This is a genomic window from Acinetobacter sp. WCHA55 (genome assembly GCF_002165305.2).
Taxonomy (GTDB): domain Bacteria; phylum Pseudomonadota; class Gammaproteobacteria; order Pseudomonadales; family Moraxellaceae; genus Acinetobacter.
This window is the reverse complement of record NZ_CP032286.1, coordinates 1,960,834-2,191,519: the sequence shown is the minus strand read 5'-3', so window position 1 is coordinate 2,191,519 and position 230,686 is coordinate 1,960,834. Positions and strand designations below refer to the sequence as shown.

Annotated in this window: 209 protein-coding genes, 3 tRNA genes and 7 pseudogenes (2 of these 219 running past the window's edge); 123 read left to right on the top strand and 96 right to left on the bottom strand. The window is 41.7% G+C overall.

Going from position 1 to position 230,686, the window contains the following annotated elements; genetic code table 11:
* From lldR to CDG62_RS13390, 6 genes and pseudogenes are all read left to right on the top strand, one after another.
* Positions 1-373: the 3' portion of a transcriptional regulator LldR gene (gene lldR / locus CDG62_RS13415; protein ID WP_087528814.1), read on the top strand. The gene continues 371 nt to the left of window position 1, outside the view; only the last 373 of its 744 coding nucleotides appear in the window; its start codon lies beyond the left edge, outside the window; its stop codon occupies positions 371-373.
* A gap of 2 nt (positions 374-375) precedes the next feature.
* A complete protein-coding gene (gene lldD / locus CDG62_RS13410; RefSeq protein ID WP_062034458.1) occupies positions 376-1,530 on the top strand; it encodes an FMN-dependent L-lactate dehydrogenase LldD in 1,155 nt (384 codons plus the stop codon).
* Positions 1,531-1,844: 314 nt separating this feature from the next.
* Positions 1,845-3,542 carry a D-lactate dehydrogenase gene (dld, locus tag CDG62_RS13405; RefSeq protein WP_087528813.1) on the top strand — a complete coding sequence of 566 codons (1,698 nt, stop codon included), beginning with the start codon at positions 1,845-1,847 and terminating at the stop codon, positions 3,540-3,542.
* Positions 3,543-3,731: 189 nt separating this feature from the next.
* On the top strand, positions 3,732-5,768 hold the full coding sequence (locus tag CDG62_RS13400; RefSeq protein ID WP_087528812.1) for an NADPH-dependent 2,4-dienoyl-CoA reductase: 2,037 nt from the start codon (positions 3,732-3,734) through the stop codon (positions 5,766-5,768).
* An 87-nt stretch (positions 5,769-5,855) separates the two neighbouring features.
* Positions 5,856-5,946 (top strand) — tRNA-Ser (locus CDG62_RS13395).
* 308 nt (positions 5,947-6,254) lie between these two features.
* A pseudogene (locus CDG62_RS13390) lies at positions 6,255-6,494 on the top strand (hydrolase or metal-binding protein); the annotation flags it as partial.
* A 62-nt stretch (positions 6,495-6,556) separates the two neighbouring features.
* Here CDG62_RS13390 and CDG62_RS13385 read toward each other — a convergent pair.
* The 3 genes from CDG62_RS13385 to CDG62_RS13375 all read right to left on the bottom strand — a co-directional run bounded on the left by CDG62_RS13385 (position 6,557) and on the right by CDG62_RS13375 (position 9,422).
* Positions 6,557-7,762 (bottom strand): IS256 family transposase, encoded by a 1,206-nt coding sequence (locus CDG62_RS13385; RefSeq protein WP_004973108.1) that lies wholly within the window; start codon positions 7,760-7,762, stop codon positions 6,557-6,559.
* Between the two features lie 166 nt (positions 7,763-7,928).
* Positions 7,929-8,390: a DUF2147 domain-containing protein gene (locus tag CDG62_RS13380; RefSeq protein WP_228254395.1), complete on the bottom strand. Its 462-nt coding sequence runs from the start codon at positions 8,388-8,390 to the stop codon at positions 7,929-7,931.
* A gap of 99 nt (positions 8,391-8,489) precedes the next feature.
* Positions 8,490-9,422, bottom strand: a complete 933-nt coding sequence (locus tag CDG62_RS13375; RefSeq protein WP_087528927.1) for an IS5 family transposase — start codon at positions 9,420-9,422, stop codon at positions 8,490-8,492.
* Positions 9,423-9,494: 72 nt separating this feature from the next.
* Between CDG62_RS13375 and CDG62_RS19665 the strand changes: the two are divergent.
* A pseudogene (locus tag CDG62_RS19665) lies at positions 9,495-9,679 on the top strand (agmatine deiminase family protein); the annotation flags it as partial.
* A gap of 408 nt (positions 9,680-10,087) precedes the next feature.
* Positions 10,088-10,555 (top strand): surface-adhesin E family protein, encoded by a 468-nt coding sequence (locus CDG62_RS13365; RefSeq protein WP_162904036.1) that lies wholly within the window; start codon positions 10,088-10,090, stop codon positions 10,553-10,555.
* A 15-nt stretch (positions 10,556-10,570) separates the two neighbouring features.
* On the opposite strand, the gene CDG62_RS13360 is transcribed toward CDG62_RS13365, so the two are convergent.
* Entirely contained in the window at positions 10,571-11,452 is an 882-nt protein-coding gene (locus CDG62_RS13360) for a LysR family transcriptional regulator (protein ID WP_087526875.1), read from the bottom strand.
* Positions 11,453-11,621: 169 nt separating this feature from the next.
* On the opposite strand from CDG62_RS13360, the gene CDG62_RS13355 reads away from it, so the two are divergent.
* The 10 genes from CDG62_RS13355 (at position 11,622) to CDG62_RS13310 (ending at position 22,060) form a co-directional block, all read left to right on the top strand.
* The gene (locus CDG62_RS13355) at positions 11,622-13,139 is read left to right on the top strand and encodes a CoA-acylating methylmalonate-semialdehyde dehydrogenase (RefSeq protein ID WP_087526876.1); all 1,518 of its coding nucleotides are present in this window, start codon (positions 11,622-11,624) and stop codon (positions 13,137-13,139) included.
* Between the two features lie 12 nt (positions 13,140-13,151).
* Positions 13,152-14,045 (top strand): 3-hydroxyisobutyrate dehydrogenase, encoded by an 894-nt coding sequence (mmsB, locus tag CDG62_RS13350; protein ID WP_087526877.1) that lies wholly within the window; start codon positions 13,152-13,154, stop codon positions 14,043-14,045.
* A gap of 74 nt (positions 14,046-14,119) precedes the next feature.
* Positions 14,120-15,781: an AMP-binding protein gene (locus tag CDG62_RS13345; protein ID WP_087526878.1), complete on the top strand. Its 1,662-nt coding sequence runs from the start codon at positions 14,120-14,122 to the stop codon at positions 15,779-15,781.
* Positions 15,782-15,900: 119 nt separating this feature from the next.
* Positions 15,901-17,025 carry an acyl-CoA dehydrogenase family protein gene (locus CDG62_RS13340; protein ID WP_087526981.1) on the top strand — a complete coding sequence of 375 codons (1,125 nt, stop codon included), beginning with the start codon at positions 15,901-15,903 and terminating at the stop codon, positions 17,023-17,025.
* Between the two features lie 106 nt (positions 17,026-17,131).
* The gene (locus CDG62_RS13335) at positions 17,132-17,935 is read left to right on the top strand and encodes an enoyl-CoA hydratase (RefSeq protein WP_087526879.1); all 804 of its coding nucleotides are present in this window, start codon (positions 17,132-17,134) and stop codon (positions 17,933-17,935) included.
* Positions 17,936-17,950: 15 nt separating this feature from the next.
* On the top strand, positions 17,951-19,006 hold the full coding sequence (locus CDG62_RS13330; RefSeq protein WP_087526880.1) for an enoyl-CoA hydratase/isomerase family protein: 1,056 nt from the start codon (positions 17,951-17,953) through the stop codon (positions 19,004-19,006).
* A gap of 621 nt (positions 19,007-19,627) precedes the next feature.
* On the top strand, positions 19,628-20,173 hold the full coding sequence (locus CDG62_RS13325) for a GTP-binding protein (protein ID WP_087526881.1): 546 nt from the start codon (positions 19,628-19,630) through the stop codon (positions 20,171-20,173).
* A 9-nt stretch (positions 20,174-20,182) separates the two neighbouring features.
* Positions 20,183-20,599 carry a roadblock/LC7 domain-containing protein gene (locus CDG62_RS13320; protein ID WP_087526882.1) on the top strand — a complete coding sequence of 139 codons (417 nt, stop codon included), beginning with the start codon at positions 20,183-20,185 and terminating at the stop codon, positions 20,597-20,599.
* A gap of 72 nt (positions 20,600-20,671) precedes the next feature.
* A complete protein-coding gene (locus tag CDG62_RS13315) occupies positions 20,672-21,664 on the top strand; it encodes a hypothetical protein (RefSeq protein ID WP_228254394.1) in 993 nt (330 codons plus the stop codon).
* Positions 21,665-21,703: 39 nt separating this feature from the next.
* Entirely contained in the window at positions 21,704-22,060 is a 357-nt protein-coding gene (locus CDG62_RS13310; protein ID WP_087526884.1) for a hypothetical protein, read from the top strand.
* Between the two features lie 50 nt (positions 22,061-22,110).
* Here CDG62_RS13310 and CDG62_RS13305 read toward each other — a convergent pair whose 3' ends face one another.
* The 3 genes from CDG62_RS13305 to CDG62_RS13295 all read right to left on the bottom strand — a co-directional run bounded on the left by CDG62_RS13305 (position 22,111) and on the right by CDG62_RS13295 (position 25,159).
* Entirely contained in the window at positions 22,111-22,983 is an 873-nt protein-coding gene (locus CDG62_RS13305) for a histone deacetylase (RefSeq protein ID WP_087526885.1), read from the bottom strand.
* A 4-nt stretch (positions 22,984-22,987) separates the two neighbouring features.
* Positions 22,988-23,950, bottom strand: a complete 963-nt coding sequence (locus CDG62_RS13300; RefSeq protein WP_087526886.1) for a hypothetical protein — start codon at positions 23,948-23,950, stop codon at positions 22,988-22,990.
* Positions 23,951-24,124: 174 nt separating this feature from the next.
* Positions 24,125-25,159 (bottom strand): helix-turn-helix domain-containing protein, encoded by a 1,035-nt coding sequence (locus CDG62_RS13295; protein ID WP_171405713.1) that lies wholly within the window; start codon positions 25,157-25,159, stop codon positions 24,125-24,127.
* 114 nt (positions 25,160-25,273) lie between these two features.
* Here CDG62_RS13295 and CDG62_RS13290 point away from each other — a divergent pair, with 114 nt between their 5' ends.
* The 5 genes from CDG62_RS13290 (at position 25,274) to epmA (ending at position 30,802) form a co-directional block, all read left to right on the top strand.
* Positions 25,274-26,485, top strand: a complete 1,212-nt coding sequence (locus CDG62_RS13290; protein ID WP_087526887.1) for an alkane 1-monooxygenase — start codon at positions 25,274-25,276, stop codon at positions 26,483-26,485.
* Positions 26,486-26,487: 2 nt separating this feature from the next.
* On the top strand, positions 26,488-26,652 hold the full coding sequence (locus CDG62_RS13285; protein WP_087526888.1) for a rubredoxin: 165 nt from the start codon (positions 26,488-26,490) through the stop codon (positions 26,650-26,652).
* A gap of 624 nt (positions 26,653-27,276) precedes the next feature.
* Positions 27,277-28,449: an OmpP1/FadL family transporter gene (locus CDG62_RS13280; RefSeq protein WP_087526889.1), complete on the top strand. Its 1,173-nt coding sequence runs from the start codon at positions 27,277-27,279 to the stop codon at positions 28,447-28,449.
* Between the two features lie 305 nt (positions 28,450-28,754).
* Positions 28,755-29,822 carry a 4-phosphoerythronate dehydrogenase gene (locus CDG62_RS13275; RefSeq protein ID WP_087526890.1) on the top strand — a complete coding sequence of 356 codons (1,068 nt, stop codon included), beginning with the start codon at positions 28,755-28,757 and terminating at the stop codon, positions 29,820-29,822.
* Positions 29,819-30,802, top strand: coding sequence for an EF-P lysine aminoacylase EpmA (gene epmA / locus CDG62_RS13270; protein WP_087526891.1), 984 nt, complete (start codon positions 29,819-29,821; stop codon positions 30,800-30,802). The genes CDG62_RS13275 and epmA overlap by 4 nt, the downstream gene beginning before the upstream one ends.
* 57 nt (positions 30,803-30,859) lie before the next feature.
* On the opposite strand, the gene CDG62_RS13265 is transcribed toward epmA, so the two are convergent.
* From CDG62_RS13265 to ahcY, 6 genes are all read right to left on the bottom strand, one after another.
* A complete protein-coding gene (locus tag CDG62_RS13265) occupies positions 30,860-32,083 on the bottom strand; it encodes a multifunctional CCA addition/repair protein (protein ID WP_087526892.1) in 1,224 nt (407 codons plus the stop codon).
* An 83-nt stretch (positions 32,084-32,166) separates the two neighbouring features.
* A complete protein-coding gene (locus tag CDG62_RS13260; RefSeq protein WP_087526893.1) occupies positions 32,167-34,446 on the bottom strand; it encodes an NADP-dependent malic enzyme in 2,280 nt (759 codons plus the stop codon).
* A 140-nt stretch (positions 34,447-34,586) separates the two neighbouring features.
* Positions 34,587-37,463 (bottom strand): GGDEF domain-containing phosphodiesterase, encoded by a 2,877-nt coding sequence (locus CDG62_RS13255; RefSeq protein WP_087526894.1) that lies wholly within the window; start codon positions 37,461-37,463, stop codon positions 34,587-34,589.
* Positions 37,464-37,643: 180 nt separating this feature from the next.
* Positions 37,644-38,360 carry a 16S rRNA (uracil(1498)-N(3))-methyltransferase gene (locus tag CDG62_RS13250; RefSeq protein ID WP_087526895.1) on the bottom strand — a complete coding sequence of 239 codons (717 nt, stop codon included), beginning with the start codon at positions 38,358-38,360 and terminating at the stop codon, positions 37,644-37,646.
* A 25-nt stretch (positions 38,361-38,385) separates the two neighbouring features.
* Positions 38,386-39,222, bottom strand: coding sequence for a methylenetetrahydrofolate reductase [NAD(P)H] (gene metF / locus CDG62_RS13245; protein WP_087526896.1), 837 nt, complete (start codon positions 39,220-39,222; stop codon positions 38,386-38,388).
* A gap of 171 nt (positions 39,223-39,393) precedes the next feature.
* A complete protein-coding gene (gene ahcY / locus CDG62_RS13240; RefSeq protein ID WP_087526897.1) occupies positions 39,394-40,776 on the bottom strand; it encodes an adenosylhomocysteinase in 1,383 nt (460 codons plus the stop codon).
* A 223-nt stretch (positions 40,777-40,999) separates the two neighbouring features.
* Here ahcY and CDG62_RS13235 point away from each other — a divergent pair, with 223 nt between their 5' ends.
* Positions 41,000-41,533, top strand: coding sequence for a cysteine peptidase family C39 domain-containing protein (locus CDG62_RS13235; protein ID WP_087526898.1), 534 nt, complete (start codon positions 41,000-41,002; stop codon positions 41,531-41,533).
* A 21-nt stretch (positions 41,534-41,554) separates the two neighbouring features.
* Positions 41,555-42,508, top strand: coding sequence for a DUF4424 family protein (locus CDG62_RS13230; protein ID WP_087526899.1), 954 nt, complete (start codon positions 41,555-41,557; stop codon positions 42,506-42,508).
* Positions 42,509-42,544: 36 nt separating this feature from the next.
* Here CDG62_RS13230 and CDG62_RS13225 read toward each other — a convergent pair whose 3' ends face one another.
* The 4 genes from CDG62_RS13225 to CDG62_RS13210 all read right to left on the bottom strand — a co-directional run bounded on the left by CDG62_RS13225 (position 42,545) and on the right by CDG62_RS13210 (position 45,563).
* The gene (locus tag CDG62_RS13225; protein ID WP_162904035.1) at positions 42,545-43,063 is read right to left on the bottom strand and encodes a tetratricopeptide repeat protein; all 519 of its coding nucleotides are present in this window, start codon (positions 43,061-43,063) and stop codon (positions 42,545-42,547) included.
* A gap of 79 nt (positions 43,064-43,142) precedes the next feature.
* Positions 43,143-43,481 carry a DUF3325 domain-containing protein gene (locus CDG62_RS13220; protein ID WP_087526901.1) on the bottom strand — a complete coding sequence of 113 codons (339 nt, stop codon included), beginning with the start codon at positions 43,479-43,481 and terminating at the stop codon, positions 43,143-43,145.
* On the bottom strand, positions 43,478-45,205 hold the full coding sequence (locus CDG62_RS13215; protein WP_087526902.1) for a PepSY-associated TM helix domain-containing protein: 1,728 nt from the start codon (positions 45,203-45,205) through the stop codon (positions 43,478-43,480). Before CDG62_RS13215 ends, CDG62_RS13220 begins: the two co-directional genes overlap by 4 nt.
* 7 nt (positions 45,206-45,212) lie before the next feature.
* The gene (locus tag CDG62_RS13210) at positions 45,213-45,563 is read right to left on the bottom strand and encodes a hypothetical protein (protein ID WP_087526903.1); all 351 of its coding nucleotides are present in this window, start codon (positions 45,561-45,563) and stop codon (positions 45,213-45,215) included.
* A gap of 273 nt (positions 45,564-45,836) precedes the next feature.
* Between CDG62_RS13210 and CDG62_RS13205 the strand changes: the two genes are divergently transcribed.
* Positions 45,837-46,097 (top strand): hypothetical protein, encoded by a 261-nt coding sequence (locus tag CDG62_RS13205; RefSeq protein ID WP_058869316.1) that lies wholly within the window; start codon positions 45,837-45,839, stop codon positions 46,095-46,097.
* Positions 46,098-46,193: 96 nt separating this feature from the next.
* Here CDG62_RS13205 and CDG62_RS13200 read toward each other — a convergent pair whose 3' ends face one another.
* Both CDG62_RS13200 and lipA read right to left on the bottom strand, forming a co-directional pair.
* Complete coding sequence (locus CDG62_RS13200; RefSeq protein WP_087526904.1) at positions 46,194-48,668, bottom strand: acyl-CoA dehydrogenase; 2,475 nt, start codon at positions 48,666-48,668, stop codon at positions 46,194-46,196.
* A 288-nt stretch (positions 48,669-48,956) separates the two neighbouring features.
* Complete coding sequence (gene lipA, locus CDG62_RS13195; RefSeq protein ID WP_086208311.1) at positions 48,957-49,970, bottom strand: lipoyl synthase; 1,014 nt, start codon at positions 49,968-49,970, stop codon at positions 48,957-48,959.
* A gap of 208 nt (positions 49,971-50,178) precedes the next feature.
* Between lipA and sthA the strand changes: the two genes are divergently transcribed.
* A complete protein-coding gene (gene sthA / locus CDG62_RS13190) occupies positions 50,179-51,594 on the top strand; it encodes a Si-specific NAD(P)(+) transhydrogenase (protein WP_004693926.1) in 1,416 nt (471 codons plus the stop codon).
* A 306-nt stretch (positions 51,595-51,900) separates the two neighbouring features.
* On the opposite strand, the gene CDG62_RS19370 is transcribed toward sthA, so the two are convergent.
* The gene (locus tag CDG62_RS19370; protein ID WP_004693924.1) at positions 51,901-52,041 is read right to left on the bottom strand and encodes a hypothetical protein; all 141 of its coding nucleotides are present in this window, start codon (positions 52,039-52,041) and stop codon (positions 51,901-51,903) included.
* Between the two features lie 416 nt (positions 52,042-52,457).
* A complete protein-coding gene (locus CDG62_RS13185; protein ID WP_087526905.1) occupies positions 52,458-53,390 on the bottom strand; it encodes a hypothetical protein in 933 nt (310 codons plus the stop codon).
* Positions 53,391-53,655: 265 nt separating this feature from the next.
* Between CDG62_RS13185 and CDG62_RS13180 the strand changes: the two genes are divergently transcribed.
* Together CDG62_RS13180 and CDG62_RS13175 are read left to right on the top strand one after the other, a co-directional pair.
* On the top strand, positions 53,656-54,126 hold the full coding sequence (locus CDG62_RS13180) for a YaiI/YqxD family protein (RefSeq protein ID WP_087526906.1): 471 nt from the start codon (positions 53,656-53,658) through the stop codon (positions 54,124-54,126).
* A 13-nt stretch (positions 54,127-54,139) separates the two neighbouring features.
* A complete protein-coding gene (locus CDG62_RS13175) occupies positions 54,140-55,051 on the top strand; it encodes a DMT family transporter (protein WP_087526907.1) in 912 nt (303 codons plus the stop codon).
* A gap of 15 nt (positions 55,052-55,066) precedes the next feature.
* Here CDG62_RS13175 and CDG62_RS13170 read toward each other — a convergent pair whose 3' ends face one another.
* Positions 55,067-55,636, bottom strand: coding sequence for a PilZ domain-containing protein (locus tag CDG62_RS13170; protein WP_087526908.1), 570 nt, complete (start codon positions 55,634-55,636; stop codon positions 55,067-55,069).
* A gap of 24 nt (positions 55,637-55,660) precedes the next feature.
* Here CDG62_RS13170 and CDG62_RS13165 point away from each other — a divergent pair, with 24 nt between their 5' ends.
* From CDG62_RS13165 to CDG62_RS13155, 3 genes are all read left to right on the top strand, one after another.
* Complete coding sequence (locus CDG62_RS13165) at positions 55,661-56,896, top strand: lipoprotein-releasing ABC transporter permease subunit (RefSeq protein WP_087526909.1); 1,236 nt, start codon at positions 55,661-55,663, stop codon at positions 56,894-56,896.
* Complete coding sequence (gene lolD / locus CDG62_RS13160; RefSeq protein ID WP_087526910.1) at positions 56,889-57,572, top strand: lipoprotein-releasing ABC transporter ATP-binding protein LolD; 684 nt, start codon at positions 56,889-56,891, stop codon at positions 57,570-57,572. Before CDG62_RS13165 ends, lolD begins: the two co-directional genes overlap by 8 nt.
* Before the next feature lie 100 nt (positions 57,573-57,672).
* Positions 57,673-60,141: a DNA internalization-related competence protein ComEC/Rec2 gene (locus CDG62_RS13155; RefSeq protein ID WP_087526911.1), complete on the top strand. Its 2,469-nt coding sequence runs from the start codon at positions 57,673-57,675 to the stop codon at positions 60,139-60,141.
* On the opposite strand, the gene CDG62_RS13150 is transcribed toward CDG62_RS13155, so the two are convergent.
* On the bottom strand, positions 60,041-61,030 hold the full coding sequence (locus CDG62_RS13150) for a lysophospholipid acyltransferase family protein (protein WP_087526912.1): 990 nt from the start codon (positions 61,028-61,030) through the stop codon (positions 60,041-60,043). The two genes, CDG62_RS13155 and CDG62_RS13150, sit on opposite strands and share 101 nt — an antisense overlap.
* 127 nt (positions 61,031-61,157) lie before the next feature.
* On the opposite strand from CDG62_RS13150, the gene sppA reads away from it, so the two are divergent.
* Together sppA and CDG62_RS13140 are read left to right on the top strand one after the other, a co-directional pair.
* A complete protein-coding gene (gene sppA / locus CDG62_RS13145; protein WP_087526913.1) occupies positions 61,158-62,177 on the top strand; it encodes a signal peptide peptidase SppA in 1,020 nt (339 codons plus the stop codon).
* Entirely contained in the window at positions 62,174-62,974 is an 801-nt protein-coding gene (locus tag CDG62_RS13140) for an alpha/beta fold hydrolase (protein WP_087526914.1), read from the top strand. The genes sppA and CDG62_RS13140 overlap by 4 nt, the downstream gene beginning before the upstream one ends.
* 51 nt (positions 62,975-63,025) lie before the next feature.
* Here CDG62_RS13140 and purN read toward each other — a convergent pair whose 3' ends face one another.
* The gene (gene purN, locus CDG62_RS13135; protein ID WP_087526915.1) at positions 63,026-63,655 is read right to left on the bottom strand and encodes a phosphoribosylglycinamide formyltransferase; all 630 of its coding nucleotides are present in this window, start codon (positions 63,653-63,655) and stop codon (positions 63,026-63,028) included.
* Positions 63,656-63,660: 5 nt separating this feature from the next.
* A complete protein-coding gene (gene purM / locus CDG62_RS13130) occupies positions 63,661-64,731 on the bottom strand; it encodes a phosphoribosylformylglycinamidine cyclo-ligase (RefSeq protein ID WP_087526916.1) in 1,071 nt (356 codons plus the stop codon).
* Between the two features lie 132 nt (positions 64,732-64,863).
* Here purM and cxpE point away from each other — a divergent pair, with 132 nt between their 5' ends.
* The 4 genes from cxpE (at position 64,864) to CDG62_RS13110 (ending at position 71,166) form a co-directional block, all read left to right on the top strand.
* On the top strand, positions 64,864-66,084 hold the full coding sequence (gene cxpE, locus CDG62_RS13125; protein WP_087526917.1) for a chloramphenicol efflux transporter CxpE: 1,221 nt from the start codon (positions 64,864-64,866) through the stop codon (positions 66,082-66,084).
* 15 nt (positions 66,085-66,099) lie between these two features.
* Positions 66,100-66,804 (top strand): DnaA regulatory inactivator Hda, encoded by a 705-nt coding sequence (gene hda, locus CDG62_RS13120; protein ID WP_058869325.1) that lies wholly within the window; start codon positions 66,100-66,102, stop codon positions 66,802-66,804.
* 122 nt (positions 66,805-66,926) lie between these two features.
* Positions 66,927-68,732: a rhombotarget A gene (gene rbtA, locus CDG62_RS13115; RefSeq protein WP_087526918.1), complete on the top strand. Its 1,806-nt coding sequence runs from the start codon at positions 66,927-66,929 to the stop codon at positions 68,730-68,732.
* Between the two features lie 13 nt (positions 68,733-68,745).
* A complete protein-coding gene (locus CDG62_RS13110) occupies positions 68,746-71,166 on the top strand; it encodes a CSLREA domain-containing protein (protein WP_087526919.1) in 2,421 nt (806 codons plus the stop codon).
* Between the two features lie 76 nt (positions 71,167-71,242).
* Here the strand turns inward: CDG62_RS13110 and CDG62_RS13105 are convergent, their stop codons facing one another.
* From CDG62_RS13105 to CDG62_RS13080, 5 genes are all read right to left on the bottom strand, one after another.
* Positions 71,243-71,647 carry a DUF3106 domain-containing protein gene (locus CDG62_RS13105; RefSeq protein ID WP_087526920.1) on the bottom strand — a complete coding sequence of 135 codons (405 nt, stop codon included), beginning with the start codon at positions 71,645-71,647 and terminating at the stop codon, positions 71,243-71,245.
* On the bottom strand, positions 71,637-71,954 hold the full coding sequence (locus CDG62_RS13100) for a hypothetical protein (protein WP_087526921.1): 318 nt from the start codon (positions 71,952-71,954) through the stop codon (positions 71,637-71,639). Before CDG62_RS13100 ends, CDG62_RS13105 begins: the two co-directional genes overlap by 11 nt.
* Positions 71,951-72,565 (bottom strand): RNA polymerase sigma factor, encoded by a 615-nt coding sequence (locus CDG62_RS13095; RefSeq protein ID WP_087526922.1) that lies wholly within the window; start codon positions 72,563-72,565, stop codon positions 71,951-71,953. The genes CDG62_RS13100 and CDG62_RS13095 overlap by 4 nt, the downstream gene beginning before the upstream one ends.
* Before the next feature lie 161 nt (positions 72,566-72,726).
* Positions 72,727-73,503: a TrmH family RNA methyltransferase gene (locus CDG62_RS13085; RefSeq protein ID WP_078425975.1), complete on the bottom strand. Its 777-nt coding sequence runs from the start codon at positions 73,501-73,503 to the stop codon at positions 72,727-72,729.
* A gap of 52 nt (positions 73,504-73,555) precedes the next feature.
* Complete coding sequence (locus CDG62_RS13080) at positions 73,556-74,530, bottom strand: class 1 fructose-bisphosphatase (protein ID WP_087526923.1); 975 nt, start codon at positions 74,528-74,530, stop codon at positions 73,556-73,558.
* A 181-nt stretch (positions 74,531-74,711) separates the two neighbouring features.
* On the opposite strand from CDG62_RS13080, the gene CDG62_RS13075 reads away from it, so the two are divergent.
* Positions 74,712-74,912 (top strand): NF038105 family protein, encoded by a 201-nt coding sequence (locus tag CDG62_RS13075; RefSeq protein ID WP_004980614.1) that lies wholly within the window; start codon positions 74,712-74,714, stop codon positions 74,910-74,912.
* Positions 74,913-74,970: 58 nt separating this feature from the next.
* Here the strand turns inward: CDG62_RS13075 and pal are convergent, their stop codons facing one another.
* From pal to ybgC, 6 genes are all read right to left on the bottom strand, one after another.
* Complete coding sequence (gene pal / locus CDG62_RS13070; RefSeq protein ID WP_087526924.1) at positions 74,971-75,540, bottom strand: peptidoglycan-associated lipoprotein Pal; 570 nt, start codon at positions 75,538-75,540, stop codon at positions 74,971-74,973.
* Positions 75,541-75,593: 53 nt separating this feature from the next.
* Positions 75,594-76,877, bottom strand: coding sequence for a Tol-Pal system beta propeller repeat protein TolB (gene tolB, locus CDG62_RS13065; protein ID WP_162904075.1), 1,284 nt, complete (start codon positions 76,875-76,877; stop codon positions 75,594-75,596).
* A gap of 360 nt (positions 76,878-77,237) precedes the next feature.
* A complete protein-coding gene (tolA, locus tag CDG62_RS13060; RefSeq protein WP_087526926.1) occupies positions 77,238-78,500 on the bottom strand; it encodes a cell envelope integrity protein TolA in 1,263 nt (420 codons plus the stop codon).
* A gap of 3 nt (positions 78,501-78,503) precedes the next feature.
* Complete coding sequence (gene tolR, locus CDG62_RS13055; RefSeq protein ID WP_087526927.1) at positions 78,504-78,956, bottom strand: protein TolR; 453 nt, start codon at positions 78,954-78,956, stop codon at positions 78,504-78,506.
* A complete protein-coding gene (gene tolQ, locus CDG62_RS13050; RefSeq protein ID WP_087526928.1) occupies positions 78,956-79,654 on the bottom strand; it encodes a protein TolQ in 699 nt (232 codons plus the stop codon). Before tolQ ends, tolR begins: the two co-directional genes overlap by 1 nt.
* Before the next feature lie 23 nt (positions 79,655-79,677).
* The gene (gene ybgC, locus CDG62_RS13045) at positions 79,678-80,085 is read right to left on the bottom strand and encodes a tol-pal system-associated acyl-CoA thioesterase (protein ID WP_087526929.1); all 408 of its coding nucleotides are present in this window, start codon (positions 80,083-80,085) and stop codon (positions 79,678-79,680) included.
* A gap of 228 nt (positions 80,086-80,313) precedes the next feature.
* On the opposite strand from ybgC, the gene CDG62_RS13040 reads away from it, so the two are divergent.
* Together CDG62_RS13040 and CDG62_RS13035 are read left to right on the top strand one after the other, a co-directional pair.
* Positions 80,314-80,886, top strand: coding sequence for a hypothetical protein (locus tag CDG62_RS13040; protein WP_087526930.1), 573 nt, complete (start codon positions 80,314-80,316; stop codon positions 80,884-80,886).
* A gap of 383 nt (positions 80,887-81,269) precedes the next feature.
* Entirely contained in the window at positions 81,270-82,760 is a 1,491-nt protein-coding gene (locus tag CDG62_RS13035; RefSeq protein WP_087526931.1) for a DUF1254 domain-containing protein, read from the top strand.
* A gap of 693 nt (positions 82,761-83,453) precedes the next feature.
* Here CDG62_RS13035 and CDG62_RS13030 read toward each other — a convergent pair.
* The 4 genes and pseudogenes from CDG62_RS13030 to CDG62_RS13015 all read right to left on the bottom strand — a co-directional run.
* Positions 83,454-83,693, bottom strand: a pseudogene (locus CDG62_RS13030) (amidohydrolase); the annotation flags it as partial.
* A 212-nt stretch (positions 83,694-83,905) separates the two neighbouring features.
* Entirely contained in the window at positions 83,906-84,913 is a 1,008-nt protein-coding gene (ruvB, locus tag CDG62_RS13025; protein WP_087526932.1) for a Holliday junction branch migration DNA helicase RuvB, read from the bottom strand.
* A 212-nt stretch (positions 84,914-85,125) separates the two neighbouring features.
* The gene (gene ruvA, locus CDG62_RS13020; protein ID WP_087526933.1) at positions 85,126-85,728 is read right to left on the bottom strand and encodes a Holliday junction branch migration protein RuvA; all 603 of its coding nucleotides are present in this window, start codon (positions 85,726-85,728) and stop codon (positions 85,126-85,128) included.
* Positions 85,729-85,854: 126 nt separating this feature from the next.
* Positions 85,855-87,195, bottom strand: a complete 1,341-nt coding sequence (locus tag CDG62_RS13015) for a deoxyguanosinetriphosphate triphosphohydrolase (protein ID WP_087526934.1) — start codon at positions 87,193-87,195, stop codon at positions 85,855-85,857.
* A 436-nt stretch (positions 87,196-87,631) separates the two neighbouring features.
* Between CDG62_RS13015 and purL the strand changes: the two genes are divergently transcribed.
* Together purL and CDG62_RS19750 are read left to right on the top strand one after the other, a co-directional pair.
* Complete coding sequence (gene purL / locus CDG62_RS13010; protein ID WP_087526935.1) at positions 87,632-91,468, top strand: phosphoribosylformylglycinamidine synthase; 3,837 nt, start codon at positions 87,632-87,634, stop codon at positions 91,466-91,468.
* Between the two features lie 223 nt (positions 91,469-91,691).
* Entirely contained in the window at positions 91,692-91,820 is a 129-nt protein-coding gene (locus CDG62_RS19750; RefSeq protein ID WP_265936510.1) for a KGW motif small protein, read from the top strand.
* Between the two features lie 167 nt (positions 91,821-91,987).
* Here the strand turns inward: CDG62_RS19750 and CDG62_RS13005 are convergent, their stop codons facing one another.
* Positions 91,988-92,626, bottom strand: a complete 639-nt coding sequence (locus CDG62_RS13005) for a hypothetical protein (RefSeq protein WP_087526936.1) — start codon at positions 92,624-92,626, stop codon at positions 91,988-91,990.
* Between the two features lie 57 nt (positions 92,627-92,683).
* On the opposite strand from CDG62_RS13005, the gene CDG62_RS13000 reads away from it, so the two are divergent.
* Positions 92,684-92,998, top strand: coding sequence for an NGG1p interacting factor NIF3 (locus tag CDG62_RS13000; protein WP_087526937.1), 315 nt, complete (start codon positions 92,684-92,686; stop codon positions 92,996-92,998).
* Positions 92,999-93,230: 232 nt separating this feature from the next.
* Here CDG62_RS13000 and CDG62_RS12990 read toward each other — a convergent pair whose 3' ends face one another.
* Both CDG62_RS12990 and CDG62_RS12985 read right to left on the bottom strand, forming a co-directional pair.
* Positions 93,231-93,986, bottom strand: coding sequence for a nitroreductase family protein (locus tag CDG62_RS12990; RefSeq protein WP_087526938.1), 756 nt, complete (start codon positions 93,984-93,986; stop codon positions 93,231-93,233).
* A 101-nt stretch (positions 93,987-94,087) separates the two neighbouring features.
* Complete coding sequence (locus CDG62_RS12985) at positions 94,088-94,888, bottom strand: enoyl-CoA hydratase-related protein (RefSeq protein WP_087526939.1); 801 nt, start codon at positions 94,886-94,888, stop codon at positions 94,088-94,090.
* Between the two features lie 104 nt (positions 94,889-94,992).
* Between CDG62_RS12985 and CDG62_RS12980 the strand changes: the two genes are divergently transcribed.
* Together CDG62_RS12980 and CDG62_RS12975 are read left to right on the top strand one after the other, a co-directional pair.
* Positions 94,993-95,562, top strand: coding sequence for a nicotinate-nicotinamide nucleotide adenylyltransferase (locus tag CDG62_RS12980; RefSeq protein ID WP_087526940.1), 570 nt, complete (start codon positions 94,993-94,995; stop codon positions 95,560-95,562).
* A 43-nt stretch (positions 95,563-95,605) separates the two neighbouring features.
* Entirely contained in the window at positions 95,606-96,202 is a 597-nt protein-coding gene (locus tag CDG62_RS12975) for a YceI family protein (protein ID WP_087526941.1), read from the top strand.
* A gap of 10 nt (positions 96,203-96,212) precedes the next feature.
* Here the strand turns inward: CDG62_RS12975 and CDG62_RS12970 are convergent, their stop codons facing one another.
* The gene (locus tag CDG62_RS12970) at positions 96,213-97,127 is read right to left on the bottom strand and encodes a LysR family transcriptional regulator ArgP (protein WP_087526942.1); all 915 of its coding nucleotides are present in this window, start codon (positions 97,125-97,127) and stop codon (positions 96,213-96,215) included.
* 119 nt (positions 97,128-97,246) lie between these two features.
* On the opposite strand from CDG62_RS12970, the gene CDG62_RS12965 reads away from it, so the two are divergent.
* Complete coding sequence (locus CDG62_RS12965; protein ID WP_087526943.1) at positions 97,247-97,846, top strand: LysE/ArgO family amino acid transporter; 600 nt, start codon at positions 97,247-97,249, stop codon at positions 97,844-97,846.
* Between the two features lie 73 nt (positions 97,847-97,919).
* Here CDG62_RS12965 and CDG62_RS12960 read toward each other — a convergent pair whose 3' ends face one another.
* The 6 genes from CDG62_RS12960 to dapD form a co-directional block, all read right to left on the bottom strand.
* Positions 97,920-98,378: a peroxiredoxin gene (locus CDG62_RS12960; RefSeq protein WP_087526944.1), complete on the bottom strand. Its 459-nt coding sequence runs from the start codon at positions 98,376-98,378 to the stop codon at positions 97,920-97,922.
* 9 nt (positions 98,379-98,387) lie between these two features.
* Positions 98,388-99,080: a diphthine--ammonia ligase gene (locus CDG62_RS12955; RefSeq protein ID WP_087526945.1), complete on the bottom strand. Its 693-nt coding sequence runs from the start codon at positions 99,078-99,080 to the stop codon at positions 98,388-98,390.
* A gap of 72 nt (positions 99,081-99,152) precedes the next feature.
* On the bottom strand, positions 99,153-99,560 hold the full coding sequence (locus CDG62_RS12950; RefSeq protein ID WP_087526946.1) for a hypothetical protein: 408 nt from the start codon (positions 99,558-99,560) through the stop codon (positions 99,153-99,155).
* A 16-nt stretch (positions 99,561-99,576) separates the two neighbouring features.
* On the bottom strand, positions 99,577-100,245 hold the full coding sequence (queC, locus tag CDG62_RS12945; RefSeq protein WP_005399706.1) for a 7-cyano-7-deazaguanine synthase QueC: 669 nt from the start codon (positions 100,243-100,245) through the stop codon (positions 99,577-99,579).
* 43 nt (positions 100,246-100,288) lie between these two features.
* On the bottom strand, positions 100,289-100,999 hold the full coding sequence (gene queE, locus CDG62_RS12940) for a 7-carboxy-7-deazaguanine synthase QueE (protein WP_087526947.1): 711 nt from the start codon (positions 100,997-100,999) through the stop codon (positions 100,289-100,291).
* A gap of 95 nt (positions 101,000-101,094) precedes the next feature.
* Complete coding sequence (dapD, locus tag CDG62_RS12935; protein WP_004693827.1) at positions 101,095-101,916, bottom strand: 2,3,4,5-tetrahydropyridine-2,6-dicarboxylate N-succinyltransferase; 822 nt, start codon at positions 101,914-101,916, stop codon at positions 101,095-101,097.
* A gap of 304 nt (positions 101,917-102,220) precedes the next feature.
* Between dapD and carO the strand changes: the two genes are divergently transcribed.
* Complete coding sequence (gene carO / locus CDG62_RS12930) at positions 102,221-102,970, top strand: ornithine uptake porin CarO (RefSeq protein WP_087526948.1); 750 nt, start codon at positions 102,221-102,223, stop codon at positions 102,968-102,970.
* A 62-nt stretch (positions 102,971-103,032) separates the two neighbouring features.
* On the opposite strand, the gene CDG62_RS12925 is transcribed toward carO, so the two are convergent.
* The 7 genes from CDG62_RS12925 to CDG62_RS12895 all read right to left on the bottom strand — a co-directional run bounded on the left by CDG62_RS12925 (position 103,033) and on the right by CDG62_RS12895 (position 109,868).
* Complete coding sequence (locus tag CDG62_RS12925) at positions 103,033-104,241, bottom strand: outer membrane protein transport protein (RefSeq protein ID WP_087526949.1); 1,209 nt, start codon at positions 104,239-104,241, stop codon at positions 103,033-103,035.
* A gap of 121 nt (positions 104,242-104,362) precedes the next feature.
* Positions 104,363-105,286: a CysB family HTH-type transcriptional regulator gene (locus CDG62_RS12920; RefSeq protein WP_086210834.1), complete on the bottom strand. Its 924-nt coding sequence runs from the start codon at positions 105,284-105,286 to the stop codon at positions 104,363-104,365.
* 57 nt (positions 105,287-105,343) lie between these two features.
* Positions 105,344-106,405, bottom strand: a complete 1,062-nt coding sequence (locus CDG62_RS12915; RefSeq protein WP_004693820.1) for a sulfate/molybdate ABC transporter ATP-binding protein — start codon at positions 106,403-106,405, stop codon at positions 105,344-105,346.
* Positions 106,406-106,417: 12 nt separating this feature from the next.
* Complete coding sequence (cysW, locus tag CDG62_RS12910) at positions 106,418-107,299, bottom strand: sulfate ABC transporter permease subunit CysW (protein WP_087526950.1); 882 nt, start codon at positions 107,297-107,299, stop codon at positions 106,418-106,420.
* Positions 107,296-108,129 (bottom strand): sulfate ABC transporter permease subunit CysT, encoded by an 834-nt coding sequence (gene cysT / locus CDG62_RS12905; RefSeq protein ID WP_004693816.1) that lies wholly within the window; start codon positions 108,127-108,129, stop codon positions 107,296-107,298. Before cysT ends, cysW begins: the two co-directional genes overlap by 4 nt.
* Positions 108,130-108,214: 85 nt before the next feature.
* Positions 108,215-108,820, bottom strand: a complete 606-nt coding sequence (locus CDG62_RS12900) for an RBBP9/YdeN family alpha/beta hydrolase (protein ID WP_087526951.1) — start codon at positions 108,818-108,820, stop codon at positions 108,215-108,217.
* A gap of 37 nt (positions 108,821-108,857) precedes the next feature.
* Complete coding sequence (locus CDG62_RS12895) at positions 108,858-109,868, bottom strand: sulfate ABC transporter substrate-binding protein (protein ID WP_087526952.1); 1,011 nt, start codon at positions 109,866-109,868, stop codon at positions 108,858-108,860.
* Positions 109,869-110,032: 164 nt separating this feature from the next.
* Between CDG62_RS12895 and pabC the strand changes: the two genes are divergently transcribed.
* From pabC to CDG62_RS12875, 4 genes are all read left to right on the top strand, one after another.
* Positions 110,033-110,845, top strand: a complete 813-nt coding sequence (gene pabC, locus CDG62_RS12890; RefSeq protein ID WP_087526984.1) for an aminodeoxychorismate lyase — start codon at positions 110,033-110,035, stop codon at positions 110,843-110,845.
* Positions 110,846-110,900: 55 nt separating this feature from the next.
* Entirely contained in the window at positions 110,901-111,902 is a 1,002-nt protein-coding gene (gene mltG / locus CDG62_RS12885) for an endolytic transglycosylase MltG (protein ID WP_416232143.1), read from the top strand.
* Positions 111,903-112,502 carry a dTMP kinase gene (gene tmk, locus CDG62_RS12880; RefSeq protein WP_087526954.1) on the top strand — a complete coding sequence of 200 codons (600 nt, stop codon included), beginning with the start codon at positions 111,903-111,905 and terminating at the stop codon, positions 112,500-112,502. It abuts the gene before it with no gap.
* An 89-nt stretch (positions 112,503-112,591) separates the two neighbouring features.
* The gene (locus CDG62_RS12875) at positions 112,592-113,008 is read left to right on the top strand and encodes a PaaI family thioesterase (RefSeq protein ID WP_087526955.1); all 417 of its coding nucleotides are present in this window, start codon (positions 112,592-112,594) and stop codon (positions 113,006-113,008) included.
* Between the two features lie 52 nt (positions 113,009-113,060).
* Here CDG62_RS12875 and nadB read toward each other — a convergent pair whose 3' ends face one another.
* Positions 113,061-114,698: an L-aspartate oxidase gene (nadB, locus tag CDG62_RS12870; protein ID WP_087526956.1), complete on the bottom strand. Its 1,638-nt coding sequence runs from the start codon at positions 114,696-114,698 to the stop codon at positions 113,061-113,063.
* A gap of 230 nt (positions 114,699-114,928) precedes the next feature.
* Between nadB and CDG62_RS12865 the strand changes: the two genes are divergently transcribed.
* From CDG62_RS12865 to CDG62_RS12815, 11 genes are all read left to right on the top strand, one after another.
* On the top strand, positions 114,929-116,308 hold the full coding sequence (locus tag CDG62_RS12865) for a Do family serine endopeptidase (RefSeq protein ID WP_087526957.1): 1,380 nt from the start codon (positions 114,929-114,931) through the stop codon (positions 116,306-116,308).
* Between the two features lie 111 nt (positions 116,309-116,419).
* Positions 116,420-116,896, top strand: a complete 477-nt coding sequence (locus CDG62_RS12860) for an acyl-CoA thioesterase (RefSeq protein WP_087526958.1) — start codon at positions 116,420-116,422, stop codon at positions 116,894-116,896.
* A 145-nt stretch (positions 116,897-117,041) separates the two neighbouring features.
* Complete coding sequence (gene lepA / locus CDG62_RS12855) at positions 117,042-118,859, top strand: translation elongation factor 4 (protein ID WP_087526959.1); 1,818 nt, start codon at positions 117,042-117,044, stop codon at positions 118,857-118,859.
* A gap of 20 nt (positions 118,860-118,879) precedes the next feature.
* On the top strand, positions 118,880-119,707 hold the full coding sequence (lepB, locus tag CDG62_RS12850; RefSeq protein WP_087526960.1) for a signal peptidase I: 828 nt from the start codon (positions 118,880-118,882) through the stop codon (positions 119,705-119,707).
* 21 nt (positions 119,708-119,728) lie between these two features.
* Entirely contained in the window at positions 119,729-120,103 is a 375-nt protein-coding gene (locus CDG62_RS12845; RefSeq protein WP_087526961.1) for a DUF4845 domain-containing protein, read from the top strand.
* Entirely contained in the window at positions 120,075-120,767 is a 693-nt protein-coding gene (rnc, locus tag CDG62_RS12840; RefSeq protein ID WP_058869418.1) for a ribonuclease III, read from the top strand. Before CDG62_RS12845 ends, rnc begins: the two co-directional genes overlap by 29 nt.
* A gap of 6 nt (positions 120,768-120,773) precedes the next feature.
* A complete protein-coding gene (era, locus tag CDG62_RS12835) occupies positions 120,774-121,802 on the top strand; it encodes a GTPase Era (protein ID WP_087526962.1) in 1,029 nt (342 codons plus the stop codon).
* A gap of 35 nt (positions 121,803-121,837) precedes the next feature.
* Positions 121,838-122,035, top strand: a complete 198-nt coding sequence (locus CDG62_RS12830; protein ID WP_087526963.1) for an NF038104 family lipoprotein — start codon at positions 121,838-121,840, stop codon at positions 122,033-122,035.
* A gap of 10 nt (positions 122,036-122,045) precedes the next feature.
* Positions 122,046-122,756: a DNA repair protein RecO gene (recO, locus tag CDG62_RS12825; RefSeq protein WP_087526964.1), complete on the top strand. Its 711-nt coding sequence runs from the start codon at positions 122,046-122,048 to the stop codon at positions 122,754-122,756.
* A 13-nt stretch (positions 122,757-122,769) separates the two neighbouring features.
* Entirely contained in the window at positions 122,770-123,495 is a 726-nt protein-coding gene (gene pdxJ / locus CDG62_RS12820; RefSeq protein WP_087526965.1) for a pyridoxine 5'-phosphate synthase, read from the top strand.
* Positions 123,496-123,519: 24 nt separating this feature from the next.
* Positions 123,520-124,173: a tRNA-(ms[2]io[6]A)-hydroxylase gene (locus tag CDG62_RS12815; protein ID WP_087526966.1), complete on the top strand. Its 654-nt coding sequence runs from the start codon at positions 123,520-123,522 to the stop codon at positions 124,171-124,173.
* 556 nt (positions 124,174-124,729) lie between these two features.
* Here CDG62_RS12815 and CDG62_RS12810 read toward each other — a convergent pair.
* Positions 124,730-124,805, bottom strand: a tRNA-Asn gene (locus CDG62_RS12810).
* A gap of 251 nt (positions 124,806-125,056) precedes the next feature.
* Here CDG62_RS12810 and CDG62_RS12805 point away from each other — a divergent pair.
* Entirely contained in the window at positions 125,057-125,515 is a 459-nt protein-coding gene (locus tag CDG62_RS12805) for a hypothetical protein (RefSeq protein ID WP_087526967.1), read from the top strand.
* A 70-nt stretch (positions 125,516-125,585) separates the two neighbouring features.
* On the opposite strand, the gene CDG62_RS12800 is transcribed toward CDG62_RS12805, so the two are convergent.
* Complete coding sequence (locus tag CDG62_RS12800) at positions 125,586-126,020, bottom strand: PaaI family thioesterase (protein WP_087526968.1); 435 nt, start codon at positions 126,018-126,020, stop codon at positions 125,586-125,588.
* A 339-nt stretch (positions 126,021-126,359) separates the two neighbouring features.
* Between CDG62_RS12800 and CDG62_RS12795 the strand changes: the two genes are divergently transcribed.
* The 3 genes from CDG62_RS12795 (at position 126,360) to CDG62_RS12785 (ending at position 129,434) form a co-directional block, all read left to right on the top strand.
* Positions 126,360-126,779, top strand: a complete 420-nt coding sequence (locus CDG62_RS12795; RefSeq protein ID WP_087526969.1) for a GFA family protein — start codon at positions 126,360-126,362, stop codon at positions 126,777-126,779.
* Positions 126,780-126,909: 130 nt separating this feature from the next.
* Entirely contained in the window at positions 126,910-127,779 is an 870-nt protein-coding gene (locus CDG62_RS12790) for a DMT family transporter (protein WP_087526970.1), read from the top strand.
* Between the two features lie 326 nt (positions 127,780-128,105).
* Complete coding sequence (locus CDG62_RS12785) at positions 128,106-129,434, top strand: MATE family efflux transporter (protein WP_087526971.1); 1,329 nt, start codon at positions 128,106-128,108, stop codon at positions 129,432-129,434.
* A gap of 75 nt (positions 129,435-129,509) precedes the next feature.
* Here CDG62_RS12785 and CDG62_RS12780 read toward each other — a convergent pair whose 3' ends face one another.
* On the bottom strand, positions 129,510-130,736 hold the full coding sequence (locus tag CDG62_RS12780) for a pyridoxal phosphate-dependent aminotransferase (RefSeq protein ID WP_087526972.1): 1,227 nt from the start codon (positions 130,734-130,736) through the stop codon (positions 129,510-129,512).
* A 217-nt stretch (positions 130,737-130,953) separates the two neighbouring features.
* Here CDG62_RS12780 and CDG62_RS12775 point away from each other — a divergent pair, with 217 nt between their 5' ends.
* Complete coding sequence (locus tag CDG62_RS12775; protein ID WP_004693646.1) at positions 130,954-131,133, top strand: hypothetical protein; 180 nt, start codon at positions 130,954-130,956, stop codon at positions 131,131-131,133.
* 42 nt (positions 131,134-131,175) lie between these two features.
* Here the strand turns inward: CDG62_RS12775 and CDG62_RS12770 are convergent, their stop codons facing one another.
* The 3 genes from CDG62_RS12770 to CDG62_RS12760 form a co-directional block, all read right to left on the bottom strand.
* On the bottom strand, positions 131,176-132,642 hold the full coding sequence (locus tag CDG62_RS12770; RefSeq protein ID WP_087526973.1) for a sensor domain-containing diguanylate cyclase: 1,467 nt from the start codon (positions 132,640-132,642) through the stop codon (positions 131,176-131,178).
* 206 nt (positions 132,643-132,848) lie between these two features.
* Entirely contained in the window at positions 132,849-133,382 is a 534-nt protein-coding gene (locus CDG62_RS12765; protein ID WP_087526985.1) for a hypothetical protein, read from the bottom strand.
* Between the two features lie 432 nt (positions 133,383-133,814).
* Positions 133,815-134,606, bottom strand: coding sequence for a hypothetical protein (locus tag CDG62_RS12760; protein ID WP_087526986.1), 792 nt, complete (start codon positions 134,604-134,606; stop codon positions 133,815-133,817).
* Positions 134,607-134,781: 175 nt separating this feature from the next.
* Here CDG62_RS12760 and uvrB point away from each other — a divergent pair, with 175 nt between their 5' ends.
* From uvrB to CDG62_RS12730, 6 genes are all read left to right on the top strand, one after another.
* Positions 134,782-136,803, top strand: a complete 2,022-nt coding sequence (gene uvrB, locus CDG62_RS12755) for an excinuclease ABC subunit UvrB (protein ID WP_087526987.1) — start codon at positions 134,782-134,784, stop codon at positions 136,801-136,803.
* Positions 136,804-136,906: 103 nt separating this feature from the next.
* Positions 136,907-137,491 (top strand): lipocalin family protein, encoded by a 585-nt coding sequence (locus tag CDG62_RS12750; protein WP_087526974.1) that lies wholly within the window; start codon positions 136,907-136,909, stop codon positions 137,489-137,491.
* Positions 137,492-137,640: 149 nt separating this feature from the next.
* Positions 137,641-138,576: an EamA family transporter RarD gene (gene rarD, locus CDG62_RS12745; protein ID WP_087526975.1), complete on the top strand. Its 936-nt coding sequence runs from the start codon at positions 137,641-137,643 to the stop codon at positions 138,574-138,576.
* Positions 138,577-138,899: 323 nt separating this feature from the next.
* On the top strand, positions 138,900-140,357 hold the full coding sequence (locus tag CDG62_RS12740) for a glyceraldehyde-3-phosphate dehydrogenase (protein ID WP_087526976.1): 1,458 nt from the start codon (positions 138,900-138,902) through the stop codon (positions 140,355-140,357).
* Positions 140,358-140,644: 287 nt separating this feature from the next.
* Positions 140,645-141,361 (top strand): MFS transporter, encoded by a 717-nt coding sequence (locus CDG62_RS12735; protein ID WP_087526977.1) that lies wholly within the window; start codon positions 140,645-140,647, stop codon positions 141,359-141,361.
* Positions 141,362-141,369: 8 nt separating this feature from the next.
* A complete protein-coding gene (locus CDG62_RS12730) occupies positions 141,370-142,050 on the top strand; it encodes a hypothetical protein (protein ID WP_087526978.1) in 681 nt (226 codons plus the stop codon).
* 54 nt (positions 142,051-142,104) lie between these two features.
* On the opposite strand, the gene CDG62_RS12725 is transcribed toward CDG62_RS12730, so the two are convergent.
* A complete protein-coding gene (locus tag CDG62_RS12725) occupies positions 142,105-142,956 on the bottom strand; it encodes an SDR family oxidoreductase (RefSeq protein WP_087526979.1) in 852 nt (283 codons plus the stop codon).
* 112 nt (positions 142,957-143,068) lie between these two features.
* On the opposite strand from CDG62_RS12725, the gene CDG62_RS12720 reads away from it, so the two are divergent.
* The 3 genes from CDG62_RS12720 (at position 143,069) to proB (ending at position 146,238) form a co-directional block, all read left to right on the top strand.
* A complete protein-coding gene (locus CDG62_RS12720; protein ID WP_004980366.1) occupies positions 143,069-143,449 on the top strand; it encodes a winged helix-turn-helix transcriptional regulator in 381 nt (126 codons plus the stop codon).
* A gap of 414 nt (positions 143,450-143,863) precedes the next feature.
* Entirely contained in the window at positions 143,864-145,078 is a 1,215-nt protein-coding gene (gene cgtA / locus CDG62_RS12715) for an Obg family GTPase CgtA (RefSeq protein ID WP_087526980.1), read from the top strand.
* A 26-nt stretch (positions 145,079-145,104) separates the two neighbouring features.
* On the top strand, positions 145,105-146,238 hold the full coding sequence (gene proB, locus CDG62_RS12710) for a glutamate 5-kinase (protein WP_005399671.1): 1,134 nt from the start codon (positions 145,105-145,107) through the stop codon (positions 146,236-146,238).
* A 138-nt stretch (positions 146,239-146,376) separates the two neighbouring features.
* Here proB and CDG62_RS12700 read toward each other — a convergent pair whose 3' ends face one another.
* The 4 genes from CDG62_RS12700 to CDG62_RS12685 form a co-directional block, all read right to left on the bottom strand.
* On the bottom strand, positions 146,377-147,324 hold the full coding sequence (locus CDG62_RS12700) for an IS30 family transposase (RefSeq protein WP_119496091.1): 948 nt from the start codon (positions 147,322-147,324) through the stop codon (positions 146,377-146,379).
* A 65-nt stretch (positions 147,325-147,389) separates the two neighbouring features.
* Positions 147,390-147,944, bottom strand: coding sequence for an undecaprenyl-diphosphatase (locus tag CDG62_RS12695; RefSeq protein WP_087528563.1), 555 nt, complete (start codon positions 147,942-147,944; stop codon positions 147,390-147,392).
* Between the two features lie 128 nt (positions 147,945-148,072).
* Positions 148,073-150,268 (bottom strand): TonB-dependent receptor family protein, encoded by a 2,196-nt coding sequence (locus CDG62_RS12690; RefSeq protein ID WP_087528562.1) that lies wholly within the window; start codon positions 150,266-150,268, stop codon positions 148,073-148,075.
* Positions 150,269-150,460: 192 nt separating this feature from the next.
* A complete protein-coding gene (locus CDG62_RS12685) occupies positions 150,461-151,162 on the bottom strand; it encodes an SIMPL domain-containing protein (protein WP_087528561.1) in 702 nt (233 codons plus the stop codon).
* A 463-nt stretch (positions 151,163-151,625) separates the two neighbouring features.
* On the opposite strand from CDG62_RS12685, the gene CDG62_RS12680 reads away from it, so the two are divergent.
* Both CDG62_RS12680 and CDG62_RS12675 read left to right on the top strand, forming a co-directional pair.
* The gene (locus CDG62_RS12680) at positions 151,626-152,999 is read left to right on the top strand and encodes a diaminobutyrate--2-oxoglutarate transaminase (RefSeq protein ID WP_087528560.1); all 1,374 of its coding nucleotides are present in this window, start codon (positions 151,626-151,628) and stop codon (positions 152,997-152,999) included.
* Between the two features lie 2 nt (positions 153,000-153,001).
* Complete coding sequence (locus CDG62_RS12675; RefSeq protein WP_087528559.1) at positions 153,002-154,534, top strand: pyridoxal phosphate-dependent decarboxylase family protein; 1,533 nt, start codon at positions 153,002-153,004, stop codon at positions 154,532-154,534.
* A 695-nt stretch (positions 154,535-155,229) separates the two neighbouring features.
* Here CDG62_RS12675 and CDG62_RS12670 read toward each other — a convergent pair.
* A complete protein-coding gene (locus tag CDG62_RS12670) occupies positions 155,230-156,171 on the bottom strand; it encodes a SphA family protein (protein WP_087528558.1) in 942 nt (313 codons plus the stop codon).
* A 484-nt stretch (positions 156,172-156,655) separates the two neighbouring features.
* Here CDG62_RS12670 and CDG62_RS12665 point away from each other — a divergent pair, with 484 nt between their 5' ends.
* The 5 genes from CDG62_RS12665 to sohB all read left to right on the top strand — a co-directional run bounded on the left by CDG62_RS12665 (position 156,656) and on the right by sohB (position 162,732).
* The gene (locus tag CDG62_RS12665; protein ID WP_004693599.1) at positions 156,656-157,681 is read left to right on the top strand and encodes a substrate-binding domain-containing protein; all 1,026 of its coding nucleotides are present in this window, start codon (positions 156,656-156,658) and stop codon (positions 157,679-157,681) included.
* A 104-nt stretch (positions 157,682-157,785) separates the two neighbouring features.
* Positions 157,786-159,165, top strand: a complete 1,380-nt coding sequence (pstC, locus tag CDG62_RS12660; protein WP_087528557.1) for a phosphate ABC transporter permease subunit PstC — start codon at positions 157,786-157,788, stop codon at positions 159,163-159,165.
* Entirely contained in the window at positions 159,165-160,553 is a 1,389-nt protein-coding gene (gene pstA / locus CDG62_RS12655) for a phosphate ABC transporter permease PstA (protein ID WP_087528556.1), read from the top strand. Before pstC ends, pstA begins: the two co-directional genes overlap by 1 nt.
* Before the next feature lie 13 nt (positions 160,554-160,566).
* A complete protein-coding gene (gene pstB / locus CDG62_RS12650) occupies positions 160,567-161,481 on the top strand; it encodes a phosphate ABC transporter ATP-binding protein PstB (RefSeq protein WP_087528555.1) in 915 nt (304 codons plus the stop codon).
* 288 nt (positions 161,482-161,769) lie between these two features.
* Positions 161,770-162,732, top strand: coding sequence for a protease SohB (gene sohB / locus CDG62_RS12645; protein ID WP_087528554.1), 963 nt, complete (start codon positions 161,770-161,772; stop codon positions 162,730-162,732).
* Between the two features lie 78 nt (positions 162,733-162,810).
* On the opposite strand, the gene CDG62_RS12640 is transcribed toward sohB, so the two are convergent.
* A complete protein-coding gene (locus tag CDG62_RS12640) occupies positions 162,811-164,022 on the bottom strand; it encodes an aspartate aminotransferase family protein (protein ID WP_087528553.1) in 1,212 nt (403 codons plus the stop codon).
* A 162-nt stretch (positions 164,023-164,184) separates the two neighbouring features.
* Here CDG62_RS12640 and grxD point away from each other — a divergent pair, with 162 nt between their 5' ends.
* Complete coding sequence (gene grxD / locus CDG62_RS12635; protein ID WP_086209575.1) at positions 164,185-164,526, top strand: Grx4 family monothiol glutaredoxin; 342 nt, start codon at positions 164,185-164,187, stop codon at positions 164,524-164,526.
* Positions 164,527-164,581: 55 nt separating this feature from the next.
* Here grxD and CDG62_RS12630 read toward each other — a convergent pair whose 3' ends face one another.
* Positions 164,582-167,215: a Lon protease family protein gene (locus CDG62_RS12630; RefSeq protein ID WP_087528552.1), complete on the bottom strand. Its 2,634-nt coding sequence runs from the start codon at positions 167,213-167,215 to the stop codon at positions 164,582-164,584.
* Positions 167,216-167,396: 181 nt separating this feature from the next.
* On the opposite strand from CDG62_RS12630, the gene CDG62_RS12625 reads away from it, so the two are divergent.
* From CDG62_RS12625 to rpmE, 5 genes are all read left to right on the top strand, one after another.
* A complete protein-coding gene (locus CDG62_RS12625; RefSeq protein ID WP_087528551.1) occupies positions 167,397-169,535 on the top strand; it encodes an AmpG family muropeptide MFS transporter in 2,139 nt (712 codons plus the stop codon).
* A 124-nt stretch (positions 169,536-169,659) separates the two neighbouring features.
* Entirely contained in the window at positions 169,660-170,061 is a 402-nt protein-coding gene (gene gloA / locus CDG62_RS12620; RefSeq protein ID WP_086209572.1) for a lactoylglutathione lyase, read from the top strand.
* A gap of 167 nt (positions 170,062-170,228) precedes the next feature.
* Positions 170,229-171,200: a bile acid:sodium symporter family protein gene (locus CDG62_RS12615; protein WP_087528550.1), complete on the top strand. Its 972-nt coding sequence runs from the start codon at positions 170,229-170,231 to the stop codon at positions 171,198-171,200.
* A gap of 255 nt (positions 171,201-171,455) precedes the next feature.
* Complete coding sequence (locus CDG62_RS12610; RefSeq protein WP_162904034.1) at positions 171,456-171,602, top strand: hypothetical protein; 147 nt, start codon at positions 171,456-171,458, stop codon at positions 171,600-171,602.
* Positions 171,603-171,997: 395 nt separating this feature from the next.
* Complete coding sequence (gene rpmE, locus CDG62_RS12605) at positions 171,998-172,225, top strand: 50S ribosomal protein L31 (protein ID WP_004693579.1); 228 nt, start codon at positions 171,998-172,000, stop codon at positions 172,223-172,225.
* Positions 172,226-172,368: 143 nt separating this feature from the next.
* Here rpmE and CDG62_RS12600 read toward each other — a convergent pair whose 3' ends face one another.
* The 3 genes from CDG62_RS12600 to epmB are packed head-to-tail and all read right to left on the bottom strand — an operon-like array spanning position 172,369 to position 177,256.
* Positions 172,369-174,495 (bottom strand): EAL domain-containing protein, encoded by a 2,127-nt coding sequence (locus CDG62_RS12600; RefSeq protein ID WP_087528548.1) that lies wholly within the window; start codon positions 174,493-174,495, stop codon positions 172,369-172,371.
* A complete protein-coding gene (locus CDG62_RS12595; RefSeq protein ID WP_087528565.1) occupies positions 174,477-176,222 on the bottom strand; it encodes a GTPase in 1,746 nt (581 codons plus the stop codon). The genes CDG62_RS12600 and CDG62_RS12595 overlap by 19 nt, the downstream gene beginning before the upstream one ends.
* Positions 176,223-176,239: 17 nt before the next feature.
* The gene (gene epmB / locus CDG62_RS12590) at positions 176,240-177,256 is read right to left on the bottom strand and encodes an EF-P beta-lysylation protein EpmB (protein ID WP_087528547.1); all 1,017 of its coding nucleotides are present in this window, start codon (positions 177,254-177,256) and stop codon (positions 176,240-176,242) included.
* 309 nt (positions 177,257-177,565) lie between these two features.
* Here epmB and efp point away from each other — a divergent pair, with 309 nt between their 5' ends.
* The 12 genes from efp (at position 177,566) to CDG62_RS12530 (ending at position 189,655) form a co-directional block, all read left to right on the top strand.
* Positions 177,566-178,135 carry an elongation factor P gene (gene efp, locus CDG62_RS12585; protein ID WP_004693574.1) on the top strand — a complete coding sequence of 190 codons (570 nt, stop codon included), beginning with the start codon at positions 177,566-177,568 and terminating at the stop codon, positions 178,133-178,135.
* A gap of 168 nt (positions 178,136-178,303) precedes the next feature.
* Positions 178,304-180,406 carry a carbon starvation CstA family protein gene (locus CDG62_RS12580; RefSeq protein WP_087528546.1) on the top strand — a complete coding sequence of 701 codons (2,103 nt, stop codon included), beginning with the start codon at positions 178,304-178,306 and terminating at the stop codon, positions 180,404-180,406.
* A gap of 10 nt (positions 180,407-180,416) precedes the next feature.
* Positions 180,417-180,719 carry a YbdD/YjiX family protein gene (locus CDG62_RS12575; protein WP_004693572.1) on the top strand — a complete coding sequence of 101 codons (303 nt, stop codon included), beginning with the start codon at positions 180,417-180,419 and terminating at the stop codon, positions 180,717-180,719.
* A gap of 251 nt (positions 180,720-180,970) precedes the next feature.
* Positions 180,971-181,990: a 2-dehydropantoate 2-reductase gene (locus CDG62_RS12570; protein ID WP_087528545.1), complete on the top strand. Its 1,020-nt coding sequence runs from the start codon at positions 180,971-180,973 to the stop codon at positions 181,988-181,990.
* A gap of 120 nt (positions 181,991-182,110) precedes the next feature.
* Positions 182,111-183,067, top strand: coding sequence for an AAA family ATPase (locus tag CDG62_RS12565; protein WP_416232129.1), 957 nt, complete (start codon positions 182,111-182,113; stop codon positions 183,065-183,067).
* Positions 183,068-183,083: 16 nt separating this feature from the next.
* On the top strand, positions 183,084-183,983 hold the full coding sequence (locus CDG62_RS12560) for a DUF58 domain-containing protein (protein WP_087528544.1): 900 nt from the start codon (positions 183,084-183,086) through the stop codon (positions 183,981-183,983).
* A gap of 9 nt (positions 183,984-183,992) precedes the next feature.
* Positions 183,993-185,999 carry a transglutaminaseTgpA domain-containing protein gene (locus tag CDG62_RS12555; protein WP_087528543.1) on the top strand — a complete coding sequence of 669 codons (2,007 nt, stop codon included), beginning with the start codon at positions 183,993-183,995 and terminating at the stop codon, positions 185,997-185,999.
* Between the two features lie 28 nt (positions 186,000-186,027).
* A tRNA-Val gene (locus CDG62_RS12550) sits at positions 186,028-186,104 on the top strand.
* Positions 186,105-186,317: 213 nt separating this feature from the next.
* Entirely contained in the window at positions 186,318-186,860 is a 543-nt protein-coding gene (locus tag CDG62_RS12545; RefSeq protein ID WP_087528542.1) for a hypothetical protein, read from the top strand.
* Between the two features lie 129 nt (positions 186,861-186,989).
* A complete protein-coding gene (locus CDG62_RS12540) occupies positions 186,990-188,315 on the top strand; it encodes an ISNCY family transposase (RefSeq protein WP_020899627.1) in 1,326 nt (441 codons plus the stop codon).
* A 379-nt stretch (positions 188,316-188,694) separates the two neighbouring features.
* Positions 188,695-189,066: a hypothetical protein gene (locus tag CDG62_RS12535; RefSeq protein WP_087528925.1), complete on the top strand. Its 372-nt coding sequence runs from the start codon at positions 188,695-188,697 to the stop codon at positions 189,064-189,066.
* 10 nt (positions 189,067-189,076) lie between these two features.
* Positions 189,077-189,655 (top strand): lysozyme, encoded by a 579-nt coding sequence (locus tag CDG62_RS12530; RefSeq protein WP_087528924.1) that lies wholly within the window; start codon positions 189,077-189,079, stop codon positions 189,653-189,655.
* Positions 189,656-189,722: 67 nt separating this feature from the next.
* Here CDG62_RS12530 and CDG62_RS12525 read toward each other — a convergent pair.
* The 8 genes and pseudogenes from CDG62_RS12525 to CDG62_RS12490 form a co-directional block, all read right to left on the bottom strand.
* Positions 189,723-190,855 (bottom strand): IS3-like element ISAba14 family transposase gene (locus CDG62_RS12525; protein ID WP_223155595.1). Its coding sequence is split into 2 segments (ribosomal slippage): positions 189,723-190,603 and positions 190,603-190,855, totalling 1,134 coding nucleotides; the frame shifts between segments, so codons are not numbered across the junction.
* A 59-nt stretch (positions 190,856-190,914) separates the two neighbouring features.
* Positions 190,915-191,046, bottom strand: a pseudogene (locus CDG62_RS12520) (GNAT family N-acetyltransferase); the annotation flags it as partial.
* A 62-nt stretch (positions 191,047-191,108) separates the two neighbouring features.
* Positions 191,109-192,404, bottom strand: coding sequence for a Y-family DNA polymerase (locus tag CDG62_RS12515; protein ID WP_087528888.1), 1,296 nt, complete (start codon positions 192,402-192,404; stop codon positions 191,109-191,111).
* Between the two features lie 20 nt (positions 192,405-192,424).
* Complete coding sequence (locus tag CDG62_RS12510) at positions 192,425-193,048, bottom strand: LexA family protein (protein WP_087528889.1); 624 nt, start codon at positions 193,046-193,048, stop codon at positions 192,425-192,427.
* A gap of 227 nt (positions 193,049-193,275) precedes the next feature.
* Positions 193,276-194,325: a linear amide C-N hydrolase gene (locus CDG62_RS12505; protein WP_087528890.1), complete on the bottom strand. Its 1,050-nt coding sequence runs from the start codon at positions 194,323-194,325 to the stop codon at positions 193,276-193,278.
* A 12-nt stretch (positions 194,326-194,337) separates the two neighbouring features.
* On the bottom strand, positions 194,338-195,093 hold the full coding sequence (locus tag CDG62_RS12500; protein WP_087528891.1) for a hypothetical protein: 756 nt from the start codon (positions 195,091-195,093) through the stop codon (positions 194,338-194,340).
* A 266-nt stretch (positions 195,094-195,359) separates the two neighbouring features.
* Positions 195,360-195,995: a LysE family translocator gene (locus CDG62_RS12495; RefSeq protein ID WP_087528892.1), complete on the bottom strand. Its 636-nt coding sequence runs from the start codon at positions 195,993-195,995 to the stop codon at positions 195,360-195,362.
* A 1-nt stretch (position 195,996) separates the two neighbouring features.
* Complete coding sequence (locus tag CDG62_RS12490) at positions 195,997-196,638, bottom strand: hypothetical protein (RefSeq protein WP_087528893.1); 642 nt, start codon at positions 196,636-196,638, stop codon at positions 195,997-195,999.
* Positions 196,639-196,727: 89 nt separating this feature from the next.
* On the opposite strand from CDG62_RS12490, the gene CDG62_RS12485 reads away from it, so the two are divergent.
* The gene (locus CDG62_RS12485) at positions 196,728-197,672 is read left to right on the top strand and encodes a LysR family transcriptional regulator (RefSeq protein ID WP_087528894.1); all 945 of its coding nucleotides are present in this window, start codon (positions 196,728-196,730) and stop codon (positions 197,670-197,672) included.
* A gap of 230 nt (positions 197,673-197,902) precedes the next feature.
* Here the strand turns inward: CDG62_RS12485 and CDG62_RS12480 are convergent.
* A protein-coding gene (locus tag CDG62_RS12480; RefSeq protein WP_085940648.1) for an IS4-like element ISAba1 family transposase occupies positions 197,903-198,993 on the bottom strand; the annotation gives its coding sequence in 2 pieces (ribosomal slippage) (positions 197,903-198,453 and positions 198,453-198,993; 1,092 coding nt in all).
* A gap of 101 nt (positions 198,994-199,094) precedes the next feature.
* Here CDG62_RS12480 and aph(3'')-Ib point away from each other — a divergent pair.
* The 4 genes from aph(3'')-Ib to CDG62_RS12460 all read left to right on the top strand — a co-directional run bounded on the left by aph(3'')-Ib (position 199,095) and on the right by CDG62_RS12460 (position 201,924).
* Positions 199,095-199,898 carry an aminoglycoside O-phosphotransferase APH(3'')-Ib gene (gene aph(3'')-Ib / locus CDG62_RS12475; RefSeq protein WP_001082319.1) on the top strand — a complete coding sequence of 268 codons (804 nt, stop codon included), beginning with the start codon at positions 199,095-199,097 and terminating at the stop codon, positions 199,896-199,898.
* Positions 199,898-200,734, top strand: a complete 837-nt coding sequence (locus tag CDG62_RS12470; RefSeq protein WP_000480968.1) for an aminoglycoside O-phosphotransferase APH(6)-Id — start codon at positions 199,898-199,900, stop codon at positions 200,732-200,734. Before aph(3'')-Ib ends, CDG62_RS12470 begins: the two co-directional genes overlap by 1 nt.
* A 141-nt stretch (positions 200,735-200,875) precedes the next feature.
* Positions 200,876-201,298: a hypothetical protein gene (locus CDG62_RS12465; RefSeq protein WP_000656635.1), complete on the top strand. Its 423-nt coding sequence runs from the start codon at positions 200,876-200,878 to the stop codon at positions 201,296-201,298.
* Positions 201,299-201,513: 215 nt separating this feature from the next.
* The gene (locus tag CDG62_RS12460) at positions 201,514-201,924 is read left to right on the top strand and encodes a hypothetical protein (RefSeq protein WP_001057867.1); all 411 of its coding nucleotides are present in this window, start codon (positions 201,514-201,516) and stop codon (positions 201,922-201,924) included.
* 232 nt (positions 201,925-202,156) lie between these two features.
* On the opposite strand, the gene CDG62_RS12455 is transcribed toward CDG62_RS12460, so the two are convergent.
* The gene (locus CDG62_RS12455; protein WP_087528914.1) at positions 202,157-202,636 is read right to left on the bottom strand and encodes a conjugal transfer protein TraD; all 480 of its coding nucleotides are present in this window, start codon (positions 202,634-202,636) and stop codon (positions 202,157-202,159) included.
* 84 nt (positions 202,637-202,720) lie between these two features.
* On the opposite strand from CDG62_RS12455, the gene CDG62_RS12450 reads away from it, so the two are divergent.
* From CDG62_RS12450 to CDG62_RS12435, 4 genes are all read left to right on the top strand, one after another.
* Positions 202,721-203,689, top strand: coding sequence for an IS30 family transposase (locus tag CDG62_RS12450; RefSeq protein ID WP_005804963.1), 969 nt, complete (start codon positions 202,721-202,723; stop codon positions 203,687-203,689).
* Positions 203,690-203,789: 100 nt separating this feature from the next.
* The gene (locus CDG62_RS12445; RefSeq protein WP_004201164.1) at positions 203,790-204,602 is read left to right on the top strand and encodes a subclass B1 metallo-beta-lactamase NDM-1; all 813 of its coding nucleotides are present in this window, start codon (positions 203,790-203,792) and stop codon (positions 204,600-204,602) included.
* A 3-nt stretch (positions 204,603-204,605) separates the two neighbouring features.
* A complete protein-coding gene (gene ble / locus CDG62_RS12440; RefSeq protein WP_004201167.1) occupies positions 204,606-204,971 on the top strand; it encodes a bleomycin binding protein Ble-MBL in 366 nt (121 codons plus the stop codon).
* A 4-nt stretch (positions 204,972-204,975) separates the two neighbouring features.
* Positions 204,976-205,614 (top strand): phosphoribosylanthranilate isomerase, encoded by a 639-nt coding sequence (locus CDG62_RS12435; protein ID WP_004201168.1) that lies wholly within the window; start codon positions 204,976-204,978, stop codon positions 205,612-205,614.
* A 10-nt stretch (positions 205,615-205,624) separates the two neighbouring features.
* On the opposite strand, the gene CDG62_RS12430 is transcribed toward CDG62_RS12435, so the two are convergent.
* Together CDG62_RS12430 and cutA are read right to left on the bottom strand one after the other, a co-directional pair.
* Positions 205,625-206,656, bottom strand: a complete 1,032-nt coding sequence (locus CDG62_RS12430) for a protein-disulfide reductase DsbD domain-containing protein (RefSeq protein ID WP_004201169.1) — start codon at positions 206,654-206,656, stop codon at positions 205,625-205,627.
* Positions 206,657-206,660: 4 nt separating this feature from the next.
* The gene (gene cutA, locus CDG62_RS12425) at positions 206,661-206,990 is read right to left on the bottom strand and encodes a divalent-cation tolerance protein CutA (protein WP_004201171.1); all 330 of its coding nucleotides are present in this window, start codon (positions 206,988-206,990) and stop codon (positions 206,661-206,663) included.
* Positions 206,991-207,183: 193 nt separating this feature from the next.
* Between cutA and groES the strand changes: the two genes are divergently transcribed.
* From groES to CDG62_RS12410, 3 genes are all read left to right on the top strand, one after another.
* A complete protein-coding gene (groES, locus tag CDG62_RS12420; protein ID WP_004201172.1) occupies positions 207,184-207,474 on the top strand; it encodes a co-chaperone GroES in 291 nt (96 codons plus the stop codon).
* A gap of 55 nt (positions 207,475-207,529) precedes the next feature.
* The gene (gene groL, locus CDG62_RS12415) at positions 207,530-209,170 is read left to right on the top strand and encodes a chaperonin GroEL (protein WP_087528887.1); all 1,641 of its coding nucleotides are present in this window, start codon (positions 207,530-207,532) and stop codon (positions 209,168-209,170) included.
* A gap of 224 nt (positions 209,171-209,394) precedes the next feature.
* Complete coding sequence (locus CDG62_RS12410) at positions 209,395-210,888, top strand: IS91 family transposase (RefSeq protein WP_043907034.1); 1,494 nt, start codon at positions 209,395-209,397, stop codon at positions 210,886-210,888.
* 249 nt (positions 210,889-211,137) lie between these two features.
* Here CDG62_RS12410 and CDG62_RS12400 read toward each other — a convergent pair.
* Positions 211,138-211,383: pseudogene (locus tag CDG62_RS12400) on the bottom strand (hypothetical protein); the annotation flags it as partial.
* A gap of 349 nt (positions 211,384-211,732) precedes the next feature.
* On the opposite strand from CDG62_RS12400, the gene CDG62_RS12395 reads away from it, so the two are divergent.
* The 3 genes from CDG62_RS12395 to CDG62_RS12380 all read left to right on the top strand — a co-directional run bounded on the left by CDG62_RS12395 (position 211,733) and on the right by CDG62_RS12380 (position 216,649).
* Complete coding sequence (locus CDG62_RS12395; protein ID WP_012308653.1) at positions 211,733-212,701, top strand: IS30 family transposase; 969 nt, start codon at positions 211,733-211,735, stop codon at positions 212,699-212,701.
* Between the two features lie 541 nt (positions 212,702-213,242).
* Positions 213,243-216,161, top strand: coding sequence for an AAA family ATPase (locus tag CDG62_RS12385; protein WP_005119228.1), 2,919 nt, complete (start codon positions 213,243-213,245; stop codon positions 216,159-216,161).
* A 50-nt stretch (positions 216,162-216,211) separates the two neighbouring features.
* On the top strand, positions 216,212-216,649 hold the full coding sequence (locus CDG62_RS12380; protein ID WP_000030933.1) for a hypothetical protein: 438 nt from the start codon (positions 216,212-216,214) through the stop codon (positions 216,647-216,649).
* Positions 216,650-216,733: 84 nt separating this feature from the next.
* Here the strand turns inward: CDG62_RS12380 and CDG62_RS12375 are convergent, their stop codons facing one another.
* Complete coding sequence (locus CDG62_RS12375) at positions 216,734-217,438, bottom strand: IS6-like element IS1006 family transposase (RefSeq protein WP_001067784.1); 705 nt, start codon at positions 217,436-217,438, stop codon at positions 216,734-216,736.
* Positions 217,439-217,501: 63 nt separating this feature from the next.
* On the opposite strand from CDG62_RS12375, the pseudogene CDG62_RS12370 reads away from it, so the two are divergent.
* A pseudogene (locus CDG62_RS12370) lies at positions 217,502-218,332 on the top strand (IS91-like element ISVsa3 family transposase); the annotation flags it as partial.
* Between the two features lie 175 nt (positions 218,333-218,507).
* Here the strand turns inward: CDG62_RS12370 and CDG62_RS12360 are convergent.
* A complete protein-coding gene (locus tag CDG62_RS12360) occupies positions 218,508-218,810 on the bottom strand; it encodes a phosphoglucosamine mutase (protein ID WP_000251875.1) in 303 nt (100 codons plus the stop codon).
* Positions 218,811-218,896: 86 nt separating this feature from the next.
* Complete coding sequence (gene sul2 / locus CDG62_RS12355; RefSeq protein ID WP_001043260.1) at positions 218,897-219,712, bottom strand: sulfonamide-resistant dihydropteroate synthase Sul2; 816 nt, start codon at positions 219,710-219,712, stop codon at positions 218,897-218,899.
* Between the two features lie 89 nt (positions 219,713-219,801).
* Here sul2 and CDG62_RS12350 point away from each other — a divergent pair.
* Together CDG62_RS12350 and CDG62_RS19790 are read left to right on the top strand one after the other, a co-directional pair.
* A protein-coding gene (locus tag CDG62_RS12350) for an IS4-like element ISAba1 family transposase (RefSeq protein WP_085940648.1) occupies positions 219,802-220,892 on the top strand; the annotation gives its coding sequence in 2 pieces (ribosomal slippage) (positions 219,802-220,342 and positions 220,342-220,892; 1,092 coding nt in all).
* Between the two features lie 32 nt (positions 220,893-220,924).
* Positions 220,925-222,092 (top strand): annotated as a pseudogene (locus CDG62_RS19790) (hypothetical protein).
* 267 nt (positions 222,093-222,359) lie between these two features.
* On the opposite strand, the gene CDG62_RS12340 reads toward CDG62_RS19790, so the two are convergent.
* The 5 genes from CDG62_RS12340 to CDG62_RS12320 form a co-directional block, all read right to left on the bottom strand.
* Positions 222,360-222,764, bottom strand: coding sequence for an ExbD/TolR family protein (locus CDG62_RS12340; protein ID WP_086209396.1), 405 nt, complete (start codon positions 222,762-222,764; stop codon positions 222,360-222,362).
* A 1-nt stretch (position 222,765) separates the two neighbouring features.
* Positions 222,766-223,500, bottom strand: a complete 735-nt coding sequence (locus tag CDG62_RS12335; protein ID WP_087527894.1) for a MotA/TolQ/ExbB proton channel family protein — start codon at positions 223,498-223,500, stop codon at positions 222,766-222,768.
* A 31-nt stretch (positions 223,501-223,531) separates the two neighbouring features.
* Entirely contained in the window at positions 223,532-224,365 is an 834-nt protein-coding gene (locus tag CDG62_RS12330) for an energy transducer TonB (RefSeq protein WP_087527893.1), read from the bottom strand.
* A gap of 447 nt (positions 224,366-224,812) precedes the next feature.
* Positions 224,813-225,433, bottom strand: a complete 621-nt coding sequence (locus CDG62_RS12325) for a glutathione S-transferase family protein (RefSeq protein WP_087527892.1) — start codon at positions 225,431-225,433, stop codon at positions 224,813-224,815.
* Between the two features lie 135 nt (positions 225,434-225,568).
* The gene (locus CDG62_RS12320; RefSeq protein ID WP_087527891.1) at positions 225,569-228,106 is read right to left on the bottom strand and encodes a TonB-dependent receptor plug domain-containing protein; all 2,538 of its coding nucleotides are present in this window, start codon (positions 228,104-228,106) and stop codon (positions 225,569-225,571) included.
* Positions 228,107-228,420: 314 nt separating this feature from the next.
* On the opposite strand from CDG62_RS12320, the gene CDG62_RS12315 reads away from it, so the two are divergent.
* The 3 genes in view from CDG62_RS12315 to CDG62_RS12305 are tightly spaced (at most 12 nt apart) and all read left to right on the top strand, a layout consistent with a single transcriptional unit that may run on beyond the window.
* Positions 228,421-229,425: an MsnO8 family LLM class oxidoreductase gene (locus CDG62_RS12315; RefSeq protein WP_087527890.1), complete on the top strand. Its 1,005-nt coding sequence runs from the start codon at positions 228,421-228,423 to the stop codon at positions 229,423-229,425.
* 12 nt (positions 229,426-229,437) lie between these two features.
* On the top strand, positions 229,438-230,589 hold the full coding sequence (locus tag CDG62_RS12310; RefSeq protein ID WP_087527889.1) for an amidohydrolase: 1,152 nt from the start codon (positions 229,438-229,440) through the stop codon (positions 230,587-230,589).
* A gap of 1 nt (position 230,590) precedes the next feature.
* Positions 230,591-230,686, top strand: partial view of an LLM class flavin-dependent oxidoreductase gene (locus tag CDG62_RS12305; protein WP_087527888.1) — the start only. 1,248 nt of this gene lie beyond the right edge of the window; 96 of the gene's 1,344 nt are visible here — the first part of the coding sequence; its start codon is at positions 230,591-230,593; the stop codon falls past the right edge of the window.

Below are 230,686 nucleotides of genomic sequence, written 5' to 3'. Positions count from 1 at the left end.
ATATCATTATGATCAGATTAATCATTTTCAGGCCTTGGGAGATGATGACGAAGCAGCCCGTGCAGATGCGAAATTTCATTTGGCGATTGCTGAAGCATCTCATAATTTGGTCTTGATTCAGATGATGCGTGGTCTGTTTGATTTGTTGCAGTTCAACGTCGCTTTGGGACGCCGAAAAGTCTATAGCGAGGCACACCGTTTTGATCAATTGCATGATCAGCACTTTCAAGTCATGAATGCAATTGAACGTCGTGATCCAGAAGCTGCACGTAAAGCAGTCTGTGGACACATTGAGTTTGTAGTACAACAGGTGCGAATGATTGATGAAGAAGAAGCTCGTCGTCAGCGCGCCAGTCGATTAAACAGGATATAAGCATGATTATTTCTTCTGCCAATGACTATCGTGAAGCGGCACGCCGTCGTTTACCGCCATTTTTATTCCATTACATCGATGGTGGTGCGTATGCAGAATACACCCTGAAGCGCAATGTAGAAGATTTATCAAAAATTGCTTTGCGTCAGCGTGTACTGAATGACATGTCACAGTTAAGTTTAGAAACCAAACTGTTTGATGAAACATTGTCAATGCCAGTTGCATTATCGCCTGTGGGTTTAACAGGAATGTATGCGCGTCGTGGTGAAGTTCAAGCTGCGGTTGCTGCAGATAAAAAGGGCATACCATTTACGCTGTCTACCGTTTCAGTATGTCCAATTGAGGAAGTTGCGCCTGCGATTCAGCGTCCAATGTGGTTCCAGCTTTATGTGCTACGTGACCGTGGTTTTATGAAAAATGCTTTGGAACGTGCTAAAGCAGCGGGCTGTTCAACCTTGGTGTTTACTGTGGATATGCCTGTTCCTGGCGCGCGTTACCGTGATGCCCACTCGGGTATGAGTGGTCCGAATGCTGCAATGCGTCGTTATATGCAGTCGTGTTTCCATCCACACTGGGCGTGGAATGTCGGCATGATGGGACGTCCGCATGACTTGGGTAATATTTCAAAATACTTAGGTAAGCCTACAGGTCTAGAAGATTATATTGGTTGGTTAGGTTCAAACTTCGATCCGTCTATTTCGTGGAAAGATCTTGAGTGGATTCGTGAGTTTTGGGATGGCCCAATGGTCATTAAAGGAATTCTAGATCCTGAAGATGCCAAAGATGCAGTGCGTTTCGGTGCAGATGGAATTGTGGTTTCAAACCATGGTGGTCGTCAGCTCGATGGCGTTTTATCTTCTGCACGCGCGCTTCCGCCAATTGCAGATGCAGTCAAGGGTGATATTAAAATCCTCGCGGATTCGGGTATTCGTAATGGTTTAGATGTTGTGCGTATGCTGGCGTTGGGTGCGGACACGTGCATGCTTGGTCGCGCCTTTGTTTATGCACTCGGTGCAGCAGGCGGTGAAGGTGTTTCAAATCTTTTAGAATTAATTGATAAAGAAATGCGTGTTGCTATGACCTTAACAGGGGCAAAAACCATTGCTGATATTACTTCGGATTGTTTAGTGAAGTTAGAACGAGAGCTGGCCGAGTAAAACTCTCTAATAACAGCGAGCGAATATAAAGCAGCATCCTTTGCCTCATTTTGAATTAAAAAATTTAAGTTCAATTGCGTAGGCAATACCTTGCTTTTCATGGATGAAAAGTAACAAAAATCCTTTGTTGGGCGTGAGAAGCGAAGCTTCGCAAGACGACCTCTTGCGGAGTTGTACTCCTCACCGACCCAACGGCGGCATCCATGCCACCACACGACATCGAATACCGTGATGAATACGCTTAAAAAATGAATGTGTTATTTCATAATCTAGCTTTATTGAAAAGCTCAAAAAATTAATGGGCAGGATATAAAATGCAATCCAATTTAGACGCACAGCAAACTATTCAAAAGCTCATAACTATTGTGGGTAAACAACATGTTTTAACCGATGATAAAGACACGCGTTTATATCGCCAAGGCCGTCGTTATGGTGCAGGGAAAGTACTGGCTGTTGTTGCACCAGGGTCACTACTTGAGCAGTGGCAAGTACTACAAGCAGCTGTTGATGCAGACTGTATTGTGATTATGCAAGCAGCCAATACAGGTTTGACTGGTGGTTCAACGCCTTTTGGCGATGACTATGACCGTCCAGTGGTCCTAATCAGCACCCGTCGTTTGGTTGGCATTCAGGTCATTAATGACGGTCAGCAAGTGATTTGTCTACCTGGTGCCACACTGGATCGACTTGAAAAAGAATTGGTGCCATTTAATCGGGAGCCGCACTCGGTGATTGGTTCATCGTGTATTGGAGCTTCAGTTTTAGGTGGCGTCTGTAATAACTCAGGCGGTGCTTTGGTACGTCGTGGTCCTGCTTATACTGAGTTAGCCTTGTACGCTCGTGTCAATGATGGCGGTCAGTTAGAATTAGTGAATCATTTAGGGGTGAACCTCGGAGAAACACCTGAAGAAATTCTAAACAAGCTTGAAAATAAGAATTATCAAATTGGCGATATTATCAATAACTCAGGCTGCTGTGCCTCGGACCATCGTTATGGACATGATGTTAAACAAGTTGATGAAAATACGCCTGCACGCTTTAATGCCGATCCGTCTCGTTTATATGAAGCATCGGGTTCGGCAGGTAAAGTATGCGTCTTTGCCGTACGTTTAGATACCTTTGAAAAAATTCCAAGTCAGGTGTTCTACGTGGGTACCAACTCACATGATGATTTGACCGAAATCCGCCGTTTTTTACTGAAAGATTTGCCGCGATTGCCGATTGCAGGAGAATATATCCACCGTGTAGCGTATGACATTGGGGCAGAGTACGGTAAAGACACCTTTATGTTCATTGAAAAACTCGGCACAGCCAAAGTACCCGCTGCATTTGCAATGAAAGATAAGGTCGATGCGTACTTAGAAAAATTTGGTATGAAAGGACTTTCAGATAAGGTCCTGCAATTGATCACCAAGTTTCTGCCCAATCATTTACCGAAACGGATGAATGCTTTCCGTGATCTATATGAACATCATTTGGTTATTCGGATTGAAAACCAAGATGTCGAGAAAGTTGAAAGCTTTTTAAAACGTTATTTCCAAGATAAAACCTCAGGTGATTTTTTCCACTGTACCGAGGAAGAAGGGCGTAAAGCATTTTTACATCGCTTTGCCGTTGCAGGTGCAGCAATTCGCTATCGGGATACGCATCGTTCAGAAGTTGAAGATATTGTAGCTCTGGATATCGCATTGCGTCGTAATGATCGAGAGTGGGTGGAAACCTTACCTAAAGAGATGGATGATCTGATTGTTCATAAACTCTATTATGGTCATTTTTTATGTCATGTGTTTCATCAGGACTATATTGTGAAAAAAGGTGTAGATCCTTTGGCGATGGAACACCAAATGTGGCATTTATTGGATGCACGAGGTGCTGAATACCCAGCCGAGCATAATGTTGGACACTTGTATGTAGCAAAACCTGCATTACGAACGCATTATGAAAAGCTTGATCCAACCAATAGTTTTAATGTGGGTATTGGTCAAACCAGTAAGCTGAAGCATTGGCAGTAAAGAGCTTCAGGCTAAAAAATGAAACCAGTGAGGGCAACGTCACTGGTTTTTTTATTGTCAGATATTTCTGAGAGCTCAGTCGAATTGACCGTAGATGCCAAGAATTTTTTATAAATTGTCATCCCAATATTTTAAAAAACAGCTAAAGTAGTATGCAACAAGTTGCAAAGCCAAAGATAAGGATTCATGATGACAACCAATAGCTATGCACATATTTTGAAACCCTTACACTTGGGTTTTACCACGATTAAAAACCGTGTGGTGATGGGCTCCATGCATACGGGCTTGGAAGATCGTTTTTATAATTATCCAAAATTGGCTGCATACTTTGGTGAGCGTGCTAAAGGCGGTGTTGGCCTGATTATTACAGGTGGGATTTCTCCAAACCGTCAAGGTTGGCTTCTTCCTGCGGGCGGTACGATGAATACGCTGGGAGATATTGCTCCGCATCGTTTGGTGACACATGCTGTACATAAGCATGGCGCAAAAATTTTAATGCAAATTTTGCATGCTGGACGTTATGGCTACCAACCTTTTGTGGTTTCTGCCAGCCCTATTAAATCACCGATTTCGCCTTTTAAACCGCGTCAAATGTCTGAAAAACAAATCTTGAATACCATTGATGACTACGTTAACTGTGCCAGTCTTGCGAAAAAGGCGGGCTATGACGGTGTGGAAATTATGGGTTCAGAAGGTTATTTACTGAATCAATTCTTAAGCCGTCATGTGAACCAACGTGAAGATCGTTGGGGTGGACCGATTGAAAACCGTATGCGTTTTGCGGTCGAAATCGTTAAAGGGATACGTGCACAAGTCGGGGAGAAATTTATTATTTGCTTCCGTTTGTCATTGCTGGATTTAGTGCATGACGGCAATACCATGCAAGAAGTAATTACCATTGCACAAGCACTAGAAAAAGCCGGTATTACTTTGTTGAATACAGGAATTGGCTGGCATGAAGCGCGGATTCCAACCATCGTGACTTCTGTGCCACGTGCAGCTTTTGTTGATTATACAGCAGAAGTGAAAAAGCATGTGGCTGTGCCAGTGATTGCTTCAAATCGTATCAATATGCCAGACACGGCAGAAGAGATTTTGGCATCGGGCAAAGCGGATATGGTGCAAATGGCGCGTCCGTTATTGGCAGATGCTTTTTGGGTGAATAAAACAGCGACCAATCGTGTCGATGAAATCAATACGTGTATCGCCTGTAACCAAGCGTGTTTAGATCATACATTTAAAAACCAACGTGCAACATGTTTAGTCAACCCGCGTGCGGCGTTTGAAACTGAGTTGGTTTATGTGAAGGCAAAACAACCGAAACGGGTTGCGGTTGTTGGCGGTGGTGTCGCAGGCATGTCGGCTGCGACGGTTGCAGCCAGTCGTGGACATGCAGTGACTTTGTTTGAAGCAGGTCATGAGGTGGGTGGACAGTTCAACTTGGCAAAAGTTGTACCAGGTAAAGAAGAGTTTCATGAAACTATTCGCTATTTCAAAGTACAGATTGAAAAAACGGGTGTCGACTTACGTTTAAACACTAAGGTGAATCGTGAGCAGCTTGAGCGTGAAGGCTTTGAGGAAATTATCATTGCAACTGGTGTTGTGCCACGTGCATTACGTATTGAAGGGAGCCACTTACCGCAAGTTCTGTCTTATGCAGAAGTGTTAGGCGGTGCTCCTGTCGGTCGAAAAGTTGCGGTGATTGGTGCTGGGGGGATTGGTTTTGATGTGTCTGAGTATTTATTGAAACCAGAGCATCAACCTCAGCCACAACCGCTTGCTGATTGGCAACGCGAATGGGGCGTAGATCCAAATCCAAATTATGTCTCCGAAGGAGGCACGCAGGCCGCAGAAGTTCATCCGCCTGTTCGTGAGATTTATTTATTGCAACGTAAAACCTCTGCACTTGGAGCAGGTTTGGGTAAAACCTCGGGTTGGGTACATCGCGCACAGTTGAAAAAGCATGCAGTACGTATGCTACGTGGAGTTCAGTACAAAGCTGTGACTGATGAAGGGCTTTGGGTCGATATGGCAGGACAAGATCAATTGCTCCGTGTCGATACCATCGTTGTGTGTGCAGGACAGGAGTCAGTGAAAGATCTGATGCCAAGTACCGAGCAAAATACGCTAGCAAATTATCACATTATTGGTGGTGCTAAATTGGCGGCTGAGCTAGATGCGAAGCGTGCGATTCGAGAAGGTGCAGAAATCGCTTCGAAATTATAAGTTTTTGATGAAACAATATGCAGTTGGTTGCTTTGACGGTAAGTTTTGCTTGTCATCAAAACAAAAGCTCCGTATGATGGCGCACATGGAAGCGTGGCAGAGCGGTTTAATGCACCGGTCTTGAAAACCGACGAGGGCTTATACCCCTCCGTGAGTTCGAATCTCACCGCTTCCGCCAAATTTTGAATTAAGCCCTTGTATTTACAAGGGCTTTTTTCTTATCTGTGATTTTTTCCCTCAACCTACCCCACATAAAAATTTGGATTGATTTCCATCAAATAGAACTTTATAAGACTCTTTAGGATTATGTAGTAGTTGAGTTTAAATTTCTTCTATAAATTCTTAGTTGTTTTTTAATTAATTTTCCCTTTGATAATTAGAAATGAAGGCTTAAATTGAATAGCCACCAAAACTCTAGACACACAAAACCATCTTTTGGACTGCCACCACTCTCCTAGACAAATATCGTCTATTCTTTTTTGCATAGGAGTGAACTTAAGTGAGGCCATTACTTCAGCTAAGCAGATCGATGAACAAAGCAAAGCAGCAGGGTTTTATCAGGTGGCTTTAGATCATGTGGCACTACACGGCTATGGCAATGCCAGCTTTGAGGCAGGTGGAGAAGAGGGCTTGGATATCGTGGAGAAGTTTTATGCAGATGAGTCCAAACCAGAGCAACATCAACAAACACATGATTTGACACATGTGCAGGATATTCAGAAATGATTGCAGCAGTCGGTTCAGGCTTTGAATTGAGGGCGTTCAAAGTTCTGTGTCAGTAAATTTGACTAGATTTTAATTATATCATCTAATCGACCTTCAAAGTAAATGGATAATTGAGTAATGGTTTGTCCCCATTCCTGAATAGGCATTGTCCATTTTTCTGATGCCTGTTGAATACCAATATACAGTAATTTCATCAGACTATCCTCATTGGGGAAAGCTCCTTTGGTTTTGGTTAGTTTGCGGAATTGACGATGTACGGCTTCAACGGCATTGGTGGTGTAAATCGGCTTCCTAATCGCTTTAGGGTATTTGAAATAGGCGGATAGTAGATGCCATTTGGTACGCCATGACTGAATGACCACACCATATTTTTCGCCCCATTTTTCTTCTAGCTCATCCAGTGCTACTTCTGCCGCCCCTTTGGTATCAGCACGGTAAATTGGCTTTAAATCAGCCATAAATGCCTTCTGATCTTTACTGGCAACATAGCGTAAAGAATTACGGATTTGATGAACGATACACAGTTGTATTTCTGTTTGAGGGTAAATCGCTGCTATGGCTTCGGGGAAACCTTTTAGTCCATCTACACAGGCAATCAGAATATCCTGAACACCACGATTTTGTAGGTCTGTCAGTACACTAAGCCAATGGTTCGCCCCTTCGCTTTCCGACAAATGCAAGCCGAGTAGTTCCTTCTTACCTTCAACATTTAAAGCTAAAATGGTATAGATCGCTTTGCTCACATAAACACCTTTATCCTTCACTTTGTAATGTATGGCATCTAACCAAACAAAGGGATAAATTGTATCGAGTGGGCGTTGTTTCCATGCTTGTAACTGAGGGAGGAGCTTATCTGTAATATTGGTGATAGCACCATCTGAAATCTCCAATCCATACATATCAGCAACATGCTTTTGAATATCACGATAGCTCATACCAAGTGCATAGAGTGATATGATTTTATTGTCAATTTCTTCTGATAATTTGGTCTGGTTCTTTTTAACTAACTGTGGCTCAAATTCACCATTTCGATCTCTAGGGGTTTCAAGCTCAAATGAACCTGATGTAGATTTTACTGTCTTGCGAGTATAGCCATTGCGGCGATTACCTTGTTTCGGATTCGCTTCAATGTAATTCTCGATTTCTGCTTCAAGAGCAGCTTCGGTCAGCTGTTTAATTAAAGGGGTGAGTATGCCATTTTCTCCAGTCAGTGCTTGTCCTGACTGGAGTTGTTTTAAGGCTGTTTCAAAATCAAATGTAGTTGCCATAGTGCATCATTCCTGTTTTTAACAGTTTAAGGAAATGACACAGTTTTTTGAACACTACCTTTGAATAATAAAATTAAGTATTGTCTAAGATTACGTGATGTCTAAGGCTACTTAACTTTTAGTAACTAGCTATTCTCATTGAATAGCTAGTTACTCATGAAGAATTTTAATTCATTTTGATCCATGTCTGGCTACGACCTAAAAGAGAAGTACCAACATAACCACGTAATGTTATTGTCCGACCATTTTGATTCATTCTAATCTTACCTTTGTAAGTGTTACCTGTTAATGGGTCGAGAACCTGACCATGGACGTACTCATTTTTTTTATTTTTGTTTTCAGTAAAACCATTCAGAATATTCAAGCCAACCATTGGTTTATTTTTCATATTTCCGTTGCATTTAACACAAAGTCCAAGTGGTTCGGTCCCATTCGGTAAAGCATAAATTTTTTCAATTTTTCCCGTATACGTACCATCACTCTCTTGTTTAATATTAATAACGGCTCTTGGAAAACCCGTTTTATCATCAATCGTTTTCCAGTTGCCTACAAGATCATCCGCCCAAGCGCTCGTAATACACAGCGAAGTGGAAAAAAGAAGCATTAAAATTTTTTGTATAAAATCCATTTTATTATCCAATATTTAATTTCTTGTGAAAAAATTTGGATAGAAAGGGCTTTGTTGCATAAAGCCCTTAAAGATAGAGCTTTCCTAAGTTGCTCAAATTTAAGTGACAACTTGGGTATGAGGTCGGCCTAATTCTGTAAATCTATTTAAAATGGCTATACGAGCATGTACCTCGTTGACTTGGCTTTGAAAGTTCCTAGCACTGAGTTTATCGCCTAATAATTTGATGCAGTGCATCTTGGTTTCAACCAGACTTCGCTGATGGTAGCCCGACCATTTTTTCCATAGTGTCCTGCCTAAACGTTTAACAGTGCGAAGTAATTCATTTCGCTCTAGCGAATGAACTTTTTTATCTTTCCAAGGCTTGGCATTTTTTCTAGGTGGAATCACTGCATGTGCTTGCCGATCTGCAATGACCTGTCGGCATTGCTTGGTGTCATAAGCGCCATCGGTATATACGGAGTCAATCTGCTCATCCAATGGAATCTGATTGAGTAAATCCCCAAGCACCTGTGAATCACTTACATTGTTGGTCGTGAGCTGAACGGCTCGTATTTGCAGGGTTCTAGCATCTATACCAATATGAAGTTTACACCATTGGCGACGATATTCAGACTGATGCTTTTTACGTTTCCATTCACCTTCGCCCAAAAACTTTAAGCCAGTAGAGTCTACGAGTAGATGAAGCCCATCACTGTTTTTCTGATAACTAATTGCAATATCAATATGCTTTTGTCTTCTACAAAGCGTACTGTAATCTGGTGCTGTCCAATCTAATCCACAAAGTTTAATTAAGCTTTGAACAAAGCCAGTGACCATGCGTAAAGTAAGTCTAAATAGAGATTTGATCATCAAACAGCATTGAATCGCTATGTCGGAGTAGGTTTGACTTCGACCTTGTTTGCCTTGAGGTTCTGCATACCATTGTGTTTTTGGATCGAACCAAATGGCAATATTCCCACGATTAATGAGAGCTCGGTTATATGCGGGCCAATTGGTTGTGCGGTAGATTTTGTGTGTAGGCTTCTTCATTTGGAAATTATATTGCTGAAGAAGCCCTTAAGAACAGCTTTGTGCAACAAAGCCTGTAGGTACTACCAATAAATTATTTTCCTTTCATTTGATGAAAGTACAGATGAGCAAGTCCAAGAGTTGTCCCAGCAGACGTATCCTGAGTATTTCATTACAGGTGTTCCTGCTCGTGAAATTCTATTGGGTGGAGGTATATTTACTGTATTACGCAACACATTCCAGCCTATAGCTACAAACGGATTAGTTTTATCCCTTAAAATAAAGCCATACCTATGCACGGCTTTATTTTTCGCTGTTGATTTTGCAAAGCTAAACATATTCTTAGTGTAACTAAAACAAATGGAAGGGCTGGGCTGTTGATATTTTTACCGCTTTCATTAGGCGTTTAAGATTATCGCCACGTTAAAAAGAAGCAACGGTCGTTATTTTTAAGATGATTGCACTGCTTTTGGGTAGATGAAAACAGGCTATTCGCAGTATGCAAAACAAGCCACATAGTCAATATAGAGTGATAACCAGTTATAATTAAATAGATAAATATGTGCTCAAAATTTCTAATTTATAGCTGTTTAAATAGATATATTTCAGTATGTTAGTTTGATTTTTGTGTGCTTTATATAAGGGAGTTGTTATAATCTTGCCCGTCTATCTGGGGGGATAGTGATGTGTTGAGTCGTCTTTTATTGGGTTTCCTTTGTGTATTGTGGGGAAGGGTAGCATTTGCTGAATGGACGTTTGTGAATGCAAATTATGATCGCTCACAATATGTTTATGTCGATTTTGACCGAGTTAAAATGCTTGATACAAGTCGTAATGAAGTTGAATATTGGGTCAAATATCTGATTAAAAGTGACAAAGAAAAAGACGGCTTAGAGTTAGGCGATTACTCACTCGCACTATACAGGGTTGGCTGTGACAATGAAGTCTATAGTATTCGTTCATCTGCCAATTTTAAAAAAAATGGCTCTTTACTCAGTAGTCAAGACTATGCATCAAGTCAGTCTCGACCGCTGATTCCCAATACTGCTGTGGATTATACCGCCGAGATGGTCTGCCATGTATTACCGCAACGTCAAAAAGTCGATCGTTTGGAACAACTGGCTCGACGCATTGAAACTGGGGAATATAAATAATAACTTGCTAAAGATTTAATCCATCAGTATGCCTTGTTTTAAGTCGGCTTGTTTACGTAAATAATCCCAGACCAGTTTAATTCGTGGTTCGTGTTGTAAATCGACAAAGGTCAGCATCCAGAAAGTATGGGTAAAGCGGACTTCTTGTGGCAGCACCTGCTCTAATTCGGGCTGATCATAAGCCAAAAACTGCGGCAGAATTGCTAAACCAGCCCCTGCATTGACTGCAATCTGTTGTGCCAAAATGCTACTGCTGCGGAAATTGGCGGTGAGTGGAATGGGCAAGCGTTCCAAGCAATACAGTTCCGCGCTATAAATTAGGTCATCAATATAATTGACGAAACGATGCTGAGCGAGGTCTTGCATCTGTTGGATTGGGGCATGCTGCGCCAGATATTTTTTACTGCCATAAATTTTCAAACAGTAATCCGTGAGTCGGGTAATGATATAGGGCCCCGATTTTGGACGGTCAATCGAAATTACAATATCGGCTTCACGATGCGACAGCTTGATCATTTTCGGTACAGGAATCAAATCGATAGTAAGCAGCGGAAATTGCAATGACAGTTCAGCCAAGAGCTGGGTCAAAAAGGCGGTACCAAAGCCTTCGGGTGCCCCGATCCGTACTCGACCTTCAAGCGGCTGCTGCGGTTTTTCAATTTGCAGGAAAGCCTGTTCCATTTGCTCCACCCGAGGCACCAGCGTTAAACCTTCGAGCGTCAATTCATAGCCTGTAGCTTCACGTTTAAACAGCGGAGTACCTAAGGCCAGTTCGAGTGCTTGAATCCGCCTTGCCACTGTACTGTGTTCTACCCCAATGATCCGCGCTGCATTGGTCAGTGTTTTAGCCCGTGCCAAGACCAAAAAAAACTGTAGATGATCCCAATCCACTTTCATTTTTTATTTTCCACATCCTGTGCAAAATTGCACAACCATCGTGCACCAATCTCGATTGGTGGTCAAAGTTTTCTTTGCTAGTCTGATTTGAAAATGAGAATTTGAACATACGGTTTAAGTCGTAGGGTTCAGCCGCAACACAATAAAAAACAAAGCCTATGGAGAGGTTATGAATACGGTTCCTAAAATCCAGTTATCTACAGCTAAATTATTGATTAACGGTGAATTCGTTGAGTCTAAAACTCAACAATGGCTGGATATTGTCAATCCTGCCACCCAAGAAGTGATTGGTCTGGTGCCTTTGGCAACCGCTGACGAAGTACAGGCTGCCATTGCATCTGCCAAAGCGGCATTTGCCAGTTGGAGAGAAACACCGATTCAAGCACGTATGCGGATCATGCTGAAACTGCAAGAGCTGATTCGTGCCAATGCCAAGAAAATTGCACAGGTGCTGACTGCGGAACAGGGCAAAACTTTAGCCGATGCCGAAGGTGATATTCAGCGTGGCTTGGAAGTGGTGGAACATGCCTGTTCAATAGGCACTTTGCAAATGGGCGAATATACCGAAGGCGTGGCACGTGGTGTCGATACCTACACTTTGCAACAACCTTTGGGTGTTTGCGCGGGCATTACCCCATTTAATTTCCCTGCCATGATTCCACTGTGGATGTTCCCAATGGCGATTGTCTGTGGCAATACCTTTGTATTGAAGCCGTCAGAACAAGACCCGCTGTCGACCATGATGCTGGTGGAACTGGCGATTGAAGCAGGCATTCCAGCTGGTGTGTTGAATGTGGTGCATGGGGGTAAAGACGTCGTAGATGCATTGTGTACCCATCAAGACATCAAAGCCATTTCCTTTGTGGGTTCGACCGCGGTGGGTACGCATGTGTACAACTTGGCAGGTCAGCATGGCAAACGTGTGCAATCGATGATGGGCGCGAAAAACCACGTGGTGGTGATGCCGGATGCCAATAAAGAGCAAACCTTAAATGCCATGGTGGGCGCAGCCTTCGGTGCAGCAGGGCAGCGTTGTATGGCACTTTCTGTGGCCGTAATGGTAGGCGACAGCAAACACTGGATTAATGAATTAGTGGCCAAAGCCAAAACCTTAAGTGTAAATGCTGGGCATGAACCGAATACCGATATTGGTCCTGTCATTTCACCGCGAGCCAAAGCCCGCGTGATCGAGTTAATCACGAATGGCGTGGAGCAAGGTGCTGAGTTGTTGCTAGATGGTCGTGACATTCAAGTCAAAGGCTATGAACAGGGCAATTTTGTCGGGGCGACTATTTTTAGCCAAGTCAGCACAGACATGCGCATTTATAAAGAAGAAATCTTTGGTCCTGTACTGGCCATTATTTGTGTCGATACTTTGGATGAGGCCATTGAACTGGTGAATGCCAACCCATTTGGTAATGGCGTGGGATTATTTACCCAAAGTGGTGCAGTGGCACGTACTTTCCAAAACCGCATCGATATCGGTCAAGTCGGGATTAACATTCCAATTCCAGTACCGGTGCCATTCTTTAGCTTTACTGGTTCGCGTGGCTCGAAACTGGGTGATTTAGGTCCGTATGGTAAACAAGCGGTGCAGTTCTATACGCAAACCAAAACCATTACCAGCCGCTGGTTTGAAGATAGCCAAGACGTTGGGGAAGTGAATACCACCATCAGTTTGCGCTAAAGGAGTAGCGAGATGAAGATAGCGTTTATTGGTTTAGGCAATATGGGGGGTTCGATGGCACAGAACCTACTCAAGGCTGGACAAACAGTTTTCGGTTATGACCTGAGTGAAAAAGCCCTACAACAGTTTGCGGAAAGTGGTGGCGTGGTCTGCGATAGCCCGCAAGCCGCTGCTGAGCAGGCGGATGTGGTGATCAGTATGCTGCCTGCCGCCAAGCATGTGCGTGAAGTGTATTTGGGTGAAACGGGGATTTTGGCAGTGATGCGTGCAGGTAGCCTATGTATTGACTCCAGTACCATTGACCCGCAAACCATTAAAGATGTGGCGGCAGAGGGATTGAAGCGTCAGATTCAGGTGTGCGATGCACCTGTTTCTGGCGGCACTATTGGCGCTAAAGCAGGCACACTGACCTTTATGGTAGGCGCGGATGAGGCGACTTATGAACAGGTGAAGCCAATCCTCAGTTTTATGGGCAAAAACACCGTACATTGTGGTGCGGTAGGTGCAGGGCAAATTGCCAAAATCTGCAACAACATGATTCTGGGCATTTCCATGGCAGCTGTGGCAGAAGGTATGGCACTGGGTAGTCGCTTAGGCATTGATTCGCATGCCTTGGCGGGTGTGATCAACAGTTCTAGTGGTCGCTGCTGGAGTTCGGAAATTTGTAATCCTTGGCCAGAAATTAGTCCGAATGCGCCAGCCAGTCGAGGTTATACCGACGGTTTTGCTTCTCAGCTCATGCTAAAAGATTTAGGTTTAGCCATTGAAGCCGCAAGCCAAGTCAAGCAACCTGTATTGCTCGGGGGATTGGCACAACAGCTTTATCAACAGTTGTGCTTGCAAGGCAATGCACATTTAGATTTTTCCAGCATTATCCAGCAATATTTACCCCGTGAAGTGAATTAAAAAACAAAGGTCGCAATGAATGCGACCTGTTAAAACTCGTCGTGAATAAGAAGAATTGAGACTGAGGTGAAAGGATGACTTCAAATTATCAACAAGCGCAGCAAAGCTTTGAATTACAACAGGCTGCGCAACGGTTTTTATCTGGTTCTACCGATGCGCTAAATGCGTGTTATGAGTGTTGTGATAGACATGCCTTACCCGGCCGCATTGCGCTGTTTTGGCAGGGCAAAGATGGACGGAAAGAACAATTTACCTTTCGCGAGTTACAACAACGTGCCAGCCAATTTGCCAACTTCTTAAAATCTCAAGGGGTGGGCAAAGGAGATCGTGTTTCGGGTTTATTGCCACGCACGCCAGAACTCATCATTACTATTTTGGCTACATGGCGCATTGGAGCTGTCTATCAACCGCTATTTACGGCATTTGGTCCCAAAGCGATTGAGCATCGTTTAAAACTGGCACAAAGCAAACTGGTGGTGACGGATGTCGGTAATCGCGACAAATTGCATGAAGTGGAAGATTGCCCCGCGATTGTCACTGTGACAGGTGCAAAAGGCACAGGGCTGTATCAGGGTGATTATAGTTTCTGGGCGGAAGTCAGCCGCCAGTCAGAGCAGTGTGAACTGGTGATGATGAACATTCAGGATCCGTTCTTGCTGATGTTTACTTCGGGCACGACAGGGCCTGCTAAACCACTGAAAGTACCACTCAAAGCCCTGATTGCATTTGGCGGTTATATGCAAGATGCAATTGGTCTACGCACAGAAGACTCTTTCTGGAATATTGCCGATCCAGGTTGGGCCTATGGCTTGTATTACGGCATTACAGGACCGTTATTACTGGGTCATCCGACTATTTTTTACGAAGGTGCTTTTACCTCAGATAGCCTGTGTCAAATTGTGCAGGATTATGGTGTGAATAATCTGGCAGGTGCGCCAACCGCATATCGCATGATGATGGCAGCCGATCAAAAGCAAATGGCGAAATTGCGTGGCAAATTGCGAGTGGTCAGCAGTGCAGGCGAGCCTTTGAATCCAGAAGTATTCCGTTGGTTCAAACAGGTACTGGATGCCCCAATTTATGATCATTATGGTCAGACCGAAGTTGGCATGGTGGTGTGTAACCATCATGCATTGCAACATGAGGTACGTGCAGGTTCGGCAGGTTTTGCCAGCCCTGGCTACCGTGTAGTTGCAGTGGATGAACAGGGGCAGGAGCTTGGCGCGGATACGCCAGGAATTTTGGCGGTCGACATCAGCCAGTCGCCCATGATGTGGTTTGGTGGCTATGAAGAAAGTCGTAAATCTCCTTTTGTCGGTCATTACTATTTAACGGGTGATACTGCCGAAATTCATGCCGATGGCAGTATGAGCTTTGTCGGGCGCAGTGATGATGTGATTACCACTTCAGGCTATCGCGTGGGTCCGTTTGATGTGGAAAGTGCACTACTTGAACATGATGCAGTGATTGAAGCCGCGGTGATTGGCGTGCCTGACCCTGAGCGTACTGAAGTGATTAAAGCTTTTGTGATTTTAGCGGGAGAGCATTTGGCCAGCCCAGAATTACAGCACGAACTTAGCCAGTTTGTGAAAAAGCGTCTATCGGCACATGCCTATCCACGTTTAATCGAGTTTGTCAGTGAATTGCCAAAAACGCCTAGTGGAAAAATTCAGCGCTTTTTACTGCGCAATCAGGAAATTGCCAAGCAGCAATCAAACACTGCTGTAGCCAGTTAAGACATTGTAAGGAAAGGATGATGCAATTCACTGAAGAACAAGTGCACCAGCAGGATCAAACAACTCGCTTTGCTCAAGCACAAATACAACCAAATGCAACTGAATGGGATCGACAAGGCATGTTTTTTGAAGAACAAGTCCTGATTCAGGACATGGCAAAAAGCTTTGCACAAGAACAGATAAAGCCTTATGCCAGTGAGTGGGATCGATATGGCCTATTTCCCTTAGATGCGTTAAAGCAAATGGGGCAGTTAGGCTTTATGGGCATGTTGGTGCCAGAACAATGGGGCGGTTCAGCCACAGGCAATTTGGCCTATGTGTTGGCACTAGAAGAGATTGCCGCAGCGGACGGTGCAACTTCAGCCATTATGAGTGTGCACAACTCTGTTGGCTGTGTGCCCATTCTGAAATTTGGTACTGAAGAGCAAAAGCAACAATTTTTGCTGCCTTTAGCCAAAGGTGAAATGATTGGTGCCTTTGCCTTAACCGAACCACATACCGGTTCAGATGCAGCGGCAATTAAAACCCGTGCAGTCAAAGATGGTGATTATTATGTGCTAAATGGCGCCAAACAGTTTATTACCTCAGGGCATAATGCGGGGTTGATTATCGTGTTTGCCGTGACCGACCCTGCAGCAGGGAAAAAAGGCATGAGTGCCTTTTTAGTCCCGCGAAATACCCCAGGTTATGAAGTAATCCGCGTCGAAGAAAAACTCGGGTTACATGCCTCGGACACCTGTCAGATTGCCCTAACTGATGTACGTTTACACAAAAGTATGCTGTTGGGTAAAGAAGGAGAAGGCTTAAAAATTGCCTTGTCTAATTTGGAAGGGGGTCGCATTGGTATTGCTGCTCAGGCAGTTGGTTTAGCCAGAGCTGCTTTAGAAGAAGCGACACGTTATGCCAAAGAGCGCGTGGCATTTGGTAAGCTGATTTTTGAGCAACAAGCAGTGTCGTTTCGTTTAGCCAGTATGGCCACTGAAATTGCTGCGGCACGCCAGTTGGTGCATCACGCTGCTCGGCTAAAAGAAGCAGGCGAACCGTGTTTGACCGAAGCTTCGATGGCAAAACTGTTTGCCTCGGAAATGACGGAACGGGTCTGTTCCAACGCCTTACAAATCTTTGGCGGCTATGGCTATCTCAAGGATTTTCCAATCGAGCGTATTTATCGTGATGCCCGCATTTGTCAGATTTATGAAGGCACCAGCGACATTCAGCGCTTGGTGATTGCGCGTAGTTTATAAACTTCCACATATCAGAATTGACCGTCGCACATGCAATTCAGTCTAACTGATGCAAAATCAGCATATTGCATGTGTACAGCACCGAAATAGAGATAAGGATAAAAGCATGCAGTGGGAAAAAACTTTCATTGAAGAACAGCAGTGGGACACCATTTTGGTGGAAAAACGCAATGGCGTGGGGCTAATTACCCTGAATCGTCCTAAAGCTTTAAATGCATTAAATAGCCAATTGATTGCTGAAATTAACCATGCGCTAGACCAGTTTGAACGTGATCGTGAAGTGGGTTGTATGGTGTTGGCGGGTTCAGAAAAAGCCTTTGCTGCGGGGGCTGATATTAAAGAAATGGCGGATTTGAATTTCCCCAATATCTATTTCGATGATTTTTTCCATTTAGCAGACCGAATTGCCCAGCGCCGTAAACCGTTAATTGCCGCAGTCAGTGGTTATGCCCTTGGGGGTGGATGTGAATTGGCATTGATGTGCGATTTTATTTACTGTGCCGACAATGCCAAATTTGGACTGCCTGAAGTGACTTTGGGCGTGATTCCTGGCATTGGCGGAACGCAGCGTTTAACTCTGGCTATCGGTAAAGCTAAAGCCATGGAAATGTGTTTAACCGCACGTCAAATGGATGCTGCGGAGGCAGAGCAAAGTGGCTTGGTGGCACGCGTGTTGCCTAAAGAACAACTACTGGAATATACCTTACAGGCGGCAGAAAAAATTGCTGAACGATCCCTCACCGCCACCATGATGATTAAAGAAAGTATTAATCGTGCCTTTGAAGTGAGCTTGACCGAGGGTTTACGTTTTGAGCGCCGTACTTTCCATTCCATCTTCGCAACGCAAGATCAGAAAGAAGGCATGCACGCCTTTATTGAAAAACGTCCTGCACAATTTAATAAACAATAAGGAAGGACACATCCTATGGAAAATAATTTACAGATCAGTGTCCAAGGGCATTTAGGGGTGATTACTCTTGACCGAGCGTCACATTTAAATGCCTTGTCCTTGCCGATGATTCATGGCATTACCCAGCAGTTGCAAGATTGGCACAATGATCCGCAGGTGCAGGCTATTTTGATTAACTCGAATAGCCCTAAAGCTTTCTGCGCGGGTGGAGATATTCGCTTTTTGTACGATAGCTATCAAAATGGGAATCACAATTATCAAGATTATTTTGCTGATGAATATGTGATGCTGAATAGCTTGCGTCAGTATGCAAAACCCGTAGTGGTGTTTTTAGATGGCTATGTCTTGGGGGGCGGATTTGGTTTGGCACAAGCTTGTCACATTATTGTCAGCAGTGAAAAATCACGTTTTGCCATGCCAGAAACGGCAATTGGCTTTTTCCCTGATGTCGGGGCCACGCACTTCTTGTCACGCCTAGATGATATTGGGGTATACATGGCAGTGACAGGCGAGCAGATCTCGAGTAGCGATGCCTTGCATCTGGATCTAATTGATTACTTGGTGGCGAGTGAGCAGTTGGCACAATTGCAAACGGAGTTGGTGAATGCTTCTACATTAAATCAACAGCTTATTGAGCAGCTCATCGCACGCCATCTCACTACACCTGCGCCAAGTAAACTTCGACATTATGAAGAGGCTATTCAACAGCATTTTGCTCATGCTGATTTAGCGCAGATTGAAGCAAGTTTATTAAATCCACACCCTGAGCATGCTGATTGGGCCGCTAAAATTTTAGCCATTTTACAACAGCGTTCGTTGCTGGCAAAACAAATCAGTCTTAAATTACAACAGGTTGGACGCGGGCTGTCTTTAGAGCAATGCATGCAGCTAGAACGTGATTTACAGGATATCTGGTTTGAGCAGGGCGATATGATTGAAGGGGTACGTGCTTTATTAATTGATAAAGACAAGCAGCCGAAATGGCAAACAGAAAATTCTGAGTTGATGCAGATGTTTGAAGAACTTTTGCCAGTGTCACGACAGCAACGTCAGGCGAGTGTACAAGTATAAGTTTGCTTTCAAACAGCACTAGACGTCCTCCAATGACTTGGAGGACTTTTTTTGATGAGAGGCTCAGTAAGATATATGCTTCGAATACTGAAGTCTCCTAAAGTTATTCTTGATTACAGCTCTGATGAGTTTTGCCAGTTTTTCCATGATAAAAATAGGCCACTAGTAAAAGACAATCCCTCATCTGAATAATCCAGTACAGTTCAAGCCCGAAGAATAATCCAAAAGCAACGTGTGAGATTTTGTTTAAATATAGAAATTAAGCGAAAGCCCATCGACTAAGTATAAGAAAAACGTGAAGTTTCTTATTTTATTGATTGGAAAAAATATTTCAAATATATTTTTTGATCTGAGTTATAGATTGAATTTTGTCTGGTAAAAAATACCAATCACTACTTAACTGAGTATGATTCTTATTATTTAATTTAAATAATAAGAAAAGACAAACACTTAAGTTTTTTTAAATAGTATACGTATGTATAAAAAGGCTTTAAAGGTATAAAAAAAGTAGGGGAATATGTAAGTGAGTTTTACTGAATGGTTTAAAATTTAATGTTTTTTGTCAATAAGATTAAATATAATGTGATGTATTAGGCATTTTATTGTTCTTGGGACTTCTTGATGATACTACAGCAGTACAAAATTGTTTTCGGGGGAACCATGGGAGCAGGAAAATCTGCTGCCATAAAAGCATTGTCTGATATTCCTGTCGTGACGACAGAAGCAGTAAACACGGATACCGAAGCACATCATAAATTTTTGACGACTGTGGGAATTGATTACGGCGAAATTCGCCTTGATGACAGTACGCAGATTGGCTTGTATGGTACTCCAGGCCAAGATCGTTTTGATTTTATGTGGTCTATTGTCTGTAAGGGTGCAATGGGAATTGTGATCTTGATTGATCATAGTCAAGCAGATCGTTTAAAGCATTTAGAGTTTTATATAAAAGCATTTGAGCAGTATGGATCAAATGTGGTGGTTGGCATTACACATTTAGATCAAGAAGATGAGCATAAGCTCAAAATTTACCGTGATTGGATGCAGATCTATCAAAAACAATTTCCGCTGTTTGCTGTGGATGCGCGTGAACAAGATGATGTTTTACTGATGATCGAAACACTAATTACAACAATAGAAATGCAAGCTGAATCTGCAGTTGCATAGGTAGAATAAATGAATAGTTCACGTGAAATTCCGCAAGCACTGATTGAATCTGCCCATATCGAGTTACAACATTTCTTAAATACCGTTACAGGCATCGATTTTGTGATGTTGTGCTCATCGGATGGTTTTGAGCTTGCTTTGGCCTCAAAGAAGAATATCGACAATACAGGAAAAATTGCAGCAGTCAGCAGCTCTATCTTGGCTATGGTGAATGCGTTTATTACGGAAATTCAACTGATGGGTTGTCAAACCATTACCCTCGATGCGAACAATGGCAAAGTCTTTTTAACGGCTGTCAACCATCCAGTGCATCCTATGGTTATGGTGGCAGTCACCCACACAGATATTTTGATCGGGCAGATGCTGTATTACTATAAAGAGCTGAGTGCACGATTAAGCAATGCACCGTTCAGCATTGCATCATAGAAATTCTATATTTTTAATTATATCAATCGGCGTTGCGGTGATTTAAAGGGTAAGGTTGTCGTGGGTTTAGGCATGAAAAACGTATTAAATATTGCAGTATTTGGTTTAAGTTTACATTCATTGGAGCAAATAAAAGAACAAATTTTACTGTCTTTGCCTGAAAATTTGAATGTGAGATGGGTCAATCTTGCGGAGCAAAAAATTGACTTATTGTTGGTCAATGATGTGTTTTTTAACTCACCTGGCATTCAAAAGCTGCTGTCTATCCAAAACATTGCGTATTTGCGACTGGTCAAAAAGGTTGAAAATGCGGGTCGTATTGTCGGAGATCAATTGTTCTACCCATTTTCAAACATAGAGCATTTGAACGATTGGTTGTCTAGAATAATACTATCACAACATGAACGTACCGTGCCTGTGAAGGCAACGCTTGAAGTCATTTCACCTGTTCAAGCTGTTATGCCTACAGTGTTGAACCCTATGATGACCACGGAACAGGTTTTTGGTGAAATTTTTACACCACGTAATGGCTATATCCAGTTGTTCGACGCCCATGGTTTTCTCGCTTTAGTTGATACGCGTACCGAACGTGTTTGGGTCGAGCCGAATAAAGAAATTCAGTTTAATGAGACCTTGAACCAAACGTATGCAACTGCGCAGTTGGTCCAGGATACAATCAAAGATAAAGACGTTTATGACTTAAGAGTTTGGCTATGGAAAGTGGTGAATGCTTCACCTGCTATTCAATTGCCACAGGTCGGCTTACATCAGAACTTTAAGCTTGAAATATGGCCCCAGTTTGAAAAAAATTTACAACGACGCGACTTTTTAAAGATGGCAACATGCTTCTCACAAGGCGCACAAATTGATCAAGTAAAACAATCCTTAACTTTAAGTAATGAAAGGGTATTGAATTTTGTAGCGTGTGCTGTTCTACTGCAATTAGGTCAATTTATCGATCAAAATCAAGTGAAGTATCAGATAGATACACAACAAGTAGAAACAGGGCACGTAAATAAATTACGCGGTTTTATTGGGAAGTTGCGTAAGAAACTGGGGCTTTAAATTTTTTGGGGTAACCCTATAACTAGAGGTAAGAATAAGATGGCACGTGTTAGTTTAGATGCATTAACAGGGATTGATGGTTTTGTTGCTGCTGCGCTGGTCGACAGTGACAGTGGCTTAGCACTCGCGACTCAGGGGAGTGGTGTAGACTTAGAATTAGCAGCAGCAGGTAATACTGAAGTTGTACGTTCTAAGCGTAAAGTTGCAAAAGCATTACAATTGAACGATAACATTGAAGATATTTTGATTACTTTGGGTAAGCAATATCATTTGATTCGTCCGCTTGATAGCAATGAAACATTGTTTTTATATTTGGTACTTGACCGTACCAAGTCTAACTTAGCGATGGCACGTTATGAGTTAAAAGGCTTTGAGAAAGAGCTTGATTTTTCTTAATTAAATAGCTGAATTATCGATGCCAGTATATGCCAATATGCTGGCATTTTTTATTCAGCATAGTAAGTTTGATAAGCGGTATGAAACGTTCCCACATGTAGCTTGACCAACTCTGGCAGTGCTTGATAGCCGCCAGCTAAAACAAACATCAAAGGCAACTGGTGCTTTTTGGCCAAGCGAAACACTATCTCATCGCGTTTTTCAATCAGTTCTGTGCTGAACCATGATGACCCGCAAGGATCATTTTGATGGCAGTCCATTCCCGCCTGAAAAATAATTAAATCAGCATTCCAGTCTAAGGCACGTTGAAAGGCTTGATGGATCGCTAAAATATATTGGCTAAAATTTCCTTGATGTTTATGCACATGATAGGTTTCTGAACATTCATAGGTAGGACAGCCAAAAGCTAACCCATAGATACTATAATTAAAAAAGTTGTCAAAGCGGCGGGTAAATTCTGCCGTACCGTTACCGCCATGCTGATCGCAGTCCAGTACGAAGATACGTTTATCTGGAAATTGTTGCGCGACCAAAGCCAGCCCGTTAAAGGTACAAAAAGACCCACCGTGTTCGTAAACCGCATGATGAAAGCCTTGTGCGATATTGGCCGAAATTTGATGTTTGAATGCCAATTCTGCTGCAAGTACTTGCCCTGCATTAATCTGATAAACCGCATCACGCAGTTGAGTATTCCAAGGCTTAAAACCTTGGAAAGTGGCTAACTTTTCAGGGAAGCCTGTATCAAAAGCATCGACATATTTTGGATCATGTAGTTGTTTTAAAATATTTATGGAGAGCTTTTCAGGGCGATGGAACTGCACGATACCGAGCGAAACTAAAGCATCGGCCACAGCGCTCAGTTTCTCCATACTGTTGGTATGAGTCTGAGCATAATACTCTGGTGAGTAGCAAACCTGTAGCATGCGTTTAGTTCCGTATTTGCGCGGTCGCAACATCAACCAATTGTTGTAGGCATGTGGTTCCCGGACTAAATAAACCATTTTCAACTTGTTGCTGATAATGCGTGGTAAAAGCACGTGCACGATTTTCAGGAGAGATGGCTAAGGTCGTGAGTCTTAAAAACCAAAAGCCATTGATCTCAGAATAGGGGATCACATAGCCTTTATATTGCTGGTTTTGAGTTTTGTTTTGAATGGCTGTGCGATCATAGTTGACTGAGAACAATGAACCTGCCGGCAAACACACTCCATTCATCAAGATCGGTTTTAGGCTAATACAGGAATGATCATCTCCCATATTGAGTTTTTCCAGCAATAAGGGCTGCTGTTGTTCATCGACAAATATATTGAGTTCGCCTTGTCTTAAGACGCGACCATGGGCAATTTTGAGAAAGAAGTTTTCAGCCATGGGGCAAGAACCAACTTTTGGTTTCTCAGCCAAGGCTTTGAGCTCAACTAAACCCGTTTCCGCCGTGTTTTGTGGGAGAATAATATCGGCAATCAGTTGGCACAGAATTTGAGTTTCTTCCAGTTGCGCTTGTGTGGTGATACTGCGTAATTGTTGTTGCAACTGCCGCTGACGTTGCACTTGCTGAGCGAATTCAGAGCTGTTTTCTGTTGCGAGCAACGGTTGAATTTGGCTATTCAAATCTAAATTATGCCAATCTGAAATCATGTACTGTGATTGCTCAAGCAATACTTTTAAGGTCTTGGTTTCATATTGGTCAAACAGTTTTAAGTCAGCAAAATCTTGGCTGAGTCTGGGGCTGTTAATATAGTCCGCTAAAACGCGTGTTGCCTGAGTATAGCCGCAACCGCGACGTTCCGTTTGGTGGGAGAAATGCTCATTTAACATTTCGGTGAGTTTGTTTGAAAGGGGATGAACGTGTTGTTTAAAAAGTTGAATAATTTCGTGATCAGTTTCGCGCATCCTTGCCCCAAATAATAAATTTAAAATCTGTTTTATTATTTAGTTATATATCAAATTGCTATTGATATTGAAATAAAAACCAATAGGAATTGCCACATTTATTTTGGCAGGATAGTCATTGTTTTCATTCGCTATGTTTTCTATCGAAAGCGCTTTTTATAGAAACTACAAAGTTCAGTTTAACTTCGGCGTGGAATTGAGCCGATACATCTGTGGTGTGGTGCCAAATTCAACTTTAAATGTCCTACAAAAATTCGCTGCTGTGGAGTAGCCTAGCTCAAAGCTAATTTCGATAATACTTTTATTGGTGTGCATCAGCAGATACTTAGCGCGGCTTAAAATGACTTGCTTACGAATAGCGTTAAAATTGGCATTCTGCTTTTTTAAATAGCGCTGTAGCGTTTTACTTGAAACATTCAACATTTGTGCACAGGCTTCAAAACTTGGCGGGGGTGATGCTTCTCGCAGCATCATGCTGATCCAGTCAATAATCTCTCCATCTAAACTGATTTGTTTGAGTTGTTCGCGGCACTGTTGCTCCAAAATATTCAGTGAAAAAGCATCTGCTTTGGGGAGCTTTGTGTCTAAATTATCCGCTTGAATAAAGATTTTAATGCTAGGACGAATGAGTGTACCAAAGTGAAATTGAGCAGGCTTGAGTTGCTGTAAAGCTTGTACATAAGTCGGTTGGAAAACGGATAAATGAATGTCATAAGGTTTAACATTTTGATTGAGCAATTCAGCAAAACTGCTACAAAAACCTACGGCAATAGCTTCTAAGTGAAAATTCAATGTTAGTGTGCTCATGGCTTGCAGCGGATGAATGTCCAAAACTACTACGTTTGTTAACTCAGTCACTTTTAGTCGAAAGTTCGGCATGATTAAGCTGAAATATTGCGACATTACGCGCAAGGCTTGCATAACATTTTCACAGCTAAGTAAGGCATAGCCAACCAAATGATGGGCACTCAATTTTAAAGAACGACCGAGCTCAAAAGCCAAATCTCGGTTTTCTGGAAATTTGAGTAAATAGCTGACCAAGGTTTCAATTTGTGCCAGAGAAAGCTTGGCATTCTCCTGTTGTACATAGCTGCTCAAATCCGTTCCTAACAGCTGAAAAAGCTCAGTTAAATCCATTTGACGTTCCTGCAATAAAGGCAGCAAACGTAAATAATATCGGGCTGGAATAGATGGAATATGAGGATTCATATTTTTAAATTGATGTCCTATTTTGAATATATAGTGTCCGAAAATGAATAATGATCACAACTGATTTTATCAATAATGAGCAAGTGTTCTATCTAAAATAAAAAGGAGTACTACATGAATGCACTAACCTTGCTTGAGCAACAGCACAGTGAACATCAGTTTAAGGATAAAAAACGGCACTTATGGTTATTTGGTTTGGCTTATCCGTGTATTGCTATGGGAGCTTTGGCAGGCTATCAGTTTGGCCCCAAAAAACTACGTTCGGTGTTTGCTTCGACAGGCCCGATTTTTATGCACGTGGCCATGCCAGCTTTGGACAAATTGATTGGTGAGGACAGCGAAAACCCACCCGATGCTGCAATTGCAGCCTTAGAGGCCGATCCCTACTATGCCCGTATTGTGAAGTTATTTATTCCACTGCAATACAGTGCCAACTTTTATGCTTTGTACCTCGCTAGTCGTGATAGCACCCCAACATATGACCGTGTGCTCATTGGCACGTTATTGGGGGTGCTGAATGGTGTTGCGATTAATACTGCGCATGAGCTGAGCCATAAACCGAATAAATTAGAACAAATGTTATCGCATTTGGCATTAGCACCGACGGCTTATAATCATTTTCGGATTGAGCATCCTTATGGACACCATCGTCGAGTGGCGACACCTGAGGACCCTGCTTCTTCGCAAATGGGCGAGTCGTTTTGGCAGTTTTGGCCAAGAACAGTGGTGGGGAGTTTTAAGTCAGCAGTTGCAATTGAAACTCGACGTTTAGAGCGCCAAGGTCTTGGTTTCTGGTCACTCAAGAATGAGTTGTTGCAAGGTTGGGCTATGTCAGGGCTTTATCATACGGCGATGTTAAAATGTTTTGGCAAAAATATTGCGCTCACACAAGTCACTCAAGCTTTATACGGCATTACTTTATTTGAAGTCGTAAATTATATTGAGCACTATGGCTTAAAACGGGAGCAACTTGAAAATGGCCAATATGCACGCACCCAGCCAGAACATAGTTGGAACAATAACAACTTGGTGACGAATCTTTTCTTATATCAGTTGCAGCGCCACTCTGACCATCACGCTTATCCAACGCGAAGTTTTCAAACACTAAGAAACTATGAAGACGTCCCCCAGCTTCCAGCAGGTTATGGAGCCATGATTTTACCAGCACTGATTCCGAAGTGGTGGTTTAAATTGATGGATCAACGGTTGGTGGAGCATTATGCAGGCGATTTCAGCAAAATGAATATTTACCCTAAAGCCAAACAGAAAATTCAGCAGAAGTTTGCGGGATTGTTATCTCAGTCATCCCTTATACATGAGGACTAAACATGAAGCGCTACCAATGTATGGTTTGTGGATGGATTTATGATGAGCAACTCGGATGGCCACAGGAGGGAATTGCTGCAGGTACACCATGGCAAGATGTTCCTAAAAACTGGACCTGTCCTGATTGCGGAGTATGTAAAGTTGACTTTGAGATGGTCGAGATTTAAGCAGTAGATTTGAAGGTATTCTTTGTAGGCTGTTGCTACAGATGTTAGCGGTACCCAAAACCTTACTATTTGATGATTTATTTTACTAAACCATTCGAGAACCATTCTTTCGAATGGTTGTTCTACGCTTTAAGACTGCTAATCTTCTGAAACAGATTGAATGCTCCGTCTCAGAGTGAAAATCGTAAATCATGTTTTTAAAGAAACCTACTATTAAGGATGATTGTGGGTTTCTTTAAAATCTAAAGCATATTTAAAAAATATCGATGCGAAATCGAATGATAGTAATGAGATAGAAAATTCGAAAATAACAGAGAGATGTTTTGTAGTGAATTGCAAGACAACAAAGCTTAAAAGGATGAATAGCTATGATGAATCAGAAGAATAGAATCGCCATTATCAATTTTCAAATTCAATTAACACTGAAACATGTATATCTAAGAACATGCTAATGATCCCGATCCCCAACATATATGTCATACAAGTCGTAGAGTTTAATACGCCTTAATACATGTTTGAGGCAGAAAAAGGATTAAATCATCCAAGATTTAATCAAATATGGTGAGTGCTTTTCATAGGAATGGTTGGCATTTGCTATTTTAAAACGCAACTAAAGGAATAGAAATGAAATTGAATCAAAAGTATCTTATTGGAGCGATACTGTCCGTATGTGCAGGCCAAACTTATGCTGCGGGTCTTGAGCGATCTCCACAACAAATTGATGCTTTGTTTGAATCTGGCACTTATGCTGAAGTCGGTTATACCTATATTTCACCTGATATCACAGGTACAGACAGCAGTGGAAATAAAGTTTCAGATATGGCTGAAGACTTCCGAATGCTTAATTATGCAGTAAAAACTGATATAAATCCGAACTTACGCCTTGCGGTGATTTATGATGAACCTTTTGGTGCCAAAGTAAAGTTTGAGGGTGATAATAATTTCATTGCAACAGACCGCCCAGCAGCAGATGCCAATACACGGGTAGATGTGAAATCGAAAAATATCACAACACTTTTAGGATATAACCTAAATAAAAATGTGATGATTTATGGGGGACCAGTACTTCAGCAGCTTCAAGCTGATGTTCATTTACGTGGTTTAACTTATGGACCAAATAGTGGTTATAACAACCGTTTTGATGACATCGCTGTAGGGTGGGTTGCAGGTCTAAGCTATGCTAAACCTGAAATGGGAATTTTGGCTTCATTAACCTATCGTTCTGAAGTTGAGCATAAAGCAACTATTGATGAAGATGTTCCTTTGGCTGATATTGTATTTGCAGGAAATTATTCACACAGTAACTCAGGTACAATTACGACTCCTGAATCTGTGAATTTAAATCTGCAAACAGGTCTCAATGCAACGACTGCTGTTTATGCAAAAGTTCGCTATGTACCATGGAGTGATTTTGCTTACTATCCGCCAGTACTCAAAGCAGCAACGTCAAAAGCCTTAGGTAAAGGTCTACCTTTAGTTGACTATTCAGAAGATCAAACTTCAGTTGAACTGGGCATTGGTAAACGTTTGACACCAAAGCTCGCGATTTCTGTATCAGGTCTATGGGACTCAGGTGCAGGTGACCCTGCTCCAACATTAGGTCCAGTACAGGGCTATTGGGGTGCAGGATTAGCCGCAAAATATAACTTCAACCAAAAGTTGGCGTTTAGTCTAGGCGGTCGCTACATGTGGTTTGGAGATGCGAAAGGTGAATTATCTAGCCGCCAAGTTGTTGGTGAGTTTGAGGACAATACTGGTTATATCGTGGGGATGAAACTTTCTTATAAATCTAAATAATTCATCTAGTCTATTACACGCTTGAGGTTTTGCCTTCTCTCAGAAATGTTCGAGAGAAGGTTTTTTTCTAGCAGTAAATAATTATTTGTCTAGTTGTTTGTACTATCATGACGTTTACTGAGTTGACTTCATGTTTTTCAGTATTTGAATGTAGTAAATCCAGATAAAACCAGTCTTTAAAGGGTTAGTTTTTTCACCATTAAGATGAAACATCGTGTCTGTTTTATTAAGATGTATTGCAGAGCAACATAGTGTTGGGCTTGTGCAAGGGTTATCATAGAGCCAACAAAGCGTTGGAAGACATTATGAAAATCGTGGCAGATGAAAATCTCGCATTTACCGATTATTTTTTTGCCGAATTTGGTGAAATTGAGCACAAAGCAGGGCGTACTTTAACGCATGCCGATGTTGTAGATGCCAAAGCACTGTTGGTGCGTTCTGTAACTCAAGTCAATCCAGCATTAATCAATAACACTACACTTCAATATGTGGGTAGTGCAACGATTGGTACAGACCATTTAGATATTCATGCTATTGAAAAACAGAAGATTCAATGGGCGAATGCTGCAGGTTGTAATGCGCAGGCGGTGGCTGAATATGTGATTACAGCTTTGCTTCATCTAAATCCAGCATTGATGGACGCTGAAGAAAGTTTTACTTTGGGGATTATTGGTCTAGGAAATGTCGGTTCTCGCTTAGCTTTTATGGCCAAACTATTGGGCTGGAATGTGATTGGCCATGATCCATTTGTACAGCAAGATGCGATTCAGCAGGTCGATTTAAATACCTTATTAAGTACTGCCGATGCGATTTCATTGCATGTGCCTTTAACCAAAACAAGCCTACATCCAACTTATCATTTGTTCAACGCCGAAGCTTTTGCTGCGATGAAAGCGACAGCAATATTAATTAATTCTGCACGTGGGCCTGTGATTGAAGAGCAAGCTTTATTGGCCGACATCGAAAAAACACAGCGTAAAGTGGTACTAGATGTCTTTGAGCATGAGCCTGTGATTTCTGAACAAGTGTTGAAAGCAGTGAGTCTAGTGACACCACATATCGCAGGTTATAGCTTAGAAGGTAAAGCTCGTGGTACACAAATGATCTATGAAGCCTTTTGTAAAACCTTTCAGTTTGAGGCACATAAAAGCTTCGAGTCGCAGTTGCCTGTGTGCCCGCAGTATTTTGAAGGGCAAGATTTGAAATCTGCACTTCAAAAGCATTTAAATGAAATCTACCCGATTGCACGGGATGACCAAGCCTTACGTGCTTGCTTAAAAGAGGGAGTGATCGATCAAAAAGCCTTTGATCATTTAAGAAAAACTTATCCATTACGCCGTGAATGGGCTGCACACGGGGGGCCGAAGGCATGAGTCAGGACGTGATCCATTATCAGCCAACCTGTGACTTAAAAGCCATGCGTGCTCGCGCGAAAATGTATAGCCAAATTCGCCAGTTTTTTGCTGAACGTGAAGTGCTTGAGGTTGAAACCCCTATTTTATCTCAGGCTGGTGTGACCGATGTGCATTTGGCTTCGGTTCAAGCGCAGCGTCATGTGCAAGGTAAGCAACAAACACATTATTTGCAGACCTCACCTGAGTTTGCCATGAAGCGCTTACTCGCCAGTGGTAGTGGGCCAATTTATCAAATCTGTAAAGTTTTCCGTGATGATGAACATGGTCGTAAACACAATAGTGAATTTACTATGCTGGAATGGTATAGACCGAATTTCAGCTTGAAGGATTTGATGTTTGAAGTGACAGATTTATTGAATGTCACATTAAAACAACGCTTTGGAGAGGTTCGCCCTACCATTTTGAGCTATAAGCATGCATTTATGGATCGGCTGGATTTGAACCCACTGCAAGCCAGTTTGAAAGAATTAAAAGACTGCTGTAACCGAGTGGGCTTAAATTTAGACTTGGGGGATGACCGCCTTGGTTATATCGATTTACTGTTTTCGCATTTTGTAGAGCCAAGTTTAGGTTTTGATACGCCCGTGTTTCTGACCGATTTTCCACCAGAGCTAGCTTCACTTGCTAAAACCAAAACAGATGAAGACGGTGAATTGGTTGCAGCACGTTTTGAGCTGTATATTGAAGGTTTAGAGCTCGCCAATGCTTATGATGAGTTGATTGATGCGGAGGTGTTGCGGTCACGTTTTGAAGCAGATAATGCTGAACGTGAAAAGTTAGGCTTACATGTGATGCCGATGGATGAGTTTCTATTGGCTGCTTTGCCTCAAATGACTGCATGTGCTGGTATTGCTTTAGGTGTGGATCGTTTATTAATGATTGCAACTGAACACATGCAGTTGGAAAAGGTGATTACCTTTCCTGCATCCATTTCATAAGTGAAATGAAAATAAAGCGCCAAATAGGGCGCTTTATTTTTTTTTGTTTATGAATATTCAACTGTATTGAGCCTTCAGCTCTCCAATTGCGTGTATTCGACGTTCAATCAGCATTTCACCAATATCAGAGCCTTTGATATCCGCAGGCAGGTCTTGTGCTTTGATATTTCGCACCACATCCATCACCTTTAAAATATATGCAGACTGTGGGTATTCACGGTCTTCAAGTCCTAGACGACCACGTGAGTCACATTCACAGGCCTGCACAAAGGCTTCAACCCGTTCTGGGCGACGTAGTACATCTAAGCGTTGCAATAAGCGCCATAAAGTGCCTGGTTTTAAGGTCAGAGCTTGATGACATTTCAAATGTTCTTTACAGACCGTAATTGCGAGTTGTTTTATCTGCGTTGGGACTTTTAGACGTTCACACACCTCAGTCACAGGTTTGACCCCACGTTCTTCATGCATGATATGACGTGGTAGCTCGTCTATAGGTGTTAAAGCTTTGCCTAAGTCATGCACTAAAACAGCAAAACGAACATCCAGTGTGTAGTTGGCACGACACGCTTGTTGTAAGGACATCATGGTATGAATACCACAGTCAATTTCAGGGTGATATTCAGGACGCTGCGGAATACCGTAAAGTGCCTCGATTTCTGGAAAAAGCACTTTTAAAGCACCACAGCGACGTAGTACTTCAAAGTATTCATCGGCATGATCTTCCATCAGAGCGCGAGAGGTTTCTTTCCAAACGCGTTCAGGTGTCAGTGCCTCAAGTTCACCCGAGTCTGCGAGTTGTTGCATCAGTGCCAAAGTTTCTTCAGCCACAGTAAATCCTAAGGTTTTATAACGTGCAGCAAATCGTGCAACACGGAGGACCCGTAACGGGTCTTCTACGAAAGCATCGGAAACATGACGTAAAACACGGAGCTCTAAGTCGCGTTTGCCACCATAGGGGTCATACAGCGTTCCTTCATCATCCATGGCAATGGCATTGATGGTAAGGTCACGTCGAATTAAATCTTGTTCTAGGGTAACGGTGCTGTCAGTATAAAACTCAAAGCCATGATAACCATGCCCTGACTTCCGTTCAGTGCGGGCAAGCGCATATTCATCTTTGGTTTCAGGATGTAAAAAAACAGGAAAATCTTTACCTACAGGTTGGAAACCTTGGGCAAGCAGTTGTTCAGGCATTGCACCGACAACTACATAATCTTTTTCGTGATAGGGGTGACCCAGAAGCTGATCTCGGACCGCACCGCCTACTAAATAAACTTGCATGAAAAAACCTCTATTCTTACAGCCATCATGCTACAGAATAGAGGTTTTCTCAAGTCACAAGATGCGAGTACAACGACAAACAATTATTCGCCGTTTTTCTCCGCTTCTTGAATCTCTGCTACAGTCAGTGCAGTCATATTCACTAAACGACGTGTTGTTGTTGTCGGTGTCAAAATATGAACTGGCTTTGCTGCACCCAATAGGATAGGGCCAATGGTGACATTATTACCTGAAGTTGATTTCAACAGGTTAAATGAAATGTTGGCTGCATCCAAGTTCGGCATAATCAATAGGTTCGCAGAACCTTTGAAGCGTGAGTTTGAGTATGCAAAGCTACGAATGTTTTCATCCAATGCTGCATCTGCATGCATTTCACCTTCAACTTCAAGTTCTGGCGCGATTTGCGACAAAATCTCAAACACTTTACGCATTTTTTGTGCGCTTGGGTCAGTCTGGTCTGAACCGAAGCTTGAGTGAGAAAGTAGCGCAACACGTGGTGTCATACCAAAACGACGCACTTCTTCAGCGGCTAAAATAGTCATTTCAGCCAGTTGTTCAGCCGTTGGATTTCGATTGATGTAAGTGTCAGCAATGAACAGGTTGCGGTCTTCAAGCATTAACGCATTCAGTGTAAAGAAAGAGTTGTGACCTTCTTTTTTACCAATGATGTTTTTAACGAAGTCTAAGTGGATGTCGTAGCTTGAATACGTACCACATAGCATCCCGTCTGCTTTACCATGTTTCACTAACATCGACGCGATCAAGGTTGAACGACGACGTGCTTCACGTTGCGCATATTCAGGTGTTACACCTTTACGTTGCATGAGCGTGTAGTAGTCATCTGCAAACAGTTCGTAGTCAGGGTTTTTTTCTTGATCCACAATAGTAATGTTTACACCATGTTCAAGACGTAAGCCTAACTTCTTAATATTCGCTTCAATAACCGCAGTTCGACCAACTAAAATTGGTTTTGCAAGATCTTCATCGACCGCAATTTGTACTGCGCGAAGTACGCGTAGGTCTTCACCTTCAGCATAAGCAATACGTTTTGGATCAGATTTTGCTTGAGCAAAAATAGGCTTCATCATGAACGCAGAGTTGTAGACAAACTCAGACAGACGCTGACGGTAAGCAGAGAAGTCTTGAATTGGTCGATCAGCAACACCAGAGTCCATAGCTGCCTGTGCAACAGCAGGTGCAATTTCCAAAATCAGACGTTGATCGAGTGGGCGTGGAATAAGGTAGTCACGACCAAATGATGCTGATTTTTCACCATAAGATGCTGCATCTGCTTCAATGTGTGCCATACGCGCAATCGCATATACACACGCGATTTTCATCTCTTCATTAATCGTCGTTGCACCTACATCAAGGGCACCACGGAAAATGTAAGGGAAGCAAAGTGCGTTGTTTACTTGGTTTGGATAGTCTGAACGACCTGTTGCCATGATGACATCATCACGAACTTCGTGAGCATGTTCAGGTAGGATTTCTGGATCTGGGTTTGCAAGTGCAAAGATAATTGGATCTTTTGCCATTAGCTTAACCATTTCTTTGGTTAAGATACCCGCAGCAGATAACCCAAGGAACATGTCCGCGTCTGCAATCACGTCAGCCAGTTGAGTGCCGTCGATGTCTTGTACATAACGCTTTTTAGACTCGTCTAAGCCTTCACGTTTCGTAGTGAGCAGACCGCGAGAGTCAGCTACAATAATATTTTCTTTCTTCGCACCAATTGCACAAAGAAGATCTAAACAAGACAATGCAGCAGCGCCTGCGCCTGAAGCAACAATCTTGATTTCCTCAATTTTTTTGCCATTTAACTGTAACGCGTTTAGCAAAGCAGAACCGACAATAATAGAAGTACCATGTTGGTCGTCGTGGAACACAGGAATGTTCATGCGTTCACGTAGTTTTTGCTCGATATAGAAACACTCTGGTGCCTTGATGTCTTCAAGGTTGATACCACCAAAAGTCGGTTCTAATGCAGCAACAATGTCCACGATTTTGTCAGGATCATTTTCTGCAATTTCGATGTCAAAAACGTCAACACCAGCGAATTTTTTAAACAGTACGCCTTTACCTTCCATAACAGGTTTAGACGCTAAAGGACCAATGTTACCAAGGCCAAGTACGGCTGTACCGTTACTGACCACAGCAACTAAGTTACCACGCGCTGTGTAAAGCGCCGCAGTAGACGGGTCGCGTTCAATCTCTAAACATGGTGCAGCAACACCTGGTGAATAAGCTAAAGCTAAGTCACGTTGGTTGACCAGCTGCTTGCTTGGTGTAACGCTGATTTTCCCTGGAGTTGGAAATTCGTGATAATACAAAGCTTGCTGTTTTAATGATTGATCGTCCATCTGAATCTCTTTGTAGCGTGGGTTAGCCAGCGGAGCTGGTGGTTTTTTAGTAGACAAGACCGAATATACCATTAGTTGCTGGTATATCCCAGTGATAGCTGGTTCTTTTTAAGGCAAACTTAGAGCTAAAACAGTCTGATTTATATTAAGTATGTATAAGAGGGCGTATCTAGATGATCTCTTAAGTATTGGGTAGCATCGAGCTGTGGAAGAGGTTTGGAAAATAAATAACCTTGCGCGATATCACATTCTAAGTTTTGTAGGTAACTCAGTTGTTGTTCGGTCTCGATTCCTTCCGCCACCACGGTCATACCCATGGCTTTTCCCATAGCAATCATGGCGCTCACAATAGCTTCTTGTTTGCAGTGCCCAATTTTTGAAATGAAGCTTCGATCAATTTTTAAAGTATCGATTGGGAAGTCCGTGAGGTAAGATAGCGAGGAATAACCTGTGCCAAAGTCGTCTAAAGAAATATGAATGCCACGTGACTTGATGGTTTCAAGGAGATTTTTTACCGTTTCCGAATTTTCAACCAAAGTGGATTCTGTAATTTCTAATTCGAGGCTGCTGCCACTAATTTTGTATCGATCAAGGGCTTCATCTAGGTCCTTTAAAAGCTGTCCACGTTGTAGTTGTTGGGCAACCACATTGACCGAGACACAGATATTATCAAAACCTAACTTATTCCATTCTTTGATTTGCTTCGCGGTTTGTAAAATCACAATTCGACCGATGTCTGAAATCAAACTGGTTTTTTCTGCCATAGGAATAAATAGACCTGGCGGTACGATGCCCTTAGTTGGATGATTCCAGCGTACCAATGCCTCAAAACCATAAATTTTCTGATTGTGAAAGTTGATTTTGGGTTGGTAATAAACCACTAACTCATTGTTTTGTATCGCTAGTCTTAAATCACGTTCTAAATAAATCCCTTCTTCTAATGCAACGGTATTGCTCAGACTGTAGAACTTCGTGGCATTTCCACCTAAGCGTTTTGCTTCACTCAGTGCTTGTTCTGCACAATTGTTTAAATAGTCCAGTTGACGACCATGTTCAGGGTACTGCGAAATCCCCATTGAAAGCGTAATAATGTGTTCCTGACCAAAAATATCAAAAGGCAGACTGAAGGCTTTATTAATGCGATCGATATGTTCCTGAACTGAGGGGCGAATATGAGAGACCTCATATACAATTGCAAAATCATCACCATTCAAGTGAGCCACCATCAGGGCTTCAGCATTGGTCAAACGAAGGCGCTGGGCAACTTGACGCAGCAGCTCATCGCCTCCATTATTGCTTAAGAATTCATTCAATGGACGGAAACGGTCAATATTGAGACGAATAATCGCCAGTTGTTTAAGGCTGTCTTGTTGAGAAACCAAATATTGATGAAGCTGATAGTTATAGTAAAAACGGTTAGGTAAGTCAGTCAGCGTATCGTAGTTTTCTAAATAAGAAAGACGCTGTTCTTGTAGTTTACGTTCGGTTAAATCGGACACGATACCAATATAATGCGTGACATGATCTTGCTCATCGGTAACGGCATTCAGATGCATCCAAATACACAACTCTTTGCCCGACAGAAACTTTTCATTAAGTTCACCATCGTATTCACCTTTTTTAAGGAGTTGGCCAATGATTTGGCTATGTGTGGTGCGTTGATGTGACTTATAGTTTGCCACAATATCAAACAAATGTTTGCCATTGATTTGTGCAGCTTCAAAGCCTGCCAAACGTTCAAAGAACGGATTTACGTCGATATAACGCAGGTCTTCATCTAAGATGAAAATCCCTTGTTCAGCTTGTTCAAGTACGCTCGCTGCTAGTCGCAGACGTTCTTGGTTGCTTTTTTCATGTTGAATGTCACGTCGAATACCGACCATTTGTAACGGTTTTTGGGTGATTGGATCGCGAGCGATGACGCGTCCTGTGTCATGTACCCAGTACCATTTCCCGTTGTTATGCTGCACACGGTAAGTGGCTTCATAACGGTCTGAATGGCCCCGCAAATGACTTTTCATTGCAGATTTAAACGTTGCAATATCATTTGGATGAATCAGGTATTGAAGCTGAAGTTGATGCTGTGTAGAGTTTTTAAGTACTTTTTCTTGTTTGTGATTGGTCAAGGAAATGAGTCGATCTTTAATATTCCAATCCCAAGGACGGATACCTGAAATTTCATGGGCAAGCGATAGGTTTTCTTGTTTGTTCTTTAAGTCTTTGTTGATTTGATTTACATCAAAGGTTCGTTCACGTACTTTTTGTTCAAGCAATTGATTATTCAGTTGTAACTGTTGTTCAATTTCTTTGGATTTATTCACTTCATTTTGTAGTTGTTTGCATAAATCATCGGTCCAAGCGACTTGTTTTTCAGCTTCTTTTTTCAACTCTCGATTTTTAATTGAGAGACGGGATAAATGCTGATTAATACGGTTAGTGGCATTGGCACAAAGCAAAATCACAATCAGAATAAAGTTTACAGTGAGGTGAAAAAGAGTGTGATTGGCATCGAAGTTGATAAATTGAGAGAGGACATAAGGGGTAATGGACGGAATAAAAACCAAACAAAAATAACTAATGCGCTGCGTTAAATAGGTAAGGCAAACGGTCTGTGTGACGATCACTAAAAGTGCAGACAAGAGTAGGGCATTTGTATAGTTAAAATTGCCAGATAGGCTGGGTAAATAGTAATAGATACAAACGACGCCTGCTGCAACCAAAATACCAATACTTAAACAGATGCCTTGAATCCAGCGGTGTGCATGTTTGGCAGAATGATTTTTCGGGTTGAAATACAAGGTATTCACGAGCCAAAAGATACTGAGGATAAACTCAGAAACAAAAAACCATAGGTTAAAATAGAAGGAATTTTGTGAAAAATTATAGTGATAGGCACAGAAAATATAAAAATTTAGAATCAGTAAACTACTGATGAGGAAACGAAGATGGCTAATGGAATGCGATATTTGCGCAGTCTGCAAGTGCCGATCAAGATTTTCTGTAGAAATATCTGGCATGAATCACGAAACCTTATTTTTGTTATGACCCAATGGCATTGTGTTGTGTCTTTTTCAAATTTAAATATATTGTGTAAAACACAATCAATTTATATTTTGATATAAGTCAAGGGTAATATTGTTGTACATAATAATCAATATATTAACAGAACAAAAGGGTGACTCGGCTGTTTATGTGATTTAAATCACTAAATTGTGGTTTAGGATTGACAAAGCGACGACTGGTGCTGTCTCTGTACGCAATACACGCTCACCAATACACCAGTTAATAAAACCGTACTCATTGGCTGTTGTAATTTCAGCTTCACTTAAACCACCTTCAGGCCCAATGAGTAGTGCAATGTTTGGTGTCGCATGTGCCAAAACATCGATTTTTTCTTTATTCGGGGCGAGTACAAGACGAGTCGCAGGTAATTCGGATGCGAGCCATTTCTCTAAACTGAGTGGTGCAAGGATTTTTGGCACAATGTTCATGCCACATTGTTCGCAAGCTGCTATGGCAATGCCTTGCCAATGATCGAGTTTCTTTTGGTCACGGTCATACTTTAAACGCATTTCACAACGTTCAGAGGTCAACAGTTGAATTTCGGCCACACCCAATTCGACCGCTTTCTGGATTGCATAATCCATACGATCTCCTTTACTCATGACTTGTCCGAGTAAAGTATGAATAGCAGGTGTGCGATTGGCTGGGTTAAATGTGAGTACTTCAACTGTAGCCGACTTTTTAGCGACTTCGGTAAGTTCAACTTGGTACTCACCGCCATGTCCGTTAAACAGGATAGCTTGATCACCCACTTGGGCGCGAAGTACTTTACACCAATGATGAAAAACGGTTTCAGTCAGTTCAATCTGGGTTGCAACTGCTAATTCAGCTTCAATATAAAAACGTGGCATAAAGTACAACTCGTCTAAGTCGGGATTAAGCTAAACCAAGGTCAGTGACAAGCTGACGGGTTGGATCAGTGGTGTTCATGGTGTAGAAGTGCAAGCTTGGCGCGCCGCCAGCAAGTAAACGTTCGCAAAGTTTCACGACAACTTCATGCCCAAAGGCTTTAATACTTGCAGTATCGTCACCATAGGTTGCCAATTGCTTACGAATCCAGCGAGGAATTTCAGCTCCAGTACCATCTGCAAAGCGAATGAGGTTGCTGGCATTGGTAATTGGCATAATGCCTGGCGCAATTGGAATATTCACACCTTCTTTTTGAATGCGTTCTACAAAATAGAAGTAAGCATCTGGATTAAAGAAGAACTGAGTTAAACCTGCATTTGCACCAGCATTGGCTTTGTCACAGAAACGCTGGATATCTAAATCAAAGCTTTCAGCTTGTGGGTGCATTTCAGGGTAAGCGGCAACTTCAATGTGAAAGTGGTCACCCGAATGCTCACGGATAAAGCGCACCAAATCTGTTGCATAAGGCAGTTCACCTAAACCGACTTGTCCAGATGGTAAATCTCCACGTAAAGCAACAATACGGTCAATACCTTGGTCTTTATAGATGTCGAGTAATTCAGCAATTCGCGCTTTGTCATCACCAATACACGATAAGTGTGGTGCAACAGGTGTGCCTTTACCATTGAATTCAGCAATGGCTGCAAGCGTACGTTCACGAGTTGAACCGCCAGCACCATAAGTAATGGAGAAGAACTCTGGGTTTAATAACTGTAGTTCTTGGTGTACGACTTTAAGTTTTTCTGCCCCCGCATCAGTTTTGGTTGGGAAAAACTCAAAAGAAATAGGAATTTTTTTGCTCATCATCAAATCCTTTTTAATAAATGCTATTTTTTGTGTTTACCCTCATCCCATCCTTCTCCCAGAGGGAGAAGGGGATTCATTACATTGAATAGAGATAACAAGATTTCATTGCTAACATCATTCTGTAATGAAAGTCTCTCCTAACAGGAGAGGTTAGGAGAGGTTTGCAACTTAGTATTTATAAGCGTCAGATTTGAACGGACCTTCAACAGCTACACCTAAGTAGTCTGCTTGTTCTTGAGTCAATTGAGTCAAGACACCACCAAAACCAGCAACCATTGCCGCAGCAACTTCTTCATCTAATTTCTTAGGAAGAAGTTCTACACGAATCGCTGCTTGTTTTTGATCTTCAGCAAGATCAGCAAATTTTTCAGCGAACAAGTGCATTTGACCAAGTACTTGGTTAGCAAATGAACCATCCATGATACGTGATGGGTGACCTGTCGCATTACCCAGGTTAACCAGACGACCTTCAGAAAGAAGAATGAGGTAGTCGCTATCATTTTCAGAACGGTAAACTTGGTGAACTTGAGGCTTCACTTCAACCCACTTGTAACCACGTAAGTAGTTGGTGTCAATTTCAGTGTCGAAGTGACCGATGTTACACACCACTGCACCTGCTTTTAATGAATCAAGCATTGCAGCGTCACATACGTGGTAGTTACCAGTTGTCGTTACGATTAGGTCAGTATTTTGAAGAAGATCTGCATTTACATCTTCTTTTTTACCAGTTTGTACGCCATTTTTGTATGGGGATACAACTTCATAACCATCCATACATGCTTGCATTGCACAGATAGGGTCAACTTCAGTGACACGTACAATCATGCCTTCTTGACGAAGTGATTGAGCAGAGCCTTTACCTACATCACCATAACCAATTACAAGTGCACGACGACCAGATAAAAGCATATCTGTACCGCGTTTGATGGCATCATTCAGTGAGTGGCGGCAACCGTATTTGTTGTCGTTTTTAGATTTAGTTACTGAATCGTTGACGTTGATTGCAGGAACTTTCAAAGTGCCATCACGAAGCATTTCATACAGACGTTGAACACCTGTTGTTGTTTCTTCTGTCACACCATGAATTTTTGCAATAACTTCAGGATATTTTTCATGAACAAGTAATGTTAAATCACCACCATCATCCAAAATCATGTTGGCATCCCAAGGCGTGCCATTAACGTTGATTTGTTGTTCAAGACACCACATGTATTCTTCTTCAGTTTCGCCTTTCCAAGCAAATACAGGAACACCAGAAGCCGCAATTGCAGCAGCAGCATGGTCTTGAGTAGAGAAGATGTTACATGAAGTCCAACGAACTTCTGCGCCCAATTCAACTAATGTTTCAATTAAAACAGCAGTTTGAATAGTCATGTGGATACAGCCAAGGATTTTCGCGCCTGCAAGTGGTTTTGCAGCAGCATAACGCTTACGAAGACCCATTAAAGCTGGCATTTCAGCTTCAGCAAGTTTGATTTCTTTACGGCCGTAATCAGCTAGAGTGATGTCAGCAACTTTATAATCTGTAAATGAAGCATTAACCGCGTTCATTACGATCTCCTTATAAATACAAAAATTGATCATTATGTTCGCGGATGCCGTTGTTGATTAAAACGAGTGTCTAACCGAATCGTCGAGCCTAGCGATCTTACATTTATGTACCTGTAAGAAAGTCGCAGCATCCCTCGACTGCGGAATATTGTACTTGGAAATTGATTCAGTTCCAACGATGTTTTGTTTATTATCAACACAATCATCTTTTTTGAATTGTGTTATGACCGTGAATATCCCTGAATCCTTAATGAACCTTGAAGCCAATGGCGGTATCTATGCGGTATGGATGATGCTACAACATTTGGGTATAGATCCAGAGATTGAACAATTGATTGAGGTCTGTGGTTACGATGCAGAAAACGGAACTACTACTATTGGCTTGGCTGTAGGCTTAAAAAAGTTTGGTTTCAATGTACATTTCTATACCGATGAAGACCCAGATCTTCAAGAACAAGAAAAACTGAGTTATGCCGAAGCTGAACAGTTAAAGTTACTTATTTCGCCTGCAATCAATTATCAACACATTCAGCAGGCGTTTGAACAGAATAACTTTATTATTGTGTATTACGATACTTTAGAAGGCGTCGGAAACCATTCACTGGTTTACTCTATAGATGAACAAGAAATTTGTTTCTTTGACAGTTTTGATGCTATGCCAGCATCTGTATTTGAACAACAACGAAAAGCCGAAGGCATTTGTCGTCAGGTGATCATGATCGAGAATGCAAACTTTGAGACTCATGCAGAACATTAAACCTTAAAAAAGAAGATTAAAATGAAAAAAATAATAGGGTTATTCGTATTTATGTCTATGTACGTGAGTGCAAATGACAGTACAGGTTTTGTTGCAACAGGCGGTGTGCAATATCTGAAAAATAAAGATATTCAAATGTATAGTGAAAACTTATTTATCAGTAAAAAGCGAATCACTGTCGATTATGAGTTTAAAAATTTAAGTAAACATTTGGTAAACGAGACTATTTTATTTCCCTTACCGAAAGTTCAAAATTACATGGACTATGATTATGCTGATGCCACAGGTTTAATTGATAGTTTTACAGTTCAAGTTAATGGTCAGCGTATACAGCCTCAGGTGCATGTACGGGCTTTTTTACCGAGTAGTGAACAAGAATATGTTCATGATGGAGACTTTCAAGCCGATGTAACGAATGAGCTTATGGCTTGTAGTCTCACGCAGCAAGAGTTGATACAGCCGTGGAAAGGTGAAAATGCCGATATAAGTACTTCTATTCAGAAAAAAATTCAAACTTGTAAAAGTCCAAGAGTGCAAAAACTACTAAAAATTCAAGATGAAGATCTCATTCGCTGGCAGTCTCAGGTTATTTATAGTTGGAAACAAAATTTTAAAGCGAACAGCATGACCCATATTCAGCATGAATATGCACCATTGGTCGGTGGTTCGGTCTCTTTATATCCTGAAGAGGATGAAAAGACTTATTGTATGGATCAAAGCTTCAAAGCAGGTTTGAAAAAAGCCAAATCACAATATGCACCTTATCAGGCGTTGGGTTATATCTTGAAAACGGGCGCAAATTGGGCGAAACCGATTCAAAATTTTAAACTGACGATTGAGCGTGATCCCAATGAGTTGGTTTCATTTTGTTGGAATGGTCAGGTGAAAAAGATCAGTTCGACACAATTTCAAATGACAGAAAAGAATTTTGTGCCTAAGCAGGATTTAGATATTATTTTTGTGCGTAAGTTTTAAGTAGTAAAAAGCCCATCAAAGGATGGGCTTTTGCTTTTATTCTTGCTCTGCGGCATCCGCCTTGTCATGCCAGTATTTGGCTTTTTCTTCATCGGCATCGACACCTAGTGCATTTTCATAAATGAAAGCCAAATCACGCATGGCTTGAGCCTCACCCAGTTCCGCCGCTTGTTGTACCAGTTCAATTGACTTAGTGACATCTTTTTCAACCACATCGCCCCGACGGTAAAAACCAGCCAACTCTAATATTGCTGTAGGGTGTTTTAGTTCAGCAGCTTGTTTTAACCAGTGATGTGCATGTCCAAAGTAGGTTTCTGCTTCGCTTGGGTCTTCTTCACGAAGCTCTTTGGCATAAAAAGCATAACCTTCACCGAGCCAATACATGGCTTCTACATGACCTAATGCTGCTGCTTTGAGCGCCCATTCTTCTGCAAGAGTAATGTCATCTTCATTTTCACTTTGCATATACAGTTCAGCAAGTTCAAATTGAGCATCACTATTACCCGTTGTTGCAAGGTTGACCAATTCAGCAGGAATTTTAGGAGATTTAGGCATAGAAATAACCAAAGATTTAAACTGTAGATAGCCTAATGCTTTCAAATGAAAAAGCCAATCCGAAGATTGGCTTTTAGGCTTAGATTAGGTGCAAAGTTAGACTGGATATAAATATGAGTAAAACTGAAACAGCGATATTCCTAATTTTTTGCTCAAAATAACTTAAGCAAAGCCCAACAAACAACGCCGCGAAGCTAATTACGCCGACCCAATAACTGATTTCGGTGCTCCAATGTCCTTGTGTTAAGCAAATGAGCAAAGAAACAATGAGGAGTAACCAACCCACAGTGGTTGCTAAGCGTGTTTGCTGAAGTGTCAGTTCTTTAGCAAAGATTTGCTTTTGGTGCTTAGACATACTGTTGGCAAGAGCAAAAAAACCTAAGGTTGCTAATGTCCAAATGATCAGAAACCAAATCATGCTTTGGCCTCCTGAACAGGTGCTTTCACTTTTTTGTTCGGCAAACCTTGATGTTTTTTAACTTTGTCATAAGCGAAATAGAAAATCACAGCCATTACCCACATAGCTAAATCAACCGATGCAATCATCCATTGACCCTGTGCAATGCTGTTCCATAAAGCTTGACCGCCTGTGATCAAGTTGACCAATGGTAACAGGGCAAAAGCGAGCGTTGCCAATAAAAGTAAGTCTAACCATGCTTGGCGGTGGGTACGGAAAATGGCATAAATCAGAGTGAGTAACCATACTACAAAGAAGCTACGAATCTCCCAGTTTAACCGCATTTCTACATCTGCTGGAATGAAACGATTGGCATAAAAATATGCAGCGCAGGCTAAAGGTAAACCAATAATGGCCGCAATATTCAGGACTTCAACCAGTCGGAAACCAAACGATTTATAGCCTTGTTTCTGCTGTTGGGGTGCACGTTTTACACACCAAAGGATCAGACCTGTCGCCACCATGAGCGTACCTAAAATGCCTGAACAGAACAGCAACCAACGCAGTGCTAAGTCGAGGCCACGTGCTTCGTGTAAGACGGTGACCACGTTATAGATGCCACTCGGAATCGATGGATTTTTTATCCGTATATTTTTATCCGTTTCATCTTGACCCGTGACCCCATTGTAGTTAAGGGTTGCATACACATTGCGATGCGCGACACTTTCAGCACGCAAGGCACGGAACTCAATTTTGGCTTGGTCTGTATTGGGTGAAATAATGTTAATCGAAGCAATTGGATTGTCTTTCCACTGTTGTTGTACCATCACCATGATTGGTGCTAGGTCTGTCAGTGGTGCAGGGTTGAGTTCGGATTGTGGACGTTCCCCACCCCGACCTTGAGCATGTTCACCACGTTGCTGTCCGCGTTCCCCATGATCCGCTCTTTCACCTTCGCGTTGACTTCGACCTTCGCTCTGCTGATCTTCAGCTTTTTGGGGCTGCTCAATCATGCTGGCCTGTTGGTCACGTAAGAACTGTTGTCGATTTTCATACGCTTGGTTAATTCCCCAAGGCATGAACATAAACATGAGTAGCAGTAAGCCACTAAAAGTAATCATTAAGTGAAAAGGCAATGCAAAAACAGCGGTTGCGTTGTGTGCATCCAGCCATGAACGCTGACCTTTGCCTGAGCGAAAGGTAAAGAAGTCTTTAAAGATTTTTTTATGGGTAATGATACCGCTAACAATTGCAACCAACATGAACATGGTGGCAATCCCGACCAACCAACGCGTCCACAAACGGGGTAAACCATACAATTCAAAATGGAAACGGTACAGGAACCCCCCACCACGTGTATCCCGTGGTTCAATCAGTTCACCAGTCGCACTATCTAAGGTGATACGTGTTCCACCACGACGTGCTTTCGGATCTTCACCAACGGCACGAATAGTTACTTCAGTCGTAGTTTGCCGTGAGTTAGGTAGTTGAATGTTCCAACTGCCTGCATCAGGGTGGTTTTTTTGTAAATAGTTGAGCGCGACCTGCATTTGTTGCACTTGAGACTGCGCAGGGATAGATTGATGGGTTTCGGGTTTCATCCAAGTAGAAATTTCATTTTGGAAAAAACTGAGTGTTCCAGTCACAAAAATTGCATACAGCAGCCACCCTAAAATGAGACTGGCCCATGTATGCAACCATGACATGGATTGGCGCGGTCCTTCCGCTTTTTGATCAACACGCATTGAAAAACTATCCTAAAAATTTGAGTAGGGCATACAGTGCAATACATGGCACAGCAATACCGAGCGTTGCTTTTAAGGTTTTTTGAACCATAAAGACCCAAATAAAGGCAGCACAGTTAAGACAAAATGCAATGAGGGTGGCGCTCATGGCGGCATTCACAGGATTTGCAATAAAGATTTTAGCAATGGCTAATGCAGAAAGTGCTGCAAGGAGATAGCCTCCAAGTAAGGCAAGAGCAAATCGGTACAACACCATCAGACGGTAGCTAACGGGGGTATCTACATTTTTCTTTTTGGTTGGTTTCGGACGAACTTTTTCCGAATGAACCAAGGCATCAATTTGAGTGGTGCTATTCATGGAAGAGAGTTGGTGTATTAGTAAGCAATATTGCAAATGATAACAATTATTATTTAAATAGAATAGATGGTAACTTTATTTATTTTTTCTGTAACGGTTAGTTAGTTTGATGAATAGAAAAATTTGGATTGCAGTCGCTGCCTTTTTAAATCGATTTGATTCTTCTTATTATTTTTCTAAGGAACGGCTACACAGTGTTACCAAATCACGTTATACGATTTTTTGATCTGCGTTAGTTTCATAGTCAATACTTGGGTGAATTTGGAGGAAAATATGGCTGCTTTTATTAATGCCGAACAGGCAAAAATTATGTCCAACCAAGCATATTTAGATATTGAAATCTACAAATTACGTTTAGCATCACTCATCGAGGAGAGTGCCAAACAGGGAAATACTGCGGTATTTACGGTTCTGCCAAAACATTTACCCTTAGAAGATATTCGTCATTTTTCAGCAGAACTGACACAACTAGGTTATCAAGTTCGTTTGGAAGTAGAAGAGTTCTATTACCGTTTAAACGTGTATTGGATTTAAAACTTCGTTTCGATTCCATGGTTTATAGCATGTGGATAAAATAAAAGCCCGTAAAGGACTTTTATCTTTTAGGCGTTTCGAAAACCGATGAGAGGATTAAGCTTGAATATCGGAAGCCTTTGAGTGGTAGGGATTCTTTAAATCTAGTGTCTGTTCAAGCTCATGGTCGAAAATGTCGGTGAGCATACTATCGAAGCGTTGAGCATTGTAATGAAGCAACTGATCCGCTTCCTCAGAGCTGATGAATCCTGTTTCAAGCGCATGTTGAATATGTGATTCAAAATCTAAGCCTCTAAATTGTTCTTTGGACTCTGCTTTTTTAAACTTCGTCCACAGCGGATCAATCTTTAATGCTGCTTGGAATGCATTTTCCATACGTCCAAAGACATCATTTGGATCGGTATTGTAAAAAACATGCTGTTTCAGTTGCTCACGGAAAGGATTATTTTCCATGATGGCAAGTCCTAATTGAGTTTTTAGCTGGTCACTTGGTTGTTGGGCAACACGACCAAAAGGGAAACAGATAAATTTGACTACACAAGCTGCGACTCGCATAGGAAAGTTTGCAAATAGTCCATCAAATGCATCCTGAATTTGCACGAATGCTTTTTCTAAAGCCAGTTGAGCATGTTGTTGCTCAGCCTCACTACGTTGTCCTTTTTCATAAAACTTCAAAATAGCGGTCGCGATAAATAGGTGGGCATGAATGTCAGCTAAACGCCCTGAAAGCATTTCCTTGCGTTTAATATCGCCTGCAAGTAAGCCTAAACAAAGGTCTGCGGTTAAAGCGAAGTTGGCACTGAAACGGTTAATGGTTTTGTAAAAAGGACGTGAGAAATCATCTGTCTGTGCGGAAGCATCTGAAGGACCACCGAAGATACCATAGCTGAATGAACGTGCTGTTCGGTTAAAGGTATAAGCCAAATGTTTAAAAAGTAGCGTGTCGAAAGGCGCTAAAGCGGTTTTAGTATCTTCTACTTGAAGGAGTTGCAGCTCTTCATATAAATAAGGATGACAGCGCATAGAGCCTTGACCAAAGATCATTAAAGAACGGCTTAAAATATTGGCCCCTTCAACAGTAATTGAAATGGGGATCGCTTGATAATTCAGTGCTAAGAAATTGCGTGGCCCCATTTGCACAGCCCGTCCACCAACGACATCCATGCCGTGATTGACAATTTTACGCATGGTTTCAGTGGCATAGTATTTGGCCATAGCTGTCATTACAGCAGGTTTTCCACCTTCATTTAAACCACAGGTCACCATATAGCGAAAAGCTTCTAACATATACGCACCGCTGGCAATATCACTAGTGGCTTCTTGCACACCTTCAAAATGTCCCACAGAAATTTTAAACTGTTGGCGGACTTTGGCAAAAGCACCGACGCTTAAATAGGCCATTTCAGCAGAAGCAGTGGAGAGTGCAGGTAGGGAAATACCGCGACCTACAGCTAAGCACTCCATCAGCATGCGCCAACCTTTACCTGCATTTTCAACCCCACCAATAATCCAATCAAGTGGGATAAAAACATCTTGTCCATCGACCGTTCCATTCATAAAAGGGGAACCAGGATTATGGCGTGCACCGACTTGGACACCTGCATGACTGGCAGGTAATAAGGCACAGGTGATACCGTATTCAGTTTTGCTTGCATCGCCTAAGAGTCCATCAGGGTCATAGAGTTTAAAAGCGAGGCCAATCACAGTTGCAATAGGTGCCAGTGTAATCCAGCGTTTTGAAAAGTTCATACGTAAACCGAGTATTTCTCGGCCTTCAAACATGCCATAACAGACCACGCCTGTATCAGGTATTGCCCCAGCGTCTGAACCAGCCTCGGGACTGGTTAAACCGAAACAGGGGATTTCTTCACCTTTGGCGAGTCCTGGTAGATAGCGTTGTTTTTGTTCCTCAGTTCCATAATGTAAAAGCAACTCACCTGGACCTAGAGAGTTGGGCACCATACAACTGACGGCAGTGGTCAGTGAGCGTGAAGAAATTTTGCTCATGATGCGGCTTTGGGCAAACGAGCTAAACGCACGACCGCCGTATTCTTTGGGAATAATTAAACCCAAAAAGCCTTGTTCTTTGATGTATTGCCATGCTTCAACAGGAAGATCTTTTAAGTGGTGATGAATTTCCCATTCATTCAGTAAACCACAAAGGTGTTCAACTTCATGATCTAAGAAGGATTGCTCTTCAGCAGACAAGGTTGGATAGACATAACCATCAAATTTTTTCCAGTCAGGCGCACCCATAAATAATTCTTTTTCCCACCAACTGGTACCTGCATCTAATGCTTCGCGTTCGGTACTGCTCATACTCGGCATGGCTTTGGCTAAAGCTTTATAGGCTGGTTGAGTGATTAATGATTTGCGTAATGGATCAATAACCACAATCAGGCTGAGAATAATTAAGGGTAGACCTAAAAGTAATGACCACGGATTGATAAAAATAGCTGTGAAGAGGGATACAAAAATAAGGATTGCTGTCCCAAGTAAGCGACTGACTTCAAAATAAAAAATAGCCCAAAGGGTACAGATTAAAAACAGAATGGCGAAAATGAAGCCCATTGAAACCTCCCGTTGTTTACACCGTGAGGTGAGTCATACGTTTTATAAAATTTCATGGAAAATAAGACAGAACGTAGACTAAAAGGTGTAATAAAATGAATTTGATGTGATGTGTAGCATCACGATTATTTTAGACTTTGAATTAGATTAGGGCGTTTTTTGAGCAATAACTGTGTTAGAAATGTATGAATACGTAATTGAAAAATATAAAGAACGAAGTTCGTAATAAAAAAGCCCTCGTATGAGGGCTTTTAATTTTTGTATTTAACTGTTTAACACAACAGGAAATTAAGCTTCAATCGTTTGAACAGCAATCTTTTTCGCAGGATCTACTTTACGACGTACTGCTGGTACAGGTTCGCCATAGTATTGGCGGTCAGCGAAGTAGCTTGAGCGAACCATCGGTGCTGCCCAAATATTTCTAAAGCCTAGCTTTTGGCCATGTGCAGTGTAACGCTCAAATTCTTCTGGCGTAACAAAGCGGTCAATCGGCGCATGCTCTTTTGAAGGCTGTAAATACTGACCAATCGTTACGTAGTCAACGCCGTGTGCATGCAAGTCATCTAAAAGTGAAATGACTTCTTCTTCAGTTTCACCAATACCGACCATCAAACCACATTTGGTTGGAACGTCAGGGCAATATTCTTTAAACATTTTTAACAGATTTAAAGAGTGTTGGTAGTCTGAACCTGGACGCATCGCTTTGTATAAACGCGGCACAGTTTCAATGTTATGGTTAAACACATCAGGTGGACACTCAGTCATAATGCGAAGCGCAATGTCCATACGACCACGGAAGTCAGGTACCAAAATCTCAAGTAAAGTATTCGGGCTTAACGCACGTGCTTCTTTAATACAATCAACAAAGTGCTGCGCACCACCGTCAAGTAAGTCATCACGGTCTACAGAGGTGATCACGGCATATTTTAAACCTAAGTTTGAAATCGTTTCGGCCATGTGACGTGGTTCGTCTGCGTCAAGTGCATTTGGACGGCCATGTGCCACGTCGCAGAAAGGACAACGACGTGTACAAATGTCACCCATAATCATAAAGGTTGCAGTACCCCCCCCAAAACATTCAGGTAGGTTAGGACATGCTGCTTCTTCACAAACGGTATGCAGTTTTTGTTCACGTAGGGTTGATTTAATGCGTTGCACTTCTTCGGGTGCTGCCATTTTCACGCGAATCCAATCCGGCTTGCGTGGTGTTTCAACCGTAGGAATAACTTTTACAGGTATACGCGCGACCTTTTCTGCGCCACGAAGTTTGATACCCTGCTCAGGTTTACGGTTTTCAGACATATTCAACTATTCCACTGTTTTTGACGGGGGAGATGCTAAAAATAGCAGTATTAGTATAGCGGAAATGCGAATTGATAGGGCGGAAATACTATTCATTTACTAAATGTGGTTATCACTTAATATATGTAAGCTAAATACAGCAAATTGCCTGCAATTACGTCATAATATGCCTAAGATAAGTAATAAGTTTTTGAAGAAGGAGCGTTGAATGCCACGTAAAAAAGAGGTCGTTGGTGGAACTTTCGTTAAGTACGATGCGGTCGTTCTAGGTTCAGGCCCTGCGGGTGAAGGCGCGGCAATGAAACTTGCCAAATCTGGAAAGCGTGTAGCGATTGTGGATGTACGTGAGCAGCTCGGTGGTAACTGTACCCACGTGGGGACCATTCCAAGTAAAGCTTTACGTCAAACGGTATCGAGTATTATCCGTTATCGCCGTGACCCAATGTTTAAAAAAATGGGCGACTGGCGTCAGTTTACAATGAAGCAAGTGCTTCAAAATGCACATAAAGTGATTCAGCAACAGGTTGATACACACTCACGTTTTTATGACCGCAATAAAATTGATATTTACCACGGTCGTGCCTATGTTCAAGACCAGAATACGGTTTTAGTATTTAGCCCTGAAGGCATCAAAGAAACGATCATGTGCAAACAAATTGTGATCGCAACGGGTAGCCGTCCATACCGTCCTGCGGCGCTTGATTTTAACCATCCGCGTGTATTCGATTCAGATAAAATTTTAGACCTCGATTATTCGATCCAAAAAATCATTATTTATGGTGCGGGTGTGATTGGCTGTGAATACGCGTCTATTTTCATTGGACTCGATCATAAAGTTGACTTGATTAATACACAGCACAAATTGCTGAGTTATCTAGACGATGAAATTTCTGATGCCTTGTCTTATCACTTGCGTCAACAAGGTGTCTTGATTCGCCATAATGAGCAGATTGATCATCTTGAAACGTATGATGATCACGTGGTGCTACATTTGCAAAGCGGTAAGAAAATTAAAGCAGATGCTATTTTGTGGTGTAACGGTCGCTCTGGAAATACAGATGGCTTAGGTTTGGAAAATGTTGGTATTACACCAAACAGTCGTGGTCAAATTACAGTCAATGACCAATACCAAACCGAAGTGGAAAACATTTACGCTGCGGGTGATGTGATTGGTTGGCCTTCACTGGCTTCTGCTGCATATGACCAAGGTCGTTGTGCAGGTGCAAACATGAGCGGTGAAGTAGGGGTAGAACCTGTGGTTGATATTCCGACTGGAATTTATACCATTCCAGAAATTTCTTCGATTGGTAAAACTGAACAAGAGTTAACTGAAGAAAAAATTCCGTATGAAGTCGGTCAGGCTTCTTTCCGTCATTTGGCGCGTGCGCAAATTACAGGTGACACAGTGGGTGAATTGAAAATTTTATTCCACCGCGAAACTTTGGAAGTGCTGGGTGTACATTGTTTCGGTAATAACGCTTCGGAAATTATTCACATTGGTCAAGCAGTGATGAATAGTCCAAACAATACCATCAATTATTTCGTCGAAACGACATTTAACTATCCTACGATGGCTGAAGCGTATCGTGTAGCGACCTTAAATGGTATGAACCGTTTGTTCTAATTTTTATAGTATTTTCAGAGGCCTGTAAGTTTAGACTTGCAGGTTTTTTTATATCTAAAATTGCTATTTTTTATTGTATGTCTCAATGTCTAAAACATTTCAGCAATTTGTGTGGTGGTAGGTGAGTGCGACGAGTATGGGGGAGGGTGCAACTTTGCTTATGAGAGATTAGTAATTTTGTAGGTGCCATGTTTCTTAGCGTAGAACATGAAAAGAATGATCCAGTGATACGGCGTAGAAGATATTCTAGACATAAAAAAACCAACAAAGTTGGCTTTTTTGAATTGGGCTGCGAGGTGAAATCAGTTACAGGATGAACTGATGTAAGAAGTAGGCAGAAATCATCATGCCTAACACAAAAAACATGCACGAATAAGCGTCAAGCTGATAACGCTTTTCTAATTGATGTTCAACATGCTGTATATTTTCTTCTTGCATAATTTTCATGGAAGTTTTTATTCCGATTTAATTATCGTTAAAATCCTATTGCATGTTTTTATTTTTAACATAAAAAAATGCTTAAATAAAGTACTAATTAAAAATAATCAGATCTCCACTATACATAATCACTTAAATATTCAAGTTTATGCTGAATTAACTCAGAATCCAGTACCTGCCAATAACTAACTATCTGAAAGTCATAGAACTTAGAATTCTATTTTTCATCATTAAAATAAGATAATTAAATTTAAAACTGTGGATAAGTGCTATTTTAAATGAATTTAAAATAGCAAGAGATAATAAAATGTGTGGATAAGTTTTATACAAATAAATTCAAATTAAAATAAATCGTGCTGATATAAAAAAACCAACGTAGCCTATACATCAATCTTGCAGAGTTTACGTTGGATTGTTTTTATAAATTATTGATTTAATGAATAAATATTGGCTTGAATCCAAATGTTGCCGCGAATGTATTGTCCAATATTAAAGTTGGCATACTCTGGATTTTTAGTAGCGATACGGATCAGTGTCGCAGGTTGGTTGTCTTCATGAATCAAGGCAACATCAAGCAAGGTGTAGTCTTGTTCCATAAATTGCATGTTGGTTTTGCCAACAATATTTCCTTGGAACCATGCCTCATCTTCCTGACCGATCTTTTCACCATACAAATAAGCGACCATTTTTGAAAAATCGACAGTCACAGGTTCTTTGTCATCATCCGACTTTGGTTCCCATGCATCAATCTGTTCTTGAAGGTTTGCAGGAGCAATGCCATTGTTTGCTGCTAAAATATCGTTCAAAGCACGATGATGTTTAATCGATGCAGGGTCATCAACCACCAGTTGCTCGTGCTCTGCGACTGCTTCCAGTTCATATGCCCATGCATTCAGATGTGCAATATAGGTTTGGTCTTTTTGGTATTGAGCATGATTGACGCTATACAGGCTGTCATAAGCGTAGACGATACTGTTATTGCCTAAGTTCAAGCGTAAAACGGCTTGTGTGTTGGATTGACCGCGAATAATGCGTTCAACCACAGCCGACACTTTATAGGGGCTATTAAAACTTGGAAATGCAGTTTTAACAGCTTTGGGTTTATTGTCTTCAACCGCGATGACTTGAGTCAGCTGAACAGCCGCTTGACTTGGACCTTGAATGAGCCAGCAACCTGCATCCATATCTTGTTCAGTTTGGCATAAACCCATCGGCATGATTGGTGCATTTAAAGCTAAACCTAACCATTTGGGTACATCTTGTGCAGGGTGATCTGTGAGTAAACTCCAATGCTCGACGTGGCTACCAAAGTTTTGGTCATCAATGGTGATTATTTCTGGACTATTTTGATTGTTCATATGCACGATTGAATGAGGTTATATATCCCTATTAAATCGAGGGTTATTTCTATATTTCAAGTCCTTTATTATATTTTTACTGGAAAATCATCAAAAAAGAGTAAAGCCGTACTTTATTTGGCAGATAAAAAGGCAAAGTATTTCTTCTTGATACTTAAAAAGTATGAAGCGAGCTTTGTATAAGCGATTTTGAGTGGTTTTATCTATTATGCTAAAACACTGAGTTTGTTAGACTAAGGCAGTTTCTTTTGTTTATGGATGCACAGTGCTGCCATTTAAACTCTGGGTCGATGCAGATGCATTGCCTAAAATTTTACGTGAAGTGATTTTACGTGCTTCTGACCGTTATCAGCTTGAAGTCACTTTCGTGGCAAACCAAAATGTAGGGATTACGCCTTCCGTTCGCATTAGCTCAATTCAAGTAATGAGTGGGGCAGATGCGGCTGATCAAGAAATTGTCGATCGCATGCAAGCCAATGATATTGTAATTACTCAGGACATTCCGCTTGCCGCACAAGTGATTGAAAAGGGGGGAATCGCAATTCATCCTCGTGGTGAAATTTACACCACCGCGAATGTTAAAGCTCGACTGCATTTACGGGACTTTATGGATACCTTACGTGGGGCAGGTGTTCAAACAGGTGGCCCACCGCCTATTTCTGAGCGTGATAAACGAGAATTTTCTAGTTCTTTAGACCAAACCATTCAAAAGCAAAAACGTAAAACCACCATTTAGCATCGAGTTGATTATGTCTTCTAAAACCAATTTGATGGCAACCTATGGGTTATTGGTTTTTATTTGGTCCACAACGCCTTTAGCGATTGTGTGGAGTGTGACCGATTTACATATGCTGTGGGCATTGGTATTACGTTTTTTCATCGCATTGCCTTTGGCTATTTGTTTGTTACTAGTGTTAAAGCGACAGTTCCCTACCGATAAAGTCGCTTGGCATAGTTATTTGGCTGGTTCTTTTAGCTTGATTGGTTCGCAGTTTTTTACCTATGTTGCCACCAACTATATTAGTTCAGGCATGATTGCCTTGATGTTTGGCTTAGCACCGATTATGGCAGGGCTGATCGGACGTTTTTACTTTAAGACTTATTTGAGTGCGATGCAGTGGTTTGGAATGTGTATTGCACTATTGGGACTTGCGATCATTTGCCTTGCAGGTACAGCACAGCATGTTCATCCATTTGGAATTGGGCTGATGTTACTCAGTGTATTTTCTTATGCAGCTTCTATTTTCTGGGTGAAAAAAGTCAATGCGAATATTGAGCCCATTGCACAAGCGACAGGTTCAATTTTGGTGTCGACATTAGTGGCTATCTGTATTGTGCCGTTTATTTGGCAGCATGCGCCGCAGCAAATGCCCGATTTGAAAACCTGCTTAGCTCTGCTATATACGGTCATCATGGCATCATTGATTGCAATGTTTTGTTATTTTAAATTGGTGCAGAAAATTCAACCCACGACTTTATCATTGACTACCGTCATGACACCAATGATTGCGCTATTTATAGGTGCTGTGCTGAATCAGGAAAAACTCTCGATGATGGTGGTTTTGGGAGCAGTGGTTTTACTGTCAGGTTTGTTTGTTTATTTTTATAGAGATCTTCAGGCAAGTCGGACGCTTGCCCAAAAGTTAAAAAGCCAAAACTAGTCCAAGGTTCTGGCTTTAATGATCTTCGACAGCCAAAGAAATACAGTCAGCCAATTTGACACGATCTTGCGGGTGCAAGGTAATAAAGTATGCTCCCGTACGATATTTATCATTTTCTTCTGCGTTGCTATACACCACTTGTGCAATGGCTGCAATATGGAAGAAGTTTTCAGGGTGGCTCAAGGTTAAGTGGATATAAGTACCATCTTGAATTTGTTTTTCACTATAGAAACTCAAACCACTTTCTGAAAAGTTCACATGTTCAGGCGTAGGTAACATGGTTTGTACAATTGTGTCATACAAAGACCCCGTGATCAGGTTTAATTTTTGATTAAATAGGGATAATATTCGAGCAATTTGTTGATCTTTTTCAGATAATTGTTCTAATTCGTAGTTTAGGGCATGATCAAATTGATCTAATTCTGCGAGTAGTAGAAAATAGCGTGGCAAAACAAAATTAGGATCGTAAGGGTCATTCAGGGCAACATCATCAGAAATGATCTGATAGTTAATTCTCAAGGCCGCATCGATTCGTGACATCACACGACGTTCCGTTTGAACGTTTTGATGCTGTAAATTTTCCATAATTATGACCTCGGACTAGATGGTATGTTTAAACCAATCTCGCTGTATATAGGGTTGAGATATACTCGCGCACGGCGTAGCAACCACTTTATTTCTTTTATTGCACTGGTTTCGATGATCGGTCTGACACTGGGTGTGGCTGTACTTATTACAGTCTTATCTGTAATGAATGGTTTCGACCGAGAACTGAAAACACGTGTACTTGGAATGATACCTCAAGCTACTGTTTCTTCAACACAAATTTTAACAGATTGGCCTGAACTTGCAAAAAAAATTGAGACAAAGGAACACGTCACAGGCGTAGCACCTTTTACTCAATTGCAGGGAATGCTTACGGCACAAGGCCAAGTGGCTGGAATTATGGTCACGGGGATTGAACCTCAATATGAAAAAAAGGTTTCAATTATTCAAGACCACATGGTTGAAGGTGGTATTGATAACTTAAAAAAAGGTGAGTTTGGTATTGTTTTAGGCAAACAAATGACCGATGCCTTAGGTTTAGGTTTAAATGATAGTGTGACTTTGGTTTTACCTGAGGCAACGCCATCTCCAGCGGGTGTGGTACCGCGTTTTAAACGTTTCAAAATTGTGGGCATTTTCAGCATTGGTGCTGAGGTCGATTCGATGATGGGCTATATTGCCTTGAATGATGCATCAACTCTGTTACGTTTACCTGATGGTGCACAAGGCATTCGCCTGAAATTGGATGATATTTTTGCAGCACCTAAAGTGGCTGATGAAATTGTGATGGATCTGCCAAGCGGTTTTTATGCCTCGAATTGGACCTATACTCACGGAAATTTGTTTAGTGCGATCCAAATGGAAAAGGCCATGGTGAGCTTATTACTCTTCCTGATTGTCTTGGTGGCTGCATTTAATATTGTGTCGTCCTTGGTGATGGTCGTGACCGATAAAAAATCGGATATTGCGATTCTACGAACATTGGGTGCTTCACCTGCAACTATTACTCGTATTTTTATGGTTCAAGGTACGATTATTGGTGTGATTGGTACGGTATCGGGCGCAATTCTCGGCATTGTTTTCGCCTCTGGCATTAGTAGTTTTGTGGGTTGGTTAAACAATGTGATGGGGCTTCATCTGTTTGATGCATACTTTATCAATTACTTACCATCGTATTTAAGATGGCAAGATGTATTAACCATTGTGTCCCTGTCTTTAATTTTAAGTTTCCTTGCAACTATTTATCCTGCAATGCGTGCTGCAAAAATCCAACCTGCGGAGGCATTACGCTATGAGTAAAATTGTTTTAGAAGCACAAAATATTGAAAAGCATTTTACTGATGGTAAGTCGACTGTTGAGGTGATTAAAGGTCTCTCTCTACAAGTCACAGCAGGTGAATTTGTCTCGATTGTGGGTTCGAGTGGTTCGGGTAAAAGTACGTTGTTGCATGTATTGGGTGGTTTAGACCGTCCGAGTTCAGGGCAGGTATTTTTACAGGGTAGTCGTTTTGACAGTTTGAATGAAGCTGAGCGTGGCTATTTACGTAATCAACACTTAGGTTTTGTTTACCAGTTCCATCATCTGTTGCCTGAGTTTACGGCTTTAGAAAATGTGGCTATGCCACTGATGTTACGTCAAGGTACCAACTTTAAAGACGTACAAAAGCAAGCCGAATACTTACTTGAACGCGTTGGGTTGACGCACCGCTTAACCCATAAACCGGGTGAACTTTCAGGTGGGGAACGTCAACGCGTTGCCTTGGCGCGTGCATTGGTGGCCAAGCCAGCATTAATGATGGCAGATGAACCGACAGGTAATTTAGATCGGAAAACAGCAAGTAAAATTTTTGAGTTGCTGATGGATTTACGTCAGGAGTTCAACATGGCCATGTTGATCGTGACACATGATGAACAACTGGCTCAGTCTGCGGATTCTATTTTGCATATGCAAGATGGTCTTTGGGTCAATGAATAGGCTGAGTGCCGATAAAAATATGAGATAAAGCCACTATCTATTGAAGCCCACTTCGGTGGGCTTTATTATGGCGCCAATAAAAAAATAACTGAATAAAAGAATGAAGTTTTTATATGCTGCTTGGATTGTAGGAATTGCATTGATGGGGCAGACCGTTTCCATTCTAAATCACCTTTTTTATCCAGCGCTGATTTCAGTCATCATACTTTTGCCCTTACAGCTTTTTCTCTTTCAACACAAACATACATTTATTTTGCAGTTTATTCGCGGGCTGATTTGTTCCGTGCTGTTTTTAACTGCGGGATATTATTATGCACAATCGGCCTTGCAACAGCGTCTAGTCTACAAAGAAACAAAAGTTGAAGATGCTGAAGTCATTGTTTATATCGCAAAAATTAACCAACTAGGTGCTGAGACTATTCAGCAAGAAATACAGGTCTTGAACCGACATGAGCAACCAGTGCAATGGTTGAGTTTTCAAAAAAGGATTTCGGATGAGCAAGCGGTCTTAGAACTTGGGAAATACTACCGACTGACAGGGGAAACTCGTCCTGCGCATAGTTATGCAGTGCAAGGCGTATTCGATATTGAGCAGTGGTATTTGCAGCGTAATCTTATGTCGGGTTTCAAACTTAAGCAAATACAACCCTTATCTGAGGCTGAGATTTTCGCATTAGGCTATGCCAGCCATTTAAGAAAACAGCAAGCCGTATTCAAGCAACTCCAGCTAGGTATAGAGCAGCAGCGTTTAAAGATACGCAACTTTATTTATATACAGCCTTTAAGTCATAAGGGCCTAATTCTAGCACTCCTGACTGGGGATGAGAGTTTCTTAGATAAAGAGACGACAGCATTTTTTCAACGTTTTGGTATTAGTCATTTTTTGGCAATATCAGGACCGCATGTACTCATCTTTGCCGTGATGTTGTGTTGGCTGTTGCAAAAGGTGCTAAATCGTTATTGGCCACAGATTTTTCTCAAAATCCCACGACCTTATGCGTTGTTACTACCATTTTGTTGCTGCGTATTGCTGTATTGTGCCTTTGTTGGTTTTGAAATTCCTGCACTTCGTACTTTACTCAGTTGTTTCTGTTTAAGTGTGTTGATTTGGCTTAGGCAGATAATTTCATCTTTGACGTTACTCTTATTGAGTGCATCACTCCTTTTATTGTTTGATCCTTTTTCGATTCTTTCGGCGGCCTTCTGGTTGTCTTATGGTGCATGCTTTGTGCTTTTACGCATTTATCAAACCACGATTCGACTCGACTTGAGTCACCCACAGTCTTGGCAGAAAAAACTCGTTTTTAGCCTAAAACTTTTGGTTGAGTCACAGTGGAAAATATTTGTGGCTCTGATGCCTTTGGTGATTATTTTCTTCAAGCAAATCTCATGGGTGAGCCCGATCAGTAACCTTGTGGCTATTCCATTGATTAGTTTATTGGTTGTACCACTAGAGGTTTTGGCAGCATTTACTTTTTATCTTTTTGAACCGCTGAGTAGCCTTTTGTTTCAGTTGGCAGATTGGGTGCTAGTATTTTTATTAGGCATATTCAATGTGTTGGATGCACTACTACCGATTAGGTTGTACCCGATTGCGCTCAATACTTGGCAAATCATTTTACTGATTGTGCTCTTAATCATTGTTTTTATGCCTAAACCGAGTCTACCAAAATCATGGCTCGTACTAGGTTTGATTCCTTTGTTGGGGTTCAGTAGTCAAAACCGTCCTTTTGAGTTGATCGTACTGGATGTCGGTCAGGGACAAGCAGTGTATATGCAACATGGGCAACAGCGTGCCATGATTGATGTTGGTGGCTCTTATGATGAATTGAAGTTTAGCGTTGCTAAGCAGATTATTCAGCCATTTTTATCGAAGCAGGGTGTGAGCCAATTAGATCAGCTGATACTTACACATTTGGATCAAGATCATAGTGGCAGTTATGCCACATTAAAAAATGAGTTGTCGATTAATCAGGTTTACTCTAATCAGCAACTAGATGTGGCAAATAGGTCAAACTTTAACTATTGTCAACAAGGTCAGATCTGGCATTGGTCTGAACAAGTCGAAATCAAAATTTTGTCACCGAAAGCCAATCAATTGGTACAAGTACCCTATCAGCAAAACGAGCTATCTTGTGTGGTCTATATACAGGTGAAGGATGTACAGCCTTATCAGTATTTTTTGATTATGGGGGATGCAGGGTGGCAAACCGAGTATCAATTATTACAGGATTATCCAAACTTAAGAGTTGATGTATTGATCTTGGGCCATCATGGCAGTCGACATAGTTCAGCCTATGCATTTTTAAAACATTATCAACCGAAATTAGCAATTGCCTCAGCAGGGTTCAATAACCGCTATGGGCATCCAAGTACAGTAACGCAAGCTCGTTTGGAAGCTTTAAACATCCCGCTCTTAACAACAGTAGAGCAGGGCAGTATTGGTTTTATTGTGCAGCCTACAGGGCTTATTGAACTGACGACACAACGTCAGACTCGACAGTGGTTGCAGTCGACTGATTCTGTTGTTCCATACGCAATTGCTCTAAACGCATCACAGCCTCATTAAATGGAAGGTTATACAGTGTCCGAAGTTTGGGGTTGGCTTTAAAGCGTTTATAGGTCCAATGATAATGCTCAGGATAACGATGAACCAAGTCCTCAATGGCTTGGTGAATGACGAAGGTACCATCATTGGCTGTACCTTGATAAATACTTTCGTTGATTTCTTCAATGTACATATCAAAGCCATCGTCATTACGAATAGCATAGAGCAGTAAAGCTTTGGCTTTGGTTTTTTGAATCAGTTTAGCGCTCAAGTTACTTGTAGCCAAAGGAAAGCCAAAATAAGGAATCATTTCCCCACCTTGTTTTGGGGTATGATCGGGTAGAATTACGGTCGTCCCCCCTTGTTTGAGTGCCTTAAAAATTTGACGTACCCCTGATTCATCGGTAGGGACAAGATGAGCGCCTTCACGACTGCGCGCCTCACGAACAAATAAGTCAGCACCAGGGTCCTTAACTGGCTTGTACATAATGGTCATTTCAGTAAATTGGGCGACATAACTATTCATAATTTCCCAAGTCCCAAAATGAGGTACAATTAAGACTAAGCCTTTCTGAGCATTAAGTGCCTCATGTAGCAAATGTTCGCCATGTACTTTTTGGACGCGTTCAATATTTTTCTGATTGCTTGAACCCCAAATACTAAAAAACTCAAAATAGGTGGTCAGTTCATTACGTACTGCTTGCTTCGCAATCACTTCGCGTCGTTCATCACTCAGCTCAGGCAGTGCAATTTTTAAATTGAGCCTGAGAGCATCATTGTTTTTACTGATTTTTAAAAGATTGACTAAGCCTGCTAAACCTTTAGCAAAAAAACGTGCAAATTTAATAGGTTGTTTGCTTACAAAATGCAGTAAACGATAAGTCGAGTTTTGCTCTTGTGCTTTAGTCATTCTTTAGAGTCAATAGTGTATGTGAATAAAAACATAAAATATTATAGGCTAAAATAAACTGTTTCGACAGTTTTCTACAAATCAGTGTATATAATGAGGGCAATTTTATTCAAGTTTGGATTGTTATATGTCCGATTGGCCACCAAAACCAGAAAATGAAACGCCGAAACAACAGCCTGTACATGAACAACCGACAGGAAACGAATGGAAACTTTTAGAGAAAGCAGTTTTAGCTTCCGTTGAAGAACAACGTCGTGCACGTCGCTGGGGTATCTTTTTCAAATGTCTAACTTTTGCTTATCTTTTATTTATTCTATTTGCCATGACTAAGAGCTGTTCGACCAGTGGTACGGATGCAACTGCATCTAAACATATAGCTGTAGTTGATATTGTTGGTACCATTGCCGCTGATGAGCAAAGCGTAAACAGTGATGACACGATTAAATCATTAAAGAAAGCTTTTGAAAATAAACAAAGCCAAGCGGTGGTGCTCAATATTAACTCACCAGGTGGCTCTCCGGTTCAGTCGGATGAAATCTGGCAAGAAATTCAATATTTGAAAAAAGCGCATAGCGATAAAAAATTGTATGCGGTGATTGGTGATACAGGTGCATCAGGTGCTTACTATATCGCATCTGCTGCTGATGAAATTTTGGTGAATCCATCGAGTTTAGTGGGTTCAATCGGTGTGATTATGCCGAACTATGGGGTGAATGGCCTCATGCAAAAACTGGGTGTTGAAGACCGCACTATGACCTCTGGTCAAAACAAAGCTTTATTGTCAATGACACAACCCGTTAACCCTGCGCAGCGTGCACATGTTCAAGGTGTACTTGATAATGTACACGAGCATTTTATTAATGCTGTAAAACAAGGTCGTGGTAAAAAGTTAAAGTCGAATGATCCTGCACTCTTCTCAGGTCTTTTCTGGACAGGGGATCAGGCGGTCAAACTGGGTATTGCGGATCGTATTGGTAATTTACATACTTTAAAACGTGAACTCAATACCGATAAGGCAATGGATTATACTGTAGTACATAGCCCACTAGACGCTGTATTAGGCCGTTTAGGTGCGTCGATGGGGGCAGGTTTTGCATCCTCACTTTCAAATCAAATACAAACTGAACAGACCACGAAACTCCAATGAAGCCATTAATTCATTTTGCGCACGCCAATGGCGTGCCTTCTAAGGTCTATCAGAAATTATTTGATTTATTGTCAGATCAGTATGATGTGATCTATGTCCCATTATTGGGTCCAGATAAAAGCTACCCGATTGATAACCATTGGAAAAGCTTAACTCAGCAAGTGATTGACAGTATTGTTCGTCAGGCGCAGGGACGTAAAGTGATTGGTTTAGGACATTCATTAGGATCAGTGCTGACGTTTCAGGCGGCATTACAGCGTCCTGATTTATTTGAACAAGTCATCATGATGGACCCTCCTTTGATTATGGGCAAAGCCTCGTTTGCATTACACTTTGCAAAGATGTTCAAGTTGAAAATGGTTGATTCCATGTCACCAGCAGCACTATCTTTACGGCGTCGTGACCATTGGAAAAGTCGTGAACAGGCAGCTGAACTTTTACGTCCAAAAGGTTTTTATAAGGACTTTGATCCAGACTGCTTTCAAGCTTATATTGACTATGCTTTAACGGAAGATCGTGTCCGTGGCGGTGTTGAACTTACAATTGCAAAAATGGATGAAGTTCATATTTTTAGGACCAATCCGTCTTTATGGTGGCTACCTCAGGGCAAACCACAAGTACCCATGCATTTAATGATTGCTGAAAATGGCCCTTTTATTGGTCCAGGGTTTCCACAAATAGTGAAAAAGAAATTTGGCATTCCTTATCAAATTGTTGAGGGGAGTCATATGTTTCCTTTGGAGCGACCAGAGGAAACGGTTATTCTGATTAAGAGGCTAATTCAAGGAAAGGTTTAATAGCATCTTTCAGCAACCATAAAAAAAACGCCTCCAAAGAGGCGTTTTTTTTCAAAATTTGCAAAACTGAATTGGCTCGTGCATCAATGTATTGCGGTAGAGAACACCTTGGTCTGTATGCTGAATTGTTTGTATGCAAATCCACTCTACCACTTGCGGGTAGATGATATGCTCAAGCATATGTACACGTTGAGCCAAACTGTTCACACAATCATGTGAACTGACTTTCAGTACACCTTGTGCTAAAGCTTGACCTGCGTCGAGTTCAACCGTCACATAGTGTACGGTACAACCATGCAGTTGATCGCCAGTATTTAGTACGCGCTGATGGGTATGCATACCTTTGTAATGCGGTAGAAGAGAAGGGTGAATGTTAATCATTTTCCCTTCCCAAGCACTAACAAATTTCTCACTTAAAATACGCATAAAGCCAGCAAGAACCACTAGATCAACATCCCAATCGAGCAATTGTTGATGCATGACATCATCAAAGGCTTCACGATGAGGATACTGTTTGTGCTCAAAGACTGCTGTTGCAATACCTGCATTTTCAGCACGCTGTAGCGCATAGGCTTCAGGTTTGTTGGAAATCACACCCACAATTTGGCCTGATAGATTGGCATCAATCAAGGCTTGAAGGTTTGATCCACTTCCTGAAACCAAAACAGCAATTTTAATCATATGACTTAAGCGAATATCACGCGGATTTTTTCGTCTGCGCCTTCAACTGACTCAGCATTGTCAGCGATATGTCCCATAGTGAAAGCTTTTTCACCAAGGTTATTGAGGAGTTCAACTGTTTTGGCAGCATCGGCAGCATCGACAACTAAGACCATGCCTACGCCACAGTTGAATGTACGATACATTTCGAACTGTTCAACACCACCTTCACGTTGAAGAAGTTTAAACAATTCTGGCCATTCCCAAGATGCTTCATTCACAACAGCTTGAGCACCATTCGGCAATACGCGTGGTAAGTTACCTGGTAAACCACCACCAGTAATGTGCGCCATTGCGTGTACATCAATTTCTTTTAAAAGTTGAAGAATAGGCTTCACGTAAATTCGTGTTGGTTCCATTGCAACATCAGCAAGTGGGCGGCCATCAACGATTTGCGTCAAGTCAACGTTCTTCACGTCTAAAATTTTACGAAGTAGAGAGTAACCGTTTGAGTGAGCACCGCTCGATGCAACACCAATTAAAACGTCACCCGCTTTGACTTTAGAGCCATCAATAATTTTGCTTTGCTCAACTACGCCTACACAGAAACCTGCCAAGTCGTAATCTTCGCCTTCATACATGCCAGGCATTTCGGCAGTTTCACCACCAACCAGTGCACAACCAGCAAGTTCACAGCCTGTGCCAATACCCGTAACTACGTTTGCAGCAACATCTACATTAAGATGGCCAGTTGCATAGTAGTCAAGGAAGAATAATGGCTCAGCGCCACATACAAGAAGATCGTTTACACACATTGCAACCAAGTCTTGACCAATTGTGTCATGACGGTTTAAGTTCAATGCTAAACGTAATTTTGTACCAACACCGTCTGTGCCAGATACGAGAACAGGTTCTTCATAACCTTTAGGGATTTTACAAAGTGCACCGAAGCCACCTAATCCGCCCATTACTTCAGGACGAGTAGTACGCTTCGCGACAGATTTGATACGATCGACTAACGCGTCGCCCGCTTCAATGTCGACACCTGCATCTTTGTAGCTTAAACCAGTGTTTGGGGTAGAAGTTGAGTTGCTCATAATGAAGTCTCCGCATTCGCGGGGCGATTATACCTGAATATACGAAACACATATGTTATTTCTGCGCTAAAATGTTATCTTTACTAAAATATTTTTCTCAATAACGATTAAATCTGACAAAGGCGAGATTGCATGCAAGATCGTACACTTAAACGTATTTTTATTTTGGCAGGAATCGCGCTCATACTCTGGGTGTTGTATCTACTCAAGCCTGTTGTTTTACCTTTTATTGGTGCATTTTTAGTTGCTTATCTATTCAGTCCACTGGTCGATAAACTACATAAAATTGGTTTGCCACGTTGGTTATCTATTAGTGCTGTTTTTATCGGTATTGGCGTTGTCATTACATTGGCATTTTGGTATTTGGTTCCACTGGTGTGGGAACAGCTCATGTATGCAAAGAACAGTATTCCTTCAGGTATACATTGGGCAAATTATAAATTCCTGCCTTGGTTATCTGATAGTTTTAATTTGGTCCCAATGGAATTGGATGTTGACCAGATTTCAGCTGCGATTATGGAATATGTACAGACTAATTATAGTGCAGACAGTATTCAGGCTATGATTGCCAAATTGGCTCAGTCTGGACTGAACTTCATTCAGATTGGCGGTACGGTGGTTCTGATCCCAATTATTGCATTCTATTTTTTATTAGATTGGGATCGCATGCTGGACAGTTTTCGTCGTCTTATTCCACGGCGATATGAAGAACAGACCTTAGTCATTGTTAAAGAATGTCATAGTGTACTTGGTGCTTTTGTCAAAGGTCAGTTCTTGGTCATGGTGCTCTTGGGCGTGGTCTATGCAGTGGGCTTACAGTTAATTGGACTTGAAGTAGGTTTGATTATTGGGATGGTGGCTGGGCTGTGCAGTATCATTCCTTACTTAGGTTTTGCAGTCGGGATTATTGCCGCAGTGATTGCAAGTTTATTCCAGTTTGGAATTGATTGGATGCAATTACTTTTGGTTGGTGTGGTCTTTATGATTGGTCAGGCAGTGGAAGGCTATATTCTACAACCGTTCTTGTTGGGCGATAAAATTGGTTTGTCTCCAGTTGCTGTAGTATTTGCAGTATTGGCTGGCGCACAATTGGGTGGCATTTTAGGGATGTTAATTGCATTGCCTGTAGCTGCTGTGATTGTAGTCTTATTACGACATGCACGTGAGTTTTATGAAAATAGTCCAATGTATGGTACATCTACTTATGTTGTGCAAGATTCATCTGCGGGTTCAATTACGATTGAAACCGATGAAGTCGATGTTGATATTGAACTAAAAAATCAAGCGGTAAAAGCTCAGCAAGCATCTGAAAATTCAAGTAAGATTGATCAGATAGACCATAAAGAACTTTAGGATACATAAATCAGTATGCGTCAATTGCAACTAGATATTGAACCCCAACTCGATGCTCGAATCAGTGACTTTTCTGGGCCGGGATGGGGGCATGTTATCGATGCGATTCGTCAGTTACATGCGGGTTTAATGAATCGTTTTTATGTGTATGGTGGCGCAGGATCTGGAAAAAGTCATTTACTTTCAGCAATTTGTGATTCTTATTTGGATGTGGGTAAAACGGCAATTCAAGTTTCACTGCTTGAGTTGTTGGATGCACCAACTGAAGCAATTACTTCTTTAGAGCGTTTCGATCTTGTCGCTTTAGATGATATTGAAGCCATAAGTGGTGTACCGCATTGGCAGAAAGCAGTTTTTCACCTAATCAACTACAATAATGAAGAAGGTGGTCAGTTGGTGTTCTCTTCTCGTGTTGCGCCGATTGAATTAAAACTTGAACTACCCGATTTACAATCTCGTTTAACACAAGCGGTGAGTGTAAAAGTACCCAACGGAAGTTTGTATGCTGATCGTTCTACACTGGTGATGTCGGTTTTATCGCGTCGTGGGATTCATATCGATCAACAGATTATTGATTATTTGCTTGCGCATGGGCCACATCAAACCTCGGTTTTATTACAAAGTTTAGAGCAACTGATTCAACTGCTAAAAGGTGAGAAAACCAAACTGAGTAATGCAAACCTCAGACAAATTTATGCACTCATTGACGAATATCGGTAAATCATAATATTACTTGAGAAATTGTCCGAGCTGTGACAGAGTACGAAAAATTGTTAGATATTGCAGGGATTTTGCAATCTAAGAATAAAAAGAAAAGATAAAATAAAAGCAAGGAGATCGTTATGCTCAAGAAGAGCATAGGTGTAGCTACGCTATTGGTGGCGAGTCATGCCTATTCGGGCAATATTAATGTGACTATCACTGATGATATTGTCAAAAATGACACGGAATGTTCACTTCGCGAAGCTATCGACTATATTAATCAAGGCATGCCTGAGGCGGGTTATTATGGCTGTGGGGGTAAAGATGCGATTTCCACCGTCATGCTTGAGAAAAATAAAACCTATTTACTAAATTCCCATCTTGCGATCAAAAAAGATTTAACACTCAGAACAAGTTATGACAGTTCTGTGGGGGAGGAAACAGTTCAGGGTTTAAGTAATGCTATCTTAAAAATGAATGGTTCTGACAACTTATTAAGGGTTGATAATGCTGAGAATGCTTTAATTCGTGTGTTAGTAAAAGAGGTTACTCTACAGGGCTGTGCGAAAGAATGCGGTGTGAATCAAGGTGGCTTAATTTATAATAATGAATATTTAGGTCTTGAGTACGTCAAATTAACAGGTGGTTTTGCAGGGCAAGGGGGTGCAATTTACAATGTCGCAACCTTGCTCGAAGATGGTACTAGTCGTAGTCTAGTTGAAATTCGCTCTACTTTGGTTGAACACAACCAAGCAGTACAAGGGGCAATATTGTATGGAGACGCGCCTTCTTTTCGGATTTATAATTCAGTTTTCAAAGAAAATAAAACAACAGATGCAAGCAGTGCCAACATTTACTCTGTCAATAATGCAGTGGTTAAAGAAGACACGACCTTATCCATTTTAGCATCACGTCTAGTCAGTAGTACCTTTGTGAAAAATACAGGTTATGTCGTCAATGTTCGAGATGGCATGGCTTTGAATAACTTAACGGTGGTGGGGAACAGTAAAGGGATTTATTTCAATCCATCTACGAACTTGGCTTATCTAGCCAATAGTATTGTTTTAGGGAATGCTGAAAATACCATCACGCAAAATTGTGCTGGAGATTTAAGTAAGGCAGTTCTTCAGAACAATTTAGTTACGCAAAGTGACTGTGGCAGTGGTGTGAGCTATTACCCGAATGAGTTTTGGTCTGGCGCTTTGATTGCAGGTAGTGATGTGGTGGGTGAGTGTAAAAGCATGTCTGCAGATGCTGACAGTTTATTGTGTCCTTATATTGTTCCCAACCAAAAATTTTTAGGCTATTTCCGCCCACGCATTTTAATGAGTCAGACACATTGGCTAGATTCTCCAATTGTGAACAAGGGTAAAGTGGTTGTAAACACAACGGATTCTTTAATTGGCTGTGAAAATTCAGATCAACGTGGTGTGAATCGAAATACGAATAATACCTTTTGTGACCGTGGTGCAATCGAGATTGAAGTCCCAACGACGATTAGTTTAATTGGTGAAGATCTGATTGCGGGGCAGGTAGCTAAACTTTCAGTTGCAGATCTACTCGGCGATAGTGATCTACTGTCCAAAACGGAATGTGCAAGCTTGTTCAAATCGGCTAAAGCACCAAATGGTGAAGAATGGCAACCTGGTTGTATGCGGGTGCAGCAGACTCAAACGGTATCGAAAGGTAAAGTGGTGATTGATGAACTCGGAAATATTACTTACACGCCAAATGGAGCATGGCATGGTGCTGATATTTTCAGGTTACAGTTGGTTACAACCACGACACGTTTTGATGAACATATTCCATTCGTTGAAGTGAATGTACAAATTGTACAAGAACCGCAAAATCATATGGAAAGTGACAAAATTAAAACCTCTGGGGGAAGTGCGGGTATTCTGAGCTTACTGGGGTTATTTGCTTTAATTTTGCTGCGTCGAAAATAAAAAAAGGGCAAACATGAAACACTTTAAAAAAGGACTATTGGGTGTCATGGTGGTAGCTGCTATGACATTAATGGCTGCAGAAGATAGAACGATTTATGTCAATACATTTGAGGATGAAGATAATGTAAACATGAACCAATGTTCACTTCGTGAAGCAATCAAAACAGCTAGCTTAAATAAGGCTTATGGTGGCTGTAGTGCAGGGAACACAGGGGCAGGTCAAACCGATTATATTCAGTTGGAGGCAGGGACCTACAAACTGAATAAGGAAATTGTTCCCGAGTCTAAAGTGGTGGTTTTTGGGAAAAGCCCTTATTTAGATCGTGAAAAAAGCCCCATCACTTTTAAGTATCCTGCCCTAGGTGAATTAACTTCACGAATTGATGCAGGTGGAAAGTCACGTTTATTTAATACCATTACGAAGACCAGTTTGACGCTAGAGAATGTCATTTTAGAAAATGGTTATTCGGCGGATGAGGGTGGTGCTTTATTGGTCGGCGGAGCATTAACCTTAAATAATGCACAAATTCTAAATTCAAAGTCGGATAAAAAAGGCGGAGCACTCTATCTCGTTGGTCCTGGTGAGCATCAGGTGACTGTAAATAATAGTGTATTACAAGGCAACCAAGCGACTGTGGGTAGTGTTCTTGCAATGCAATGTTATGCAGGTCTCTTAGATGTAAAAACCAATATAGAGTTTAGTGCAAATAGTATTATTTCGAATGGCCAGATATCGAATCTGAATACATTTGATTTTTGTGGTAACCCAAAAGTTGCTATGGCGAATAATACGATTGCAAAAAATACAGTAAATTCGACAAATGGAAGCATTATTTATGCCGTCAATACCCGAGAACATAATCTGAGTCTTGAGGGTAATTTCTTATTGTCAAATAACACCATTGTAGAAAACAGTGCAGCAAGTGTTTTGGATTATGACGATTTCGGTACGAAATCATTGTACTACAATGTACTTGCATACAATGGAAACACCTCATGTCGCTATGTAGGTTCTCAGACGCTATCCGATAAATATGATGCTGGCGTGACAGCAGGCTACAATGCGTTTGATACGGCGACCAGTCAGTGTGAGCTGGCGGCAAGTGCACGAATACTCGATGGTACGACAGATACCAATATTGATGTGAAAAATGTGGCTATAGGAAGTCTACTTAGTTCCTTAACTTCGCCATCGAAATATAATTTATTCCGCCCAATGTATTTTCCGAAAGTGAATAGTGGTGGAGTTGATTTGCTTGATACCAACAGTAAATTGAGTTGTAACGATAGCGATCAGCGTGGTCTAGACCGTATTGTCGATGGAACATTGATGTTAGCTCCTGCGGAAGCCAACAGTTGCGATATTGGGTCGGTTGAGTTACGACGTTTAGCGGCAGCGGATATTACTGATTTAAAAAATACCTCGCAGGCGGAGCGTTTGCAAGTGTATGAAAATACCATTGAGGAATTAGAAGGTTTAATCGCCAACAAAGACACCAATCCAGACTTTTTGATCGAGTTTAATGAAGAATTAAAGCATTATAAAGAGCTTTTAGCAGCAACCAAAATACATCAAAAGTACCGGGCGATTTATGTCGATCCTTTCCAGTTTGTATTGCAAGATGAAGCAGTAGTCAACACTGCGGATGGTACATCAGCTTTAAAAGAAATGAACACTGAGAATTACACCATTACAGAAACGCAGGTATTAGGTGTGGGTGTGCTCAGCGCCAAAGATGGTGTGCTTGATACCTCAAAACTTAGAGCAGATCCAACTTTACGCTGCGAGTGGAAGGATGATTTAAAACAAATCATGATTTATCGCACTGATGGTAAGCCTACAACCAACACGGAATATGTCTATTGCCGATATAGCGTGAAGAGTAAAGCGACGCAGGCAATCTCTTCGGGAATTTTAAAAGCGGAGTTTACTAATATACAGCCGATTGCCAAAACGGATGAATATACGCTGAATTATGGTGGTACTTTAAAACTCAGTGTAAATCCACTTGCAAATGATAGTGATGATGGTGATGGTCCGATTAGTACAGTCACGGCTGAACATCAACGTCCAGCATTTTACCGTGATGGAAATGGAAAGGACTTAGCTATTCGTATTGTACGTCAAGATGCAGGCATTAATATTAAGCCAGAACGCACAGGTACTTGTCCAGGCGAATATGAAAAATATGTATGTTATGGCGGAAATATTGAAGTTGAAGTTCGCAATAATTTCAGTCCATTCCCTTATGAAATTGAATACGTGATCTATGATGCAGAGGCTGAAGAGTCTAAATCTGCGATGATGTATTTTACCAACACAGCTAAAAATACCAATACGAAAGCGAGTGGAGGTGGTGGTGGCTCAATGGGTGGTCTTGGGCTGCTTGGATTGTTGTCCTTAGCGTGGTTTAGACAACGACGAAAAATATAAATGAAGCCATAAAAAATGCCTCATATGAGGCATTTTTTATGGGTGTTGCTATGGTATTTAGATTCAACTAGGTATCTTAATGTGTGGCAGTGTTGCTATGGATGTATTTGTTGATATATTCATTTCGAATATTCACACGCTCATCTGCATCTGCTTTTTGCATGCGTACACGTAAATCACGACGTTCTTGGGTGCTCATCTGTTGCCAGGTGTCACGCATTTTTTGCTTTTCTTGTTCAGGTAACTGAGTAAACCAGTCCATACGTTGTTGCAGGGCTGCACTTTGCGAATCTGGCAGTTCTTTAAGTGACTGGTAACGTTGAATCAATGCACGTTGTTCTTCTTCAGACAACGATTCCCATGTTTCGGACACTTGGGTATCTGCATCTTTGGAAAAAATCCAAAAACGATCAAAACCTGCAAAACTGGTTTGTAAAAAACCTAGCGTGCACAGTGCAAAAGCGACACGTTTAGCTGCCATGTGGAACAGTGTCCTCACCTAAAACCAATAACATTTCTAAATCTTCAACCATTTGGGGTGAAAGTTTAGGTGTCGCAACCACTTGGTTGTGTGGTTTTTCATCAAGGGTTATAGAGTTTGGAAGTACGACAAAGCCGGCAATAGCTGCAGCTAAAGCAAAGCCAGACATTTTCCAAAGGCCGTAACGTGAGGACTTTTGATCTTGGATGTCATCAAGAACATGTTGCATCACCACGGGTTTGTTTTTGTGGTGTTGTGCGAGCCCATCAAGTTTGGAGGTTACTTGCTTTAAGAAATCATCTTTCATTCGGATGATCCTCCTAGATGTGGATTCAAATGTGCGAGAGCATTGCGTAAGCCTTGAATCGCACGGTGGTAATGAGTTTTAACGCTGCCTTCAGAGCAATTCATGATTTGCGCAGTGGTTGCAGTATCAAAACCTTCCCACGCGCGTAACATAAATGCTTGCTGTTGACGAACAGGAAGACCGGCAATGGCTTCTTGAATTTCATCAGCAGTGACAGCTTGACTTAAAAAGTCTGAAGGATTCAGCGCTCTCTCATCAACCACCTCATTTACTTCAAAATCGTCATCATCAAGGCTGACTTTTTTGAAGAATGAAAACGGTTGTGCTCGACGTGCCTCTTTACGGCGCCAATCCTGTAATTTGTTGGTTAAAATGGTATAGAACAGGGGATACCATTCTTCCGTAGATCGATCGGAATAAGATTTGTGTAATGAAATAAAGGCTTCTTGCACCAAATCCATAGCGATATCCTGCTGGTTTTGTGTAGCACTTTCCATCATCACTAAAGCACGACCAGTCACTTCTTGCATGAAGTTTTTTAGGCGAGATTCGGCTGTACTCTTAAGAATACTCGAATCTTGCATTTTAGACTGTTTGGGTGCTAAATCCATAGAGATGGAAAATCCTGTCATCGGATACCCACCATTATTTCCTCAATCATGTGCCTATAACGTTGGAAATAATGGTTTGGTTGACAACACAAGTAATTATTTTTTCTAGTGTAATCTATTTTTTCTGCTGAGCCGACTTTAGTTAATATAACTTAACGATTTTAAAGTCGTTGTCGTACCATTTCGAAAAAGCAGATTGAACCTGCAATAGCGACATTGAGAGATTCTTGGCCGCCGGGCTGTGGAATGCTCAGTGCTTGAGCATGTGCTAAAGCAAAGTCAGAAACCCCTTGGCCTTCATTACCTAAGATCCAGACACAAGCTTGTGTTAAATCTTTTTGATATAAACTTTCAGCCTGATGCGAGCTGGTCACATACACTGGAATTTCAAAGCGTTCGAGTACATCTTCAATGGCAACGTTTTCATACGTGTTGAGTGAGAAGTGTGCACCCATGCCTGCACGTAATACACGTGGTGACCAGAGTGCTGCAGAACCTTTGGTACAAATAACTTGCTTGATACCCGCTGCCGCAGCAGAGCGTAGTAGGGTGCCGACATTGCCTGGATCTTGAATATTTTCCAAAATCAGGGTATCCAAGCTAAAGTCTACACTTTGGCTTGAACTTGGTAAGTCGACAACTGCCAAGAAGGGTAAAGTAGTCCCCAATGTGCTTAAGTCACGATACAAGCTTTCAGCAATGACAAAAACAGCACCTTCATATTCATCTAGAATATCGCAAATATCAGGGTGCTCGAGTGCATTTTCAGTGGTGAAAATAGAATTGAGCTTCTTCTTTTTTTCAACCCAAGCTAAGCCTAAGTGTGTTCCTTCAAGCACGGTTTGACCTTGCTTTTTACGGTAACTACTTTGTTCGATTAAACCACGTAGATGTTTAATCTTTGGGTTGTCTTTTGATTCAAGAAAAACGATTGACATGGGGGAGACTCATGCGCATAACGCGTTAGATGGTTATGCGCATTTAAAAAAATTAGTTGTGGTAGCCAGTCACTAAATCGACTTCGTTTTTAGAACCAATAATCACAGGAACACGTTGGTGTAGGTCAGTTGGTTGAATGTCTAAAATACGAACGCGACCCGTTGTAGATGCACCACCAGCTTGTTCAATCAACATACTCATAGGGTTTGCTTCATACATTAAACGCAAACGACCTGCTTTTTTCGGATCTTTGAGGTCGTATGGATACATGAAAATACCGCTACGGCAAAGGATACGGTGAATGTCACCCACCATACATGCCACCCAACGCATGTTGAAGTCTTTGTCGCGCGGGCCTGTTTTACCTGCAAGCAGTTCTTCAATATAACGTTTTACTGGATTTTCCCAGTGACGTTGGTTTGATGAGTTAATGGCATATTCTTTGGTATCTGCTGCTACTTGAATGTTTTCAGAGGTGAGTAAGAATTGTTGAGCTTCTGGATCAAAGGTAAAGAATACTGTACCAGCGCCGACTGTTAATGCCAACATGGTTGATGGGCCATAAAGCACGTAGCCCGCAGCAACTTGCTGGTTGCCTGCTTGCATAAAGTCTTCAGCTTGTGTCACTGCATTTTTTGCAGGTAAAATTGAGAAAATAGTACCCACACACATATTGATGTCGATGTTGCTTGAACCATCAAGTGGGTCAAATAAAACCAAATATTTGCCATTTTCTTGAGCTGGTGTGAATTCATCTAATTCTTCAGACGCTAAACCGCCAACTTGTGGGTGGATTTTTAGAGCATCAATCAAATAATCATTTGAAATCACATCCAGTTTTTTCTGTTCCTCACCTTGCACGTTTTCATGCTGCGCACTGCCTAAAACACCTGCTAAAGCGCCTTTTTGCAAAGCTTGATCGATGGTTTGGCAGGTACTAGCAATAGTGCTAATCACTTGTGCCAATTCAGGCGTAAGATTTCCCGTATGTTGTTCTAAAAATTGGGACAGATTGAGATATGACATAAGGGGGAGGACTCCACTAAAACTTGAATACGTAACAAAATCAATATTGCGCTATATTTTAGTCGAGAACGATGCAAAAGAACAATTAAACTCGACTATTTGCTGTGATTTTACCCTTGCAAGTCTTGTGGAAAGTGCTATGTTGATGGAAGGAATATCAGGTAAAAATAGGAGCACAACAATGACAACGCAAAAATTTGATGCGACTCCAACGCCGAGCGAAGGGATTAACTTAGATGATATTTCAGACGATAGTGTGAAAAAAGCATGGCAAGACTACGAAGCAAAAGCTGAGTATAAAAAGTTCAATAAACATGACATGATTGAATCTATGCAACATGCTGAAGAATCTGATGAAAATCCTAAGCCTGAACAAGTTTAAGTCATAAAAAAGCGCTCATTGAAAGGAGCGCTTTTTTATTTCAGTTGCGATACCCGCATTATTTTAAAAGTGGTGGTACTGCTTCGTAGTTAATTTCTACGCGACGGTTTTCTTTCCATGCATTATCGTCATGGCCTGTGTTGATTGGCATTTCTTTACCGTAACTAACGGCTTCAAGTTGGTTCGGACTCACACCTGTGGTGATTAAGAAACTTTCAACAGCTTTGGCACGTCGCTCACCTAATGCCATGTTGTATTCACGTGTACCGCGCTCATCGGTATGACCTGTTAACGCTACACGCGAATTTGCATTTGCCATTAAGAATTGTGCATGGGCTTGTAGCGTTTGATAGTCATCATTGCTGAGGTCGCTGCTGTCATAGTCAAAATGCACAACGCGTTTTGCTAAAAATGCTTTGTTTGCTTCAGTCACGCCTTTTGCTGATGCACCTGCAAGATTTTGTGCATTTAAAGCAGCATCTTCACTTAGACCTTGAGTGTTGACTGTGGTTGAACCATTGGGGTTTTGGCCAGCTTCAATTGTTGCCGCAGGTTTGCGGCTCGCACACCCTGTCACCACAAGAGCAGTCGCTAAGATTGGAAGGGCTAAAAGTTTGATCGATTTCATTCTTCATCTCCATGAAAATTGATGATTATTAAAAAGGCTAGTCTTTAAAAAATTTATTTGGGTGCCCAAGCCGGCTCACGAACTTCACCTTGTTCACTTGGTAAATTCATACGGAAACGGCCATCTAGTGACATGATTGACAACAAACCACGTGAACCTTCACGCGTTGCATAAACCACCATTTGCCCATTTGGCGAGAAACTTGGTGACTCATCCAAACTGGTTGGCGTTAAAATATTGGTGACACTTGAGTTTAAATCTTGAATAGCGACTTTATAGTTACTACCGCTTGGACGGTGGACCAGTGCCAGCTTTTTGCCATCGGCACTGAGCGTGCCACGTGCATTGAAAGCACCACGGAAGGTCAAACGGTTATAACTGTTATTTGCCAAGTCATAACGGTAAATTTGTGCAGAACCACCACGGTCAGAAGTAAAAATAAATGACTTACCATCTGGCGCATAACGTGCTTCAGTGTCAATGGCGCTGTCGTTGGTCATACGTTGCAGTTGACGGGTTTCCAAGTTCATTTGGTAGATTTCTGGGTTACCATGCATAGAGGCCGTAAACAACATACTCTTCCCGTCAGGAGAGAAGCTTGGTGCGCCATTTAGACCACGGAAGCTCGCAAGTTTTTCGCGAGCACCTGTGGAAAGGTCTTGGACATAAATTGCTGGACGTTTGGTTTCAAAAGAAACATATGCAATTTTCTTAGCATCTGGCGTCCAAGCAGGCGATAGAATTGGGTCACGTGACGTTAAAATTGTTCGTGGTTGCTCACCATCAGTATCTGCGATCTGTAGTGTATAGCGTTGCTCTGGTGTAGCAGCATTACGCAGTACATAAGCAATACGACCGCTAAAGTCCCCTGGAATACCTGTTAATGCTTGATAAATAGCATCACTAATCATGTGTGCAGCAGAGCGAATACGTGATGCTGGAACAGTTAATAATTCATTTAAAAGATATTGTTGTTTTTGGACATCATACAGTTGGTAATGAACTTCGTAGCTACCATTTTCAGTGGTTTTGACTGTTCCTGTAACGACATATGGAACACCTGCTGTTTGCCAGTTGGCTGCGTTCGGGTTATTTATACTGGCTGTTGCAGGCAAATTTTTTGAAGCACTGGTAAATTTCCCTGAGCGGTTTAAATCCGTTTCAATAATGGGATAGAGACTGCTGTCATTGCTAAAAGGTACGATTGCAATTTTAGGCGCTTCTTCGGGTGCTTTTGCAATTTCTAAATGAAGTTGAGCATGTGCTTGAGTCACGAGGACTGGGCTGAAAGTAGTTAAAATAGCTAGGCTAAGAAGGTGTTTACGCGTCATTTCCATCATTCGTTATTTACTCAAACAAACGGCTTTTATGTTGGGTTTAATTGTTCTACATAATGGCATGATTTTCTAATATTAAAAGCATGAAATTATGACTGATCTGTTATAACACTGTGAAAAAAGAGTAAGAGTTAAGTCGTTTAAGCGTAAATGAAAAAACGCATATGCAGATGTGTGTGATAAGAGGCAGTGGCGACTCGCTTGTATGGAGTGAAATATAGACTGCAATTAAAGACTTCACATCGATTACTATTGAACATGTATACATATTAAACGTATTTAAAAATAAGTTATTTGAGTGTGTAAAAATACTGTAAATATGGCTGGAAAAATCCCCCTGATTGTTCAGAGGGATTTGGGTTATTTGGCAGTAAAGGATGATGTAAAGCTTTGCGCTTGCCGGCGTGCTTCTGGATCAGAAGGCATTGGATAGGGTGCCGCAGAACGAACAGCTGCTTCAACGCTGGCTTTCATGTCAGGATCACTTGAGCTCACGATCACAGAGCGTACAGCGCCGTTATCTGAAAGGGTCACACGTGCTGTCGCTGTTTTCCCACTTGAGCCAGCAGGGGTATCCCATGCACGCTTAATTTTATTTTCAAAGTCTCGTTTTGCCGTGGACGCAATTTGTTTGGCCTCAGCTTTCTTTTGTGCAGCTTCTTCGGCAGCCTGTTTGGCAGATGAAGCACGTGCTTCTTCCGCTGCACGTTCTTTTGCTTCAGCATCGGCTTTACGTTTTGCATCAGCGGCAGCCTTGGCTTTTTCTGCATCTGCTTTGGCTTTTGCATCAGCGTCAGCTTTGATTTTCGCTGCATCTGCTTTAGCTTTGGCATCGGCATTTGCCTTGGCTTTATCGGCATCTGCTTTGGCCTTCGCATCAGCGGCGGCTTTTGCTTTGTCCGCATCGGCTTTACGTTTTGCATCAGCGGCAGCCTTGGCTTTATCTGCATCCGCTTTAGCCTTTGCATCCGCCGTAGCTTTAGCTTTATTGGCATCAGTAATTTGCTGCTGCTTTTTAGCGAGATCCGCTTTCTTTTGTGCCTCTAGCTTCGCTTTTTGTACTGCCTCTGCTTTTTTTAAGGCTTCTAAGTTTTCTCGGCGTTTGGCGTCTGCTTCGGCTTTCGCGGCTGCATCTGCTTTGGCTTTCTCAGCATTTTTAGCTTGCTCCGCTGCACGGGTAGCAGCACGTTCTTGCTGAGCTTGTAGTTTTTCAGCTTCAGCCTTTGCACGTGCTTGAATCTGCTGTTGTAGTTCAGCTTTACGTGCTGCCGCTTCAGCGGCTTTGGCATCCACTGCTGCTTTTTGAGCATCGACTTTTGGCACAACGGGTGTTATAGGTGATGCTGATGGGATAACAGGTGCAGGCTCTACAGCGGGCGGAGCCGTTTGTGTGATTTCTTTAGCGACATTTTCGTGTGCTGTTTCAGTAAACTCTGTTTCTTCAAGCGTAACAGGCTTTAAGTCCTCAGGTTTGATGAGCACAGTTCTAATTTGCTTCGGTGGCTCTGGTGGTTTACTCATACCAAGATAAAGTAAGCCAACAACAGCAATCACATGGACACCAAAGGTAAATCCAAGCGCGATGGCTTTTTGTTTAAAAGGTGGCTTTTTTAAATCTTTCATAAATTACTTTAATGGCTCTGTGAGTAATCCAACTTGGCTGAGACCCGCTTCTTGTAGGCTGTTCATGAGTGACATGACTTCGCCATAAGAGCGTGTCTGTTCACCCTCCACAACCACGGTTAAAGTTTTATTTTCAGCCTGAGCTTGTTGCTGTGCTTCACTTAAAATAGACGTCAATTCGGATAAAGCCAAAGGTTCAGCAGAACTATGTGTTTTATATTTAAGGAAATAGCGACCTTCTTTATCTAAGCTGACCATTGCAGGTGCATCTTTTGATTCAATAGGGTTGCCATTGGCCTGAGGAAGATCGACATTGATGCCGCTGGTAATCATGGGGGCGGTGACCATAAAAATCACTAATAATACGAGCATGACGTCAATATATGGGACGACGTTCATCTCACTTTTTAGTGGTTTCTTAATGCGCTCGAAGCGTCCTGAACGTTGAATTGCCATCAGTCATGTTCCTTAGTTTCACCCAAAGACTGACGTTGTAATAGCGCCACCATTTCTTCTGCAAATAAAGCACGATCAGAGTAAACTGTTTCACCTTTTCCAGTGTAATGGTTAAATGCCAATACCGCAGGAATCGCTGCAAATAAACCAATCGCTGTAGCAATAAGAGCTTCAGCAATACCTGGTGCAACTGTTGCAAGGGTGACTTGATCTACGTCAGCTAAACCAATGAACGCATTCATGATGCCCCAAACAGTACCAAATAAACCGACATAAGGGGCAACAGAACCAATGCTGGCCAAAGCGCCTAAGCCTTGTTCAAGTTGGCTTTGGTCACGACTTAGCCCTACACGTAAAATACGTTCTGTACCTTCAATGGTTTGTGCTGGAGCAGCATTGCGTTTTTTTAGTTTTAAAAACTCGCCTAAACCTTGATAAAAAATATCCTCAAGGCCGACACGTTTGGAGTTAAGTTGAGCATTGTTATACAGCGTATTGAGTTCGGCACCAGACCAAAAGATTTTTTGGAAATGGTCATCGTCTGCCTGTGCTTTTTTATAACTCATGTGTAACTTGGCAATCAGATACCAGCTAAACAGCGAGGCCAAAAGTAAAGCCAGCATTACCAATTGTACGACTGGGCTTGCTTGTAAAATGAGGTCTGAAACGTGAAGTGTGGATTCTAATTGATTTGCCATAGTTACACAGGAGCCGAGATTTTTTAGATTTGTTCTAACTCTTTACGAATTAGATCGCGAATTTCATCTGGCAAACGACGTGGTCGCATTTCAGCGCTAATACACGCCAATTCAACTTCGCCAGATGCCAACAAGATTTCACCACGATAAATATTTTGTTGCAATACAAATGACGTAGCTTTACACGAAACTACACTTGCTGTAACAGTAATTAAGTCATCCATGAGGATTGGACGTTGATATTTGACATTAATTTTATGCACCACGAAGTTGTAGTCTTTTTGGTGCCAGTAATGGTCTACACCAGAGGCACGTAACCATTCGGTGCGGGTACGTTCCATAAAGCGAATATGGTTGGCATGATAGACAATACCACCTGCGTCAGTGTCTTCAATATATACACGAATCTGAAATTCGAACTTATTCGCCATGATAGTGTTCCATGTCTAGATTTAATGTTGTGTTGCAAAGTCCAAGATGATTTAAAACTGCAGGGAGGAATTGCAGTGATTCTTGGTCTAAGTTAAGGGCTGTTAATGCCTTGAAGTTTAGCAGTTTGAGATGACCGTCCAATGGCACAAGATTTCAATCTGAAAACTGATGGGGGATAGAATAAAGAATTAAAAATGTGAATTTCAGTTTGAAAGATTGGGGGAAAGATGAGTCGCCGTGCTTATTTAATTTGGATTATTGTCATTGTATTAGGCATTTTTTATTGGTGGAAACCTAGCACCAATGTTGAGAGTGCTCAGGACTATCAACGTATTAGTACAGATGTGCAAACCTTTAATGGTTATACCATGACCAATCTTGCGAACTATGAAGGGCAATTTCGGGTTTTATCACGGGAAGATTACCATTCGGGACGTGAAGCTGAAATCAGTCCTGTCGATTTCGCTTTGGGGTGGGGCGCGATGGCTGATCCTGCCGTCTATAAACAGCTTTCAATACGCCAAAGCAATCGCTGGTATTACTGGCGTTATGAGAATCAGCCACCCATTCCTCGACATGACATTGAAACGCAGAGTGCCAATACACATTTAATTCCAGCCAATAGCACTGTTGCCAAACAGTTGGCAAAGATTGATGAGGATGATCTGATCTATCTGAAAGGGCATTTGGTTGAAGTTAAAGCAACCGATGGCTGGACGTGGCGCAGCTCACTCAGTCGCGAAGATACGGGTGATGGAGCATGTGAGTTGATGTTGGTGGAAGAAGTGAGGGAGCTTTAGTTTTTGCGATGCCAATGATGAGGACCAAAAGAGAATTGCTCGATGGTTTACATCATATAAATAATCAAAAGGTGATTTCGAATGATCACCTTTATCACATGATTTTAATTAGCTTTTCATTTTTCAGCTTCCATTTGCTTTGGCCAATTTATATAGATCCTTGCGCGCTAATTAAGTTAAATAAATGGTAGTATCGCGATCGTCAGTTTTTGTATAAGTGATGGAGCCAGTTGGCGATAGTGCTAAATGGAACACTTAAACAGGGAAGCTTCTTGCCAGTAAAAGCATTATTTGCAGCAATCAGTATGGGTTTGGGGCCTTTATTGAGATAAAACTTGCTGCTGATTATGCCATTTAAGCTGGATGATATTTAAAGGAATATAATGAATCTTATAAAAAACAGCATAGTTAAGCGTTTAGCTATGATAGGCAGTATTTTATTGATATTGCTCATTATTGTTTTAATTAGTAGCGCCAACCTTAGAAATAAGCTGGGATGTTTGCTGCTGATAAGTGGCGTCAATCAAGCCTCTTGTGTTGTTAACTTGCCTCTTCCCATGGACGATGACGTAGCCGAAGCTGAAGCCTTAGCATTAGGCTATGAGGCGTATACGACGGGTGTGGTATACGCCCGCTCGCAAATTTTGATGGAAAAGGATACTCATCCAGAAGCGCCATTAAATGCACCGATTAATGAATTCAATATTTACCCTAACCTTGCCACTCCCGACTCGGCCATCGATTTTACGCCGAATAACGATACGGTTTATGGTCTTGCATGGTTGGACTTAAGTCAGGGACCTATCATTATTGACGTGCCTGAAATCCCAAATCGCTATATGGTCATTCAGGCAACGGATTGGGCGCTCAATACATTTGCTTATATTGGCACTCGCGTTCATTCCAAACCGGGTCGTTATGCTTATGTCCCTAAGGGATGGCACGGTGAAATTCCAAATGTTATCGAAACATTTGAAGCGCCAACCAATGGTGTATTTCTACAAGCACGAATTGTTGTTACGCCAGAAACACCCGAAGATATTCAACCCGTCGTTGCGATGTTAAAGCGCCTTACCCTCACGCCGCTGAATAAAAATGCAATTTACGCTAAAACCAAGAAGGGAACACCAGTACCTAATCCCAAGCTGAATAATCCAATTTGGCAGTCACTTGATTTTTACACTCTTTTAAATCGTGCCTGGACATTTGGTGGCGTGCGTGATACCGATAAAGAAGTGGTAAAACAATTCTCCAGATTAGGTATTGGCCCGAATTTGACCTTTGATCCTGAAAAATTAACTGCCGCTCAACGAAGAGGACTAGAAAAAGCCGCAAAAATGGCCTTTCAACGCGTGCCAATGCATGGTATGGAGCGAGGTAAGGGATTAAACAGCTGGCGTTTTACCACGCTTTTAGGTTCATACGGCAGTGATCGTCTGCTTGCGTCAACTGTCGCTATGATGGGCTATGGTGCCAATAAAGCGGAGGAAGCATTATATCTTCCTGCATTCTTAGATAATGAAAACCAACCACTTATCAGTGGTCGAAAATATAAAATCCATTTTTCTGCGAATAATTTTCCGCCCGTTAATTACTTTTGGTCAATTACCCTTTACAGCCGCCCTGAAAATCAATTAAAAGCCAATCCTATCAACCGCTATGCGATTGGCGATCGAACACCGTCATTAGTTAAAAATGCCGACGGTTCGATTGATATTTTCGTTCAGGAACAACCGCTATCAAAAGAGCAAAAGGGCAATTGGCTTCCAAGTGGTGAGCCCGGCCAATTCTGGATGATTTTAAGAATGTACGGTCCAAAAGAATCAGTACTTGCAGGCAACTATATCCCACCAGAAATTACCAGAGTGCGATAATTTGATGGATATTGTTACTCTTTTGGGAAGCATAATTGTTGCTAAACGGTAAGTTTTAGTTTGATTGTTCTGCTTTAATCATCTAGGAGATATATTAGAAGTCGTTCGCAAATGAATGACTTTTGTTTCTCGCTTAGGTGATTAGAGCAGTTATAACACCACAAATCTGAATTCTTATTCTGATATCGCATCCAATATGCATTTAAGTTTTGATATTAAGAATAGCTCGAATAAAGAATATTTCTGAAAGTAGTCATTGGTCGATCAACATTCAATGTGATGAAAAGGGCTACTTTTATTACTTATTGATGAGCAAAATTACTGACTCTCAAGTGCTAATAGCTCTTTGGATAATCGCTAATGTTCAATCTCAATTGAAGACAAGATGTACGCTATTTCCTGTAAATCCTCTGTATGAAACTCAATATTTGCAGATTGAATGTTACCTTTCAGATATTGCGCTTGATTAATTCCTAGTTCTAGAGCGTGTGAGTTGATGTTGGTGTAAGAAGTGAGGGAGCTTTAGCTTTTTGCAGCGTCGATGATGAGGATCAGAATAGAATTGGTCGATGGTTTAGACCATATACATAATCAAAAGGTGATCCTGAGTGATCACCTTTTTCATAGGATTTTAATTAGCGTTTTTCATTTTGCAGCTTCCATTTGCTCTGTATCTGATTTGCGAACTTAGGGTACTCCAGTTTTTGCAAAGCCAGTTTTAACCTCTATGCCATAGGACTTAAGTTCCATTTGAACCAGTTTAGATGTATTCACTTCCATATTGCCTAGCTCAGGATGTTGGTGAATGTTCTGGCGTAGCTGAATAGTCCGTGTTTCATTCTTTTCGACAGCTGTATCAATCCAATCGGCAAAACTCAATGGACTAGCCAATAAAAGCGAGGCAAAAAAATAGGATAATGGAAAGCGTTTCATGAAATACACAGCCTTGTGAACTATAATTATTTGAGCTGTAAAACATGCCATTCGTAATTCAAGAAGGCAAAAACCATATAGGTATATTTAATGGATTTAAAGGTATAAAAGGGAATATCAGTCATCTTGAATATTCAGCAATTTAAATCAAGCCTTTCCTCAAAACTGAGATTAGAGAAAATGAAAAAGGGAGAATAAATCTCCCTTAAAAATCATTTTTCTTTTGGTTCGGGCGGTGTCATTCCAAACTGCAAATACGCCATATTGGTGGCAATCCGTCCACGCGCAGTACGCATGACGTAACCTTGCTGAATTAAGTAAGGTTCAATGACATCTTCCAAAGTACCTGAGTCTTCCGCCATAGCTGCGGCTAGGGCTTCTACACCGGCAGGTCCACCATCAAAACGTTCAAGCAGCATACTTAGATAGCGACGGTCTAAGGTATCTAAACCATCTTTATCGACCTTTAGCATATCCAAGGCGCGCTGTGCCATGTCTTGTGTCACTTCGCCTGTACCTTTCACTTGTGCATAGTCACGTACGCGACGTAAGAGTCGGTTGGCAATACGGGGTGTACCACGCGAGCGACGGGCAATTTCTGCCGAGCCTTCATGCGTAATCGGCACATCCATTAAATTGGCAGAGCGGGTAACAATATGGGTCAAATCTTGAACTGAATAAAACTCCAGTCGCTGCACAATGCCAAAACGGTCACGAAGGGGTGACGTCAGTAGGCCCGCACGCGTCGTTGCAGCCACCAAAGTAAATGGTGGTAAATCCAATTTAATGGAACGAGCAGCAGGACCTTCACCAATCATGATATCGAGTTGGTAGTCCTCCATGGCAGGATATAGAATTTCTTCGATTACAGGGGAAAGACGGTGAATTTCGTCAATAAACAGTACATCGCCTTCTTCTAGGTTGGTCAGCATGGCAGCCAAATCACCGGCACGTTCTAACACCGGTCCTGAAGTTGACTTTAAATTTCCCCCCATTTCACGCGCAATAATATTCGCGAGTGTGGTTTTTCCCAAACCGGGTGGGCCGAAAATCAGGGTATGATCCAGTGCTTCCGCACGTCCACGGGCTGCACCAATAAAGATTTCCATTTGTTCACGGACGACAGGCTGACCAATATAGTCATCGAGTGAAGTTGGACGAATGGCACGATCAATATGATCTTCGGGTTTTTCGGAACCACCGATGAGACGGTCTTGCATATGGGTTAAATCTATCTCTTTACAGTCATTCGAGGTGGATTAACTCACAGCCTCAAAAATCTTTTAGGTTTTTATGCCTTTGTGTAGGCAATTTCACTTTTGACTGGGCAAAAGTGACAAAACCCATTTGTTAAACTGATGCTACATCCTTGTAGCACAGTTTAACGGCGACATCCATGTCGCCTGCGTGTATCCAAAATTATTGGACATTGTTATTTATTCATCGACTTGAGTGCTGCACGGATGATGTCACTTGCTTCAGTGAAATCACCTTTGGCTGCATTCACCAATTTTTGTGCTTCTAGAGGTTTGTACCCTAAAGACTGCAATGCAGCTTCGGCTTCTGCAACGGCAGAGTTGCCTGTGAACTGGATTTGTTCAACGGTTGAGTTGCTTGGCGCTGTGCCTGAAGACATCGCTTTAAAGCGATCGCGCAGTTCAATCATCAGGCGTTCAGCGGTTTTCTTACCGACACCAGGGACTTTAACCAAGGTGTTGATGTCTTCATGTTCAACGGTATGAATCAGCATGTCTACACTGAGGGTGGAAAGAATACCCAAAGCCATTTTTGGACCGACACCGTTCACTTTGAGCAGGGTGCGAAAAATCAGTTTTTCCTGTTGATGTAAAAAACCATAAAGCAATTGAGCATCTTCACGCACGGCAAGGTGCGTCCATAGGGTAATTTTCTGCCCTTTTTGTAGTTGGCAAAAGGTCGTCAGTGGTGTATCAATTTCATAACCGACACCATTTACATTTAAAAGTACGGTGGGTGCTTCTAGTGCGAAGACTTCACCAATAAGACATCCGATCATGTTGTGTGATTCACTTTTTTATCAATGGTTGCATAGTAGTGAGCATTGCGCAGAAAGGCAAAAGACTCACGAAAAATTGAGCTCGGATTGATGGCTTTATCATCAAATTGGATGCTGATGACAAGTTTAAATCAATCCAGCTTTATTGCCTTGTAACTCTTGAGACAAGTTATACGCTTGGTGATCTGAAAACTTAGAAATAATATCTAAGACCTGCATGATATTTTCATAATGGTTACTGCCAAAGTGTGCACCAGAACGACATAAAATGGCCATTAAGCGCTGCTCTTTAAAACTTAAGGTTTTATGCGGTGTAGTGAGCGGAATAAAGGCATCTAAAATATTTTGCAAACTTTGATGAGCAATAATTTCCAAACCAGCTTTTTGCGGGTGTTCAAATATTTTATCGCGAGCTAAATCCTTAGCACGATTAATGCCTAACTCAATATCAGCAGCACAGTATTGCAATAAACTGCCAGCCAGTTGTCCACTTAAAATTTCAAAATGATGCTTGGCAAAAGCAGATGTGACTTCTTCAACCAGACGTTTCATTACCCGTCCGCGTAACGCTGCAATTTTTTGCTGCCACGTGGTATCTGGCATAGAGAGTTCTACTGGTGCACTATATTCACCAAGCAAGCTTAAAAAAATTGGTTCAACTTCTTCATAAGACAACATGTTTAAAATGATGCCATCTTCAAGGTCAATCAGGGCGTAGCAAATATCATCTGCTGCTTCAAGTAAATAAGTCAGCGGATGGCGACAATAATGATATTCACCCAGTTGAATCAGTCCGAGTTGCTCTGCGATTTGTTGCAGGATTTCTTTTTCTGCCTGATAGCAGCCAAATTTGGCACGTTTACTGGCGGGGGTATCGCCTTGTGATTCGATAGTTTTCGATAGCCATGGATATTTTAAGTAAGCTCCCAACGTTGCATAGGTTAGACGCATGCCACCATCATTAGGATGATAGTCAATTTTAGTCAGTAGACGCAGACCTTGGGCATTGCCTTCAAACTGACGCACATCGGCTTGTTCCTCTACTGAAAGTTTCTCTAAAAAGTTGCCATGTGATGCATCATCAAACCATTCACGAATGGCATATTCACCTGCATGACCAAACGGTGGGTTGCCAATATCATGTGCTAAACAAGCCGCTTGAATAATGGCTCCAACATCGGCAGGGGAAATCCACATTGGTAGTTCGTCTTTGATTTTTTCCGCTGCGAGCATGCCGAGCGAGCGCCCAATGCAGGAGACTTCGAGTGAATGGGTTAAACGAGTATGAATGCCATCGTGTTGAGTCAGTGGATGGACTTGGGTTTTTCGGTTCAGTTGGCGAAAGCTTTGGGAAAAAATAATTCGGTCATAATCTTTGTGAAATGGGCTACGTGCCAATTCGGTATTTTGTTTTTTACTTCCAATACGAACTGTTGAGAGCAGTTCTAACCAACGCATTTGCATCATTTATCGTTATTCAGTGATTGTTTGGCTTCATCATGCCAAAAAAGTGTGACGAGCTCTAGAGGGCTGCGACATAAGTTGTCTTTTAATTTATGCGGTATTAAATTTTCATCAATAGAGCATCTTAAAGCAGTCCTGTTTGTTCTCAAGGAGGCTATCAACTTCTTTATTTGTAACTTGAGTATCAATTGACAATGGTTTTTAAAATCGAATCAAAGCCTAAAACTCGGGCATCTTTGAAATTTATCCCTTAAAACATTTGTTACTAATCATGTTTGATTTTTAAAGTCAAAGTAAATTGATCTTTTAAAACAAAGAAATCTCACTTTTTTAAGTCGTAGACGACTAGCTGATTTTGGCAATACACAGTAGAATATGCGCTCTCTTCAAGTCACATTGAGGTAGGTTGTCTAGACCTGCCCGTGGAGCCAAAAACAGCATGTTTATCGTTGCCGGTGCACCTGCACACTCTTCTTTTAAGCAAACACAACTTTTAACACGTTTATCGTCTATCAGTTCTGTTCAATCAATAGAAAGCCAATGGGTTTACCTTTTCGACCAAGCGCTCGACGAGCAACAACAGCAATCTGCTTTACAGCTATTAAATGATGGTGCAACTTTCCAAGTTCGCCAAGCGACAAATGATGAAGTTCAAGTCCTTGTGACGCCACGTGTAGGTACAATTTCGCCGTGGTCATCAAAGGCAACGGATATTTTTGCAAACTGTAACACCCCGATACACCGCTTAGAACGCGGTGTTTTATTTACTTTAAAGGGTATTTCTGAAGTATCGGATGCAGTAAAACAAGTTTTGCATGACCGTATGACTGAAAGTGTGTTCAATCAAATTGAAGACGCGGTTGCTTTGTTCTCTGAAACAGCACCAAAGCCTTTAAATGCAATTGACATCTTAGGTCAGGGTAAAGACGCTTTAGTGAAGGCGAACTCTGAGTTTGGTTTTGCACTCTCTGATGAAGAAATTGATTATTTAGTTGCTGCTTTTAACAAGCTCGGCCGTAATCCACACGATATCGAACTGATGATGTTTGCTCAGGCAAACTCTGAGCACTGTCGTCATAAAATCTTTGGTTCTGAATGGACAATTGATGGTGAAAAACAGCCATTGTCATTGTTCCAAATGATTAAAAATACTTATAAAGAATCACCGACAGATGTATTGTCAGCATATAAAGACAATGCTTCGGTGATTGTTGGTTTTGATACTCAGCGTTTCTATCCGAAGAAAGATGAAGCGACGGGTCACCACGTTTATAAATACAAGAGCCAAGCTGCTCACATCCTCATGAAAGTGGAAACGCATAACCACCCAACAGCGATTGCGCCATTTGCGGGCGCTGCGACCGGTTCGGGCGGTGAAATTCGTGATGAAGGCGCAACAGGTCGTGGTGGTAAACCAAAAGCAGGTTTAACAGGCTTTACGGTTTCAAACTTAAATATTCCGGGTTTTGAACAGCCTTGGGAAGAAAACTACGGTAAACCATCTCGTATGGCATCGCCACTTCAAATCATGATTGAAGGTCCATTGGGTGGTGCTGCGTTCAACAACGAGTTTGGTCGCCCTGCGTTAAACGGTTACTTCCGTACTTTTGAACAAAACGTGAATGGCGATGTGAAAGGCTTCCATAAGCCAATTATGATTGCGGGTGGTTACGGTAATATCCGTCCAGACCACGTGGAAAAAGATGCGATTCAACCGGGTGATTTACTGATCGTTCTTGGTGGCCCTGCAATGCTGATCGGCCTTGGTGGCGGTGCGGCATCTTCTGTGGACAGTGGTAAACTGGGTGAAAACCTCGACTTCGCTTCTGTACAACGTGAAAACCCTGAAATGGAACGTCGTTGCCAAGAAGTGATTGATGCATGCTGGCGTATGGAAGACTTCAACCCAATCGTGTCTGTGCATGACGTGGGTGCAGGTGGTGTTTCAAATGCAATGCCTGAACTGGTGAATGACCACGAACTGGGTGCAATTCTTGATTTGCGTAAGATCCCATCGCTTGAGCCAGGCATGTCTCCAATGGAGATCTGGTCAAACGAAGCGCAAGAACGTTATGTGTTGGCGATTCGACCAAGTTCTTTAGAATTATTTGAATCAATCTGTGCACGTGAACGTTGTCCGTTTGCTGTTTTAGGTGAAGCAACTGAAGCGCGTCAATTGACAGTGAACGATCCATTGTTTGATAACAAAGCCGTGGATATGCCAATGCAAGTCATGCTAGGTGGTACACCTCGTATGAGCCGTTCGTATGAAACGATTGAACGTCAAGGCGATGACTTTGATGCATCTAAAGTCACAGATTTGAAAGATGCGATTTACCGTGTACTTAAAAACCCAACGGTTGCATCGAAATCATTCCTGATCACCATTGGTGACCGTTCAATTACAGGTATGGTTGCACGTGATCAGTTTGTAGGTCGTTGGCAGGTTCCTGTTGCAGATGCAGCAGTGACGACAACAAGCTTACAAGGTTACACAGGTGAAGCAATGGCGATGGGCGAACGTCCACCTGTTGCATTGTTAAATCCTGCGGCATCTGCACGTTTATCGGTTGCAGAGTCGATCTCAAATATTATGTCTGCAAAAATCGACCAGATCAGTGACATTAAATTGTCTGCAAACTGGATGGCGGCGGCAGGGCAAAAAGGTGAAGACCAAGCTTTATTCGAAGGTGTAAAAGCCATCGGTATGGAAATGTGTCCTGCACTCGGTATTGCAATTCCAGTGGGCAAAGATTCATTGTCAATGCGTACTACTTGGAATGATGAAGGCGAAGATAAGTCAGTAACTTCACCGATGTCAGGGGTAATCACAGCCTTTGCTCCTGTGACTGATGTGCGTAAAACCTTAACACCTGAATTGAAAAATGAAGAATCAGTACTGGTTCGTATTGATCTTTCGAAAGGTCAGTTCCGTCTAGGTGGTTCGATCCTTGCTCAGGTTTATAAAGCGATTGGTTCAGTGACACCTGATGTGGATAGTTTTGATGACTTCAAAGCTTTCTTTGCCTTGGTTCAAGATTGGAACAACCGTGGCTTAATTAAGGCTTACCACGACATCGGTGATGGTGGTTTGCTTGCAACTGTTGCGGAAATGATGTTTGCAGCACGTCTCGGTGTGGCTTTAGAAGATCAATCAACTGAAAGTCTATTTGCAGAAGAAATTGGTGCAGTGCTTCAAATCAGCGCATCTGATTGGGCAACACTTGCAGACGAAGTTGCGGCATCTACATTACGTGATGCAATTGCGGTGATTGGTACGGTAAACAATACTGATCAGTTGACTGTAAATGGATTAGTGCTTGAACGTGCAGACTTGCAAGTGGCGTGGACTGAAGTGTCACATCAGATTCAACGTCTACGTGATAATGTGGAAACAGCGGATCAAGAATTTGCATTGATCACGGACAAATCACATGCAGGTATTATTGCAAAACCTACATTTGATTTGAATGAGCCAATTGAAGCACCGTATATCAACGAACGTCGTCCAAACATGGTGATCTTACGTGAACAAGGCGTAAATGGTCATGTTGAAATGGCTGCGGCATTCGACAAAGTTGGTTTTAACACTGTAGATGTGCACATGAGCGACTTACTTGCAGGTCGTATCAGCCTAGATGACTTTGAAGGTCTTGTGGCGTGTGGTGGTTTCTCTTACGGTGATGTCATGGGTGCGGGTGGTGGCTGGGCGAAATCAGTTTTGTTCAACCCGAAACTTCGCGACCAATTTGAAAAATTCTTCAACCGTGACGAAACGTTCTCTCTTGGTATTTGTAACGGCTGTCAAATGTTGTCGCAATTGGCTCCACTGATTCCGGGGGCTGAAGCTTGGCCGCGTTTCCATCGCAACACTTCTGAGATGTTTGAAGCACGTGCAGTTAACGTTCGTGTTGAAAAATCGAACTCTGTATTGTTAGAAGGTATGGAAGGTTCAATCCTGCCGATCGCAGTTGCACATGGTGAAGGTCGTGTGGTGACAAGCGCGGATAACTTGGCTGCATTAAATACAGGTCATCAAGTGATCTTGCGTTATGTTGATAGTCAAGGGAATCCAACTCAGCACTATCCAATGAACCCGAATGGTTCACCAGAAGCGATTTCAGGTGTTACATCGAAAGATGGTCGTGCAACGATTATGATGCCGCACCCTGAACGTAACTTCCGTGCTGTACAGCATTCATGGAAGCCAGAAGAGTGGACTGAAGACGGTGCATGGTTGCGTATGTTCCGCAATGCACGTAAGTTCATTGGTTAATCTGAAGTCAGTGTTTTGAAAGCCACCTTCGGGTGGCTTTTTTATTGAAACGTCTTTTTTGTTTTTTAATTTTTTATTTCTCCCGCTGATGTTGGTTTAGATTTTGCTTTTATATTTGTGTGAAAGTGATATTGTGTAATAAATGCACAAATATCATGCAAAATAGAAGAAAGATGGATCACTAAACAATTTCAGTATCAACACTCATGTATGAGGTGATGACATGATTAAAACAGTTACATACGAAGCAGTCGATAAGTCTGCATTGCGTAAAAAAGGATGGAAGTTGTTTGCTGTGATTTTGAGCTTGCAATTGATCTTTTTGATTTTGGGTTATACGTTGCAGATGTGATTTTGAGAATGAAGAAACCGCCGTGAGGCGGTTTTTTTAAGATATTACTTTTGAAACAGAAAGAATCTATTTCTGCAAGGGAATAAAAATACTTGGTCAGGCTGATGGAGCGGTTTTGCTTCACAGTCTGACGGGTGGCATCCATGTCGCTAGTAATGTAATTGAATTTAGTCTTTGAAAATGTTTTCGTAAAAATATATAAAATCATCATGAACTTCATAATCATCATGAGATGAATTTTGAGCTTCTGCAAACCATGAACCATTAGATAATTTTTTAACAAATCCAAAGCTGATGAGATCCATATTTGGTAATGGAATGCTAATTATTTTTTCAGAAGAATTTACGCTGAACTCGGTATATAAATTTTCGATTAATGTGATTAAATAATTATTGAGCTTAGTAATAATATACATATATTTATCAAATTCTTGCTTTGAGGTTTCGAGTCCTTTAAAAAGAAATGTCGCTCGCCCTATCATTCTTGCTTGTTTTTCTAGGTAGGTTTGATCAAGTATTCCTAAAATTTCAATGCCTAATTCTAAATTGTCTTTGTCTTTAAAAAACTTTTCGATAAATCCAACGTTTATATTTTCAGCCTCTTGAATAAAAGCTAATAATTGTTTTTGTTCTTTCAAAGTTCGAAATTTAGTATAGCTTTCAATTGAACCTGTAATTAAAGATGCAAAAGGGATAGATTTAATTGTGTCTTCTAGCAGAGTAGTGGCTGTTTTAAAGATAATTTCATCTGCTAGGTTCTCAGCTGTTGTTAAAGCAAGTTCACGGGCAATATTTTTATTAGACATAGGTAAAGTCGATCAATATGATTGATTCGATATTAAGAAAATATACATTAAAGCGCTATGCTCAAACTCATCTACTATGTTCCCGAATCTCACCTTGAATCTACCAAACTTGCGATTTTTGAAGCAGGGGCAGGTGGTATCGGGAATTATGAACACTGTGCATGGCAGGTTCTCGGCACAGGCCAGTTTAAACCTGTAAAAGACGCAAATCCATTTATAGGTGAGTTGGATGCTTTGGAACAAATTCCAGAGTGGCGGGTGGAAACCATTGTTCCAGAGGAAAAAGCTTCTGCTGTGGCAAAGGCTTTAAAATTAAGTCATCCCTATGAAGAACCCGCTTTTGAGTTTACTCAGATGGTCGATGTACTTTAATGATGAACCTAAAAATATATTTGATACACGTTAACGGCATTCGCAACTGTTTGAGGCAGGACTTAATTTATCAGATAAAGTTTCTGCGACTAAATTGATAAACGACGGAATAGAACGAGTTTTGCGAATGACAATGGTTTTGTCTACTTTTCCCGAAAGAAAAGTAGGTCGAACCGAAGGTTAATCCTGAAATTAAAACTTTAATGAAAAGATTCCATTGAGAAAACTAATATTAAACCTTCTGAATAAATAACTCACGATCAAAACGATACTGTGGGAAAAACACCCCGTCGGTCGCACGCTCACCTGCACCAATCACCATCACAGGATATTGCTGCTCGTTTAGATTCAAAATTTTACGAACCAAAGGCTCATCAAAACCTTCCATCATACAACTATCAAAACCATAGGCACGTAAAGCTAAAACTAGGTTCTCACAAGCTAAAGCTGTGGTTTTACTTGCCCAAAGTTTAGCATCGGCTTGATTAAACGCGGTTACAGGCAATTGTTTATCTAAGCTACGTGCAATTTTGAAAGCAACTTTCTTAAAGTTACCAAGTGTATTTAAGTAACCTGTCTTATAGTTATAAGGAATGAACTTATAATATTTCTGTACAGCCGCAGGTGCTTCAGGAAAAGGGAACTCTGTAATGTTGCGTTTTGCCATTTCATCATTACGGTCTGTACGTGCGACACGCACGATCAGTTCTGATGCTGTTTTTGCTGCAAGTTGATTTAGGCAAGCTTTGACCAGTTGATTTTTCTTAGTTGGGTTCTGCACCACATAAAAAGTCCAAGGCTGTAGATTAGATGAGTTTGGTGCAAGCAGTGCCAAATCTAAACAGTCATCAAGTACTTCAGATGGAATCTCTTTCTTGGTGAATTTGCGAACCGAACGACGGCTCTGGATGACTTTTTTAAAATTCTCAACATCAATATCTTGTGGCGCAGGCTCAAAATAGCGTTTTTTTTCTGTAGTGTTCGACATAAGCAGTTTTCCGAATGGTTTTTACATATGTTGGGACGGAAAATAAAAAAACCACTGTGTAATGTTAAACACAGTGGTTTTCGTCATTCAACTATCAAAGATTAGTTGAACTGGGTGAAATCAGGTTTACGTTTTTGCATAAATGCTGATACTGCTTCCATCATTTCAGGCGAACCAACGCGATCCATAAAAATTTCAGCTTCGTGATCAATCCAAGCCACAATTTCATTCACATTATGTTTCATCAGGCCTTTAGACTTAACCAAGGATGCTAAAGGTAAAGCAGACAATTGTGCTGCTTTTTTAGCTGCTACTGCATATACATCATCTTCAATACTGTTCACAAGGTTTGCAGAAACCGCAGTTGCACTGTCAAACTTCTGAGCGGTCAGCAGTAATTCTGCAGCTTTGTGGTAGCCTGCTTGTTCTACCAATAATTTGCTTGAAGCTCCTTCAGGTGATAAGCCAAGGCTGACAAATGGAATTTGGAATAGGGCAGTGTTGTCGCTATAAACCAAATCACAATGTAATAAGATCGTTACCCCAATACCAATTGCCACGCCACGTACAGCAGCAATTAACGGTTTAGAAAACTTTGCCGCAGATTTAAGTAAAATAAATGGAGGACCTTCTGCTGCAGGGGCTTGACCTTTTTGCGCCGCAGATTTCATGAAATCTTGCATGTCGTTGCCTGCGGTAAAGTCCGCATCTTCACCACGTAGAATGACAGCACGAACGCTATTGTCTAGATCAGCTTCATCTAAAGCTTTCGCGATCCATAAATAAAGTTCGCCATACAACGCATTCTTTGCTTCAGGACGGTGAATGGCTAATGTCAGTACGCCATTGTCTAATTTTGCATTCAAATGTTGATGAGGTTGTTGAATACAGCTCAGTGTCATCGTACTATCCTTGCTAGAAAGTTTGGTTTAATTTTATGGGATCATTATGTCGCATAATTTTATGATCGACACAACTGACCAGTTCATAAAAAAGTAAAAGATTTATGCCATATACATTTGATTATCTCGTATTCATTGGTCGCTTCCAGCCATTTCACTTGGCACATATGCAAACCATCAAGATTGCTTTAGAGCAAAGTCAAAATGTCATTTTGGCTTTAGGGTCTGCGCAAAATGAACGAAATACGAAAAATCCATTCTTAGCGTCTGAACGTGAAGAAATGATTTTATCGAACTTTTCAGAAGCACATCAAAAACGGATTCACTTTGTACATGTAGTTGATGTTTATAATGATGTTAAATGGGTGCAATTGGTAAAAAAATTAGTGAATCATGTAGTCACACCTGAGGCTAAGGTTGGACTGATTGGCCATTTTAAAGATGATTCCTCGTATTATTTACAGCTTTTTCCTGAGTGGCAAATGGTTGAGCTTGATAGCCTACAAGATGCGATGTCTGCAACACCCGTTCGTGAAGCTTATTATCGTGGGGAAATTTTAGAACAAGCGTTTCCTTTAGGGACGAGTGATTTTTTACATAAATTCCAACAAAGTGAAATTTATAAACAGTTGCAACACAAATTTTTAACTCAGGACACATCCAATTTAGACTAAGGTTCTCAGTCGAATAAAAATATTTCGACGAGGATCGAGTTCAATGGATAGAGAACAACAGACGAAACAGGTTGCAATTCATGTGGTCATTAAAAATGCTTTGCTGATTGCAGGTGTAACATTTGCAATCAGCACTCAAGTGCAAGCCCAGTCATGGACATTGACACCTCAGAGTAATGTAGGCTTTGAAATTAAATCCTTGGGTGTAACTGTTGTAAGAGCTAAGTTTAATCGGGTGCAATCCAGCATGCAGTTTGATGCCAAAGCACCACAGCATGCTTCAACGAATTTTATTATGGATGTAAATAGCCTAAGCTTGAGCAAGCCTTCACTGAAAAATATGATTTTGGGTGAAGATTTGTTTTATGCATCTAAGTACAAAACCGCTAATTTTAAAAGTACCAGTTTTAAAGATTTGGGTGGCGGTCAATATAAGATTGTCGGAAACTTAACACTTCGCGGCATCACCAAGCCTGTCACATTTAGTACCACGCTAAAACCGAGTGCAAATAATGCTAATTTGTTGGACGTTCAATCATCTGCCGTGATTAACCGCAGTGATTTCGGTATGAAAAAAACCATTGGTGGTGTAGGTGAAAAAGTGAATATTCAACTATCAGGCCAGTGGAAAGTGCAATAGCTTGCGTGGCTTAGGATTCTGAGTTAACTTTTTGCTCATTCATCTCTGTGTGTGCTTTTTTCACCAAGATATCTGTCAGCACATTTAACTGCACCGACTGCTGTTTCCAATGGTGCCAATACAAAGGTTGATCAATATTGAGCTGAGGATCCACTTCAACCAATGAGCCTTCTTCCAAACAAGACTTGGCTTGATAGTATGGTAACCAGCCATAGCCAAGTCCTAAGGTAATTGCATCAAAAAATGCGCTGGAAGACGGAATAAAGTGATGTGGATATTGAGTTGGATTAAGTCCGAATTTTTGTTGGATATAGGCCGTATGGAGCACATCTTTTGCATTAAAGATTAGGGCTGGAGCAGCACGGAGAGACTCTCGGTTAACACCTTGTTTAAACCATTGTTGCACAAAAGTTGGAGTGGCGACAAAACGATAATTCATATCGCCAATGTATTCGGCTACGCAGCCTTTCATGGCTTGAGATTCATCCGTCACGCAGGCATTCACTAAACCAGCTTCAAGTAAATGGTGAGTTTGTGATTGGTCATCGACCTGAAAATGTACCACAATCTTTTCATCAATCAATGTTGACTGTAACACGGGTAACAGCCACGTGGCTAAGGAGTCGGCATTGGTTGCAATATTGATTTGATAAAAAGCAGAGGTATTCATATGACCCGTGAGGTTCTGAAAAAAACTTTGTTCTAACAGACGACTATGTTGCAAATAATGTAGCAGTGATTGACCTGCTTGTGTCGGGCGGCAAGGTCTTTCCCGCACAATCAGTAAATGCCCCAAGCTTTTTTCTAGGCTTTGTACGCGTAAAGTGACAGCAGAGGCGGTAATGCATAAGTGTTCGGCTGCAAGGTCAAAACTTCCTGTTTCTGCTACTGCTAAAAATGCATCACACTGTTTATGATTCAGCATAATCGAGACTCACTTAAAACTAAAAATATTTTAGTTATATTGATATTTTCTAAATAATACTTAATTTAATCAAAAATGAAAGATAATCCTGACATTATCAATTAAGTTGAAAAGTCAAAATGTTAAGTACATATGTACAAGGGTTCGCAGTCGGTATGAGCCTCATTATTGCCATTGGGGCTCAAAATGCATTTGTGCTGAAACAAGGACTCAAAAAGCAGTTTGTTTTTTGGGTGTGTTTTGTCTGTGCGTTGTCAGATTCAGTTTTAATTGTCTTAGGCGTTTCTGGCTTTTCGAAAGTGCTTCAACACTATCCTGAAATTATTCAGTTTGCCAAATGGGCAGGGGCGCTTTTTTTATTTTGTTATGGACTTCAACATTTGCTACGGGCATTTAAATCACAGGAAGGCCTAGAGGCAAGTTCCATTGAAAAGCATCAGCTGGTAAATATTATTTCATTGTGTTTAGCGCTGACTTGGCTTAATCCACATGTATATTTAGATACGGTTATTTTACTGGGTTCGATTTCAACACAGTTTGAACAGCCTGCGTATTTTGCTCTAGGAGCAGTGTGTGCATCTTGGTCATTCTTTTTTGCTTTGGGCTATGGTGCTCGTGTGCTTATCCCTATTTTTGCAAATCCGAAAGCGTGGAATGTCCTCGATGCAATCATTGCACTGGTGATGTGGGGGATTGCCATTTCACTGCTGGTGAAATAAAAAACATGTACAATATAATCTATGAAATAAAAAATCACACAAAACAAAGCCCGCATCTGCGGGCTTATGGACATTAAGCTTGTAATGCTTTTAAGTCTTCTAAAACTTGTTCAGCATGTCCAGCAGCTTTTACTTTACGGTATTCTTTCACTAGTTTACCGTCATGAAAAATAAACGTTGAGCGCTCAATACCCATTACTTTTTTTCCATACATATTTTTTTCTTTAATCACATCAAAGTGCTTACACAGTACTTCTTCTTTGTCGCTAATTAAATTAATGGTTAAAGCCTGCTTTTCTGTAAAATTCTGATGTGCTTTAACCGAGTCACGTGAAATACCAATAATTGTGGTTTGCAGGGCATCAAACTGATCTTTTAAACATGAAAAACCAACGGCTTGAGTTGTGCAACCAGGTGTTGAATCTTTTGGGTAAAAGTACACAATCAGCCATTCAGTCGGCACTTCAGTTAAGTTCACTTCACCTGTTGTCGCTGGAAAGTTCTGATTTGGAAGTGGGATGGTATCAGTCATGTTCTATCCTTAAATGTCGCGTTGTTCTAATTCAAGTGGTAAAAAGGCATAATTTTCGTGATACAGAATATCACCTTTAATGACCAAAAGTGGATGTTTGAAAATGGGGCCATCAATTACCGTAGTGTGGAATTCACCCGCTTCGCCACATGGATCAATGCCTCTTGCAAGCAATGCATCAATATATTTAAGGCTAAGCACTTGACCTAAGTCCTCAACTGTCATGCCTAAGTTTAAGTTGACTGTAACGATGATACTTTGAAAACCGAGTCGAATAAACTCATGCACAATGTCTAAACGTGGGCGTTGCCACAGGGGCATACATAAACTGAGCTCAGTTTTATCACAAACGGATTGATTCCATTCGGCATGTGCCATTAAATCAATATCACCTGTGACTAAGGTTTTCGCTCCAAGAGCTTGAGTTTTTTTTAACAGTTGAATGAACTGGTTTTCATAGTCTTGCCACGTTGCAGAGGCACTGTAGATGGGAAGCCCAATTGCTTTTGCCTGTGCATGAATAATATCGAGCGACATCCCATGTGAGCGTGACTTCAGACCTTGCTCTTCTAACATGACAATCAACGCAACAGGTTCACCCATTTGCATGGCTTTGTATAAAGCGAGATTACTGTCTTTACCGCCACTATATGATGCAACAAATTTGCGATCTTGGGCGTTTGTATTCCATTGGATGAGCATAATTTCAAGTTCTATCTATTTTGAACATATAAAAAAGCCTGCATAGAGCAGGCTTCATTCACATACTGTGAATTATTTTTTCGGAGCAGCTTTCATTGCTTCTTCAGTTAAAGATTTTAATTTACCTGTTAACTGTGGACCGAAACATGCTTGTAAGTCGTTATTTTGCTTTTGTACAAAAGCTAAAGTAGACGGACTTTTCTTTTGGTTGATTGCACTTTGGATTTCCCATTTTTGTGCATTGGTCAACTTACCATCAGCTTCAACTGCACAAGTACAGTATTTACTTACTTCTGCTGCACTAAGCTTTTTGCTTTTTGCGGTTTCTTCTTTACAAACATTAATTAATGCCGATTTTACATTGCTGCTTTTATACGCTTCTTGTAATTTGTTCGATTCAGCAGCATTTGAAGCTGTAGCGAACAATGCAACTGCAGACACCAATGTAGAAAGCAAAATGTTTGATTTTAAATTTTTCATAAACTGTACCTTATCGTTACGGTATATAACGTGTTGGGTCTGCCACGCCAGCATCTGCAAAACCTTCTTTACGAAGGCGACAGCTGTCGCATTTCCCACAAGCACGTCCTTGGTCATCTGCTTGGTAGCAAGACACCGTTTGACTATAGTCTACGCCATGTTCTATACCTAAGCGAATGATATTTGCTTTGGATAAATGTAACAGAGGTGTTTCAAATTTAAGAGGTTTTCCTTCAACGCCAACCTTGGTTGCAAGGCGAGCCATATTGGCAAATGCTTCAATAAATTCAGGGCGACAGTCTGGATACCCTGAATAATCAACAGCATTAATACCAATCACAATGGCTTCAGCATCTAAAACTTCTGCTGCTGCTAATGCATAAGACAAGAAAATTGTGTTACGTGCTGGAACATAAGTTACAGGAATACCGACTTGTTCATGATCTGGAACATCAATGCTATGGTCTGTTAACGCAGAACCGCCCAAATTACCTAAGTCGATATTAATAACACGATGTTCTACACCTGCTTTTTTCGTCAGTTCACGTGCAGCGTCCAGCTCGGTAGTTGAGCGTTGACCATACATAAAGCTGAGCGCTGTACAGTCATACTGTGCTTGTGCCCATGCTAAACAAGTTGTTGAGTCTAAACCGCCAGATAACAAAACTATGGCACGAGGGCGCATACAAATTTCTCCAAATATAAATTAAAGATGAATAGGCAATGTATTAACGACCAGTTTCGTCATTCCAAAGCAACTTGTGGAGTTGGAGTTGGAAGCAAACAGGGAGATGGTCTTCTAATATCCATTGCGCTAAGTCACGTGCAAGTTGAGGTAAACGAGCAGCACCTTTCTCAACGGCAAAAGCAGGAGAGAACCATACTGTGCTGACTTTTTCATTGAGTTTGTAGTCTTCAACTTGCTGCTTTGACCACTCATAATCCTCACGGTTACAAATAACAAACTTGATTTGGTCGTGCTGGGTTAAATGGTCTAGATTTGAAAGCAAATTTCGTGCAACTTCACCTGAAGTTGGGGTTTTTAAATCTAATACTTTTGAAACACGTGGGTCAACGTTAGATACATCCAAAGCGCCACTGGTTTCTAAAGAAACTTCACAGCCAAGGTCAGCAAGACGTTGCATTAAAGGCAAGGCATTGGGCTGTGCAAGGGGTTCACCACCTGTCACGCAGACATAAGGTGTTTTAAAGTCAAGCGTGGTTTGAATAATCTGATCTAAAGATTGGCGTTCACCACCTTCAAATGAATAAGTGGTATCACAATAGGTACAACGAAGTGGGCAACCGGTTAAACGAATAAAAACTGTTGGTAGCCCAGAAGTATTGGCTTCGCCTTGCAAAGAATAAAAGATCTCCGTGATACGTAGACCCGCGGAAGGATCAGAAACAGGGATAGCAGAAGATCGAAGAGTATTCATAGCAAAATTAAACCACAGGTTAGAAAAACAAAAATCTCTACGGCTAGTCTTAACCGTAGAGATGAGGAACTTGGGTTCCGCACGACAACTAAAAATTATTCGTCGCGTAGTAAATCGTTCAAGCTGGTTTTAGAACGTGTTTGTGCATCTACTTTTTTCACGATGATTGCAGCATACAGGCTGTAAGTACCGCATTTAGAAGGTAGGCTACCTGCAACGACAACAGAACCTGCTGGTACACGGCCGTAGTGAATTTCGCCAGTTGCACGGTCAAAAATCTTAGTTGATTGACCAATGAACACGCCCATAGAAATCACAGAACCTTCTTCTACGATCACACCTTCTACGATTTCAGAACGTGCACCGATGAAGCAGTTGTCTTCAATAATCGTTGGGTTTGCTTGAAGTGGCTCAAGAACACCACCAATTCCTACACCACCTGATAAGTGAACGTTTTTACCAATTTGAGCACATGAACCCACAGTTGCCCATGTGTCAACCATGGTACCTTCGTCAACATAGGCACCAATGTTCACGTAAGAAGGCATTAACACCACATTTTTCGCTTGAAAAGAACCTTTACGGGCAACCGCAGGAGGAACAACACGTACACCAGCAGCTTTAAATTGTTCTTCAGTCCAACCTGTGAATTTAGTATCTACTTTGTCGTAGAATTGAAGGTCACATGACTCAATTGGTTTATTGTCATTTAGTTTGAATGATAAAAGTACCGCTTTTTTCACCCATTGATGAACAACCCACTCACCATCAATTTTTTCAGCAACACGTAATGTCCCGTTATCTAAACCAGCAATGACTTCTTCAACTGCTGCACGAACTTCAGCAGGACAGTCTGCTGCTGTAAAATTCGCACGGTCTTCAAATGCTTGTTCAATAATTGTTGAAAGCTGAGACATGATCTTCCTTCCAGAAAAAAAATTTTCCCGATTTTACACTAAATTGTGCGGAGAATAGATGAAAAAACAGCATAAGATCGGAAATAATAATGAATGATTGGAAATAAGACTTTTAGAGCTGTTCGTGTAGAGGAATTAAGTAAAGAATTACGATTTAAAACAACAAGAAAGTATAAAATGTATCAAAAAATAACAAAAACAGCCTAAATCTAGAATAAAAAATAGTCAGGTGGTGTTTTAAGATGGGCTCATCAAAAAATGGTAAATGATGTAAAAAAATCTTTATTAATTGGAGGAGAAAAACATGAAATCATTACGTTTAGTTGCAATCGCAGCAGCAATGTCAGCAGTCGCAGGTACAGCTTTTGCTGATGATGCAGTCGTAAAAGATGGTTATGCTTTTGACCAAAATAAATTAATTCCTACTGGTGTTCGTGCAGAAGTAGGTACAACAGGTTATGGTGGTGCTTTGTTGTGGACAGCTAACCCATATGTCGGTTTAGCACTAGGTTATAATGGTGGTGATATTTCATGGTCTGATGATTTATCTATCAATGGTTCAAAATATGATATGGACATGGACAACAGCGTTGGTTATTTAAATGCTGAAATTCGTCCTTGGGGTGCAAGTACAAATCCATGGGCGCAAGGTCTTTATGTTGCTGCAGGTATTGGTTATATTGATAATGAATATGAGCTAGATCGTCGTGTAAAAGCAGGTGAAGGTTTCTCTGTAAATCATACAGACTTCGTTGCTGGAACGAACGGTGCACATATTAATGGTAAAATGAACTATAAAAATGATTTCGCTCCATACGTAGGTTTAGGTTGGGCGCCAAAGATCAACCAAAACTGGGGCGTGTTTGGTGAAGTGGGTGCATACTATACAGGTAATCCTGATGCAAACTTAACATTAGTCAGCGGTGGTGCAGCCGATAACCCAACGCGTGGTTCACTTGAAGATAATATTGCAGCTGATGAAGAAAAAATTCGTACAGATGATAAACATGAGTGGATGCCAGTTGCAAAATTAGGTGTAAGTTACCACTGGTAATCAACGCATAAAAAAAACGAGCTTCGGCTCGTTTTTTTTATTTCTGATTTTAGCCGAAGTCTTTAAAAATGATGAGTAAATTTGAGTCCAAAAATCCATGCATCATTGTCATTTAGTGCTGAAAGTCCTGTAATATTTGCCAGTGGATTTGAGTCTGAAGAGGTTTTGGAGTTCTTAAAACGCAAATAATAGAGACCAGCCGCAATATCAAACTGAGTATTGTATGTGTACATACTGCCTAGACCAATGCCTTGATAACCATCACTTGGGTTAAGGGTAGATGCAGCATTATTAACCCCGGAGTCCCAGAGTAGCTCGATAGAACTCAGCCATTTTTTATTCCATACGTGTGCTAAGCCGATTTTTGCAGACCATTGATCTTCATTGTACTGAATGAGTTTGATATCTTTGGCTTCTGGGTACAAGGTCGCTGCATAATCGATCACGGCTTTAAATTTGGGTGGTTGAATGACAAAGTTTTGCCAATTCACCCAACGGAGCGTCCCATACAAGATATTTTGATAAGGGAGCCCTGTCATGAAATCAAAATTTACCGATTGTGGTGTTTTCACTTCCATCACGTTGGGTGTAACTACGCCGACCTCGATAGACTCTGTTGTGGTCATTTCATGTTTAATTGCTGAGCGATAAGTCAAAGATGTTCTAAAATAATATTCAGGGATTTGGTAACTAATACCTGCTAACCAGCCCAAGCTTTCATCTTGCTTAAACTCGGCATCATAGCCATCAAACACAGAATAGATCTGACCTTGGGCTTTTAAAGAGCCTGCAAAACTTTGATAGCTTAAACCGCCATAGACCTCCCATTGTGGGCTGAATTGGTAGCCTAAAAGCGAGCTGAGATTATGACTTTCAAAGTCTATATCGGCAGATTCAACCTCATGACTTTCACCATAAATCTTTGGGCGATAGTGATAATCGATGTCTACAGCAAAAGGTTGGTCATAAATGACAGCAAATTTGAATTGAGGATTTAGTTGTAGTTTTAGTGCAGCTCCCAGCATTACTTGTTCATTGCTTAAATTGCCTGTTGAAAAGTCAGTGATGCCAAACTGTTGCAGTATCTCTGTATGTTGAACTTGGCCAGAAACATCTGGATCAATATAAGCCAAAGAAATTTCTGCATAATTTCCACGTTCAAAAAAGGGTTGTATCGTTTGACCAGACCGTTCAAAAGCAGCAGCAAAACATGATCCCGACGAATAGAAACATAAACAAAGTAATGGAGAGCCCAACAGATTTTTACCCACTGTTAGTGCTCACTAGTGTTTTTATCGATTGATCAAATAATACACTATATCCGTTTAAAGTATATGAATTTAAAAATAAAAAAAGAGGCCTGGATGCCTCTTTTTTTAGAATAAGAACGGTTTAGTCTTCTGGATAAGCCACTCTTTTGAGTGCTTTAATGTCTGCATCTGGTGAGCAGAGCGAGATAAATTCATAGCCATAGCCACGTAGGAGGTGACCCTTACGCACTGCAATCCATGTAGTATTAAGACCAAAAATATCGGTTGGAATTTGTTTTAAACGATAGTCACGTTCAACGTCATATGCCACATTGTTGACAATACCAACGCCCATGTTGAGTTCGACATAGGTTTTAATCACATCGGCATCTAAAGCAGACATAACGATATCGACATCCACACCTGCATCTTCAAAGGCTTTGTCAATTTTTGAACGGCCTGTAAAACCACCATGATAAGTAATCAGTGGATATTCCGCCAAGTCTACAATACTAATATTTTGTTTGCTTGCCAGTGGATGGTTTTGTGGGGTAATAATACTGTGCTGCCAATTATAGAATGGTACGCTGGCCAGATTATCTTCTGCGGTGAGTGATTCAGTCGCAATACCAATGTCGGCTTCGCCTTGAAGAAGCATCTCAGTAATTTCTACAGGGCTGGCTTGTTGCAAAATGAGATGAACTTTTGGAAACTCTTTTTTAAATTGATTAACAATAGGCGGCAATACATAACGTGCTTGTGTATGCGTTGTTGCAATTGTTAATGTTCCTTCATCGACACGATTAAAATCATCTGCAAGACGTTTAATATTGTCTGCGTCAACCAACATGCGTTCAACAATGCCCAGTAGTGCTTGACCTGGTTCAGTTAAACCCAGTAGGCGTTTCCCTTTACGAATAAAAAGTTGTACGCCTAATTCGTCTTCTAGGTCTTTGATGTGCTTACTGACGCCTGACTGAGAGGTATACAGTGCAGCAGAGGCTTCGGTGAGGTTGAAGTTTTGTCTCACCGTTTCTCGAATAATTCTGAGTTGTTGAAAGTTCATAGTTTTGGATCTCTTTGATGATGAATGAGGCATTCAACATGCCCCATTCAATTGGTCTTAAGCCGCAGGTTTTGCAAATAAATGCAAGTTTGATGGGCTTAACCATACCGTTTGATTAGGTCTAAATTGGTGTAATTTTGCTTCTTCAGAAGTCAGTGAGATTTCAATCAGTTTGCCTTGGCGATCATGGAGCTCCGCAACCACCTTGCCTGCAATCCATAATTCTCGGACGAAAGTCGCTTGGATGGCGTTATCTTGTGGCTGTGCATGGATACGTAATTCATCTGGACGGGCAAATGCAATCACGTCACCCGAAGGTGCATTGCGTAAAGAGTCTAATTGAATACGGTCTTCACCAATTTGGATCGTACCTGCATTATTTTGTCCTTCGAAACGGTTTGCTTGACCTAAGAAGTCAAACACAAACGGCGTTGCTGGTTTTTCATAAACTTCACGGGGTGAACCAATTTGCTCTACATTCCCTTTATTCATCACAATGATTTGATCTGCGACCTCTAAAGCTTCTTCTTGGTCATGCGTAACAAAGATTGAGGTGATATGTAGTTCATCATGCAAAGTACGTAACCAACGACGAAGTTCCTTACGTACTTTTGCATCCAAAGCACCAAAAGGTTCATCCAGTAACAGTACGCGTGGTTCAACTGCCAAAGCACGTGCTAACGCAATACGTTGACGTTGACCGCCAGATAGTTGCGCAGGGTAGCGATCTGCCAAAAAGCCCAATTGGACTAAGTCCAGTAAACGCGTGACACGTTTTTTAATTTCAGCTTCAGATGGGCGAGTTGCACGTGGGCGAACACGGAGACCAAAAGCGATATTGTCAAATACAGTCATATGGCGGAACAAGGCATAGTGCTGAAATACAAAGCCAACTTCGCGTTCACGTACGTGTACATTGGTTGCATCTTCACCTTCTAAGATGACTTGACCGCCATCTGCAGACTCAAGCCCCGCAATAATACGAAGTAGGGTGGTTTTACCACAGCCTGATGGGCCGAGCAATGCAACCAACTGACCATCAGGAAAATCGAGAGAAATGTTATTCAGCGCATGGAATGCACCAAAGTGTTTTTCAATATTTTTAACTTGAATACTCATGAGGTCATTCCTTTAAACTGTTGAATCATTATGTTTGTTTTGCTTTTCTTGGCGAATCTCAACCCATGTTTTTAACACCAAAGTCACAATCGCTAAAAGTGCCAAGAGTGAAGACACAGCAAAAGCCGCACTGAAGGTATATTCGTTATAGAGAATCTCGACATGTAGAGGCAAAGTATTGGTTTCACCACGAATATGACCTGAAACCACCGATACCGCACCAAATTCACCCATGGCACGTGCATTACACAGAATGACGCCGTAAATTAAACCCCATTTAATATTGGGTAGGGTTACTTTCCAAAAGGTTTGCCAGCCTGATGCACCGAGTACAATCGCAGCTTCTTCTTCTTCAGTTCCTTGGGCTTCCATGAGAGGAATAAGTTCACGTGCAACAAAAGGAACGGTAATAAAGATCGTTGCTAATACAATGGCAGGAACTGCATACAGAATTTTGATGTCATTATCCATAAGCCAACCGCCAAACCAACCTTGCGTACCAAAAATCAGTACTAGCATTAAGCCTGCGATAACAGGGGATACTGAAAATGGCATATCAATAATCGTGGTTAAGATGGATTTACCACGGAAGTTAAATTTGGCCACACACCAAGCGGCTGCAACACCAAACACAACATTCAGAGGAACTGCAATTACCGCGGTTAATAAAGTGAGTTTGACTGCGGATAATGTATCTGGATGAACCAAGGCTTGAGCATAGACACCGACGCCTTGTTTAAAGGCTTCAACAAACACCAAAATCAGCGGCAAGATCAGACAGCTCAAAAAGAACAGCAGAGCAATCGTAATCAGGGTGTAGCGTACCCAAGTTGGCTCACGTGTTGCATCACGTGACTGTAGCTTTTCAGCAAGCGCATTACTATTGATATTCATCGTGCTGTTCTCCCTGTACGACGGCTCGCCCATGCTTGTAACAAGTTAATCAGGAATAAAATAGCGAAAGACAGCACCAACATGACGACTGCAATTGTAGTTGCACCTGCATAGTCATATTCTTCTAAGCGCGAAATAATCATGAGTGGTGCAATTTCTGTTTTAAACGGCTGATTCCCTGCAATAAAGATAACTGAACCGTATTCACCGACGCCACGTGCAAAGGCAAGTGCAAAACCAGTAATAAGTGCTGGAAATAAAATTGGCAAAATCACTTTGGTCACAATCTGTAAGCGATTGGCACCTAATGCTGATGCTGCTTCTTCTAACTCGGTTTCTAAGTCACTGAGGACAGGTTGCACTGTCCGTACCACAAAAGGAATACCAATAAAAATCAGTGCTAAAGTAATACCAATCGGGGTATAAGCCACTTGAATGCCTAAAGGCTCAAGATATTGACCGATCCAACCTGTAGGCGCGTAAAGCGAGGTGAGTGCAATACCTGCAACAGCAGTGGGTAAGGCAAACGGTAAGTCGACTAAGGCATCCACAATGCGTTTACCTGGAAAACGGTAACGAACCAAACACCATGCCAGAAGTAGACCAAAAACCACATTAATAAACGCGGCGATCAGGGCTGTACTAAAACTGAGCTGCAAAGATTTTAAAATACGTTCTGAACTTAAAATTTCCCATAAACCATCCCAACCAATGCCTAAAGACTTAATAAAAACAGCGGACAATGGAATAAGAACGATTAATGACAAATATGCTAGGGTAAAGCCTAGAGAAAGACCAAATCCTGGCAGCACTCGGGATCGCTGCGACATGATTACTCCTCAAAGAGAGAAAGCTGACCTAAAAAGAGTCAGCTCAAATAAAACTGAATTTCGGCACAAGTATCATTTGTAGTATTTAAATTGCAAATTTAAATAAATACTTGCTTTCATTGTAAAAACTAATGTTTTTTAGCACACTTTCTGAAATCAAAAAATCATAAATTTCAGGGAATGGCCCAAAACCTGATGCCACATTAATATGTCCTACTTGCCCCAAGTTCTTAGGTCTGATTTTCCATGCTTTTGCCAGTTGCAACGCATCTTGAAAATTAAGCCATGGATCATTTTCACTGATGATCATTTGGCTGGGAACTTGTAACTTGAGTTGGTGGAAATACTGTTGATAGTTATTTTGGCTATCGCGAGCAAAACCTGCATTACCAAAGCGAGCAGGGTTGGCTGGCGCAACCAGAACTAAATTTTTGATTTTTTGATTTAGTTCAGGATGCTGTGCTAAAGCAGCGACTGTAGTTAAACAACCAAAGCTATGTGCCACAATTTGAATTGGTTCATGAATGGATTGAACTGTTTTGACAAATTGCTCAATCCATTCATGAAGTACGGGTTTATTCCAATCTTGCTGCTGTACACGAGAGCATGACTTGAGCTGACGTTGTAGCCACGATTGCCAGTGGTCATGTTCACTTCCACCCACGCCCGGTACAATTACAGTATGAATCATGTCGATGCTCCCTTACAGCTATTTACTAGACTAGGTTTTATTTCGTGGTATTGGCTTTCACAATTTGGTCAAATACACCACCATTTTCAAAGTGCTGTTTTTGTACCTTAGTCCAACCGCCAAATTCTTTATCTATGGTTACCAACTTCAACGGTTTGAATGTGGTCGCATATTTTTTCAAGACACTTGCATTACGTGGGCGATAGAAGTTTTTCGCCGCAATTTCCTGTCCAGCAGGTGAATATAAATAGTTGAGATATGCTTTCGCCAAATTCAAATTTCCGTCTTTTTCTGCATTCTTTTCAACAATGGCAACAGGTGGTTCTGCCAAAATAGATAATGAAGGCGTTACGATCTCAAACTTACCTGGTTGTTCACGAATTGCTAAGTGTGCTTCGTTTTCCCATGCTAAGAGAACATCACCGATACCGCGTTCAGCAAAGGTTGTAGTGGCGCCACGTGCCCCTGAATCTAGCACTTTGGTATTTTTATAAATTTTACGCACGAACTCTTGTGCTTTGGCATCGTTACCCGCAGGCTGATGTTTCGCCCAAGCCCAAGCTGCTAAGTAGTTCCAGCGTGCACCACCTGATGTTTTTGGATTAGGTGTAATAATGCCAACACCTGGCTTAACGAGGTCGCCCCAGTCTTTAATGCCTTGAGGGTTACCTTTACGGACAAGGAATACAATAGTCGAAGTATATGGTGTCGAGTTATTGGGTAATTTCTTTTGCCAGTTGGTCGGTAAAAGTTTTGCTTTTTCAGCAATCACATCGATATCTGCTGCAAGAGCAAGTGTCACCACATCTGCACCTAAACCATCAATGACCGAACGGGCTTGTTTCCCCGAGCCGCCGTGAGACTGTTTAAAGTTGATGTCTTGTCCTGTGCGTTGTTTCCAATAAGCGCCAAACTGTTTGTTGACGTCTTCATAGAGTTCGCGTGTTGGATCATATGACACATTAAGAAAATCTTTTGCTACGACACCAAAAGATGTGACTGAAACTAGCGCTGCTAGTACCCCAATTTTTAACTTAGATAAGCTCATGTGAGACCTCAAATTTTAAACGTTTTTAAACATGAGGCAAGAATACTGTGAGTCTTATTGCTAAAAAAATAATAAAAAATGAATTTTATATGAATAAAAAAGAAAAAGAGTTCTGCTCAGAATTCATTAAACTAAAACAGAAAATTGTTTCAGGGTACATTGGCATGCATTGCTATAAAAATGCACAAGAAATCAAACAAATAGAATTATTAGATCGTGCGTTTCACTATGGAGATGGTTGTTTTAGTACAGCGCGTATCCGTGACGGTGTGATCGAACTAGAGCCTCTACACATAGCACGCCTGAAATTGGCCTGTGAAAGACTGTTGTTGTCAGCAGATTTAGCCTTTATTCAGCGCAGCATCGTGCAATTAAAACAAACCCATGCACACTTAAACGGCACTCTGAAAATTATTATTAGTCGGGGTGAAGGGCAACGCGGTTATAGTTTGCCCACACATCCTGCTGACGTTTGGGTGTTTTTCTATCCGCAAGCATCAGAGGCTTTGACATACAGCGAAATTGATTCAGGGGTATTGCAACATGCAATTGGGTTGAATATGCCGCAAATGGTGGGTGTGAAAAGTTTAAACCGTTTAGAGCAAGTCTTACTCAAGCATGAAGCAGAACAACACGGTTGGTTGGAAGCTTTGGTCACAGATGTGCAAGGCTCTGTCGTTGAAGGTGTGAGCAGTAATTGTTTCATTCTGCTAAATGATCGGTGGATTAGTCCTGAACTTCGTTATAATGGCGTACATGGTGTCATGCGTGCCGAAATATTGGCACGCATGCAGCAACAAGGGATTAGCTGTGAGCTGAGGATGATTGATATGGAAGAAATTCCACGCTTTCAAAGCTTATTTTTTTGTAATGCCTTGAGTCCTATGAAAATAGCCAAAAGTTTGAATCATCAGCATTTAGATGTTCAGCCATGTATAGATTTGTTCCATCGTCTTCAACTTAATCAGATGCAGTAGTATGTCCGCAGCCAAAACCAAATCGAAAAAGAAAACGCAACCACCCCAACGTAAAATGAAAGGGTTGTTATTGATTGCTGTGAGTATCATTGTTTTATTGATGATTGTACTGTGGTCGAGTCTATTTAAGTCCTACCCTGTTGAGGGTAAAAAGCAGTTATTGGCCATTAACTCTGGCGATACCTATTCCGGTTTTATTGACCGTTTAGCCAAAGAAGACATGGCTAGTTTTCCCATTATTTTAAAGCTCTATCAAAAGATTTTTATTCATGACACGCTGAAAGCAGGCGTTTATGAAGTGCGCGAAGGTATGAGTATTCGCCAAGTTTTGGATATGATTTCCAATGTCGATAATGCCGAGATGAATCGTATATTGGTAATAGAAGGCACGACTTTTAAACAACTGGTCGAAGCTTTAAAAAAAGATGCTCTCGTCAAAAAAGAAGTGTCTAATTTGCCCATGGATCAGCTTTTAAAAGCTTTAGACATTCCTTATGACCATGCAGAAGGACTGTTTGCGCCAGATACTTACTTTTTTGCTAAAGGTGAGTCGGACAAAAAAATCTTAACGGATTTATACAAACGCCAAATGAAAGCTTTAGATGAAGCGTGGGCAAACCGTGTGGCAAATTTGCCGTATAAAGACAAATACGAAGCCTTGATCATGGCCTCTATCATTGAAAAAGAAACCAATGTTGACCGTGAACTGGAGCAAGTGTCAGGTGTGTTTGCGCGTCGCCTTCAACTCGGTATGCGTTTGCAAACGGACCCGACCGTGATTTATGGTATGGGCGATAAATACACAGGCAACATTACCCGCCAAGACTTGCGTACCCCAACAGCCTACAATACCTATACCATCAATGGCTTACCTCCTACGCCAATTGCTTTACCAAGTAAAAAAGCCATTGAAGCCACCATGCATCCAGACAACAGCAAAAACATCTACTTTGTTGCAACGGGTAATGGTGGGCACACATTTAGTGAGACTTTAGAGCAGCACAACCAAGCTGTAAAAGAATATCTCAGCGTTTTAAAAACCAAGAAGGATGAATAGATGTTTATTAGTTTTGAGGGCACAGAAGGTGTCGGTAAAACCACACTGATTCGCAAAATTTATGAGCATCTAGAACAACAAGGTCAGCAGGTTGTTTTAACGCGTGAGCCAGGTGGTACACCGATGGCTGAGCAAATTCGCTCTCTATTATTATCAGTTAATCATGAAGAGTCGATGGCGAATGATACTGAGCTGCTACTGATGTACGCGGCTCGCGCACAGCACTTACAACAAGTGATCGTGCCGGCTTTAACGGAACATAAAACCGTATTGTGTGATCGTTTTACCGATGCCAGCTTTGCTTACCAATGCTCAGGACGTGGTTTGAGCAAGTCGAAGTTGCAACTGCTGAATGATCACTTTGTCAGCCATATGCCAAATATTACATTTTGGCTCGATGCACCGATTGAAACAGGTATGTCGCGCGCACGTGAACGTGGGGCTTTAGACCGCTTTGAACAAGAAAAAGTCACTTTTTTTGAAAAAGTACGGGCAGGTTATCAGCAGCTCTGGGAGCAGTATCCTGAGCGGGTCAAACGCTTGGATGCGACCCAGTCACCAGAGCAGGTTTTTGCACAAGCGTTGCAATATTTAAACTAAAAACTATCCTGAAATTTCCATTTCGGGATTGTAGTGAAATAAATTTTTCTTTTATAGTCAGTCTCAAAGGATTGTAAATAGCAGGGAAAATGAAAAGTAACTTAACCGAGATTGTGGCTTTTTTAGAAAAGGAATTTCCACAAAGTTTAGAAAAATGTCGTATCGAATCCATCACTGAGCGCGCTGCAACAGTCGTGTATCAGGTAGATAAGCGCGATTTGAGACCAGGTGGAACAGTTTCAGGCCCAACTATGATGACCCTTGCTGACTATGCGCTGTATATTGCTATTTTAGGAGAGATTGGGATAGTCGGTTTAGCTGTGACCACTAATTTGTCGATTAATTTTCTCAGTAAACCTGTTGCTTCAGCAAATATACGTGGTGAGTGTAAACTGATGAAAGTAGGCAAAGTGCTGGTGGTTGGTGATGTGTGGTTATATTCAGTTGGTAAGGATGAACCCATTGCACATGTGGTGGGAACTTATTCTATTCCACCCAAATCCTAAAAAATGACTGAATATAAAAGCCTGACGAATCAGGCTTTTATTTTTTTAAAAATTAGTTATTCACTAAAGGTGTTTCAACTTTAAAATTTAAAGGGGTGAGTACGGTTTTACGTAGTTCATTCGACAGTTCAGGGTAGTCTAAAGTGTAATGTAGCCCACGTGATTCTTTTCGTTCCATAGCACAGCGCACGATCATTTCAGACACTAAAACCAAATTACGTAGCTCAATTAAGTTCTTACTGACTTGATAATCTTGGTAATACTCAGTAATTTCCCGCTTCAACATTTCAATACGGTGGAGTGCGCGTTCAAGACGTTTCGTGGTACGGACAATGCCGACATAGTTCCACATGGTCTGACGCAGTTCATCCCAGTTTTGCAAAATCACCACATCTTCATCAGGATTTGTCACTTGGGAATCGTCCCAAGCTGGAGCCGTTGGAGATTGGTAATTTGAATCAAAACTTTTCTCGATGTGTTCCGCAGCACTCATACCATACACAAAACATTCTAATAGTGAGTTACTGGCCATCCGGTTAGCACCATGCAAACCTGTATATGATGTTTCACCAATCGCATATAAACCTTGAATGTCAGTTTGACTATGTTCATCAACCACGACACCGCCGCAGGTATAGTGCGCAGCAGGAACTACAGGAATCATTTCCTTGGTAATGTCGATGCCAAGTTCGAGCAAACGAGCATACAAGGTCGGGAAGTGTTCTTTAATGAAACTTTCGGGTTTATGACTAATGTCGAGCCAGACATGACGAATACCTAAGCGTTTGATTTCATAGTCAATAGCGCGTGCCACAATGTCACGTGGAGCAAGTTCTGCACGTTCATCAAAGCGCAACATAAAACGTTCGCCATCGGGTAAACGTAAATAAGCACCTTCACCACGCATTGCTTCAGTAATCAGGAAAGAGCGTGCTTGTGGGTGGTATAAACAGGTTGGGTGGAATTGGTTAAATTCCATATTGGCCACGCGGCAGCCTGCTCGAAAAGCCATGGCAATGCCGTCACCAGTTGCAATGTCAGGGTTTGAAGTATACAAGTAGGCTTTCATTGCCCCCCCACAGGCTAAAGCAGTGAAAGGTGCTAAAAATGTATGGACTTTTTCAGTCTTTTCATCGAGTGCATAGAGGCCTAATGCACGATTTGGTTGTTCTTTTAAGCCCAGTTTTTGAGAGGTGATTAAATCGATGGCGATGTAATTTTCAAAAATGGTGATGTTGTCTTTTTCAATTGCACGTTCAACTAAAGTGGTTGAAATGGCACGACCTGTTGCATCAGCAGCATGAATAATACGGCGTTGAGAATGTCCACCTTCACGTGTTAGATGCAATTGCTCTTGATCATCAAGGGTAAACTGGACGCCATGTTTCAGTAGAAAATCAACAGAAGGTTTACCGCCTTCAACGGTTTGCTTTACAGCTTCGGTCTCGCATAAGTGAGCGCCTGCAATCATGGTGTCATCAATGTGCTGTTCAATCGAATCCGTTTCATCTAAAACAGCAGCAACGCCACCTTGCGCATAGAAGGTACTTGCATCGGTCAGGTTTGATTTTGCAAGAACGGCAATATTGAAATGTTGAGGCAACGATAAGGCTAAGCTCAGGCCTGCACCGCCACTTCCCACAATAATCACATCAAAATGATGTGTTGTGTTTAAATTAGACATGTCCATCAGCTAATTTGGAAAAAGTTCGCTAATGACAGCGCTTTTTTCACAAAAAGGCAAGGGTAAAATCTCTACAATTGATGGAAAATATAAATAAACAACGTATTTTTTTAAATAAATTTTAAGCTCTTGTTTATACAAACATAATAGAACATATTATTACCCAAGATAGACAAAGATTATGCTAAAAACGCTAATACATAAGTTGATAACAAACATATAGGTCAATACTTGATATGAAAAGTCGCGCGATACAAACTGGTTTTTTTGCTGTTGCATGCACAATGGCTGCGGTGCAAACACAGGCAGCACCTGTTGATTTCTCAAACTTGGTTGAGCAAGTCAGCCCTGCTGTGGTGAGTGTAAATGTGGTTAAAAAGATGACTCAAGAAGAGTTACTGCAGCAACAAATACCTGAAATTTTGAAGCGTTTTTTTGGTAATCAAGTCATTATTCCGCAGCAACAATCACCGCAAGAAAAAACGGCTTATGGCAGCGCATTTTTTATTAGTAAAGATGGTTATTTATTGACAAACCATCACGTCGTAGAAGATGCATCGAAAGTCACGATTATGTTTAATGACCGTCGTGAACTGGATGCAACTGTAGTAGGTAGTGATGAACGAACCGATGTAGCCTTGCTTAAGGTGAATGGTACAAATTTTCCATCACTTCGTGCAGGCAATGTTGATCAACTGCGTGTAGGTGAACCTGTGCTTGCGATCGGCTCACCGTTTGGTTTTGATTATTCGGCTTCGGCGGGCATCGTGAGTGCGAAAATGCGTAATATGATGGGGGAGACATCGGTACCCTTCATTCAAACTGATGTGGCGCTCAATCCAGGAAACTCAGGTGGTCCACTATTCAATCAACAAGGGGAAGTGGTTGGAGTGAACTCGCGTATCTTCAGTGGTACGGGCGGTTATATGGGGCTGTCTTTCTCGATTCCAATTGATGTCGCAATGGATATTGCTGACCAACTGAAGAAAACTGGCAAAGTTACTCGCTCATATTTAGGCTTCAATCTACAAGATCTAGACCGAAATTTGGCAGAATCTTACAATTTGCCAAAACCTGAAGGCTCATTGATTACCAATGTGCAGCCAAACTCACCTGCACAGAAAGCGGGGCTAAAAGCGGGCGATATTATTTTAAAATTTAATGGAACACCGATTTCACGAACCTCTGAATTATTGAACTATTTAAATCGTACTATGCCAAATCAAACGGTACAGCTTGAAGTATTGCGTGATGATAAAAAGCGGAATATATCAGCAACACTCACCACCGCACCAGATGATACACCTGCAAAATCAGATACAGTTGCTCAAAGCAAAGGACCTGTTTTAGGCATTGCTATCCGAAATTTAGCACCTGCTGAATTGTCGCAGCTCAATGTGAAAGGGGGGGTGTTAATTCAAGAAGTGAAGCGTGGTGGCGCAGCAGCACAGTCAGGTATGACGGCTGGTGATGTGGTCACGCGCATTAATAATAAAGTCATAAACAACACCAATGATTTTATCCAAGCGGCATCTGAGTTGAAAAAAGGTCAGGTTGCCCGCGTTGGAATTATCCGACAAGGCACACCGGCCATTTTAGGGATGCGGATCCAATAAGCGAAAAAAACCACTCTTCGGAGTGGTTTTTTATTTTTTGCAATTTGATGATGTTTGTTATTTGCGTACACTGCCATCTTCATAAGGATATTTAGATTCAATAGAGTGTTTATGAGTAGTATTTTTGACTTAAGACTTCAGGTACAGGCTGAACATATCGACCAGTTAGGTCATGTGAATAACGTAATTTATATGCATTGGATGCAGGATGTCGCAACAGCACATATTGATGCTTTGGGTTTGGGCTTAAAAGAATATATCGAGTTAAAACATGCCATGGTTGCGGTTGAGCATCATGTGCAGTACCGAAAAGCTGCATTTGAGGAGGATGAAATCATCCTACGTACATGGTTTGACGATATAAACGCATTATATTCATCACGCCAATATGTGTTTTATAGACCCAAAGACAATAGCATTTTATTTGTTGCTCAAACCAAGTGGGCTTGCGTAGAGATTGAAACAGGACGTGCGAAACGTATGTCACCCAGTTTTACCCAAGCTTACCAACCGCTTGCAAAAGATGTGAATGCTCTGGATTTTTCAATGGATTATTCAAAAAGCCCAGTGAAAAGCAAAAACACGTAAAAAAGCAGCAGAGTTGTGAATAGGAAGCGTATTAATATGGATACTTTAAAAAAACCATCTGTTATAATCCTTCGCAATTTCTATTCGGCTTTTGTTGTGCATCGAAATTTGTCTGCATAACGTTTCATTTTGTTCAAGGTAGCCCATGGCGCAAGCTAAAAAATCTGTTGATATTAAAAATATCCGTAATTTCAGTATTATTGCTCACATTGACCACGGGAAGTCAACGCTCGCTGACCGCTTTATTCAAACCTGTGGTGGTTTGCAAGATCGTGAAATGCAAGCACAAGTACTTGACTCCATGGAGCTTGAACGTGAGCGTGGTATTACCATTAAAGCTGCGTCGGTTACTTTGTATTACACCCATCCAAATGGTCAAGAGTATCAATTGAACTTTATTGATACACCAGGGCACGTCGACTTTTCATATGAAGTGTCACGCTCATTGGCAGCATGTGAAGGTGCATTGTTGGTTGTAGATGCGGCGCAAGGTGTGGAAGCACAGTCGGTTGCGAACTGCTATACCGCTATTGAGCAAGGTCTCGAAGTCCTTCCTGTGCTCAATAAAATTGATTTACCACAGGCTGAGCCTGAACGTGTGATTCAAGAAATTGAAGACATTATTGGTATTGAAGCAACTGAAGCACCGACCTGTTCGGCAAAAACAGGTCTTGGGATTGAGAGCGTTTTAGAAACCCTAGTTAATGTCATTCCTGCACCTACGGGTGATCGTAGTGCGCCATTACAAGCTTTGATTATCGACTCTTGGTTTGATAACTACTTGGGCGTGGTTTCGTTAGTGCGTGTGAAAGAAGGTCGTGTGCGTAAGGGCGACAAGATGTTGATGAAATCAACAGGCCAAACACACATTATTACTTCTGTGGGTATTTTTAATCCTAAACATACCGAAACAGACATCCTTGAAGCGGGTGAAGTTGGTTTCGTTATTGCAGGGATTAAAGACATTTTTGGTGCGCCAGTGGGTGATACAATTACCCTTGCAAGCACACCAGAAGTTAAAACTTTGCCAGGCTTTAAAAAAGTGAAGCCACAGGTGTATGCAGGTTTGTTCCCGATTGATTCAAGTGAATTTGAACCGTTCCGTGAAGCTTTGCATAAACTTCAGATCAATGACTCTGCATTATTCTTTGAACCTGAAAGCTCAGATGCTTTAGGTTTTGGCTTCCGTTGTGGCTTCTTAGGCATGCTACACATGGAAATCGTGCAAGAGCGTTTAGAGCGTGAGTATGATTTAGACCTCATTTCATCTGCACCGACAGTGATTTACGAAGCGGTGATGAAGAATGGTGAAACGATTTATATCGATAGCCCATCAAAAATGCCAGACGGTTCAACAGTCGAAGATCTACGCGAGCCGATTGCCGAGTGCCATATCCTTGTACCGCAAGAGTATCTAGGTAATGTTATGACTTTATGTGTAGAGCGCCGTGGTGTGCAAAAAGACATGAAGTTTATGGCCAACCAAGTTTCGATCACTTTTGAAATTCCAATGGCGGAAGTGGTGATGGATTTCTTTGATAAGTTGAAGTCGTGTTCACGCGGTTTTGCATCGCTCGATTATAACTTTGTTCGCTTTGAAAGTTCATCATTGGTCAAAGTTGATGTTCTAATCAATGGCGATAAAGTTGATGCCTTGGCAATGATTTGTCACCGTCAAGATGCGCGTCACCGTGGTATCGCACTGGTTGAAAAAATGAAAGATTTGATTCCACGTCAAATGTTTGATGTAGCGATTCAAGCGGCCATTGGTGCACAAATTATTGCTCGTTCCACTGTAAAAGCGATGCGTAAAAACGTATTGGCGAAATGTTATGGTGGCGATGTTTCTCGTAAGAAGAAACTGCTATCGAAGCAAAAAGAAGGTAAGAAACGTATGAAGCAAGTGGGAAGTGTAGAAATTCCACAAGAAGCGTTCTTGGCTGTGTTGAAAGTAGAAAGATAAAAAGGTAGGAATATAAGCCCATGGATTTTGATTTTAATTTGATACTTGTTCCTGTCACGCTCATATTCTTTTTGGTGTGGTTGCTTGATAAGTTTGTATTCAAGCAGCGAGCGACAAAAGGCAAGGGGAATGAAAATTTTGTCATTACTTGGGCTTATGATTTCTGGCCAGTCCTCGCAATCGTTCTATGCTTACGTTCATTCTTTTATGAACCTTTTAATATTCCTTCGGACTCGATGGTGCCGACTTTAGAAACAGGTGACTTCATCTTGGTCAACAAGTTTGACTATGGTGTGCGTCTGCCGATTGTGAATAAAAAAGTGATTGATGTGGGTGAGCCTGAGCGTGGCGATGTGATTGTCTTCCGTTATCCACCGCAACCGACGATTAGCTATATCAAACGTGTGGTAGGTATTCCAGGCGATCACATTGTTTTTGATCATGGTCAATTAACCATTAATGGTCAAAAAGTGGCTAAAGTTCCCGTTGAGTTTAGTCGTGAAAAAGATAGTTTGGATACACCAACCTCGATATATCACAAAGAAACCATTGGTAAGCATACCTTTACCATGCGCGAGTTAGAAGGTGTTAATGTGGCACGCCAAGCACCGTATATTAACTTTGTAGAAAATGGTAAATACTCTGCTGAAAATGGTTTATATTGGGAAGTGAAAGTAAAAGAGGGTGAGTACTTTGCGATGGGGGATAATCGTGACCAAAGTGCTGACAGTCGTTTTTGGGGAATGGTTCCTGAACAGAACCTAACAGGTCGTGCATTTTATATTTGGATGCATAAAGAGCCTGGCTTTAAGTTACCGTCATTTAACCGTAACGGTAGCATAGACTAATATCGATTCGGAAAATAAAAAATGCGTAAGAATCAACAAGGGGCATCTTATATCGCCATTTTATTTGCAATCATGGGGTTTGCATTTATGGCGAAAGTAGCAATTGCAGTTTGGGCTCCCTATTTTGATGATCGGATGATCAATAGCCAAATTGAGGAAGTATTTCAAAGTAGCCCGAAAAATATTCAGCCCGCGGAGTTTGAGAGCCAGCTTTCAAAACGTCTGGAAATGAATGGTATTCGTGATGTGAAGATTAAAGAAATTATGCAGGTCACCAATACCGAAGGGTTGCAGGTGAAAAAGGAGTATGAGGTAAGAAAACCCTTCTTACTGAATATAGATTTAGTATTAAAGTTCGAGAAAAGTTTTGATCAAAGCTCAGTCCAAGCTAAGTGAAGCCCGCTTAGCGAGCCGTATCGGTTATCAGTTTAAACAACCTGAATTACTTCAGCTTGCACTGACCCACCGATCGGTGAGCCATAAATACAACTATGAGCGCCTAGAGTTTCTAGGCGATTCTTTGTTAGGGATGATTATTGCAAATTATCTCTATAAAGCTTATCCAACTGAAAATGAAGGGCGTTTAACGCGTATGCGTGCAACCTTGGTTCGTCAGGAGGCCTTAGGTAAAATTGCAAATGATTTAAAGCTAAGCCAGTCACTCATTTTAAGTACAGGTGAGTTAAAATCAGGTGGACATCATCGCGAGTCCATTCTTGCAGATACAGTTGAGTCGATTATTGGTGCAATCTATGTGGATTGTAGTGATTTAACGGTGTTAGAGCCGATTGTGTTAAAATGGTATGAGCCATATTTGGACCATATCGAGCCAACCGATCAACTTAAAGATCCTAAATCTCGTTTGCAAGAATATCTTCAGGCACGAAAAAAAGCTCTCCCTGTTTATGATGTAGTGGATATTCAAGGCGATGCACCCAATCAGCATTTCAAAGTGGAATGTAAAGTGGATGGATTGTCTGTTGTAATGGGTGAAGGCACCAGCCGTCGTTTTGCTGAACAAGCTGCCGCGGCGGATATTTTAAAACTTTTGGAGCAGTAATCTGCCATGTCAAATTCTTCCGATCACATCGATGCTGATCACGAGTCGCAAAGCGACAGTAATGATTTAATTAGCCAGTTTTTTAGCGAACAAGGCACAGAAATTCCAACGGATTTTCGTAGCGGCTTTGTGGCAATTGTTGGTCGTCCAAACGTAGGGAAGTCTACGTTGATGAATCACTTATTGGGTCAAAAATTATCGATTACTTCCCGTAAACCTCAAACCACACGTCATAAGATCGTTGGAATTGATTCACGTGAAAAATCTCAAGCAGTATTTGTTGATACTCCAGGGATGCACAAAAAAGAAGTGCGTGCCATCAATAAAATGATGAATCGTGCTGCATCTTCTGCATTGCGTGATGTTAACTTGGTATTGTTTGTTCTAGATGCAGACAAGTGGACTCAAAATGATGAGCTCGTTTTGGAAAAACTCAAAAATGCTGAGATGCCAGTGATTCTTGTGATCAATAAAATTGATACGCTTGAAAATAAAAACCATGCATTACCTTTAATTCAAGAACGTGCAAAATTAATGAATTTTGCGGAGATTGTTCCTGTTTCTGCACTACGTGGTGCAAACTTAGACCATCTGCGCGATACCATCGAAAAATATTTACCTTTCCAACCACCGATGTATTCATTGGATCAACTGACAGATCGTTCTGAGCGTTTCTTGGCATCAGAAATTATCCGTGAAAAGATTATGCGTCAGTTAGGTGAAGAACTACCTTATGATTTAACCGTGCAAATTGAGTCGTTTAAGACTGAAGAAGCAACGGTGAATGAAAAAACAGGTCGTCCAAAACCAGCATGTACGTATATTGATGCAACGATTTTTGTAGACCGTCCAGGCCAAAAAGCGATTGTGATTGGTGAAAAAGGCGCTAAGCTTAAAAAAATTGGTATGGATGCTCGTATCGATATGGAAAAAATGTTTGAAGAAAAGATCATGCTAACACTTTGGGTTAAAGTGAAAGGTGGTTGGTCTGATGATGAACGTGCATTGAAAAGCTTGGGTTATAGCGATATCTAAGTTTTAAGAAAACAAATTTTAATAGGGATGGTGTTATGGTCAAAGTGTTCGCAGTAATAGCTTGTATGTTATTTTTGCAAGGTTGTATACACAAGATCGTCACCGTTCCTGTAAAGATTGCTTATAAAACCACAAAAGGCGTGGTAAAAGGAACTGCAGCAGTGGTTGGTGCTGTTATCCCAGATGGGGATGATGAAGACAGCGAACAGAATAATAAAGATAAAAAAGATTAGTTAATTTCTCATGCGTAATGAAGTACTGCATGGTTATTTAATTCACCATAGAAAATACCGTGAACGTAGTCATATTGTGCATTTATTTACCCAAGAGCATGGGCGAGTTGATGGTATTTTAAGACAAACGCCACCACCACAATATCAGCCGATTTGTTTACAGGCATCGGGTAAATCTGAACTCAAAAACTTTACAAAACTTGAAATTGTGAATCAGCCGATTTTTTTCTTTGGGGATGCCTTTTTTTCAGGTTTTTATCTCAATGAAATTCTATTCAGGCTATGCCCACTCGAAGTACAAATGGAGCAAAGTTTTGCTCAGTATGCGCATACGCTAACGCAATTACAACAACTGGCGCAACAAGAGAATCCTAATCACTTTTTAAAACAAATTCTAAGACAGTTTGAGCACGAACTGCTGGAAGACTTGGGTTATGCTTTAGATTTTTCGACCGATGCTAATCAACTTGAAATCCAAGCCTCGCTTAACTATATTTTTCAGTTGAATGAAGGCTTCATTCCTACTGCGCAAGCCTCACGAGCGACTTTAAATGGACAGCAAATTTTAAGCATGTGCCAATATGAAAAGGGTAGGGATTTTGGTTTGGAACAGTTACAATTGCTAACCAAGTTGTATCGACAAATGATCAGTTCATTGTTGGGCGAGCGTCCCTTAAAAAGTCGTCAGTTGTGGATTCAGAACACTCAAACTCAATCGTAATTAGGAAATAAATATGGCTGCATTACTTGGTGTAAATATTGACCATGTGGCAACTTTACGACAAGCGCGTGGAACGTCTTATCCAGATCCAGTCAATGCAGCTCTGATCTGCGAGCAAGCAGGTGCAGAAGGTATTACTTTGCATCTACGAGAAGACCGTCGTCATATTCAGGATGATGATGTACGTCGTATGCGTCCAGCGCTTAAAACGCGTATGAATTTGGAACTTGCAGTTACAGATGAAATGATTGCATTTGCGAAAGAAATCAAACCGCACCATGTATGTTTTGTTCCTGAAAAACGCCAAGAAGTGACGACTGAAGGTGGTTTAGATGTGGTTGGGCATTTTGACGATGTCAAAGCGGCGACTCAAGCCTTGACTGAGATTGGCTGTGATGTGTCATTGTTTATTGATGCTGACTTTGCACAAATTGATGCAGCAGTTGCTTGCGGTGCACCAACCATTGAGATTCATACAGGTGCTTATGCTGATGCAGAAACACCTGAAGCTCAGCAACATGAGCTTGACCGTATTGTAAAAGGTGCTGAATATGCAGCATCAAAAGGTTTAGTGGTGAATGCTGGGCATGGACTCAACCTTGAAAATGTAACACCAATTGCGAAAATTCCACAGATTCATGAATTAAACATCGGACATTCCCTAATTGCCGATGCTATTTTTGTCGGCTTGGAACAAGCTGTACGTGAAATGAAAGCAGTGATTAAAGCTGCACGTTAATTTTAAAGTTTTTAAGATTTGAATATGTCGAATATCAATTATGATGAACTCATGAAGCCCGTCATGGATTTCTTGGGCTGTGAAACACCAAAAGCTTGGTTAGTTGAAGCCCTGAATAATCTTGATGTGCTAATGCAAGACCACGCGAATTGTGAGAAGAAAGCTGCAGGTACAGCGATGAACCTGATGTTTCGGTATAGCTTCTTTACCGACTTACAAGTCAAGCTTGCACAACTGGTTCGTGAAGAGATGCTGCATTATGAGCAAATGCTTGAATTTATGAAAAAGCGCGGGCTAGAGTGGAGTAATCTGAGTGCTGGGCGTTATGCGGGTGGTTTACGTAAAGAAGTGCGGACTTATGAGCCTGAGGCTTTAATTGATATTTTAATCATTGGTGCCTTTGTTGAAGCACGTTCATGTGAGCGTTTTTATGCGTTAGCACCTTTGGTGGATGATGAATTAGGTCGTTACTATCGCTACTTGTTAAAGTCTGAATCACGCCATTTTGAAGACTATTTGGCTTTGGCTTTAGAGGTTGCGCAAACGGGGAAATTGAAAAATCCGAAAGAAGATATTCAAGCCCGTATTGACCATATTCGTACTGTTGAAAAAGATCTGATTAGCACACCTGATGATGTGTTCCGTTTCCATAGTGGTGTGCCTGCGGAAGCGGCTTAAGAATAACGCGGGTGAATGTTACTGTTTGAAGTTGCAGATTCTTACTGTGGATAGCCTTGACTCATTAAAAAGCCCGATCTTTATTGATTGGGCTTTTAATTAAAGAAATGGAGGTAATGTATGGGGAGCTGTAATTTCTTTCAATAAAATCGCGAAATATGAGTCAGAGGAATGAGTTGTTTGAGTAGGGGTGCCTAGAGATTTTGACGATGATTTTTTGTACTTTTTCATGTCTTCCGCGTTCCACCATTGTACATCATGAAAAATTGTTGCATCAGAAAGCGTATTTTGCAAAATTTCCGAGATATGACTTAATTGCTCTGATAATTCACCTGTAATTTATCCTTCTCATTTTTTCATTTCAGTTGCTGCGATGTGCTCATGATTTTTCTTGTGAATCATGTTTGGGTATTTTTAAGATAAGTTATTTTTCGAGAGTGGTCTAGTTCTGGTTTTTCATTGAGCGTAGCTGCGGGATTTATCTCTTAAGTGGTGAAGTTTTTAAGGTGTAGAAAAAAAGAAAACCCACGACATATAGTGTGGGTTTTCTAGAATTTGGCTCTCCAACCTGGGCTCGAACCAGGGACCTGCGGATTAACAGTCCGTCGCTCTACCGACTGAGCTATTGGAGAATCTGAATGCGATTATAAGGACATTTTATAGTGGGTCAAGTCTAAAATGTCATGTTGTTGCCATTTTTATATTGGATGCTTTTTATTTGAGCAAAAAAATCATTTTTTAAAAAAATCGTATTGAAGTGCTTGCAATGTGGAAACGTCATTGATAGTCTGATTTTAACAACAGAGCGTTTAAGTGAAAACTTAAACAGTGTGGATTTATAACCAACTTGCCAGCACTAAAATGGCTAAACAGGAGAAAGCGAATGAATACGCTTACCATTTCCGATATTTTTACAAACCTATCTGATTATCAAGATCAGTATCTGTCTATTATTTCAAACCCTGAACAATACTATACTCCAGTAGAGTCTGCCTATATTGATGTCTGGCCAGTCGGTTGTACAGACTTGTATTTGGGTGATTTATTACAACTTTGGTTTAGTGAGCGTTGGCTGGTCAACAGTCCTTGTCAGCTCCTTTCCGGACAGTCAGCGAGTACTCTTAAAAAGACTGTGAAGCGAGAGCATGATCTGTATTTGTATCAGTTGTCAGGCAGTGCTTTATCAGGCAGTAATCATTCAAAAGTTTGGTCTGTTGCTGAAGGAAAAAGTTTAGACGTGAGTTTGGACAGCGCATTTAAATACTATTGTATTTATAAAGGCGCAGAGCGTCCCGATGTCTCGAAATTGCAAACGCTGAAGACGTTTAAAACAGCAATTTGATCTGTTCTACTGCATTAAAGTTATTTTGGCGTAAAAAAGGCACTGAAATTTATCAGTGCCTTTTGTTTTTTTAGGGACGAATAATCATACATGTAGCTGTGGCATGGGCGTAGAGTTTTCCGTCTTCATCTAAAATTTTACCTTCAGAAATACCTAAATTTTTACTGATGTTGATCACGCTGCCGATGGCAAGCAGTTCTTTGTGTTTTGGAATCGGTCTACACATTTTAATATTCAGATCAATGGTGCCATAGCCAACACCTGCTTCAAGCATAGTATGTACGGCACAGCCCGTCACTGAGTCGAGTACTGTTGCTGCAAAGCCACCATGCACGCCACCGAGCGGGTTTAAATGGCGATGATCTGCTTTTGCTTTAAAGCTAATTTTCCCTTCAGAAACTTCAAAAGGCTGCATGGGAATGGTTTCACTGATACTTGCAGGTGGAATTTTTCCTGTGCACATGGCTTCTAAGAGTTGTAGTCCTGTCATTTCTTTGGGATTCATCTTGTTTGTTCCTATATTTAGCTATTAGTTCCTTTTTGGAACTTGATGTCCAATTAAACAAAATTCAGTCTTTTCGTCAATATTCAGCATTGGATTAATCAGTACAAAATTAACGAAATCGTAATCACGGATTGAGCCTATGCTGTGAACATATTGTAGGGACAAGATTTAGGATGATTTATTTTGATAATTTGAGTGTTGATAGAACGTAGCAGCCTAAACGTGGCATTATTTTAATATGGTGCACAAAATTTATACAATCTTTTGTTTTGTATTTATATATAAGATAAACAAGGTATTAGTAATTTACACAGTCTTCACATGAAGAAGGAACTCACAATGAACGTGTCCTGTTTATGCGGTAAAACCAAGTTCCAAGCCGTCCTCAAGAATCATGATGTCCATGCTTGCCATTGTTCGATGTGCCGCCAGCAGTCGAGCGGGGTACTTATGAGTATTGATGTAGAACCCAGTAGTTTAAAGTTTGACAATCAAAAATATTTAAATTTATTCAAATCATCAGATTGGGGTGAGCGAGGTTTTTGTAGCGAATGTGGTACGTTGCTTTTTTGGCGAACACAGGACGGTAGTTATTGCAATATCAATGTATTTGCAATGGAACAACAGCTAAAAGATTTAAAGCTTACAACAGAAATTTATATTGATAATAAGCCTGATTTTTACCAATTTAAGTATTCTACGGAGCAGCTCACAGAAGCGGATGTGATTGCTTTATTTTCCCCAGATGATAGTAAATAATAAGGTATTCAGTTGAATCATCTGATTTACACATCGAAATTATTGATAAATTTCATGAGAAAAACTCTCTAGATTGAATAAGATATATTCGATATATCTAAAGCAGGCTGTTGAATAAGGATGCTCAAACATGCTGCTTAAAATTTGTGTAGCGATGTTAGCCTTTGCTGCGAATTCTGTACTGTGTCGTTTAGCTTTGGCTGATCAGCAGATTGATCCCATGAGTTTTAGCCTGATTCGGGTGTGTAGTGGTGCCGCAGTATTATGGGTACTTTATAGGTTTTCTACACATAAGGCGAAAATAGAATGGAACATAAAAAACGGATTCTTTCCCGCTTTATACATCGTTGCTTTTTCACTTGCTTATTTGCATATTGATGCAGGTGTGGGAGCGCTGCTCCTCTTTGGTACGGTTCAGCTCAGTATGGTCGCTTATGGATTGTATCATGGTGAAAAGATCAATCTGCGTTGTGGTCTTGGTTTAGCGATTGCACTTTTAGGTATGCTCATTTTGTTGTTGCCTGGGGCTTCAGCACCTCATTTGGGTTATGCCACGATGATGGTACTTTCAGGTATGGGATGGGCGATGTATAGTATTGCAGGTAAAAATATGCATAACCCACTAGCAAGTAGCTTGGCAAATTTTATCCTGGCGATTCCTTTTGTATTGCTGGTTTATTTAGCATTTTTCACGCAAGCTTTTATCAAGCCACAAGGTGTAATCTTAGCAGTGCTGTCTGGTGGTCTAGCATCGAGTGGAGCTTATGTGTTGTGGTATGCCATAGTGAAGCAGATTGACCGTGTGACAGCCAGTAGTGTGCAATTGTCTGTGCCGTGTTTAGCAATTCTGGGTGGGGCATTGTTTATAGGTGAAGCATTGAGCTTTAGAATTATCATTTCTGCAGTGATTGTTTTGGTCGGGATTGCTTTGGTGATTTCGGCGTCGTCTAACCGTACCAATTTAAATAAATCGGATTTAATCGGTTCTGAACGTCCATAAGTAAATTTCAATTCATCCATAACTAATTTTGACTTTAGCTTTTGAGATAGAGGCTAGGTTCTATCATTGTCCTTATTTTAATTTTATATCATGTAAAAATGGAATGAACTAAATTGATTTTTAGTAAATAGGCTAGATATATTTTCATTTTGTTCGGCGTCATTAAATAAAACTAAAAATGTTCGGCATGAAACTTGTATATCAAGATACAGTTTCAGTAAAAATGAAATGTTGCTTAATTGTGCTAAAAAAATACAAAAGTAAAAGGTATATCGTAGATATAAGTACCTTTCTCTTTAAGTTTAGAGAAACTTCTTGGTTTAATAATGAAAAAATTTTGGGATTTATTTATTCCTTTATTATTAGGGAATGTGACAATTGCGGTCAGTGGCTTGGTCGATACGCTGTATTTATCGCATTTTAGTGCAAAACATGTGGCAGTCTTAGCAATTGCAATATCTTTATATAGTATGGTCTTTATCTTTGGTTTTGGGCTTTTACAAGGCATGATGCAGACTTTAGCCGAAGCAAAGGGGAGTGGCGAGTTACATCAGATAGATTTGATCGTGAAACAAGGGATATGGAGTGTATTGCTTTGGGGCCTGTTTGGTATATGTGTACTCAGTCATGCTGATCCTATTGTCGATTTACTTGGTGCGGATGCAACATTAAAAGAGATGATCTTGGTTTGTTTAAAGATCAGCATGTTTATTATACCCGTTCAATTATTACTGCGTGTTTTTTTTATTGTGACACAGACTTGTGGTCAAGCTAAGCTGGTTTTTTATGGCAATATTTTATTTCTAATTGCAAAGTTGATTTTGTCAGGTGTATTTATCTTTGGTATACCACTTTGGGGCTTAAAAGCATATGGTGTTTATGGTGCATTTATTTCTTCATTTTTAGCATATTGTATTATATTTATAACTTTCTATATTTTTCTTATGGATAAAAGCCATCGGCTTCAATGGAAAGCTCCATTTTTCAACTTTGACATTTTAATAAAAATTTTACGTATAGGGATCCCTGCAAGTATAGTTATTTTCATTGATGTTTTTGCATTTACTTCAATTTCATTGCTTGCTGTTCCATTAGGGGATATTGCATTATCGGCAAACCAAATTGTGATGGTGGCGGGTTATTGGTTGTTTAATGTTATTAATGCGCTGATTGTAACATTTAGCATATTACTGTCGATAAAAATTGGAGAAGGTCGCCAAGAACAAGCTTGGCAATTAAGCCAAAAAGCTGTTTATATCGTGTTGACGGTGGCGTCAATTTTGTCTTTCAGCTTGTTTTTATTTCAAAAGCAATTTGTTGTTTTATTTACTTCAGATCAGTCCGTTGCATTTATGGTTTCATCACTGATTGTATTGGTCTGTCTATTTCACATCGCAGATGCAATGCTTGCGATCGCTGTAAACTTACTACGTTGTTGGCAGGTCACTTTGCTTCCAATGTTCATTTATAGTTTTATGTTGCTTGTCGTTGGGCTGGGTGGCGGTTGGTATTTTGCCTTTCACCCGATGAGTTTTTTTGAGATAAATATCCCTTCGATGGGTATCCATTCATTTTGGGTTTTTGCTACCTTTGCTTATGCAAGTTCAGCAATTTTATGTCTGATTTGTTTGTACTACCGCAAATATCTAAACTAAGTAAATTCACTTAATATTTGTATAAAAAACCCGCGAAGTTCGCGGGTTTCTCTAATCTAACTTTAAAGGGTTAAATTATTTTTCAGCAGCAATTGAAGCAATCGCAGCATCTACGCCTTCGATTGAATCAGCAGCTTTCTTGATACGTGCAAGCGCATCTACAAGTACTTCATCAGCAGTTGCGTAAGAAATACGCATGAAGCCACCTAAGCCAAATGCATCACCAGGAACTACGGCAACGCCAGTTTCTTCCAATAACCATTCAGAGAATTCTGTACAAGACTTTAAGCCTTTCGCACGAATTAATGGACGGATGTTTGCATATGCATAGAATGCACCATCAGCAGGTAGGCAAGAAATACCGTTGATGTCGTTCAAACCGCTAACTACTAAGTCATGACGGCGTTTGAATGCTTCAATCATTGGCTCAAGAACGTCTTGAGGCCCATTCAATGCAGCTTCAGCAGCAACTTGTGAAATAGAAGTTGGGTTTGAAGTAGATTGTGATTGGATTTTTTTCATTGCGCCAATCAGCTTAGCAGGGCCCGCTGCATAGCCAATACGCCAGCCAGTCATTGCATACGCTTTAGACACACCATTTAACACGATTGTGCGGTCATAAAGGTCTGGTGCAACTGTTGCGATGTTGTAGAATTCGTCATCCCAACGGATTGGTTCGTACATATCGTCAGAAGCGATATAAACTTCTGGATGTTTACGAAGAACGTCAGCCAAAGCTTCTAATTCAGCTTTAGTGTAGATCATCCCTGTTGGGTTTGATGGGCTGTTTAAAACCACTAAACGCGTTTTGTCTGTGATCGCTGCTTCAAGTTGAGCAGGGGTGATTTTGAAACGTTGTTCTTCACCACATTTTACAATAACAGGAACACCTTCAGCGATAATCACCATATCTGGGTAGCTTACCCAAAATGGTGCAGGGATGATCACTTCATCACCTTTGTTTAGCAAAGCTAATGCTAAGTTAAAGAATGACTGCTTGCCGCCGCAAGAAACCAAAATTTGGTTTGCAGCGTAATCAAGGTTATTGTCACGCTTAAATTTTGCAATAATCGCTTTTTTAAGGCCAGGCGTACCATCTACAGCGGTATACTTTGTGAAACCGTTGTTAATCGCTGCAATTGCTGCATCTTTGATGTGTTGTGGGGTGTCGAAGTCAGGTTCACCTGCGCCCAAGCCAATAACGTTCTTGCCAGCCGCTTTTAATTCAGCAGCTTTGTTGGTAACAGCAAGAGTTGGGGACGGTTTTATGGCATTCACACGATCAGAGAGACGTACGTCCACGGCAGTATTCCTTCTTATAGGGTTTAAAAAATAAAAAGCACACTATCTTAGCTTAAAAAACTCAAGCAAGGCGTTTAAAAGAACAGATTTTCTGCAAAAAACATAAAAAAAATTCAATTTTGAAGTAATGATTTCAAAAATATACAGAATGAGGAAGTTTCTCGCATCTTTATGAAAAAAACTTTAAAATAAGCGCAATTTGATGAGAGTGATGGTCATGAGTAAGCAACAGCCTACTTCAAAAAAACCTTTGGTGAATCTCCCATTCCCAATGCCAAATGCAGAACAAAGTGCTGACGATGTTGCACATAATCAGGTTCGTCCAAAACCTGAACAATATGCAGATCGTACTTGGATGCCACCACGTGGTACCCGTCGTTCAATGGGTAAACGTTGATTTGCCATTGATTCAAAAAAGCGTCCTGTTAAGGGCGCTTTTTTATTGATCATTCACTGAGTGGAAATTGGTAACCCTTCGATCATTTTCTGCATAATATGTTTTTTTATGTTCATACATTGCTTTGTCAGCACGTTTAAGCATATCTTCAATCCGTTCATTTGGCTGGCTGGTTGCAGTGCCAAGCGATACACTAATCGGTTGATGGTTGTTAAATTGGTTATCTACCAATAAAAGCTCATGCAGACTTTCAATACAGTGGTGCAATGCGGCTTCATCAGCGGCAGGTAATAGCACCACGAATTCATCACCACCGATCCTTGAAGCAGAGTATTGGGTATTTTCAATTAACTGATTTAAAGTATTTCCCATACGACGTAATAAGCTATCGCCTTGATCATGACCGAGATTGTCATTGATGCCTTTTATGCCATTCATATCGAGGAAAATGCAAGACACAGGGCGCAGGTTGTTACGTTCAAGTCGGTTGATTTCGGTGCTGTAAAAAGAACGGTTATAAAGTTTAGTTAAGACATCATGTTTGCCCAAGTACTCAAGATAATTTTCGGCTTTTTTACGCGCAGTGATATCGGTGAGCGCCAGTTGAACCATTCCCCAATCGTCTTCGAAGCCTGGAAATACAGCAAAATGTAGTAGTACGTGGCGAATACTGCCATCGAGTGCGTAGTTGACTGCTTCGCAGTTATGTTGAATATTGCCATCCCATAGTTCGAGCAATTGATGCCGAAAGGTTTGTTGGGTTTCATTCTGAAAGACTTTATGCAAATTTTTAAGTAAATGGTCTTTGTCACGTGCAGCAAATAAATCGAGTGTGGCTTGGTTGACATCGGTTACCATGATGTCTCTGAGGCATTCATTAATAAAGTCATTGTGGACGTCGAGGAAGGTTTTAAAGTCACTGATTCCTAAACGACGTAAATGATCTAAACGTGCTTTGACTCGGCTAAAGTCTTCAACCCAAAGTGAAGTAGGTGAATATTGAAAACGTGCTTCAGCAATTAAGCGACTTTTTTCTTCTAAACGTTGTGCATTGGCATAAGGCGTGATGTCTTCCGTGGTGATCAAAACCAGTGAAAGATCGTGTTCATGACCAGGGAGTACTGTCCCTCGCAGGCGAATGTCAAGCCGATGACCTGTAAGCGTATAGTTTACAGCAGTATTTTCAAATAAGGTCTCACCATTCCAAAGTGCGACCAGCTCATTTAAATGAGTGCTTGACATATCGGCTTTAAAAATTTGCGCAAGGTTTGCGGTTAAGTCTTCAAAACTTTTGGCTTCAAATTGCTTTAAGGTTTGTGGGTTGACATGCAGAACTTTAATTTTATGTGCACAACTTAAAATACGTGATTTGTCTTCCAACAGAAAAGACGCAATATCTTCAACACCTTCACTCCGCCAGAGATCGAATTGTTTTTGTACTTCGCTAAAGTCTTCTAACCACATGGCAATGGGAGATAATTCAAAAATAGGAGAGTCCAATAATTGCATTTATATCTCGTTTTTATGTTGGAATTTAAAGCAGTATAAGCGTTAAAAAAACTTTTTAAAATAATGTGATAAAAAAAGTTATTTTTAAAATTTATGTGAGCTTATGGGGTGCTTTAGGTAAAAAATGCATATTTATCGCTCATAAAAAATATAGACTCTAGATAGTTTGGGGGCTTAAAGAGTCTGTATGCAGATAGTGATAAGCGCTAAAGGCTTTGAGATCGATAGCGAAAAGTTGGTGATTGTTGATATTGATGGTCGCGCCAAAATAAATTGATCACCAACAGATTTGGAATCAATACCATGAAGAATAAATGCATCAAAAAATTACTTTGTTGTTGTTGGTAGATTTGCATGAAGTCTTGCTTACTGATGGTTTTGTTGTCCGCTGTGACCGATAACACTAAAACTTCTGGATAGACAAACTGACTATTGTCTGTGTAATAAAGGATACTGACTTTTTGTTGTTGAAGGGTTTCTAAGAGCGGGCAGCTCTTAAAGCGATCTATAAAATTGCAGACCAGCCTTAGTGATTGCTGCTGAGAAGGTTCTGTTAACACAACATCTTCATAATGTGATTTATTCCGCCCAGAGCCCACAGTGTAGTTATTTAGTAGAATTTGGCCCTCGATCTGTTGTGGGTTGGGGATACGGGTTGCAATACGCACAGCCGAATAGTCAGTAAATTTGCCGAGACTGGAAAGTGCAAAAGCATTAATGATGAAGAAGGGTGCCACCATGAATAAAATATTTAAGAGGAGGCTATTTTGTTTCGGTTGTTCGTTCTTTGTCTTTTTGAGGAAGGATAAGCATACAATGAAGACAAAGTAAACTGGGGATATGTTTATAAAGTTAAAATCCTGAAACTGCGGTAGTTGATAAAATGCAATAAGCATGACAACGGCAATAGCTATACTGAAAAGGGCGTGCTTCTTTCTCTTGGATTTTAATGCGTCGAGCTGTCTATTTGTTCTCATGATTTATTTAAGTTCTTGAAAACTATAATTATGGCTTGGAGTGTAAATCTGTTTGCACTTACCGCAAAGAAAAAAACAGCAACAACACAGTCATTTGCAGGTATGTTGTGATGTATTTGAATGAATTGAAATATTTGTTTGGTGGTAAAAAAAGCCAATTCAATGAATTGGCTTTTTTTATCTGGAAGATGAATCTCAGCGAGAAGCTTTCCGCGCACGATGTTCAGGCTTTGGTGGAGCAATTTCTCGTGTACCTTGCCAAACTTCAATGAAGTCTTGCTCATTGATATTATAGAGCTCTAAAAGCGCTAGAATGGCACCACCAAAAAGCATACGCCCCTCAGCATTCGTTTCAAAATCAAATATTTTTCCAGACAGCGTATGTAAAATATCTTCAATTTCAAACACACGATCGCGACCATTACTGTCGGTTGGATACATACGTGTGTTGAGGATAATTTTGGCTAAACTTTTTTCATTATCGGTCAGTGCTAAATGCTGAATCAGCATGTCATCATTTTGAGTGCTGAAAATCACGGCATCATTAAAAATGGTGTGCAAAAACTTTTTGCTCAGACGTGGTAGTGTTCTTTCCACAAATGGGCGAAATGATGCAGGGAAAACAACATTATGAGAAATGCCCTTAAACATAGGAGCAATTTCTTCAACTTTATAACCCGCAATACCGCAGCCTATAGAGGTGAGAAAGTAAGTCATTTTAGGGTGATTTTTGGTATAGATTTTAAAGTCATCAATATAGTGTTGAATTTGTGAGAGCGGCATTTGTTGTAAGTGTTCGTTCATGGTAGGAATGGCATAACTTTGCCCCGACCAACCACGTCCAACACCTTTCATCGCCCCAAAATGTTCGAGTGCGGTACGTGCAGCACCATCTGCATGTTGGCCTGCCATGTTACTACCAAACACAAATACAGTCTGTTCATCTAAGTTTTTGACGATGCTTTCGTCATGATATTGGTAAGTCATAGGCTCTGATTTTTCACTCTTCTTCACTTCATGTTGCCCTTGAAACACAGGGGGGTCAAGTTAAAAATCTTTGTAATATTTTCAGTAAATTACATTAAAAATCTAAAAGCAAGAATTGCTCGGGAGTGAATCTGTTAAAATAGTTGGTTAAAGAAGCAAATCTTGGGATATGTCTGTGAGTGAGAAACAACCTTTTGATTTAGTCACCAATTATCAACCCGCAGGTGATCAGCCGCAAGCTATTGAAAAGCTTGTTGCTGGAATAGAAAAGGGCTATCACGACCAGTTATTACTTGGAGTTACGGGTTCAGGTAAAACCTATACCATGGCCAACGTGATTGCGCGGACGCAACGTCCGACTATTGTTATGGCACATAATAAAACCTTAGCTGCACAGCTTTATGGTGAGTTCAAATCTTTCTTTCCGAACAATGCTGTCGAATATTTTGTTAGTTATTATGATTACTATCAACCCGAAGCTTATGTGCCATCTTCAGATACATTTATTGAAAAAGATTCAGCGATCAATGACCATATTGACCAAATGCGTTTATCTGCAACACGTTCTCTCTTAGAACGTCGCGATGCAATTATTGTTGCTTCAGTTTCTGCTATTTATGGTTTGGGTGACCCTAATGCTTATATGAGCATGTTGCTCCATATTGTACAGGGTGATCGTATTGCACGTGATGACATCATTCGTCGTTTAGTGGAAATGCAATATAGCCGCAATGAACTTGAGTTTTTACGTGGTACCTATCGTATCCGCGGTGAAATTATTGATATTTTCCCAGCGGAATCAGATCAACATGCAATTCGGATTGAGTTGTTTGATGATGAAGTGGATTCGATTCGCTGGTTTGACCCGCTGACAGGCAAACTGGTACGTAAAGTTCCGCGTGTAACGATTTATCCAAAAAGCCACTATGTAACACCGAAAGATAATTTAGAACGCGCCATCGGCACGATTCGTGAAGAATTAAAAGAGCGTTTAGGTTTCTTTCGTGCCCATGACAAATTGCTTGAAGCACAGCGAATTGAGCAACGCACCCGCTATGACTTGGAAATGATGCAGCAGTTGGGCTATACCAACGGTATTGAAAACTATTCACGGCATTTGTCAGGACGGCCTGCGGGTGAAGCACCACCAACTTTGTTCGATTATGTCCCTGATGACGCCTTACTGATTATTGATGAGTCGCATGTGACTGTACCGCAAATTGGCGCGATGTATAAAGGTGACCGTTCGCGTAAAGAAAACTTGGTGAATTATGGTTTCCGTCTTCCTAGTGCTTTAGATAACCGCCCAATGCAGTTTGAAGAGTGGGAACGGATTACCCCAGCAACGATTTATGTCAGTGCAACACCAGCCAAATACGAGCTTGAAAAAGCCGAACAGGTGGCTGAACAGGTGGTTCGTCCTACAGGTCTGATTGACCCCGAAATTGAAGTGCGTCCAGTACTGACTCAAGTGGATGATGTGTTGTCTGAGATCAATATCCGTAAAGATCTCGATGAGCGTGTGTTAGTGACGACTTTAACCAAACGTATGGCAGAGGATCTAAGCTCGTATTTGAAAGAATATGGAGTGAAGGTGGCTTATCTACACTCAGATATTGACACTGTTGAGCGAGTGAAAATCATTCATGACTTACGTTCAGGTGTCTACGATGTGCTTGTCGGGATTAACTTATTACGTGAAGGCTTGGACATGCCAGAAGTCTCTTTGGTCGCTATCTTGGATGCTGATAAAGAAGGCTTTTTACGTTCTGAACGGTCTTTGATTCAAACTATTGGTCGGGCAGCCCGTAATGTAAAAGGCAAGGCTATTTTATACGCAGACCGTATCACCGACTCTATGCAAAAAGCCATTGATGAAACGGAACGTCGTCGTCAAAAGCAAATGGCGTTTAATGAACTGCATGGCATTATTCCACGTAGTACCATTCGACAAAATAAAAAGGATATTGATACAGGTGAAGTGCTGACAGATGATCAAGTTGAGAGCAATATTGCCGATCAACATCAGACACTCAGTGCAGACGAACAGCATTTATTGTCTGATCCAAAACTGCTTGCCAAGCACTTAACTAAGCTGGAAAAAGAAATGTTAAAAGCTTCTAAAGAGCTACAGTTTGAGCAAGCTGCGCGTCTGCGAGATGAAATTTTGCGCTTAAAAGCACAACTGCTAACCTAAGTTGCATTTACATAACGCTACAGTAATTTGGGCAGAAAGCATTATTTTTTAAAGAGATGTTTATTTTTAGATCATAAATTCTGAAATATTAAAGGTACAGTTTATGTCTGCAAATCTTCCCAAGGCGGGTTTTACGCTTGCCAAAATTGCTGTAGGTGGTGCTGTTTTAGTAGGGTTGGGCATGGCAACCATGGCTTATGCCCAGAGCAAACCCTTGGCTGTGGTAGATAAGGTTGAATTAGACCGTTATTTGGGTGTTTGGTATGAAATTGCACGTAAGCCAATGTATTTCCAAAATAAATGTGGAAATAATGTCTCGGCTACTTATACCCTGAATGAAAATGGTAATGTGACCGTAGATAACCGCTGTTATGCTCAAGATGGCAAGCTGATGCAGTCCATAGGTGAAGCATTTGTACAAAACCCACCTTTTAATAGTAAGTTGAAAGTGAGTTTTTTACCTGAGGCGGTGCGTTGGTTACCTGTGGCACGAGGGGATTATTGGATTTTAAAAATTGATGATGACTATCAAACGGTTTTAGTGGGTGAGCCACGCCGTAAATATATGTGGGTACTTTCTCGCTCGCCACAACCAGACCAAAAGGTCATTAATGAATACTTAGAATATGCAAAGTCAGTGGGTTATGACTTGAATGATTTGATTCATACCAAACAATTGCAAAAGTAAAATTTATTAAGTCTTGAAAGCCATGCTGAAGCATGGCTTTTTTAGTTTCATATACGTATTTTAAAACTTGAATAATAAAGCTTTATACAGTCGAACGCTTTATAATTACTGCCTATCAAAAAATCGTGTAAAGCAATGTGGAGTGAAGGATGTATAAAGGTGTTGCACTATCGGTTTTAGCATCCATCACTTTTGGGGTTTTATATTTTTATACCTTTTTTTTAAAGCCTTTAGATAGTGAGCAAACTTTTGCTTGGCGTATGCTGTCGACCTTACCCTTTTTAACTGCATTCATGTGGTGGAGTGGTGATTTAAAACTCATTTCGGAGTTGTTTAAGCGTATCTTTAAACAACCTTGGATGTTTGCTTGGTTATTATTTAGTTCTGTTTTATGTACCACGCAGTTATGGCTATTTTTATGGGGACCCATGAATGGTCGTGGCTTACAGGTGTCGCTTGGCTATTTTTTACTGCCTTTGGTCATGGTGTTGGTTGGTTGCATCCTTTATAAGGAAAAGCTATCTCGCTGGCAAATGGCCGCGGTAGCCCTTGCTGTGCTTGGGGTAGGACATGAAATTTGGCGCATTGGTAGTATGGCGTGGGAAACGGTCTATATCGCTTTGGCTTATCCTTTGTATTTTTTCCTGCGTCGTGTATGTAAAACGGATCATTTGGGTGGCTTTTGGTGGGATTTGTTTTTAATTTTACCTGTCGCGTTTTATTTGGGCTTTGTGCATAGTGATAGTTTGGCTTTGATACAACAGTTTCCACATCTGATTTTGGCGGTCATTGGACTGGGTTTCTTAAGTGCGATGGGACTCGGAAGTTATATACTCGCGAGTCGTTATTTACCTTTTGTGATCTTTGGTTTACTGAGTTATTTGGAGCCTGTTTTACTGGCGGGAGCATCAGTTGCCATGGGAGAGCGTATAGAGGCAGGTGAGTGGTTGACTTATTTTCCAATTTGGTTCGCGGTCTTCTTGCTTATTATTGAAGGTGTGTTGCATTTATATAAACAGCAACAAAATAAAAAACAGCTCGAACGAAATATTGAGCATTTTGAAAAACAGCAACATTCAGACTAATTTGATGATGTTTGGAGCTGTCATTGCACGAGAATTTGGGCGATAAGTCAGTTTCTTATTTGATTATTCTCCTTTAAGAATAGTTGACTGTTTGATAAAACATCATTTGCGTAACTGTTTATTTTTTATCTATAAAAAATTTTTTTTAATTTTTATACTGCAAAATCATAAGACTAAATGCAATCATTTCTTAAATTAATAATGAATATACGACAAAAAACATCATGCATTTACAGCTTTCGATTCAAACTTGGCGTTAAATCCTTTACAATTGTTGGGTTTTAAAATTTATGCTTAGATTAAATTAATTAGAGGACGTATCTGTGAGCAAAGAGACTATCATCGCCCTACACGCAGAACACCAAGGTCGCTGGAAAAACCGTGAAGAAATCGCGGAACAAATGATCGCTTTGATCGGTCAGCTTTACCGTGAAAAAAATATTGTGGTTTCAGTGTTTGGACGTTCTTTAGTTAACCGTTCAGTTATCCAAATTTTAAAAGCTCACCGTTTCACTCGTATGATGGATGTTGAGCTTTCAGTTGTACACACGTTCCCGATTCTTGAAGCATTGGCTAAAATTGAAAATATCGGTACTGCTGAAATTGATCTAGGCAAATTAGCCGTTGCGTTTAAAGAGCAAGGTGGCGATGTTGATGCATTTGTTGCAGCCGCTGTTAAAGCTGTAGAAGGTCGTGCGACTTCAGTAGAGGGTCGTGACGTTGTTCTTTACGGTTTTGGTCGTATCGGTCGTATTCTTGCACGTTTAATGATTGGCCAGTCTGGTCTTGGCCGTGGCTTGAACCTAAAAGCGATTGTGGTTCGTAAGTCATCTGATGGCGATTTGGAAAAACGTGCGTCATTACTACGCCGTGACTCAATCCATGGTCCATTTTCTGGTACGATTTCTGTTGATGAAGAAAACGAAGCAATCATTGCCAACGGTCAATTCATTAAAGTGATTTATGCGTCAAACCCAACTGAAGTTGATTATACCGATTATGGTATTAGCAATGCATTAGTGATCGACAACACGGGTAAATGGCGTGATGCTGAAGGTCTTGCGCAACACCTGAAGTGCCCAGGTGCTGCACGTGTGATCTTGACTGCACCAGGTAAAGGCGACATGAAGAACGTAGTGTTTGGTGTGAACCAAGCTGACATTCTTGATGAAGATACCATTATCTCTGCTGCAAGCTGTACTACCAACGCAATTACACCAACACTTAAAGTATTACATGACAAATATACAGTGTTGAATGGTCATGTTGAAACAGTTCACTCGTTCACAAACGACCAGAACTTAATTGACAATTACCATAAAGCAGACCGTCGTGGTCGTGCTGCAACGTTGAACATGGTGATTACTGAAACAGGTGCGGCTAAAGCAGTTGCTAAAGCACTTCCAGCACTTCAAGGTAAACTGACAGGTAACTCTGTACGTGTTCCTACACCAAACGTTTCACTTGCGATTTTGAACTTAACTTTAGATAAAGAAGTGGATCGTGATGAAGTGAACGAATACATTCGTAAAATCTCAATCAGCTCTAGCCTTCAAGGTCAGATTGGTTATACCAACTCGACTGAAGTTGTATCATCTGACTTTATCGGTTCGCGTACTGCAGGTGTATTTGATGCGCAAGCAACCATTACTTCGGGCAACCGTTTAACTGCATATGTTTGGTACGATAACGAAGTTGGTTATAGCTGCCAAGTGTTACGTATTGCAGAGCAAATGGGCGGCGTAAGCTATCCAAAAATTCCAGCTGAAACAAATGCATAATTTGTAATAGCGCAAAAAAGAGCCTCAATAGAGGCTCTTTTTTTTGCGCTGTTGTTATGAGTTAAGGATGATTAGGTACATTAGAGTGACATAAGTATTGGCTTGAGTGGTAAGAGTTGCCAATGTTTAATTCCTACTAATTTACTTAGAATAATTAGAATACTGTGTAGAATAGGGTGATAAAAACTAAGGAGTCTGGTTGGTTACCGCCCTCAATGACTTTCTAGGCTGACAAAAGGATGATATTTGTCAGATAAAAAAGAAAATAAAACAAAAGGAATTTGAATTTGCAAGTGAAGCATATACTAAGTGGATTAGCATTCATTGTGTTGGCATCTGTATGTGGTGTACTTATCGCTATTTGGACATTTAAACACTTTAATATTTATATTCCTTTAGAAAATCAAAAGGTTAGTATTGATCTGCAAGAGCCTTTACAAGCTGAGGTTAAAATTCATGATGCCTTAGATGTTGATGTCACAGGGCGCGTCAATGCAGAAATTCCAATTCGTGAAAACCTGAATATTCCACTAACCCAAACGCTGACTCCACGGGTGTATTTTGATAATCAGGTTCCGATCAAAACGACCATTCCAGTACGTGAAACCTTGAAAATTAATCAGAGTATGCCTGTAGATACCAAGGTACAGGTGAAAGTCATGGGGCGAGATGTGACTTTGCCTTTAAAAGGCAATATTCCTATTCAGCTGGATGTTCCCATTCATATTGATGTGCCACTGGAACAGCAAGTACACCTCAAATTTGATGTACCTGTGAAAACTGTACTGAAAGAAAATCTACATATTCCTGTAAATACAGTGGTTAAGACCAATATTCCAATACAAGGACATTTAAACGTTCCCATTAAAACGGCATTGAAAGCTTCGGTGGATGTGCAAAATACATTGCCAATTGAAATTAAGCAGGGGGAGTTGAAGATTCCACTCAACAGTTTGCAATTACTGCGTGAAAAACCTCTACCTCAAGAACAAGTGAAGCCATAGGAGGAAGTATGTGGATATTCCAGTCTGTGAAGCGGCTTGTCATGAGTTTTGTATGTGTTGTCATTTTGGTGGGTACGCTGTTTTGGTTGTACCTGAATATTCAAGCCAGTATGCAAGTGTCAGCGAGTGAAGCACAAATTCAACTGTCAGACTCTTTACCGACAAAAATCCAAGTGGGTAATTATCTAGAAACTCAATCTGTTGGAACTTTAGATACGCAACTGAAAATTGATCAAAAAATTAATTTGCCTTTACATGGAAAATATTTGGCAAATATAGAGTTCGAAGTAGAAGTACCAGTTTCCGTATCAGTTGATTATCAAACCGAGGTGCTTATTGATCAAAACATGCCTTTGGAGACAACTACAGATCTAATTTATCAAAATAAACTATTGCCTAAGTTTCCGCTCACTTTAAATATTCCGATTAAACTGGCTGTACCATTTCATTTAAAGCAAGACTATCAGATTCCGATCAAAATTATGTTTAATGGCTTGGTTTATTTTGAGTTCAATGAGCAAGTACGGCTGCATGTGTTGCATCAGTTTGCGCCACAGCTTAATTTGAATGATCCAATGACTATGCGAAAAATAGCAAGCTTCAATGCCACCATGTACAACATAGAGCGAAGCACGACTGCGAATTTGAAGATGAATATGACACTACCCGTGAAGAACATTCATCCATAAAGAAAACACCACCAATCATTGATGGAGTTTGCATGTGAAAATCAAAAGGGTGGCTTAAAGTGCAGCTTCGATCGCATCCTGAATGTTTGTAGTTTCACGTCCAATCAATTGTTCTAGGTCTTGACTGTCACTGTACATTGCACCTTGTATGGTTTGAATGTCTGCATCAACGATGACCTCAACTAAGCCAGCAGGTAAGCCCGCCTGAGTTAGGGCTTGAGTGTATTCTTCCGCACTTAGGTTTTGATAATTAATGTTTTTACTCGCTACTTGACCAATCAATGTTGCAAGCTCTGAAAGGCTAAAGCTTTGTGAACCTGCTAGTTCATAGGTTTGATTATCATGGCCAGTTGATGTTAAGACTTTCGCTGTAGCTTCAGCATAATCTATGCGTGATGCCGAGCTAATGCGACCATCTTGAGCTGCTCCAAAAAGCGTCCCAATTTCAATGGTGTGAGCAACACCTGCAAGGTAGTTTTCGCTATACCAGTTATTTCTTAAGAAGGTATAAGTGATTCCACTGTCCTGAATTAGTTTTTCGGTTTCACGGTGTTCTTGGGCTAATCCGAGTGGAGATGTATCTGCACGATGTAAGCTGGTATAAGCAAGATAAGGAACACTGGCCACTTTTGCAGCATCAATTACTGCCTTGTGCTGAGGTGTACGGCGACCGACTTCATTTGCAGAAATGAGTAGTAATTTATCTATTCCTGATAGAGCAGGGACTAAAGTTTCATGTCGGTCATAGTCAAACTCACGCACTTCAATATTTTGTGCTGTGAGATGTGCCGCTTTGGCTGGGTTTCGCACAAGCGCAACAATGTTGTTGGCCTCAGTTTGTAGTAAAAGTTTTTCTATCACAATAGAACCCAATTGGCCTGTTGCACCTGTGATTGCAATTTTCATAAGTCACCTATATTGGTTGTTTTCTGTACTTGATGGTTTTATCTTAATCTGATAACTTACTAAATGAAAGTACATACCAAAAAGTAAGTAATAAACCAAATGGAGAGAAATGATGCACACCTATGCGACAAGCAAATTGTTAGGTCAAGTTTTATCCACGGAGTGTCCGTCTCGTGAAATTTTGGAGCATCTTACGAGTAAATGGTCGGTACTGGTGTTGCGTTGTTTAAGTGATGGCGTACACCGTTTTAGTGAGCTGAAACAACGTATAGAAGGCGTGAGTGAGAAAATGCTTTCCCAAACTCTTAAAACTCTTGAGCATGATGGCTTTATTCTACGGACGGTTTATCCCGTAGTGCCACCCAAAGTAGAGTACCAATTGACGATCTTGGGCTCTCAAGCAGCTGAGAAAACCATGTATTTGATAGGGTGGATTGAAAAAAGTTTGCCTGAAATTTTAGAAAGCAAAGAACGAGTGGCGGCTTTAAAATAAAAGATGACAAGTAGTGTGGATTGGTTGTGTGAATCCTTAATTGTGCTTTAAGAGCGAATTCCTCAGGCGTGCGGAAGTGGTTTAGAGCTGATTAGAATTTCAGACTGTGAAAAAGTCTTGTTCTCAAACGAGCTATTCTTTTAGTGCGTTATTTTGATGTGAAAATGCTTTTGAAAGTAAAAGTTAAGTAGGATTGAATAAAATGGGTCGAAGAGCGATCTAACGGCTAATCTAACGACTAAAGGGTCAGCACATTTAAATTAAAAAATGAATAAAATCAGGTGAAAAGTGTCGAAAAGTTAGATTTGGGTATTTTTGTGACTAAATTTCATGTTTCGCTGAATAATTCTGTTCGAGAAATTTTGTAAAATATGGCAGAATATGCGGTTTTAAAGTATTTAGAGGATTGGCAGCATGCGCTTTGTTGATGAAGCAGTCATTACCGTAGAGGCTGGCGACGGTGGCAATGGCGTAGCCAGTTTTCGCCGTGAAAAATTCGTACCTTTTGGTGGTCCAGACGGTGGTGATGGTGGTCGTGGTGGTAGCGTATTTATCGAAGCTGATGATAATACCAGTACCCTTGTAGACTTCCGTTATACTCGCCGCTTCCGTGCGGAACGAGCTAAAAATGGTCGTGGTGCGAACTGTGCAGGCCGTGGTGGTGAAGACACCATCTTAAAGGTTCCTGTAGGTACAACGATTGTTGATACTGACTCAGGTGACATTATTGGCGACTTGGTTGAAAGTGGTCAGCGTGTACTTGTTGCAGCGGGTGGTGATGGTGGTTTGGGTAATACTCACTTCAAATCATCGACGAACCGTTCACCACGTAAGTGTACCCATGGTTTTAAAGGCGAATTCCGTGAAATTCGCTTAGAACTAAAAGTACTGGCAGATGTCGGCTTACTGGGTATGCCAAATGCAGGTAAATCGACGTTTATTCGTGCCGTATCAGCAGCAAAACCTAAGGTTGCAGATTATCCGTTTACCACGATGATCCCAAACCTAGGTGTGGTTGATGCGGACAGTCACCGTTCATTTGTAATGGCAGATATTCCAGGCTTGATCGAAGGGGCGTCAGAAGGTGCGGGTCTTGGTATTCGTTTCTTAAAGCACTTGGCGCGTACGCGTATTTTGCTTCACATTGTCGATGTTCAGCCGATTGATGGTTCTGATCCTGCATACAATGCAAAAGCGATCTTGACTGAGTTAGAGAAATTCTCTCCGACTCTTTCAAAGCTACCTATCGTTCTAGTGTTAAACAAAGTTGACCAACTTGCAGACGATACGCGTGATGAATGGTGTCAGCATATCTTAGATGAAATGCAGTGGGATGGTCCTGTATTCAAAACTTCAGGTTTGATGTCTGAAGGGACAAAACCAGTTGTGTATTACCTGATGGATCAAATTGAGCAACAACGTGAACGTGAGCTTGAAGATCCTGACTATGCAGCAGAAGTGAAAGCATTCCGTGAGCAGCTTGAAGCTGAAACACGCGAACAAACGATTGCCGCTAAAGAAGCATATCGTGAAATGCGTCGTCAACAACGTCTTGCAGGCCTGTTGGCTGATGATGATGAAGACGATGATGAAGATGACGGCGAAGTGGAAGTGTTTTACGTACGTTAAGCTCGTAATGAGTAACTGAGGACAAGATGATAGAAGTGGTAGATGGACAACGTAAGCTCGAAGCTTGTAAACGAATCGTTGTTAAAATCGGATCATCTTTACTCACAGCAAATGGGCAAGGTTTAGATATAGATGCAATTTCGCATTGGGCGAAACAAATTGCAGATCTACACAATGCCGGACATGAGATTATTCTGGTGTCGTCAGGAGCTGTGGCTGAAGGTATGGTTCGTATGAAGCTAGACAGCCGACCCACCGATCTACCTAGTCTTCAGGCGTGTGCTGCCATTGGTCAGATGGGCCTTATACATACGTGGTCAAGTGTGCTTGAAAAACATCACATTCAGACTGCGCAAGTGTTATTAACCCATGATGACTTGGCAGACCGTCGTCGTTATTTGAACTCATGTGACGCTTTGCAGAACTTGATTGAATGGCATGTCATTCCTGTAATCAACGAGAATGATACGGTTTCGACCGATGAAATTCGCTTTGGTGACAATGACACGCTGGCCGCGATGGTTGCAGGTCAAGTCCATGCTGATTTGTTAATTATTTTGACTGATCAGCAGGGGATGTTTGACTCAGACCCACGTTCAAATCCAGATGCAAAACTGTTCCATACCGTGCGTGCTTTAGATGAAAGCTTGTTTGATATGGCTGGCGGTGGCGGTAAATTTGGGCGTGGTGGGATGTTGACCAAAGTCCGTGCTGCACGCTTAGCTGCAAAGTCTGGCTGTCCAACGCTGATTGCCAGTGGTGAAAGTGACAATGTGCTTGCACGTTTGATGGATGGTGAAATGCTTGGGACATTGTTTATTACGGACAATGACCGCATTACCGCTCATCAACAGTGGTTAGCGGCTCACTTACAAACTGCGGGTCGTTTGGTGTTGGATGATGGTGCTGTCAAAGCCATTAAAGACAATCATCGTAGTTTACTTCCAGTTGGCGTGAAAGCTGTGGAAGGGCATTTTGAACGCGGTGATGTGGTTGAGTGTGTTGATATCCAAGGTGGCCGTGTTGCAGTTGGACGTGTCAACTTTAGTTCGCGCTCTGCGGAGTTGGTAAAGGGCTTAGCGTCAGATAAAGTTCACCAAGTTCTAGGTGAAGCACGTTCACTTGAGATGATCCATCGCAACCACATGGCAATCTACTGATTTAAATGCATCAAAAAAATCCCGCTTTCAAGCGGGATTTTTTGTTTTATAGCAAAAGTTATTTGATATAGCCTTTTTGAATGAGGGGCTTAAATAAGTAAAAGTGAATAGTGAGTACCCATTGCATGATTTTATCTCTTAGATTAGCATTTGAAGTGCAACACCATGTTGTTGCCATAATACCTGACTCGGACTTTTAAAGCTGAGTCTTTTTCTTGGGCGATGATTTAAACGTTGAGTGATTTCTGAGATATATTCATCCGTATAGGCATTTAAATTACTGCCTTTTTTAATGTATTGTCTGATTAAACCATTTGTATTTTCATTCGTGCCTCGTTGCCAAGCGCTATAAGGATCAGCAAAATACCAGTCTAGTTCTAATTCTTGAGCAACATACTTATGCAGACTGAACTCCTTACCATTATCTGCGGTAATAGTCTTTAGCTGATCTTTGATTGGCTTAAGAAGGCTGATGGTTGTTTGGCAAATTTCCTCTGCCTTGCGTGAGCTACACTTTTTCAGCCATAAATAACCTGTCTTCCGATCCACAATAGAGACCAATGATTGCTGATGGTTCTTACCAACAATCGTATCTATTTCCAGATCACCAAAGCGATTCCGCCGCTCAATCTCGATAGGTCTGTCATGAATGCTTTTACGATTACTCAGCTGACCACGGGTTTCAGGAGAGCCGTATTTCCTCTTTCTTTGATTTCTGAAACGTAGGTGATGAAAGAGTGTACCGCCATTGTTTTTATCCTGTCGTATAAAGCGATAAATTGAATGCAAACTGACTGGAACATGAGAAGCAATCTGTTCAGGACTCCATTGAAGATCAAGATAAGAGATGACATGTGCCCACATTTCACAAGGGATTCTTTTAGGATTAGGACAATGTCGTCTTCGAGCTACTTTATTGGCATGTTTAGCGAAATAGCCATTTCTAGCTCGATTACGTTTGATTTCTCTAGAAATGGTTGAAGGTGAACGATTCAGTCTCCAAGCGATATAACGTTTAGAAAAACCTTCACGTAACAATGTATAAATCTGATATCGTTCTTCTTGGGTAAGATGAGTATAGTTCATGATGCAACTTTGACTTTGGTCGGTCGGAAGCAAAATGCTAGCTCATCTTGCTTCTTTCCAATAATTTAATCTCTGTTGCACTTCATTTGAGAATCTAAGTCTTTATAGAGATTCCACAACTTTAATCCAAAGAAGTTTAAGGCAAAAGCCAATAGAAAAGCGCCGAGCATATCTAAGGGAAAGTGCACACCAAGATAGACACGTGACCATGCGACCAGCCAAGCCATGCCTAAGAGAAAAATTCCCAGTTTGCGCTGCACAGAGAATAGATAAGAAAAAGCGATAGTGCTAAAAATCAGCATATGGTCACTCGGGAAAGAGCCATTGGGTGCATGGTAAATGAGAGTGCGTCCGACCTCCATGACAAAAGGCCGTGGATGATAATATACTTGAGAAATACATTGGCTGATCAAAATGGCGATACTGGTAAAAATAAATGCCTTCAATATCTGCTTTTTAGTGTCGTAGTTACCACGTAGCCAAAACCAAGCAAACAGTAAAATCATGCAATAGAGCAGGTCATTGGCCATGAAAATGGCAAAATGAATAATGGTATTATTGGCTTCAGGAGAAGCATTAATCCATGAAAAAAGTGATAAATTAAGTTCTGAAAAAGTCATGAAAGTGGATTGTGTTTATCAAGTACGAAAGAGAGTCATAATTTTGTCATATTGTGAAAATAAAAAAGACCACAAAAATGTAGTCTTTTTTACCGGTTCAATATGCTTGAACTAATTAGCTTTCAGTTTTAAAAGTCAAATGACGTTTGAAGATAGAAGGTACGTGGTTGCCCTACATATTTTCCGCCTGTTGAGTCAGTAGAACGTGTGAAATATTGTTTATCAAACACGTTTTTAACGCCACCCGCGATTTTTAAACCGTGGAATTGCTCACCAAAGTCATAGGCTGTACGCACGGCAAAAGTGGAATAACCTGGAATATCACCTAATTTTCCATCAGCCGATTCGTCAGTTTGATAGCTATCACCCGAACCTGGAGAATGCTGCTTAGACTGCGCAAACATATCTGCATTGACGCTCCATTGGTTCACTTTATAGCCTAAACCCACATTTGCTGTGTGGCGTGAGTAGAACGGAAGATCCTTGTCTTCAAAGTCGCCTGCTTCAGCCACAGCTTTGGTGAAGGTGTAGTTGCTATAGAGTTTTAAGCCCTCAAGCGCATCGGTTAAATAAGCAAAGTCATAAGCTAGACCAAGTTCTACACCTTTGTGACTGGTTGCGCCTAAGTCTGTCCAAATGCCATTGTTCTGAGCATCACGTTCTAAAATTAACTCTTTTTTGAAATCTAAATAAAACGCGGTTAATTCTGCATTTAGACCATTGCCTAAATACTTTGTACCAATTTCATAGTTATTGGACTTTTCAGGATGCAAGCCATCAGTTGTGCTTTGTGCAACACCACCTTCTAAACGTGCCAATTGGTTGTATTGTTGTGGGCCGAATGAAACGCCAGCATTGGCAAAAATGTTCCAATTGTCTGTCGCTTTATACATAACTGATAGGCTTGGTAAGAACTCATCTGAATCAATTTTGGGTGAAACGGTATTAACTGCTACGCCTTGGTTGTAGGCAGTAAAATTGTTATGCGTTTCAATTGATTCAAAACGTAGTCCCGGTGTGATGACCCAGTTCCCTAAATCGAAGCGGTTATCTGCATAAATCGCATGTGCTTTAGTACCACCTTCACTCGTGGTGCGTGCTTTAATTTCGGTCACAGGTGCATTCAATGCATATGTTGATGAGCGACCTGAGAACTCAGAACTATCTTCATCTAAATAACGATAGCCGATAGTAAATTCGCTATTTGAGTTGCCTAATTGGTATGCACGAGACCAGCGCGGTTCAATGGCAAAAACTTTGTAGTCGCGTGGAGAGGTGTCCATACGCGAAGTCGTTGTACTAACATCTGTCTCTAAGTTGCTCGTGCGAAATGAGTCAATATAATAAGTCAGCAATTCAAAATTATTTTTTTCATCTTGATGGGTATAGCGGAATGACACATCTGAACGGCGACCAGAGAAATAATTACGTGACTTATTTGACTGATAAGGGTTTTGTGCATACTTTTCGGCGGTTAAGCCTTCAGGCATTTCACCATAACCTTCATAGTGATGGAGGTTTAAGGCAATCGCATCCGCATCTGTAATTTGATAGGCCGTTTTTAACATGACATCGTCAATGTCAGTTTTATTATTGGCTTCACGGTAGCCATCACCTTTTGTGCCAGAATATAGCAGAGCAAGACCTAAACCATTATCTAAGGTTCCGCCTACAAATAGGTTCGGGCTATATTTAACTTGATCTGTACCCGAAGCATATTCTGTCGCTAGGCTGACATTACCAGCAAACTCTTTTGGAATAGCTCGAGTTGCAAAGTTAATGATGCCGCCAACGTTTTGCGGTCCAAAACGTACAGAACCCGCACCACGAACCACATCCACAGATTCAATATTGCCTAATGATACTGGTGCTAGAGAAAGCTGAGGCTGACCATAAGGCGCAAATGATAGCGGGACACCATCAAGCAGTACCGTAGAACGAGGGGATAAGCGAGAGGCTAAACCACGGACACCAATATTGAGTGAAACATCACTGCCACCAGTACCATTATTTTCTTGGACTTGAACACCAGGCACTTGCTTCAGGGCATCTTTAATTGAAGTCGCAGCAACTTCATCTAAGCGATTGCGATTAATAATCGTACGAGCACCTGCATGCTTTTGTACTTTCTCTGCATTGGCATCTTCTAACCAGTTGCCTTGTGCTTCAAGTTTGATGGTCGGAAGTACATTGTTGCTCGGTGCTTCAGTGAGTTCTTCTGCTTGTGCATAGGTCAAGCAGCTCATAGAAAGTCCAATTGCAATACTGAGTTGTTTGGCTTTAAATAATCTGCGATCCTGCAGATGAAGACGTGATGAAATCATTCTTTTGTGCGCAATCCATAATAAATAGCGCGGCTATCATATGCTGAACTTTGTTGAAATCAAATAATAACCATTATCAGTTATTGCAATTAAAAAACTGAAATTAATAGGCGAATTAAAGTTTTTTTGATGGACACACAATAAAAAAGCCATGTTTAGCATGACTTTTTAGATGAATTTGAATGAAATCTGTTATTTAAGCTGAACAGTACCATTTGCATTCACAGTGATTTTAGATTCTCCGCCAGCTACATCTTGCATTGGTGCATCAGCTGCTGCAAATTTTGCACTTTCTGCACGCATCATGACTGGGCGAGGGTAGTAGTTGCTGGTATTAATGTTTAAGTTAACCAAGTTATAACCTGACTTACTCCATGCTTGTGCTAACGATTGCGCACGTTGTTGGAAGTTTTTCGATGCTTCAATAATTAGCTCATTTTCGACTTTTTTACGTTGTGTGTCAGACACACTAAATCCGATTGACTGAGTTTGGAAGTTTTGCTGTAGCTCACCAATCAACTGGCTCGCTGCTTTAAAGTCGGTACTTTCTAAATTAATTTCAGCACGACCACGCCATTCTTTTAGCTTTTGGTTGTCATCATTATAAATTGGGTAAGTGCTTTGAGAGCCCGTTTCGACTTTTACGCTTGGATATTTACGAGCTAAAGCTGTGGCTTGATTCATCAGCTGAGTAATTTGTGTAGCGAGCTCGGCAGGTTGTTTGTTACTCCGTTCAATGTAAAGGGTCGCATTCATTAAATCGTTGGATACTTGGCGTGTTGCCTCGGCCTGAACATTGACAATATTGTAGTTTAATTGGTTCTCAGACTGAGCAAAAACTGCTGAGCTAAATAAAGCACTAAGCGCGATTGCTGGGATGAAGAATTGACGCATTTTTATTCCTTTTATATTTAGGAGGAGTTTTGCAACATTTGTAAAAAGCTTAAAGCCAATTTGTGGTGAATTTGCGAAAATATTGTGGTTTGATTGTAAAAAATGGTACAAAAAGTTTTTCAGAAAAACTTATTTATTTCAAAAACTTATTTTTTAATTAAAGTGGGTGTTTTGAAATTATATGGCGAAGTTGAAAAATAAATAAATTCATCGGCTTTTCTTTACGTTGTCACACTATAAGAGGATAATTTAAGCTATGGTTTGGCATGATATATTTTTTTAGTAAATTTCTGGCAGATAATGTCTGAAAGCTGTTTATTTTATTGAAAATTTCTGTATCATCCGCCTCCTAGTTATGAAGTATCCAAACTCTATCTGACTAGAATTTATAAAGCGCCGAGTCAAAGGACCAAAAGTCACCCGACTTATTTCTTTCAACCCATATCAGAGATGGTAATTCGATATGAGCGTTTCTTCTGTAAACCCTGCCACTAATACTACTAACGAATACTATTTGACTCGCCAAAGTCAGATGGAATCCAATGTTCGTAGCTATCCACGTAAATTACCGTTAGCGATAGCCAAAGCATTAGGTTGCTGGGTTACTGATGTTGAAGGTACAGAGTACCTCGATTGTTTAGCTGGGGCAGGAACATTGGCTTTGGGCCATAATCATCCTGCGGTAATTCAAAGTATCCAAGATACGCTTGCAAGCGGTCTACCACTACATACTTTGGATTTAACGACACCTTTAAAAGATGCGTTTACTGAAGCATTACTTGAGCAATTACCTGGTGGTAAAGAAGAGTATTGTTTACAGTTCTGTGGTCCATCTGGTGCAGATGGCACGGAAGCAGCAATTAAATTAGCAAAGACTTATACGGGTCGTAGCACAGTGATTAGCTTCTCTGGCGGCTACCATGGTATGACACATGGTTCGCTTGCTATGACAGGTAATTTGTCTGCTAAAAATGCTGTAAATGGTTTGATGCCAGGCGTTCAATTTATGCCGTATCCGCATGAATACCGTTGCCCACTTGGTTTAGGTGGTGAAGCGGGTGTGGATGCTTTGACATATTTCTTTGAAAACTTTATTGAAGATGTTGAAAGTGGTGTAACCAAGCCAGCCGCTGTCATTCTTGAAGCAATTCAAGGTGAAGGCGGTGTTGTAACAGCGCCAACCAAATGGTTGAAAAAAATCCGCGAAGTGACTGAAAAACACAACATTGTGTTGATTCTTGACGAAGTTCAAGCAGGTTTTGCACGTTCAGGCAAAATGTTCGCATTTGAACATGCAGGTATTGAACCTGACGTTGTTGTTATGTCTAAAGCTGTAGGTGGTAGCTTACCGCTTGCTGTACTGGGCATTAAGCGTAAGTTCGACGCATGGCAACCAGCAGGTCACACGGGTACTTTCCGTGGTAACCAATTGGCAATGGGTACTGGTCTTGCAACCATCAAAACCATCAAAGAACAAAACCTTGCGCAGAATGCACAAGAACGTGGTGATTTCTTACAAGCTGAATTTAAAAAGCTGGCTCAAGAGTTCCCATGTATCGGTAACGTGCGTGGCCGTGGTTTGATGATTGGTGTTGAAATTGTTGATGAGCGTAAACCAGCGGATCATATGGGGTCTTTGCCTGCAGATGGTCAATTGGCAGCAGCGATTCAAGCGGCATGCTTTAACAACAAGTTATTGTTAGAAAAAGGCGGTCGTAACGGTACAGTGATTCGTTTACTTTGCCCACTTATTATCACTCAAGCTGAATGTGAAGAAGTAATTGTTCGCTTTAAGAAAGCAATTGCTGAAGCACTTGTTGCAACTCGAGGCGCGTAATCATGGTTGATTTTGCAGAACACCGTAAGGCGTTACTCTGCAATGATGCTGCATCTATTGCTGACTACTCGTCAGCGATGGATCAAGCGACTAAAGCAGTTGCAGCATGGTTGCAAAACGACAAGATGTACACAGGCGGTAGCATCAAAGAGCTTCGCAGTGCGATTGCATTTAATCCTTCTAAAGAGGGTTTGGGTGTACAAAAGTCACTTGAACGTATGGTTGAGCTTTTCTTAAATAAAAGCTTAAAAGTCCATCACCCACACTCGCTTGCACATTTGCACTGTCCGACCATGGTCACCAGTCAAATTGCTGAAGTGCTGATTAATGCAACAAACCAATCAATGGACTCATGGGATCAAAGCCCTGCTGGTTCTTTGATGGAAGTACAGTTGATTGATTGGCTTCGTCAAAAAGTAGGTTATGGCGCAGGTCAAGCAGGTGTATTCACTTCTGGTGGCACACAGTCAAACTTGATGGGTGTACTGCTTGCACGTGATGCATGTATCGCGAAAAACTGGAAAGACGAAAACGGTAATCCGTGGTCTGTACAGCGTGATGGTGTGCCAGGCGATGCGATGCGTAACGTCAAAGTTATTTGTTCTGAAAATGCACACTTTTCTGTGCAAAAGAACATGGCGATGATGGGCATGGGTTTCCAATCTGTTGTGACCGTTCCTGTGAACGAAAACGCGCAGATGGATGTGGATGCACTTGAAAAAACCATGGCGCACCTTCAAGCTGAAGGTAAAATCGTGGCATGTGTGGTTGCAACAGCGGGTACAACCGATGCAGGTGCGATTGATCCACTCAAGAAAATTCGTGAAATCACCAACAAATATGGTGCGTGGATGCATATCGACGCAGCATGGGGTGGTGCTTTAATCTTATCGAACAATCACCGTGATATGTTGGATGGGATCGAGCTTTCTGACTCCATTACGCTGGATTTCCATAAGCATTACTTCCAAACCATCTCTTGTGGTGCGTTCTTGTTAAAAGATGAAGCGAACTATCGTTTCATGCATTACGAAGCTGAGTATTTAAACTCTGCTTATGATGAAGAGCATGGCGTGCCAAACTTGGTGTCTAAGTCACTTCAAACAACCCGTCGTTTTGATGCGTTGAAACTTTGGATGACTGTTGAAGCACTAGGTGAAGAGCTTTATGGTTCTATGATTGACCACGGTGTAACACTGACCCGTGACGTTGCTGATTATATCAATGCCACTGCCGGTTTAGAGATGTTGGTTGATCCACAATTTGCATCTGTATTGTTCCGTGTGGTTCCAGCTGGCTACCCAGTAGAATTGCTTGATACTTTAAACCAAAACGTTGCAGACGAATTGTTTGCACGTGGTGAAGCGAATATTGGCGTCACTAAAGTTGGTCAAAATCAATCTTTGAAAATGACGACTTTAAGCCCAGTTGCGACTTTAGATAACGTGAAGAACTTGCTTGGCCTTGTCCTTGCAGAAGCGGATCGAATCAAAGGTTCAATCGCAGATGGAACCTATACACCTGCAATTGCTTAATCAATTGTTTGTGTTTAAAAAGGAGCTGATATCAGCTCCTTTTTTATGTGTTCTAAATATTAAGAAACATAACATCACTGGCTAAGTTTCTAATTTCTATTATGTAGGAGGTACTTTGTTTTTCTGGAAAGTAATTTTTGATACATGATTGAATTACGATCCGGAGGAAAAGGGCCTTCAATGCTTAGCTTTAAAACAAATATTTAGACTTTTTATTTCAACAGGAAAAAAATTTTCTTTAATGGTTTTAAGATCAAAAATAATCTTAGGTATAAGCAAATCTTTCTCATTATTGATGATGTACGTGCATCTTTTGCAACAATTAACTCATAACATGGTTGGCTAAATAATCAAATGCATATCTCACAATAAGCGCATAAAAAGAGGTGCTTATTTTGCTTCCGCACTCAGTGACAATCAGAGCTCAATAGTTTAGTGAAAGATGCAGCCAGGTTCTTAAAATTTGAAATAGATGAGAAAACTTGGCTCATAAGATGCGATCTGTTTACACTTTGGTGGCTTAAACTGCAAGTACATTTGGGATAAAGCCGTTTGCTTAGAAACTTCAATTATTTGGACGTGATTTCCTAAAGAACATAGAGAGAAAGCCTTTATGGACCTTCTCCCTAGTGGAATTGGATGCTCAGACCAAAAATGGATCACAGCTTGATGGTTTTGAAGTGATAGTCGCTTGGTTAGAATTGATAATTTACAGTGAGTTGGTATGCCTCACCTTCAGGGCGGTTTTTAACATCAAACTCGTAAACGCCACGAAACGATGCAGAAAGGGCGGTGGTTTCACTTAATTTCTTCTCATAAGTAAGGATAGGTCCAATACCAAGGGCTTTACCTTTAAAACCGTCAAAACGATCACCTAAGTTACTTTTGTCATCCGTAGTCTGTTGAATCCATCCAAAAACTGCCCCAGCGCCTAAGCCATCACTACCTACGTCACCAAAACGTTTTAGACCGAGAATGTCCATTCGGAAAAGATCACCATTTTCATAGTCTGTAGCATCGTTTTTAGTATAAATCTCGTAGGCAATGTTGGTGCTGATTTCAGCATTTCCAGTTGGGAAAATTTTAGTAAATGCAACATTAGGGACAAAGGTCCATGTATTTTGTCCTGCGTTGCTCACAATATCTTTGTCATAACTTCCAGTCGGCGCGTAGATAGAAACTCCAAATAAACCATGCATTACTGGGCTGAAGTGGTAGTTGAAGGAAACTGGGGAAAAGACTGCATCTCCAATTTTGGTGGTTGACTGTTCCGAATCTAAATTATTGATTGAGCCTCGGATATCGGTATATTGGACGGGAATTCCAACAGTGGTAGCGACAGACCATTTATCTGTACTGTTCCATACGAAGATACCATTAATCAAGTTATAGGAAACCTTATAGTCTAGACCCGCACTGAGTTGACCAATAATCGGCACTTCTTTAGATTTTGAAATCCCCCCATCATAATAAATACTAGAGAGAGTAAGTACACCGCCATTTTCAGCGGGAAGGATGGCATTATAAGGCTGAACTTGCATGCCTGTAATGGGTCGCCCAATACCACCCTCAACAGCTAGGGCATTTTGGACCATGCTTGTGGTTAAGAGTAGCGCAAAAGATAATCTATAAATCATAACAAACCTTCTAATTGTAATAATGTGAATGATGGTGTTATACGGAGTGTTTTTTTGTGTCTGTATAATATATATACACACTGTCTAGGTCGTCAGCAACGCTTTTTTATGAGTTTTTATATGAAATTAAATATTGAAAAAAGTAAAAATGTAAATATTGAAATTTTATATATTAGTATTTGATTTTAGACATTTTTTTATATTTAAGGTTGGTTTTTTAAGTGCTGTTTTGATCTAGGTGTCTTTAAAAAAATGAATCATTAAATCATGTGTTGTAGTGTGATATTTACCAGTACGTTTATAGAAAATGTCACAAAACAAAGTGTAACGAATCATGGACAAATAAAAATAAACATCATGAAAGTGTCACAATGCTGTAACTTGCTTGTCATATTCTGAAATCAAAATGCAGTTATCCAAAAAAGTACAAGACTGAATAAAAAAGTGGCGTACTCCAAAATGTTTAATATGTGAGATAACAAATATGCGCTTAAACCATATCGCACTTGCAGTAGTAGTTTCTGGGGCAGCTGTAGCAACTACCGCAAACGCAGCTCGTGATACAATCCAAATTGCGGGTTCTTCAACAGTTTTACCGTATGCAAGTATTGTTGCTGAAGAGTTTGGTAATACTTTCCCACAATTTAAAGCACCAGTTGTTGGTTCTGGCGGTTCTTCAGGTGGCTTGAAACAGTTCTGTAATGGTGTGGGCGACAATACCATTGATATCGCAAACGCATCTCGTAAAATTAAAGACACAGAATTAGCTGCTTGTAAGAAAGCTGGCGTAAATCAAGTGATCGAAATCAAGATTGGTTATGACGGTATTGTGTTCGCTTCAAATGCAAGCAAAGCAGCCTACAAATTACGTCCACAGCACGTCTATGCAGCTTTAGCAGCGCAGTTACCTTCTAATGGGAAAATGGTTGCAAACCCATATACACGTTGGAACCAAATTGACAAAAGCCTTCCAAATGAACCAATCACTTTAGTGATTCCAGCATCAAACCACGGTACACGTGAAGTGTTCCAAGAAAAAATGGTTGATGCAGGCTGTGAAACTTATGCCGCAATCAAAGCAATGGATAAAGATGCACAAAAGAAAGCATGTTCAACTTTCCGTAAAGACGGCAAAGTGATTGAGATTGCGGGTGACTACACAGAAACTTTAGCGCGCTTAAAAACGTCGCCTAGTGCAGTGGGTGTGTTTGGTTTAGGTTTCTATGACCAAAACCGTGACAAGTTACGCGTAGCTACAGTGAACAATGTTGCACCATCTGAAAAGACGATCTTGAATGGTTCATACCCAGTTTCTCGCCCACTATTCTTCTACGTGAAAGGTGAGCATTTGAAATCTATCAAAGGCTTAAAAGAATACACTGAATACTTCATCAGCAAGAAAGTATCAGGTAAAGGTTCTAAGCTTGAGCGTGCTGGTTTGATCTCAATGTCAGACAAAGAGCGTGCAGCAGTTCTTGCGAACTTCAAAGCAGGCAAAGCGGTTAAGTAATTAAGCGTAGAAACAGTCAACGGTAGGCAAGTCCTACCTTTGATGTTTTTTACTAGGATTAAGTTTTTTCAAATAATGAAAATTGAAAGAACCGTGGAGAATACATGAATCTGCTACTTATAGGTGTGTTATTGGCACTGATTGCCATAGCCTATCAAATGGGCTTAAGTCAGAGCCGTAACTTAGCAGGTAAGGGAAATAATTCTGCAAAATTACACTCACGTCCGGGGTATTACGGTGCGTTAGTGGCTTTGTGGTGTGGCATCCCTGCTTTTTTAATTTTGATTGTTTGGAATATTGTTGAACCAAACGTTTTGAATCATGTGGTGTTAAATCACGTGCCCGCACAAGTCGCTGCAACTTTAGATGCTGCAAGTACAGATGTGTTAATCAACCGCGTAGAAGCGATTGCCTCAGGTTTTGGGGTAACAGATACACCAACCGCGTATGAGCTTGCCGCAGCAGAGCAACTGGCGAAGTTTCAAAGCATTGGTACATTTGCAAAAATTGCAGTGGTGATTTGTGCTGCACTGGCAGGCTTAGTCGCTGCGAAAAAGCGCATTGCAACTCAGTTCCGTGCTCGTAACCAAGTTGAAAAAACCATTAATGTTGCACTTGCACTCTGTTCTGGTGTTGCGATTCTAACCACGATTGGTATCGTGATGTCGATGTTCAGCGAAGCGATGCGATTCTTCCACTTCGTGAGTCCACTCGACTTTTTCTTCGGCACAGAATGGAACCCAGGCTTTAGTACTTCAGGTAGTGCAGACGGCAGTTATGGTTTGCTTCCACTACTTTGGGGCACCTTAATGGTCAGTGGTATTGCACTTTTGGTTGCAGTCCCAGTGGGTTTAATGATCGCGATCTATCTTGCTGAATATGCATCTTCTGGTTTCCGCTCATGGGCAAAACCAACCATTGAAGTTCTCGCAGGGATTCCAACCATTGTTTACGGTGTATTTGCACTGATGATCATTGGCCCATTCTTTAAAATGCTTGGTGAATCCGTTGGTTTACACATCAACGCAACCAGTGCACTCACTGCTGGCTTCGTCATGGGTATCATGATTATTCCTTTCGTTTCATCTCTGTCGGATGACATTATCACACAGGTGCCACGTGCATTACGTGATGGCTCATTAGGTTTAGGTGCGACAAAGTCTGAAACCATTCGTCAGGTGGTGATACCAGCTGCGCTTCCGGGCATTATCGGCGCGTTCTTGCTTGCAGCATCACGTGCCATCGGTGAGACCATGATTGTGGTGCTTGCAGCAGGGAACAGTCCTTTACTACATGCTAATCCACTTGAAGCTATTTCAACTGTGACCATTACCATCGTAAACCAATTAACTGGTGATACTGACTTTGCAAGCCCGCAAGCTTTGGTGGCATTTGCACTGGGTCTGACACTCTTTGTGATTACGCTTGGTTTGAACATTGTTGCACTGTACATCGTGCGTAAATATCGTGAGCAATACGACTAATGACGACTTCTAATAGCACAGCAGATCAAGTATTTGATCCACAACATGCGGCAGAATTACGAGAAAAGCGTAAGCAAACGATCAGTAATTCATTGGCAAAACGTCACCGTAAAGAAAAAACCTTTCGTTTCTTTGGTTTCTCGGCAGTGATTGCAGGTTTATTCTTTGTCGCGCTGCTTTTTGGCAGTATCTTATGGAAAGGCTTACCTGCCTTTTGGCAAAGTAGCATGAGTTTACCGGTGTATTTTGATCCTGCCATTATTACCACAGGTGCAAAACCTGTACAGCGTGCAGGCGAATCTCCAGCACAGTTTGAGGAGCGTTTTATTGCTTGGCAAACTGAAATGGGCATGGTGGATTGGGATGCTTTAATTGTGAATGCCATGATTGCAAAAGACCCAGCACTTGCTTCTAAACGAGATGATTTGGCTTCTTTGTACACCAGTTCTGAAGCGTATCGCTTGCGTGATATGGTGATGAAAGATCCGTCATTGGTCGGTAAAAAAGAAGATATTAAAGTGCTTGCCGATGCAAACGTTGATGTGTGGCTTGCAGGAAATATTGACCGCAGTTTGCCTGATGAACAGCAACAGTTGAGCCCAGAAGTTCGTCAACTTGCCGATGAAATGAAAGCTTCAGGGGTCATGGAAAATACTTTCAATACCAACATCTTCGTTAGTCCAGACTCGCGTAGTTCTCCTGCAACTTCAGGTTTAGCAGGGGCATTCATGGGGTCACTGTTCATGATGCTGATCGTGATCATTATTTCGATTCCAATTGGTGTGGCATCTGCGATTTATCTTGAAGAATTTGCGCCTAAAAACTGGATCACAGATGTCATTGAAGTCAACATTAACAACCTTGCGGCAGTGCCATCAATTGTCTTTGGTTTGCTCGGTGCTGCGATCTTTATTGGCTGGATGCATTTACCACTTTCTGCACCATTGGTCGGTGGTTTGGTACTGAGCTTAATGACTTTACCAACGGTGATTATTACGACACGTGCATCGTTGAAAGCTGTACCTCCTTCAATTCGTCAGGCCGCTTTAGGGCTAGGTGCTTCACGTGTACAAACTGTATTTCACCATGTTCTACCACTTGCGCTACCAGGGATTCTAACGGGTGCAATTATTGGTGTAGCACAAGCATTAGGTGAGACTGCACCGCTGTTATTAATTGGTATGAGCGCCTTCGTTGCGAGTGTGCCTGCAACGCCATTTGACCAATCGAGTGCTTTACCTGTACAGATTTTCTTGTGGCAAGGTAATGAGCTGCGCAACTTCTTCGAAGGACGTACAGCGGCTGCGATTATTGTTCTGCTTGCAATGATGATTGGACTCAACAGTATTGCAATTTGGTTACGTAAGAAATTTGAAGTCCGTTGGTAAGTGAGGGCAAAATATGTATACCGTTGTTAAAAATTCCTTAGATCAGGATCAAACAGTGAATCAAGAACACACTCAATTTACAAACCCGAATACGACCTCAGGTCAGCAGGGTACTTCTTTTGTGTCGCAGTTCGATACACAGACTTCTGCTAAGAAAGATCAGGCACAAGGACAAGTCAAACTCAGCACTTCAGATGTACATGTCTACTATGGCGAAGCTGAAGCGATTAAAGGGATTGATCTGAATATCTACGAAAATGAAGTCATTGCATTTATTGGGCCATCAGGTTGCGGTAAATCGACTTTTTTACGTACGTTGAACCGTATGAACGACACCATTGATAGCTGTCGTGTGACGGGAAAAGTGATGTTGGATAATCAAGATATTTATGACCCAAACCTCGATGTGGTATTGCTTCGCGCTCAAGTAGGTATGGTATTCCAGAAACCAAACCCATTCCCAAAGTCTATTTTTGACAACGTGGCTTATGGTCCTAAACTACACGGTTTAGCCCGAGATAAGTATGACTTAGAAGAAATTGTAGAAAACAGCTTGCGTAAAGCAGGTCTTTGGGATGAAGTTAAAGATCGTCTGAACCAACCAGGCACAGGCTTGTCTGGCGGTCAGCAGCAGCGTTTATGTATTGCACGCACGATTGCAGTGAGTCCTGAAGTGATTTTGATGGATGAGCCATGCTCAGCGCTTGACCCGATTGCAACAGCAAAAGTTGAAGAGCTCATTTCTGAGCTTTCAACGCAGTATACGATTGCGATTGTGACGCACTCAATGCAGCAGGCTGCACGTGTATCAGACCGTACAGCTTACTTCCATTTAGGTGACTTGATTGAAGTAAACTCAACGGAGAAAGTTTTCACGCAGCCAGATCATCAGCTAACTGAAGCTTATATTACAGGTCGTTTTGGTTAATTCGCATAACTTGAAATATTTAAAAAACAGAGCCTAAGTGCTCTGTTTTTTATGAACGAGCATTTAGTTTGCTGATTAAAAAGCTATGATAATGGGAATTGTGTATTAGAGTCATATTAGACAATAGGTGAGCAGGTATGCTGTATAAGGGATTGACTCATCTTGTAAATGATTAAATATGAAAGATAACGCATTACAGAATAAAACAAAAAATGGCTATTGAAAAAAAATGCCATTGACCTAATCTAGGTCATATACCGATGTATTATTTTAGAGAATATAATTTCTATGTTATTTCATTTACCGAAACTTCCCGCTGAAATTCGAATTACACATTTAAACGCGCGTATTAATGAACAACGTAAAAAAATTGCGCAAACAACAGCATCTAAGCTTGAACTATTACAATTGACGCAACAGTTAGCAAAAGAGGCTCGTCACCGTAAGAAAGCTAATCAGAAAATTTATATTTTGGACTTTAAGGGTGATACTGCTGCATCTGCGGTAGAGACATTACGAGAAGAAATTACCCTGATCCTAGCGACAGCCAAAGCAGGGCGTGATCGTGTTGTGGTGCGCTTAGAGAGCCCAGGCGGTATGGTGCATGGATATGGTTTGGCTGCTGCTCAATTGGTGCGTTTACGTGATGCGGGTTTCAACCTCACTATCTGTGTCGATAAAGTTGCAGCAAGTGGCGGTTATATGATGGCATGTATCGCCAATCAGATTATTGCTGCCCCTTTTGCGGTTGTTGGTTCAATTGGTGTGGTCGCGCAAGTGCCTAACTTTAATCGTTTATTGAAAGAGCATAATATTGATTTTGAACTGTATACCGCGGGTCAATATAAACGTACTGTGACGATGTTTGGTGAAAATACAGCAGAAGGTAAGGCGAAGTTTGAAGAAGAGCTACAACAGACGCATGTGCTGTTTAAACACTTTGTTGAAAAATATCGCCCACAACTCAATGTTGAAAAAGTGGCGACGGGTGAGCATTGGTATGGTCAAGATGCCTTAGATTTGAATTTGGTCGATCAGTTACAAACTTCAGATGCTTATCTATTAGGTTTATTGGCAGATCATGATACGTATATCATCTCAACACGTAAGAAACCGACTTTGGGTGAAAAATTAGGTTTACAGGCCGCGCAAATGGCAGATGCCTTAGTACCAGCTGTCATGAATAAAGTGATGGAAACCTTAACTAAAACCAATGCAAATTTGGTTCAAATACGTGATCCAAAACTTTAATTTTTAGTTAGCCAATTCATCTTAAAAGTCTGGTTCCAAAATGTGCCTAAAGCAATTTCAGAACCAGACTGTTTTGTCTTAAGCTAAGTAAGCTTTAATCATTTTCACCAGACGTTCAATCAGTTGATCCGCCTGTTCTTTGCTAATGTTCAACGTCGGTAGTAAACGCACCACAGAACCCGCAGTGACGTTAATAATGGTGTGGTATTCATCACGAGCGATGTTGACCAAGTCACCACATGCTTTGGGTAATTCAATACCAATCATTAAACCAAAGCCACGGACAATCACATTTTGATCGGCAAGCTGGTTGCGCAGTTGTTCTACGATGTACGCACCTTGTTCAGCCGCATTTTGAACGATGTTTTCTTTCTGCATAATGTCGATGATGGTATACACCACACGAGAACCCAATGCTGAGCCACTATATGTTGAACCGTGGTTACCCGCAGTCAGCACGCCTACACCACGACCTTGAGTCATCACCGCACCAATGGGGAAGCCATTGCCTAAACCTTTGGCAGTGGTCAGTACATCAGGAATGATGTTGGTGTGTTGGTAGGCAAAGTATTCACCTGTACGGCCATTACCAGTTTGAACTTCATCCAGCATCATCAGCCAGTTGTGTTGATTACAGATCTGACGAATCTCTTCCAAATAGCTAAAACCTTGTGGAGCAGTATTGACTCCACCTTCGCCCTGAATTGGCTCGACAAAGATCGCGACAATGTCTGGATGATGAATTGCGGCTTCTTCAATGGCTTCAATGTCGCCGAATGGGACACGAATAAAACCTTCAACCAATGGGCCAAAGCCTTCTTGGACTTTTTTATTGCCCGTTGCTGATAGGGTCGCCATAGTACGGCCATGGAATGAGTGCTCTGCAACAATGATTTTTGGATTGGCAATGCCTTGCATGTAGCCAAATTTACGGGCAATTTTGATTGCACCCTCATTGGATTCTGCACCACTGTTTGAAAAGAATACTTCCTCCATGCCTGCAACTTCAGCAAGTTTCTGTGCGGCTGCTGTTTGCCAAGGCACTTCAAACAAATTACTGGTATGAATGAGCGTTGCAGCTTGTTCTGCAATTGCTTCTGCAATAACAGGATGTGCGTGACCTAAACCACAAACCGCAATGCCTGTTAGTGCATCGAAGTATTCAGTACCATCCGCTGTATAAAGATAAGACCCTCGGCCTCGGACAAAGCTGATCGGCTGACGGCCAAATACTGGCATCAAATGAGAGGGTTGATCAGTTTGTACAGGAGCAAGGGTAATGTTATTCATGACTAACTCTTATCTGTTAGAGGGTAAGTGAAAGTTAATATTAAGCAATTATGCTTGTAGTTTTAAAGCCTAAATTTAAATAAAAGTCGAAATATTGCTTTAGGCATACTGTTTTTCTACGTTTTGGGTATAATGCGGGTTAGATTAGTTGAGGATTGATCAATGACTGAACAAGCACGCGATACCGAAGCGTTAATTCGTGACCAAATTGCAAAACACGCTGTACTTCTTTATATGAAAGGCACCCCACAGTTTCCACAATGTGGTTTCTCTGCACGTGCTGTAGAAGCGCTTAGTCAAATTGGTCGTCCGTTTGCTTATGTGAATATTCTTGAAAATCCAGATATTCGTGCTTTGTTACCACAAATTGCAAACTGGCCTACATTCCCACAGTTATGGATCAACGGTGAGTTGATTGGTGGTAGTGACATTATTCTAGACATGTTCCAAAAAGGTGAATTACAACCTTTAGTTGAGCAGTATAGTCCAGCACCTGAAGCTTAATCTTCAGTTGCAAAAAAAGCGCCGTTGAGGCGCTTTTTTTATTTGAGGGAAAGGTTTAATCCACTGTAGATACTGTGCTTATGGCTTCAGGAGTTTGTTCCGTTGCATTTTCAGTTGCAACGGTCTTCTTTTCAGATTTGTCCTTTTTTTTGTCCTTCTTCTTTTTTTTCTTTTTCTTCGGCTCTTCTTCAAACTCAGCACCATCTTCAATGGCTTGCCAATAATCTAGCTGATCCATCACCGCCGCATAAATAGACTTCTTGGTGTAGCGTCCTTTTTTGTCTAAAGTGCCGACTGGTCGAGCCATAAGTAGTTCAAGCGCTTGATCAATCGTGTCTATAGCATGAATGTGGAACTGGTCATTTGAAACCGCTTCAATCACATCTTTACGTAACATGAGATGCTGCATATTTTGACGTGGAATAATCACACCTTGTTTGCCAGTTAAGCCTTGCAGTTTGCATGCATCGAAGAAGCCTTCAATTTTTGCATTGACACCACCAATCGGTTGAACTTGACCTAATTGGTTCATTGAGCCTGTAATCGCCCAAGACTGATCAATCGGGAGCTGGCTAATCGCTGAGATTAAAGCAGAGAGTTCTGCAACCGTAGCACTGTCACCATCGACTTGACCATAACTTTGTTCAAAGGCAAGTGCTGCAGAGAAATGCAGAGTTTGTTCACGACCGAAATGTGCTTTTAAGAATGATGACATCAGTAGCACACCTTTCGCATGCAGAGAGCCACCGAGCTCGACACTACGTTCGATATCTAGAATATCGCCGCCACCTTGATACACAGATGCTGTTAGACGTGATGGTAAGCCAAACTCAACATCCGCATAGTGAATGACCGAAAGTGCATTAATTTGACCGAGGCGGTGTCCGCGTGTTTCGATGAGCTGCGTACCACGGGACAAATCTTGCCAATAGAGCTCACGTAAATAGCCTAAGCGGTATTTGCGATGATCTAATGCCATATTAATGTGTTGATCCGAGACCATCTTATCGCCTGATTGGAAGGCATGATGATGAGCTTCACGAATCAAATCACCCAACGTCAGGGCATGTAGGGATAAGGAGCTTTGATCTTCGGCTTGACGGCTAGAATCAGTCAAAAGTGCAGAAAGCGCAGATCGGTCGAATGGAAGCAGTTTATCGGCCTGTACATAGTCTGCAATCAGTTGCATATAGGCTTGTTCATTTACTTCATTACGCTGCAACGTATCAGTAAAGTCAGCACGGATTTTAAAGACACTGCCAAGTTCAGGTTCTACTTCGAGTATTTCATAGTAAATTTCAGGCTCAGCCAGTAAAACCACTTTTAAATTCAGCGGGATTGCTTCAGGTTCAATTGAGATACTTCCTGTCAGTGTCAACATATGCTCAAGTGAAGAAAGTTTTAACTGACCTGACTTTAACGCACGTTTTAAACCCTGCCATGCATAAGGCTGTTCAAGCAGTTGTTCTGCTTCTAACATTAAAAAACCACCATTGGCTTTATGCAATGTCCCTGGGCGGATTAAGGTAAAGTCTGTAGTAATGGTGCCATGTTGAGTCAGTTGCTCTACATGCCCAAGCAAGTTGTAATGTGTTGGGAAATCTTCAAAAATAACCGGTGCGCCAGCATTAGGCTTATGCGACACAATGACATTGGCTTGGTAACGTGAGGGAATACGGCTGAATAGACCTGGGCTAAAATCGTCTTCCTCTTGTTCTAAGACTATTTCAACATTGTTAATAATATCTTCGGCATAATGTTTTAAATAGTCTTTTAAGCCTTCAACTTCAGCAAACTTAGTGAGTAACTGTTCGACTTTAGGCAATAAAACTTGCTTGGCAATATCACGGTTCAATACTTGAACTTTATCGCGGGCATCATCTTCCAAGTCACCTAAATGCATGCCTAAACGTTCAAGCTTTTTATCCATATGGCGGATATTGGCATTAATTTCAGAGCGTTCTTTAGAGCTGAGTGCGTTAATGTCAGCTTGTGTCATTTCTAAGACTTTATCGTCTACATATTGGACGGGAATAAAGCAGTGCTCATCATTTCGAGACACCAGTTTCAGATCTAGCTCTTCGCCTTCCTGAGTCAATTCAATCAAGGCTTGCTGTTGAACGTCACCCGTTTGTTGGCGAATGGCTTCTATACGGTTGTGGTAGGTTTCAGCAGTAAAGCGACGCTCGAGCTGCTTTAAAGTGGCTTGCCATGTTTGATGTAACATGGTTTGAAATTTTACCGCCTGACCCGCAGGCAACTCTAAAGCAATCGGTTGACGAGGGCTTTTAAAATTATAAACGTAAACCCAATCATTCGGTGTCGGCATATTTTTGGCGTGTTGCTGTAGTAAACGCTTGACCATGGTGCGCTTGCCCAAGCCAGCTGTGCCTACGGCAAAGATGTTATAGCCAGAATACGGCAAGGAAATACCTGCTTCAACCGAAGCACGTGCGCGGTCTTGCCCTAAAAAATTATTGAGCGGTTTAATACGACGCGTTGAGGCTGGAATTTTATCCAGAGCAGGGGTGTGCGTCAGTTGTTCTGCTTGAAGTTGTGTCTTTGCTAAGGTCGTTTGAATTTCGGGTTGGTCAAATGCTGAACTAAGGTTGTTTTCTGGATTTTCTTGACTATTTAATGCAGGTGGTACAGATAAAGAAGAGCTCATTTGATCGTGTTTTTGGGTCACTTTGAAATCCGAAACTAAAGATTGCGTTAGAAACTTAAAGGTATACAGGTTTAATGCAAAAGATCAAGCAAAGTCGAAGTGTTTATCGACAAAAATAGAACATTGATTTTACAAATCAGGTTGAAACAAATTGTATTAAGGGTTTGAATAGCAACATTGGTTTTAAGACAACAAAAATGTAATGACAACACAATCTTCAGGATGGAAATCCGCTTTTACTGCATTTTTAGATCGCCGTGCGTTGATCATGCTGTTTTTGGGTTTCTCCGCAGGTATTCCAATCCTGTTAATTTTCTCGAGCTTATCTTTATGGCTAGGAGAAGCAGGTATCGATAAGAGCGCTGTGACTTTTTTTAGTTGGGCTGCTCTGGGATATTCATTCAAATTTGTTTGGGCCCCTTTGATAGATGAGTTACCCGTACCAGGGCTGACCAAACTGTTAGGACGTCGACGTGCATGGTTATTAATCGCACAAATTTTAATTATTTGTGCGATTTGTATTATGGCATTTTCAGATCCATCTCTTGGTCAGAGCTATCTTTACCAAATGGCTGCGGGTGCTGTGCTTTTAGGTTTTTCTGCTGCAACACAAGATATTGTGATTGATGCCTATCGTATTGAGCTGGCAGAAACGCAAATGCAAACGGTATTGGCTTCAACTTATAACGCAGGCTACCGCATCGGCATGATCGTTGCGGGCGCGGGTGCATTATTTTTAGCGGCTTATTTGGGTACAGCCAAAGGCAACTATATTTATGAGGCGTGGAAGTGGACCTATTTAGCAATGGCGGCGGTCATGTTGGTCGGAATTACAACCACTTTATGTATACGTGAACCACAAGTGGATCGGGTGCGTAAAGAATATAAACGGGTAGATTATTATCGTTTGGTGGCAGTTTTCTTTGTGTCTGTGGTGAGCTTTGTACTGAGTTATATTTACTCAGGCAAGTTAACTGAAATGCTGATCCAGCTCTGGTCCATCAAAGATAGTTTTGCACTGTTTTGTTTTGAGGCTATACGGTTTGTTGGCTCTGGTGCTGTGGCTTTCTTTGTGGGTGCAAGCCTAGTAAAAATGGGCGCTGTGAACAAACAAATGGCTTATGAAACATGGGTCAATCCTGTTGCTGACTTTTTTAAACGTTATGGCGTGAAATTGGCGTTGGTATTGCTATTGTTGATTGGTTTTTACCGTATTTCCGACATTATTGCAGGTGTGATATCCAATGTGTTTTATCAAGATTTAAACTTTACCAAAGAGCAGATTGCTGAAGCGGTGAAAGTTTATGGGGTGATTTTTAGTTTGGTTGGTGGCTTTTTAGGAGGGCTACTGGCGCAGCGCATGAACATCATGAAATTGATGTTTGTCGGGGCAATTTTGGCAAGCTCAACCAATCTTATTTTTATTGGTTTGGTCAAATCAGGACAACCTTTAAATGATGTGGTGATCAATGTTGGTGAGCAGAGTTTCAAAACTCAAGCGGATGAGACAGGTGCATGGAAAATTAAGGTTCCTGTTGAGCAACTCAAGGCAAATGAAAGTCTAACTGCAACGGCCAGTTTTCAAAATGATACGTCACAGCCTGTCTCGGTCACATTGCCTTATATCAAAACGGGTGCATCTACGGCATTGCTGTTGCTTCCGATCACGGCTGATAATGTGATTAATCAACGAGAGGCTGAAGGAAGCATTGTGGTGCGAGGTCAATACCTTGCGACACTGGCTGAAAACCAGAGTATTCAATTGAACTTAGATGGTCAAAGCTTTGATGCAAAGTTAGACAAGGAAGGGGTGTTTAGTGCAGCTATTCCTGCAAAGCAGCTTCTTGACTCAAACTCTAAAAAGCTGAATGCCACATTGATGCAAAATAAGCGCGTACTGCAAGAGGCTACGTTAAGCTACAACGTGGACACTGCTTCTGTGAACTCTTCGACTTTAGATGTTGATCTTCAACCAATCAACTTGAACAAAGTGGTTGATGGGCAGTTAGAAGTTAAAGGAAAGGTGATTAAGGAATATAGCTCGAACTGGCTCTATTTTGCAATTATTGTCGACAACTTGGCATCAGGTTTAGCAGGTGCTGCATTTATTGCATTCTTGTCAAGCTTAACCAGTGTGTCTTTTACTGCTGTTCAATATGCAATTTTTAGTTCCTTGATGACGTTGACACCTAAAATTTTAGGTGGATACTCAGGGACGATTGTGTCGAATATTGGCTATCCAAATTTTTTCTTGATGACGACACTGATTGGCATACCTATTTTAATTTTGGTGGTTTGGGTGGCGAAACTTCTACGTGAGCATGCTGCTGAACAAAGTTAAAGCATCTATTTATATCGAAATGAAAAAGTAGCTCTTGTGGCTGCTTTTTTTATGGTTGGGGTTTGAAATATAGGGCGGCATTGCCTATATTGGGTGGCTGAAACAAAATCAAGAGGTAATTCCAATGCGCATGTTACATACCATGCTACGTGTAGGCAATTTAGAACAATCTTTGGCGTTCTATACTGAAGTGCTTGGTATGACTTTACTTCGTAAGCGTGATTATGAAGAAGGTCGTTTTACTTTGGCATTTGTGGGTTATGGCGATGAAGACAATCATACAGTTTTAGAACTGACACATAACTGGGATACGGATAGTTATGAGTTGGGTAATGCTTATGGCCATATAGCTATTGCTGTAGATGATGCTTATAAAGCTTGTGAGGAAATCAAAGCGCGAGGTGGTAATGTCGTGCGTGAAGCTGGACCAATGAAAGGTGGCGTAACGGTTATTGCCTTTGTGGAAGATCCAGATGGCTATAAAATTGAACTGATTCAACAAGATAATAATGCACGTAATAACTAAGCCGTTATTAGGTCATATGCAGCGTGTATGCACAATATTAATTAAAAAAATATTGAACATATCCTGTAAAAGCTAGCTTTATTTATATAGCTCAGTAAGATGAATTTACCCAAAGGTAAATGAGTCGCTGGGCTTTTTCATTTTTAGAGGAATGACAGGATGTTGGTATGTTGAAATTATTGGCACTCGATCGGTTTACGTTATTACTATTTGTTATGGTGCTCTTAGCCAGCTTTGTCCCTGTTTCAGGTCAAGCGGCCAGTGTATTTGGTGTACTGACGACGGTCGCGATTGCGATTTTATTCTTTTTGCATGGTGCTAAACTATCCCGTGAAGCTGTGATTCAGGGCATGATGCACTGGAAACTGCATGCTTTGGTTTTTGCATTTACCTTCATTCTTTTTCCTATTTTAGGTTTGCTTGCAAAGCCTGTCTTGGTACCACTACTTGGGCAGGAATTGTATTGGGGCTTTTTGTTTATGTGCTTTTTGCCATCGACAGTACAGTCTTCAATTGCATTTACTTCGGTCGCGCAAGGGAATGTGGCTGGGGCGGTATGTAGTGCGTCATTCTCAAATTTGATCGGGATGTTTATTACCCCTGTGATGGTGGCTTTTTTTATTTTAGGGCAATCAGAGCATGGTTTTGATCCAACCTCGTCTATACTTCAAATTACCTTATTGCTGTTGGTTCCCTTTGTCCTTGGACAGTTACTTCGACCATATGTATTTCCGTATATGCAAAAAATGCCAAGCATCGTCAAAGCATTCGATCAGGGTTCGATATTAATGGTGGTTTACGGCGCTTTCAGCGGTGCTGTGGTGGCGGGTTTATGGCAGGAAGTCAGCCTGAGTACACTGGTGCTTCTGATTGTCGTTTGTTCAGTGTTACTGACGGTTGTTATGCTTTTGGGATTATTTCTGCCACGTTGGTTAGGCTTTAACCGTGCTGATCAGAAAACAATTTTTTTCTGTGGTTCAAAAAAGACTCTAGCCAGCGGCGTTCCAATGGCACAGATTCTTTTTATTGGGCAGCCTTTGGGGATGATCGTTCTACCGATTATGATTTTTCATCAAATTCAGCTGATGGTGTGTGGAATTATTGCTAATTATTGGGCGAAACAAAGTACGGATGAATAATAAAATTTACAAAAGCTAAGTTTTGAACTTAGCTTTTGTAAATGTCTAAACACAGTTGAACACTTTTTTATATTAAATATATTAGAGAATAAAGTTATAAAGATAATAAAAAACATCTATTTTTCTGTGGGTTATAGTAATATTAGCCTTGTAAATTAAAACCTAAACATGAGAACAAATTGAGATATTGTTGAAAAAATACCATTAATGTCGTTGCAACCCATGTTAAATTTTTGTAGAGAAAATCAACCACAAATGAATGTTGAACTGGAGCAAGCTTATTCAGCTGTGAAGCAGAAGCTGCTGAATACTGCAAAAGTAGGAAAAGATATCAATTATAATGGCGTAAGCATCTTTCAAGAGACTGAAATGGATCAATCAATTAATCCTATGTTTAAATAAGAAATACAAAACATGTTGGACGTAATGTCTTCATCCATACGAAAAGTAAATACTAAAAAATATTGTCCTTTTTTTGATTGAACGACTCAATCATTTTGATGAAGATGAATTTCAACGTATGCTAGGAAAGTAATATATTAACTATATGAAAAGCGCAGCTCAGAAGAAAGCTCAAAGCCAACAATGATCTATTTATTAATAGATCTACTTCAGTTATAATATCGCCCACTTGTTGTGCTTAGCTCTGACGGTATCCGTCTCGGTGGGCCAAAAGAATGGTCTGTTATGGTGTTGATCTGCAACTTAATTTAATTAAGTGGGCCTTTCCTCAATTTTGAGAGTGATCAATTGCGATGACAGCAAAACCTTCTTTAATTTTTATGGAGTAATCGACGATGCGCGCCGATATTCACCCAAAATACCAAACTTTAGTTGCTACTTGTTCTTGCGGTAACGTAATCGAAACTCGTTCTGCACTTGGTAAAGAAACTGTTTACCTAGACGTATGTTCAGCTTGCCACCCATTCTACACTGGTAAGCAAAAGAACGTTGACACTGGCGGTCGTATCGACAAGTTCAAACAACGTTTTGCTGGCATGTCTCGTTCTATCAAACGCGACTAATAGCAAAAGAAAAAAACGGGCATTTGCCCGTTTTTTTATGCCTATAATTTCGATAAAGAGTCATAGGCCAAATAGCAAGACAATATAAAAAGACCCCATATAGAGGTCTTTAAATTTAGAGGTTAGTATCCAAGATTTAACTTTTACTGATCCTGCACATCAATCAGATGATCAAGTTTCTTCTGGAAATAATCGCCTTGAATAAAGCGGGCATCGACATTCCACGCATTGGCAAATGATGTCATATCATTCAGATCACGCAACATAATTTGAATGTTTTTCAATTGATGATATACCGCAACTTTTTCTTGCAAATCTTCCGTGTTGGTGTCGCTACTAAGCATACGAGTTAAGTTTTCATGTAAAGTGAGATTGTTGATATCAAGCTGACGTAGGATAGATTCACTATAAATGCTATTACCAAAGTCACGAATTGAAACTTCAGCACCATATTGGCGAAGCTGGGTAATGTATTTTTGCGCTTCAGCAATGTTCTGGCTGATATCATCTTCAGAGAACTGAAGTGTAATTGGGTGGCTTAACTTACTGCGTACAATGGTAATCAGTTTGGCGATAAATTCTGGGAAAGAGCGGTCATTCAACAGTACGGCTTTGTTTAAATTTACAATCAACTTTGCTTCAGGATACTGAGTGATAAAATTGTGTAGCTGTTTACATGACTCAACTAAAATCCAGCGGTCGAGTTTAATAGACAGTTCATGATCTTCACTTAACTCTTTGAGGCTCGATATATCTTTCCACGTATTACCAAAAATAAAGCCACTGGTGACCTCATAAGTATATAAATTGGTGTCTTCCTTGTCGTAAAGTTGTTGATATTTAAGGTGAACTTCTCCACGCTCTAATGCAAAATGTAACGCTTTAAGTACCGTAGGTTCATTTGCTGTTTTTTGAGTGTCTAAAGTATCGCTGACTGTAGGATTAATCAACTCAATTACAGGCGTATCGATACTGGCTTTTTGCTCAATTTCGCAATCGTCTTGATTGGTCGGTAAAGCGGTTTTAAAGGCTGAGCACAGCAAGTTTTCAAACTGATCTTGATTTGAAATTTCAGCTTTTAGTAAAGTGTAGCCAATGCGCAAATTTACGGGATAGCTATTGTTTTCTACCGTGATAAGCTGTGGTTTGGTGAGCGCATTTAAGGCAATCAGCTTCGATTCGAGTTTGGCCTGCGATTCTGCTTGGAATAAACCAACGATAGTTTGCCCACCTGCCTTAAACAGAGGAATATGAGTCTGTTCATTTAAAAAGCTGTAAATATTGTTAAAATAATCACGCGTAGTTGCCCAGTTGGCTTTAAAAATTTCATCTGGACAAGAGCTGAGTGCAAAGCTAACCAAAGCATTCTGATCAGAAGGCTGTTTGGTCATAGAGCGGTTAATTTGTTGATACGTGTTAGGTTTTATTGCGTGTTTTTCAGTGTTGACAGATGGAGCAGCGGGCCGTTCAGATTCGACTTCAATCGTCAGTTGGAGAGCATCGTCTTCAGGTGCAGCTAAAAACTCAACTTTTAAAGGATTTTTAGTTTGGGCATTGCTATTGAGCGTAGCAACTTCAAAAGCACCTAAATCAAACTGACCTTGTGAAATTTTCTTAAAACGTGATTTGAAATCGTTTACATCTTTTGGCTGGATAATATCAAGTAGCGGTTGACCAATAATATCATCTTCAGAGCTTAGGCCGAACAGTTGTAAGTATTCAGCATTGGCTGAAACATGAATCCCTTCTTGAATTAATGCAATGGCTTTATTACTTTCTTCAACTAAAGCCTGTGCTTGGCTTTGCGCTGTTTCAAGCTCATTCATGAGTTGTTGTTGGCTTTGTAGCAAACGACTTAATGACAGCGCACGTAGTAGACCTAAGTAAAAGTTATCCGCTTCTTCTAAGTCCAAAATATCATAGACCCCTTTACGAATAAAACTTGCGTATTGGGTTGATTGATATTCGTCTGGTTTTAATAAAATCAGTGGTAAATTGACTTGGTTGGAGTTACGAATCAAAGTTAGTGCTTGTTCATACTTTAGGTCATAAGCGCGACCAAAAATCACCACGTCCCAGGGCAGATGAAGCTGTTTTTCAAAGTTTTGTAAGTCATCCAGTAAAGTGGCATGAACTTGATGATCGCTAGAAGTTAAAAGGTCACGAATTTGGTTATAACGGATCTGATTATCATCAATAATGAGTAAACGTGTTTCCGTACGTTTTAACTTTTTAGATAATAATGGATTTCTCACTTCAATGCTTCCCATAAATCGTGATTCTTAATAGCATTCATTTGCTTTTGAATAAAACTTTGAACCAATGGTTCTTGTTGGTCATTCAACAATTCATAATCAAAACGAATAAAACTTTGCGTAATTAAATGTGCTTTTACTAAATAAATTTTAAGATCTTCATCACCTAGGCGTAAGTGAATGGTTTGTTTTTCTCTGTACATATTCGAACCCGGCACAATGAGGCTGGTTTGTACTTCATCTAGCTGTGACGTTTGTACCAATAACGCAGGCTGATAGTTCTGAGTGGTTCGGTCTGTTTTGACCATAACAGCACATGGGAAAAGATCTTGCGCTAAGATTTCTAACCCTAGTTCCAAGCTCTTTTCACTTGATTGTTTAATCCAGCGAATCACACCACCACGCCATTGGCTATGTGCATTTTCTTGAACCAAAATGAACTCACCTGTCTTTAAATGTGCAGGTGTTGGTCCAGTCCAACGAATACGGTAACCATTCACACTAATATCTAAAACTTCGGCAGGGTAGATTTGTTTCGATTCACGATCAATCATACGAGCAGAACTCGTCTCCACAGGAATATTGCTGTTCATTGAGTTGATCACGTGACTTTCATTCTGAAAGTTGTAGTTGCCTTCTAGCTCTAAAGTTTCATTAAAGTTTTTGCCTTTAGATAAATAGAAATGTGCGACTGATAGGCCAAAGCAAATTTGTAATTGGGCAGAGTATTCATAACGTTCATGCTTACGTTCAATATTATTGGTCAATAAGTTATGAATGTGAAAATGCAAAGCAGGGGTAAGAAAAATCTTCTCATCGCGTGACAGTGGTTCTGCGCGTTTGGTTTGCATCTCTGAGAGATGATCAAGCAAGGCTTGCGTCGAGATAAAAATATTCGGCTGAATGTGACTGTTTTTTTGAGAATTATAAGTTGGTGGATAGTCTTTTGAAGCATCGACAATATAGCGAGATAACGTTGTTTCTTTAGGTAAGATTTGAATCAGTTTCGCCCAATCAAAGCTACACAAAAACAATCCTTGAATTTCACCCGGGCGGATTTGATGGGTATTGAAAATATCCAATAGAATGAGCTGCGCATAGGCTTGGCTGATATTGCTGAGCTGATGCTGCGTGCCTTGTATTTGATTAATGTTGGTCAAATAGAAGTTATTTTGGATAGCAGAATCCAAGAGCTGATGAGCTGCTAGCCACTGACCCGGAATCGGGGAGCTATAAAGTAAGTGTTGTTGGTACAACAAAAGGGACAGTTGTTGTAAAGCATAATAACTCGATACGGTTCGAGCCGTATGTAGGTTCTTTTTTTGATTAAAAGCAAATAGAGAAAACTTATTTTGAGTGATTTGCTGAGAAACACGTTTTGCAATGTCGATATAGACTTTAGCAAAATGACTACGCATTAATAAGGCAAGCTCAATAATATGGTCATTTCGATCTGTAGTGATGAGGCCCTGATTAAAAAAATGTTTCTCTAAACTGGTAAGCACATTTTCTAGATTTGAATGAAGAACTTGAACTAAGTCAAAGCGGAGTGTTTCGCTGACTTGAAGCTCGGATACTTCAAGTAATGCTTGAAATAAGGAGCGAGAAGAGTCACCCAATTGTAAAATGGATAAGTTTGCCAACCACTCTTGTAAGCCTTTGACTGTGCTTGGGCAAAAACTAAGTTTATCCAACTTCAATTCGGTTGGTTTCTGGAAGATATCTGAAGTACTCGTCGTCATCATCGTTATTATTTAACTCAAAAAGTTGAAACCCCGAAAAGTGGTGTCTTATTCTTTTCTCCCGCAATTTCCCTGACCAGTTTGGGAACCAGATAGCCGGGTAGATTTGCCAATAATCCTTGATACAGCAAATCAATGTCTTGCGGGTTTAAATCAAAATGGTGAGCCCCTTTTACTTTATCTAAAACATGTAAATAGTATGGCAAAACACCTGCATCGAACAAACGGTAGCTCAAATCTGTCAAAATTTGAACCTGATCATTGACCCCTTTCAATAAAACCGCCTGATTGAAAACGGTGATTTTTTCTGCGACTAATTGCTGCAATTGACGGCAGGTAAAATCATCCAATTCCGATGCATGATTTGAGTGTACCACTAGAATAATGCGCAGCCTACTGTTTTTTAAGATGGAAATTAGCTCATCATCGACACGGTTAGGCATTACGATAGGAACTCGTGAGTGAATTCTCAAAAATTTAAGTTGAGGAATACTTTCTAAGCGTTCAATCCATAATTTTATTTTACGATTGGACAGCGTTAAGGGGTCTCCGCCACTCAAAATGACTTCATTAATGTCAGGTTGCGACTGAATATAGTGTTGGATATTGATCCAATCTTCTGACTTTGGCAGGTTCTCTTGGTAGGGGAAATGTCGGCGAAAACAGTAACGACAATGAACGGCACAAGCTCCAGTCAGTGTCAGTAAAAAGCGAGTTTTATATTTGTGCAGAACACCTGGTTGCTGGTTGGCTTGTTCCTCACCCAAAGGGTCGGTCACGAAGTCGGGATGTTCTTCAAGCTCAAGATGATGAGGCAGGACTTGAAGGAGCAAAGGATCAATTGGATTGCCTTTTTGCATTTTTGTCACAAAAGCACGTGGAACACGGAGTTTAAATTGGGTTGATGCAAGCAGTGCACCTGACAGCAGTTGCTCAGGAGAAAGCTCTAGAATGTTAAGTAATTCTAAAGGATCGGTAATTAAATCACTGAGTTGAGCTTGCCAATTTTGCTCTTGGTACAAATAATGAGTCATGCAATAAGGGGTCAAATACTAGGTCAAAAGAAAGTTAGGTCATCAAATCGGGTGATGTCAAAACGAGTTGTTCGGATGCGGACGGTCTAAAAAGGCTTTTTCAGTACACAAAAACACGCGGAACAAAGCTATTTTATCAAGATCTTCGGTTTATAGGCAGTGGATTTTCATTGATTCATAACACCTTGCTCATTTACAATACGAGGCATCAAAAAAGATGCCCTATCTTTATGGCCCTGCTTTTCAAAGCTTTGGTGTCTAAGATAAAGACATAAATATTTAAGTTAGTTAGTTTGGAGTGCGCCAGTCATGGCCTATTATTCTACGAATGATTTCAAGTCAGGCCTTAAGGTTATGCTTGATGGTAACCCATGTTCAATCATGGAAAATGAATATGTAAAGCCAGGTAAAGGTCAAGCATTTAACCGCGTAAAATTACGTAATTTACGTTCTGGTAAAGTTTTAGAAAAAACATTTAAGTCTGGTGATTCTCTAGAAGCGGCTGACATTGTAGAAGTAGAAATGGAATACTTGTACAACGACGGCGAAATGTGGAACTTTATGGATCCTGTATCATTTGAACAGATCGCTGCTGACAAAACAGCAATGGGCGATGCTGCAAAATGGTTAAAAGATGATTCAAATGAAAAATGTACTATTATGCTATTCAATGGCGTGCCATTAACAGTAAACCCACCAAACTTCGTCGTTTTGAAAATTGTTGAAACTGATCCAGGTGTACGTGGTGATACTTCTGGTGGTGGTGGTAAACCAGCAAAATTGGAAACAGGTGCTGTAGTTCGTGTTCCATTATTTGTACAGCAAGAAGAAAGCGTTCGTGTAGATACGCGTACTGGCGATTATTTAGAACGTGCATAATGGTTTAAAAATAGACTATTATCGGAAGGGATGATGAAAATCATCCCTTTTTTTATGCCAAAGTATTAGATCAAAACAAGGAGATGCAGAGTAAAGTCGCAAAGGAAAACAGCAGTACCTCGAATAATTAAAGACGCTGATTGAATGCAACAAATATGAGGGATTGAAATGGAATCTGTTCAGCCGAAGTCAACTCTGACTTCGAAAATCATTTGGCTACTGGTAGCCATCGTCGGTGCAGTCTCTTTTGGGATATTGGCACTGAGTCGTGGTGAGCATGTCAATGCCATCTGGCTCGTACTTGCTGCGGGCTGTATTTATAGTATTGCTTATCGCTTTTATAGTTTATTTATTGCAAATAAAGTTTTTGAGCTTGATGAACGCCGCTTAACTCCCGCACATCGTTTGAATGATGGTCTGGACTATGTTCCAACCAACAAAAGTGTTCTATTTGGACATCACTTTGCAGCGATTGCAGGTGCAGGTCCATTAGTAGGGCCTATTTTAGCAGCGCAAATGGGCTATTTACCTGGCACAATTTGGTTACTTGTCGGTGTTGTGCTTGCAGGTGCAGTACAAGACTTTTTGGTGTTGTTTATTTCTACCCGTCGTGATGGACGTTCACTCGGTGAAATGGCGAAGCAAGAGCTTGGAACTTTTGCAGGTATTGTGGTCATGCTTGGTGCATTGGGGGTAATGATTATTATCCTTGCAGTTTTAGCACTGGTCGTGGTCAAAGCACTTGCACACAGCCCATGGGGCGTATTTAGTATTGCGGCAACGATTCCAATTGCACTCTTTATGGGGATTTACATGCGTTTTATCCGCCCGGGTAAAATTGCAGAAGTATCTATTATTGGTTTCGTTTTGATGATGCTCGGCATTGTCTACGGTGAAAATATCGCACAGCACCCATATTGGGGTGCGTTCTTTACACTGTCGGGCACTCAGTTGACTTGGGCGCTGATTATTTATGGCTTCGTTGCTTCAGCACTGCCTGTGTGGTTATTGCTTGCACCACGTGATTATCTATCAACCTTCTTAAAAATTGGTGTGATTGCAGGTTTGGCAGTCGGTATCATTTTCGCAATGCCAGAAATGAAGCTACCAGCATTTACGCAATTCATTGATGGTACTGGCCCCGTGTTTGCAGGTTCAATGTTCCCATTCTTATTTATTACCATTGCCTGTGGTGCAATTTCAGGTTTCCATGCTTTAGTGTCATCAGGCACCACGCCGAAACTTGTGAACAATGAACGTGATATTCGAATGATCGGATATGGCGGCATGCTCATGGAGTCATTTGTTGCAATTATGGCCTTGATCTGTGCAGCAGTGCTTGATCCAGGTGTATATTTTGCAATTAACTCACCAGCCGCTTTGCTGGGGACAAGTGTCGACACCGCAGCTGAAGCCGTTCGTAACTTAGGTTTTGTTGTTACTCCAGAAACATTAACTTTACTGGCTCAAGAAGTGGGTGAAAGTACCATCCTTTCACGTACTGGCGGTGCGCCAACTTTTGCTATTGGTATGGCTCACATCATTACGGAAATTTTCAATAGCCGTGAAATGATGGCGTTTTGGTATCACTTTGCCATTTTATTCGAAGCACTATTTATTTTAACGGCAGTTGATGCGGGTACGCGTGCATGTCGTTTCATGGTGCAAGATACCGTGGGTATTGTGATTCCTGCGGTGAAAAACTCACATAACTTCTTCGGAAACTTGTTGGGTACAGCGGTTGCGGTTTCAGGGTGGGGCTTCTTTGTTTACCAAGGTGTAGTTGATCCGCTCGGGGGCATCAATAGCTTATGGCCATTGTTTGGTGTGGGTAACCAAATGCTTGCGGCAATGGCATTGATCTTAGGTACAGTGATTCTCTTCAAAATGAAGAAAGAGAAATATGTATGGGTTACGATTATTCCGACCATTTTCTTGTTGGTAACCTGTATGACAGCGGGCTGGCAGAAAATTTTCCACGAAAACCCAAAAATTGGTTTCTTGGCGCAAGCTGAACGCTTTAACAATGCAATTGCAAAAAATGAAATTTTAGCACCAGCAAAAACTGTTGCTGAAATGCAGACTGTTGCAATGTCGAATCAAATCAACGCTGCACTGTGTGGATTCTTTATGATTGTGGCAATTGTGATGCTGTTTGCTGCGATTAGAGTGATTCGTCGTGCATTGGCAAGCCCAGTCCCGACTGTGCATGAAGCAGAAGCCATTTATCGTGATCCTGAAGACATTCAGCCATCAAAAGCAGGACATTAAGGAGAGTCAGATGAATCTAAAATTTGCTAAAAGTGGAAAGACGATGATTTATAAAATCATCAAAATGACCGTGATGTCGCAGAAGGATTTGATTCTGAACCCTAAAAATTGGTCTCGAATTGCGACGCTGTGGCAACGTTTGCAGCAAAGTTTTCGCTTGATGGTGGGAGTGCCAGACTATCCCAACTATTTGGAACATATGAAAAAGCACCATCCTGATCTGGAAGCGATGGATGCTAAAACTTTTTATCGTCACTGTGTGGATGCGCGTTATCCATCTGCAACGAATGGCATGAAAAAGTGCCCTTGTTAATGTAATTAATCAATTGAAAGACGGCACTTCGGTGCCGTTTTTTTGTGAAAAATCGAGTGAAAATATTCAATGCGATGAGGAGACACGTGTTAGATTCGACAGTGTACTTTTTGCATGAAGCATGTTGCTGCATTGTAGATTAAATCATAACGAACACGGAGTGTGAGGCATAAAAGGTTCATGTCATATATCGGACAGCTTTTGATTGTTATAGCTCTTAAAAATACTGGAAGTTTGCAAAAGGAAATGGAATGAAAATATATATTTATGGTGCTGGAAGTATTGGGTGTTATTTAGGCGGAAGTTTGGTTGCTGCAGGTAGTGATGTTACTTTTATCACGCGTCCACGTATTCAAACAGAGCTTTCCCAATTTGGCTTAGTCTTAACGGATTATTTAGGCAAAAAGATCAAACTTGCACCTCATCAACTCAAATTAACGACCGATCCTACTCATGCTGTGGACGCCGATGTTATTTTTATTTGTGTGAAATCAGCGGCAACCGAACAAGTTGCACATGAACTTAAAGAATATCTAGGGGCTAAAACCCCCCTGATCATCAGCTTTCAAAATGGCTTAAATAATGTCCCTATTTTAAAAAGGGTTTTGCAAGGGCCGATGATTTTAGAGGGAATGGTTCCTTTTAACGTCGCCACACAAGAAGCTGGGCATTATCATCAAGGTACGTCAGGTGCCTTAAGTGTTAAGCAATATCCAAATCAAAAATTGCTTGAGAATGCATTTCAAAAAGCAGGTTTAGAGATTGTTTTTGAAAAAGACATGCTGGGTGTGCAGTGGGCCAAACTTTTACTTAATTTAAATAATTCAATTAATGCATTGTCAAAAAAACCGTTAAAGGAGCAATTGTCGATTCGTAAATATCGCCAATGTGTGGCAATGGCGCAGCAGGAAGCTTTAGAGTTGCTTGATTGTGCAAAAATTAAGCCTGCAAAGTTAACAGCAGTTCCAACCCATTTGATTCCCAAATTGCTGAGTTTACCCAATTCATTATTTAAAGTATTAAGTCGTAAAATGTTGGCAATCGATCCATTGGCACGGTCGTCTATGCAAGATGATTTAATTGCAGGTCGCCCCACAGAAGTCGACTGGATTAATGGTGAGGTTTTAAAACTCGCAGAACAATGTGGTAGACAAGCTCCAATCAATGCGCGACTCATAGAATTGATTAAGCAAGCAGAGAAATCATCTCCTTCATTTTCAATGAGTGCAGATGCTTTAAATGATCTCTTGAAATCTGCAGCAAAACAATAGCTTGAGATGGGGGGAGTTATTCATACGCAAATCATTGAAGATTTATAAGGATCGTCTTTGAGTATGGTTGAAAAACCTGTATGTTAAACCTTGATTTATATTTTGATTGGGGAGAATAAGGTGTTTTGGGGAAAAGAAAAAACGGTAGAAACGCAGCAACATAGCATGCTCGATGAATCACAGTTAAGTGTTTTTTATCCAAAAATCCAAGAATTTCTCAATCAAGTTAATCAAATCGTTTTAGATAAAAATCAACAAACCCAATTGGCTTTATGTAGCCTTTTAGCAGGTGGGCATATCTTGTTTGAAGACCTGCCCGGTTTAGGCAAAACTACGCTGGCCAGTAGCTTGGCACATTTGGCTGGTCTTCAATTTAAACGAATTCAGTTTACCAATGACATGTTGGCAAGTGATGTGATTGGGGTGAATATGTTTAACCAAAAAGAACATCTGTTTGAGTTTAAGCAAGGGCCAATTTTTACTCAAATTTTACTCGCAGATGAAATTAACCGCTGTAGTCCGAAAACGCAAAGTGCACTCTTAGAGGCAATGGAAGAGGGTGTAGTGACAATTGATGCAAGTCGTTATGTGCTACCGCAACCTTTCTGGGTGATTGCAACGCAAAACCCACTTTTTCAAAGTGGAACCTATGCATTACCAGAGTCACAGCTCGACCGTTTTCTTATGCGTTTATCTTTGGGTTATCCATCACGTCAGGCAGAAAAGGCTTTATTGCAGCAACAATCCCGTCATGACTTGATTCAGCAGTTGATGACCGTATTTTCCGAACAAGACATTCTTGCTTTACAAACTTTGGTGTCACAGATTTATTTATGTGAGGAAGTCTTGGACTATATTTTAGATCTGGCGGCTGAGACCCGTAAAGGTCGACATGGTTTATCTACACGTGGCGTACTGGCTTTGAAGAAAGCAGCACAAGCCTATGCTCTAGTTAAAGCACGTGCATTTGTTACACCCGATGATGTACAAGCTGTATTTGTCGCAGTGACCGCGCATCGTATTGGACTGGGTGAAACTGAAACTGAGCAGCTCATGAAGCAAGTCAAAGTTCGCTGATAGGATGAGCTGACACATGCTATGGCAAAACTGGATAAATAAACGCTTTCAATTCAAAGCTGAAAAACAACTGACCCAAAAAGATGTACTGGTATTTATTTATCAGCAAGGATATCTGTATGTGGTGCTGATTTTCATCACCTTTATTGCAGGGGTGAATTATGCCAATAACTTAATTTTAGCGTTTTGTTTCTTAATCAGCGCTGTGCTGTGTATGAGTTTTTATTTAACTTTTAAGCAGTTGCATGGTCTTAGTATTGATCTGGTTTTACCTGAAATAGGGCAGGTTGAGAGTACATTGCAATTACAAATGCATTTCAAACAGTATTCTTCACAGCCTCGATACCTTTGGCTCGCTTATGCTGATCATATAGAACAGTTGTTTATTCATGATAGCCATCAGGTGGTCGATTTAAATTTTTTTCCAAAAGAGCGCGGCCAGTTCAGTTTTCCAGAGATTAAAATCTATTCGACTTACCCATTTGGTCTCGTTCGCGCTTGGAGTTATTTCTTCATTCAGAAAACCCTGTGGATTGCTCCTAAAGCTAAGTCTTTAGTGGCAGAAAATAAACAGCAACAGCACAGTTTTGAACCGGACATGGATGAATTTCGAGAATTGCGAAATTTTAAAGAGGGCGACTCGTTACAGGCAGTTTCATGGAAACAAGTGGCGCAAGGACACGGTTTATTTATTAAAGTCTTTGAACAACATCAGGATCAGCACAGTTTAGAAATCCACTATGCACATATGCCGAGCCCTTCGCATGAAGAAAAGTTAAGTTTGATGATGGGCTTGGTTGAACAATGTGAGCAGTTGCAGTACGCCTATGCCCTGTATTTACCTCATACTGAACTGGCCAAAGGGATCGGGCGAGAACATTATCTTCAAGCTCAACTGCTTTTGGCACAGGCATAGGAGAGAAATATGCATTCTTCTATTCGTATTGCCATTGTACTGACACTGATTTTAATCTGGGGTACACAACTAAGTTTTAGCCCTGTGCTATTGAGTGTCATTTTCGCCATTTGTATCGGTTGTCTATGGTATTTCATGAAACCTATGGGCAACCATTTCCCGAAATGGGCAATTTACATTTTAACCCTTGCTAGTCTAGCGGTCACTTTTTGGAGCTATCAAAGCTTTTTAGGGGTGGAAGCGGGTGTAGCCGTTTTAAGCATCTTTCTCTTTGCGAAAGCCTTAGAAACAAAAACGCAGCGTGATGTGATTATTTTGTTTAACTTTGCTTTATTTGTTGCGGCGAGTATGTTTCTGCATAGTCAGTCATTTATGACAGCAGTGATGGTTTTGCTCTGTTTATTGAGTTGTTTGTTGGGGCTGTATCGAGTGCAAACCAGTTTTTTCGTATCTCAAAATTCGAGTAGTTTGGCTTTAAAGCAAGATGCAAAACACGTCATTAAATTTGTAGGTCTCGCACTGCCTTTTTTTGTGCTGTTGTTTATGTTTTTTCCACGCTTACCCCCACTTTGGCATATTCCAATTCCTGAAAATAAAGCAGTGACAGGCATGAGCGACAGTATGTCACCTGGTGATATTGCACAATTATCTCAGTCGAGTCATTTGGCTTTTCGTATTATTGGCGATGTTAGTCAGCTCCCAAAGCGTTCTGAGCTTTACTGGCGTGCGATGGTCTTAGATCAGTATGATGGTCAAAAGTGGACCAGTAGTTTTATCAATCAGCAAAGTATTGCAAATGAGACGCTAGGCCAAATATCTGCATCTAAAAAATGGAACTATCAATATTTACCCGCTGATGCCGCGATTCCTTGGATCATGGGATTGGAATATTCACAACCTTTAGAGCGACGTTATCAGCTACGTCAGGATTGGAGTATTCAGGCTTATCGTCAAGTACAGCGTGTAGAGCCGATTTCACTACAATGGATGGGAAATGTCCAACTTACTCAAACTAAACTATCCAATGTGCAACGAAGTATTAACTTAAAAGCGCCTGAGCAAATAGATCTGAAAGCACAACAATTTGCACAACAACTCTTTAAACAAAGTAATGCCAATCCAAACCGTTATATCCAAAATGTTTTGCAATGGTACCGCAACAATGGCTTTAGCTATACCTTGCAACCAGGCTTGTTGGGACAGAATCGTATTGATGAGTTTTTGTTTCAGTCCAAACAAGGGTTTTGTGAACATTATGCCTCTAGTTTTGCGATGTTGATGCGTTATGTGGGAATTCCAGCGCGTATTGTGGTTGGGTATCAAGGTGGTCAGCCTTCACCAGATGAAAAAAGTTGGGAAGTTCGACAGTTAGATGCGCATGCATGGACGGAGGTCTTTGTGGGTGGGCGCTGGAAACGCTATGACCCAACAGCGATGATTGCACCACAGCGTATTGAACAAGGGATGCAAGATTTAATGATCCAAGATGTCAGTGTTTGGGGGGAGAGCAGTGGATGGAATGCGCAGCGCTATTCGGTGTTCAACAAAATGCGGATTTGGAGTGATTACGCAAGCTACCAATGGCAAAGTAAGGTAGTTGGCTACAATGCAGAGACTCAACGAGGTTGGTTGCAAAAATTGGGACTTCAATCCAGTTATTCATTGGTATTGCTGATTATGATTAGCATTGGTGGATTAGTTTTACTGTACTGGTGGGTTATATTTTGGCGTAAACGTGCTCAGATTTCTGAATATGATCTTGCGATTCTGCATTTTTCTAAATGCTTAACCGCAGAGCAGCGTAAGCAAAATGCCGAAACGGTAAATCAATGGTTGTTGCGCTTAGCTCGAGAGGTTAAGCCTGAGCAGCAAGTTTTATTTAAGCGGGCGGCTGCTTTTTATCAACAAATGCGTTATTCCAATACGTTGAATTCAAAAAATATTCAACAATTTAAACGAATGCTTAAAACTTGTGCATCTGTATTGAAAGATAAAAGAAAGTTCTTGTCTAAGTGAAAAAAACTGAATATGATGCGTGGCATATAGGCGTATAGCTCAGTTGGTTAGAGCGCTACGTTGACATCGTAGAGGTCTCCAGTTCGAGTCTGGATATGCCTACCAAATATAGCTGTTAATTCAGTAACTTAAAGCCCACTTCAAAAGTGGGCTTTTTGTTTTCGGAGAACTTTCGGGGTCTCTTCGGGGAATGGCGTAATTCCCCAATGTGGAAAACTCGCCTATTTAAATTTAAAAACGATGACTAACGGTAGCTAAATCAATAACTAATTGGACATCTATATTTTTGAAAACTAATTCTTTGTAAGGTATGAGCAATTGATCCCCAATTTAGAAGCTGAAATTATTCCAACAAAATCTATTGCTGATATCACATTAGGATTAGATTTCGAACGTTTTAAGGCTAATTCAAAATATCAGATTATTAATGATTATACTGAATTAGAAAGCACGTACTCCGAAAGAGATAAGTGGCTAATTTTACATCGAAATGAGATTTTACCTTGGGGTGATTCTATCAATGAAATATATTGTTATTGGAATAAGATCATCACTCTAACATTCAATTCTAGTACCCAAAGGCTAGAATTCATTTATGCTGGTCAGGGATATCAAGGAAAACTATTAGGGCTACTAGGCATAGGAGATAGGTTAGATTCTGTCAGAGATCAATATAATTTTTATTTTTGGGGTGATAAACATTATCTTGAATATAAAGAAGATTGTGATAAAGCAGGGGAACTTATTCCCGTTGAAATAGAAACAAATTATAGAACAGCATATTCAGACGAATATAGTGATCAAATTATTGAAGGTTTCTTAATTTATTTACCTCCAGAAGAGCGAGGTCATTTAACATAATGGCGATTATACGAATTTTTAATGTAACTCCAAAATAGAAATGTCCGGTTTCTCCAAAGTAAAAATGTCCGCTTTTAGAATATGCACTTCTGCAATTTCCTTAGCGGACGGTTTGATATGTTGGTGTCTATGTCGGATAAAGAACTTAAACGATTGTCGGTCTTGCAGGAAATCTGCGATCAACGCATAACTCAATCCCAGGCTGCTCAGCTACTTCATATTTCAGAACGTCAGATCAGACGCTTACTGCAGAAATACAAAGCTCAAGGTCCATCTGCATTAGCCCATGCCGGTCGTGGCCAAATCAGCAATTCTAAACTTCCTGAAGAACTCAGACTCAAGTGCCTCAATATTGTTTCTGACCAACTGCATGGTTTCGGACCCACTTTAGCGCATGAAAAGCTTACCACCGTACATGGATTCGATCTTTCAGTAGAAACCCTGCGTTCTTGGATGATTGCAGCTGACTTATGGATGCCTAGATCCAAGCGCCTGAAACGACCGTATCAGCCTCGTTACAACCGGGATTGCTTTGGTGAACTGATCCAAATTGATGGCTCACACCATGACTGGTTTGAAGGACGCGCTGCTAAATGCTGTCTGCTGGTGTTTATCGATGATGCTACAGGAAAATTGCAGCATTTACGCTTCTGTGAGTCAGAATCAACCTTTGACTATATGATTTCAACACGCTTATATGTCGAACAGCACGGTAAGCCTTTAGCGTTTTACAGCGACAAACATTCAGTCTTTAGAGTGAATCAAAGCAGCAAGAAAGACACCAAGATTACCCAGTTTGGACGTGTACTCAGCACCCTGAATATCGATATCATCTTCGCTAATTCACCGCAGGCCAAAGGCCGTGTGGAACGGGCCAACAGAACCCTTCAGGACCGTCTGATCAAGGAGATGCGCCTGAAAGGCATCTGTTCGATTGAGCAAGCTAATGTCTGGCTACCCTGCTTCATTGAGGAGTTCAATCAGAAGTTCGCCAAGATGGCTTTTAATCCTAAGAATCTACATCGGTCTATCACTGAAACAGCCGAAGAATTAGATGATATTTTTACTTGGCGTGAACCCCGCAGAGTCACGAATAGTCTGACGATTACTTATGATAAATGCGTATATCTCCTGGAAAACACCGAAGAAAATCAAAGGTTGATCGGTAAGTATCTTGAGTTCCTTGAATACCCGGATGGTACTGTAGCCATCATGCATAATAGCCGAAAGATCAATTACAGCCTCTTCGATAAATTAAGTCAGCTGAATCAGCGAGAGATTGTTGAGAATAAACGGTTGGGTGCTGTTCTGAATCATATCCAACAACAGCATGAAGAACTGGAACAGCAAAACAAACGTAATCGTTCTCAAAAGATGCCAAGCAGACGTGCACAGAAAACAGCAATTCAAGAACGAAATCTAAATCCTGTGCTTGACTTGGAAATGTCCATATAGGACATTTCTATTTGGTTATTAGGTAGGACATTTCTACTTAGGAATAACATTTAAAATTGGGTTAATGTACCAAAGCTGATGATCCATGTAATGAAAGCATCAGCTTATTGGCATGACTAACGGTAGCTAATCCGCTCTGGTTTTGGCGCTTAATGTCCTTCTAAATAGTGATCCGTCATCTTCACAGTTGCATGGCCAGCCAGTACCTGTGCGTATTTCTTTCCATACTTCTGTGTGATGTTATAAATACCTACCAGATGATGCTATCCGTAGCGATGATTTGGGTGTGCAAGAAATTTCATAAACCGCATAACTGACAAAAAATTAAGTGAATGGCACCTTCGGGTGCTTTTTTATTGCCAAAAATTAGGAGTGGTCTATGAATGACCCATTAAGCATCAAGGGCCTACCATGGCTTTTTAAAATTATAGCTGCAGTGGTTGGGGCAATTTTTGCTCTTACATTAAGTGGTGATATCGACACTGAAGGGCGAATTAAAATCACGATGGGTGTGATCATGAAGTTCACATTTAGCGTAGCGATTAGTTTGTATGGTGGTTCAGCATTTATTGAATACTATGGTTGGCATGTTTATTCACATATGACACAAGGCTTTGTGATGTTGATCTTTGCGATTTTTGGAATGTTCTTAATTGGCATCTGGTATCAAGCAATCCAGCTATTACGTGGTAAAACCATTGGTGAGTTAATTTTTGAAATTCGATCAGCTTTTAAAGCAATGTTTAAGTGAGTAAGTGAAAATGAAACAGATATTTGATTTTTTAAGAAAGATCAGCGGTGGGACACTTACTCAAAAACAAGTTGATGCTGCGAATCAAGTGGTTGCCACAGCTACAGATGCATCAGTGGCTGATATGTTGGGTCTTGCGATCGACCAGATGGCCGTTAGTCCTTTTGGCGTGGATCTCATCTGTAGTTTCGAGGGTAAGCGACTTACTGCCTATGATGATGGGGTGGGAGTGTGGACGATTGGTTTCGGTACCACAGTTTATCCGAACGGCATTAAAGTTAAGAAAGCTGATACCTGCACGGAAGCACAAGCTAAGACATACATGGCACATGATTTAAAGAAGTTTGAAGTTGTTGTAAATAATGCAGTCACAGTGCAACTTAATCAAAATCAGTTCGATGCCCTAGTTTCACTTGCCTATAACATTGGGGCTAGTGCTTTTAGTCAATCAACTTTAGTAAAAAATCTGAATGCCAATGATATTCGTGGTGCAGCAGATCAGTTTGATGTATGGGTGAACGCGGGTGGAAAACATATGCAGGGGCTTGTGAATCGTCGAAGTAAAGAAAAACAACTTTTCTTAAAATGAAGATAGAGAGGTGGTCCCACTTGTTTGAACAACTAAAAGCGTATTTATAAGTGATATTCCGCTCTAGTTAAGCCACCTTGTTTTGTTGGGGTAGCTGATCATAGTAAAACTCATTTGGTGTCATTTTGTCTAGACTCGAATGAGGTCGTTTCAAATTATAAAACTCAAAATATGCACTTAATTGCTTTTTCGCATCTGTGACACTGCTATAAGCTTTGAGATACACCTCTTCATATTTAACGCTCCGCCATAATCGTTCAACCATCACATTATCTACCCATCGACCTTTACCATCCATACTGATTTGAATGCCATTTGATTTCAATACATCAATAAATGCATCACTGGTAAACTGGCTGCCTTGGTCTGTATTAAATATTTCAGGTCGACCATATTTTTCAATCGCTTCATTTAAAGCCGAAATACAAAAATCCACCTCCATACTAATCGATACCCTATGCGCAAGTACCTTGCGGCTATGCCAATCAATCACAGCACATAAATAAACAAAGCCTTTTGCCATAGGGATATACGTTATATCCGTAGACCACACTTGATTACTGCGCTGAATAGCCAACCCTTTGAGCAGATATGGATATTTACGGTGAGCTTGATTAGCCTGGCTTAAATTTGGTTTGCAATATAACGCCTGAATACCCATTTTCTTCATTAAAGTACGTGTATGACGTCGTCCTATATGATGTCCTTGACGATTCAACAAATCACGCATCATACGACTGCCTGCAAAAGGATATTGCATATGTAATTCATCAATACATCGCATCAGCTTCAGATCTGATGCACTCACAGGTTTTGGGCGATAGTAATAACAACCACGGGAGACTTTCAGCAGCTTAGCTTGCTTAGATACTGAAATCTGAAGTGAGTCGTCGATTAACTTTTGTGGTTGAAGCGGCCCAGTTTCTTCAACACACCTTCTAAAAAATCAATTTCTAATGCCTGCTCACCGATTTTTGCATGTAGTTTTTTTAGATCGATGGGTGGTTCTGTTGGAGCTTTTGATTGATCGAAAGCTTGCGAGGAAGCTGAGATCAATTGATTTTTCCAGTCAATAATTTGGTTTTGATGAACATCAAACTCAGCACTCAATTCAGCAAGTGTTTTTTCTGCTTTAATCGCAGCAAGTGCTACCTTAGCTTTAAAATCATTTGAATGATTTCTTCTTGGTCTACGTGCCATAAAATACTCCATATATTGATGTTTATAACATCATTTGAGGAGCAGAATATCACTTATAGGAGTTGTTCAAATTTACGGATCCATCTCTGTTCCGTATGACTGGTATGTTCTGCATTTAAAAATGCAGTGCGAGTCAACGTTTCAATGCCTTTAACATCTTCTGGCTGTTCGTCTCTAATCGTGATGTTCATTCAAAAATCCTTATGAGTATTTGTTCAGTGGAAAGTGACCTATTTTTTATGAAGGTTTAACTTCAGCCCACTCTAAAGAGCTCCGACCAGTTACTCAAATAGGCAGGGGAGCGATTGAACTGATTCATTTGCCAAGGTTGTTTCTTCTCATGACAAACCCCTAAAGAAATCATATTTTTACCATAGCGTTCAGTAATGGCATCTATCGTATTTGAGAGCTCTTCACGGTCATTTTTATGGTTATAATCGGTAAAAAGATCATGCACAAATTTAGATTTATCCATAATTTCTAAAAGGATGATACCAGCCTTTTTGTATTTAAACCCTGACTTGTAAATTTGGTCAATGCCTTTCATGGCCGCCTGTGTAATTTCAAGTAGATCATCGGTATGTTCATGCATGTGCACAATGGTATAGGGCGAATAACGTTCACTTTGACTAAAACGTCCTGTTTGAATATATACCCCGATCATCTTACAAATAGAGCCATCATGACGTAAGCGTTTAACTGCACTGGCAACATATAAGCGTACAGAGGCTTTGATGTCATCAATTTCATACACAGCTTGACCATAGGAACGACTACTAATAATTTGCTTATGCGCAACCTCATCACTTTCAATATTGATGCAAGACATCCCTTGAAGTTCACGGACAGTCTTTTCCATCACTATGCTAAAGTGCTTTTTGATTTCACTCGGATTGGATTCGATCAAATCTAAAACTGTATAAATAGCCATCGAGTTCAGCTTTTTGCAGTTCTGTCGACCGACTCCCCAGACTTCACCGACCTCCACATGTGCAAGCATGTATTCAGCCGTACATGGATCCATGTGTACCAAATTGCACACGCCATTCAACGCTTTATTTGTCTTGGCCAGATGATTGGCTATTTTGGCTTCTGTTTTGGAACGACCAATTCCAATACAGCAGGGAAGACCAAGCCACTGCCATGCCTTGTCTTTCATGTCTTTGGCGTAATCAGTGATATCGAATAAATGCTCATAGGCCGTCAGCTTTAAAAAACACTCATCAATCGAATAGATTTCCTGTTCATCGGCTGCGACATATTGTCCGAGTAACTGCATGAAGCGGCGAGACATTTCCCCATATAAAGCATAGTTACTCGAAAATACTTGAATATTGTGCTGCTGGACGAGTTCTTGAATTTGAAAAAAAGGGACAGCCATACGAATGCCGAGACCCTTGGCTTCTTGGCTTCGAGCAACGACACAACCATCATTATTACTTAACACAATGACGGGATGGTCATTGAGCTTGGGATTAAATACACGTTCACACGAGACATAGCAATTATTCACGTCAACGAGCGCGAATATTTCAGTTTCATTTTTCATGTTACTTCTTCTTATTATTCTTAACGGTGATACAAACGTTTTAAGTTAAACGTCACCACTCCCCAAATAACAAAGGTTTGATTTTCTGTCGGAATAATATGTTCATACTCGGGGTTTTCAGCTTTTAACCAAAGTTGAGGCAAAGGGTAATTTTCATCCCCAAAAATGTCTTTGATATCCGACTTTGACATTTTGTTTGTCATCATCAGTCTTTTAATGGTGGAGTCATTATTATCAATTAAAGCCACTACAATGTCGTAGTGTTTGGCTTCAATACTCCGATCAATAATAATCGGGTCATTTACTTCAAGACCTGCGCCCAGCATTGATTCACTGTCCACATAAGCCATGAACGTTGAAATGGGGTTTTGAATTAGAAAATCATTCAGATCAATAGCTTTGCCTTGCTCATCTTTAGTGCTGAACGCTGGACCTGCAGGAATGCGTTCTAAAGAGACAGGAATGGAGACTTTAGACTGAGGTAGAACAGGGGTTAGCCCAAGTTGATCTGAAAGTTTAGCTTGCTGTGCAATTTGTTCGAGCATGCTATTGATAGTGGGACTGGGTTTACCTTCTGCCCCCATGAGATCTTGTAAAGACGACCATGCGTCATCCGAGAAGTAGATGGGTAACTTCTTTGACATGATAAATACTCCTACGCAACAAGGCGTGTTTGGAAGTGAAATCGGTCTGTTTAGAATATGCTGACGTGAGTCAAAATTCAAATTTTAAAACAGCCCATAAATAAGGCTACGTCAAATCTGGTCGTGAAAGATAAGTATAAAAACTTTATTTGGGGTGAATAATAGCCCTTTGAGCAGGGCTATTATGGGAAGTGTTTATATTATTCACTCTATGATTTAACTAAAACTTAGGGCTTAGTTCCTAAAAACTCAAACTGTTTGGTGACTTTAAAAGAGGCATTGGCTTTGCCTGCATAGGTCATGGCTTGGTCTGGGCCAAGTTCTAACTTCTTGGTTTGCCCATCGTTAAAGTTAATCTCTTTTAAATCGACCCAAAACACATTTGGTGAAACGGCAGATTCAAAGAAATATAAACCACGTTTATGATCGACCACCGTACGCCAACGGGTTGAGGAGATATTCGGCTCTTCTTCAGTGTTTAGACCAAAAGGGACTGAGGTATTGCGGATGACACTAAATACACTGGCAAGCGAATGGTCTGGGGTCGCATTTTTTGGAATCGCATTGATATAAAAAGAAGCACGAGCAAAACGATCAGATGCACGGTTAGTGCCTGGAAGCATGGTTGTACCACCAATTTGCTTCCAATAGCTATTTAAAGCGAGCTGTTGATCAAACGTTGGAGAATTAGTCATCACTTGGTACTGTCGACCATGATGAATCACTTGTTTACCGTTGATATACTCAATAATGGCACTATCACCCGTGGCATCGGAGATGGATAAATGCAGTGTCGCTAAACGTTTTTCACCCGGAACTTGATCAGTTACAACGATGAAAGGTTCTTTTTCAAGTGCCTGAATGGCTTCATTCACCGTGGCATAATTGTCTAAAACATATTGTGCCCAAAGTGAAATACTTAAAGGTGGCTTTTTAGAGGTTTGCACATTTGGATATTCAGACTCGACCAACCACAGTAAGTTGGCCATGAGCCCTTTTTCATTGACGCCATCGGTGGTGGAGATGTCATAGCCTGTTGCAACCACACTGCCATATTTTGAGGTCCATTGAATCGATTTTGGTCCAGCCATACCATTACGTTTGACATTATTGGGTAAGATCCACAAATTTGTCCCGACATCGCTTTTCCAGTCCATCGAACGCGCAGTTATGACATCATTATTACCCAGATAAACTACACGGGTACATGCCATAGCAGCTTCGGCTACCACAAATATTCCAGCGGCAAATAACACTCTTTTTAATACATTGTTCATTATCATACTCTCTTAGAAAATAGGTAAATTAATGCCAATCACTGGCCCTTGTTGTCGAATGTCCCAATGAAAATTATTCGCTTTATAATCTTGGTCAAAGTAACGATAACCCGCTCTGAGGTTTAGGTTTCGATTCATGATTGGAATGCGATACCCCAAATAAGCATGTGCAGAAATAGTATTTTCAACGCCAAAAGTAACTTCTGAAGCCAAGTTCCAAGCTGAGTCAAAGTTGTATTTAAAACGAGAACCCCAGAAAAATTCGTTCCATGAGGTAGCCATGTTTAATGTTTGGTTTAAAGCACTCAGGCTTGCTTCCGCTTTGGTGTGATTTATCCCAATGGTGGGTTCTACCACAAGTTTCGGATAATTTTGAATCGTGGTTTCGGGAGAGAGATAAGCTTGATAGTAAAGTCCATAGCTGGCTTGATTCAACTTGGTGCTGAGCGCAATAGGTAAAGACATCGCACTTTTTTCTTGAGAGGTTTCAACCGTTTGGTGGTCGAGAAAAAGTCCCCAGCGACCTTTACTCAGATCAATGTGCGCCATAAAAGAATGATCTAGTTCCTTGAGGGTTTCCTTCAAAGGTTGATCGACCACATAACTTAAGTGTCTTTGGCCTATTTTTCCATCGACATCTGCACCAAAGGCATATAGGTTAAGATTTAGTTTTGGTGCGCCGTGAAAGGTCTCAGTAAAGCTTTCTGCCACTGTACTTTGGCTTAGAGAAATACCGAGTGAAATAAATAAATATGTTTTAAATTTCATGCCAGCCCCTTTTTTATGTATATTTTTTACCATGTGATATAAAAATACAGTATGGCTGATGTGATCATTTTTAATACAGATTTACTTTAATAATTTTTATTTAAAAAGCATTTTCAAAATATAAGAAATTAAAGTGAAGCCAAATTTTAGTGAGATGACTTCGTCTTTAATGATTAAAAATTTGCTGCTTATATTTTATCCGATTATTCGGGATGTCGGTGGTTAAGCAATTTGAATAATTAGACAGTTGTTGCAGTTATAAAACATCATAAATGGGTAAACAAAAGCTTTAGTGCCAGAGTGATTAATATGAGCCCCATCAATCGTTCAAACTGTTTACCCATCTTTAAAAATTGCTGTCGAACGATGGGGCGAGAAAACAAAACAGCGACCAGCATGAACCAGAGTGCATTAATACTACACATCCATACCCCATAAGCAAATTGCACTTTCATCGGGGTTGTCGGGCTGACCAGTGTAGTAAATATAGCCAGAAAAAAAATAGTCGCTTTGGGATTGAGTGCATTGGTCATAAAGCCTGTTATAAAGGCTTTGCTTTGACTCAAAGGCATATTGGTAGTTTCTTCAATCGAGGGATCGATATTGGCAGAGGGAGCACGTAATAAGCTCCAACCTAAATAAATTAAATATAGTGCGCCTGCTATTCTCAAAATAAGCATGAACCACGGACTTTGTTGAATAACAATGCCCAAGCCTACAAGGGTATATAAAACATGAACGGAAATTCCTAGACCAATTCCAATAGCCGTGATGCACCCAATTGCATAGCCATAGCGCACGCTATTTCTAACCGTAATGGCGAAGTCGGGACCAGGTAAAAGGACCGCAAAAAAATGCACCAAAGCCAAAGCTAAAAATTCTGAACTATATTGCATCCACATATTATTGATGCTCATCCGAAACGCGATAGCTCACGGTTAATTTATCTTTTTTAAGTTTATAGCCTGTAATTTCGAGCGTCCCAATTTCAGATAAATTTTGGACATGGGTTCCGCCACAGGGAAATGTAGGTAAATCGCCAAAACTGACTTCACGGTAGCCATCAGCATTTTGTTGAGTCACTCTGACGAGTTGGCTAGAAATATATTGATTACATAGAAGCTCTAAAGTTTCTAAATCTTGGTCTTCAGAATGGTCCTGTTTGACAAATTGGACTTTGCATTCCTCTGGCCAGTGCTGTGCTTTGGTAGGTTCCCAGCCAAATGCTTGCATTACATGCCCGATTAAGTGTCCTGCGGAGTGTAGGCGACTGTGACAACGTCGTCGGTTGAGGTCAACTCGTGCTTGCGCCAGACCTAATGTAGTGGCGTGATTAGAATAATGAATAATTTGATCATTTTGCATGACAACATGAAGCACATCTACATCATTGATTTTACCTACATCACTGGGTTGACCACCACCTTGCGGGTGAAACGGTGTGTTGGAGAGCTGAATGGCAAATCGACCATCTTCAGTGGGTTCACAAGTTAGAACCTCTACCTCAGCTTGAGTGATGTCGGATAGATATAAAGCTTGAGTCATGGTTATCTCTGTCAAAATTTCACAGAAAAGATTATATGAGGCTTAATTATTGATGATAATCTAGTAAAAAATTAAATTACTTTTTCCTCATGAGCACAAATCAAAGTATAGCTTTACTCCAAGAAATGGCTATTTTTGTCAAGGTTGTGGAGACTGGCAGTTTTTCAGAAACTGCACGACAGTTTGGAAATACGCCGTCTGCAGTGAGTAAAGCCATTAGCCGATTGGAACGGGCTTTAGGAACACGGCTACTCGAAAGAACAACGCGAAAATTGCGTTTAAGTGAAAGTGGAAAACAAACTTATGACCATTGTTCAGAGATGGTTAGAGCCGCCCAAGCAGTGATTGAACATTCAGGCAAATTTAATACTGAACCGAGTGGCACCGTTCGGATTAGTGTCCCGAAAGCCGTAGGGCATTATCTGATTCACCCCTATATCCCCGAGTTTCTTGAACTGTATCCGCAAATAGATATTCAACTGTTACTGGAAGATCGGTTGATAGATTTTATTGACGATGAAATTGACCTAGCTATACGTATTACTAATGAGCCACCGTTGGGCTTAAAGGGCCGACAGCTCATTCGCATTGACCATGTTTTAGTGGCGACAGCCGAGTATTTAAAAAAGAAGGGAACACCTCAGCAGCCGAGTGATTTAAGCCAACATCAATGTATTTATTTGGGTGAACAAGTCAGCGATTCAAAGTGGAAATTTCAAAAAGGCAATAAAACCACCAGTGTGACTGTAAAAGGACGTTATTCAGCAAATCATACGGGTATCCGTCTAGATGCGGCTTTAAAGCATATGGGCATTGCAAGTTTGCCGTATTTTATGGCGAGACATGCTTTAAATAGCCAAGCACTGATTCAAGTATTACCAGATTGGCATTTCAAGACTTATTATAGTGGAGATGCTTGGTTGCTTTATCCACCTACACGCTATTTAGCTCCGAAAATAGAGGTCTTTATCCAGTTTATTGCGCAGAAACTGAGTCTAGAACCCGTCCTAAAAAGTAAAGAGATACAGAGTTAATTTGTTAATATACGATTATTTAAAGATGGCGAGAGCATGATGAATACTCGTGTTGACCTGAAGTGCTGCTGAACAATGGGTAGAGCATTTTTTAAAATAGCCTAAGCAGAAAATCAAGATTTAAGTCATAGTATCTACATCCAATCTATCGCCTGATTGAATGTTTAAAACATAGTGTTGAAAAGACTTTAAAATGAAATAAACAATTTAATCTCTGTACACGACAAATTTCACAGAACCCTTATCCTATCAGGATTCTGCTTTCTTAAAATTGCCAAAATTTCCTTAAACTCTTCTTTTTTCCCAAAACCAATTAAACGCTGAATCGCCATTTGAACATAGTCTAAACCATAGCGAAATAAACTCATTGAGAGTCGTCCATGCTTCTTTATTTTTATCGCTTTTTTTTGATTATGTTGCCATTCACCCGTTAAGTAACACCAACAGAAGCTTATAGCTAACACCGCAATCAATTTTTTCACTCGTCTAGGGTCTGTCAAGCGCGTATTTTCAAGATTAAACCCGCGTCCTTTGAGACAACTGAATAAGGTTTCAATTTCCCAGCGTAATGCATAATCCTGAATAGCATTGGCATTAAACTGAGGAGAAACGACGAGTAAAAGCTCTCCATTTTCTAACTGTAGTGCACTTATATATAGTTTCACCCGACCAACCAAAATCCGTCGTTTACGACATTCAATTTGACCAACTTTAAGATGGCGAAATAAATCACTAATTTTATGATTCTTTCCTAAATGATTGGTGACAATGAAGTTTTTTTAACACGAATGCAGAAGTTGATGTCTTGTTCAATTAACCATGTAAACCACTGCTCACCGATAAACTCTCTGTCTGCGAACACATTCACAATACGGTCTTTACCAAAAATGGCTATAAAGCGTTGAATCAAAGCAATACGCTCTTTCGTATCTGAATTTCCACGTTTATTAAGCAATGTCCAAAGGATAGGTATCGCTATTCCACGATAAACGATTGCGAGCATCAGGATATTAATATTTCGTTTTCCCCATTTCCAATTGGTTCTATCTAAAGTCAGTTGCACTTGGTCGAATGAAAACATATTGAAAATCAACTGAGAAATTTGACGATAATCAAAATACTGACCTGCAAAGAAGCGCTGCATACGTCGATAAAATGATTGTGGTAAACACTTGATGGGCAAGGCTTTAGATGCAGAAGAAAGATTACATGTTTGCTTTAAAATAATCACAAGCATGATGAGCGCAAAGCACTTTAAATGTGACTTGTTCCATTTTAGAGATTTGTTTAAGATAAGATATAACTCATTGAGATGTGTCATAGTATTCGTCGTTAGAAAACAATTATTGTGACATTATTTCAATGAGTTATCTATTTTTGTCGTGTACAGAGCGCTTCATCAGAAAACTGAAGGAACCTCCATTGAATCGAACTAATATTTTTTTTGGTGAATCGCATTCTGACTGGTTGCCTGTCAGAGGCGGAGAATCTGGTGATTTTGTTTTTCGACGTGGTGACGGGCATGCCTTCGCGAAAATCGCACCTGCTTCCCGCCGCGGTGAGCTCGCTGGAGAGCGTGACCGCCTCATTTGGCTCAAAGGTCGAGGTGTGGCTTGCCCCGAGGTGATCAACTGGCAGGAGGAACAGGAGGGTGCATGCTTGGTGATAACGGCAATTCCGGGAGTACCGGCGGCTGATCTGTCTGGAGCGGATTTGCTCAAAGCGTGGCCGTCAATGGGGCAGCAACTTGGCGCTGTTCACAGCCTATCGGTTGATCAATGTCCGTTTGAGCGCAGGCTGTCGCGAATGTTCGGACGCGCCGTTGATGTGGTGTCCCGCAATGCCGTCAATCCCGACTTCTTACCGGACGAGGACAAGAGTACGCCGCAGCTCGATCTTTTGGCTCGTGTCGAACGAGAGCTACCGGTGCGGCTCGACCAAGAGCGCACCGATATGGTTGTTTGCCATGGTGATCCCTGCATGCCGAACTTCATGGTGGACCCTAAAACTCTTCAATGCACGGGTCTGATCGACCTTGGGCGGCTCGGAACAGCAGATCGCTATGCCGATTTGGCACTCATGATTGCTAACGCCGAAGAGAACTGGGCAGCGCCAGATGAAGCAGAGCGCGCCTTCGCTGTCCTATTCAATGTATTGGGGATCGAAGCCCCCGACCGCGAACGCCTTGCCTTCTATCTGCGATTGGACCCTCTGACTTGGGGTTGATGTTCATGCCGCCTGTTTTTCCTGCTCATTGGCACGTTTCGCAACCTGTTCTCATTGCGGACACCTTTTCCAGCCTCGTTTGGAAAGTTTCATTGCCAGACGGGACTCCTGCAATCGTCAAGGGATTGAAACCTATAGAAGACATTGCTGATGAACTGCGCGGGGCCGACTATCTGGTATGGCGCAATGGGAGGGGAGCAGTCCGGTTGCTCGGTCGTGAGAACAATCTGATGTTGCTCGAATATGCCGGGGAGCGAATGCTCTCTCACATCGTTGCCGAGCACGGCGACTACCAGGCGACCGAAATTGCAGCGGAACTAATGGCGAAGCTGTATGCCGCATCTGAGGAACCCCTGCCTTCTGCCCTTCTCCCGATCCGGGATCGCTTTGCAGCTTTGTTTCAGCGGGCGCGCGATGATCAAAACGCAGGTTGTCAAACTGACTACGTCCACGCGGCGATTATAGCCGATCAAATGATGAGCAATGCCTCGGAACTGCGTGGGCTACATGGCGATCTGCATCATGAAAACATCATGTTCTCCAGTCGCGGCTGGCTGGTGATAGATCCCGTCGGTCTGGTCGGTGAAGTGGGCTTTGGCGCCGCCAATATGTTCTACGATCCGGCTGACAGAGACGACCTTTGTCTCGATCCTAGACGCATTGCACAGATGGCGGACGCATTCTCTCGTGCGCTGGACGTCGATCCGCGTCGCCTGCTCGACCAGGCGTACGCTTATGGGTGCCTTTCCGCAGCTTGGAACGCGGATGGAGAAGAGGAGCAACGCGATCTAGCTATCGCGGCCGCGATCAAGCAGGTGCGACAGACGTCATACTAGATATCAAGCGACTTCTCCTATCCCCTGGGAACACATCAATCTTACCGGAGAATATCGTTGGCCAAAGCCTTAGCGTAGGATTTCGCCCTCTCCCGCAAACGACCCCCTTTTATCTACACTAGATTTAAAACAGTTGAACGTATGAAAGAAGCTGTTTCTCAAAATATTCAATCAGACAACTTGAGCCATCAAAACGCCATCAAGAACAAGGAAGAACAAAAAGCCCGAATTAAAAAATTCCGTGATCAGTTAGAGATCGGGACGATCTTATATACCTCATGGGGATATGAGCAAACAAATGTAGACTTCTATCAAGTTATTGAGAAAAGCCGGGCATATTGTGTCATCCGTGAACTTAAACAGGCTTATGATGCAACAGGTTCAATGCAAGGTTATGTTGTGCCTTTACCGAATGAATTTACCAGCAAAGAGCCAATGAAAAAAAAGATCATGGATAACTATATCGTGATTCATCAGTCTGCAAATGCAACAGTATTAGATTTTGAATTATTGCCGACAGGTACAAAAGTTTATAAACGCTGCTATACATCATCATACGCATAAAACAGTTGACCCCCTGAAGGGGGTCAATTCACTACAGAGGAAAATATGAAGCATTCAAAATTAATATATAAAGATTGGCAATTATATTTAAGGCTCTTATTTGAAAATAAATAGGGGTAATAGTCACCCGCATTTTTTTGATGTTTAGATTTCTAATGCTTCAAAAAAATGCGGTTCATTGCGTATCATATAATGAATATTAAGGAACTGAAAAAATGAATAATGCTCAATTCAAAATTGAATGCTTCAGAAATGGTTTATATAGCCCAGAGCAAATAATTGAATTTTACAAGGTAGTCCACACGGAAGAAACTAAGTACAATAGCCGTGATGCTCAACTTTGGATTAATGGGAAAAGCTCTAGGGAATATCAAATTGACCCTAAAGCAATTCAAATTGTAGATATGCTTAATGCAATCAGATCGGAAGTAATTGCAAAAGAAAAAGAGCGTATAGAACTTGGCAATCCAAGATATAAATATCTATTCAAAGGTGAACAAGCACTATGGTCGGAGCATCAGGAATTTATAAATTTACCTGTCAATTTTTATAATTCAATAATGGTTGAGCTAGGTAAAAAAGATTTAATTTATTTTGAATTTTCAAAAAAAGATATTGAATCCTAAACGATAGAGCAGAGCAAAGTGTCTACTTTGCGAACTGAAAAATCTGAAAAATCCTCCCTTCTCTGATTACTGTTGAATGGGGCAAGCGAAGCAGACAAAATCTGTGATTTTGGCTAGCTGACCGCAGACCCGCAACTACTTCCATGTTACCTATAAGCGGGATTAACAAAGCAATCCCGCAGGGTTGCGACTGAAAAAAATTAAATTATATTTTTACCAGTTTGAATATTCTTTAATTTGTAGAGCCTGAATTATCAACTAGAGTTGATTTAGATTTTTTTGATTGTTCCCGATCAGCAATAAATTTGTCACCAGCAATTTTTAAACTGTCAAAATGTTGGGGATTGGATTTATATGATTCAAGAGCCTTTAAAAGAACACCAGTAATAATTCCTTTATCTTCAGTTGGGAAATCTACTATTTCAAAAAGCGCACCAATTGAAATTAATTTATGTTCACGTTTTTTGCGATCTTTAACTTGAGCAGCTTGAGCATCTTTTTTCAAACTAGCTAAAAGTTTTTTTTCATCTTCCTTAATTTTTTCTAATTCTAAACGTGCTTTATGTTTTTTAAATTCATTTTTCATTACACGTTCAAATGAACTAATTTGCTGCTTTGTTGGTGAGCCTGATTCAATACTTTTAACAAGTGACAAAATTAAATCTTCAGTTTGGTTTCTATTCTCGGCAGAGTAAAACTTGAAGTGCGACATAAACCACCTAATTAATTTAAAGGGTTTATGGAGTATATAAAATTGTCATACCATCATCTTAACTTTGAAGATCGTACTGCATTAATGCTTGAGTCAAGAAAAGAAGGCTTTTCAGCCAGAAAATTTGCTGAACTCATTAAAAGACATCCTAGTACGATCTATCGTGAGCTTAAAAGAAATAGCATCAATGACGTTTATCAAGCTCGATATGCTTCTGATAACACCTTCGCTAGACGTAGACGTGGTCACAGAAAACTCAAAATCGATTCAATCCTCTGGAAATTTATTGTTGAAGCGATCCGTTGTTTATGGTCTCCTCAGCAAATAGCAAAGCGTTTAAAGACATTTCCTGATTTGGATCAAACAATGAATGTAAGCCATACAACGATTTATTCAACGATACGAGCATTACCAAAGGGTGAGTTGAAAAAAGACTTATTATCCTGTCTACGTCATGAAAATAAAAAGCGAAAAGCTAACGGTGAACCTAAAAAAGATTCTATATTACAGGATATTAAAACTATTCATGAGCGCCCAGCCGAAGTTCAAGAAAGAAAAATACCGGGTCATTGGGAAGCTGATTTAATTAAAGGTAAAGACAATAAAAGTTCGATAGCAACACTTATTGAACGAAATACACGGCTCTGTATCTTGGCAACATTACCTGATGCAAAGGCAGAATCAGTGCGCAAGGCTTTAACTGAAGCTCTGAAATATTTACCTGCAGAACTGCGTAAAACGTTGACCTATGACCGTGGACGTGAGATGTCAGAACATAAAATACTCGAAGAAGATTTAGGCATAGATGTATATTTCTGTGACCCACATTCACCCTGGCAAAAAGGCACATGCGAAAATATGAATGGTTTAATTAGGCAATATTTACCTAAAGGGATTGATTTAAATCAGGCAGATCAGCATTATTTAAATCAAGTTGCCATGTCACTGAATACTCGTCCTAGAAAGGCGTTAGATTGGCTTACACCATTAGAGAAATTTGCTCAGCTTGTTGATTATCATATGGCTTTTGAAACTGTCGCACCTCATGTTTGAATTCGCCCCATATTTTTGCTACAGTGAACCAAATTAAGATCATCTATTTACTAGGCCTCGCATTTGCGGGGTTTTTAATGCTGAATAAAAGGAAAACTTGATGGAATTGCCCAATATTATGCACCCGGTCGCGAAGCTGAGCACCGCATTAGCCGCTGCATTGATGCTGAGCGGGTGCATGCCCGGTGAAATCCGCCCGACGATTGGCCAGCAAATGGAAACTGGCGACCAACGGTTTGGCGATCTGGTTTTCCGCCAGCTCGCACCGAATGTCTGGCAGCACACTTCCTATCTCGACATGCCGGGTTTCGGGGCAGTCGCTTCCAACGGTTTGATCGTCAGGGATGGCGGCCGCGTGCTGGTGGTCGATACCGCCTGGACCGATGACCAGACCGCCCAGATCCTCAACTGGATCAAGCAGGAGATCAACCTGCCGGTCGCGCTGGCGGTGGTGACTCACGCGCATCAGGACAAGATGGGCGGTATGGACGCGCTGCATGCGGCGGGGATTGCGACTTATGCCAATGCGTTGTCGAACCAGCTTGCCCCGCAAGAGGGGATGGTTGCGGCGCAACACAGCCTGACTTTCGCCGCCAATGGCTGGGTCGAACCAGCAACCGCGCCCAACTTTGGCCCGCTCAAGGTATTTTACCCCGGCCCCGGCCACACCAGTGACAATATCACCGTTGGGATCGACGGCACCGACATCGCTTTTGGTGGCTGCCTGATCAAGGACAGCAAGGCCAAGTCGCTCGGCAATCTCGGTGATGCCGACACTGAGCACTACGCCGCGTCAGCGCGCGCGTTTGGTGCGGCGTTCCCCAAGGCCAGCATGATCGTGATGAGCCATTCCGCCCCCGATAGCCGCGCCGCAATCACTCATACGGCCCGCATGGCCGACAAGCTGCGCTGAGCCATGGCTGACCACGTCACCCCCAATCTGCCATCGCGCGATTTCGATGTGACAGAGGCGTTTTATGCGAAGCTGGGCTTTGCGACGAGTTGGAAGGATCGCGGCTGGATGATCCTGCAGCGCGGCGGTTTGCAGCTCGAATTCTTCCCCTATCCTGACCTCGACCCAGCTACGAGCTCGTTCGGCTGTTGCCTGCGGTTGGATGATCTCGATGCCATGGTGGCATTGGTGAACGCGGCGGGAGCCGAGGAAAAAAGCACCGGCTGGCCGCGCTTCAAAGCTCCGCAACTGGAGGCGAGCGGCCTGAGGATCGGCTACCTGATCGATCCCGACTGCACGCTGGTGCGGCTGATCCAGAACCCCGACTGACCGCATGCCCGCGAAAATCAAGATTTGCGGGATCAGCACACCCGAGGCGCTCGATGCGACCATCGCGGCGCGGGCGGACTATGCCGGGTTGGTGTTCTATCCAGCGTCGCCCCGTGCGGTTACGTCGAATGTCGCGGGCGCTTTGACATCGCGCGCAGCTGGCCAGATCGCCATGGTCGGTTTGTTCGTCGATGCGGATGATGCTGTCATCGCCGACGCACTGGTGGCAGCCAAGCTGAACGCGCTGCAGCTGCACGGTTCGGAATCGCCCGAACGCGTGGCCCAGTTGCGCGCGCGGTTTGGCAAGCCGGTGTGGAAGGCGCTGCCCGTCGCCAGCGCCAGCGATGTCGCACGCGCCGCAGCCTATGCCGGGGCGGCGGACTTGATCTTGTTCGACGCCAAGACCCCCAAAGGCGCGCTGCCCGGCGGCATGGGGTTGGCGTTCGACTGGTCGCTGCTGGCCGGATATCGCGGTGCCTTGCCGTGGGGGCTGGCAGGCGGGCTAAATCCGACGAATGTTGCCGAGGCGATTGCGCGCACCGGAGCGCCGCTGGTCGATACCTCCAGCGGCGTCGAAAGCGCGCCGGGCGTCAAGGATACCGACAAGATTACCAATTTCGCCTTTGCGGTGCGCTTGGCCTAAATCGCGTCGATCAATAGGCGTCGTTCAGCGCAAAGATCGGCTTGCGGGTGCGCCACTGCCCTCGGGTGAAGTCGGGAAAATCTAACGTGCGATTGCCCTCAGCAATCGATTGTTCCGACAGAGGCGTGATCGCGCTCCAGGCCAGCGCGTCGTAAATGTCGATTGGCATCGGGGCCTTGGCCTTCAGCGCCTCGACAAAAGCGTGGATCACGAACCAGTCCATCCCGCCATGCCCGGCCCCTGCCGCCAGATCGGCGTAGCGTTTCCATAGCGGGTGATCGTATTTCGCAAACCAGCCCTCGGCAGGCTCCCAGCGGTGCGGCTGTGGGCTCTTGCCCTCCAGATAGATCGACTTGTTGACGTCCATCCACAGCCCCTCGGTGCCTTGCACCCGAAAGCCGAGAGAATAGGGGCGCGGCAGCGAGGTGTCGTGGCACAGCATGATCGTTTCACCATTAGTGCAGCCGATCATGGTGTTGACCACATCACCCAGTGCGAATTTCACCTCGGCGTTGGGATGATCGGCAGAGCCGTTCTTGACGACATAATCATGCAGCCCGCGCGCCTTACAGCCGAAGCCGCCAGCGCCCGCTTCGCCCGGCAACGCGACCTTCAGGGTGCGGGTCTGCGGCGGGTAGCACACGCCGGCATCGGCGCAGCCCTGGTACTTCACGGTCAGGGTGGTCGCGCTCGCGCCGGCCGCGGGCGTGCCGGTGAGGGTGCCGAGCAATTCCTTGCGGTAGGTTTCGACGTCGCCGAAGAATTCGTCGCGGTAGGCCTTGCCCTTCGGCAGCGCCATGGTCGCGCCGGTGAAGGCGGCATCGGCCTTGACCGAGGTGCGGTGCCGGTACAGGTAATAGCCGTCGGCGATCCGCCAGCGCACCTCGATGCGGTCCGGCGCGGTGGCCTGCGCGGACAGGACGAAGACCTCGTCGACCGGCGGCAGTTCGAAGTCCTGGGCGACGGCCGAGGTCGCGGGCAGCGCAAGCAGCAGGGCGAGCCCGGCCAGCCAGCGGCGCAGGCGGATCGTGGATGCGGTCATTGGCTCAGTTTACCGGTCGGCTCTCGGCGGCCAGCCATTGCAGGTATTCGGGCAGGCCGGACGCGGCTTCGACCGCGAGCAGCTCCGGGAGTTCGTAGGGATGCAGTTGGCGCAGGCGTTCCTGCAGGGCGGGGTAGGCCTCGGCACTGGTCTTGACCAGCAGCAGGACCTCGGCCGCGGCCTCGACCTTGCGTTGCCAGCGATAGACCGAACGCAGGCCGGGCAGGAGGTTGACGCAGGCGGCCAGGCGCTCGGCCACCAGCGCGGTGGCGATGCGCTCGGCGCTGTCGGCGTCGGGACAGGTGCAGAAGCAGATCAGGGCGCTCACCGGCATAGGGTAGCGGCTGCCCCGATCCGGCGGGCCTGGCGGACATCCGCGTGCGGCCCTTGAAAGTCGGCGGGCCCGCCCCATCTCGGTGGCATGCCGGGTTCGCCCGGTTCTGTTGTCCGCGGTTTGGCACTCGCTTCGCGCGACTGCTAAAATCGCCGGGTTTTTCCACGTCAATCAACCATTTACCGAGGTTGCCATGTCCAATATCAAGCCGCTGCACGACCGCGTGGTCATCAAGCGCATGGAAGAAGAGAAGCTGTCCGCCGGCGGGATCGTGATCCCGGATTCGGCCACCGAGAAGCCGATCAAGGGCGAAGTCGTCGCCGTCGGCACCGGCAAGGTGCTGGACAACGGCCAGGTCCGCGCGCCGCAGGTCAAGGTCGGCGACAAGGTGCTGTTCGGCAAGTACAGCGGCACCGAAGTGAAGCTGGACGGCGTCGAGCTGCTGGTGGTGAAGGAAGACGACCTGTTCGCGATCCTCGGCTGATCGCGCGTCGCTCCCACACATTTCTCATCCGAATAATTTTTCGAGGTAATTCGCAATGGCTGTCAAGGACATTCGTTTCGGCGAAGACGCGCGCTCCAAGATGGTGCGCGGCGTCAACGTGCTCGCCAACGCCGTGAAGGCGACCCTCGGCCCGAAGGGCCGCAACGTCGTGCTGCAGAAGAGCTACGGCGCGCCGACCATCACCAAGGACGGCGTCTCCGTCGCCAAGGAAATCGAACTGGCTGACGCGTTCGAGAACATGGGCGCGCAGATGGTGAAGGAAGTCGCTTCCAAGACCTCCGACAACGCCGGCGACGGCACCACCACCGCCACCGTGCTGGCGCAGGCGTTCATCCGCGAGGGCATGAAGGCGGTCGCCGCCGGCATGAACCCGATGGACCTGAAGCGCGGCATCGACCAGGCGGTGAAGGCCGCGGTCGGCGAACTGAAGTCGCTGTCCAAGCCGTCGTCGACCAGCAAGGAAATCGCCCAGGTCGGCGCGATCTCCGCGAACTCGGATGCCAACATCGGCGACCTGATCGCGCAGGCGATGGACAAGGTCGGCAAGGAAGGCGTGATCACGGTCGAGGAAGGCAGCGGCCTGGACAACGAACTCGACGTGGTCGAGGGCATGCAGTTCGACCGCGGCTACCTGAGCCCGTACTTCGTCAACAACCAGCAGTCGATGTCGGCCGACCTGGATGATCCCTTCATCCTGCTGTACGACAAGAAGATCTCCAACGTGCGCGACCTGCTGCCCGTCCTCGAGGGCGTGGCCAAGGCCGGCAAGCCGCTGCTGATCGTGGCGGAGGAAGTCGAAGGCGAAGCGCTGGCGACCCTGGTGGTCAACACCATCCGCGGCATCGTCAAGGTCTGCGCGGTGAAGGCCCCGGGCTTCGGCGACCGTCGCAAGGCGATGCTGGAAGACATGGCGATCCTGACCGGCGGCGTGGTGATTTCCGAGGAAGTCGGCCTGTCGCTGGAGAAGGCCACCATCAAGGACCTCGGCCGCGCCAAGAAGATCCAGGTGTCGAAGGAAAACACCACCATCATCGATGGCGCCGGCGAAGGCGCGGGCATCGAGGCGCGCATCAAGCAGATCAAGGCGCAGATCGAGGAGACCTCCTCCGACTACGACCGCGAGAAGCTGCAGGAGCGCGTGGCCAAGCTGGCCGGCGGCGTTGCGGTGATCAAGGTCGGTGCCGCCACCGAAGTCGAGATGAAGGAAAAGAAGGCGCGCGTCGAAGACGCCCTGCACGCGACCCGTGCGGCCGTCGAGGAAGGCATCGTCCCGGGCGGCGGCGTCGCCCTGATCCGTGCCAAGGCGGCGATCGCCGGCATCAAGGGCGTGAACGAAGACCAGAACCACGGCATCCAGATCGCCCTGCGCGCGATGGAAGCCCCGCTGCGCGAGATCGTGACCAATGCCGGCGATGAGCCGTCGGTCATCCTCAACCGCGTGGTCGAAGGTTCGGGTGCGTTCGGCTACAACGCCGCCAACGGCGAGTTCGGCGACATGATCGAGTTCGGCATCCTGGACCCGACCAAGGTCACCCGCACCGCGCTGCAGAACGCCGCGTCGATCGCGGGCCTGATGATCACCACCGAAGCGATGGTGGCCGAGGCCCCGAAGAAGGACGAGCCGGCGATGCCGGCCGGCGGCGGCATGGGCGGCATGGGCGGCATGGATTTCTAAGCCCCGCGATCCATCAAGCAAGACCACAAAGCCCGGCCTCGTGCCGGGCTTTGTGCGTTCTGGCGTCCGAGGCGGGAGACTTCCTACCCGCCCCGCGGCAATGTCTGACGCGAAGATCAGAAAACGCCGATATGAACGCGTGCTCGCGGGCGCAACCCTGAGCAGCCGTCCCTGCAACGGAGCGCTGCGTGCCGCGCCTGACCGCACCCCGGCGGCAGGCCGAGGTGTGCGCGCCACTGCCGGCCGCCCACGCCGCTGCGCGTTACGCGCGCCACCTGCCCGAGCGCACGCTGCTGTACGCGCTAGTGCAGGCGCACTACCCGGACTTCATCGCGCGTCTTGAGGCCGAAGACCGCCCGCTGCCCGAGTATGTGCGCGAGGAGTTCGAGACCTACCTGCGCTGCGGCGTGCTCGAGCACGGCTTCCTGCGCGTGGTCTGCGAGCACTGTCGTGCCGAGAGGCTGGTGGCGTATTCCTGCAAGAAGCGCGGGCTGTGCCCGAGCTGCGGCGCACGGCGCATGGCCGAGTCGGCGCGGCATCTGGTGGACGAGGTGTTCGGCCCGCGGCCGGTGCGGCAATGGGTGCTGAGTTTCCCGTACCCGTTGCGCTTCCTGTTCGCCAGCAAGCCTGAGGCGATCGGCCCGGTGCTGGGCATCGTGCATCGTGTGATCGCCGGTTGGCTTGCCGATCAGGCCGGCGTGCCGCGGGATACGGCGCAATGCGGCGTGGTGACCCTGATCCAGCGCTTCGGCAGCGCGCTGAATCTCAACATCCACTTCCACATGCTGTGGCTCGACGGCGTGTACGAGGACACCACCGAGCGTCCGCAGCGCAAGCCGCGCCTGCACCGCACCCGTGCGCCCACATCGGCGCAACTGACGGAACTGGCCAACACCATCGCGCATCGCGTGTGCCGGCACCTGTCGCGCCGCGGCTGGCTCGAAGGCGAAGACGAATCCGTGTTCCTGTCCGACAGCGCGGGTAGCGACGACGGCATGGATGGGCTGCGGATGAGTTCGATGACCTACCGCATCGCCACCGGTCGCGACGCTGGCCGCAAGGTCGTCACGCTGCAAACGCTGCCTGGCGACGCCGGTCCGCTGGAGGGCGACGCCGGCAAGGTCGGCGGCTTCTCGCTGCATGCCGGCGTGGCCGCGGAAGCACACGAAAGCCACAAGCTCGAAAAGCTGTGCCGCTACATCACGCGCCCGGCGATCAGCGAGCAGCGGCTATCGATCTCGCCACAGGGCAGGGTGCGTTACCAGCTCAAGACGCCGTGGCGCAATGGCACCACGCATGTCGAATGGGATGCGGTGGACTTCATCGCCAAGCTGGCGGCACTGGTCCCGCCGCCACGCGCGCATCTCACCCGCTTCCACGGCGTATTCGCCCCGAATGCAAACCTGCGCGCGCAGCTGACGCCCTCGGGGCGCGGCAGGCGGCCTGCGGGCGATGCGGCGCCAGTGGACGTCAGCGCCCACGACGAGCCGCGCAGCCCCGAGCAGAAGCGCCGTGCGATGAGCTGGGCGCAACGGCTCAAGCGGGTCTTTTCCATCGACATCACCACCTGCGCCCACTGCGGCGGCGCGGTGCGGATCGTCGCCAGCATCGAAGACCCCAAGGCCATTCGCGCCATCCTCGCCCACTTCGAGAAACACGGCGCGCTGGAGCAAGCGCACTACCGGCCCGCAGCGCGCGCCCCGCCGCCCGCCGCGTGATGAGGCGCCGGCCACACAGCCGGCAGCCAAGCCAGAGTCCGATCCGATGCGGCCACGACCCCGCAGGGCTGCGCTCGGCCCTGTGCCGGGATTCGGTGAGAAATGGCTACGCACTGAGCCGCTGCGTGGCCCCGCGATGTCGAAAACCCACGCATGAACCCCCGATCTGTGCCCGATCTGTGCCCAAAGCGGCGCTTGCGCGGCCGCTTCCTACCCGCCAGACTCGCCAAAAAGGGCGGTTGAACTTCCTATACCCATATCCCACTTTAGGTTTGGCAGCACCTTTTCAATCAGGTGGTTGTTTACACCAATCCAGCTATTGGCCAATTGAATATTGGTTTCGTCTACTTTTTTTGATTTTTTAAACAGCTTGGTAAAACCGAGTGCCAAAACAGGGGGACCATGTAAAAACGTGCTTCCTGTAATGACTGAACCAACTGTGAGTCCTTTACTGACTTTTTGCAATAAGGATGCTTTTTTATGAGCAGTAGACATAAATCTAACCTTGAGTGTAGAGATTTAAAAAAATGTTCCAACTATAAACAACGGAAATTGAAATACAATTGTATATTTGAAGATGTTGACATTTTTTATGGATTTACCCATTTTCTGCAATTTTAATCCACTTTATCATAAGTGAAGCATTGGTATTTGGTGTATAAAGTTCTTAAAAACTTTTATTGAAACATATATCTCATGTTTTTAGAAATCCGATAAATTGAAAACAATGGAGGGCAGAGTAAAACTTGAAGTGCGACATAAACCACCTAATTAATTTAAAGGGTTTATGGAGTATATAAAATTGTCATACCATCATCTTAACTTTGAAGATCGTACTGCATTAATGCTTGAGTCAAGAAAAGAAGGCTTTTCAGCCAGAAAATTTGCTGAACTCATTAAAAGACATCCTAGTACGATCTATCGTGAGCTTAAAAGAAATAGCATCAATGACGTTTATCAAGCTCAATATGCTTCTGATAACACTTTTGCTAGACGTAGACGTGGTCACAGAAAACTCAAAATCGATTCAATCCTCTGGAAATTTATTGTTGAAGCGATCCGTTGTTTATGGTCTCCTCAGCAAATAGCAAAGCGTTTAAAGACATTTCCTGATTTGGATCAAACAATGAATGTAAGCCATACAACGATTTATTCAACGATACGAGCATTACCCAAGGGTGAGTTGAAAAAAGACTTATTATCCTGTCTACGTCATGAAAATAAAAAGCGAAAAGCTAACGGTGAACCTAAAAAAGATTCTATATTACAGGATATTAAAACTATTCATGAGCGCCCAGCCGAAGTTCAAGAAAGAAAAATACCGGGTCATTGGGAAGCTGATTTAATTAAAGGTAAAGACAATAAAAGTTCGATAGCAACACTTATTGAACGAAATACACGGCTCTGTATCTTGGCAACATTACCTGATGCAAAGGCAGAATCAGTGCGCAAGGCTTTAACTGAAGCTCTGAAATATTTACCTGCAGAACTGCGTAAAACGTTGACCTATGACCGTGGACGTGAGATGTCAGAACATAAAATACTCGAAGAAGATTTAGGCATAGATGTATATTTCTGTGACCCACATTCACCCTGGCAAAAAGGCACATGCGAAAATATGAATGGTTTAATTAGGCAATATTTACCTAAAGGGATTGATTTAAATCAGGCAGATCAGCATTATTTAAATCAAGTTGCCATGTCACTGAATACTCGTCCTAGAAAGGCGTTAGATTGGCTTACACCATTAGAGAAATTTGCTCAGCTTGTTGATTATCATATGGCTTTTGAAACTGTCGCACCTCATGTTTGAATTCGCCCTCTAATCCCTTCAAACGAGAGATTTCATCAGTTACAAACTTTTTTTGATCTTCAGTAAATTTTAGATTTTCGATAGCCATTGCCACTTCCTCATTGTCAATATTTTTAAATCATAGCATAACTAAAAATAGAGGAAATCTATTACAGCACTAAACAACAAAAATCATATTAAATTATTAATTTCTGACTTTTACAATTAAAGAAATATTTATTCTGAGTATGACTTGAATTGAAAAATATTTAGCCAGGTGATCATTTTTTATAGGATTTTTAAAATTTTAAAATTGGCTTTCAGTCCTTTAGTTTAAAAAATATCCTAATGTCTATCTAATAACAAAAAATTACAGTTTATAGCTTAAAAAAATCCTTATTAATCGTGTCACTTATAGACCCTCAGATTTGGGGTTTCTGAACTATGGGTTATCACCTTGTAGCGAATATATATTGAAGTTATCATGACAACAGCAGTTGGAATGCACGCTTCTGCGTTTCTCTCCGAGAAACAAAAAAAGCAGATTCAAAATAGGCGAATTATGGCGATTTATCACTTATCAGTTAAATCAGGTAGGCAATACGGTTCTTCGGGAAGTCGAGGGGCAAGCCATTACGCTTATATAAATCGTGAAGGTAAATACAAAAGAGAAGATTTAGAAAATATAAAATCAGGAAATTTACCAAATTGGGCTAAAGATGCTGCTCATTTTTGGAAGTCAGCAGATAAGAACGAACGCATTAATGGACGTATTTATACTGAATTGGAAATTTCATTGCCTAGAGAATTGAATAAAGAACAACGTGAAGAATTAGTACAGGAATTTGTAGATAAGACTTTAGGTAAAAACTTCACATATTCCTATGCAATTCATAGCCCATTAGCAAGTGATGGTGAACAAAATCCTCATATTCATTTGATGTTTAGTGAAAGAAAATTAGATGGTATTGATCGTGACGAAGTACAACACTTTAAACGCTACAATCCGACTAATCCTGAAAAGGGCGGGGCAGGTAAAGATCGCTATTTTTCATCTAAAGTTTTTGTGGCAGATACACGCTTATCATGGGCTAACCATGTAAACGATTTTTGCGAAAATTTAGGTCTTGATGCTCGTATAGATCATAGAAGTTATAAGGCTCAGGGGCTTGAATTATCCAGTCAAAACTTCAGGGCTGATTATGTTAGTAATCATAAATATTTCATTAATGAAAATATAAAAAATATACGTCATCAAAATGGCGAAATTATTATTGAGCGTCCTTCGGAAGTTATTAGAGCTTTAACTTCTAATCAGTCTGTATTTACTGCCCGTGATCTTGAGCGTTTTGTTATGGCTCATACTGACAGTCAAGAACAATATCTTAAAGCCTATGAAGCTGTAATGACTTGTCCTGATATGGCAATGTTGTTTGGGAAAGATAAGGTTGTATTCTCATCAAAAGAATTGGTCGGAATTGAAGATTCTATTACTGCATTTATCTACAATGCCAATGAGCAAAGTCGAGTACAGAAGCCATTTAATTTAACTGAAAAATTCACTTTAAATGCTGTAAAAATTGCTGATAAAAGAACATTCAATAGAGAGCAAGAAGCAGCCTATTATACTTTGACTTCTACTGATCGAATCTCATTGCTAAATGGTTCGGCTGGTACTGGTAAGTCTTATGTTCTTAGTGCTGTTTCTGAAGCCTTCAAAACTTCAGATTATAAAGTTCATGGTATTGCTTTGCAGGCAATTACAGCTAGAGCTATTTCTGACGATTGTAATATTCCAAGCAGTACAATTGCTTCATTCCTTGCCCGATATGAAAGTGGTAATTTTGAGATCAATAATAAGACTGTCTTGATCTTAGATGAAGCGGGGATGGTCGGCTCAAGAGACATGCAAAAACTTCTCATGATCGTAGAGAAGCATGATGCTCAAATAAAACTTGTTGGTGATAGTTATCAGTTAAGTGCTGTTAGTGCTGGTTCTGCTTTTGCTCATATTCAAGATAACCTTGATAAGAAAAATATTGCTTCATTAGAAAATATACAACGACAAAAATATGCGAAGGAATCAGAGAAAATGATTGAAGCATCTAAGTTGTTATCTAAGCATGAAGTTGACAAAGCATTAGATATTTATAAGACCATTAATGCTGTTAATGAATATGAATCTCACGATCTAGCACTAGCCAAAACTATTAAATCTTGGAGTGAAGATTCTAGCGAAAATAAGTTAATGCTTGCTCATTCAAATAATGATGTGAATGAATTAAACCGCATGGCAAGAAATGTATTAATTAAAAATGGTCAACTTTCTGCTACTGGTAATCATGTTAAAACTGCTTTCGGTGATATTGAAATTACTGTCGGAGAAAAAATTGTATTTAAGCAGAATGATTCAAAATTAAAAGTTAGCAATGGTGAAACAGCAAAAGTAATCGGTTTTGAAAAAGATAATCTTAATAACATTAAATTTATGATGGTTCAGTCAGATAGAAATAATGAGATCATTAAAGTAGATTTAAATGAATACAACCAATTTAAATATGGTTATGCAAATACTATTCACTCATCACAAGGTATGACTGTTGATAATGCCTATATTGTGGCGAGTGAGAACATGAATGCTAATTTAACTTATGTTGCTTTGACCCGACATAAACATAATGTCGAAATTAATTATTCTGCTATGTCGTTTACCACGAATGAAAAAGAATTCGTTAAACGTCCAGATGGGAAAATCTCATATGATCAGAATTACAATCCTGTTGAAAAAGAAGTTACACCTTTTGAAAACTTCAAAAAAGTTCTAGGACGATCAGAAAAGAAAGAATTTTCTACAGACTTCACTTTAGTAGACAAGCAAGAAAAATTGATCAAAGCATATCTGCAAGATCACCGCCACCATATTGAAGATAAGCGGGAGATATACGGAATTAACTCGAAGATACATGCTTTAACTTCAGAGAATCGTACATTCACGAAGGAAGAAATTGTTACCGAGGTTCGTGCGAATCTTAAATCTAAATCTATTTTAGGTGATGAGATCGGTAGCATTAGAGGTATGAAAATTGCAAAAGGTGAGCTTCTCAAACTTGAGGAAGGGTTACAGATCAAGACTGGATTCTTTAAGAAAGAAACCTTTGAGAAGGGAACAGAATTAAAGGTTCTTGATGCCTACAAGATGAAAGATAAACCAATGATTAAAGCTCGAATCAATGATATGGAATATGAGATTCCATTTGAAAAACTTTCTGTTAAGTATTCAGATCGGTACTTCACAGAGTTTAAAGATCAGAGCGCACACCGTTTTACTGCCCGCAATAAAACTGAAGTTTATAGCGAGTACCGTGAGCAGTTATTGAAGCAAAAGATTACTGCACCGGAAGAAAATTTGAATGCTCCTAATCACAAGATGAAGCTGCAAAGCAATCTTAATACTACCCCTAGAAATACACCTAGAATCTAACTTCACCTGGCATAAGCAAGTGAAAATAACAAACCATAAAAGACTTTTTAATGAGTAAAGATGATCATGATAAATTTGTATTATTCCTGATAGTTGTAGGCTTTATCGTGTTAGTTGTTTGCGGTCTTGCGTGGCAGGGAGCAGGCATCTTTAACTTGCCTTTCACAGTGATGCTATGGACTATCATTAGATTAATTATCGTGGTATCGCTTGTATTTATTACTGGAAAATTCGGTCTATCAAGAGAGTTTACTTTCCCCGCAGCAGCAGTAGGTTTAGCTTTTAGTTTATTCCCTGTCCTTGATCATATTGCGTTAGGTTATTCTGCTAAAAATTTCTATGAAACCACTAATTTTATGGGGCAAACGGTTCGGGAATTTGGTGCCAGTAAAATTACGGTCTGGTGGGGTTCGATTTATGCCAAAATAGCCTATGCTAGCCTTGCAGGTTTAATTGGATATGGTGTTAAGGTCGCCACTGATGATTAAAAAAGAAAAACCAACTTGAAGTTGGTTTTTTTGGCACTGTTGCAAATAGAGATTTGAGTCGATGATGTTCCCTTTAAAAAGTACTTAGAGACCGAAAACCCTGTTGATTAGACACACTTCACCCTGAGGCTGACCATAATAAAATGACGATGCTTGTCCTTTACGTAGTGCACGCATGACTTCAATACCTTTAATTGTGGCATAAGCCGTCTTCATAGATTTGAATCCTAATGTGGCCCTGATGATCCGCTTTAGCTTGCCATGATCACATTCAATCACGTTATTTTTATACTTAATCTGCCTGTGCTCAAGGTCTGGTGGACATTTACCTTCCCGTTTTAACCGTGATAAAGCACGTCCATATGTGGGTGCTTTATCCGTGTTGATCACTTGTGGAATTTGCCACTTCTTCACATTATTTAAAATTTTTCCAAGAAAACAATATGCTGATTTGGTATTACGTCTAGAAGAAAGATAAAAATCAATGGTATCGCCACGTTGATCGACTGCACGATACAGATAAGACCATCGTCCATTCACTTTTACATAGGTTTCATCAATATGCCACGAGCTCAGATCTGTAGGATTACGCCAATACCAGCGTAAACGTTTTTCTATTTCAGGAGCATAACGTTGAACCCAACGGTAAATAGTCGTGTGATCAACATTCACACCCCGTTCGGCCAGCATTTCCTGCAGTTCACGATAGCTAATGCCATATTTACAATACCAGCGCACAGCCCAAAGAATGATTTCGCCCTGAAAATGCCGACCATGGAAAGGATTCATATGCTGCACCTTTAGCTAAAACAGTCTTCAGCTTACCATTCGTGGTTATTTGCAACAGTGCCGCTGACGCACACCATCGCCCACCGGGTGGGTCGCTATCTGGAACGGCAAGGCCTGCTGGAACGGGATGTCGAAAACAGCTATCTGGCCTCGGATGCGGTGGATGACGACCCGATGACACCCCTGCTGGGGCACTCGATCACTTACCGTATCGCTGTCGGTTCACAGGCGGGGCGAAAGGTGTTCACTTTGCAAACTCTGCCGACCAGTGGTGATCCGTTCGGTGACGGGATTGGCAAGGTAGCCGGGTCCAGCCTGCACGCCGGCGTGGCGGCCAGGGCCGATGAACGCAAGAAGCTCGAACGGCTGTGCCGGTACATCAGCCGCCCGGCGGTATCCGAGAAGCGGCTGTCGTTAACACGAGGCGGCAACGTGCGCTACCAGCTCAAGACGCCGTACCGGGACGGCACCACGCACGTCATTTTCGAACCATTGGATTTCATTGCAAGGCTGGCCGCCCTGGTACCGAAGCCCAGAGTCAACCTAACCCGCTTCCACGGGGTGTTCGCACCCAACAGTCGGCACCGGGCGTTGGTCACGCCGGCAAAACGGGGCAGGGGCAACAAGGTCAGGGTGGCTGATGAACCGGCAACACCAGCACAACGGCGAGCGTCGATGACATGGGCGCAACGGCTCAAGCGTGTTTTCAATATCGACATCGAGACCTGCAGCGGCTGCGGCGGCGCCATGAAAGTCATCGCCTGCATTGAAGACCCTATAGTGATCAAGCAGATCCTTGATCACCTGAAGCACAAAGCCGAAACCAGCGGGACCAGGGCGTTACCCGAAAGCCGGGCGCCACCGGCTGAGCTGCTCCTGGGTCTGTTTGACTGACGAGCCTGAAGGCCAACGATACCAATCAAAATGCTGCGTTCACAGCGCCGCGGCAGGGATCCGCCGTGCTGGTTGTCGGAAAAGGAGCCGCTAGTGGGAAAGAGGAGGGTAAATTTTCAGCGTTGCTGGCTCCCCGTCAGCCGGATTGGGTTGCATCGCAGGGGTGTCGAAAGAGTCAACTGCGGTCCAAAGCTGTTGGACTTGGGTGAAAAGGGCGTTTATTCTTCCTATACGTTGTCGGCAGCGGGCCAAAAAGGAATACGTCCATGCCCATCGAGGTGAAACCGGCTGTGAGCGCGGGTTCAAGCATATAGCCCGACAGGCGCGTATCCTTGCCGATCACGACACGATGGCGGTGGTCACCGCGACGAAAGACACGGCCAGCCGCCATGCCGACGCGCAAGGCGGTTTCCGCCGTCATCGCGCCTTCGTTGGCTTTGCCACGAATACCGTCTGTGCCGAAATATTTGCGCACCATAAGGTCGATTATCCTGTCGTCGGGTCGCCCTCAAAGGGGACATGCCTGCTGAACCGCGAATATAGAGAAATATCCCGAATGTGCAGTTAACGAATTCTTGCGGTTTCTTTCAGCGCCGCCAATACCGCCAGCCCGTCGCGCAAGGGGCGCGGCTCGTGTGTGCGGATGAAGTCAGCTCCACCTGCGGCGGCGGCAAGCTCTGCAGCGAGTGTCGCGGCCCCGACATCCCCCGGACCACGGCCTGTGAGCGCGCGCAGAAAGGATTTGCGCGAAACAGACAGAAGCACCGGCAAATCGAAGCGCAGCCGCAATTCATCGAACCGCGCCAGCACCGAGAGCGAGGTTTCGGGAGCAGCCCCCAGAAAAAACCCCATGCCGGGATCAAGGACAAGGCGGTTGCGTTTGATACCGGCACCCGTCAGCGCCGCGATGCGCGCGTCAAAGAACGCCGCAATGTGATCCATGATGTCGCCAGCGGGTGCCTCGCGCCGATCTGCCTGCCCGTCTTGCACCGAATGCATAACGACGAGTTTGGCAGATGATTTCGCCAATTGCGGATAGAACGCAGCGTCTGGAAAACCGCGAATATCATTGAGATAGGCCACACCACGCGACAAGGCATAGGCTTGCGTCGCGGGTTGATAACTGTCGAGCGAGACGGGAATGCCATCTGCCTTGAGCGCGTCCAGCACCGGCGCGATACGCGCGATTTCTGTGTCGGACGAAACAGGCGCGGCGTCGGGATTGCTGGATGCCGGACCGAGGTCGATCACATCTGCCCCCTCGGCCATCAGCTTACGCGCCTGCGCAATGGCTGCGTCTGGCGCCAGATACCGGCCTCCATCGGAGAAACTGTCCGAGGTTATGTTGACGATGCCGAAAATGATGAGCGATTTATTCATGGGGGCTTCTATAATAATCTCTGTACACGACAAAAATAGATAACTCATTGAAATAATGTCACAATAATTGTTTTCTAACGACGAATACTATGACACATCTCAATGAGTTATATCTTATCTTAAACAAATCTCTAAAATGGAACAAGTCACATTTAAAGTGCTTTGCGCTCATCATGCTTGTGATTATTTTAAAGCAAACATGTAATCTTTCTTCTGCATCTAAAGCCTTGCCCATCAAGTGTTTACCACAATCATTTTATCGACGTATGCAGCGCTTCTTTGCAGGTCAGTATTTTGATTATCGTCAAATTTCTCAGTTGATTTTCAATATGTTTTCATTCGACCAAGTGCAACTGACTTTAGATAGAACCAATTGGAAATGGGGAAAACGAAATATTAATATCCTGATGCTCGCAATCGTTTATCGTGGAATAGCGATACCTATCCTTTGGACATTGCTTAATAAACGTGGAAATTCAGATACGAAAGAGCGTATTGCTTTGATTCAACGCTTTATAGCCATTTTTGGTAAAGACCGTATTGTGAATGTGTTCGCAGACAGAGAGTTTATCGGTGAGCAGTGGTTTACATGGTTAATTGAACAAGACATCAACTTCTGCATTCGTGTTAAAAAAACTTCATTGTCACCAATCATTTAGGAAAGAATCATAAAATTAGTGATTTATTTCGCCATCTTAAAGTTGGTCAAATTGAATGTCGTAAACGACGGATTTTGGTTGGTCGGGTGAAACTATATATAAGTGCACTACAGTTAGAAAATGGAGAGCTTTTACTCGTCGTTTCTCCTCAGTTTAATGCCAATGCTATTCAGGATTATGCATTACGCTGGGAAATTGAAACCTTATTCAGTTGTCTCAAAGGACGCGGGTTTAATCTTGAAAATACGCGCTTGACAGACCCTAGACGAGTGAAAAAATTGATTGCGGTGTTAGCTATAAGCTTCTGTTGGTGTTACTTAACGGGTGAATGGCAACATAATCAAAAAAAAGCGATAAAAATAAAGAAGCATGGACGACTCTCAATGAGTTTATTTCGCTATGGTTTAGACTATGTTCAAATGGCGATTCAGCGTTTAATTGGTTTTGGGAAAAAAGAAGAGTTTAAGGAAATTTTGGCAATTTTAAGAAAGCAGAATCCTGATAGGATAAGGGTTCTGTGAAATTTGTCGTGTACAGAGCAATTTAATAAAAGATATGCAATGAAAAATATCTACTTTATTCCTCTATCTTGGGTTTAAGCATACCTGTTTTGAGCTATGCAGATACAACCAATATTCATGTTTTAAGTGCAACGGTAAAAGATCAAAATATTGTGAATGCACAAGTCATATTACAAAAAATGGTGAACAGTCTGCATCAACCTCAACCAATGCAGACGGTCGGGCAACGGTGAACAGCAGCAGTGCAAATGGCGCAGACAATTTATTGATTATCAAAAAATCAGGCTATTCAACACTGGTTGCAAAATGTCCTTGTGATGGTATGACCTATGCTTTAATCCCTGTATTGAAAGACTTAAACAGTATGCGAATTGTTTTAAATTGGGGGCAGAGTCCTTTAGATTTGGACTCACATTTAAGCTATAAAAATCAACATGTGTATTGGGACAATAAACAAGGGCAAGATGCCAATTTAGATGTTGACGACACAGACGCTTATGGCCCTGAAACGGTGACGATTGATAAACGTTTAGATGGGCAATACTATGTTTATTTAGTGCATGATTATTCAGATCGCGCGACACTCAATACTGCAAACCTGTCGAATAGCCAAGCTAAAGTTATGGTTTATGTATGCGAGTCTTTGATCCGCTCTTACTATATTCCAACGGGTTTGACAGGGAACTTATGGACTGTGTTCCGCATTAGTCCAGAGGGTGAAATCCAAGATATTAACCGTATTTCGGGGACAACCATTGGGGCAAGCCAAGTGGGTTCAACTGTATCGAGTTATCAAAGCCAAGCGATGCAGGTGCATTATGTTCCTGTTTCAGCCAATGTACAGGCAAGGGCTAAAGCACTAATTTGAGAGCAGATAAGGCGTATAAAAACAATCAATTTGAACAAGCTGCACTGATTTATCAACAATCCATTGACTACAATCCGAATGTTAGGCAAACCTATAGCAATCTTGCTGTTGCTTATCAAAAGTTGAATCGTTCATCTGAGGCATTATGGGCAAATCAAAAGGCGATTGCTTTAGCCTCCAATGACAATACCAAAGCGTATTCACATTACAATATTGGTAAAATTTATGAAAATAATCAGGACTATGCTCAAGCTAAACAACATTACCAATTGGCAAATCAATACAAGCCAAGTGCGACCTATGATGAGGCCATTCAGCGAGTGAGTCGCTAAGTTTATTAACATCGTATTGGATTATATTGAATAAACCGTACCAGTATGAAATGCACCCCAGAAGTTGGATCATTGTGTCTAATTCAAAGGGTGCTTTTTTTATTTAAGATTTTCGTGATCTGTTTATGTTGTTATCATGGCAAATGGCGAAGGACAGAGTAGTTCTGCAACCCCGAATTTTTAGGTTCAATAAAAAAGACACCTACAACATTGGGATCAATACAGACCGAAATATTGAAGATGTCTTGGGTTTCAGTGAGTAATTCACTATTTTGGTTCAGTAATCACCGATAATTTTTCTACACCAACGCGCTCTATGCTGGCTAAGAGTTTAGCCACCGTACCATAAGGGACAGTTTCATCGGCATTTAAGTTTAATGCTAACTTCGCATTGGTATTTTTACGCTGTGTGATTTCTTGCTCAAAATTTTCGAGTTTGACTGGGTCTTTATCCAAAAAGATTGCACCATCAGGTTTTACGCTAATCACCAGCGCTTTGTTTTGATCTGTAGATTGTGTTGGGGCGGCTTTGGGTAAGTTGACCTTCACACTATTGGTTAATAAAGGCGCCGTGACGATAAACACGATCAATAACACCAACATTACGTCGACCAGTGGGGTAATGTTAATGTCACTGACGACATCGTCATCTTGAGAAGTAGAAATAGCCATATTAAGCCAAAGCCTCCTTTTCTTGAGATGACAGCTGATGTGCCGTCACTGGTTTTGCCGCAACATGTGTACTTTGGGTTTTGGCTGGAAGTTGGAAACCTACTTTTTGAGTGAGGCTGACAAAGTCTGTTGCAAAGTCATCTAAATCTGCACCAATGCCTTTTACTTTACGAACAAAATAGTTATAGGCAAGTACAGCAGGTACAGCCACAGCAATACCAATGCCTGTTGCAACTAATGCCTGACCAATTGGACCTGCGACTACATCCATGCTGGCACTGCCTGATTGAGCAATTGCTTGTAAGGCGTGGATAATCCCAAATACGGTGCCAAATAAACCAATAAATGGGGCATTATTACCAATGGATGCAAGAACAGCCGAGCCTTTCTCCAGTTGGCGACGTTCAGCAAGAATTTGCTTGCGTAAGTGTCGTTCTAACAAATCCTGACGGCTCCAGGTTTGTTGTAAGTCTTGATGGGTTTTTTCATTGGCATCAGTCAAAGTTTTAAAACCAGCTTGAGCAATACGTGCTGTAGGTCCCTGTGCATCTTCAGATTGGTTAATCGCCTCTGCTAAGTTTTGGGCTGACCAAAAACTGTCGACAAAGCGTTTGCTTTCTTTGGTGGCTTTTGAGGTTTGTATAGCTTTCACCACAATCAACACCCACGTTACGATCGAAAAACCGATCAATAGCCAAATGGTTGCATCATGAATAATCGTATTAATATCAGACATATCGAATTTTCCTAAGATAAAATTTTACAGTTTAATTGGGTAATTTGAAGTGAATCGGAACATCGACCCAGCCTTCTATCGGGGTATTGCCACGCATTGCAGGCGAGAATTTCCAACGCTTCACAGTTTTGACAGCAGCATCATCCAGTGCTTTTTTACCGCTGCTATTTTTCAGGTTGATTTCTAAAGGACTGCCTGTGGGTGAGACTTTCACACGTAACATCACAACGCCTTCCCAACCTCGGTCTAATGCCACTTCTGGGTATTCAGGGGCAGGATTACTCAAATAACCGGCATAACCTTTGGCTGCCGTGACGGGCAAGTTTTCTTGAGCAGGCTTACTCACAGCTTCAGCGACTTTTTGGGTCGGTGCGACATTTTCTGTGGGTTCAGCCTGTGGTATAGCTTGAGGCGTTGATTTAGCGACTGGTCTAGGTTGCTCAATTGGCTTTTGCTCGACAGGCTTCTGAATGGATTTTTCAACCGCAGGTTTTTGTACAGGTTGAGGCTTTGCTGAAACAGGAGGAATAATCGGTTTTTGTCTTTCCTGTTTAAGTTTGGGTTCAATCACCTTAGGCGGCTCTTCCTTGGGTTTTTCAATGACAACCTCGATTGGTTCAGGCTTTTTCACCACTAACGGCGGTGTTGGAAGATGCTCTGCAAGATAAAAAATGCTGTAATGCAATACCAGAACAGCACCAATTGCCCAAAAGATCTTATGGGTTTGAACGGGTTTTTCTGCTGCGATCGGACTTACCAAATGGGCAACAAATGGATCTGCAGCTGGAAATACATTGGACTGAACATTTTGAAGTTGTTCAAACAAAATTGCCTTTTTATAAGGACTTCGACTGACTTCACTCATATCAGTAAGGCACCATTCACTAAGATTTAATTTTCATTGCAGAATATTTTTTATTTCATAAATTAAATTGGTTTAATTTGAATAATAAAATATTCTTTCAATTTTAAGTTTCTTATTAATTCACAGGTGAGTGAATTAATTTGGTTAAATAAAACATTGAAAGCATAATGAGTGATTTTTGAAAAATATAGAAAGAATTTTTTTAGATTAGTATTTTTATAAAAAATGATAAAAGATAGATTTTTTTGTTTATTATAATAATTGAATATAATCTATTTTGTATTGAAGATATCTACTTATAAATTTGAAATTACGCAATGTCTTTTTTGGATCTCACTTAAATATATTTACTAAATAAATCTATTTAAGTGAAATAAGACTGTCCATATAGAACAGCCTTATTCTATTTAAAGCTAAAATTTTTAAAAATAGAGCAATAGTGCTTAACTAAAGAATATTAGCCACTTTTAAAAAGTGCTCACGTGCTCTAATGCGTTCAATCCATTCTTTTAAATATTTATGTTCATGCTGACGCTCGATAGCTAAATTAAACCAATGGTTAAGAGCTAAAGCCAAAGGAATATCGGCAACTCCAAAATGAGAACCAGACAAATAGGGCTGTTTAGCCAACTCAGCATTGGCAACATCTAAGATCTTTTCTAGTTTTTCTGCTGCGACTTTGACCGCAGCCAAATCTCTTTTGTCTTCAGACTGACGAACCAAATTAAAAAACACGACTCCAAATACAGGCAGTACAGTGGTGGTGTACCAGTCTATCCATTTTTCTGCGCTAAAGCGTAAATGCGGATCTTCAATCCAAAATAAGTTTTTTCCATAAACTTCAGTCAGATAACGTAAAATAGTATTCGATTCCCACAAAACTGTATCACCATCTTGAATAACAGGAATTAGACCATTGGGATTGAGTGCTAAAAACTCAGCAGTATCCGTCAGACCATACTGCTGTCCTGCAGGAATATGTTCAAATTGAAGTCCAAGTTCAGCTGCTAGCCAAAGTACTTTGTGGACATTTAAAGAGTTGGGTCTGCCCCAAATGGTAATGCTCATATATTTTCTCAAAAATTTTGAATGTGTATGAAGGTACTTTGGTGAAATTCAGTATTAAAATAATCTCTGATTTAGAAGCATCATAAAGACTTGAATAACATTGAAATTTCACCACAGCACTTAGTTTTAAATGTATTAAAAGCGGTAATTGACGCGTCCATAGTAATAACCACCGTAGAGACCAAAAGGTGAAAGTTGGGCATAGTAGTTTTCACCTAACCCATCGACAATATTGGATTTTTCAGGATAGGTATTAAATAAGTTATCGGCACCCAATGTTAATGAAAGGCTATCTGTAAGATGGTAGGTTGCATCTAAATCGACAATCCATTTAGCATCAAACGTTTGATCTGTAGCAGCTGTTTCACTGCGTGCGATATAACTACCATAGCGTGATAGGCGAGTATTTAAATCCAGTTTTGCATATTGCCAATTTGCAGCCAACGTGAATTTCGTTTTCGGATCTGCATCGGTGATCATGCCTTTGGTTCTGCGCGTAATCCGATCAATATTGATACCATCCAATTGACTTGGATTATCCGCGATCGCAGTAATATCTGTTTCATTCCAGTTGAAACCTAAGCTCCAGCGGATACGACCATATTTATCTAGTTGTTGAGTGTAGTCTGCAACAACATCGACACCATTGGTTTCTGTATCAAATAAGTTGGCATAGTAGGTGACATAGTTGACGTTGGAAAAACCATTTGCTGCCAAGATGTTATTAATGCCTGTTCCTGTAAGACCTGCTGTTGATGCAATACGATCTTTCAACTCAATACGATAAGCATCTACTGCAAAGTTGAGATTTTTTAACGGGCTATAAGTTAAACCTAGAGAAAAGTTAGTCGATTTGGTTGGATCGAGTGCTTCTGCACCGAGAGCTTGACCCAGCGCAGAGTCGGTACGTGCAGATTTACTGTACACATCAGAACGAACTCCATTATTTACAGTACTGACAATACCCGTACTTGCAAATCCTTGTTGATATAAGGATGGAGCAATAAAACCTGTACTTGCAGTACCGCGTATTGCTAGTTCGGGAGTAAATTCATAACGGCTATTAATCTTTCCATTGAAAGTATCTCCAGAGCTATCATCATAATGCTCAAAACGACCTGCTAAACCCACAAACCAGTTTTCGGTTACATCTAAGCCCAAGTCTAAATAGGCAGCAGTGTTAGTCCGGCTAATATCTGCTTCATCTTCAGGTAAGAGTACACGAGCACCAAATGTTCCAACTGTTGCAGGTGAACCTGCATTATCACCTGTAGGAATAATATAACCACCATTTTTATAAGCTAAAGGATCAGTGGCTTTAGAAGACCAACCTTCCTCTCGATAGTCTAACCCCCATGCAACACTTAATGGATTAGCTCCAAAACCTAATTCAAAAGTTTTTTTGAGATCTAGGTTACTCACCCACTGATATGCCTCATATCGTTGTAAACCAAATGAAGTTGGGCTAGAGGGTCCGAGTGATGGATTTAAGTTATTTTGGGTTGAGTGATCTTGGATGTTTTTTCCAAATGAACTACTGATATCCCATACCCAGCCCAAAACATTGTCACCTTTTAATCCCCAAACGCTTTGAACATCCGTTTCATTTAAAATGACATCTGGTGTAGTTCCATTGGGAAAGATTTCAACAATTCCCGATCTGGAATTAGGGCGACGATATGAAGCACCGGTCGATGCATCACGCCAGCCAGCTGTAGTATATGAGTATAAAGTAGCTGCATCATTCAAAGGTAATTCAGCATTAGCTGAAACATTTAATTGTTCTACGGAAGGCAATCCCAATTTATTTAAATTACGATCAACCGTTGCCTCTCGTGGGTCATCTTGACCATTTACTTTTGAATAGATATTACCTGTAACTTGACCTGCACGCGTTGTTGCATCTTGATTTTTTAAATCGATACCAAAATTTATAAACCCCTCTTTACCCAAAGGTGCTCCGGCATTGGCATTCAGTTGAAAAGTCTCACCGTTTCGACCAGTACCATCATAATGTTCACGACCACCATAGGTTGCACTAATATTGCCACCATGATCTGCAGACTTAAGCACAATGTTAATTACCCCTGCAATTGCATCAGAACCATATTGTGCGGCTGCACCATCACGTAATACTTCAACACGTGCAATAGCACCGACAGGGATTAAGTCTAGGTCAGCAGCTTGATATCCTTCACCAAATCCATATTTATTAATAGCTAATGCACCAACATGGCGTCGCTTACCATTAACTAGAACAAGCGTATGACCACCACCCAGACCACGTAAACCCGCTGAGCGAGCTACTGCACCATAACCATCAGGTTGACTAGGTACTGTTGCGACACTAAAGGAAGGAATCACTTTGGCTAAAATATCTCTTAACGCAAGTGTATTACCTTGTTTCAGTAATTGTTCTCCACTAATCACATCAACTGGAGCGGGGCTTTCTGTAATGGTTCGAATACCACCACGATTTCCAACGACTACAACGCTTTCTAATTGCTGCACATCTTCTTTTTCTGATGTCACCTTTGCATTTTGATTTATATCTTGTGCAAATATAGATCCCGTAACTCCACAAGTTAATGCAAAAATAATGGACTGTTGTAGGAGTGATATTTTAAAACTCTGTTTGGGTAACAGAGGATGTATTAACTTGGTTTGCAACATTTTTACTTTCCAAAAAATATTTAGGATGATTGGTTTTTTAATCAAAATTCTGATTAAGACTTAAACTCTGTGAGTCAATATATCGATTGTTTTTTTATTGTTAAATATTAAATAGTCATTTCAATATCAGTTTTGAATAAATATAATTTTTAGTTTTGTTGATATGTTTTTCACAATTTTAAATATAAGTAATATTATTTTATTAAATTTAATTTTTCACTTTTTAATATAACTTTAAGTTTATTTAATATTTAATATTTAATTTATAAATCTGTTTAATAAGCTCCAACGTTAAATCTTTTGGAAAATACACAATGGGGCTCAGTTATAAATTAAGCATACTGGATAAATGTCCAAAAGCTGAAGGTATCAGCACAGAACAAGCATTTAAAAATGCATTGCAAATTGCTCAAACAGCAGAAGCATTAGGTTTCTATCGTTATTGGGTCGCTGAGCACCATTCTACGGCTTTGTTATCTAGTCCATCACCTGAAATATTGATTGCATGGTTATTGGCACAGACTAAGACGATCCGTATTGGCTCTGGTGGAGTAATGTTACAACATTACAGTCCGTATAAAGTTGCTGAAAACTTTAATGTGCTCGCAAGCCTTGCTCATAATCGAGTTGACTTAGGCATTGGTAAAGCACCTGGTGGTTTTCCTGTTTCAACTCAAGCATTACAGCTTGGACTTGATCAATCACTTAAAGGTGACTTTAGTAAACAATTGCAATCTTTAGATCATTATTTGTACAGAAAGTTTGATCGAAATCAGCCGAATTTAGTGGTGGCGACTCCTACGCCAGCCCAAAGTGCTGAGAAATTTTTACTTGGGGCAAGTATTGAAAGTGCGAAATTAGCAGCAGATCTAGGATGGAATTTTGTTTTTGCAGCTCATTTGAATGGAGATAAAGCCTTACTTCAAGAAGCTTTACATACTTATTCAACCCATTCACGTGGGAAAAGTGCGATTATTGCTGCTCAAATTATTGTGGCAGATACAAGAGAGCAAGCAGAAGAACAAGCTTCAGGTCTATCTGTTTGGACACTGGAACTAGAAAATGGTCAACGTGTAAAAATCCCGAATGAACAAAGTGGACACGAATTTTCCAGACAAGCGCAATCTGCAATTAAATCCCTCAAAAAAGAACAACTTCATATTATTAAAGGTACGGTAGACGATATTCATCGACAGTTGCATGATTTACATCTGCAATATGGTATTCATGAATTTATTGTTGAGTCACCGTTATTAGATCATGAGGCTCGACTGAAATCTCTAACTTTACTCGCACAGCATGCTGTGCTGGCAGCATAGGTTGGAGATGTCATGTCAAACACTCAAACACTCGAACAACAATTAATGACATGGAGACAAGAATTACACCGTCATCCAGAATTATCTACTCAAGAATTTCAAACAACGAACAAACTCAAAAAGTGGTTAGCGGAATATGGTATTGAAGCCCAAACCTGGGGACTTAAAACTGGACTGATTGCCGATATTGGCACTGGTCATCCGATTGTCGCTATTCGGGCAGATATTGATGCTTTACCCATTCAAGAGGATATTCAGCAGGCTTTTCGTTCGACCCAAGACGGCGTAATGCATGCCTGCGGACATGATTTACATAGCTCATCTATTTTAGGTGCTGCAATTTTACTTAAAGCTCAAGAGTCTGAATTAAAAGGCACAGTGCGCGTAATTTTTCAGCCCGCTGAAGAAACATATAGTGGCGCTTATGAGGTCATAAATAGTGGCGCGTTAAAACAAGTATCCGCAATTTTTGGTTTCCATAATGTACCTGAGTTAGCTCTTGGAACTTTCGCAACACGTTCTGGTGCTTTCTATGCCAACGTTGACCGATTCCAAATTGTCATTAAAGGCAAGGGCGGACACGCAGGCCGCCCGCATGAAACCAAAGATCCAATCGTTGTCGCGGCACAGCTGATTAGTGCAGTGCAAACCATTGCCAGTCGCAGCATAAATAATTTGGATACCTGTGTGGTCAGTATCACCCAAGTGCATGCAGGCACCAGTTGGAACATCTTGCCAGAAGAAGCGCACTTGGAGGGCACGGTACGAACCCATTCTCCAGAGGTTCGCCTAGCCGTTGAACAAAAACTTAAACAAATTGCACAAGGGATTGCTCTTGCACATTCTGTTGAAATATCTGTGGCTTGGGACAATGGTCCTGCAGCATTAATCAACACATCCAAATGGGCTGAACTCAGTCAAAAAGTAGCGAAAGAACAAGGTTATGACGTGCAAGATGCACCGCTATATCTAATTGGAGAGGATTTCGGTGCTTATCTTGAACAAATCCCAGGTGCATTTGTCAGTATCGGGAGTGCCAGTCCATTTGGCCTACACCATCCGCAATATCAACCTAATGAATCATTAATTTTTCCAGCTGCTCAGTACTTTGCTGTTTTAGCAACGCAAGCACTCGAGTCTATTCATAAAAATGCAGAGGTTTAACATGAGTAATAATAAACAAATTCGACTTGGAACAATCTTACATGGTGCTAATGGCAATATGTCTGCTTGGCGACATCCTGAAGCGGTGGTCGATGCC

Coding starts and splice junctions, on each gene's coding strand:
- lldD (WP_062034458.1), top strand. CDS start 376: ATGATTATTTCTTCTGCCAATGACTATCGTGAAGCGGCACGCCGTCGT.
- dld (WP_087528813.1), top strand. CDS start 1,845: ATGCAATCCAATTTAGACGCACAGCAAACTATTCAAAAGCTCATAACT.
- CDG62_RS13400 (WP_087528812.1), top strand. CDS start 3,732: ATGACAACCAATAGCTATGCACATATTTTGAAACCCTTACACTTGGGT.
- CDG62_RS13385 (WP_004973108.1), bottom strand. CDS start 7,762: ATGGCAACTACATTTGATTTTGAAACAGCCTTAAAACAACTCCAGTCA.
- CDG62_RS13380 (WP_228254395.1), bottom strand. CDS start 8,390: ATGGATTTTATACAAAAAATTTTAATGCTTCTTTTTTCCACTTCGCTG.
- CDG62_RS13375 (WP_087528927.1), bottom strand. CDS start 9,422: ATGAAGAAGCCTACACACAAAATCTACCGCACAACCAATTGGCCCGCA.
- CDG62_RS13360 (WP_087526875.1), bottom strand. CDS start 11,452: ATGAAAGTGGATTGGGATCATCTACAGTTTTTTTTGGTCTTGGCACGG.
- CDG62_RS13355 (WP_087526876.1), top strand. CDS start 11,622: ATGAATACGGTTCCTAAAATCCAGTTATCTACAGCTAAATTATTGATT.
- mmsB (WP_087526877.1), top strand. CDS start 13,152: ATGAAGATAGCGTTTATTGGTTTAGGCAATATGGGGGGTTCGATGGCA.
- CDG62_RS13345 (WP_087526878.1), top strand. CDS start 14,120: ATGACTTCAAATTATCAACAAGCGCAGCAAAGCTTTGAATTACAACAG.
- CDG62_RS13340 (WP_087526981.1), top strand. CDS start 15,901: ATGTTTTTTGAAGAACAAGTCCTGATTCAGGACATGGCAAAAAGCTTT.
- CDG62_RS13335 (WP_087526879.1), top strand. CDS start 17,132: ATGCAGTGGGAAAAAACTTTCATTGAAGAACAGCAGTGGGACACCATT.
- CDG62_RS13330 (WP_087526880.1), top strand. CDS start 17,951: ATGGAAAATAATTTACAGATCAGTGTCCAAGGGCATTTAGGGGTGATT.
- CDG62_RS13325 (WP_087526881.1), top strand. CDS start 19,628: ATGATACTACAGCAGTACAAAATTGTTTTCGGGGGAACCATGGGAGCA.
- CDG62_RS13320 (WP_087526882.1), top strand. CDS start 20,183: ATGAATAGTTCACGTGAAATTCCGCAAGCACTGATTGAATCTGCCCAT.
- CDG62_RS13315 (WP_228254394.1), top strand. CDS start 20,672: ATGAAAAACGTATTAAATATTGCAGTATTTGGTTTAAGTTTACATTCA.
- CDG62_RS13310 (WP_087526884.1), top strand. CDS start 21,704: ATGGCACGTGTTAGTTTAGATGCATTAACAGGGATTGATGGTTTTGTT.
- CDG62_RS13305 (WP_087526885.1), bottom strand. CDS start 22,983: ATGCTACAGGTTTGCTACTCACCAGAGTATTATGCTCAGACTCATACC.
- CDG62_RS13300 (WP_087526886.1), bottom strand. CDS start 23,950: ATGCGCGAAACTGATCACGAAATTATTCAACTTTTTAAACAACACGTT.
- CDG62_RS13295 (WP_171405713.1), bottom strand. CDS start 25,159: ATGAATCCTCATATTCCATCTATTCCAGCCCGATATTATTTACGTTTG.
- CDG62_RS13290 (WP_087526887.1), top strand. CDS start 25,274: ATGAATGCACTAACCTTGCTTGAGCAACAGCACAGTGAACATCAGTTT.
- CDG62_RS13285 (WP_087526888.1), top strand. CDS start 26,488: ATGAAGCGCTACCAATGTATGGTTTGTGGATGGATTTATGATGAGCAA.
- CDG62_RS13280 (WP_087526889.1), top strand. CDS start 27,277: ATGAAATTGAATCAAAAGTATCTTATTGGAGCGATACTGTCCGTATGT.
- CDG62_RS13275 (WP_087526890.1), top strand. CDS start 28,755: ATGAAAATCGTGGCAGATGAAAATCTCGCATTTACCGATTATTTTTTT.
- epmA (WP_087526891.1), top strand. CDS start 29,819: ATGAGTCAGGACGTGATCCATTATCAGCCAACCTGTGACTTAAAAGCC.
- CDG62_RS13265 (WP_087526892.1), bottom strand. CDS start 32,083: ATGCAAGTTTATTTAGTAGGCGGTGCGGTCCGAGATCAGCTTCTGGGT.
- CDG62_RS13260 (WP_087526893.1), bottom strand. CDS start 34,446: ATGGACGATCAATCATTAAAACAGCAAGCTTTGTATTATCACGAATTT.
- CDG62_RS13255 (WP_087526894.1), bottom strand. CDS start 37,463: ATGCCAGATATTTCTACAGAAAATCTTGATCGGCACTTGCAGACTGCG.
- CDG62_RS13250 (WP_087526895.1), bottom strand. CDS start 38,360: ATGCCACGTTTTTATATTGAAGCTGAATTAGCAGTTGCAACCCAGATT.
- metF (WP_087526896.1), bottom strand. CDS start 39,222: ATGAGCAAAAAAATTCCTATTTCTTTTGAGTTTTTCCCAACCAAAACT.
- ahcY (WP_087526897.1), bottom strand. CDS start 40,776: ATGAACGCGGTTAATGCTTCATTTACAGATTATAAAGTTGCTGACATC.
- CDG62_RS13235 (WP_087526898.1), top strand. CDS start 41,000: ATGACCGTGAATATCCCTGAATCCTTAATGAACCTTGAAGCCAATGGC.
- CDG62_RS13230 (WP_087526899.1), top strand. CDS start 41,555: ATGAAAAAAATAATAGGGTTATTCGTATTTATGTCTATGTACGTGAGT.
- CDG62_RS13225 (WP_162904035.1), bottom strand. CDS start 43,063: ATGCCTAAATCTCCTAAAATTCCTGCTGAATTGGTCAACCTTGCAACA.
- CDG62_RS13220 (WP_087526901.1), bottom strand. CDS start 43,481: ATGATTTGGTTTCTGATCATTTGGACATTAGCAACCTTAGGTTTTTTT.
- CDG62_RS13215 (WP_087526902.1), bottom strand. CDS start 45,205: ATGCGTGTTGATCAAAAAGCGGAAGGACCGCGCCAATCCATGTCATGG.
- CDG62_RS13210 (WP_087526903.1), bottom strand. CDS start 45,563: ATGAATAGCACCACTCAAATTGATGCCTTGGTTCATTCGGAAAAAGTT.
- CDG62_RS13205 (WP_058869316.1), top strand. CDS start 45,837: ATGGCTGCTTTTATTAATGCCGAACAGGCAAAAATTATGTCCAACCAA.
- CDG62_RS13200 (WP_087526904.1), bottom strand. CDS start 48,668: ATGGGCTTCATTTTCGCCATTCTGTTTTTAATCTGTACCCTTTGGGCT.
- lipA (WP_086208311.1), bottom strand. CDS start 49,970: ATGTCTGAAAACCGTAAACCTGAGCAGGGTATCAAACTTCGTGGCGCA.
- sthA (WP_004693926.1), top strand. CDS start 50,179: ATGCCACGTAAAAAAGAGGTCGTTGGTGGAACTTTCGTTAAGTACGAT.
- CDG62_RS19370 (WP_004693924.1), bottom strand. CDS start 52,041: ATGAAAATTATGCAAGAAGAAAATATACAGCATGTTGAACATCAATTA.
- CDG62_RS13185 (WP_087526905.1), bottom strand. CDS start 53,390: ATGAACAATCAAAATAGTCCAGAAATAATCACCATTGATGACCAAAAC.
- CDG62_RS13175 (WP_087526907.1), top strand. CDS start 54,140: ATGTCTTCTAAAACCAATTTGATGGCAACCTATGGGTTATTGGTTTTT.
- CDG62_RS13170 (WP_087526908.1), bottom strand. CDS start 55,636: ATGGAAAATTTACAGCATCAAAACGTTCAAACGGAACGTCGTGTGATG.
- CDG62_RS13165 (WP_087526909.1), top strand. CDS start 55,661: ATGTTTAAACCAATCTCGCTGTATATAGGGTTGAGATATACTCGCGCA.
- lolD (WP_087526910.1), top strand. CDS start 56,889: ATGAGTAAAATTGTTTTAGAAGCACAAAATATTGAAAAGCATTTTACT.
- CDG62_RS13155 (WP_087526911.1), top strand. CDS start 57,673: ATGAAGTTTTTATATGCTGCTTGGATTGTAGGAATTGCATTGATGGGG.
- CDG62_RS13150 (WP_087526912.1), bottom strand. CDS start 61,030: ATGACTAAAGCACAAGAGCAAAACTCGACTTATCGTTTACTGCATTTT.
- sppA (WP_087526913.1), top strand. CDS start 61,158: ATGTCCGATTGGCCACCAAAACCAGAAAATGAAACGCCGAAACAACAG.
- CDG62_RS13140 (WP_087526914.1), top strand. CDS start 62,174: ATGAAGCCATTAATTCATTTTGCGCACGCCAATGGCGTGCCTTCTAAG.
- purN (WP_087526915.1), bottom strand. CDS start 63,655: ATGATTAAAATTGCTGTTTTGGTTTCAGGAAGTGGATCAAACCTTCAA.
- purM (WP_087526916.1), bottom strand. CDS start 64,731: ATGAGCAACTCAACTTCTACCCCAAACACTGGTTTAAGCTACAAAGAT.
- cxpE (WP_087526917.1), top strand. CDS start 64,864: ATGCAAGATCGTACACTTAAACGTATTTTTATTTTGGCAGGAATCGCG.
- hda (WP_058869325.1), top strand. CDS start 66,100: ATGCGTCAATTGCAACTAGATATTGAACCCCAACTCGATGCTCGAATC.
- rbtA (WP_087526918.1), top strand. CDS start 66,927: ATGCTCAAGAAGAGCATAGGTGTAGCTACGCTATTGGTGGCGAGTCAT.
- CDG62_RS13110 (WP_087526919.1), top strand. CDS start 68,746: ATGAAACACTTTAAAAAAGGACTATTGGGTGTCATGGTGGTAGCTGCT.
- CDG62_RS13105 (WP_087526920.1), bottom strand. CDS start 71,647: ATGGCAGCTAAACGTGTCGCTTTTGCACTGTGCACGCTAGGTTTTTTA.
- CDG62_RS13100 (WP_087526921.1), bottom strand. CDS start 71,954: ATGAAAGATGATTTCTTAAAGCAAGTAACCTCCAAACTTGATGGGCTC.
- CDG62_RS13095 (WP_087526922.1), bottom strand. CDS start 72,565: ATGGATTTAGCACCCAAACAGTCTAAAATGCAAGATTCGAGTATTCTT.
- CDG62_RS13085 (WP_078425975.1), bottom strand. CDS start 73,503: ATGTCAATCGTTTTTCTTGAATCAAAAGACAACCCAAAGATTAAACAT.
- CDG62_RS13080 (WP_087526923.1), bottom strand. CDS start 74,530: ATGTCATATCTCAATCTGTCCCAATTTTTAGAACAACATACGGGAAAT.
- CDG62_RS13075 (WP_004980614.1), top strand. CDS start 74,712: ATGACAACGCAAAAATTTGATGCGACTCCAACGCCGAGCGAAGGGATT.
- pal (WP_087526924.1), bottom strand. CDS start 75,540: ATGAAATCGATCAAACTTTTAGCCCTTCCAATCTTAGCGACTGCTCTT.
- tolB (WP_162904075.1), bottom strand. CDS start 76,877: ATGGAAATGACGCGTAAACACCTTCTTAGCCTAGCTATTTTAACTACT.
- tolA (WP_087526926.1), bottom strand. CDS start 78,500: ATGAAAGATTTAAAAAAGCCACCTTTTAAACAAAAAGCCATCGCGCTT.
- tolR (WP_087526927.1), bottom strand. CDS start 78,956: ATGGCAATTCAACGTTCAGGACGCTTCGAGCGCATTAAGAAACCACTA.
- tolQ (WP_087526928.1), bottom strand. CDS start 79,654: ATGGCAAATCAATTAGAATCCACACTTCACGTTTCAGACCTCATTTTA.
- ybgC (WP_087526929.1), bottom strand. CDS start 80,085: ATGGCGAATAAGTTCGAATTTCAGATTCGTGTATATATTGAAGACACT.
- CDG62_RS13040 (WP_087526930.1), top strand. CDS start 80,314: ATGAGTCGCCGTGCTTATTTAATTTGGATTATTGTCATTGTATTAGGC.
- CDG62_RS13035 (WP_087526931.1), top strand. CDS start 81,270: ATGAATCTTATAAAAAACAGCATAGTTAAGCGTTTAGCTATGATAGGC.
- ruvB (WP_087526932.1), bottom strand. CDS start 84,913: ATGCAAGACCGTCTCATCGGTGGTTCCGAAAAACCCGAAGATCATATT.
- ruvA (WP_087526933.1), bottom strand. CDS start 85,728: ATGATCGGATGTCTTATTGGTGAAGTCTTCGCACTAGAAGCACCCACC.
- CDG62_RS13015 (WP_087526934.1), bottom strand. CDS start 87,195: ATGATGCAAATGCGTTGGTTAGAACTGCTCTCAACAGTTCGTATTGGA.
- purL (WP_087526935.1), top strand. CDS start 87,632: ATGTTTATCGTTGCCGGTGCACCTGCACACTCTTCTTTTAAGCAAACA.
- CDG62_RS19750 (WP_265936510.1), top strand. CDS start 91,692: ATGATTAAAACAGTTACATACGAAGCAGTCGATAAGTCTGCATTGCGT.
- CDG62_RS13005 (WP_087526936.1), bottom strand. CDS start 92,626: ATGTCTAATAAAAATATTGCCCGTGAACTTGCTTTAACAACAGCTGAG.
- CDG62_RS13000 (WP_087526937.1), top strand. CDS start 92,684: ATGCTCAAACTCATCTACTATGTTCCCGAATCTCACCTTGAATCTACC.
- CDG62_RS12990 (WP_087526938.1), bottom strand. CDS start 93,986: ATGTCGAACACTACAGAAAAAAAACGCTATTTTGAGCCTGCGCCACAA.
- CDG62_RS12985 (WP_087526939.1), bottom strand. CDS start 94,888: ATGACACTGAGCTGTATTCAACAACCTCATCAACATTTGAATGCAAAA.
- CDG62_RS12980 (WP_087526940.1), top strand. CDS start 94,993: ATGCCATATACATTTGATTATCTCGTATTCATTGGTCGCTTCCAGCCA.
- CDG62_RS12975 (WP_087526941.1), top strand. CDS start 95,606: ATGGATAGAGAACAACAGACGAAACAGGTTGCAATTCATGTGGTCATT.
- CDG62_RS12970 (WP_087526942.1), bottom strand. CDS start 97,127: ATGCTGAATCATAAACAGTGTGATGCATTTTTAGCAGTAGCAGAAACA.
- CDG62_RS12965 (WP_087526943.1), top strand. CDS start 97,247: ATGTTAAGTACATATGTACAAGGGTTCGCAGTCGGTATGAGCCTCATT.
- CDG62_RS12960 (WP_087526944.1), bottom strand. CDS start 98,378: ATGACTGATACCATCCCACTTCCAAATCAGAACTTTCCAGCGACAACA.
- CDG62_RS12955 (WP_087526945.1), bottom strand. CDS start 99,080: ATGCTCATCCAATGGAATACAAACGCCCAAGATCGCAAATTTGTTGCA.
- CDG62_RS12950 (WP_087526946.1), bottom strand. CDS start 99,560: ATGAAAAATTTAAAATCAAACATTTTGCTTTCTACATTGGTGTCTGCA.
- queC (WP_005399706.1), bottom strand. CDS start 100,245: ATGCGCCCTCGTGCCATAGTTTTGTTATCTGGCGGTTTAGACTCAACA.
- queE (WP_087526947.1), bottom strand. CDS start 100,999: ATGAATACTCTTCGATCTTCTGCTATCCCTGTTTCTGATCCTTCCGCG.
- dapD (WP_004693827.1), bottom strand. CDS start 101,916: ATGTCTCAGCTTTCAACAATTATTGAACAAGCATTTGAAGACCGTGCG.
- carO (WP_087526948.1), top strand. CDS start 102,221: ATGAAATCATTACGTTTAGTTGCAATCGCAGCAGCAATGTCAGCAGTC.
- CDG62_RS12920 (WP_086210834.1), bottom strand. CDS start 105,286: ATGAACTTTCAACAACTCAGAATTATTCGAGAAACGGTGAGACAAAAC.
- CDG62_RS12915 (WP_004693820.1), bottom strand. CDS start 106,405: ATGAGTATTCAAGTTAAAAATATTGAAAAACACTTTGGTGCATTCCAT.
- cysW (WP_087526950.1), bottom strand. CDS start 107,299: ATGAATATCAATAGTAATGCGCTTGCTGAAAAGCTACAGTCACGTGAT.
- cysT (WP_004693816.1), bottom strand. CDS start 108,129: ATGTCGCAGCGATCCCGAGTGCTGCCAGGATTTGGTCTTTCTCTAGGC.
- CDG62_RS12900 (WP_087526951.1), bottom strand. CDS start 108,820: ATGATTCATACTGTAATTGTACCGGGCGTGGGTGGAAGTGAACATGAC.
- CDG62_RS12895 (WP_087526952.1), bottom strand. CDS start 109,868: ATGAGCTTATCTAAGTTAAAAATTGGGGTACTAGCAGCGCTAGTTTCA.
- pabC (WP_087526984.1), top strand. CDS start 110,033: ATGCATTGCTATAAAAATGCACAAGAAATCAAACAAATAGAATTATTA.
- mltG (WP_416232143.1), top strand. CDS start 110,901: ATGAAAGGGTTGTTATTGATTGCTGTGAGTATCATTGTTTTATTGATG.
- tmk (WP_087526954.1), top strand. CDS start 111,903: ATGTTTATTAGTTTTGAGGGCACAGAAGGTGTCGGTAAAACCACACTG.
- CDG62_RS12875 (WP_087526955.1), top strand. CDS start 112,592: ATGAAAAGTAACTTAACCGAGATTGTGGCTTTTTTAGAAAAGGAATTT.
- nadB (WP_087526956.1), bottom strand. CDS start 114,698: ATGGACATGTCTAATTTAAACACAACACATCATTTTGATGTGATTATT.
- CDG62_RS12865 (WP_087526957.1), top strand. CDS start 114,929: ATGAAAAGTCGCGCGATACAAACTGGTTTTTTTGCTGTTGCATGCACA.
- CDG62_RS12860 (WP_087526958.1), top strand. CDS start 116,420: ATGAGTAGTATTTTTGACTTAAGACTTCAGGTACAGGCTGAACATATC.
- lepA (WP_087526959.1), top strand. CDS start 117,042: ATGGCGCAAGCTAAAAAATCTGTTGATATTAAAAATATCCGTAATTTC.
- lepB (WP_087526960.1), top strand. CDS start 118,880: ATGGATTTTGATTTTAATTTGATACTTGTTCCTGTCACGCTCATATTC.
- CDG62_RS12845 (WP_087526961.1), top strand. CDS start 119,729: ATGCGTAAGAATCAACAAGGGGCATCTTATATCGCCATTTTATTTGCA.
- era (WP_087526962.1), top strand. CDS start 120,774: ATGTCAAATTCTTCCGATCACATCGATGCTGATCACGAGTCGCAAAGC.
- CDG62_RS12830 (WP_087526963.1), top strand. CDS start 121,838: ATGGTCAAAGTGTTCGCAGTAATAGCTTGTATGTTATTTTTGCAAGGT.
- recO (WP_087526964.1), top strand. CDS start 122,046: ATGCGTAATGAAGTACTGCATGGTTATTTAATTCACCATAGAAAATAC.
- pdxJ (WP_087526965.1), top strand. CDS start 122,770: ATGGCTGCATTACTTGGTGTAAATATTGACCATGTGGCAACTTTACGA.
- CDG62_RS12815 (WP_087526966.1), top strand. CDS start 123,520: ATGTCGAATATCAATTATGATGAACTCATGAAGCCCGTCATGGATTTC.
- CDG62_RS12805 (WP_087526967.1), top strand. CDS start 125,057: ATGAATACGCTTACCATTTCCGATATTTTTACAAACCTATCTGATTAT.
- CDG62_RS12800 (WP_087526968.1), bottom strand. CDS start 126,020: ATGAATCCCAAAGAAATGACAGGACTACAACTCTTAGAAGCCATGTGC.
- CDG62_RS12795 (WP_087526969.1), top strand. CDS start 126,360: ATGAACGTGTCCTGTTTATGCGGTAAAACCAAGTTCCAAGCCGTCCTC.
- CDG62_RS12790 (WP_087526970.1), top strand. CDS start 126,910: ATGCTGCTTAAAATTTGTGTAGCGATGTTAGCCTTTGCTGCGAATTCT.
- CDG62_RS12785 (WP_087526971.1), top strand. CDS start 128,106: ATGAAAAAATTTTGGGATTTATTTATTCCTTTATTATTAGGGAATGTG.
- CDG62_RS12775 (WP_004693646.1), top strand. CDS start 130,954: ATGAGTAAGCAACAGCCTACTTCAAAAAAACCTTTGGTGAATCTCCCA.
- CDG62_RS12770 (WP_087526973.1), bottom strand. CDS start 132,642: ATGCAATTATTGGACTCTCCTATTTTTGAATTATCTCCCATTGCCATG.
- CDG62_RS12765 (WP_087526985.1), bottom strand. CDS start 133,382: ATGGTGGCACCCTTCTTCATCATTAATGCTTTTGCACTTTCCAGTCTC.
- CDG62_RS12760 (WP_087526986.1), bottom strand. CDS start 134,606: ATGACTTACCAATATCATGACGAAAGCATCGTCAAAAACTTAGATGAA.
- CDG62_RS12750 (WP_087526974.1), top strand. CDS start 136,907: ATGTCTGCAAATCTTCCCAAGGCGGGTTTTACGCTTGCCAAAATTGCT.
- rarD (WP_087526975.1), top strand. CDS start 137,641: ATGTATAAAGGTGTTGCACTATCGGTTTTAGCATCCATCACTTTTGGG.
- CDG62_RS12730 (WP_087526978.1), top strand. CDS start 141,370: ATGTGGATATTCCAGTCTGTGAAGCGGCTTGTCATGAGTTTTGTATGT.
- CDG62_RS12725 (WP_087526979.1), bottom strand. CDS start 142,956: ATGAAAATTGCAATCACAGGTGCAACAGGCCAATTGGGTTCTATTGTG.
- CDG62_RS12720 (WP_004980366.1), top strand. CDS start 143,069: ATGCACACCTATGCGACAAGCAAATTGTTAGGTCAAGTTTTATCCACG.
- cgtA (WP_087526980.1), top strand. CDS start 143,864: ATGCGCTTTGTTGATGAAGCAGTCATTACCGTAGAGGCTGGCGACGGT.
- proB (WP_005399671.1), top strand. CDS start 145,105: ATGATAGAAGTGGTAGATGGACAACGTAAGCTCGAAGCTTGTAAACGA.
- CDG62_RS12700 (WP_119496091.1), bottom strand. CDS start 147,324: ATGAACTATACTCATCTTACCCAAGAAGAACGATATCAGATTTATACA.
- CDG62_RS12695 (WP_087528563.1), bottom strand. CDS start 147,944: ATGACTTTTTCAGAACTTAATTTATCACTTTTTTCATGGATTAATGCT.
- CDG62_RS12690 (WP_087528562.1), bottom strand. CDS start 150,268: ATGATTTCATCACGTCTTCATCTGCAGGATCGCAGATTATTTAAAGCC.
- CDG62_RS12685 (WP_087528561.1), bottom strand. CDS start 151,162: ATGCGTCAATTCTTCATCCCAGCAATCGCGCTTAGTGCTTTATTTAGC.
- CDG62_RS12680 (WP_087528560.1), top strand. CDS start 151,626: ATGAGCGTTTCTTCTGTAAACCCTGCCACTAATACTACTAACGAATAC.
- CDG62_RS12675 (WP_087528559.1), top strand. CDS start 153,002: ATGGTTGATTTTGCAGAACACCGTAAGGCGTTACTCTGCAATGATGCT.
- CDG62_RS12670 (WP_087528558.1), bottom strand. CDS start 156,171: ATGATTTATAGATTATCTTTTGCGCTACTCTTAACCACAAGCATGGTC.
- CDG62_RS12665 (WP_004693599.1), top strand. CDS start 156,656: ATGCGCTTAAACCATATCGCACTTGCAGTAGTAGTTTCTGGGGCAGCT.
- pstC (WP_087528557.1), top strand. CDS start 157,786: ATGAATCTGCTACTTATAGGTGTGTTATTGGCACTGATTGCCATAGCC.
- pstA (WP_087528556.1), top strand. CDS start 159,165: ATGACGACTTCTAATAGCACAGCAGATCAAGTATTTGATCCACAACAT.
- pstB (WP_087528555.1), top strand. CDS start 160,567: ATGTATACCGTTGTTAAAAATTCCTTAGATCAGGATCAAACAGTGAAT.
- sohB (WP_087528554.1), top strand. CDS start 161,770: ATGTTATTTCATTTACCGAAACTTCCCGCTGAAATTCGAATTACACAT.
- CDG62_RS12640 (WP_087528553.1), bottom strand. CDS start 164,022: ATGAATAACATTACCCTTGCTCCTGTACAAACTGATCAACCCTCTCAT.
- grxD (WP_086209575.1), top strand. CDS start 164,185: ATGACTGAACAAGCACGCGATACCGAAGCGTTAATTCGTGACCAAATT.
- CDG62_RS12625 (WP_087528551.1), top strand. CDS start 167,397: ATGACAACACAATCTTCAGGATGGAAATCCGCTTTTACTGCATTTTTA.
- gloA (WP_086209572.1), top strand. CDS start 169,660: ATGCGCATGTTACATACCATGCTACGTGTAGGCAATTTAGAACAATCT.
- CDG62_RS12615 (WP_087528550.1), top strand. CDS start 170,229: ATGTTGAAATTATTGGCACTCGATCGGTTTACGTTATTACTATTTGTT.
- CDG62_RS12610 (WP_162904034.1), top strand. CDS start 171,456: ATGAATGTTGAACTGGAGCAAGCTTATTCAGCTGTGAAGCAGAAGCTG.
- rpmE (WP_004693579.1), top strand. CDS start 171,998: ATGCGCGCCGATATTCACCCAAAATACCAAACTTTAGTTGCTACTTGT.
- CDG62_RS12600 (WP_087528548.1), bottom strand. CDS start 174,495: ATGGGAAGCATTGAAGTGAGAAATCCATTATTATCTAAAAAGTTAAAA.
- CDG62_RS12595 (WP_087528565.1), bottom strand. CDS start 176,222: ATGACGACGAGTACTTCAGATATCTTCCAGAAACCAACCGAATTGAAG.
- epmB (WP_087528547.1), bottom strand. CDS start 177,256: ATGACTCATTATTTGTACCAAGAGCAAAATTGGCAAGCTCAACTCAGT.
- efp (WP_004693574.1), top strand. CDS start 177,566: ATGGCCTATTATTCTACGAATGATTTCAAGTCAGGCCTTAAGGTTATG.
- CDG62_RS12580 (WP_087528546.1), top strand. CDS start 178,304: ATGGAATCTGTTCAGCCGAAGTCAACTCTGACTTCGAAAATCATTTGG.
- CDG62_RS12575 (WP_004693572.1), top strand. CDS start 180,417: ATGAATCTAAAATTTGCTAAAAGTGGAAAGACGATGATTTATAAAATC.
- CDG62_RS12570 (WP_087528545.1), top strand. CDS start 180,971: ATGAAAATATATATTTATGGTGCTGGAAGTATTGGGTGTTATTTAGGC.
- CDG62_RS12560 (WP_087528544.1), top strand. CDS start 183,084: ATGCTATGGCAAAACTGGATAAATAAACGCTTTCAATTCAAAGCTGAA.
- CDG62_RS12555 (WP_087528543.1), top strand. CDS start 183,993: ATGCATTCTTCTATTCGTATTGCCATTGTACTGACACTGATTTTAATC.
- CDG62_RS12540 (WP_020899627.1), top strand. CDS start 186,990: ATGTCGGATAAAGAACTTAAACGATTGTCGGTCTTGCAGGAAATCTGC.
- CDG62_RS12535 (WP_087528925.1), top strand. CDS start 188,695: ATGAATGACCCATTAAGCATCAAGGGCCTACCATGGCTTTTTAAAATT.
- CDG62_RS12530 (WP_087528924.1), top strand. CDS start 189,077: ATGAAACAGATATTTGATTTTTTAAGAAAGATCAGCGGTGGGACACTT.
- CDG62_RS12515 (WP_087528888.1), bottom strand. CDS start 192,404: ATGAAAAATGAAACTGAAATATTCGCGCTCGTTGACGTGAATAATTGC.
- CDG62_RS12510 (WP_087528889.1), bottom strand. CDS start 193,048: ATGTCAAAGAAGTTACCCATCTACTTCTCGGATGACGCATGGTCGTCT.
- CDG62_RS12505 (WP_087528890.1), bottom strand. CDS start 194,325: ATGAACAATGTATTAAAAAGAGTGTTATTTGCCGCTGGAATATTTGTG.
- CDG62_RS12500 (WP_087528891.1), bottom strand. CDS start 195,093: ATGAAATTTAAAACATATTTATTTATTTCACTCGGTATTTCTCTAAGC.
- CDG62_RS12495 (WP_087528892.1), bottom strand. CDS start 195,995: ATGTGGATGCAATATAGTTCAGAATTTTTAGCTTTGGCTTTGGTGCAT.
- CDG62_RS12490 (WP_087528893.1), bottom strand. CDS start 196,638: ATGACTCAAGCTTTATATCTATCCGACATCACTCAAGCTGAGGTAGAG.
- CDG62_RS12485 (WP_087528894.1), top strand. CDS start 196,728: ATGAGCACAAATCAAAGTATAGCTTTACTCCAAGAAATGGCTATTTTT.
- CDG62_RS12470 (WP_000480968.1), top strand. CDS start 199,898: ATGTTCATGCCGCCTGTTTTTCCTGCTCATTGGCACGTTTCGCAACCT.
- CDG62_RS12465 (WP_000656635.1), top strand. CDS start 200,876: ATGAAAGAAGCTGTTTCTCAAAATATTCAATCAGACAACTTGAGCCAT.
- CDG62_RS12460 (WP_001057867.1), top strand. CDS start 201,514: ATGAATAATGCTCAATTCAAAATTGAATGCTTCAGAAATGGTTTATAT.
- CDG62_RS12455 (WP_087528914.1), bottom strand. CDS start 202,636: ATGTCGCACTTCAAGTTTTACTCTGCCGAGAATAGAAACCAAACTGAA.
- CDG62_RS12450 (WP_005804963.1), top strand. CDS start 202,721: ATGCTTGAGTCAAGAAAAGAAGGCTTTTCAGCCAGAAAATTTGCTGAA.
- CDG62_RS12445 (WP_004201164.1), top strand. CDS start 203,790: ATGGAATTGCCCAATATTATGCACCCGGTCGCGAAGCTGAGCACCGCA.
- ble (WP_004201167.1), top strand. CDS start 204,606: ATGGCTGACCACGTCACCCCCAATCTGCCATCGCGCGATTTCGATGTG.
- CDG62_RS12435 (WP_004201168.1), top strand. CDS start 204,976: ATGCCCGCGAAAATCAAGATTTGCGGGATCAGCACACCCGAGGCGCTC.
- CDG62_RS12430 (WP_004201169.1), bottom strand. CDS start 206,656: ATGACCGCATCCACGATCCGCCTGCGCCGCTGGCTGGCCGGGCTCGCC.
- cutA (WP_004201171.1), bottom strand. CDS start 206,990: ATGCCGGTGAGCGCCCTGATCTGCTTCTGCACCTGTCCCGACGCCGAC.
- groES (WP_004201172.1), top strand. CDS start 207,184: ATGTCCAATATCAAGCCGCTGCACGACCGCGTGGTCATCAAGCGCATG.
- groL (WP_087528887.1), top strand. CDS start 207,530: ATGGCTGTCAAGGACATTCGTTTCGGCGAAGACGCGCGCTCCAAGATG.
- CDG62_RS12395 (WP_012308653.1), top strand. CDS start 211,733: ATGCTTGAGTCAAGAAAAGAAGGCTTTTCAGCCAGAAAATTTGCTGAA.
- CDG62_RS12385 (WP_005119228.1), top strand. CDS start 213,243: ATGGCGATTTATCACTTATCAGTTAAATCAGGTAGGCAATACGGTTCT.
- CDG62_RS12380 (WP_000030933.1), top strand. CDS start 216,212: ATGAGTAAAGATGATCATGATAAATTTGTATTATTCCTGATAGTTGTA.
- CDG62_RS12375 (WP_001067784.1), bottom strand. CDS start 217,438: ATGAATCCTTTCCATGGTCGGCATTTTCAGGGCGAAATCATTCTTTGG.
- CDG62_RS12360 (WP_000251875.1), bottom strand. CDS start 218,810: ATGGTGCGCAAATATTTCGGCACAGACGGTATTCGTGGCAAAGCCAAC.
- sul2 (WP_001043260.1), bottom strand. CDS start 219,712: ATGAATAAATCGCTCATCATTTTCGGCATCGTCAACATAACCTCGGAC.
- CDG62_RS12340 (WP_086209396.1), bottom strand. CDS start 222,764: ATGGCTATTTCTACTTCTCAAGATGACGATGTCGTCAGTGACATTAAC.
- CDG62_RS12335 (WP_087527894.1), bottom strand. CDS start 223,500: ATGTCTGATATTAATACGATTATTCATGATGCAACCATTTGGCTATTG.
- CDG62_RS12330 (WP_087527893.1), bottom strand. CDS start 224,365: ATGAGTGAAGTCAGTCGAAGTCCTTATAAAAAGGCAATTTTGTTTGAA.
- CDG62_RS12325 (WP_087527892.1), bottom strand. CDS start 225,433: ATGAGCATTACCATTTGGGGCAGACCCAACTCTTTAAATGTCCACAAA.
- CDG62_RS12320 (WP_087527891.1), bottom strand. CDS start 228,106: ATGTTGCAAACCAAGTTAATACATCCTCTGTTACCCAAACAGAGTTTT.
- CDG62_RS12315 (WP_087527890.1), top strand. CDS start 228,421: ATGGGGCTCAGTTATAAATTAAGCATACTGGATAAATGTCCAAAAGCT.
- CDG62_RS12310 (WP_087527889.1), top strand. CDS start 229,438: ATGTCAAACACTCAAACACTCGAACAACAATTAATGACATGGAGACAA.